The organism is Vibrio ziniensis (assembly GCF_011064285.1).
Classification (GTDB): domain Bacteria; phylum Pseudomonadota; class Gammaproteobacteria; order Enterobacterales; family Vibrionaceae; genus Vibrio; species Vibrio ziniensis.
Window position 1 is genome coordinate 400,407 of record NZ_CP049331.1, and the last position, 230,686, is coordinate 631,092.

A 230,686-nucleotide genomic window follows, 5' to 3' on the forward strand; every position below is an offset into this window, starting at 1 on the left:
TGAACCTTGGTCTAGCAAGCCGTTTTGCCTAAGTGCGCACTATTTATACCCATCTACATTGAATCAGTCTCAGTCGAGTACCAGTCCCCATAGGGCAACCTTTCATTTTCCGTTTTCACATATCCGATAGCCCGCAAGTAATTTTGGTTAGGGATCATTGTGCCTTGTTATGTCTGAACAACGTATCCAACCAAAGTTTCTTGCACTGAAGTATTAACCCTTGCTGCGACAGAAAGCAGCAATAAAAAGCTGATTTTGGATGGAAAATATGAGCAGTACATCTATAGAAATGAACAAGAAGGCACTCAATGCCTTGCCTCGTCCTGCTAAGGGCGAGCAAGGTGTTGAGTATCCTTGGAAGAAAAACCCGCGACTTCGCGTCCTTGTGACTGAGAAGAGTATGCGCTGGATAGTTCGCCTTGGCTGGAAGGGAAAGCGTTACTACGAGTCGTTTGGGACTTGCCCTGAAATGAAGTTTGCTGAATTCAATCAGTTGGCTTACCAATTTATCGCTGATGTTCAATCTGGGGTATACCAGAAGGGCTCGCGCATGACGGTTCAGCAGCTCTTTGATGACGTTGTGCTTCCATACAGTCGTAATCATCACCGTGATTCTAAGACCTTTTTATCCCGTTCTAAGCGCGTAATGGCTGCGTTTGGTAAAGAGCGCGTTAAGGATGTGACTCGCCGTGATGTTGAGCAATTTCTTAATTCTCTTTCGGACCTAAGCAATGCGTCTATTAACCGTTACCACGCCTTCTTGTCGAAACTTTTCTCGATGGCGGTTGAGCACGAGATTATCGACAAAAGTCCAGTAAAGGGCGTTAAAAAGCTGGTGGAGAACAACCAGAAAGACCGAGTGTTGTCCTCGAAAGAAGTGGAAAGCTTTTGTCGCCATGCGTGTGCTGAGCCTAACTTCATTCACAGTTACGCACTAATCCTTAGTCTGTTAACTGGTATGCGCATTGGTAATGTGATTAGCCTGACTCGATCTATGCTTGCGGATGATCTTTCTTCTGCTCTCCTGCCGATGACCAAATCCGGTAAATCGCAGCGCATCTATTTCTCTGAGCCAGCAAAACGCCTTATCCGTAAATGTCTCAAAGTGTCGTTCAATGATTGGGTGTTCCCCTCGTTGAAGAATCAAGGCGAGCACATTGCCTACCCACGCGCTTGTATGGAGCGCATTCAGCAAGCCATGAAAGCGGAAGGTTCGCTAGAAGCACCTTTCACTATCCACGATCTACGTCGTACCTACGCAACTCAAATGCTGATTGCAACGAACGATATCCGTCTCGCGCAGCAAAGCCTTGGTCATTCTAACGTGAATATGACTGAGCGTTACGCCTATTACCAAAACATCCATTTAGCACAAGCCTCACAGCAGACTGTTGATGCCATGCTGCCCAATTTCCAATTCAACTAAGGAGTACTCGATGAAAAATGCATTAACAGTCGAAGAATTTGCAGAGGCATACAGCCTTAACCCTGCCACGGTACGAACCAATGTAACTCGTAAGCCAGACAGCTTACCTAAAGTGCTGCGTATTGGTCGTAGTGTTCGTTTTTTACGCACTGAAATCGAGAAGTGGGAGAAAAACTTACTCGATGCTGCGTAAAGCGCGATTTCTTCCAAATCTTTCCAGCTTATTCAGATGTACCGGACGCGGTGTCTGGTACTGAAATTTTTTAATATTAAACGGAGATATCCAAATGACTACTCAAGCTAAATTCGTTCGTGACGGTTCACAAGTTGTTAATGTTGCTACTGCGGCTACCCTGACCTGCAACGACAAGTTCATTCTATTGCTAGATAAAAAAGGTAAGAAGGTTCTTTACCGCGAAGGTGAGGGGATTGCTGCTCTTTTCTCTGATTTCAAGAAAGTCGTTAAGCCAGATGAAGAATACGGTTTGGTACTTGATGATGGTGGTTTCATCGATCTTCGCAGTGTATCTACCGTATTCACCTCGCCAAAAACGGGTAACTTGGTCGTATTGAGCCATGATGAGCGAGCGTTGTATGTCTTTCCTAAGAGCACGTATAAAGATATCGATGGATTATCTGAGTCACTTCTTGATGTCCTAGTTAACGTTGGCCCTAAAAAGAAAATCTCAAAAATCGACTGGGATGCCTACAAAGGCTAACGATTTAACGTTGTTGACTTAATGGCTCTTTCGGGAGCCATTTTTGCATCTAAGGAGTGAAAAAGTGGAAGAAAATATGAATGTATGGGCTCAATCGGTTGAGCTTGAAATCAACGAAGAGTCGACGTTCTCTGACGTTGAGGCTGATTTTGCAAGTGCATGGGGAAGCTCGGATGAGCTATTAAATGAGTACGCAGAAGATGAGAAGCAAAGTCTAGCTGATGTTGTCGTTGAAACCGCGTCACCAATTGACCCTGAGGCTTTAAAAGCATGGACAGAACCCAAGAAGAAAGGTCAGCGCCGTATTGGTACAAAGTTTTATGATCGACCGATCATTGGTTTTGATACCGAGTTTGAGCTCTCCAAGTGCAAGAAGTATAACCATGTAATCAGCTACCAGTTCGTAGTGCGCCATAAAGGTCGAATGTCCAAGTTGGTTTTATATCCGGATTCCAACAAAAAATCGGGACGGCTAGCGATGGATTACTGCTTGGCGCGAGTAATCGAAAAGGCTATTGACGATGGAACGCTTGAACGCTGGCCTACGGATGTGATCATGACAGCTCACTTTATGAAAGCTGATCTCTTTCACTTCAACAAAGCGTTCGACCAGATCAAGACGCACATTAAAGGTATAAGAAAGACTGTTGCGAGTTTGGGTGATGCTTACGCCTTGGATTTAAGCAAAGTCCTTAGTCGCCGCATTGACGAAGAGCCTGTTGATGTTTACGACAAGAATCGGAATAAGAAGACGTTGTTTCTCAACTTTTTCGATACGATGCTTTTAGCACCTGCGGGAAAATCATTGGCTGATGTCGGTGCGCAGGTCGGTCTACCTAAACTAAAAATACCTGAGCCGTACAGCATAGAACGCATGGGAGAGTACCTTGCTGGTGATAAGCAGGGCTTTGAAGCTTACGGGTTGAGAGATGCTGAATTATCCGCACTTCACTTCGAAAAAACGGCCAATCTGTGTAAGGAGCTTGGGCTTAAATCAGTGCCGTATACGATAGGTGGTATGGCAGTAAAAGCGTTTATTAACTCACTCGATGATCCGAAAAACTATCGAGAACTTTTTGGTTTTGAGAAGAAGACCTTCGAGGTCTGGTCTAAAGATCAAGCGAAAGTGAAAACAGTCACGGTTGATGAGCCGACACCCGCTCGTAGCACCATGGAGTGGTTTGCGTCTGAGTGCTATAGCGGTGGAAGAAACGAAGCGTTCTGGGCTTCTGCGACGCATATCGACACTTGGAATGACCTAGACGTTCCCTCATGCTATACGGCGATTACCAATGCGCTGCGACCGATTGCTTACGATAAAATGTATATGAGTAATCGAGTCGAGGATTTCTTCGGTGACAAGATGGCATTGGCTTGGGTTGAATTCGAATTTCCCCCTCAAACCCGTTTTCCTTCGTTAGTAGTAAGAAATAAAGACTCTCTTATATTCCCACTGAGCGGTGAGACGCATTGCACTGGACATGAGCTTGAGGTTGCGTACAACCAAGGCGCTAAGATTACGATAAAGCAGGGCTTTATTTTCCCATGGGCGAGTGATGAGCGAATCTTCGAAAAGTACATGCTATGGGGGAGACAAAAGCGAAAAAGCTACCCCAAAAACTCATATCAGGAAAAGCTAATTAAGGAGATGCTTAACTCTACGTATGGAAAATTTAGCCAAAACGTCAAGCAGAAGAAAACATTTTCAGTTGCAGACGGTTACAGTCAGCCTCAACAACCGTCGAAATTGACGAATCCATTTTACGCAAGCTTCACCTGTGGGATGGGAAGAGCATTATTAAGTGAGATCCTTGCGGGTGTACCTGATGATAAAACGGTAGTTTCTTTAACGACTGATGGACTAGCAACCAACGCGACAGTAGATGAAATCGACTTGACTGGTCCAGTATGCCAGCGTTTTCGAGAGTTGTTTCATCGTATGGAGCCCAACGGTGGTGAAATACTGGAAATTAAACACAAAGCTAAGCAGTTGATATGTGCCAAGACGCGAGCGCAGTTTACTGTGATTCCAGAAGAGGGCTGGGAGCCTGTTTTAGCTAAAGGTGGGGTTCGTCCACCAGAAGGTGAAGCTGACCACAATCGATACATGGTGAATTTGTATAAGGATCGAACCCCCGAACATACGGTTGATACGTCTCACCTGACGTCTTTACGTGTGATGTGTACCGAAGGGCAAGACATGAAGATGGAGCGTAAAGAGTCGCGCCTTAATCTTGAATTTGATATGAAACGTGAATTGATTAAACCAATTATGGTTGATATCGAAGGTCAACCTCACATTAGCTTTGACACCAAACCGTTTAAGAATGCCTTTGAGATGCGTTACACCCGAATACGCTTTGATGCTTGGCGTAAGAGTGGCCACTGTTTGAAGACCTTGGAAGACTGGCATGACTGGCAAGAGCGATTAAATATGTACAAGGCTAAAGATAAAGCGATGGCAAATGAGGATTGTAAAGTCAGATTTAAGAAGGATGAGAAAGCCGATGAGTTGATGGCTCGTTTGTTTGTTCGATTCTACGGTCATGAAGCATCGGGTATTAGCAAGAAGGACATTACCGCGAAAGCTTTGTCTGAGTTTTTGGTTGGCTTCGGTTATGACATTAAGCCGAGTCTCGTTCGTGGTTCTGGGCGAACAGACTTAGTCGAAGGTGTCGTGCCGTTGATGCATTCTACTTTGCAACTGGCTAAGCAGTTAGTGGCGAGATTTCCTCAGTTTGATCCAACCCCACTCTTTGATGTCGATGATGCTGAAGAATTGAAGCTCTCGTTAAAGCAATAAGATAAATTTTCGTATTCCTTAAAGCGTAAAGAGCCCTTGTCCTGCAAGGGCTCTTTACGTGTGTGTCTTAAGAATGTGGGGGAATAGCATCAAACATTACACACGAGTCATCGAACTTATGTCGGAGCTATTCGATAAGTTGGGAGATAAGGTCACTCTGAATACGGGTGAACAGCCGCAGATAACGACGCACCATTCTAACTAAACATTAAGTGGCCCTACAGGGGCTGAGAGGCTTGTCCTCTCTGTTCCTGTGGGGCTTTTTACTATCTGAATTACAGGAATAATACCGATGAAAAGTACTGAAACATTGACCGTGGACGGCGTTGAGTTCCCTTCTCGCACTGCTGCTGCGCGTCACTATGGTTTGAATCCAAAACTGGTCAACGAACGCATAACCAAGTTCGGCTGGACGCTAGAGCAAGCCCTTGAGCTGGAAGCTCGACCTAAAGGAGACTACAGCAAGAAAGTTGCTATAGACGGCACTGAGTACTCAAGTATGCGCCAAGCGGCTAGAGAGTTAGGTGTGGCGCAAAGTACGTTGATGAACCGTATAAAAGCTGGCATTGGCTTAGAAGAAGCGCTATCGACTCCTCGGTCCGACCGAGAGAAGCTAAAAGGCCAGTCCAAGCCAATGTTCTACCAAGGCAAGCTCTACCCATCTGCGCGCCATTTGTTGATTGCTAATCCTGCGCTGGTTGCTGGTGGCGATTTGGGTAAGACCGTTACCTCGCTGAATGACAAGGCTCGTCGATCTAAGAATGGCGGTGAGATTCGTAACCTATCACTGGATCAAGTTGCTGCTGAGTATGATTTGGCGAAAATTGGGTTTGCTGATGAGTTTGATGGTTTTGTTGCACAATTAGTTGAACAAGTTGGTGAAGTAGCTATGACTGAGATGTTTTACGAGCTTAGGTAGTCTGAATTGGTGTTTTGAAGGGAGTAGTTGCGTTGAGTGGCTGCTCCCTTTTTTGTTGTCTGCGTTTTGTGCTGGTGGCTTTGTTGTCGGAATTGTTGCCTGAAGTGTCACTGTTGATGCTTATAGTCGCTGGTTGAATACGATTGAATATTTCGTTCTGAGTGTTCACTGGAAGGTTCTGAAGGGGATTCGAAAGGGTGGCCTTGAACATATCTGCTCTGGTTGAGTGTAGTATTAAATATATTAGTAAATTCAATAGAATGTTTGATGATAAAAACGGTTTACCGTATCCGTTTTCTGTAGCATCAACGTTAATATGCATTAGTTCACTAGCAGGAATCGGTTATGGCAAGAGCCAAAACAAAAGAAGAACTGGTTTTTCAGTCTGAACAGGGCTTTTCAAAGCTATGGAGTTTTATCGACTCTATGCCTGAGAGCTCATTAAATACAGAATTTGATTTTTCCGATGACCCAAGTAAGAAAGAACAGCATTGGCATCGTGATCGTAATCTGCGAGACGTGCTAATTCATCTTTATGAGTGGCATCAGCTATTAATTAAATGGATTGATTCCAATGTAGCAGGGGATGCAGTCAATTTTCTTCCAGAGCCGTATACATGGAAGACATATGGTGAAATGAATGTAGAGTTTTGGAGAAAGCATCAGGCGACTGATCTTTTGCAAGCCCAAAAATGGCTTCGGGAAAGCCACTGTGCCGCACTAGCAATAGTTGAAAACTTTACAAATGAGGAGCTATTCAACAAGCAGTCTTTTAACTGGACAGGAACAACTACTCTTGGTAGCTATTGTATATCGGCTATGCCTAGCCACTATGACTGGGCGCTGAAAAAAATACGAGCACATGTTAAGAAAACTTCTTAAATGTTTCTAACACAAATAGCCAAAACAACGCCAACTTCATGAGCTAGTTTTAGTTCAATTATACTAGCTCACCTTTGCCCCGTTATGAGTTTGGTCAATGGTATTTTGTTCAATGAGTAGCCGCGCATTCCCTATTTAAAGTAATCTGATAACTACTCTTTGAGTTTGAGAAGTTCGCGCTTTTCGATTAAAAAATCCATTAGCACGCGGATTTTTTTAGGCATATGTTCCCTAGAAGGAACATATAGGTAAAACCCCGGGAACGATTTACACCAAGGTGTAAGAACTCGGGTTAGCCTACCTTCGTTAATGTGTTTTTCCACCCACAAATCAATATGTTTCACTAAACCTACACCCTGTATTGCTGCCTGTAACATGCTGTGGTCATCGTTGAACACAGCATTACCTTTTGGCTCGAAGACAACGGTGTGCTTTTCGATATCAGGAGAAGTGAGCGACCAATGATCAATTGTTCCGCTTGAGGTAAAACGGTAAGCAAGGCAGTTGTGTGTTTCTAGATCCTCAGGTTTCTCCGGAATGCCATTTCTTTTGAAATAATCTGGAGAGCCAACGATTGCAGTTGTTAATGGTGGTGTAATAGGAACAGCAACCATGTGTTCATCCAAACTTATTCCTAACCGAATACCAGCATCAACGCCTTCAGCAACAATGTTAGAAAACCCATCATCCATGATTAGTTCTAAACGTATTTTGGGATAACGAGAGAGAAATTCACCGAGATGAGGTTCAATAAGAAGCCGAGCAGCGGTTCTCGAAACACTGATACGAATTAATCCTGAAGGCTCGACATGAGATTCGTTCAGTTCATTAACGATTTGCTCAATGCTTGTCAATGAAGGTTGCAAAATATCAAGTAGACGTTGACCTTCTTCAGTTAACGACATACTTCTAGTCGTTCGATTGATTAACCGAACTTGTAGTTGTTGTTCCAACGCTTTCAGGTGTTGTGATAAGGCAGCACGGGTCACCCCCATTTCTGAGGCGGCTTTAGTGAAACTGTGATGGCGAGCAATATGTGCAAACCATGTCAGTGATGAAAGTAAAGAAGGTTCTATTCGCATTTGTTAAGTATAACTAAACAGTCATGTAGGTAAATCGATATTTATCCGAAACAGTGTGTTGACTAATATTATCCCGAAGCTTAGGTCTGCCTGAGATGAACAGTTAACCTCTAATGGAGAATGTCGCTATGTCTAAAGTCACTTTCAAAAATTTAAATGGTCAAGGTATCGAGATTTCTGCGGTTATTAACTTCCCTAAAGATTTTGATGCAACTAAACAGTATGCAGCCGTTGTTGTTTCTCACCCAGGTGGTGGCGTGAAAGAGCAAACAGCAGGGTTATACGCGAGTAAACTTGCGGAAAACGGCTTAATCGCTATTGCTTTTGACCGTTCATACCAAGGTGAAAGTACAGGTCAACCTCGTCAAATGGAAAACCCTTACATTAGTACTGAAGACGTGAGTGCGGTCGTCGACTATCTAACAACATTAGAATATGTCGATAACGACAAAATTGGTGCGATGGGTATTTGTGCCGGTGCTGGTTACAGCGCAAACGCGGCTATTAATGACCGTCGCATTAAGGCTCTGGGTATGGTTAGCGCAGTAAATATCGGTCAAATGTTTCGTAATGGCTGGGATAATTCGGTTAACGATGGTGACGCAGTCGGTTACTTAGAATTTGGGTCGAATGCACGTACAACAGATGCTAATGGCTCTGAATTCGCAATCATTCCATTAGCTCCAATGCGTGAAGAAGATGCGCCAAACGCAGAATTGCGAGAAGCATGGGAGTATTACCACACGCCACGCTGTGAACATCCAAATGCTCCGGGTTTTGCTTTAACCCGAAACTTAAACCAAATCATTACGTACGACGCATACCACAAAGCGGAAGCATTTTTGACTCAACCAATTCTTGCTGTCGTTGGTAGTGAAGCAGGTAGTAAGTGGATGAGTGACGACCTATTGGGTCGTGCAGCGAGCGCCGACAAAACCTTATATGTCATCGATGGTGCGAACCACATGTCGCTCTATGATGTTGCAGAATACGTCGATGACGCTGTATCCCAACTTTCATCTTTCTTCCAACGCTCTCTCTAATATTCCCAATGAAAGGCTCGATTGCTTGAGCCTTTCTAATCTCAAGGCTTTCTACTCACAAGGCTTTTTACTTTCAAGGTATGGATTATGGACACGCAAAAAATTACTTTCAGAAATGCTGATATGGCTTGGGACATGACTGCCTTAGTTTTATTCCCAGAAGGCTTTAATGAATCGAAACGCTACCCAACAATGATAAGTGTTCATCCTTTTGGTAGTTGTAAAGAACAAACATCCAGCGCTGTCTATGGTAAGGCTCTAGCTGAGTTAGGTTACGTCGTGATCGCATTTGATGCGAGCTTTCAGGGAGAGTCGGGGGGACTGCCTCGCTACCTAGAAGACCCAAGTCAACGTGTTGAAGATATCAGTCGCGTTATCGACTATGCAGTGACCTTACGTTATGTCGATGAGAATAGAATTGGCGGACTCGGTATCTGCGGCGGTGGTGGTTACATCATCAATTCAGCTCTAACCGAGAAACGCTTGAAAGCTGTCGTAGGTATTACGCCAGTCAACTTAGGTCGCCTATTCCGTGAAGGTTTTAGCATGTACGATCCTATCGCTAACCTTGAAGCTATGGCTGCACAGCGTACCGCTGAAGCACGTGGCTCAGAATTGCAAATCAATGAACTTCTTCCTCCAAGTGTTGAATTTGCAGAAGAAAATGGATTAACAGAGCGAGATGTTTTTGAAGCGACTGAATACTATAAAACGCCACGTGGACAAGCCGAAGGTGGAGCGACTCGTATGTTGTTTTCACATGCACAGAAAACACTGAGTTGGGATGCCTTTGCGTTTGCCGAAACGTTACTAACTCAGCCTGTTATGGCTGTGGTTGGCCAAAAGATAGGGGCGTTTGGTGCCTATCGCGATGGACAAGAAATTTATGGTCGCTCTGTTCAATCACAAGACCGACAACTGGTTAATCTAAAAAATTGGTCTCACTATGAACTGTATGACCATCCTGAAGCAGTAAGTATGGCTATGGACAAGGTTTCTGCATTCCTTGAAAAGCACCTAAAGTGATCCAATAAGTTTGAAGCGTTTTGTATGGTTACAAAGCGCTTCTTTTTTAACTCCGTAAGATTTAGTTTGAAGTGGGTAGGTCAGTAATATGACACGCTGGATAATTGTAATTGCAGTACTCGCTATTGTAGCGGTCTTCGCTGTTGCTTTTGTGGTAACGCGAGTCGAAAACTCGCAGTTTTCAAAGAATAAGTTATTAACGCAAGTTGGTTCTCGTCCCGTAGCGACTCAATCTAAAGTTGCTGTAGTTGTATTTTCTCGCTCTGGAAGTACTGGTGTGCTAGCAAACCATATAGCAGATAAAAAGAATGGACATCTCTACGAGATTACAGCGGATGAGTATGATCTTGGCATTCCGGGGTGGATAAGTGCGCTGAAGGATGCTCGCAGCAATATTGCAGATATCAGTCCTGAAACTATTGATCTATCAACTTATGAAACGGTTTATTTAGGCTCGCCTATCTGGTTATACAGTCCAGCGCCACCAATATGGCAGTTTGCTAAAAATAGCGATTTCACAGGTAAAGGTGTTGTTCTATTCAATACCTTTAACAGCAAGTTTGAAGAGAGTTTCATTAGAGACTTTGAATCATTAGTTCGTTCCAAAGGCGCGGTGAGCTTTAAACATCAATATGTGAATCGTGGACGTATGGGTAATCAGATTTCAACTCGGGAAATGCTAAACAACTTTGATAAGTTGGAGTGACGCTTATTAGCATTAGCGTCAAGATAGTCAGATAGCGTAAAACAACATGTCTTACCTTATCAGGAATAATCCGTTATTTACTAAATTAGCAATACATATAACAAACTTCTGTCCAGAAACTTCTCGGCGTAATCCTAGCTAACAAACTCCTGCCCCATTAAACTATTTAGAGCTAATGCTCATAACACTTTCAGAAAACTGTGCATGCCCAAATTTTATAATGAGTCAGAAATTGTAGATCATTGAATGTTGAAAGGTCGCTCGCTAGACACACATAGTCATCACGCTATCGGATTGCGACGGCATTGCCCTGGGGTTATGCCAAATCTTTTCTTGAAAATCTTGCATAGATAGCTGATATCCCGAACACCCACTTCATCTGCAAGTTGGGCAAGGTCATGACTAGAATGTTTCAATCGCCAGTACACATGTTGTAAACGTAATTCTTGCCAATAATGACTCGCTGAAATCCTGAGCTTTTGATGAAATAAGCGGTCTAACTGTCGTCGACTAATCCCGATGAGCGCAGCAACCTGTTCTACGGTCATTGTCTGTTCCAAGTTTTCTTGCATCAAAGAAATCGCTCTATCCATATGACGATTCCTGTGTATTCCTTGCTCTGACGACTTTAGACGGTGTTGCATGCTACGATTTTCATCAACCAGCATATCCGCTAACCCTTTTTCTGCCTTTGCTTGACCGACATGCTTTTGCAAAATTGCCACCGCAAGGTCGATAGTTGCACTTCCTCCAGTGCAACTGATTAGCTTTTTATCAAAATGATAAAGCTGCTCATCTCTTACAATTACTTTAGGGTAGGTTGCTTTGAACTCACTATGGTGCCGCCAATGAACCACAATTTGATGACGGTTAAGTAGTCCTAACTCAGCTAGAGTAAAGCAAGCGTTATCAATGCTGACGATTGGTATTCCATTGGCGACAACATTTCGAACAAAAGAACGATAATAAGCGGCTTGCTGCTGAGATTCAGTTGCTGTGCGGCTACCAAAGAAAACCACATAGTCAAAATTCGCAGGCTTAACGTCACTAAAATCGAGGTCAACTCTGATGGGGATTCCGCTACTAGAAATGACTAATCCTTTGCTGTGAGACACAACTTTCCATGAGCAATATCGTTGTTGACTGTGATCCGCTTCATCTGCGGAGAATCGGAGTTTATCTAAGAAGCCACCAAACGGAAGCATGTTAAAGTTATTTAGAGGTATCAATAAGAATCGGACACCATTGTTTTCATTCATTTGTATTGAACCTTTGTCTAAATATTCATGTTTTACGTCCAGAATATACCATAGATAAACTGAGAACTGAGTGATACTAATCTCCCTTAAGTTCTCAATTTGCTGGTTGGTTATGACGTTTGAAATTTGGTGTGTCTTTGCTTTGTCTGCGCTCGGTCTTGCTTGTGTCCCAGGTCCTAACTCGCTTTTAGCACTCAGCCACGGTGCACGATATGGCTATAAGAAGACAATTTGGACAATATGTGGTGGCGTGAGTGGCTTTTTCATCTTGATTACGGTAGCTATGCTAGGTTTAGGTACTATCCTAGAAGCAAAACCTGAATTGATGGTAGGTCTTCAATGGCTGGGAGCATTATATCTTGCATGGTTAGGCTTCAAACTGTTCTTAGCGTCTGCAATTAGTATTGAGCAAACAACAACAGTGGTGTCCGTTCTTCCTAAAGAGCTATTTAAGCAAGGCTATTTCGCCGCATTGTCTAATCCGAAAGTCTTACTATTCTTTACAGCTTTTCTAGCTCAGTTTATTAACCCTGATGAGGCGTTTATCCCCCAATTTCTGGTAATAACATTCAGCTTTCTTTGTATTGAATTCGCCGTAGAGTATATCGTGGCAAGATTGGCGGATAAGGTTAAAACACTGCTCTTAGCCAATGGGCGAACCTTCAATCAGTGTTGTGGTTCGATTTTCTTGCTGTTAGCAGCAATAGCTGTTGTAAAGAGCCTCATTTAACTGAATAGATAAGCTGAACTTTGGGGCATTAATATTAAGTGTTGTACTTACTTGAGTTGCAACATTTTTGATATTGCAATGAGATTCTCCATACCGTAGCTAATATGTGTTTGCTCACTTAGCTAATATCGTTGAAACACGTTTGTCTACGGATGTTTCAGTTCACCCTGACCGAATCTGGTCGCTCCTGGAACAGTTCTAGTTGATAGCCAGACTTTATGTTGACCAACAACATCGAAGAGGAGGTCAACATGAGAAAGTTATCTTCGGGTAAATGCAGCGGCATTAAAAGACCATTCAAGTTAGAAGAGATTTGGCGAATCAGAACTAGGCTAGAACTTGAAAACGACCTAATGCAGCTTGCACTACTGAACCTAGCCATTGATAGCAAGTTAAGGGCAAGTGATCTATTAAAACTCCACTTATATGATGTTTCTTCGCAAGGAGTAATCTATGAGAGGGTTCAATGCATCTAGCAAAAAACAGGTACCGATGTACACTATGAGATTACTCCGCGAACGCAACAGAGTATTAGCCGGTGGGTTTACTCAGAAAACCTAGAGGCAAGCAGTTTTCTATTTCCAAGCAGTCGCCGTAAAGGCCAACCCATCAGCTATTCGCTTTATCGTACGATTATCAGGAGCTGGGCTGTGAAGCTTGGTTTGAATGCGGACTATTATGGTACGCATTCTATGCGTCGTACTAAAGCTACTCTGATTTACGCCAGAACAAAAAACATACGAGCGGTACAAATCTTACTCGGTCATTCGAAGCTAGATAACACTATTAGATACCTTGGCGTTGAACTAGAAGATGCTCTGAGACTCTCAGAGCAAACGGATTGCTAGAAAGATTAATACAGGCTTTTCATGTCTCTGAGAAGCCTGTGCCCCTTTCCGTGTTGAGACCACATACGGACGTCCGATGATAGTTGCCATTTTGACTAAATTAAATTCATGTATACATGAAGACAAAACCGTCCTTAAAGACGGCAACGTTTACAATGTGGTAGCCTAAATACTTTATAGTTTTCTTCTACTTTTAGTGAGCCATGTAATGACTGCTTCAATCATCTCAAGGTTTCCGAGTCTTATTCGAGTTGGACATGTTCATCATTTTAAAAAGAAAGAAACGTTGCTCAATGAAGGCGATATCTGCGATTCGGTCTATATTATCGAGAAGGGCTGCGTCAGATCTTGGTTTAATGGTGATGGTCATGATGTGACTTTTCAGTTCTTCTTTGAAGGGGATATAGTCACTTCTTTCGAAAGCCTTAAGCGCAACCTCCCTGCTTTGTACAATATTGAAACTATTACAGAGGCTCGTTTACGCGTTATGTCTAAGAATGAGCTAGTTCAATTACTCGATAACGATAGCAGCATAAAACAGGCGGTTGATGACTACATTGCAGAGCGTTTGTACCACTACCAAGCGCTTTTCATCTCTCGGATAAAGAATAATCCACAGCAAAGATATGAAGAGCTACTCAACCTTCAACCTGATATCTTTGATAAAGTTCCTCATCACTACATAGCGACATACTTAGGTATGACACCTGTGTCGTTAAGTCGAATCAAAGCAAAAAATAAGTGATCCGTTAACAATTGTTAAGGCTGTAAATCTTTCTATCGATAAAGTGTTCCCAACTTATGACAATAAAAGGTGAACACAACATGAATACAAAAAATCTGAAAGTAGGTTTTATCGGTCTTGGTAAAATGGGATCGGGTATCTGTGAAAATATTCAAAAAGCGGGATACCAATTAACGGTTTACAACAGAACGATATCGAAGACTAAGCCGTTTCTGGCGCGAGGTGCAATGGTCGCTCACAGTATCAAAGAACTCGTTGAGCAATCCGATATCATTTTTACCAGCCTGTTAGATGACCATTCCATTATTGAGTTATCTCTTGCTAAAAATGGCATTCTTGATTCAAGGACAACGGGGAAAATCCATGTTGGACTAACGACAATTCAACCCTCAACAGCAGATAATCTGAAATCAGAGCATGAAAAACGTGGTTGCCAATATATTGCAGCCCCTGTTGTTGGACGTCCTGATGCAGCGGCGGCGGGTCAGCTTATTACCTTCCTTGCAGGAGAGCCGTCAGCTATAGAAGTTGCTCAACCGATAATAGAGTCGTATACAGTGAAACAAGTATCTGTTGGTAACACTGCTAGCTCAGCTAATGGAATGAAAATATGTGTGAATTATATGGCTATGGCGCAACTCTCAATGTTGGGTGAAGTATTTACATTCGCAGAGAAAAGTCAGCTAGATAAAAGACAAGTGTTGGCTGTTGCTCAAATGTTTTTTGCAGGAAATGAAGCCATGAGTTCCTATGCAGAAAAAATAGCAGCGAGAGATTTTGACACGGTTGGTTTCGATCTTACTGCGGGTTTAAAAGACGCATTAATATTCGAAACCGCGTTCACTGCTTGTGGTGTAAAACCGTCAGCAATTCTGGGGGCCAAAGATAACTTAGTCGCAGCAAATGCAAATGGACTAGGGCAAAAAGACTGGAGCGCATTGACTGAGATATCTCGACAACTCGCGGGACTAATTGACTAAGTGTTTACCTTAACTACGTTAGCGCAGTCCGTCTAACGTAGTTGTTCTACATTCGCACTTAGAACAGTTATCGTTCTTGTATCTAATGTCGGTTTTACAATAATTATTCTAATGATACTGTTGATTTTAGTTCGATTTAACTTTGCACTTAATAAAAATTTCATTTAACCAGTTGATTTAATAGATAATAAACTTTAATAAAGAAAAGTGTATCTATTATGTGTACATAGTGTATAGTGACGTCAGCTCAAATGGTGAGCTATTAGTAATATATTTAGTTCAAGATCTTCTCAGTTTTTATTCGATTAAATTCGTCATATCTATCCTGCGATACCTTTTTCTTCATTCCTTATTTAGTAGCTTTCTTTTTAATTCATTCAATGTATCGAGATATATTATGTCAAATAAAACAACTGGCTCAGTAAAATGGTTTAACGAAACTAAAGGCTTTGGATTTATCACTCCAGATAACGGTGGTGCTGACCTATTCGTTCATTTCCGATCAATTGCTAGCGAAGGTTTCAAAACATTAGCTGAAGGCCAAAAGGTTTCTTTTAATGTTGAACAAGGTAACAAAGGACCACAAGCTGGCAACGTTACTTTAGTATAATGATTATTTAAAAGATCTCTTCGTTAGGAGAGATCTTTTTTCTTTAAGTTTAATAAGGAGTCCGATGACTCGAAAAAATAATCGAAAGACATATTGGTATTATGTTCTGCGTGAACAGAGAATAACCAAAGGACAAAAAAATAATTGTTCGTTATAAAATACTCTCTTCATCATGGCGATATTTCTTGGTCTGCTACCATACATCAGTTAAACAGTGATGTTCTAAAACGCCATATTCTTCCTAAATTGCATGCCAGTCAGTTTGACCTCAATTTTTCATTTTGTGAACTTGAAAACTCTGGTCAAATTAAAGACTCATACGGAAATGTTTTGGGGAATTTTCATATCAAAACTAAAGAAGGAGCCTGAACTTTGAAAAAGCCATCGACGAAGACTGAGTCCAAAACGGACAAAAGTAAGAGTTCTATTACAGATGAAAGTTCTAATAGTATTCATAAGATTAGAAAAAAAATAGAAAACATTTTGTTAGAACGAGAAGAAAAAAAACTTTGGGATCTATAAGGTAAGTAGTGATATGAGAAAACCAGTAAAAAAATCAAGTAAAAAAACTCAGAAAAATAACTTCGAAGAACGATTTGCTGTTATGGTCAAAGAATATCAAGAAGCAAAAGAAATTCTGGAAACTATGACATTAGGTTCATCAGAGTATATAACTCAGAAAAAAGTATGCGATAAACTATTTGCAAGTGCTGAACGATATATTAATAGAAATTAACCATTCTAAAAATTTCTTCTACTCGATATAAATTCGTAATAGCTGGCTTAATCCGTGCTTATCTAATTTAGAAAATCCCTGATGCACGAATATCCCTGAGTGTCCAAATACACCCTGTCCAGTTGTGAACGAAACTGTAATCGTTGTAGTCTTTAGCCAAACTTTATGTTGACCAATAGCACCTAAGAGGAGGTCAACATGAGAAAGCTATCTTCAGGAAAATGTAGCGGCATAAAAAGGCCATTTAAGCTTGAAGAAATCTGGCGAATCAGAACCAGACTTGAGCTTGAGAATGACTTGATGCAGCTAGCTCTGCTAAATTTAGCCATTGATAGCAAGTTAAGAGCGAGTGATCTACTAAAACTTCACGTATATGATGTTTCTTCGCAAGGCGTGATTTACGAAAGGGTTCAATGCATTCAGCAAAAAACGGGAACTGCTGTACACTCTGAAATAACGCCTAGAACACAACAAAGTATAAGTCGATGGATTCACGCTGCATCCCTAGAAGCAAGCTGATTTTTGTTTCCAAGTTGTCGACGCAAAGGGCGACCTATCAGTTACTCATTTTATCGTTCGATTATCAGGCGTTGGGCTGTAAAACTTGGGTTGAATGCAGACTATTATGGGACTCATTCAATGCGTCGTACCAAAGCTACTTTGATCTATGCCAGAACAAAAAACATCAGGGCGGTACAGCTTTTACTTGGGCATTCAAAGCTGGATAATACGATTCGTTACCTTGGTGTTGAACTGGAAGATGCTTTGAGGCTTTCAGAGCAAACGGACTGCTAGAGCCATTCATACAGGCTTTTCTCTACAGTTGAAAAGCCTGTGCCCCGTTCCTTGCCAGCAACCTTTTACCTCACAAATCACATTGAGGTGGTTTGACCTACTTCTTCTAATCAGCATAGTGCCTATGAAAGTGGGGTCTTACCAACTTAGCCAACTAGTTCGAATAGGCCGTCTTATTTCTATTTTTTAACCTACCGAAGAAACGTGTTCTCTGTTAGAGTCACCGTCAACTACGCTATTGAATAAAGACACTCACAGATCGCATGTCATTGATGGATTTTTATTCACCCTTAGAACTCATTTTAGGAATCCCTAGTGACTAACAACGAAATTTTACGTCGTATCCAACACGCGTTAAACCTTAAAAACGCGCAGATAATGAAAGCTTTCGGGCAGGCCGAAGTCACTGTGGCTCACGATAAAGTGGCAAACTGGTTAAAAGATGAAAGCGACAAATCTTGCGTTAAGATGAAGGATCAAGAGTTAGCGGTATTCTTAAATGGCTTTATTAACCTCAAGCGAGGAAAAAAAGACGGCGAGCAACCTAAGCCAGAAGTCACGTTGACCAACAACATGATTCTCATGAAGCTGCGCATTGCGCTAGACATGAAAGCAGAAGATGTGTTGGACGTATTAGAAGTGGTTGGTACTAGTTTAAGTAAATACGAAATTGGTGCGTATTTCCGCAAGCCAAACAACAAAAACTACAAACAGTGTGAAGACCAACTGCTGTGCGACTTCTTAAATGGTGTGCAGTTTACCAATCGTCCCGATTCTGAAGAGTTTACTGGGTAATTTTTATCTCGAATCAAACGTGATAATTGATTAAAAAAGCGAGAACCCTTTTATTTGGCTACTCGCTTTTATCATGCTAAAGACCGATATTAGAGCTTCACAATCACGTCTACTCTTTGTCTTTCTTCAGTAGATACCTATCAAACCACGCTGAAATCTCGTCGGCTTTTAGAATCAAGACACACACCGCCCCCTATGACCCTACCAAGATAAACCCAAGTTAAAACCTTAAGCCAGTTAAGGGCCACTATTCTGGTCAAGATGTTCCAGACATCTTTTAGAGATTAACTAAAACTGACCACGTATATAGAGTTTCCCATGCTTTTGGTCATGCGTGCAGAGTCACGACTGACGCCATTGGTAACACGAATTTGCCCCATTTCAAGTTAGCCGATGAAAATAAGAACACGCGAGTAATCAATATTTACCCTACCTAAACTCATCTGAAGCATTTCTTATAAAGAAGACTAATTGCTTAACTGGATGTTGTTTAATATTGAGACTTCTACGATTTACACCTTGATTTTATAGAGTTTATCATCCACTTTTACATATGAAATTTTTTGCATTTAATCTGATTCTATAATTTGAAAATTAGCTAAGGATCGCATTATGAAAACATGGAAGTGGTCACGTCTGGCCATAGCGACTACCTGCTATCTAGCCTCATTTATCGTTGTACCTTATAACTTTGCAAATGAAGCAGAGAAAGACGTCCCTAAGAATCCGTTGAAAGAAGCCTATTTTGGTGAGCAACATGTTCATACGGGCGTATCTATGGACGCTTTCATTGCAGGTAACAGGTTGACACCAGATGACGCATACCGATTTGCTCAAGGTGAAGAGATCATGGTGAACGGCAGTATGCACAAAATCAAAAGACCGTTAGATTTTGTTGCAGTGACTGATCACTCCGAGTTTATGGGCGAAGCATACAGTTTGATGAATGAAGGTGCTCCGGGTTATGATCATGAACTGGCTGTGGCTTTTCGCGAAGCTCCTGACCTTCATACCGCTTTACAACTATACGTTAAAAATGTTCTTACGCCGTTAGCGGGTGGCGGGACACCTCATCCCGCGTTCTATCAGGGTGTGGAAGCAACAAAGTCCACTTGGAAAAAGAACTTTGAAGCTACAGAAAAACATTATAAACCGGGAACGTTTACAACTATACATGCCTATGAGTGGACCTCTGCACCTGGTGGTTCGAATCAGCATCGAAATGTATTTTTCCGAGATACTAATGTGCCTGAGCTGCCATTTTCATCGAATGAGAGTAAAGACCCAGAAAAACTTTGGGCTTGGATGCAAACGCAGCGCGATGACGGTAAAAAGGTATTTGCTATTCCACATAATTCAAATGAGTCAAAAGGATTACTGTTCGCTGAGGCGAGCTTGACCGGTGTTCCTATCAACGAAGAGTACGCAAAAATACGAGCCAGCATGGAGCCATTGATCGAAATGATGCAGGTTAAGGGTAACTCAGAAGTTGTGCCTAATTTCTGGTCTAACGATGAGTTTGCAGATTTTGAAAATGCATTAACGATTCAAAAGTTCAATGGCCGTGGGTTTGTTAAGGAGAATTACGTTCGCTATGGTTTAGGGCGCGGTATTAAATACAAATCTGAACTTGGAATTAACCCATTTAAATATGGCTTTGTAGGTGGAACCGATAGCCATAACGGTACACCTAGTAATGTCGAAGAGGACAATTACAAAGTCGGTAGCCATGGTTATGCTGACCAATCGGCTGAAGTTCGATCTAAGTCAGTATTAGAAGGCGAAATGTCCATTGCCGATGCTAACCCAGGTGCTTTGACAGCAGTTTGGGCGGAGTCTAATACACGAGGAGCGATATGGGATTCTATGTTTTCTAAAGAAACCTATGCCACAAGTGGTCCGCGTATGAAAGTCCGTTTTTTTGCAGGTCAGGGTTTTGCGACAAAATATGACACTTATGAGGCTATGGTTTCTGATGGTTATAAAAAGGGCGTACCAATGGGACGCGATTACAAAAGTTCAAAAGCTCCCCAATTCCTAGTTTGGGCGATGAAAGATCCTATTGGTCCAAATCTAGATCGCATTCAGATTATTAAAGGCTGGTTGGAAAATGGTGAAATGCGAGATACCGTGTACAACGTTGTCGCTTCCGGCAAACGTTTAAAATCGGATGGGACGGTCACACCTATTGATGCACCTATCAACCTTAAAACAGGTGAGTTTAATACCATCAAAGGTGATCCTGAATTAATGACAGTATGGACTGACCCTAGCTGGGATCCTAAACAAGAAGCTTTCTACTATGTACGTGTGCTGCAATTACCAACAGCACGTTGGAATCTTTATGACGAAATTCGCTCGGGTGTTAAATATCCTGATAGCGTCAAGAAACAGATTGTTGAACGTGCATGGGCATCACCCATTTGGTATGAGGTAAAGTAAGTTCTCATGGTTAAGAAGATTATTAGTGAGCCTCTAGTCCACTTCGTTGTTCTGGGGGCACTGCTTTTTTCTGCTTGGTCATGGGTCAGCCCGACCAGCACAGAAGAGGGAGAAAGCGATGTCATAGTTATCGATCAGCGCCGTCTCGATCATTTAGAGACGCTGTGGAAAGCACAATGGAAGAGGGAGCCTGCGCCTGAAGATGTGGCTGCAATCATTGATCGCCATTTGCGTCAGGAAGTCTTTTATCGAGAAGCCATCAATATGGGGCTTGATCAGGATGACGATATTGTTCGGACACGTTTAGCTCAGAAAATGGAAGCGGTGGCGAGTGACTTAGGTATGTTGATGAAGCCGCCAACTGAGACAGATTTACGAGACTTTTACTTACAGCGTAAAGGTTTGTTCACTTTGCCTGATGCATTTGCGTTTGAGCAAGTGCTTTATCTACCAGCAGAATCTAAAGATGCTGAATTAAAGGTGATGTTAGAAAATTTGAACTCGGGTGATGGTATACCAGAAAATCGAATCAATAAGCTATCTATCCCCAACTCTTGGGCGCTTACGTCAGTCAACTCACTTACAAATTCTTTTGGTGGATCATTTTCCGACTCGTTAGCGCAGTTACCTGTTGGTCAATGGGTTGGCCCTATCCCGTCTGGGCTTGGCTTACATCTGGTTAAAGTAACAGAAAATCAGAAATCACAACTCGCATCTTACGAAAGCATTAAAGGTTATGTTGAGCAGCAATATCAATATTATGCAGTTTTGGATGCTCAAAAGTCTATGTTTCAAGAGCTTTTGAACAAATATCAAGTCCAGATCAGTGCTAATAACGTACCCGAAGCAGTCATTCAGGAGTACGTTAAACCATGATTGTACGATTCATCGCCAACCTAATGGTTTGTTTTGTTTTTTGCATTTCGGTCGCTAATGCTCATGAAATAAGACCTGCTTATTTACAAATTGATGAATATGCGTCTAACCAGTATGAATTGCTTTGGAAAATCCCAACTAATAACGGCCTGGTCCAGAACATTAGACCTGTCTTTGCTGATAACTTTACGTTAACGCCACTGCCTGGTGAAAATGTAATTAATGGCTTTGTCCTCTTTCGTTATCATCTTACGGGCAAAAGGAGTCTTGGTGGCTCTTCGCTGATGATTGATAATTTGGATCGCACAACAATGGATGCCTTAGTCAATGTCTCATTGTTGGATGGTTCTAGGTATAGTTTATTGCTTAAGCCTCGTGATAATTCAGTGGTGATACCTGAAGTTCAAACTGGCTGGCAGTTAGTCTATTCTTATACGCGTCTTGGTGTTGAGCATATTCTTGAAGGATGGGATCACTTAGCATTTGTTGCGGCATTAATGTTGATAGTCAGTGGCTGGTCAATGCTCTTTAAAACCATCACTGCTTTCACACTGGCACATTCAATTACATTAGCCATGGCAACGCTGGAGTATGTATCACTTCCTCCACCTCCTGTTGAAGCTCTAATTGCTCTAAGTATCGTACTTATTGCGTCAGAAGCTATTCATCTTCGTAAGGGGAGAAAAACGCTAGCCAGCCGATGGCCTTGGATTCTAGCGTTTACATTTGGCTTGTTACATGGTTTTGGTTTTGCTGGCGCACTCAAAGAAATAGGACTTCCTCAAAGTGATGTACCAATAGCATTGTTATTCTTTAACGTGGGCGTTGAGTTGGGGCAACTAATGTTTATCAGCGCGATATTGGCTCTGGTTACTCTATACCGAAAAGTTGCCAAGTTACCTGAAAGAGCACCTATTTTAACTGCTTACTGTATCGGTATATTAGCCACATTTTGGTTAATCGAACGTTTAGACACCATGTTTATTAGCTAGTGATGGTGCATAAAGCAAACCTTGAAATTTAACTAATATGCTCTGAGTTGTGTTGCTGGCTTTTACTTAAAGGCGCGGTATAACATATCTGTGATTAAGCCTAGGAGCATTGTAAGCAATGGGTTATGCCTTTCAATTTGTGTGCAGTAAAAAGAGTAAGCGACAGCGAATTTATGTTCCTTGTATATGGGGGAACCCTAAAATCATCACTAAAAAACTTAGTTGGTGCTTGAATCGCAACTCTAGAAAGTGTTGCTATTTTTAGATCTGACCACTACATAATATCGACTCTAACGATATTAGACACTTTTGATGAACTAATTAGATTATCGATGCAGAAGTAGCATGACTTGCGCTTAAATTACACTTGCGATGCGAAACGTTATCGTTATCCGTGATTTTCTAATTTAAGTAGAAACTCTAAGTAACTTTTGTCCAGAAACGTGTTACAAAGGGTGGTCTAGTGTGTGCACCATTTTAAATCTGTGCTCGACGCGTGCTAAAAAGATCCAATGAAATCCTATTTTATGGCCCTTGATATCCAAGATAATCCTCTTAAATGCAATTAATTACAAGGACTTAAGGTGAATTCAAAATCCGTTGCCTTCGGGCGTGGCGGTTCAAGTCCGCCTACCGTACCATAATTCATATGATAAAGCCTCGACGTAAGTCGGGGCTTTGTTGTATCTGGCATTCACGTTTTTTGCGGCAAGATTTTGAGCTGTTCAAAGTGAACATCAACTGACCTATTTGATCCTTACCATTTCATAACTGGGCGCAATTTTGCGTAACTTTTCTAAATTGCTCAGGTTAATGTCTTAGAGTTTTTCTTAACAAGCTTCTTTGGTGCATTCGTTTGCATTAAATTGGTGCGTTAACCTCTTTTTTTTCAGAGCTAGTATCACGCTAGGCACAAGATACAGACTTGCCTAGTTGGTCAGTTTTTTGCTTATTTGCCTGCAAAATAATAATTGCTCACGGAAGCTAGTTAGTAAGTGAGTCTACAAGGAGAAAGTATGACGCTACCTATTATTGATATTTCATTACTGCATTCTGAAAATAGAGCAGATTGGCAACCTGTTATTAAACAAATTGACAGTGCTTGTCGAGAGCTTGGTTTTTTCTACGTTATCGGTCATGGCATACCTCAGCAGCAGTTTGACGAAATTCAGTCGATGGCTAATTTGTTGTTTGGTTTGCCAGAGGACGATAAACAGCAAATCTCGATTGAAAAGAGTGATAATCATCGAGGTTGGGGGCGATTAAGTGCTGAAAAACTTGACCCGTTAGGTGAGCTTGATTGCAAAGAGTCATTTGATATGGCTTTAGATCTTTCACCATATCATTCGCAAGTAGAACGTTGTCCTAAGCTATACGGACCAAATCAATATCCAAATATTGAAGGCTTTGCGCAGGCGGTCAGTCAACATTATTCACTTACGTTAGATGTAGGTTTGAAAATTCTAAAAGCGATGGCAATTGCGTTAGGTGAAGATGAGAACTTTTTTTCTAAAAGCTTCAACTTGCCCATTTCTGTTTTGCGTATGCTTAGCTACCCAAGTCAAAGTGAAGAAACGAATGGTGCTGGTGCTCATACTGATTACGGCTGCATTACTTTACTTTATCAAGACCAAAGTGGTGGATTGCAAGTTCTGAACAAGCAAGACCAATGGATGGATGCCCCACCAGTAAAAGGCGCATTTGTGGTGAATATTGGTGATCTTATGCAACGTTGGACGAACGATATTTATCGATCGACAAAACACCGAGTCTCTAGTCCAACAACAGGCAAATCTCGTTTTTCGATGCCTTTCTTTGTTGAACCTGATTTTGATACGCAGGTGGAAACATTAGCTTCGTGTCTAGAGGAAAAACAAGGTAAAGGAGGTTATCCGCCAATTACGGCAGGAGATTGGATTCTTTCTCGATTTGAAGATACATACTCCTATCGACGTGACGAAGAGATAGAAGCTACTATTTAGACAAGTGATTCTTATTATAGAAGGTGAGTGTAGATGATAAGAATTTCACTCACCTAACTTTTCTTATTTTTATGTAGAAACTCTCATTTGCATCATTACTTAGTCTAATGTAATTCTTTGAATATATACGTATATGTTCAATTTTTGTTATCCTATTGTCTGCTTTCAAATTGATTGGCGTGGGTGCTAATGTCACCTTCATCTTCTAAAATGATAACTAAAGATAGGAACAGAGGTTTTAGTAAATTGTGGCGAGTATAAAAATCACTGTCGATAGATTACAACCTGGTCTACATATACGCTTGCCAGTTAAGTGGAACGAGCACCCATTCTTACTTAATAGTTTCAAAATTAAAGACCAAGAACAAATTCGCCTAATAAAGCATTTAGGCATTCAACACGTATTTCTGAATCCAAACCAAAGCGACACTCAACCTCTACCTCCTGTAAACAATCTCACTCTGTCGGAAGACGCACAAGAAAACGAAGTGGAAAGTGATATCAATAGTGAAGCTGATAAGCTCTGGCAGGAAAAACAAAACAGAATAGAGAAACTTAATGCTTATCGTCGTCGGGTGATCAGCTGTGAAAAGGAATTTGAACGTTCTCTTGCTCGCATGAGAGCTGTAATGAATAAAATCCGCAATCGCCCAATGGACGCTGTTGATGAAGCTGCTCAGTTGGTTGATGACATTGTCGATAAACTGCTAAGTGATGATAACGTTACTTTGCATTTAATGAATGGTAAAAGTGAATTTGAAGACATCTACTTTCATTCATTAAATGTATCCGTTATTGCCATGATGATTGGAAGATCGAAAGGGTACCCAGCAGAAGTTATAAAAGAGATCGCTTTTGCTTCTTTATTCCATGATATTGGGAAAATCCGAATTCCAACGGCAATTGTGCGTAAGCAGACTCCATTAACTGAGCCTGAAAAAAATTACCTAAAAATGCACACTAAATACGGATTAGAAATTTCACAGAACATCAAAGAGTTTCCGGATAGTGCAAGAAGAGTTATTGAACAGCATCATGAGTTGCTTGATGGCTCAGGATATCCTCAAGGCTTAAAAGGTGAAGAGATTGACGAGTTAGCACAAGTTATCACAGTAGCTAATGCATTTGATAATTTGTGTCATCCGAATGTTCCAAGTGAACAAAAGATTCCATATGTGGCTCTTTCTTATTTATATAAGAACTGTAAGCATATCTATAACAATGAGAACTTGAACATCTTAGTTAAGTTCATGGGAGTCTTTCCTCCTGGGACGGTTGTCCAGCTTTCTAATGATATGGTTGGATTAGTTATATCGGTTAATGCAAACAGTCTTTTATATCCCAATGTACTTATTTATGATCCATCAGTACCCAGAACTCAGGCACCAATCATCGATTTAGCCGATAAAGATATAAAAATCGTTAATGCAATTTTGCCTCATAAGCTACCCGATAAAGTGAAAGAGTATTTAAATCCACGCTCAAGGATTTCCTATTTCTTTGATAGTGATGAATAGTTATCCACAGGATTTTGTGAATAAGTTGTTCCTTTCTTGAGGGGGAGAAGTGCATAAAAAAACGTTCGTTGTTTATTTAGGCAAACGAACGTTTTTTTTAAATAAATTTATTTTTTCCACTTGCTAACTTTATTCATCTCCCTATAATGCCGCCTCACTGACACGGCAGACGTCGCAAGGCTTCAGCTGGTGTTGGAAGAGGATAAGACTTCTAAAAAGAAAATTTGAAAAAGTGTTTGACACTGACAATTATCTCGCTAGAATGCACCTCCGCTTCGAGAAGAAACCTTCTTAGAAGCAAAGCTCTTTAACAATTTAAACCTATCAATCTGTGTGGGCACTCGTTGATGAAAATCAAATTAGAAACTTCGGTTTCAAATTAGGTTTCAATGAACTGAGTGACCAATTGAATCGTAAGATTCAGCACAGTCAATTCAACATTACTTAGCTTTTTATTAAGCAAAAGAATGTAATCAGTATTCATTGAGCCGAAAAAATCTTAAATTGAAGAGTTTGATCATGGCTCAGATTGAACGCTGGCGGCAGGCCTAACACATGCAAGTCGAGCGGCAGCACAGAGGAACTTGTTCCTTGGGTGGCGAGCGGCGGACGGGTGAGTAATGCCTAGGAAATTGCCCTGATGTGGGGGATAACTATTGGAAACGATAGCTAATACCGCATGATGCCTACGGGCCAAAGAGGGGGACCTTCGGGCCTCTCGCGTCAGGATATGCCTAGGTGGGATTAGCTAGTTGGTGAGGTAAGGGCTCACCAAGGCGACGATCCCTAGCTGGTCTGAGAGGATGATCAGCCACACTGGAACTGAGACACGGTCCAGACTCCTACGGGAGGCAGCAGTGGGGAATATTGCACAATGGGCGCAAGCCTGATGCAGCCATGCCGCGTGTGTGAAGAAGGCCTTCGGGTTGTAAAGCACTTTCAGTAGGGAGGAAGGCAGTGTCGTTAATAGCGGCATTGTTTGACGTTACTTACAGAAGAAGCACCGGCTAACTCCGTGCCAGCAGCCGCGGTAATACGGAGGGTGCGAGCGTTAATCGGAATTACTGGGCGTAAAGCGCATGCAGGTGGTTTGTTAAGTCAGATGTGAAAGCCCGGGGCTCAACCTCGGAATAGCATTTGAAACTGTCAAGCTAGAGTACTGTAGAGGGGGGTAGAATTTCAGGTGTAGCGGTGAAATGCGTAGAGATCTGAAGGAATACCGGTGGCGAAGGCGGCCCCCTGGACAGATACTGACACTCAGATGCGAAAGCGTGGGGAGCAAACAGGATTAGATACCCTGGTAGTCCACGCCGTAAACGATGTCTACTTGGAGGTTGTGGCCTTGAGCCGTGGCTTTCGGAGCTAACGCGTTAAGTAGACCGCCTGGGGAGTACGGTCGCAAGATTAAAACTCAAATGAATTGACGGGGGCCCGCACAAGCGGTGGAGCATGTGGTTTAATTCGATGCAACGCGAAGAACCTTACCTACTCTTGACATCCAGAGAAGTCGACGGAGACGTTGATGTGCCTTCGGGAACTCTGAGACAGGTGCTGCATGGCTGTCGTCAGCTCGTGTTGTGAAATGTTGGGTTAAGTCCCGCAACGAGCGCAACCCTTATCCTTGTTTGCCAGCGAGTAATGTCGGGAACTCCAGGGAGACTGCCGGTGATAAACCGGAGGAAGGTGGGGACGACGTCAAGTCATCATGGCCCTTACGAGTAGGGCTACACACGTGCTACAATGGCGCATACAGAGGGCAGCGAACTTGCGAGAGTAAGCGAATCCCAAAAAGTGCGTCGTAGTCCGGATTGGAGTCTGCAACTCGACTCCATGAAGTCGGAATCGCTAGTAATCGTGAATCAGAATGTCACGGTGAATACGTTCCCGGGCCTTGTACACACCGCCCGTCACACCATGGGAGTGGGCTGCAAAAGAAGCAGGTAGTTTAACCTTCGGGAGGACGCTTGCCACTTTGTGGTTCATGACTGGGGTGAAGTCGTAACAAGGTAGCGCTAGGGGAACCTGGCGCTGGATCACCTCCTTACGTAAAGATTCTCTTGATGAGTGTCCACACAGATTGATTAGGTTTAAGTAAGTTTAAGAGACGATACTGGGTCTGTAGCTCAGGTGGTTAGAGCGTTCGCCTGATAAGCGAGAGGTCGGTGGTTCGAGTCCACTCAGACCCACCAATATTCCTTGTGAAATTGAAGTATCGACACCTGATGGGGTTATAGCTCAGCTGGGAGAGCGCCTGCCTTGCACGCAGGAGGTCTGCGGTTCGATCCCGCATAGCTCCACCATCTTTAAGTGCATTCGATGAGTGCTTTTAAAAATGGTTTTCAATAGAAAACTTGCTCTTTAACAATTTGGAAAGCTGACAAATAACAATTTTTGATTGAATTGTTATTTATTAAAAGTTCTCAAATCCTAATTTCTCTTAATAAAGAGTGATTAGGTACCAATACACATTCAAGTGTTCTTGGGAATAACGAAAGTTATTCATATTTGAGTCCGGCAAAATCGAAATGTCTCTCGCTCATTCAAATAATGAGAGACAACTAAACCTTGGTTGTTTGCCATACGCCTTTTTGTCTTCACTTTTGAAAAGTGAAAGCAAATAGAAACCTCTTGGGGTTGTATGGTTAAGTGACTAAGCGTACACGGTGGATGCCTTGGCAGTCAGAGGCGATGAAGGACGTATTAACTTGCGATAAGCGTAGATTAGGCAGTAAAAGCCACTTGAGTCTACGATTTCCGAATGGGGAAACCCACATGCATAAGCATGTATCATTAACTGAATACATAGGTTAATGAGGCGAACCGGGAGAACTGAAACATCTAAGTACCCCGAGGAAAAGAAATCAATTGAGATTCCGAAAGTAGCGGCGAGCGAAATTGGATTAGCCCTTAAGCTTTTAATGACACAGGTGAAGGCTCTGGAAAGTGCCGCGATACAGGGTGATAGCCCCGTAACCGACATGTCATTTTAAGTGAAAACGAGTAAGGCGGGACACGTGATATCCTGTTTGAATATGGGGGGACCATCCTCCAAGGCTAAATACTCCTGACTGACCGATAGTGAACCAGTACCGTGAGGGAAAGGCGAAAAGAACCCCTGTGAGGGGAGTGAAATAGAACCTGAAACCGTGTACGTACAAGCAGTAGGAGCCTCTTCGTGGGGTGACTGCGTACCTTTTGTATAATGGGTCAGCGACTTATATTCAGTGGCAAGGTTAACCGTATAGGGGAGCCGTAGGGAAACCGAGTCTTAACTGGGCGCTTTAGTCTCTGGATATAGACCCGAAACCGAGTGATCTAGCCATGGGCAGGTTGAAGGTTGAGTAACATCAACTGGAGGACCGAACCGACTAATGTTGAAAAATTAGCGGATGACTTGTGGCTAGGGGTGAAAGGCCAATCAAACTCGGAGATAGCTGGTTCTCCCCGAAAGCTATTTAGGTAGCGCCTCGGACGAATACTACTGGGGGTAGAGCACTGTTAAGGCTAGGGGGTCATCCCGACTTACCAACCCTTTGCAAACTCCGAATACCAGTAAGTACTATCCGGGAGACACACGGCGGGTGCTAACGTCCGTCGTGGAGAGGGAAACAACCCAGACCGCCAGCTAAGGTCCCAAATTACTACTAAGTGGGAAACGATGTGGGAAGGCTCAGACAGCTAGGATGTTGGCTTAGAAGCAGCCATCATTTAAAGAAAGCGTAATAGCTCACTAGTCGAGTCGGCCTGCGCGGAAGATGTAACGGGGCTAAGTAGTAAACCGAAGCTGCGGCAATATCCTTTAGGATATTGGGTAGGGGAGCGTTCTGTAAGCCGTTGAAGGTGTGTTGTAAAGCATGCTGGAGGTATCAGAAGTGCGAATGCTGACATGAGTAACGATAAAGGGGGTGAAAAACCTCCTCGCCGGAAGACCAAGGGTTCCTGTCCAACGTTAATCGGGGCAGGGTGAGTCGACCCCTAAGGCGAGGCCGAAAGGCGTAGTCGATGGGAAACGGGTTAATATTCCCGTACTTCTTACAATTGCGATGGGGGGACGGAGAAGGCTAGGTGGGCCTGGCGACGGTTGTCCAGGTTCAAGTGCGTAGGCTTGAGGGTTAGGTAAATCCGGCTCTCTTTAAGGCTGAGACACGATGTCGAGCTACTACGGTAGTGAAGTCATTGATGCCATGCTTCCAGGAAAAGCCTCTAAGCTTCAGATTGTAAGGAATCGTACCCCAAACCGACACAGGTGGTCGGGTAGAGAATACCAAGGCGCTTGAGAGAACTCGGGTGAAGGAACTAGGCAAAATGGTACCGTAACTTCGGGAGAAGGTACGCTCTTGACGGTGAAGTCCCTCGCGGATGGAGCTGATGAGAGTCGCAGATACCAGGTGGCTGCAACTGTTTATTAAAAACACAGCACTGTGCAAAATCGTAAGATGACGTATACGGTGTGACGCCTGCCCGGTGCCGGAAGGTTAATTGATGGGGTTAGCGGTAACGCGAAGCTCTTGATCGAAGCCCCGGTAAACGGCGGCCGTAACTATAACGGTCCTAAGGTAGCGAAATTCCTTGTCGGGTAAGTTCCGACCTGCACGAATGGCGTAATGATGGCCACGCTGTCTCCACCCGAGACTCAGTGAAATTGAAATCGCTGTGAAGATGCAGTGTACCCGCGGCTAGACGGAAAGACCCCGTGAACCTTTACTACAGCTTGGCACTGAACATTGAACCTACATGTGTAGGATAGGTGGGAGGCTTTGAAGCGCAGACGCTAGTTTGTGTGGAGCCGTCCTTGAAATACCACCCTTGTATGTTTGATGTTCTAACTCAGACCCGTTATCCGGGTCGAGGACAGTGCCTGGTGGGTAGTTTGACTGGGGCGGTCTCCTCCCAAAGAGTAACGGAGGAGCACGAAGGTGGGCTAAACACGGTTGGACATCGTGTGGTTAGTGCAATGGCATAAGCCCGCTTGACTGCGAGAATGACAATTCGAGCAGGTGCGAAAGCAGGTCATAGTGATCCGGTGGTTCTGAATGGAAGGGCCATCGCTCAACGGATAAAAGGTACTCCGGGGATAACAGGCTGATACCGCCCAAGAGTTCATATCGACGGCGGTGTTTGGCACCTCGATGTCGGCTCATCACATCCTGGGGCTGAAGTCGGTCCCAAGGGTATGGCTGTTCGCCATTTAAAGTGGTACGCGAGCTGGGTTTAGAACGTCGTGAGACAGTTCGGTCCCTATCTGCCGTGGGCGTTGGAGAATTGAAGGGGGCTGCTCCTAGTACGAGAGGACCGGAGTGGACGAACCTCTGGTGTTCGGGTTGTTACGCCAGTAGCATTGCCCGGTAGCTAAGTTCGGAATTGATAACCGCTGAAAGCATCTAAGCGGGAAGCAAGCCCTGAGATGAGTTCTCCCTGGCACTTTAAGTGTCCTAAAGGGTTGTTCGAGACTAGAACGTTGATAGGCAGGGTGTGTAAGTGCTGTGAGGCATTGAGCTAACCTGTACTAATTGCCCGTGAGGCTTAACCATACAACACCCAAGGGGTTTTGATTGGACTCAAAGCAAGAACAGAATTGAATGTGTAGAGAACACTAAACAGCTTTCCGAATTAAAGAATTTGCTTGGCGACCATAGCGATTTGGACCCACCTGATTCCATGCCGAACTCAGAAGTGAAACGAATTAGCGCCGATGGTAGTGTGGGGTCTCCCCATGTGAGAGTAGGACATCGCCAGGCTTTAATTTTATAGAAGAGCCTGTCTAAAGACAGGCTTTTTTAGTCTCAGAGACATAGTTTCTCGCTGATATGGCTCAGTCGGTAGAGCGCATCCTTGGTAAGGATGAGGTCCCCAGTTCGATTCTGGGTATCAGCACCACGTATTCGACACGCATATGCGGTCAAAAAATTTGCTTAGCGACCATAGCATTGTGGACCCACCTGATTCCATGCCGAACTCAGAAGTGAAACACAATAGCGCCGATGGTAGTGTGGGGTTTCCCCATGTGAGAGTAGGACATCGCTAGGCTTTATTTCCAAGCCCCTGTAGCTATACAGGGGCTTTTTCATATCTATATGTCAATTCAGTTATACCAATTTAACTATTAATCTGTTCACTATTAGACAATGAGCACCGAACGTAAACACGCACTAATTGTTTTTTTGAATAAGAACTCCATCCTTAGGGCTCCGCCAAGTCTTCTATAGTTTGAAGGGTTTTCAATGTCTATTTATTAGGGAAATAATGTGATTGGTATTATTTCTTCTCATTCAGTTTCCAGTCGTATTCATATTTTATATTCCCTTGATACTGGATTGCTTCAGAACGGTATTTATTCAGATGATCAAATAATCGTTTTTTGCTACCAAAATCTTCAGTAAACCAATCATAAATAGAAGAAAGGGTCAGATGACCATCTTGATACGAAACAGCCTTATGACTATTGATGAATTCATTGGCTGCTTTTTCTAACTGAGCTTCTGTATTTTCAGACGAAAATGCGTTTGGCTGTAGATTAGGGCACCCTAGACTCGCGCAATTAACCGCATAATGTGTTCGAGGGTCGCCCCAGATAGGTCTTAAAATTCGATGTTCTATATCATTGAGTGTGAGAGTTTTCCCTGACACGTTCATAACTTCCTCATTCCACGGACCAAAGCTTAACCAACTCCCAATTTTCGTGATAGAGGTTATTGGATAGTTATCGAGAATTAACTGTACCGTCAGGGCGTTATAGAGATTTATCCAATATGCATACTGCTCTTTTTTATTTAACTCTCTAGGGTCAGTCTGAGACATATCTGATAGGTATTCATCTAGCTTTTCTTTGTCAGCATCTGCGACATGAGCGTACTTAAATAAGGTGTATTCCCCCTGTGACACAAGGTATAGATCTAGGATTGTTTGCCATTTATGGTGAGGTACCGTTGTACTACTTTGTTCATTACTGACATTCCAATAAGGCCATAAATCCGATTTAGGAGCAGAAAATGAAATCGGTGAGATCAAAATAAGTGCAAATGCTAAGAGTCTTTTCATATACAGGATCGTTAAAGGGTATCTGAACAATTAGACCTTTATGAATGCTACTTTATTTCACTAAAAAAATTCATTCACAAAAAAAGGGCTGCTTTTCAGCAACCCTCTGTTTATTTCATTATTTTAAGAATGAAGGAATTTTAGCTTCATACTCTGCAATTTTAGCTTCGTGTTGCAAGGTCAAACCGATGTTATCCAGACCATTAAGTAGACAGTGGCGACGGAATTCATCAATTTCGAATCCATACACTTTACCGTTTGCTATCACCTGCATTTTTTCTAGATCAACGGTAACCTGTGCACCTTCGTTCGCCTGAACATATTGGAAAATTTCGTCAACTTCTTGCTCAGTTAAACGAACCGGAACCATTTGGTTGTTGATTGAGTTGCCATAAAAGATGTCTGCAAAGCTAGGAGCAATCATAACCTGAATGCCATAGTCAGCAAGTGCCCATGGAGCATGTTCTCGGGAAGAACCACAACCAAAGTTCTCACGCGCTAGTAGAATACTTGCACCTTTGTAACGTGGTTGGTTCATCACGAACTCTGGGTTTGGTTGTTCGCCAGCATCATCTAGGAAGCGCCAGTCATGAAATAGATGTTTACCAAAGCCAATGCGGTTTACTTTCTGCAGAAACTGTTTAGGAATGATTGCATCTGTGTCGACGTTCGCTGCATCAAGAGGAACAACTAAGCCTGTGTGTTGTTGAAAACCTGCCATTTATATTTCCTCTATCCTTAACTATTACGAATATCAACGAAGTGGCCAGCAATCGCTGCTGCTGCTGCCATCGCAGGGCTAACCAGATGTGTTCTGCCTCCGCGGCCTTGACGACCTTCGAAGTTGCGGTTTGACGTTGAAGCACAACGCTCACCAGCACCTAAACGGTCATTATTCATTGCCAGACACATAGAACATCCTGGTAGACGCCATTCAAAACCCGCATCGATAAAGACTTTATCTAAGCCTTCCGCTTCAGCCTGAGCTTTTACCTGTTCAGAGCCTGGTACGATCAATGCCTGAACATGTGACGCTACTTTTTTGCCTTTTGCCACTTCAGCTGCAGCTCGTATATCTTCAATACGTGAGTTGGTACAAGAGCCAACAAACACCTTATCTACTTTGTAATCAGAAAGCATTTTGCCACCTTCCAGTCCCATATAAGCCAGAGCTTTTTCAGCAGATAGGCGCTCAATAGGATCGCTGAAAGATTCTGGTAAAGGAATTGGCGTGTCTACAGCAATAACCTGACCTGGGTTTGTACCCCATGTCACTTGTGGGCGGATACTTGCAGCATCAAGAGTGACAACTGCGTCAAACTCTGCATCGTCATCAGTTTTTAGCGTTGACCAGTATTCAACAGCAGCATCCCAATCTGCACCTGTTGGCGCAAATTTACGGCCTTGGATGTAATCGAAAGTTGTTTGGTCTGGCGCGATTAATCCCGCTTTTGCACCAAGCTCGATTGCCATGTTACAAACCGTCATTCTGCCTTCCATTGAAAGATCGCGAATAGCTTCACCACAGAATTCAACTACGTAGCCTGTACCGCCAGCCGCTGTGGTTTTGCCGATAATGGCTAAAACGATGTCTTTTGCAGTAATACCTGGAGCTACTTTACCTTTGACTTCGATCTTCATGGTTTTTGCACGAGCTTGTTTTAGCGTTTGAGTAGCCATTACATGCTCAACTTCAGACGTACCGATACCAAATGCTAAAGAGCCAAATGCGCCGTGAGTTGCTGTGTGTGAATCGCCACAAACGATAGTCATACCCGGAAGGGTAATTCCTAGCTCTGGGCCCATGACGTGCACGATACCTTGGTACTTGTGATTAATGTCATAAAGGGTAACGCCAAAATCTTCACAGTTTTTAGCTAGTGTTTGCATTTGGATTCGAGCCATTTCGCCAGAAGCATTGATGTCCTTGGTCGTCGTTGAAACGTTGTGATCCATGGTTGCGAAAGTTTTGCTTACTTGACGCAATTTGCGTCCTTTTTCACGTAAGCCATCAAATGCTTGAGGTGATGTTACCTCATGAACTAAGTGACGATCGATGTATAAAATTGGGTTTTCGCCTTCAGCGGCAACTACAACGTGAGCGTTGTAGACTTTTTCATACAGTGTTTTGCCCATGTGTTTGCTTCCTTGTCTCGCTCTCCTTGATGAGCCAGTGGCTTGTAGTTAAACCACCGACCGGCGAGAGTTTAATTATTATGAATTAAGAATGTACTCAGCGATTTTGTCGCCCATTTGCGAAGTGGTTAATGCAGGTTTGCTACCTGATAGATCGGCAGTTAACTCGCCTGCCGATAACGCTTTACCCACGGCTGCTTCGATATCTTGTGCTGCTGTTTCTTCACCTAAACTGTAGCGAAGCATCAGTGCCGCTGAAAGAATCTGTGCAACTGGGTTAGCGATATTCTTACCTGCGATATCAGGAGCACTGCCGCCTGCAGGTTCGTACAAACCAAATTTGCTTTCATTCATACTTGCAGAAGGAAGCATACCCATTGAGCCAGTAATCATTGCACATTCATCAGAAAGAATATCACCGAAAATATTTGAACATAGCATTACGTCAAACTGAGATGGATCTTTGATCAACTGCATGGTCGCGTTATCAATGTACATATGGGATAACTCAACATCTGGGTAATTTTTAGCAATTTCTGTTACAACTTCACGCCATAGAATAGAGCTTTGAAGTACGTTGGCTTTGTCGATAGAACATACTTTCTTACGACGTAGACGAGCAGATTCAAAAGCGATTTTTGCAATACGCTCGATTTCAAAACGGTGATAAACCTCAGTGTCGAACGCCTTCTCGTTAGCGCCTTCACCTTCACGGCCTTTTGGTTGGCCGAAATAAATACCACCAGTTAACTCACGCACAACGACAATATTAAAACCGCGATCAGAAATGTCAGCACGTAAAGGAGAGAATGCTTCTAGTCCTTTGTGTATTTGTGCTGGTCGTAAGTTACAAAACAGTTGGAAATGTTTACGTAGTGGTAGAAGGGCGCCACGTTCAGGTTGCTCATTGGGTGGAAGATGTTCCCATTTTGGACCACCGACAGAACCGAAAAGAACGGCATCGGATTCTTCACAAGCGCTTAATGTACTTTCCGGAAGTGGACAGCCATGGTTATCAATCGCAATACCACCCACGTCATGTTCTTCACGCACGAAAGTTAACTTGTGTTTTTGTTCGATAGCATCAAGTACTTTGTGTGCCTGTTGCATTACTTCTGGGCCAATGCCATCACCTGGTAGTACGGCAATCTTATACGTTTTGTCTGTCATGCGAGTCCTTCACTAATTTTGATAGTATTCGTTCAATGTTGTGTGTGCTGAATAATTTTTCCTACTTGAAGTTACAACGGGAATGAGTTCATTCGCTTATCTGCTGTAACTCCAAGTCGTTTGGATGGAATGTTACTTAAACACCAGCAATAATTTTTTTCTTCTGTTTAATTTCTTCAATTTGATTTGCGCGATGGATGCTGTTGATTACATGCAATAGCGCTTGGCCAGAGGCTTCAACAATATCAGTTGATACGCCTGTACCGTGGTATTTACGTCCTTTGTAATTGGCAATGATGTCTGCTTGACCTAGGCCGTCCTCACCTTCGCCTTTCGCAGTTAGGTCGAACTTGTCTAGAACAATGTCGTAGCCAGTCAAACGGTAGATACATTGGTATAGAGCATCTACTGGACCATTACCAACTGCTGCTTCACATTTCTCTTGGTCACCACAAAGCATTTTGACGCTGGTTGTAGCCATAACACTACCAGATTGTACGCTTAGATAGTTCAACTTGTAGTAATCATCTTCATCACGAAGATTAGAGAAGTGCATTAATGCTTCCAAATCATAGTCGAATACTTGGCCTTTACGGTCGGCAAGTTTCAAGAAGTCTTCATATAGCGCGTCTAGATTGTATTCGTTTTCGTTGTAACCCATCGCTTCCATATGGCTCTTCACCGCAGCACGACCACTACGGCTTGTTAGGTTCAGTGCTTGGTTTTTCAAGCCAATGGACTCTGGCGTCATAATTTCGTAGGTATTCTTGTTCTTTAACATACCATCTTGGTGAATACCTGATGAGTGACTGAATGCATTCGCACCGACGATGGCTTTGTTGCTCTGAATCGGCATGTTACAAAGCTGGCTTATTAATTTGCTAGTACGGTGAATTTCTTCATGTTTAATGCCAGTGTGAACACCCAACAACTCTTGACGAGTTTTGATGATCATCGCGATTTCTTCTAGTGCACAGTTACCTGCACGTTCACCGATACCATTGATGGTACCTTCAATTTGACGAGCGCCTGCTTGAACTGCTGCAATAGAGTTCGCCACAGACATGCCCAAGTCATCATGACAGTGAACAGATATGATGGCTTTATCAATGTTTGGCACGCGGTTAAATAGGGTTTGAATGATACCACCAAACTCGTTTGGTACTGTGTAACCCACAGTATCAGGAATGTTGATGGTACGTGCACCAGCATTAATTGCTGCTTCAACCATACGGCATAGATTGTCGATTGGTGTACGCCCCGCATCTTCACAAGAAAATTCAACGTCGTCTGTATATTGGCGAGCGTGTTTCACCGCTTTAACCGCCATCTCAACTACATCGTCATAGCTACGGCGAAGTTTGTCCTGAACGTGAATGGTTGATGTTGCTAAGAATGTGTGGATACGGAACTGCTCAGCAACTTTTAATGCTTCCGCAGCAGCATCGATGTCTTTCACAACGGCACGTGAAAGAGCACAAATACGGCTATTTTTGATGTGTTTCGCGATAGTTTGTACAGACTCGAAATCACCCGGTGAGGAAACAGGGAAGCCCGCTTCGATCACATCAACACCTAAGCGTTCTAGTGCGTAAGCGATTTGCAGCTTCTCTTTAACCGTAAGGCTTGCTGACAACGCCTGTTCACCGTCGCGCAAAGTTGTATCGAATATGATGACCTGATCGTTCATGTTTGCTTCCTTCCTCGAAGAGTTAATCGTTTACTTCCTGAATTTAGTTATAAAAAAACCCGCATCTGATGCGGGTTCTTGTAAATCTGTTGTGGTGTCTTTCGTCCACTCATTACCCGCGCGATTGATTCACGATAAGGAGCAGGTTCAGGAGCAGAGAAGAACGAATTGTCATTATTAACATCCACAAAATTTAATTAACAGATTAGTACCGTACTCAATCGAACTCGTCAACCCTAAAGTTGTTTTTTTATTCATATCGGAGCAGATATCCCGTCAACAAGGCCAAAATTAACAGCTTGCTATGAATAATACATTCTCTAATGTAACCAAACTGATCGGAAATATAAGCCTATGGTAAAAATATCGGATAACTACGGATAACTGTCATCCATTTACAAACAAACAGTCATGGATTTGCAATCTAATGCTTTTAGCTTGGTGGTAGGAACATTTCTATTTGAAACATTTCCAATGGAAAATAGGGGTATGCCATGAAAACTATCAAGCCCATCGCAAAGATCGATTTAGCGTTTTCGATGCTTTGTTTGCAGCATAGGTTTAATCAACCCGTTGCGAGAATCAGTAAAGCAATTTCTCATACTGGAGATGGTCACTTATACGCACTTTTCGGAGCGTTAGCTTGGGCTATCGGAGGTAGTCACGGATCGAATTTTTTGTCTGCCGGTTTAGTGGCATTCGCCATCGAATTACCGATTTATTGGCTGCTAAAAAACAGTTTTCAGCGCCGTCGTCCACAAGAACTCTCTCCAGTATTAACCGCATTTATTACGCCATCTGATCGCTACAGTCTCCCCTCAGGACACACCACGGCAGCGTTTGTGATGGCAACGCTGATTGGTCATTTTTATCCAGATTGTTATAGCGTTGCCTTCATGTGGGCAGCGTTAATCGGTAGTGCCAGAATTTTGCTCGGAGTGCATTTTTTAACGGATGTGATTATTGGGGCGATTCTTGGCGCTAGCTGCGCAACGATTTCTATGCAGTTACTGGGGGTAAATGTTTGAAGATTTTGTATGGTGTTCAAGGTACTGGAAATGGACACATTGCCCGTGCTCGCGCAATGTGTGAGTCATTTAAACATACAGATGCGAAAGTCGATTTTTTATTTTCTGGTAGAGAAAGCGATAAGTTTTTCTCTATGGATAATTTTGGCGATTATCAAACTCGTCGTGGTTTAACGTTCGTGTTTGATAAAGGTAGAGTGGACTATCTCCAAACAGCACTGAATAACAATCCACTGCAATTATTGAAAGAAATTCGTCAGTTGGATTTATCTGGATATGATCTTATTTTGAATGATTTTGAGCCAGTATCTGCTTGGGCTGCCAAACGTCAAAAGAAGGAAGTGATCGGCATTAGCCATCAGAATGCATTCCGCTATCAGGTGCCACTCAAAGGCGCTAGCTGGCTTGATAAGCAGATTATGCAGCGCTTTGCGCCAGCAAATTATAACCTTGGTCTGCATTGGTACCATTTTGATCAACCGATACTCCCTCCAATTGTTCCTAGCATGACGCAAGACATGCTCAATCAATATTTCATTTTGGTATATTTGCCATTTGAAGATGTAGATCAGGTGTGTGAGCTGCTATTCCGATTTGTGAACAAATCTTTCATCTGCTATCACCCAAAGATCACTGAGCCTGAAATGGTGGAAAACGTTGAATTAAGACCTTTGTGCCACAGCAGTTTCCAATATCATCTTCATCGCTGTGATGGTGTGATTGCCAATGGTGGATTTGAACTTCCTTCAGAAGCGCTGTCACTGGGTAAGAAATTGTTGCTTAAACCTTTAATCGGACAGTTTGAACAACAAAGTAATGTAGCAACATTGGAAACCTTAGGTTTAGCATCTGCGATGGACTTCTTGGACGCTTCAGCAGTGAGTAAATGGTTAGATGAAAAACAAGCTGAGCGAGTCGTTTACCCAAATGTTGCTCAAGCGATTGTTGAGTGGATATTGCAAGGAAATTGGTCTAATCAACAAGATTTGTGTAAAGAGTTGTGGCAACAAGTCGATTTTCCAAGCTATGCATCAGTTAATTGATAAACGCTTAAATTAATTTAAATGAAAATGCAGCTTATTAGCTGCAATTTTTATTTTATCGTGCAATTTTGTTTTCAAAATATTTAATTTAAATATAGTTAATATCTATACTTTTATATTCATTTACTCACTTTCTCATTTCATTATTTTTATTTTTAGAGCGGTAATAGTGCTGATAACACTAGTATCTTGTAGGTCTATTCCTCTTTTTGTTGTCAATAAATCTGACTTTTCCTTGGTGCTATTGCTATTCGGCAAACGAATGAATCATAGTTAACGCAAGTTGGAAATATCCAAACAACCAATATTAAAAGTGTAGGTTATCTATTTGCTGAAGAATGTTTGATATTTGATTGAGTAAATGAATTTAGAGGTATAGCGAATGTTAGATAAAAACGGCGGCATGGGTGCCATTTCTAGTTATCGTATGGAAAGTGTATTACGTGGTGTCGATTTAAACTTATTGACGGTTTTTGATGCAGTAATGCAAGAGCAAAATATTACTCGTGCAGCGCATAACCTTGGCATGTCACAGCCAGCCGTGAGCAATGCAGTAGCTCGTCTTAAAGTGATGTTTAATGACGAACTATTCATGCGTCAAGGTCGTGGTATTCAGCCAACTCAGCGTGCTCGTCAACTATTTGGTCCTGTTCGCCAGGCTCTCCAGCTAATTCGTAATGAATTACCAAGCTCTGTATTTGCGCCAGAAACATCGAGTCGTTTGTTTAAACTTGCTATTTGTAGCCCGTGTGACATTCGTTTTGCGCCAAAGATCATGGAAACTATCCATGAAATTGCACCAAGCATTCAGTTACATCTAGATGCTGAATTTGATCGTATGCTAGCTGAGCGTATGCGTTATCAAGATACCGACTTTGTGATTGACTACGCTCATTTCGATGGACAGGGCTTCTCAAGTACTGAGCTTTTCCAAGATGAATTGGTGGTTGTCGCGGCTAAATCTCATCCTCGCATTCAAGGCGGTATCACTCGTGATGAACTAATGCAAGAAAAGCATGCTAAGCTATCAAGAATTCATGGCCAACGTAGTTTTGCTGAGCAGGCATATCAGGATCTTTACTGTTCTTCTAGCTACGAAGGTACCAGTCTAAGCAATGTCTTATACGTGGTTGGTCAGTCGGAACTTATCACTGTTGCTCCTCGTTGGATCGTAGAAAACGTAGCTAATACAGATATGTTACAAATCTTAGACTTCCCGTTTGATAATGCCAAAATCAGTGGTTACTTAAGCTGGCACGAGTCTAGCGAAAAAGACCGCGGTCACATATGGTTACGTGATCAACTTATGATGATTTGTCGTGAAGTGATTACTCGTAAATAAGCGTTTTTTAGTCGAAACAATGTAAAACGGGACGTTAAGTAAAAGCCTTGGGATGGGGAACCAACTCAAGGCTTTTTTATTGCTTTTTACGTCTAAAATTATCCATAAGTTTGATGTTTGTCAGTTGCCTTTTGTCGTTCAAACGGTACACTTGTGCGCTCAATTAAGCTTACAGGTGTAAGCTATAGGTAGATAGATGACTAATTTAGATTTTCATATCGTTAAACGTATTCGTGAGCAAATCTCTCACAACGGCGATCGTAGTGCCCTGAAACACAAAGTAGGGGATGCATGGAAAAGCATTAGTTGGACGCAATTTGGACAGCAAATGGATGCGTTGTCATTCGCGTTACTCTCACAACAAATTGGTGTGCAGGACAAGATTGGTATCTTTTCCAACAATATTCCTCAATGGACTATTACGGATTTTGCCACGCTGCAATTAAGAGCAGTAACTGTGCCTATCTATCCGACCAATACAGCGGAGCAGTCTGCCTACATCTTACAAAATGCGGATGTCAAAATTTTATTCGTTGGCGAGCAGCCACAATATGACATCGCTTTAAGTATCTTTGAACAGTGCGAACAGCTTCAGTTAATCGTCGCTATGGACGAAAATATCGATCTGAAAAGTTTTGAAAACGCGACTCATTGGTCTCAGTTTGTAGCAATGGGAGATGAGTCTAGCCGTGATGAACTAAACGTTCGTTTGTCGCAGGCCAATTTTGAAGATCTAGTTACGTTAATCTATACCTCGGGCACTACTGGCCAGCCAAAGGGTGTAATGTTGGATTACCGTAATATCGGTTCACAGTTAGAGGGACACGATCAGCGTCTTAACTTAAGCAAAGACGATGTTTCGTTATGTTTCCTACCTCTTTCTCACGTTTTTGAACGAGCGTGGACCTTCTATGTGCTTTATAAAGGTGCGACCAACTGCTATCTGCACGATGTCTCTTATGTACGTGATGCGTTAGGTGAAGTGCGTCCGACAGTGATGTGTGCGGTTCCTCGTTTCTATGAAAAGATTTTCTCAGCTATCCACGAAAAAGTGGCTAGAGCCTCTTTCATTCGCAAGGTTATGTTTACATGGTCTGTGAACATGGGAGCGAAGATGGCGGTATGCCATCAAGAACACCGCAAGCCATCTTGGTTATTAACTCAATGTCACGGTATTGCTGATAAAGCAGTGTTATCTAAACTTCGTCGGTTACTCGGTGGACGAATTAACTTTATGCCTTGTGGCGGTGCGAAGCTCGATGAGACGATCGGCCGTTTCTTCCACGCGATGGGTATAAATGTGAAGCTTGGCTATGGCATGACAGAAACGACAGCAACGGTTTCTTGCTGGGATGATAAATGCTTTAACCCAGACTCTATTGGTCTGTCTATGCCGGGTGCTCAAGTTAAAATTGGCGAAAACAATGAAATTTTGGTTCGCGGTCCAATGGTGATGCGCGGCTACTACAAAATGCCAGAAGAAACAGCGAATACATTTGATGAGCACGGTTTCTTAAAAACCGGTGATGCTGGGCACATTGACGAACACGGCAACCTGTTTATTACCGACCGAATCAAAGAGCTGATGAAAACATCGGGCGGTAAATACATCGCGCCTCAGGTAATTGAGGGCACTATTGGTAAAGACCATTTCATTGAACAAATCGCGGTCATCGCAGATACCCGTAAATTTGTCTCGGCGTTGATTGTTCCTTGTTTTGATGCGTTAGAAGAACATGCTAAAGAGCTGAACATCAAATATCACGATCGCTTAGAGCTGTTAAAAAATAGTGAAGTGATTGAGATGTTTGAAAAACGTATCAATGAACTTCAGCATGGTTTAGCTAAATTCGAACAGGTGAAAAAATTCAAACTGTTACCGAAAGCATTCTCGATGGATGAAGGTGAGTTAACACCAACACAGAAGCTGCGTCGTAAGGTGATTGACACTCGCTATCAAGATGAAATCGAAGAGATGTATCAGGATAAGAAAAAGTAGTTTCTAGCTACTGATTAAAAAAATCAATCCCCAGTGAGATTCTCTCTTACTGGGGATTTTTTATATGTGGAAATTTGGGGCGGTGATGCCTGATTATTTTTATTGGTAGTAAAATTTTGTACCGTTTTTTATTGTCATAATAAAACTATTATCTGAATTGAAAGGTGAGAATAACCGTTGATACTTGTTGAATAAGATTCTGCAATATATCAGCAAAAAACAATCAATTTGGTGGTTAGACCTAATGCTAAGAAAGGGTTAAAGTTGTTGTGTTACCTCAGCTTTTGTTATGACAAAAGCGGGACATAGCTGAAAGCGGACAGTTTTCGAATTAGGCTACGAATAAGCCCTAGACTATGTAAAACCAGACCTATTGACCGACCGTGTGAATCGGATTCTGGTAAGGAGAAAATATGGCAATGTTATCCGGCGCAGAGATGGTCGTTCAGTCTCTTATCGAAGAAGGCGTAGAACAAATTTTTGGCTACCCAGGTGGTTCAGTTCTTGATATCTACGACGCCCTCCATGAAAAAACCGAAAAAATAAAGCATGTTCTTGTTCGTCACGAGCAAGCTGCAACACACATGGCTGACGGCTATGCACGAGCAACGGGTAAACCGGGTGTGGTGCTAGTGTGCTCTGGTCCTGGTGCTACAAACACCGTAACAGGTATTGCAACAGCTTACATGGACTCGATCCCTATGATCGTAATTTCAGGTAACGTAGCAACGAACTTGATCGGTAATGATGCTTTCCAAGAGTGTGACATCGTTGGTGTATCTCGCCCGATCGTAAAACACAGTTTCTTGGTAAAGAAAGCAGAAGATATTCCTGAAACGATCAAAAAAGCATTTTACATTGCTTCGACAGGCCGACCTGGTCCAGTGGTTATTGATCTACCAAAAGATGTAATGAACCCACAGATCAAGCTTCCATACCATTATCCTGAATCGATCAAAATGCGTTCTTACAACCCAACGACTTCCGGTCATAAAGGGCAAATCAAGAAAGCATTAAAAGCACTACTCGAAGCAAAAAAACCTGTGCTTTATGTCGGTGGTGGTGCGTCTATCTCTGGTGCTCATGAGCAAGTACGTCAACTTGCAGAAAAACTGAACTTACCAGTGGTGAGTACCTTGATGGGATTGGGGGTATTCCCTGGTACCCATAAAAATGCATTGGGCATGCTAGGTATGCATGGCGTGTACGAAGCAAACATGGCAATGCATAACTCGGATCTGATCTTTGGTATCGGTGTTCGTTTTGATGATCGAACTACCAACAATCTAGAGAAATATTGTCCGGATGCGAAGATAATGCACATCGATATCGACCCATCGTCTATCTCCAAAAACGTAAAAGTAGATCTGCCAATTGTTGGCTCTGCGGATCAAGTATTGGAGACAATGCTTCAACTGCTTGGTGAACAAGACTGTGCTAATGATGCTGAAGCTATTGATGCATGGTGGAGCGAAATTCAAGTGTGGCGTGATCGCAAATGTTTGTCTTATGAGACATCAAGTGAACGCATTAAGCCGCAACAAGTTATTGAAACCTTATTTAAACTGACCAATGGTGATGCTTATGTGGCATCGGATGTTGGTCAGCACCAGATGTTTGCTGCGCTTTACTACCCATTTAATAAACCACGTCGTTGGATTAACTCAGGTGGTTTGGGAACGATGGGCTTTGGTTTGCCTGCTGGTATGGGCGTTAAATTTGCTATGCCACAGGAAGAAGTCGTGGTTGTAACGGGTGATGGTAGTATCCAGATGAATATTCAGGAACTGTCAACAGCGTTGCAGTACGACATTCCAGTGAAAATCATCAACCTGAACAACCGTTTCCTAGGTATGGTGAAACAGTGGCAAGACATTATTTATCAAGGGCGACACTCTAACTCCTACATGAGTTCAGTACCTGATTTTGCAGCGATTGCTGAGGCGTATGGTCACGTTGGTATTCGTATCAACACGCCTGATGAGCTAGAGGCAGGATTGCAAAAAGCACTAGATATGAAAGACCGATTGGTTTTTGTCGATATCAATGTAGATGAAACTGAACACGTGTACCCAATGCAAATTAAAGGCGAGGGTATGGATAAAATGTGGTTGAGCAAAACGGAGAGAACCTAAGATGAGACACATTATTTCAGTATTGATGGAAAACCAACCTGGTGCTTTGTCTCGCGTAGTTGGTCTGTTTTCTCAACGTGGTTACAACATTGAGAGCTTGAACGTATCACCAACAGACGATGGTACTTTGTCCCGTTTGAACCTGACTACGACATCCACAGAAATGCAGCTTGAGCAAATTCAAAAACAACTGCATAAGTTAATTGATGTGCTTAAAGTGCAGGAAGTGACAGAGGCCGACCACATAGAACGTGAGCTGATGTTGATTAAAGTGAAAGCAACGGGTTTTGCTCGCACTGAAGTTAATCGCACAACAGATATTTTCCGTGGGCAAATCGTGGATGTCACGGCATCTCAATATACGGTTCAACTTGCTGGAACTAGCGAGAAGCTTGATGCATTTATTCAGGCAATGGCTGAAGTGACAGAAGTGGTTGAAGTAGCACGTAGTGGCGTTGTTGGTATCGCACGAGGTGAGCGCGCACTTCGCAGCTAATCATTTCTGGAACTAGAAACTCGATTAAACAAAAAAACCAGCCAATTGGCTGGTTTTTTGTTTTCTATTACTTAACCACCAACGTCAGTTGATGGTTAGTTTTAATTACTAAAGGATTAGTGAAGGATACGTGCGCGAATAGTACCTTCGATACCTTTTAGTTTGTCTAGGGCTTCTAGTGAACGTTCTGCTTCCACATCAATTACTACATAACCAATGTTTGCCGTAGTTTGTAGATACTGAGCTGCGATGTTGATGCCATCCGATGCAAAAATGGTGTTAATTTGCGTCAAAATACCTGGGCGGTTTTCGTGAATGTGCAATAGACGTGAACATTGACGATGCTCTGGTAGAGAAACTTCAGGGAAGTTTACGCTTGAAAGCGTAGAACCGTTATCTGAATATTTCGCAAGTTTACCCGCAACTTCGATACCGATGTTCTCTTGTGCTTCTTGCGTTGAACCACCGACGTGAGGAGTTAGGATCACGTTATCGAATTTCATTAGCGGAGATTCAAATGCTTCTTTGTTTGAACCTGGTTCTGTTGGGAATACGTCAATCGCAGCCCCCGCTAAATGACCAGATTCCATAGCGTCACATAGAGCTGGAATATCAACCACAGTACCGCGAGCCGCGTTAATGAAAATTGAACCAGGCTTCATGCGATCAAATTCTGCTTTGCCCATCATATTCTTAGTTTCTGGTGTTTCGGGAACATGAAGAGAAATAACATCACATTTGTTGAGTAGCTCGCTCATGGTATGAACTTGAGTGGCATTACCTAGCGATAGCTTGTTTTCTATATCGTAGAAGTAAACACGCATACCCAAGTTTTCTGCAATAATACCTAGCTGAGTACCGATGTGACCGTAGCCGATGATACCAAGAGCTTTACCACGAGCTTCGTATGAGTGATCCGCGCTCTTCTTCCAAATACCACGATGAGCCAGTGCGTTCTTCTCAGGAATTCCACGTAGTAGAAGTAGAATTTCACCTAGAACAAGTTCTGCAACACTACGAGTGTTCGAGAAAGGTGCGTTGAACACTGGAACCCCACGAACTGCTGCCGCATCAAGATCTACTTGGTTTGTACCAATACAGAAACAGCCAATTGCTACCAGTTTATCTGCAGCGTTAATCACTTTTTCGGTCAGGTTGGTACGTGAACGAATACCAATAAAATGAACATCTTTGATCGCTTCAATCAGTTCATCTTCTTCTAGCGAACCTTTATGGTATTCGATGTTGGTGTAGCCAGCAGCTTGTAGAACTTCTACCGATGATGGGTGAAGTCCTTCAAGAAGTAGTATCTTAATTTTTTCTTTTTCCAGTGAAACTTTGGCCATTATTCTCGTCCTTAAAATGGAAAGGGAGGGCTGATGTGTTAAACATCAAGCGAACTACACAATTCTTAATCTATATTTAAAAAGCAAACGTTTTCGTTGCGTTTGTTCTGACCACTAAGTTATCAAATTTTTTTGTGATTGGGTAAGAAAATTACGGAATAAGGCATAATTTTCTTAGTGAAAAAGCAACAAAAACGGCACCCTAGGTGCCGTTTGTAATCAAATAACGAAAAATGTGTGTTTTTCAGAATTATTCTTCGATTTTTGCGCCTGCAGGAGTGCCTGTGATCACCACATCTGCTCCGCTGATAGCAAACAGACCGTTGGTCACGACACCAGCAATACCATTGATTTTTGCTTCTAGATCTTTCGCGTGAGTAATATGTAGTCCGTGAACGTCAAGAATCACGTTACCGTTATCGGTCACAACACCTTGACGGTAAACCGGATCGCCACCAAGTTTAACCAGTTCGCGAGCAACGTATGAACGTGCCATCGGGATAACTTCAACTGGAAGTGGGAATGTGCCTAATACGTCAACGGCTTTCGTATCGTCAACGATACAAACAAATTTTTCGGCAATTGCTGCAACGATTTTTTCACGAGTAAGTGCCGCGCCGCCACCTTTGATCATCTCACGTTGTGCGTTGATTTCATCGGCACCATCAACATAAATGTCTAGGCTCATAACATCGTTACAATCGAAAACTTCAATGCCTAAGCCTTTGAGTTTTTCTGTTGAAGCAATAGAGCTTGATACTGCGCCTTTAATATCATCTTTGATTGAACCCAAAGCATCGATGAAGTGATTCACTGTTGAACCAGTACCAACGCCGACAATGCTGCCTTTCTCTACGTATTTTAGTGCAGCCCAACCGGCAGCTTTTTTCATTTCATCTTGAGTCATGCCCATCTCCTGAGACGATTTTTGCGAAAACTTGATTTCTAAGTGAAAGCTGTATGTTTTGTATAAACGTTAGCGTGCGCGGGATTATATACGCAAAAGATTGAGAGATGTACTTCGGTTTCTGAATAATTGAAGTTAGCGTCACTTCAGTGATATTTGGCTCAGTAGGCGTTAAATAGGGCGATTACCACTGCCAAATTTGACTGGGGGTAACGATTTTCGGCAAAGGCACATCCCATTCTTCTGTTGGTAACTCTTCCACCTGTTGGCAGTCATGAGCCAAGCCAATAGGTGAAGCGCCTTTAGCCGTTTTGAACCAAGGTTCTAAGGTTCGATCATAATAACCGCCACCCATACCTAATCGATGTCCATAAGAATCAAAAGCCACTAAGGGAGTACAAATAAGATCGAGCTCTTTGACTGGGCAAACAAGAGTTTGGTTTAGTTTAGGTTCGAGGATACCAAACTTATTGTAGGTCATTGGTGTATCTGGTTGATAGTGCAGAAACAGCAAATGCCCCGCCGCGAAAGGGTGTAATACTGGTAAGTAGACACTTTTACCTTGTGACCAAAGCCATTCGATTAACGGTTGGGTATCTAACTCCCCATCCGTTGAGAGATAAAGAGCGATCCGCTGGCACGTTTGCATTTCAGGAAGAGTCGAGAAACGCTGGATAAGATCTTGGCTTGCCTGAAACTGAACATCACTGGCAAGTTGGTTGCGTTTATTACGAATAAGTGTTCTTAATTCTTGTCGTGAATACAACATTAGGGAACCCCAGAGTGCCGTTGTAGATTGTGGCCCTTGAACCAGCGAGTTCAAGGCGGATCAGCAATGGTAGCCGTAGGCTTCTCGGTACGAGCCAAGCTTGCTCAATAGCTACTAAGTACTAATCCTTGGGTATTGCTTATCGGCTCGGGGACTTAAATCCACTGACAAACACCCCAGGGTAAATACTTTGGATGGTGAACGTTTAGCTACGTTCCAGTGTTACCTTATTGAGAGCTTCTTCTAGAGAAACGGTGAGCTTTTCCATGCGTTCACTGATTTCTTGCTGCTGACCATTATTTTGCTGCTGATACGTATGTAATTCATAGCAAATGTTCAGTGCCGCGATAGTTAACAACTTCAATTCATTAGTCACTTTTGTGCGGTCAGCCATTTCTTTTAATCGTCGGTCAAGATCTTGGGCTGCATTTATCAGAGAGTCTTCCTGACCCGCTGGGCAATTTACCCTTGTCACTTTACCTAAAATTTCAACGTCAACCGCTTGATTACTCATGATAAATGAACTCTATTCATATCGCCAAAGATGATACTTCTCAAGTGACCATCGTGGAGGAAACTATAGGTAAAGCGCTCTCAAGATTCAAGCTTTTCCCGATTATCTATTAAAAATGAGGAACGAAAACTCAGTTCTTAGTCAATTTGCATAAAAGCTAGCCATAATTAGCAACTTGAGCGTTTTCGCATGATTGCTGAAGTGATAGGATTAGGCTTATTTTTCTGAATATGAGTCCTTTATGAGCGACATTACTTTTCCAACTTACGATATTTTATCTGGCGAGTTGAAATCAGCATCGTTAGGAGTAAACCCTGCTGAATTGCATGGTTTATTAACTGGTATGTTAGCTGGTGGATTAAGTTTGAAAAATGACAGCTGGCAGCCTCTTATTTTTGATTATACCAACGACGGTATGGGGTGGCCGGTTAAAACGCTTGAATTGGCGAAACAGTTATTAGCGGCAACGAATGCTGAGCTCACCGACACCAGTATGGAGCTGAGTCTTGTACTTCCTATTGGTGAAGGTGCAGAAGCTCTGTTTGATTTTGCTGATGGCGTAGCAGACTGGGTAAACCACTTTATTTCGGGCCTAGGATTGGCGGGCGCAGCAATAAATAAAGCCTCTTCCGATGCAAAAGAAGCATTAGAAGATCTCGAAGAAATTACCAAATTAGGCATCGATGAAGATGATGATTTGGAAGAGCAAGCACAGCTTTTAGAGCAGGTTTTAGAACATGTGAAAGCTTGTGTTCTACTTCTGCACGCCGAGTTAGGTATTAAGCCTGAGCAAGATAAAGCGCCGACAATTCATTAAGGTCAGGGATCGTGAGCCAAGTAAAATCGTTTGATGTGATTATTGCTGGTGGTGCTATGGCTGGAGCGACACTAGCTTTGGCATTGCATCAATTGAGTGAAGGTCGTGTGTCTGTTGCGGTCGTTGAACCTTTCCAAGTTGATCATCAGCAACATCCGGGTTTTGATGCGCGTTCGATAGCTCTGTCTTATGGAACCATTCAAATCCTGAAACGTTTTGGACTTTGGCGTGCTCTTCAATCCGTTGCCACGCCAATTAACCATATTCATGTGTCTGACCGCTATCATGCTGGAATGACTGATATCACCAAACAAGAAGTGGGTGTTGATGCATTAGGATATGTGGTGGAATTAGCTGATGTCGGAAGAATTTTTTCAGAAAAAATGGCAAACACTGCCAGTATTACTCTATTTTGTCCGCAAAGTATTCAACACGTAGCGAGAGACATCAATAAAGTCACAGCGGTTTTGTCTAGCGGTGAACAAATAGAAGCTAAGCTATTAGTAGCGGCTGATGGCGCTGTTTCGACATGTTGTGAACAAGTGGGGCTGTCGCTGCAAGAACACGATTTTGAACAAGTTGCTATCATTGCGAATGTTGTCGCTGTCGAAGATCACCAAGGTCGAGCTTTTGAACGATTTACCTCTCATGGCCCCATTGCTTTGTTGCCAATGAGTGATAATCGAATGTCCTTGGTCTGGTGTTTACCACCGGATAAAGCTGAAATCGTAATGGCTTATGATGACAATGCTTTTCTCAATCAATTACAGTCTGAATTTGGTTGGCGTTTAGGGAAATTAGTAAAAACGGGTGCAAGAAGTGCGTATCCGTTAGTATTAAGATACCGAAAACAAAACATTTCGCACCGCTTTGCCATTGTGGGGAATGCAGCACAATCGCTTCATCCTATTGCTGGGCAAGGGTTTAACTTAGGCATACGTGATGTCGCCAGTTTGGCGGAAGAGATTGTCCACTCTGAGGATGTGGGAAGTTATAGACTTCTAACAAAGTTTAGTCATAGACGTGACGACGACAGAGCGGCAACAATTACGTTAACTTCCAGTCTGGTTCATCTGTTTTCAAATGACTGGCTAGCTCTGCGTATTGGAAGAAATTTAGGATTAGCAGCGATGGATAATATTCCGATGCTAAAAACGCCGCTGCTACGCCGCACCTTAGGTGTGGTTAATCGATAGGGTACTCGAATATGATGCGAAGTGTAGATATTGCAATCGTTGGTGGCGGAATGGTTGGTCTTGCCTTGGCGGCAGCATTTAAGCATACCGATTTAAGAATTGCAGTTATTGAAGGGAAACTTCCTCATGAAGGATTAGGACAACAACCTGATACCCGAGTGTCTGCTTTAAGCCGTTCTAGTGAAGTGATTCTGAGAAATTTAGGGGCGTGGCATGGCATAACTATGCGGCGAGCAGCCCCTTATCAAGCTATGGAAGTATGGGAGCAGGACAGTTTTGCTCGCATCGAATTTGACGCAAACAGTCTGACGCAACCCGATTTAGGTCATATTGTTGAAAACCGAGTCATTCAGTTGTCATTACTTGAGCAAGTGAAACTGCAAGACAACGTTTCTCTCTTTATGCCGGCTAGTTGCGAAAAGTTGGCGATTGGTGAAAGTGAAGCATGGCTGACTCTCAATAATGGGCAAACACTCACCGCCAAGTTAGTAGTCGGTGCTGACGGAGCTAACTCTTGGGTCCGTAAACAGCAAGATATCCCTCTAACACATTGGGACTATGGGCACAGTGCTGTAGTGGCAAATATCCACACAAATAAACCACACCAGCAAGTCGCACGCCAGATATTTACCCCAATGGGTCCTTTGGCTTTTTTGCCTCTTAGCGATCCGCACATGAGTTCCATTGTTTGGTCTACGGATCCAAACCGTGCTGAACAATTGGTGGCTATGGGCGATAGCGAGTTTAATAAAACGTTGACAGCGGAGTTTGATTCGAGACTTGGACTGTGTAAGGTTATTAGCGAACGTAGTGCTTTCCCACTCAAGATGCGTTATGCACGAGATTTTGTTGCGGAGAGAGTCGCGTTGGTTGGCGATGCTGCACATACCATTCACCCGCTTGCTGGGCAAGGCGTCAATCTTGGATTCCTTGATGCTGCTAGTTTAGCTCAAGAAGTGATTGAGCTTTGGAAGCAAGGAGAGGACATTGGTAGTAAACGCAATTTGCGTAATTACGAGCGTTGGCGTAAAGCTGAGGCGGCAAAAATGATTGCTGCTATGCAAGGATTTAAAGACTTATTCGATGGTAACAATCCGGCTAAAAAACTGATTCGCGGTATTGGTATGCGTTTAGCTGGTCAATTACCTGGCGCGAAAGATGAAATTATGAAGCGGGCTTTAGGGTTGAAAGGTAATTTACCTGATTTAGCGAAAGCGAATAATGCGCAGCCTATGATCTAAAAAACACGGGATATAAATCTATCAGAGAGTTGGATAGTCATGTTCGAAATGTAAAAGGGTTGGCAATTGCCAACCCTTTATTCATTCAATAAAAATCGGTTTAACTAGACGTGATGTTTAAGCGTACGCACAACGTAATTTTTTGATTTCTAGATTTACTTCTTTCACGGTCTGAAAATGTCTATGTTCAGCTCTCTCTGGCAAAATCAACTTACCATTATCAAATTCAAACGTTCCAACTCCGTAGATATAAATTCTTCCTTTGAAAAGACGACTAACATGTTTAGCAATCATTCCTGGCATATAGCGCTTAAACAGTCTCATACTTCGATCCTTACGTTGTTCAGCACCTTAAGTATATTAAAACCCGCATAAAGTAAGTGTGATTCAATTAGTGCTTTATGCAGTTTTCGCTGACATATTTATATTAATGTGTGGTTCTATGCAAAAAATTAGATAAATATCCTAATTAGTGTGACCAAAGCCTCAAATGAAAACTAGCTATGGAACTCATCGTTTTCTGGCGCATTTATTGAGCCAGATGAATATGACACTTTTAAGAATAGTCCTATTTACATTTTTTTGTTCAATATAAATGCGAAATACATGCCAGCTTTCCGTAAAAAGTGCCCGCAAAGACTACGCGGGCAAAAGTCACAGATGCATTACACAAAAAGTGGATGTCCTGAAACAATCAGTGGATTCACTTTTTTGTTGGTGAAGGCCCAAAATCTTCGTTTATGAAGAGCCAGAATCACACTTCTGAATGAGCTTTAACCAACGATTGGAGATTACTTTAAAATTTGATGAATGACTATTTATTGATCTTGAATGAGTAAAAATTCAGTTGGTGATTTTTATTTGTGTGATGTTAATCACTGTTGATTGTAATGTGTTGCATCAATTTAGGTCATTCTTCGCGCTGAATGTGTGCAAAGGTTGGTTGGATGAGCTTAATCAGGTCTTGCGTTTGAAGAGCGATACCTGCCATTGAAGAGCCACTACTTATAGTAACAATGGGGTGTTGTAAAATTTGATGGTCAAAAATAATCGGCATCGGTGTTTTAAGCAAAAGAGGTGTCACGGTTCCTATCTGGTATCCGGTAATGGTTTCGACATCTTTCATATTTACGCACGTCATGCGTCGCCATTGGAGGAGTGAGCGAACTCTTTTGGGATCGACACTTTTATCGCCGGGAGTACAAGCCAAAGCGAGTTGCCCTCCCATGTCTCTGAGCAATATGCACTTGACCATTTGACTTGGGGAAATACCACGCTGACTTGCAGCGTCTTCAATGGTTGTTGCGGGTGTTTGATGATGCAGCAAGTGAAAATCCACTTGCTGATCATTTAAGTATAGAGTGAGCTTGGTCTCGTGAACTTTATTGGTCATCACTTAATGAATAAGGAAGTGCTTCGATTGTCCAGCGGGTATTAGGTTGGGAAGTTAACCTAAGTTCAGTGTCTTCTTCTAAATTGTTCGGTAGTACAACTAAACCAATGGTAGTGTTATCTGCGAAAGTGTAGTGGATCATTAGCTGACCAGCTGAACGCCAGTTCTCACCAACAGAACGCTCCAGCTGCACAACGTCTTCAAGTGGTGATTCAATATTGCCTTTAACAATGTACATCGCACGCTTGTTAATACCGCGATATTTTGCACGTGCTACAGTTTCCTGGCCGGTATAGCAACCTTTGTTAAAGCTGATACCATTTAGTGCCTGTACGTTTACTGCCTGAGGAATGTGCTCGTTTTGTTCAGCTTGAGTCACAACTGGGTAAGCTTGCTCAATCTCAAATCGAGTCCACAGTGATTCGTCAACTTTTGTTGCTTCAATAGTATTAACGAGCTCAACTGCTTGTTCGCTATTTACAAGTAACAACCAACGTTGAGAGTCAATTTTTACTGCCGTGCCACCTTCAATGCTGCGTACATCACCTTGTGTCTGAGTATGAGAATCTATCCAAGATTGAGCTTGAGCACCCATTAAACCTAAAGTGATGTCACTGCAATGAGTTAATTCTGCTTTAGAGAAAATGGCGTATTTCTTTAGTTCTCGTAGTTCTGCTTCGATAGCTGAAAGCGGTTGGAACATCGCATAGCCACCATTGTGATGGAAGATACGAAATACAGACCATACTTTACCTTTTGCGTCGCAATGTGCGCCAAAAGTCATTTGTTGGGCTTCCAGAGATACGACGTTACAGGTAACTTGTCCTTGTAAGTAAGACTTGGCGTCGTTACCCACAATTTGAATAGTGCCCCAAGATGCTAGATGAGTGAGCATCAGCTCAGGTAAAACGTCATCAGCATTTATGTTTAGGGGAGAAAAAGTGTTTTTCCAATCCATGATACTCACCATAGTGAACGATATTCAACTATGGTAATCCGGATAAGTTTTTTTGTCAGCTTGATTGGGACTGTGATTGAGACCCTAGTTGATTTATCCGTCTGTTGGTAGACTTAGCCAAAATAACGGTTTGTTAGCCAGAATAACTATAAAGAGAGAAAGGTAGATGTATAGCGCTGAAGAAAAAGCTCGAATTAAATGGGCATGTCGTCGTGGTATGTTGGAACTGGACGTTGTCATTATGCCATTTTTTGAAGAGTGTTTTGAGTCTTTAACTGAATCTGAGCAGAAGGATTTTGTGTCTTTGTTAGAATGTGATGACCCTGATTTGTTTACTTGGATTATGGGACATGGTCGCTCTGAAAATTTGGGGCATGCCGCCATCGTAGATCAAATTGTCGCTCATAACCTCAGCAAAGTTCGTTAAACTAGAACTTCGCTTTTCCTATACTGCCCTGGCATTAGCTACCATTTTATTTGTGGTGTTGATATGGGCAGTCATTGCGTCACCCATACCACTTGTCGCTTCTGCTTATCTGCTACGAATCATAATGTCGCGTCCATTAACCACCTTCCTGACAGATGCTTTATACGGAGAAGTAGAGTTTGGTTTTTATGGTTCATTTAAAGCGAATAATCAAGTGCAAGCCTTTCAGTCTGTAGCCTTTCTTCACTCTTTTGCATTTTTATCATTTCACTCTAAGAGAAAACACTGGCTTTTGTGGAGAGATAGTTGCGATGAAGAGACATATCGACAACTATTGGTGAGGCTGAAACTAAAACAGGAGCTTTAGCTCCTGTTTTGTTATGCCGATATTGTTCTTTCGGTAAAGGTCTATTTCATAGGCGAAAGAATAGTCGGACCACTGTTCTCAAGTTGCTCTGGGTAATCCAGTGTGTAATGCAAGCCACGACTTTCTTTACGCTGCATAGCACAACGAACCATCAGTTCTGCCACCTGTAGAAGGTTACGTAACTCAAGCAAATTATTGGAAACACGGAAGTTACTGTAATATTCCTGTGTTTCTTGCTGTAGCAACTGGATACGGCGCAATGCTCGCTCTAAACGTTTGTCTGTGCGTACAATTCCCATGTAATCCCACATGAATAGTCGCAGTTCATGCCAGTTATGTTGGATGACGACTTCTTCATCAGAGCTAGTCACTTGGCTTTCATCCCACACTGGAACCGATGGTGGCATGTCGACATTTTTGACATGCTTTACAATATCTTTCGCTGCAGACCATGCATAAACTACACACTCTAATAGTGAATTAGACGCCATACGGTTTGCACCATGCAGACCGGTGTAGCTTACTTCACCTATGGCATAAAGATGCTTAAGATCGGTTTTGCCTCGTTGGTCTACTATCACGCCACCACAGGTGTAGTGTGCGGCAGGTACAATTGGGATTGGTTCTTTGGTGATATCAATACCCAAATCCATTAATCGGCGGTAGATGGTCGGGAAGTGTTTCTCGATGAAATCTGCAGGTTTATGGCTGATATCAAGATACATACAATCTGCGCCTAAACGCTTCATTTCAAAGTCGATAGCACGAGCAACCACATCACGTGGAGCCAACTCAGCACGTTCATCGAAATCAAGCATAAAACGTGAACCGTCTGGACGGCGAAGGTATGCGCCTTCACCACGTAGTGCTTCTGTTAGCAGGAAGTTACGAGCTTCTGGGTGATATAAACATGTCGGATGGAATTGGTTAAACTCAAGGTTTGCGACACGACAGCCAGCACGCCAAGCAATCGCAATACCGTCACCCGACGAGACATCCGGGTTCGATGTATATTGATAAACTTTAGAAGAGCCACCTGTTGCTAGCACTACATATTTCGCACGAATCGCTTCGACGTGTTCTTCGTTACGGTTCCAGACATAAGCGCCAATGACTTTGTTTTTATCTCCACCGACTTTATCTTCCGTAATCAGATCTAACGCGTTATAACGTTCAAAAATAGAAATGTTTGGATGATTATGAGCGTTGTCTTGCAATGAGGTCTGCATTGCCATGCCCGTAGCATCTGCTGCATGCAGAATACGACGGTGGCTGTGGCCTCCTTCACGAGTTAGGTGGTAGCGAGGGCTATCGTCACCATCATCGCTGTCTTCTTCTTTATCGAAAGGTACGCCGCCATCAATCAGCCATTGCACACACTCTTTGGCATGTTCAGCGATAAAGCGAACGGTCTTTTCTTCACAAATGCCAGCGCCAGCAATCAACGTATCTTCAACATGAGAATCAATACTGTCAGATTCATCGAATACAGCCGCTATGCCACCTTGAGCGTAGAAAGTTGCACCTTCACTGCGCGGTCCTTTACTCAGCACGATGACTTTGCAATGTTTTGCGATGCGCAAAGCTAACGACAAGCCTGCGGCACCGCTCCCTACCACTAATACATCACATTGATGCTCTCGGTTTTCGTTCATAAAACTTTTAAATTCCCGAACCATAGTAGAATCGAACTACAGTAGAATCGTCCTACTCTATGTTGAAATGTGTCACTTGCCGATTTGATGAGCCTGATTGAAAAAGAACGTCATACGAATGACTAAACTATAAAATGAATCAAGCAATTAGGAAACCGTGCTAGGTGCGTCCTGCATTTATATTTATGCATTTAATATGTTTCAAAACGAATAGTTTGTATACTCTTCCTACTTGAAGCTGCAGCGGTGTTGGCTACGTTCACTCACCCCAATCACATAGTTATCTATGCTCATGGGGATTCACTCACTTGCCGCCTACCTGCAACTCCAAGTAGTTTGACTATAAAGGCTATTGTCTTTCTAGGTTTGTATCCGCAAAATCGTTTCGGGGTTACAAACCTCGATTACATCACATTGTGCATTATGTGTGGCAATTAAATTAACACATAATTGAACTTTATCTTCTTTACTGAGTCACAATAGTGCTCATGTAAACAGTGGTGTCAATACTACATTCTGGATAATTAAAGCCCATATCTGAGAAGGTAAGGGAGATAACAATAGGAGTAACCGCTCGAATGAACGAGCAGCTAACCGATCAAGTATTGATTGAGCGAGTTCAGAATGGAGATAAGCAAGCATTTAATCTTTTGGTTTTAAAATATCAAAATAAAGTCTGCAACCTTATTTCTAGGTATGTGAGCAATTCGGGAGATGTTGCTGATGTAGCACAAGAAGCTTTTATTAAAGCTTATCGCGCTATCCCAACATTTAGAGGTGAAAGTGCGTTTTACACTTGGCTATATCGTATTGCTGTTAATACCGCGAAAAATCACATCGTAGCGCAAGGGCGTAGGCCGCCAGCCACGGATGTTGATGCTGAAGAAGCTGAATTTTACGAAACAAACAATGCGTTAAAAGAAATATCGAACCCTGAGAATATTACGCTGTCGAAAGAACTGAAACAGGCAGTGTTTAGTGCGATAGACGCGCTGCCTGAGGATTTAAAAACAGCAATGACTTTACGCGAGTTGGAAGGCTTAAGTTATGAAGACATTGCGGAAATAATGGATTGCCCTGTTGGCACGGTTCGTTCTCGTATATTCCGTGCTCGAGAGGCGGTAGAAAAGAGAATCAAATCTCTTTTGTAGCGTTTGAACCAGTAACACCCCAGTAATTGGAAAATAATGGTGAAAATAATGGCTGACAAACAACAACTTTCAGCTCTCATGGATGGAGAGATGGTCGACAAGTTGCTGATTCAAGAATTAGCAAACGATCGTGAAAGTATCGAAACGTGGAAGAATTACCACTTAATCGGTGATGTAATGCGTGGCGATGCACCCGAGAGACCGGAATGGAACATCGCTGAAAGTGTGGCATTAGCGTTGGAAAATGAGCCCGCGCATACCCCTTATAATGCCAATGTTACCGATTTAGATAGTATGCGAGTGATTGAGGAACAACCTGCACCGTATAAAGCGCGTCGACAACTACCAAAATGGTTATCTCCATTTGGTCAAGTTGCGGTTGCCGCGTGTGTCTCTTTGATTGCGATCATCGGTGTTCAACAATATGGCTCCAGTGATTCTCCTGCTGCAGATCAACCTTTTCCAGTACTGCAAACAGTTCCTTTCTCTGGCAGTGTAGAACCTGTAAGTCTGACTCGTGAGTCAGTTGAAAGACCGAATGTAGAGTCAAATGTTCAGGAGCAGCGCCGTCGAGTCAATGCAATGCTTCAAGACTATGAACTCCAACTGAGATTAAACAGTGAAGGCTTGGGACAACATCAAGGCCTAAACGAACCGGTAATTGAATGAATAAATTTCTGATCAGTGTGTTGGCGCTGTTCAGTTTGAGCTCTACATTAGCCTTTGCAGAGGAAACACCTGCAGAGGCTTTATTGCATCAAATGAACGAGGCCAGTCAACATCTCAATTATGAACTGTCTTATATCCTGATAAAGAAAAACAGTATTGAACCTTTGTTGTATCGCCATGCTCTTCATGAGCAGAAGGAATACGCTCATCTTGTTTATTTGAGTGGGCCTGTCCGCGAAGTTTTTCAGCGTGGCAACGAAGTGAGTTACATAGAACCCGGAGTTGAACCTTTCACCATCGAATCCGGTAACATGGTAGCGCCTACTATTCCTATGCTTAACAGCAATGTTACAGAGCTCAGCCAGTTCTATGATTTTGTCAAAATGGGACGAGCCCGTGAAGCAGGGACGCCTTGCCAAGTAGTGCGTATCGTTCCTAAAGATGGCTTGAGATATTCCTACATGCTTTGGGTTGATGAAAAAACGCATCTTCCGTTACGGGCTGATCTTGTTGACCGCTATGGAGAAGTGCTAGAACAGTACCGTTCTATCTCTTATTCTGTGAGTGAGAAAATAGCGGAGTTGATGGCAGGTTTTGATGATGTTCAATTACCTGAAGTGCTATCCTTACCTAAAAGTAAAGTGAGTGAGACGTTCTGGTCGGTAGGTTGGAAGCCAGATGGTTTTGAATCTGTAAACTTGAATCGCTACCGAATGATTAACACCGAACGAGTCGTAGAAAATCAGATGTTCTCAGACGGTTTGTTTAGTTTCTCAGTTTATGTTTCTACTAGTGATGAACATTCGCTGCAAGGACAGTTGGTAAGACAAGGGCGCCGCACTTTACAAACGTTTATTAAGGGTGATCGTGAAGTATCTGTAGTGGGCGATATTCCACCAGAAACTGCCAAGCGAATCGCTCAATCGGTTGTGTTTGATGATACCAAGGCTAGACCACAATGATGACAGCACTTGCCACTGTGATGGCTGTACAGACAAAAGAACAGGGTTTTCATGTTGAGCTGAGTTGCGAACAGAAAACCAGTTGCAGCAGTTGCTCATCCGCGAAAAGCTGTGGTACAGGCATTGTATCTAAAGCGATAGGTGGTAAGTCATTACGTTGGCAGTTAGATACGGATAAGAACGTATTGCAAGGCCAGGTCGTTGAAATAGGTTTTCCTGAAAAGAGCTTATTGCAGTCAGCTGCATTGGTGTATTTAGTTCCTCTTTTTATGATGATACTTGGTGCTTGGTTAGCCGATAGCTGGCTTGCTCCTATGTTGGGGATGGGGGAAGGGGTTACCATTTTAACGTCACTTATCTTCATCGGCTTGGGTATCAAGCTCGCAAAAATATGGTCAGGCTCGCTGGAAAAGCGTACAGAGCAAGAAGTGGTTTTGCTTAGGGTGCTTGGAGAGCCAATTGCCTAAATTATGATGCGATCCCAAAGGAAATTGGGTAGAATCGCCCAACTTGAATGAAGGGGCACCTAAAATAGCCCTTCATATGTCCTAATTTGCAAAGAGTTTAGTCATCCCAAACCTATGAAGCACATTCGTAACTTTTCGATTATCGCCCACATTGACCATGGTAAATCGACTTTATCTGACCGTTTAATCCAAGTATGTGGTGGATTGAGCGATCGTGAAATGGCAGAACAAGTTCTTGACTCAATGGAACTTGAACGTGAGCGTGGTATCACCATCAAAGCACAGAGTGTGACACTCGATTACAAAGCACAAGATGGCGAAACCTACCAACTTAACTTCATCGACACCCCTGGACACGTTGACTTCTCATATGAAGTATCTCGCTCTCTAGCCGCGTGTGAAGGTGCATTACTTGTTGTTGATGCTGGCCAAGGCGTGGAAGCGCAAACATTAGCTAACTGTTACACTGCTATCGAGATGGATCTGGAAGTTGTGCCAATCTTGAACAAGATTGACCTTCCAGCAGCAGAGCCTGAGCGTGTTGCAGAAGAAATTGAAGACATCGTGGGTATTGATGCTGTAGATGCTGTTCGCTGTTCTGCGAAAACAGGTCTTGGTGTTGACCTCGTTCTTGAAGAGATTGTTGCAAAAATTCCAGCGCCTGAAGGTAACCCAGATGCGCCACTACAAGCTCTGATCATCGATTCTTGGTTTGATAACTACCTAGGTGTTGTTTCACTAGTACGTATCAAACACGGCAGCTTGAAGAAGAACGAAAAAATAAAAGTAATGAGCACAGGTCAGGTTTGGAACGTTGACCGTTTAGGTATTTTTACGCCTAAGCAGGAAGACACAACTGAACTGAACACCGGTGAAGTGGGCTGGGTTGTTTGTGGTATTAAAGACATCCTAGGTGCACCAGTTGGTGATACCCTGACTTTGGCGAAAAACGGTAGCGAAAAACCATTACCTGGCTTTAAAAAAGTGAAGCCTCAGGTTTATGCGGGTCTGTTCCCTGTATCCTCCGATGATTACGATAACTTCCGTGATGCGCTTGGTAAGCTAAGTCTGAACGATGCGTCTCTGTTCTATGAGCCAGAAACATCTGCAGCACTAGGTTTTGGTTTCCGTTGTGGCTTCTTAGGGATGCTACATATGGAGATCATCCAAGAGCGTTTAGAGCGTGAATATGATCTCGACTTGATCACCACCGCACCAACGGTAGTGTATGAAGTGGAAATGACCAACAAGCAAGTTGTTTACGTTGATAGCCCTGCTAAGCTACCAGCAATCAATGACATCGAAGAAATTCGTGAACCAATCGCGCGTTGTAACATCTTAGTTCCGTCTGAATACCTAGGTAACGTTATTACTCTATGTATTGAAAAGCGCGGTATGCAAGTAGACATGGTTTACCACGGTAACCAAGTTGCTTTGACTTACGACATTCCAATGGCTGAAGTCGTTCTGGACTTCTTTGACCGTTTGAAATCAACGTCTCGTGGCTATGCGTCTTTGGATTACGGTTTCCAACGTTTTGAACCGTCTAAAATGGTTCGTGTAGATGTGTTGTTGAACGGTGATAAAGTGGATGCATTGGCAATCATTACTCACCATGAAAACGCTCAGACTCGTGGTCGTCAATTGGTTGAGAAAATGAAAGAGTTCATTCCTCGCCAAATGTTTGATATTGCAATTCAGGCTGCTATCGGTAACCACATCATTGCACGTTCAACAGTGAAGCAGTTACGTAAGAACGTAATCGCTAAATGTTATGGTGGTGACGTGAGCCGTAAGAAAAAACTGTTGAAGAAACAGAAAGAAGGTAAGAAACGCATGAAGCAAATCGGTAACGTTGAGCTTCCACAAGAAGCGTTCCTTGCAATTCTTCACGTAGGTAAAGACTAATCGTTTTGTCTTGTCTGCAAGGTATTATACCCAAGCGACCTCAAGATGCAGGATTCAGAGCTGCATCAATGAGTCCAGTTCAAGGAAAATGACTGAAAAAAGGGTAGTCCCTTTCGAGGGAATTTGACGTAGTAAATGGCCTCATTGATGAGCTCCCAAGGGCGAGTTTTATTCGCTCTTACGCTGCGTTACTGCTTCTCTACGTAGAGTAACTATGTATTCGAATCAGTGCCTTACTTAAGAGCGAATAAATTCTCGCTGAACAAGCATCTTGATGTTACTTGGGTATACGTATTAACTCGCAAGTGAAAGAGTCTCGGCTCTTTCACTTTCGTATTTTTTAGATAAGGGAAGTCAATGGCTAATACATTCTCACTCATTTTAGTTCTGGTCACTTTTGTTACCGGAATTGTATGGGCGTTAGAAAAATGGGTTTGGGCGAAGAAGCGCCATGAAAACGTGGCACGCCAGTTAAAAGCCGAACCAGACAGTATTGATACCAGTTTGACGACCAAAGTCGCACCGCAACCGTGGTGGATTGAGAACTCAGTTTCTATTTTCCCTGTGATCGCATTCGTTTTAGTACTGCGTTCATTTGTGTTCGAACCGTTCCAAATTCCGTCAGGCTCTATGATGCCAACGCTGCTGGTGGGCGACTTTATTCTTGTTGAAAAATACGCATACGGCTTGAAAGATCCGGTATGGCGTACACAGCTAGTTGAAACGGGCAAACCAGAGCGCGGTGATATTGTGGTGTTCAAGTTCCCGCAAAATCCAAGTATTGACTATATTAAGCGTGTAGTTGGTATGCCGGGAGACATTGTGCGTTACAGCCGTGACAAGCAGATTTGTGTACAAAGTGCTGGCGATACAACTTGTAACCCTATCAAGCTGTCCAATGTGCAGGAAAGTGAGTTTACTCAGAACAACATTCCAATGATGCAACTTGACGAGCAGCTAGGTGAAGTAAAGCATAATATTTTGATCAATCCACTGCGTATTGACGATGTACGTAGCTATGCACCACGTAGTGGTGTCAATGAGTGGGTTGTTCCTCAAGGGCACTACTTTGTAATGGGCGATAACCGTGACAACAGTGCTGACAGCCGTTTCTGGGGCTTTGTTCCAGAAGCCAACTTAGTGGGTAGAGCGGTTGCAATCTGGGTAAGCTTTGAGTTTGACCGAGATGCTGATAGCGTGATTCCTGCTTGGATTCCAACTGGTGTGCGCTTTAGCCGCATCGGTGGCATTAACTAGGGCTGATTGAATCAGCCCCGCAACACATCGAGAGAGTATGACTTCTCCAGTTAGTAGATTAGAAACAAAGCTCACCTATCAGTTTAAAGATGCTGAGCTTCTTGATTTGGCACTGACTCACCGCAGTGCCAATGGTAAACACAATGAACGTCTTGAATTTCTGGGCGATTCAATTTTAAGTTTTGTCATTGCTGATGATTTGTATCACCGCTTCCCGAAGATCAATGAAGGCGATATGAGTCGTATGCGTGCTACGTTGGTTCGTGGTCATACGCTGGCTGAACTAGGTCGTGAATTCGAACTAGGAGATTACTTAAAATTAGGTCCAGGCGAGTTGAAAAGCGGTGGCTTCCGTCGTGATTCAATCCTAGCTGATGCCGTTGAAGCAATCATAGGTGCTATCTATTTAGACAGCGGCACTGAAGTGGTTCGTGGCATTATTTTAAGCTGGTATCAAACTCGCCTCGATGCGATTAAGCCTGGTGTGTCACAGAAAGATCCAAAAACTCGCCTGCAAGAATTTTTGCAAGGCAGAAGAAAGCCTCTACCTGTTTACACAGTGACTAATATTAAAGGTGAAGCACACAATCAGGAATTCACTGTTTCGTGTGATATAGCAGGTATTGGAATGCCTGTGATTGGTAAAGGTACCAGCCGCCGCAAGGCAGAACAAGCGGCTGCTGAGACTGCACTAGAGCAATTAAGCAATGGCTGATAAAGAATTTGATATTGATGCATTCTTTGCATCAGAAGGTGACGACGTCAAAGTTGAAGCGTCATTACCAGAGAACCAGCACTGTGGATTCGTCGCTATCGTAGGTCGCCCAAACGTGGGTAAATCTACGCTACTGAACAATATCCTTGGTCAGAAAATTTCGATTACTTCACGTAAGCCGCAAACCACTCGCCACCGTATTATGGGTGTCGATACACAAGGTGACTATCAAGCTATTTATGTTGATACTCCTGGGCTACATATCGAAGAGAAACGTGCGATCAACCGTTTGATGAACCGTGCGGCAAACAGTTCTCTAAGCGATGTGAACTTGGTGTTATTCCTTGTTGACGGTACGCATTGGACTGAAGACGATGAAATGGTTCTGACTAAACTTCAGAAAGCGAACTTCCCTGTGATTCTTTGTGTTAACAAAGTCGACAACGTGAAAGATCGTAATGAAGTGATGCTGCACATGCAGGCAATGTCTGAACGCATGAACTTTGTCGATGTTGTGCCTATTTCAGCGAAACTGGGTAAAAACGTTGATGTACTGCGTAAGCACGTACGTGAGCACTTACCAAAAGCGGTTCACCATTTCCCTGAAGAGTATGTGACAGACCGTTCACAACGCTTTATGGCTTCAGAAATCATCCGTGAAAAGCTAATGCGATTCACTGGTGAAGAGCTGCCTTACTCGGTAACGGTTGAAATTGAGCGTTTCGACTATAACCCTGATACCGATGGTTTCCATATTAACGCCCTGATTCTGGTTGAACGTATTGGTCAGAAGAAGATGGTGATTGGTAAGAACGGCGAAAAGATCAAAACCATTGGTCGTGAAGCACGTTTGGATATGGAAGAGTTGTTTGGTCGCAAAGTTTATCTAGAAACTTGGGTCAAAGTGAAATCTGGTTGGGCTGATGATGAACGTGCACTTCGTTCATTAGGCTATATCGACGACCTATAATCTTGTAATCTGGCTCCATATCATGGGGCCAGATTTTTATCTGTCTCTATCCTTGTTGTCCTTGTTCCTGTATTTGGATTCACATTATGTCTGACGGTTTACAGCGCTGCTTTGTATTACACCGCCGCCCATATAGCGAGACCAGCTTAATTCTTGACGTATTCAGTGAAGAATATGGTCGTGTGAGCATTATGGCGAAAGGGGCAAGGAGTAAGCGTTCAACAACCAAAGGGGCATTACAGGCATTTACGCCACTGCTACTCAAGTGGTCTGGTAATGGCTCGATGAAAACCTTACGTCAGGCAGAAGCAATCAGCCTCGGACTTCCATTAACGGGCATATGCCTGTATTCGGCCATGTACGTCAACGAACTGATTGGCCGAGTGTTGATGCCAGAAGTTCCTGCTCCAGGTTTGTTCCATGATTATCTCACCGCGTTAACTGAACTTGCACAAAGTGAAAACCCAGAACCTGCGTTGCGTCGCTTTGAACTGGCATTGCTTTCGGCTATGGGTTATGGCGTTGATTTTATGCATTGTGCAGGAACGGGCGAGCCAGTTGATCCCGACATGACTTATCGATATCGAGAACAGAAGGGGTTTATTGCATCCGTGAGGCGCGATAATCTCACTTTCCTTGGTAATGAATTAATAGCGATCAGTGAACGGCGCTTTAGCACAAAAGAGCAACTTCAAGCGGCAAAACGCTTTACACGTATCGCTTTAAAGCCGTATCTTGGCGGCAAACCTTTAAAAAGCAGAGAGTTGTTTAGGCAAGCAACTCCCCAAAAATTAATTTCAAGAGGCAGTCTCTCTTGAGCACGGAGTGTAGGAAAATGAGCTCAATTTATTTAGGCGTTAATATTGACCATATCGCGACAGTGCGTAACGCACGTGGTACTCAATACCCAGATCCAGTTCATGCAGCGGAAATCGCAGAGCGTGCAGGTGCTGACGGTATTACTATTCACCTACGTGAAGACCGTCGCCACATCAGAGACCGTGACGTACGTATTCTGAAAGAAACGATTCAGACTCGCATGAATCTGGAAATGGCGGTAACAGACGAAATGGTTCAAATCGCTCTAGACACTGCACCAGAGTTTGTTTGTCTTGTACCTGAAAAACGTGAAGAGCTGACCACAGAAGGTGGCTTGGACGTGATTGGGCAGTTAGAAAAAGTGAAAGCGGCGACGCAAAAGCTGACTGAAGCGGGTATCAAAGTGTCTCTATTTATCGATGCTGACCGTGAGCAAATCGATGCTGCTAAGAAATGTGGCGCACCGTTTATTGAGTTGCACACCGGTCATTACGCTGATGCGAAAACCGAAGCGGATCAACAAGACGAACTTAAAAAGATTGCAGCAGCAGCAAGCTACGCGGCTGACCAAGGCATCACAGTTAACGCAGGTCATGGTTTGACGTACCATAACGTGGCTGCTATTGCACAAATTCCAGAAATTTACGAACTGAACATTGGTCATGCAATCATCGGTCGTGCGCTGTTTGATGGCTTACCAAAAGCGGTTGCAGACATGAAAGCTATCATGCTGGATGCGCGTCGTTAATGATCGTTGGATTGGGAACAGATATTGCTGAGATTGAGCGTATAGAAAAGGCGCTCAATCGAAGTGGCGAAGCTTTTGCCCAGAGAATTTTGACAGAGAGTGAGCTCGAAGTGTTTAGCCACTTGAAGCAGAAAGGGCGTTTTTTGGCTAAGCGTTTCGCAGCGAAAGAAGCCGCGTCAAAAGCGTTGGGAACTGGTATCGCGCATGGCGTAAGTTTTCAGGATTTTGAAATCAGCAATGATGAGAATGGCAAGCCAGTTCTTACCTTATCGGGGAAAGCGCAGCAAATTGCTCAAGTTTCTTCGGTTCGTTCTGTTCACCTTACCATTTCAGATGAGCGTCATTACGCGGTAGCAACGGTTATTCTTGAATCTTAATCCACATGAGAGTTTCCAAACTCAATAATTTTCAAACTCAATAAAAAGAGGTGCTTAAAGCACCTCTTTCTCTATACGCATGTTTGTTAGGGGAAGTTTGTTAGAGCAAGATTCTTAATCACAAGCTAACTAAGCAATATCGCTTAAACCAAATATGGGTCAGCGCTTGCTACCACTTTCTCCATTTCGTCCTGAAGCTCAAACAGTTCCGGCTCTACATCTTGTACGCTTGCTCCTGAACGCAGGGTTTGTTCTAGAGTTTCACACACCTTTTTCAAGCGTGGTACGCCACTGTATGAGCAGCTACCATGTAGTTTATGAATATGATGCAGCAGATCGGTTGCAGGATATTCATCATCGTTAAAAGCCATCTCAATCACTTGATTGATCTCTTTGAAAGAATCGACCAACATCTTTAGCATATCTTGCGCTAAGTCCTCTTTGTTTGCTGCTTGTCTCAACGCCAACTGCCAATCGATAGCAATAGCCGTATTGACTGTAGCAGGCTCATCATCCTGAATTTCTTCTAATGCGATCGGTTCTTGATGTTCAAGAGCGTCTACTTTTTCAGACTCAGACTTTGGACTCCAATGCAGGAGTACTTGCTGTAAGATATGCTCTTCAATCGGCTTGGTGAGGTAGTCATCCATGCCAGATTTGAGCAATCTTTCTCGTTCACCTTCCATTGCGTGAGCAGTGACCGCAATAACTGGTGTTGTCGCATTTGTTTTCAGCTTCTTAATCTCATTACACGCGGTCACACCATCCATCTTAGGCATTTGAATGTCCATCAATATGATGTCGAAATGACACTCTTTCGCTTGTTCAATAGCATCCTCACCACTGCTACAAGACACTACGGTATCCACGCGCTCTTGGAGAAGGGCGGTGATCAGTTTTAAGTTGGCTGGGTTGTCATCTACCGCCATAACGGTTAGAGGTAATTTTTCAATATGAGGAATAAGCTCAACATATTTTTCAATCCGCGTTGGTTGATTGGCTATCAACGTCTGTAGCAGCTTCTTACGTGACAGTGGTTTAGTAATACATTGCACTGGGTATTTCTGCATTAACAGATCAGCAAGCGCCAGTTCGGTACTTGGCGTACCTACAACTACATTTTCCGCAATGGAGAGTGCTTTCTCAACCCATTGTTGAACGAGTGTTTCATCTGTCTCTTTGCTCGGAGCTAGGTTCAGTAGAACATAGTCGTATTGCTCAGATTCAGCAGGGATAGCCGAGCGGTAAACCACATTCAATCCAGCTTGGACTAGGGTGTGCTGAACAATAGATGCTGCTTGCATGTTAGGTTCAACCAGCAGTATCTGTTTATTACGCAGAGCTTGAGGATCAAGCCAGTCGTGCATAGGTAGATCAGTGGTCATTAAGCGTAAGTTAAACCAGAAGGTAGAACCTTGGTGCAGACGACTGGTTAAACTGATTTCACCACCCATTTGACTGACCAGTTTCTGGGTAATAACAAGACCTAAACCTGTACCACCGTAGCGGCGTGAAATACTGGCATCAGCTTGGCTGAAGGCTTGGAAAAGTTGAGCTTGTTGACGCTCTGAAATACCGATACCAGTATCTCGCACCATGAATTGCAGTTCGACAAAGTCATCACGTTGAGAGCGCAGTTCAACACTAATATCGATGTTGCCACGTTCTGTAAATTTGATGGAGTTACCCACCAAGTTAGTAAGTACTTGCTGAATACGTAGTGGGTCACCGACCAAACCAGCTGGAATTTTAGGATCTACCTTAAGCGTAATTTCCAGTCCTTTCTCGTGGGCACTTGCTGCTTGTAAGTTGACCACTTCTTCTAGCGAGTCTTGGAACTCAAACGGAATATTTTCCAGAGCCAGCTTACCCGCTTCCAGTTTCGAGAAGTCGAGAATGTCGTTGATGATGGTCAGCAGGTTATTTGCAGATTTCTCGATGGTTTGCAGATAATCGGCTTGGCTGTTGGTGAGTTGAGTTTTCAGCATCTGACGCGTAAAACCAATAACACCATTTAATGGGGTACGCAGCTCGTGCGACATGTTCGCTAGAAATTCTGACTTCACTCGCGCTGCTTCTTGTGCGCGTTTTTTAGCAATGTCCAATTCAACGTTTTGAATCTCAAGCTGTTCTAGAGTTTCACGTAAGTCAGAAGTAGCTTGGTCAATACTGTGTTGCATCTCAACATGGTATTCCGACAAAGACACCGCCATGGCGTTGATACCTTTTTTAAGGTCATCCAATTCGCCATGCATACGACCTTCAATTCGCACATCCAAATGACCTCGACGGATACGGTCAACCACGTTTTTCATGTGAATGATTGGGCGGGTAACATCGTGCATCAAGCGAAAGGCGAATACACCAGACAGCACTAAACCCAGAATCAAAACCAAACAGGCAGAGAAAATTTCCTGATATTGCTGCAAACGCAATGATGAAAGATCGAGTTCAATAGCAATGTAGCCAAGTACGGGAGCCGAAGAATTATTCAGTGAGCTATCATTGAACAAGGTTTCTGCCAGAATCGGGGTACGCAAAATAAGCGTATTTTCATCGAGCTGAGAACTGCTGAGCACCGGAATTGGTTTGTCTTTTGGATACATCAGAGCTTCAAAATTCGGATGGAAGTTCGATGTAACGAATAGCTCATGATTGGCATCAAATACCGCAATACTGCGCACTATGGTGGAGTTTTTGCGGTGGGCGTAGCTGATGATGCGTCTGACCGATTCGCGGCTTTGATTTTTTAGCGCGTCTTCACTGGCAATTGCTAGCGGTTCGATAATACTTGCACCCGAGTTGAGCACTTGTGTCTCTAAATCGTGATAACGGTTGAATGAGAATAACGCACTCAAAAGTAGCCCAATAATTAGGGTTGGAGCCAAAGTGAGTGTAATTACACGTGCGCGTAAGCCGTATCTGGTCATTATTGTCTAAACATCATGGTGTGGATATGGGAAAATAGCCGACTCTACAGCTAGCCAGCTACTCAAATTATGGTTAGCTTAATTCAAGAACCTTAGCTTCGACAATGCTCCCCAAGCAGAATAGTGACGCTGGGGCAAAAACAAATAGATTAGGCATAGAACATGGCACGTTTCTTCCAACCGAAAAAGCGCAGCGCTTTAGATACTAAACATCAAGCAGTGAGCGTTCAAAAGCTCGACCATTTAGGTGCAGGCATTGCCTATATTGATAAGAAGCCCGTGTTTATCGATGGCGCATTGGCGGATGAAGAAGTTCTGATCCAATTGAGCGAAAGCAAAAGTAAATTTGCCCGCGCTAAGTTAATTAAAGTGCTAAAGCCAAGTAAGCAGCGCATTGCGCCCTTCTGTCCTCATTATTCGCAGTGTGGTGGCTGTGATTTACAGCATCTATCTCATGAGGCTCAGATTGAACACAAGCAGCAGGCACTGAGTCAATTGATGACTAAGTTTTCCGGGCAAGAGCTTACTCTTTCTGCTCCCGTTGCTTGCTCGGAGAAAGGTTACCGTCGCCGTGCTCGTATTAGTATGATGTGGGATAAGAAGAGCCAGCAATTGCAGTTTGGATTTCGTCGTAAGCAGAGCAAAGATATCGTCACAGTAACCGATTGTGCTGTGTTGGAACCGAGTTTGAATGCACTGCTTCCAGAGCTAAAAGCACTGTTGAGTGGTTTTAAAAAGCCGGACCAACTGGGTCATATAGAACTGGTTAAAGGTGACAATACTTCGGTGTTGGTTCTGCGCCATTTGGCGCCGTTAGCGGACAAAGATGTTGCTGCGTTAAAAGATTTCTCTCAAAAACATCAGTTAACTCTTTATGTTGTGCCAGACGCTAATCAACTGAATAAGGTAATGGGCGAACAAGCTTATTATCAGGAAGTTGGGGTAACGATTCCGTTTTTACCAAACAACTTTATTCAGGTAAACCAGCAAGTTAACCAGAGAATGGTTGAACAGGCTCTTGAGTGGTTGGACGTTCAAAAAGACGATCGTGTGCTAGATTTGTTCTGCGGTTTGGGTAACTTCAGCCTGCCGCTAGCCAAGTTGGCAGATAAAGTTGTTGGCATCGAGGGTGTTGATGAAATGGTAGAGATTGCCAAGAGTAACGCTCTACACAACAATATTAAAAATGTTGAATTTTATCAGGCTAATCTTGAACAGGAGTTTATCGGAGAAATCTGGGCGAAAGAGCAGTTTAACAAGGTTCTGCTTGATCCTGCGCGAGCTGGCGCGGTCGGAATTGTGGATCAGCTTTCTAGTTTAGGTGCTGAGCAAGTTGTGTATGTTTCGTGTAACCCTGCTACGCTTGCTCGTGATAGCCAAAGTTTGCTTGAGCAAGGATATCAACTCAAAAAACTCGGTATGCTGGATATGTTCCCACATACTAGCCATTTAGAATCGATGGCTCTATTTGTCAAAATATAACTAAAAAGCAAAAGTGTAAAACTTGGTTATTGAACGGACTTCTTTCGTTCAACCAGAGTAGAATAGGTATTCCAGGGTTGTTAGAGGAATTTCCTTTAATGACTCGCAAATTATAAGAATTAGGATAAAAAGATGGTCGCGGTACGTAGCGCACACTTAAACCCAGACGAACAGTTTGAGCTAGAAAAGTGGATTTCTAGTTTACGTCAAGATCCAAAAACAGCAGCAAAACTTACAGAGGTATATCACCAATGTGAGAATTTCTTGGTGGGCAATGCAAGAGGTCCATTGTTGTTATGGCGTGGTCGCGAAATGATCGAAATTTTGATCACTCTATCGATGGATCGCCCAACGTTAGTATCAGCGTTGCTATTTCCTATTGCGACCAGTGGCTTAGTGGATCGCGAGGAAGTTGAAGAACACTACGGTAAAGAGATCATCAAATTGATCTCTGGTGTCGAAGAGATGGCGGCGATCGGTCAACTCAATATCACTATGCAAGGCAGCGAAGCGTCAGCACAAGTCGATAACGTACGTCGCATGCTGCTGGCGATGGTTGATGACTTCCGTTGCGTGGTCATCAAACTTGCAGAGCGAATCTGTAACCTTCGTGAAGTAAAAGATCAGCCGGATGATGTACGTCGCTCGGCAGCAAAAGAGTGTGCCAATATCTATGCTCCACTGGCAAACCGCTTAGGTATCGGTCAGCTCAAGTGGGAAATTGAAGACTACGCATTCCGCTATCAACAACCAGATACTTATAAGCAAATTGCGAAACAGCTTTCGGAGCGTCGTATTGTCCGTGAACAGTACATCCGTGACTTTGTTGATAATTTGAGCTCAGAAATGAAAGCGGCACACATCAACGCAGAAGTCAGCGGACGCCCTAAGCACATTTACAGTATCTGGCGCAAAATGCAGAAGAAGAATCTGGCATTTGATGAGCTGTTTGACGTGCGGGCTGTACGTATCATTGCAGACAAACTGCAAGACTGTTATGCCGCTCTAGGTATTGTGCATACTCAGTTTAAGCATTTACCAAGCGAGTTCGATGACTATGTGGCGAACCCAAAACCAAACGGTTATCAGTCGATTCATACTGTCATTCTAGGGCCTGAAGGTAAAACCATTGAGATTCAGATCCGAACCAAACAGATGCATGAAGAATCGGAGCTAGGGGTTGCTGCACACTGGAAATATAAAGAAGGTGCAAGCAGTGGACGCAGTGGTTACGACGAGAAAATTACTTGGTTACGTAAACTGATTGATTGGCAAGAAGAGATGTCTGACTCTGGTGAGATGTTGGATGAACTGCGCAGCCAAGTGTTTGATGACCGTGTGTATGCCTTTACACCGCGTGGTGATGTTGTCGACTTGCCAATGGGTGCAACACCACTGGATTTTGCTTACCACATTCACTCTGAAGTGGGGCATCGCTGTATTGGTGCGAAAGTGGGCGGACGAATCGTTCCATTCACTCATAAACTTCATATGGGTGACCAAGTTGAAATTATCACAGCGAAAGAGCCAAACCCATCTCGTGACTGGTTAAACCCTGCAACAGGCTTTGTTCACTCTGGTCGTGCTCGCGCCAAGATCAACGCTTGGTTCCGTAAGCAAAGCCGAGATAAAAACCTCGAAGCTGGACGTGAAATTCTAGAAACTGAATTGTCGAAAATTGGCGCGACACTAAAAGATGCAGAGCAGTACGCTCTGAAACGCTTTAACGTTAACAGTGCTGATGAACTTTATGTTGGTGTGGGGAGTGGCGATTTACGTATCAACCAGATCGTTAACCATATCAATGCGTTGGTGAATAAACCGACAGCTGAAGAAGAAGACAAACTTGTGCTTGAAAAGCTCAAGGGAGATGAGTCGAAATCGTCAGTGCCTCACCGCCCGCATAAAGATGCGGTAGTGGTTGAAGGTGTGGATAACCTGATGACTCACCTTGCTCGCTGCTGCCAACCAATCCCTGGTGATGAAATCAAAGGTTACATCACGCAAGGCCGTGGTATTTCAGTGCACAGAAGTGACTGTGAACAATTAGAAGAGCTGAGCCACCACGCACCTGAACGTATTATTGATACCGTTTGGGGCTCTGGTTTTGTCGGTTCGTATATCCTAACTCTGCGCGTTGAAGCGATGGAGCGTGTGGGTCTGCTAAAAGATATCACTAGTCTGCTTGCCAACGAAAAGGTGAAAGTGATCACCATGAAGAGCCGTAGCGATTACAAACGCCAAATCGTGACCATGGACTTCGAACTTGAGGTCAGTAACATCGAAGTTTTAGCTCGTGTCTCTAAACGTTTAGAGCAAGTGAAAGACGTCATGCTGGTTAAACGTCTCGGATAAAATAGATAACAGATTGAAATTAAAGGTAAGTGGTTAGCTACTTACCTTTTTCTTTTATAAGGAAATCAACATGACACATCCAATTGAACAACTTGTCGATATCATGGCTAAGTTGCGTGATCCGGAAACAGGGTGTCCTTGGGATAAGAAGCAGACCTTTGAAAGTGTTGTTCCATACACTATTGAAGAAACCTACGAAGTGGTGGACGCGATTCATAACCAAGATTGGACTAACTTAAAAGAAGAACTGGGAGATCTGCTATTTCAGGTGATTTTCTACAGTCAGATGGCGCAGGAAAAAGGATTGTTCGATTTTCGTGACGTGGTGGACACGGTCAATGAAAAGCTAACTCGCCGCCATCCCCATGTTTTTTCAGATGCGAAATTTGCTGATGAAGCGGAAATAAACGCGAATTGGGAAAAGGAAAAATTGCTTGAAAAAGCCCAAGTAGGCAAAAGCGAGCAAAGTATCCTAGACTCTATACCACAATCGCTGCCAGCCTTATCGCGAGCGAATAAGATTCAGAAGAAGTGTGCTAAATATGGCTTCGATTGGGCGACTTTAGGGCCTGTTGTTGACAAAGTGCATGAAGAAATCGAAGAAGTAGTTGCTGAAGCTATCAGTGTTGAAGTGGATGAGCAGAAAGTCGAAGAAGAACTGGGTGATTTACTGTTTGCGGCGGTGAATCTAGTTCGACATCTGAAAAAAGACCCAGAAGTTGCTCTTACTAAAGCCAACAGTAAGTTTGTAAGGCGGTTCCAAGGTGTTGAATCTCAAGTAAGAGAGCAGAACAAAGAGTTAACTGACTTTACGTTGCAACAATTAGATAGCATGTGGGACCGCGTCAAAAGACGGGAAAAAGGTCTAGAGTAATAAGTTCTTAATACGGGCTTTTGGGGCAAAATTACCCCAATTAAATTGCTTAGATCGCATTCTGCAACAAGGCTATTTGATTTGAAGCAAAAAATTAAAAACTGAGTGTGATAGATTTCACGTTGTGGCGGTAAGTGGGTTCTGGTATAGTTTCGTCCCGTCCAGAAGAATTCCATTTCCCTCATTCAACCAATTTCAGGTTAAACATGACGACAAATTATATTTTTGTTACTGGCGGGGTCGTATCCTCTCTAGGTAAAGGTATTGCAGCAGCATCTCTTGCCGCTATTTTAGAAGCTCGTGGTCTTAAAGTGACCATGATGAAGCTTGACCCTTACATCAACGTTGACCCAGGCACTATGAGCCCAACTCAACATGGTGAAGTGTTTGTTACAGAAGACGGCGCAGAAACTGACCTAGACCTTGGTCACTACGAGCGTTTTATTCGTACTAAGATGACCAAACGCAATAACTTTACGGCTGGTCGTGTTTATGCTGACGTTTTACGTAAAGAGCGTCGCGGTGACTACCTTGGTGCAACTATTCAGGTTATCCCGCACATCACTAATGCTATCAAAGACCGCGTAATCGCGGGCTCCGAAGGTCACGATGTGGCTATCGTTGAGGTTGGTGGCACAGTTGGTGATATCGAATCTCTACCATTTATGGAAGCGATTCGTCAGTTGGCAATCGAAGTAGGTCGTGAGCACGCAATGTTCATGCACTTGACTCTCGTTCCTTACCTTGCAGCAGCAGGTGAAGTGAAAACTAAGCCAACTCAACACTCTGTAAAAGAACTGCTATCTATCGGTATCCAGCCAGACATCCTAGTTTGTCGTAGCGACCGTATGATCCCAGCAAACGAGCGTAAGAAGATTGCACTTTTCTGTAACGTTTCTGAGAAAGCAGTAATTTCAATGAAGGACGTAGATTCAATCTACAAGATCCCTCAATTGATCAAATCTCAAGGCTTGGATGATTTGGTTTGTTCTCGTTTCGGTATCAATGCGCCTGAAGCTGATCTATCTGAATGGGAACAAGTAATTTACGAAGAAGCGAATCCAACGGGTGAAGTCACCATTGGTATGGTTGGTAAGTACATTGAACTACCAGACGCTTACAAATCAGTCAACGAAGCATTAAAACATGCTGGCCTAAAAAATCGTTTGAATGTGACGATTAAATATGTAGATTCTCAAGACGTAGAAACTCGTGGTTTCGAAGTTCTACATGGTCTTGACGCAATCTTAGTTCCTGGTGGCTTTGGTGACCGTGGTATTGAAGGCAAGATTATGGCTGCTCAATACGCCCGTGAAAACAAAGTTCCATACCTAGGTATCTGTCTAGGTATGCAAGTAGCGCTTATCGAGTACGCTCGTAACGTTGCTGGTATGGAAGGTGCACATTCAACAGAATTTAACAAAAACACTAAGTACCCTGTGGTAGGTTTGATTACTGAATGGGTAGATAGTGAAGGTAAAGTTGAAGAGCGTACTGAGACTTCTGACCTTGGCGGTACAATGCGTCTAGGTTCTCAGCTATGTCACCTAGAAAAAGGTACTAAAGCTTACCAACTATACGGTAGTGCGACGATCCATGAACGTCACCGTCACCGTTATGAAGTAAACAATAATCTTCGTCCGCAGATCGAAAAAGCTGGCCTAAAAGTTTCAGGCTTATCTGCTGACAAGAAATTGGTTGAAGTGATTGAGAACCCTGCTCACCCATGGTTTGTAGCAGCGCAGTTCCACCCAGAATTCACATCAACCCCTCGTGATGGTCACCCATTATTTGCTGGTTTCGTAAAAGCAGCGGGTGAGTTCCAACGCGGTGAATCTGAGAAGTAACAAGGATACGGGCAGTAGCGATAGTTGTGCTGCTGTCCTTTATAGTTTTGACATTTAAATTCAACGAGAGGAAACATTAATGTCTAAGATCGTTAAAGTTCTAGGTCGTGAAATCATCGACTCACGTGGTAACCCAACTGTAGAAGCTGAAGTACACCTAGAAGGCGGTTTCGTTGGTATGGCTGCAGCTCCATCTGGCGCATCTACTGGTTCTCGTGAAGCTCTTGAGCTACGCGATGGCGACAAATCACGTTTCCTAGGTAAAGGTGTTCTTAAAGCACTTGCAGCTGTAAATGGTCCAATCGCTGACGCTCTAGTTGGTAAAGATGCTAAAGACCAAGCTACTGTTGACCAAATCATGATCGACCTAGACGGTACTGAAAACAAATCTAACTTCGGTGCTAACGCAATCCTAGCTGTATCTCTAGCGAACGCTAAAGCTGCTGCTGCAGCTAAAGGCATGCCTCTATACGAGCACATCGCTGAGCTAAACGGCACTGCAGGTGTATTCTCTATGCCTCTACCAATGATGAACATCATCAACGGTGGTGAGCACGCAGACAACAACGTTGATATCCAAGAATTCATGATTCAACCAGTTGGTGCTCCAACTCTTAAAGAAGCTGTACGTATGGGTGCGGAAGTATTCCACAACCTAGCTAAAGTTCTTAAGTCTAAAGGTTACAACACTGCAGTTGGTGACGAAGGTGGTTTCGCTCCTAACCTAAAATCTAACGCTGAAGCGCTAGAAGTTATCGCAGAAGCAGTTGCAGCTGCTGGCTACGTTCTAGGTAAAGACATCACTCTAGCTATGGACTGTGCAGCATCTGAGTTCTACGACAAAGACGCTGGCATCTACAACATGAAAGGCGAAGGTAAAACTTTCTCTTCTGAAGAGTTCAACCACTACCTAGCTGGTCTAGTTGAGAAATTCCCTATCGTTTCTATCGAAGACGGTCTAGACGAGTCTGATTGGGATGGTTTCGCACACCAAACTAAACTTCTAGGCGACAAGATCCAACTAGTTGGTGACGATCTATTCGTAACTAACACTAAGATTCTTGCTCAAGGTATCGAGAAAGGCATTGCTAACTCTATCCTTATCAAGTTCAACCAAATCGGTTCTCTAACAGAGACTCTAGCTGCAATCAAGATGGCTAAAGACGCAGGTTACACAGCAGTAATCTCTCACCGTTCTGGCGAAACTGAAGATGCAACTATCGCTGATCTAGCGGTAGGTACAGCTGCAGGTCAAATCAAAACTGGTTCAATGAGCCGTTCTGACCGCGTTGCTAAGTACAACCAACTTATCCGTATCGAAGAAGCTCTAGCTGGTCGCGCTCCTTTCAACGGTCTTAAAGAAGTTAAAGGTCAAGCTTAATTCTTAACTGAATAAAGTTTAGCTTTAAAGCTTTTTATTAATACCTCGCTTAGGCGAGGTATTTTTTTGTCTGAAGAAAGGTAAGGTGGGATTCTTTGGTTTTCTCCCTTTTTAAGAGGGAGTTAGAGGAGGGCTGTGCTCGGAGCTAATAGGTTAAGCAATTCCAACCAACCTCCCCTTGAAAAGTGGAGGAGCAAAGAAGTAGAGGTTAGTTGATAGAAGCAATTGCCTCAATCCGCCTTTTATCTAACTCATCCCGAATAGTTTTGCCCTGAAAACCGTCTGCAATAATATCTTTCACTTCAACGCTGAGTGCAGCTTTGTAAGCATCTTCAAATATCGCTTTTTGCGGGTAGGGGTTATCTTCACAACCTAATCGACCAGCATGGTCTGCTTGGCAGCAAAGTAAAATCTCTTCTAAACGCTCTGGTTTACGCCATACATCCATTGTATTGAGTATCTTAAGTTTAGTGCTGGCTTTAAGTTCTGCCGCTCTGTGGACGTTTGAGTGCTGTTCACAAACAAAAAGAGCAAGCTCTTTAAATTCATTAGGAACTCGCACTCGTTCGCATAGTTTTTTGATGATTTTCACGCCTGTATGGCAGTGCATCTTATGACTTGGCCACTCAGATTGAGGAGTTACGCCTTTGCCGAGATCATGAACTTGTGCTGCAAATCGAACGGGCAATGAAGATGAAAGTTTCGCCGCTTGCTTAGCGACCATTAGAGTATGAACACCGGTATCAATCTCAGGATGCCACTTCTCTGGTTGAGGGACGCCAAACAGGCAATCCAGTTCTGGCAGAACCACTTTTAAAGCACCACAATCACGAAGAACGGAGAGGAATACTTCAGGGTTTTGCGTTGCCAGTGACTTGTGCCACTCCTGCCATACGCGCTCTGCGGTTAAATGTTCAAGCTCGCCACTATTCGCGATTTGTGCCATTAGAGACATGGTTTCTTCTGCGACAGTAAAGCCAAGATGTGTCAGCTTGGCTGCAAAGCGTGCTAAGCGAAGCACGCGTAATGGATCTTCAACAAACGCGTCAGAAACGTGGCGCAGAATTCGATCGTTCAGATCACGTTGTCCACCATAGGGATCGATCAGCGTGCCGTCTTCAGTTTGTGCCATTGCATTAATCGTAAGATCGCGTCTGATAAGATCTTCTTCCAAAGTGACATCAGGAGCAAAGTGGCATTCAAAGCCAGTGTAGCCTGAACCTGACTTACGCTCAGTTCGAGCGAGAGCATATTCTTGTTTGGTTTTTGGGTGCAAGAATACAGGGAAGTCTTTGCCAACGGCAGTAAAGCCTTGGCTTAGCATTTCATCGGGGTTACTTCCGACTACAACCCAGTCCTTATCGTATACCGGAATGTTGAGTAGCTTGTCGCGAACAGCGCCGCCAACTAAGTAAACTTGCACTAAACAGCCTCAAAAATCATGAATGTCATTGGATAATCATCAACAGCAATGATACTTTGCCTGTATACTCAAGTCACCTCAAGATGCAGGATTCAGAGCTTCATCAACGAGTGAGTATATTTACTTTGATAGAGGCAGGAGCATGTATCAACAATTTTTCGGTTTTGCTGAGTTACCTTTCTCAATCGTGCCGAACTCTCGCTACTTGTATTTAAGCCAACGCCACCAAGAAGCCATTTTCCATTTGCAGGAAGGATTAGGTGATGGCGGTGGTTTTGCAATGCTGACTGGTGAAGTTGGTACTGGAAAAACAACGGTGGCGAAGGCTATTCTGGATAATTTACCTGCCAATACTCAAGCTGGGTTTATTCTCAATCCCACCTTTTCTGAGCAAGAATTATTGGAAGCTATTTGTGACGAGTTTTCTGTCAGTTATGGCAAAAAAGCAACTATCAAGAAACTCAGTCAGGCGCTTTATCAATTTCTTCTGGAAAAGCATGCTTCTGGTGTTCAGATTCTTTTGATTATCGATGAAGCACAACATCTTGCTCCTGATGTTTTAGAGCAATTGAGGTTGCTGACCAATCTAGAAACCGACAGTCGAAAATTATTGAAAGTTTTACTGATAGGTCAGCCTGAACTGCAACAGAAGCTTCAACTTCCACAACTTCGCCAATTAGCTCAACGGATTACTGGTCGATATCATCTGTTGCCACTCGATGAAATGGAAACAGCACACTATATTCGTTTTCGACTTCAACAAGCGGGTGGTGATGGAAATTTGTTTTCCAATAAAGGAGCGAAGTGGATTGCTCATCAAACACACGGTATACCGAGGCTGATTAACTTAGTCTGTGATAGTGCTTTGAAAGGTGCATTTCAGGCAAGTGAAAAGGAACTGAGTCTAGAGCGTGTGAAATGGGCTTGTCAGCAAGTAATGAGCTTTCAATCTACGGTGTACCAACGCTCCGATGAAAACACTTCATTTCGCTTCCCGTCAATGGCTGTAGCGTGCTCTATTCTAGGATTATCATTAGCCGTTGCTAGTGCTTATTGGCTTTCACCATTAATAAATCACCAAGTGGCGGTGGAATGGCCATTACCAGAAGCAAAAGAGGTACAGCAAGAAATTGTGTTCCCGAAACAGTTGGAAAACTCTCTTGTGCAAGCGACAGGCTTAGAACCCGCATTACGTGCTCTTTACGCCGTGTGGGGATATCAAGCATCTGTAACCGATACCTTTTGTCAGCCAGACACATCTTCACTTTTACAATGTATACCGAGCCGTGGGGATTGGCAGACACTTTCTCAATTGAACATTCCTGTAGTACTGACACTCGAAGTTGAAAATAAGCCAAGCTATGCGGTGTTGTATCAATGGGAAGGTCAAGAGTTAGAGCTACTTGTGAATGGGGAGCGCATTCGTATAGCTAAGCAATGGATATCACCGCTATGGAAAGGTGAGTTTCACTTGCTCTGGCGAACCAGCTTTACGCAGACTTTAAAGAGCGGAATGACAGGTGAGGAAGTGGCGCTTTTAGACCTTAAATTGTCTCAAATTTTAGGAGAGCCAGAGCGAAAAACCAAAGTATTTGATGCTGACGTGAAGCGTAAGGTGTCTTTGTTCCAACGTTGGCAGAATATGTATGTCGACGGTATTGCTGGGGAACAAACCTTACGCCGCCTAGAGTTGCTTACTCAGCAAGATGCTCCTAAATTGGCTGCACCTAAAATGTTAGGAGGAGCGTAATGTCTCGAGTTATGAATGCTCTTAAATCGTCAGAACAAGGTTATCAAACTAACGCTATGGCGGTCGGTTACCGCCCCGCAGCTTACGCTACAGAGAAGAAAAAAAATTTTCGTTGGTATCATGGTGCTATGGCGATTATACCAAGTGCAATAACACTTGCTGTGTTGAGCTATCAAAGCTATCAGTTTCAGCAAGAGAACATCAGAAAAGTATTAAGTCAACCTGTGCAGGTTGAGCAGGTTTCTGCGCCAGTTGACTATTTACCTTATCCCCTCTTTAGCGATCTGAAAAACACTTATGTTGTGTCCTATGATACAAACGAATCTTTGGATACGGTCCGTGAATTACCGCTAAGCGATAACACAACGGTTGTAAACATTTCAGAACCTCAACCTATAAATCAAAAAGAGAATGAGAGTTCATCTCTAGATTTGGAACAGCTTGATCTTCGTGGCTTATCTCCCGCCCTTGTGATGAGAGTGGAATCTGCTTTAAAAAGCCGTGAGTCATCGTCCACAAGCGGTAATTCAAGCGCTATAGCATTGGTACAGAATGCAGAAAAATATTCAGGTATTCTACCCGCTATGGATTTTCAAACCCATGTCTACGCAAGCTCAGTGGGTAAGCGTTGGATAAAAATGAATGGTGTTGAGTATCATGAAGGGGATGAGTTATCAGATGGTGTGAAATTAGTACAAATCAACCCTCAAACGACATTGATACAGTTTGAACAGCAATTGATAGAAATTCCGGCGCTCTATCACTGGCAAGGTTAAGGTTGGTTGAATCCAAACTAGAACGGTCGAATTAAGTTAAATAAAAAGGTCACTATAGAGTGACCTTTTTACTTGATAGAGCTTATGCCCAGCCTGCTGGGTTGCGTTTACGTCGTGGAATAATGTGCGGAAGAATTAGACCCAATAGCAAACCAATACCAGCAACACCACCACCATAAGTGAAGTATTTCAGTAGTAAATCTTCTTTTTGGGTATCCAGTTTAGCGCGTAGTTCACGGATCTCTGTTTGAGACGATGTTAGCTGCTTGCTGATTTCACTATAGTTCTGTTCAAGTTGTGCGATCTGTTGGTTACGAACATCCAAAGATTCCACTAAACCTGCTTTTTCAGAATCAGCACTTTGACGTGCATTGGCTAATTGTGATTTTACCTGAGTCAACTCTTTTTCAAGTTGTGGTAAACGCACGGCCATGCTGACATCACGAGTTACAAAACGGCTTTCAACCCAACCTCTACGACCACGAGAGTCGACAACTTCGCTGTAGTCGCTTTCTTTGTTGGTTGAAACTAACTGAACTTTCTCACCTGCGTCAATGCTGCCGATAATACGATATTGGTTGCTTGGACCAGAATGCATATAAGTAAACAGTTTATCAGCGATGTAACGGTCTTGGGCAAACACAGGGCTTGCTAACATGGAAAATAACACCATGCAGATAAGTTTTTTCACGGTAAATCCCTTAGTAATAAATTTAGGTATACGCTCATGTGGCAAATAGTAAAAAGTTTCTTATTCTGGTGCAACAAAGAAGGGAGGCAAAGCCTCCCTTTATGTGCGTTTGAGTCAATAATGACATCGCCTTTACATAGCACTGACTTAATATATTAAGCGAAGATGCCTTGAATAGCGTAGAAGAACACAACAGCAAGTAATGCACCAGCAGGGAGTGTTACAATCCATGATGCAACGATGTTACGTACAACACCAAGGTTTAGAGCTGCGATACCACGAGCAAAGCCAACACCAAGAACAGCACCAACCAATGTTTGTGTCGTTGAAATTGGTAGACCAGTACCAGATGCTAGTACTACTGTAGATGCGGTTGCAAGCTGAGCTGCGAAACCGCGGCTAGGCGTTAATTCTGTAATACCAGTACCCACAGTCGCCATTACTTTGTGCCCCATAGTTGCCAGACCAACTACGATACCGAAACCACCTAGAGGTAGGATCCACCAAGCAATAGCACTTTTCGCTGATATTTCACCCATGTGTTCAATAGTAGAAACAACTGCAGACAGTGGACCGATCGCGTTAGCAACGTCATTTGAACCATGAGCGAATGCCATTGCACACGCTGTGATAACCATTAGTACGCTAAAGATACTTTCTACACCAGCAAAGCTGTGGTCATCTTCGCGATTTGCGAATTTCTTCTGGATATATAAGTAACCACCAACCATCACCAGAGCCGACACTGCAGCAGCCCAAACCCAAGCTTCTGAGTTCGAAAGGTGAAGGCCAACGTGCTTAAGACCTTTTTTGATGGTTACAAGTGCAATCACCATTGTTGTGATGAACATGTATACCGGGACAAAGCGCTTAGCGTTGAGCAGAGGCTTTTCGGTATCGAAAATTAGGCGTTGAGCACTAATGAAGATGAAGTAGGCAAAAATACCTGAAATCAGAGGGGTAACAATCCAGCTACCAACGATACCTTTAACAGAACTCCAATCCACGGCTTCTGTGCCGAAAGATACACAGGCGAAACCGATGATTGCACCAATGATTGAGTGAGTTGTTGATACTGGCCAGCCCATGTATGAAGCAAGCAGTAACCAAGTACCGGCTGCTAAGAGTGCCGACATCATACCGTAAATTAGAACGTCAGGATGATTGGCAAAGAGTGAAGTGTCAATAACACCCTGACGGATTGTGTCAGTTACTTCACCGCCGGCTAAATAAGCACCGGCAAATTCAAATACCATCGCGATAAGAATCGCTTGTTTAACTGTTAGCGCTTTAGAACCAACTGATGTTCCCATTGCGTTTGCAACGTCGTTTGCACCAATACCGATAGCCATTAAGAAACCAAAAATGGCAGCAACAATAATCAGGACAGTGCCGTAGTTAGCAAGGATATCCATCTTTATACCTAGTTGTTTATAACAAGCGGAGCTATTTCTTCGTGTTTTCTGCACACATTTAAACCGTTGGCGATAAAAAATTTAACGCTTACTGCTGTTTAATAAAAATAGCTCTTAGTTATTTGGTTAACTTCAAATTTATGAGCGAGAAAGCATCACTTCTAGACGAGCACCTACGCGCTGCGCCTGATCAGCAATACCGCCAACCCATTCAAAAATCTTGTATAAGAACATAACATCAATTGTATTCAGCGAAGATTCTAGGGTTCTTAGCTTTTGACGTAGACGTACTTGAATAGCATCAGTATCGTCTTCAATCTCATCCAATTGATGAATCATTTCAGCTACGAGTGTTACTTCACGGCCTTTAAAACCAGTCTCTAACAATTCGTCTAGCTCGTTGATAACTTTCTGTGCTTGATCCGCAGCATCTAGGCAACGTTTCACATAAATCAGAAAGTCAGCTTGGAGAGGCTCAGGAATGATCAGTTGACGCCCAACAACACGACCTGAAATGTCTTTTGCTAGGTTGGCAAGCTTATCTTGCTGAGTGAGAAGTTCGAGCATGTCTGTACGGTCTACAGGCATAAACAAACCACGAGGAAGTTTAAGGCGGATTTCGCGCTTTAACACATCAGCTTCTTTCTCAAGATGAGAAATTTGTGCACGGATCTCTGCTGCTTTTTCCCAATCTCCAGTGGCACAAACTTCAAAGAAAGGCACTAGATGGGAACAGCATTCGTTTACACACACTACGTGTCGTTGCAAAGGCTTTATAGGGGACTTTGCAAATAACCCCATAATTGTATTTACTGGCATGGTCATTCAACCTAATAACTATAACCTTATAAAAACATACACCATTCTATGGCTAAATGTTGAGCGATGGCTATAAAGGCGCGCATGTTAACCCATTAACAGTGTCATGAAAACTGTTTTAGATCATCAAACGGCTTATATTTCACTCTTGCTCCGCTGCGTTTTAGGCAATATCCTTTCGGTATCTGCTTTGAAAGGGTTAAATATGGAAACCGAGATAGAACTGAAGTTTTTTGTGTCACCAGAGTTTTCAGAAATTTTACGTCAAAAAATCTCTGATACAAAAGTACTTCAGCACAGTTGTCGAGAGTTAGGTAATACGTATTTTGATACTCCTGATAATTGGTTACGTCAACATGATATTGGGTTAAGAATACGACGCTTCGATGATGTTTATGTTCAAACAGTAAAAACGGCAGGACGTGTCGTTGCTGGCCTACATCAAAGACCTGAATTCAATGCTGAACATCAAAGCAATGAGCCTGATTTATCGCTTCACCCTTCTGATATTTGGCCTCAAGGAAAAGAGGTTGACGTGCTGCAATCTGAGCTTAATGCTCTTTTCTCTACTAATTTTACGCGTGAACAATGGCTTATCGGTATGCCAGATGGCAGCCAGGTGGAAGTCGCTTTTGACCAAGGTTTAGTGATTGCAGGGGATAAAGAGTATCCCATATGCGAAGTTGAATTAGAGCTGAAATCGGGCCAGACCGATGCTTTGTTTACCCTCGCTCGCCAGTTCTGCGATAACGGTGGTATGCGTTTAGGTAACTTGAGCAAAGCGGCAAGAGGGTATCGTCTCGCAGCGGATTATCAGGGTGATGAAGTGAAACCGCTGAGTTTAGTTAACACCAGTGGTCAAGATAGCGTTGAGTTCTGTCTGATTAACTCACTTGAACATGCTCTATCTCATTGGCATTACCATGAGCAGATTTACACTGAACGTGATTCGATTCCAGCACTTCATGAAATAAGTAACAGCATCCGCCTTATTCGCCAAATCTTGAGTATTTATGGTGGAGTTGTTCCTCGCAGAGCTAGTGCCATTTTACGTCAAGAGTTGAAGTGGTTAGAAGAAGAGCTTAGCTGGCTGAAAACTTATGATTACCTTGAAGATTTACTTGAAGACAAAGGCTACGCGCTGCGTAAGTTGGATGCTCGTAAGTTCTTAGTCGCAGGTTTGAAAGAGCAGCAAGATAGTTTGCCTCAGCGAGAAGAAAACTTGCGTTTGCTTAATTCTGCACGTTATACAGGCTTGTTACTTGATTTGAGCCGTTGGATTTTGACCCGCGGATGGCAGCCGTTTCTTGATGAAAAAGCACGTGAAAAAATGTCGAATAATATTCTTCGTTTTTCTGCGAAGCAGTTAGACAGAACTTGGGCTGAGCTCATGGAGTCATTCCCACCAGAGCATCATTTGTCTAGCCAAGAGTATATTGATCAGCAATATCGTTTAATGCGAAATCTCTATACCGGGATTGGTTTAGCGAGTTTGTATGATGTAGAAGAGCGTAACTCATTTCGTATGCCTTGGGCTGATTTGCTGCACGGCATTGATGACTTGTTAACTTTGAGAGCGTTAGAGCCGTTTGTTGATAAGTTGGAAGGCGAGGAAAAAGAACAACTACAACGCTGGTTAATTCGTCAAGAAAACTCGATTTTACATGCTATGGAGCAGACTCGAATTATTGGTGTGGAAGCACATCCGTACTGGCGTGACTAATTTAGAGTGTGTGTAATGAATTAGGGATGCCTTTTGGTATCCCTTTTTTGTGTTCTTTAGGACTTGCGGTGTTCTGGGGATTCTACCTTGTTTTCTAGTTTACCGACTCGACGCAGTATCTCATTTTGTTGAACAACTATCTGATGCAGGAGCTCTTGGTCTCTTTGCGCATGTAACAGTTGTGTTTTGTCAGGAGAGGTGAGTAGTGATGTTATCAAGCCCGAAATCATACCGAAAATACCTACCCCACAAAGGATCATTGCTGTTGCGATAAGTCTTCCAGCAGTAGTGACTGGAAAATGATCCCCATAACCCACAGTTGAAATAGTCACTAAAGCCCACCACAGTGCATCTCCGCCTGATTGAATATTGGCATGAGGATCTTTTGATTCAACAAACAGCATAAAGCTAGAACCCAAGGTCATCATAAGGACTAGCAAGAGCAAAATAGAGGCAATGGTGGTTTCTCTGCGATTTGCCAATAACTGTTTCAAGATGGTTCTTCCTGAACGCACCACTAAAATTATTCGAAGAATTTGAAAGATTCGGGCATAACGCAGTGGTTCGATCATCGGAATACTAGCCAGAAAATCGATCCAGTGGGTTTTCATAAATTGCAGCCGATCTGCGCTTCGGATCAAATCTACACAAAGTTGTAAGACAAAAATACTACATATAAGAAAGTCTAAGCCGATAAATAGATGGCGCATTTCTTCTTCTATCGGAAAGAATAGTAAGCCTGAGATCACAAATAGCGCTAAGAAAGACAAAATGAGTGACAGTAATCCCATAGGTTTTGTTTCATCTTTGATACTATTGTTTTTCATACGAGGCTCGAAATAATTCAAAGTGCGTGAAATTTATCACTGTTTTGGTGATAGATAAGTGTTTTTCAATATATAAGACATTGTGGAGGCATGACAATGACAACAATGGCATTTAAGCCATGGGAACGTGTAATAACCAACGTTCGCCTTGTTCCTAAAATGGTAATGCTGATGGCATTCAGTACATTACTGATCATTTGTAAACAGCTTTGGGATGCTAACACCTTTTATAACGCTCTTTTCTCCGCAACTCAAAACGCAGAAGTCGCACAAAAACATTACGATGATTATATAGTGCAAGTGATCTGGCAAACTGGCTTGATGATAGCTGTTTTTGTTGTGTTACTGCTTTTTGCTGCACGCGTAATGCTGCGACAAACACAATATCTGAGTGAGTCTATTAAACAGATGGCGCGTCGAGATTTGTCCGTTGTTATCAATATGGATTGTAAAGACGAGTATGGTGACGTGGCACGTGAGTTAGAAAAAACTCGTCTTCAATTGAAAGAACTGATTCTTGCTCAAGTAGATGCATCTCAAGAGCTTACCGCGATGACGGAAATCATGACACTGAGCATGTCTGAAACCAAAGAATCGGCTCAAGAAGAGTTTAATGAAATTGACCAGCTAGCCACAGCGATGAGTGAGATGTCATCGACGGTACAAACCGTTGCTGGACATGCTCAGAGTGCTTCTTCGTTGACAGAGAATGCCTCAAAGCAAGCTCAAACAGGTCAACGCTTTGTGAAAAGCACGGTTGGAAAAATGAGTGAACTATCAAAAGATATCTCTAAATCTGCTCAGGCTGTAAACCAAGTTGAAGAGCGAGTTGAGTCTATCAGTAGCGTTGTCGGTACGATTCAAAGTATCTCTGAGCAAACTAACTTGCTGGCTTTAAACGCAGCGATTGAAGCTGCGCGTGCGGGTGAAGCTGGACGTGGCTTCGCTGTAGTTGCCGATGAAGTTCGTAATCTGGCTCAGCGCACTCAGAAAGCGACCGTAGAAATACAAGAGATGATCTCTCAGCTTCAAAACAGTGCAAAGTCAGCAGTAGAGCTGATGGAAAAGAGTGTGGTAGAAGTGGCAGAAGGCGTAGAACTTGTGACAAATGCGGGTTCTGAGCTTGATGGCATCGTAGCGCAGGTTCAGCAAATTAATGACATGAACTTCCAAATTGCGACTGCTGCAGGTCAACAAAGCAGCGTAGCAGAAGAAATGAACCAAAACTTAACCAATGTGAGAGAGCTTGTTGAAGCGTCGGTTACTGTCGTAACAGAATTACTTGAAACGTCAGAAGTGATGCAGGCGAATGCTCAAGAATTAGACAGTAAAATCACTGAGTTTAAAGTTTAATCATTTATAATACACCATTAAGTCATGCATAAACGCCCACAATTCGCTTGTGGGCGTTTTTTATTACACTTAATTTGATATACCCTTCAATGAGTTTAGGTATAGTTACAGCACTTTTCTTAGAGCTATCTGCTTCAACAAGGACTAATCATGCCATTGCCATCTCTTCTTGACGATTATGCAACTCAACAGTTCATCCATTTGCTAGAGCAGCAGTCAGTGATTGCTCAATGGAGCAGTGAGCAGCAAACACAGCTAAAAACCGTTATCGGGCTGAGTAAGTTTGTCTATGAAACTTTGATGCGTGATGAAGCTTTGTGCCGTTCACTACCGGATATGCTTAACGACGGCTCTCGTTGTGAATTGTACCGAGAACGTCTTTTCGAACAGCTTTCAGCATGCACAGATGAAATCAGTGGATTACGTATTTTACGTCAGTTCCGTAACCGAGAAATGGTTTATATCGCGTGGCGTGATTTTCTTAATACCTGGTCGTTGGATGAGAGCTTCGAACATTTGTCTCAACTTGCGGAAGCGCTGATTTTTGAGACCTATCAATGGCAATACAAAGCTTGTTGTCAGGAGTGGGGAACTCCCTGTAATGCATTTGGTGAAGCTCAGCCGATGCTAATCATGGGGATGGGGAAATTAGGTGGTGGTGAACTGAATTTCTCTTCTGATATCGATCTGATTTTTACTTATCCCGAAAACGGTGAAACTCAGGGACATCGTCGTAGCATAGCCAACGCTCAGTTTTTTACTCGCCTAGGTCAGAGAATCATTAAGATGCTCGACCAACAAACTTTCGACGGCTTTTGCTACCGCGTTGATATGAGACTTCGTCCGTTTGGGGAAAGCGGCCCACTGGTCATGAGCTATGCAGCTTTAGAAGATTATTATCAGGAGCAGGGCAGAGATTGGGAACGTTATGCAATGGTGAAAGCCCGCGTTATGGGACGCGAAATGTATACCCAATACCAAGAGCTTCGACAAATGCTGCGTCCATTTGTATTTCGTCGTTATATCGATTTTAGCGCGATTCAGTCTCTTCGACGAATGAAGTCTATGATCAGCAGTGAAGTTCGACGCCGTGGACTCAGTAACAATATTAAGTTAGGTGCTGGCGGGATTCGAGAAATTGAATTTATCGCTCAGGTGTTCCAGTTGATTCGTGGCGGTCGTGAGCCAAGTTTGCGTCATCGTGGATTACTCGAAACTCTAGAAGCCATTGATGAATTGCAACTGCTGGAGAAAAAGGAAGTCGAGCATTTAAGAGAAGCGTATTATTTCTTACGCCGCCTTGAAAATCTACTTCAAGCCTTAGCTGACAAACAAACTCAAACATTGCCTGACAAAGCGGATGATCAACTGAGACTCGCTTTTGCTATGGGCTTTGAGTCTTGGAAAGCACTGGATAGTCAAGTTAAGCAACAGATGGCGAACGTGCATGCGGTGTTCTCTGCTCTGATTGGTGAAGAGGATGAGCAGGATGAAAGTACACTTGCTGCACATTTTCATGAGTTGTGGGATATGAGTCATAACCGAGAGTTGATTGAAAGCATTGTTGAGAATGAACTGGCTATGCAAGATGTACCAGAGATTGTCGATACTATCATTGGTTTTAAGGATGACTTAGCAAAACGTACTATTGGACCTAGAGGAAGAGAGGTTATTAACCGTTTGATGCCAAAGGTCTATCAGGCTATTTTCGATCATCCCGATGCTAAGTTTGGCTTATCAAGAGTACTCTCTTTACTACACAGTATTGCAACTCGTACTACTTATCTTGAGCTACTCGATGAACACCCTGCCGCACTAGTTCAGTTGGTTCGATTGTGTACCGCAAGTTCGATGATTTCTGAGCAACTTGCTCGTCACCCAATACTCCTTGATGAGTTGATTGATCCTCAACATCTCTATAATCCTATTCCTTTGGAAAGTTACAAGACGGAGTTGAGAGATTTCCTTGCTCGTATTCCTGAAGATGACATGGAGCAACAGATGGAGGCTCTGCGTCAGTTTAAGCAAATTTGTATTCTGAAAATTGCAGCCGCTGATATTGCAGATGTGTTGCCAGTGATGAAAGTGAGTGATCACTTAACTTATCTTGCAGAGGCGATTGTTGAGGCTGTTGTGAACCAAGCTTGGCTACAAGTAACGGCGAAATATGGTCAGCCAACTCACTTAAAAGATCGCGAAGGAAAAGGCTTTGCGGTGATTGGCTATGGCAAAGTCGGGGGGTGGGAGCTTGGTTATAACTCTGATCTCGATATTGTGTTTATGCATGACTGCCCCGTTAGCGCCTACACTGATGGTGTTAAAGAGATAGATGGTCGTCAGTTTTATCTTCGTTTGGCTCAACGTATTGTTCATATATTCTCAGTGAGAACGGCTTCTGGAATACTATACGAAGTAGACACACGTTTGAGGCCTTCAGGCGTTTCAGGTTTACTGGTTAGCCCAACGGAAGCGTTTGAAGATTACCAACGCCAAGATGCTTGGACTTGGGAACACCAGGCATTAGTAAGAGCACGTATGATTTATGGCGATGCCCCTTTACAAGAAGCTTTTGCACAGATACGGCATAACATTTTGTCTCTGCCTAGAGAAGAAGCAAAACTCAAGCAAGAGGTGGTGGATATGCGAATCAAAATGCGCGATCACCTCGGTGGTAAAAAGCCCGGTCGATTTATGATCAAACAAGACGAAGGCGGTATTACGGATATTGAATTTTTGGCTCAGTATTTGGTCTTACGTTTTAGCCATGAACAACCGAAGCTAACGCGATGGTCTGATAACGTGCGTATCTTTGAGTCTTTATTGATTCAAGGTGTTCTCGAAGAAGAACAAGCAATGGCGCTAACTCATGCTTATACGGCGATGCGAGATCAAATTCACCATCGCAATTTGGTCAATCAAGACGCAGATGTCGATGAAAGTAAGTTTGCCCATGAGCGAGAAGTTGTAAAACATGTTTGGAATCAGTGGCTAGGTTAATAATCTAACTATTAGACCCGTATAAGGCTGTGATAAACTCAGCTCAGAAACCGTTATTGGAGATCCATAATGAAACCAATCCTACCTGACTACAGTGATGCAGGGGTATTAATTATTGGCGACGTCATGCTTGATAGATACTGGCATGGTCCTACTGGTCGTATTTCACCAGAAGCCCCTGTACCCGTAGTAAAAGTAGAGAAAAACGAAGAGCGTCCGGGTGGTGCTGCTAACGTTGCAATGAACATTGCTTCACTAGGCGGTCATGCGCATCTCGTTGGTTTAACAGGGATTGATGAACCTGCTCAAGTATTAAGTGACAAGCTAACATCACTGAAAGTGTCATGTGATTTTGTTGCATTACCGGACTACCCAACGATTACAAAACTGCGTGTGTTAAGCCGTGGTCAGCAACTTATTCGTTTAGATTTTGAAGATAAGTTCGAAAACACTGATCCAGAATTAATTCTGTCGCGTATGGAATCTGCTCTGCCAAATGTACAAGCTGTTATTTTATCGGATTATGCGAAAGGCGCACTTGAGCATGTTCAGCTGTTTATTAAAAAAGCACGGGCAGCGAATATACCTGTATTCATTGATCCTAAAGGCGCAGACTTTGAACGTTACCGTGGCGCAACTTTGTTAACTCCGAATCTTTCTGAGTTTGAACATGTAGTCGGTAAAGTAAAATCGGATCAAGACTTAGCTGAAAAAGGCTTAAGTCTGATCGAAAAATACGATCTTGATGCTCTGCTAGTCACTCGTAGTGAACATGGTATGACACTGTTGCGTCGTGGCATGGAACCTTTCCACCTGCCAACTCAGGCAAAAGAAGTCTATGACGTGACAGGCGCTGGAGATACAGTCATTTCAGTATTGGCCTCTTCGGTTGCCGCAGGCAAGCCTTTAGACGAAGCGTGTGCGTTAGCAAACGCAGCTGCAGGGGTTGTAGTAGGTAAACTGGGCACTTCAACAGTCTCTACCATTGAATTGGCTGAAGCTATTCACGGTAGCAGAGATACTGACTACGGTGTAATCGGCGAACAAGCACTGATTGAAGCGGTACGAAAAGCACAAGCGCGTGGTGAGAAAGTTGTAATGACTAATGGTTGTTTCGATATTCTTCATGCAGGGCATGTTTCGTATCTGAACCATGCTGGTGAACTGGGCGACCGTCTAATTGTTGCTGTTAATACCGATGAATCAGTAAAACGTTTGAAAGGTCCTGGTCGACCTGTCAACCCAACGGATCGTCGTATGGCTGTATTGGCTGGTCTTGGCGCTGTTGATTGGGTTGTCCCATTCAGTGAAGACACACCACAACGTTTGATTTCAGAAGTTCTTCCTGACTTATTAGTTAAAGGTGGCGATTACAAACCAGAAGATATTGCTGGTGGTAAAGAGGTAATTGCTGCGGGCGGAGAAGTCAAAGTCCTTAACTTTGAGGACGGTTGCTCAACGACAGAAATCATTGAAGCGATTAAAGGTGGTAGAGGCTAAATAGTCTTTACTGCTACCCGAAATTTTGAGAAATAAAAAACGCCAGCATGCTGGCGTTTTTTATATCAGTAAAATCAAAGTACTATCAATATTACTTAGTCTTTGTTGATTTTGCTGCTTTTAGGCCACTGTTGATATCAAGAATATCTTGTTCAGATAGAGAACCCACCGCTTGGCGTAGCTGCAATACACTTAAGATATATTCGTAACGAGCCGTTGATAGGTTTTTGTTTGCGTTGTACAAGCTACGAGTAGAATCAAGTACGTCCACAATGGTACGAGTACCTACATCAAAACCTGCTTCTGTTGCTTCTAGCGCTGATTTAGCAGAAATTACTGACTGTTCATAAGCGCGTAATGCACCGATTGAAGCATTGATGTTGTTGTTATTGGCACGAACTGCTTTGATCACACTGCGGTAAGATGCTTCCAAATCTTGGCTAGCTGCTACATATGCGAACTCAGCTTGTTTAGTTTTCGAACTGACGCTACCACCTGTGTAAAGTGGTACAGATAGATTGATTCCGATACTTAAGTCGTTGTATGCCTCACCGATATAGGAACTAGAATCTTCGTTGTTTTCTTTACCGAAGGCATAACCACCATCAAGGGTTAGTGATGGTAGGTGACCTGAACTCGCTAATGAAATACTGTCTTTAGCTACATCTTGAGCTATACGTGATGACAGCAAAGTTAAGTTCTTTTGCTGGGCTTCTTCAACTAATGCATCCATTGAAGCTGCTGAAGGGCTAGCAGAAAAACGATTGGTATCTAGAACACTTAAATCTTTATGATCTTGACCAGTAATCTCACGTAATGACTCATAGCTGTTGATCAATGTGTTTTCAGCAAGCACTTCGTCAGCCAGTACGCTGTCGTACTGTGCTTGAGCATCATGTACGTCAGTAATCGCAGATAGGCCTACTTCAAAGCGTTGCTTAGTTTGTTCTAATTGACGACCTACTGCTGCTTTCTCTGCACGAACAAACTCTAGGCTGTCTTGTGCACTCAGTACTGAGAAATAAGCTTGAGCCACTCGCAGAATAAGAGATTGTTGAACTACAGCATATTGTGCATCTGCTTGGCGAGCTTGTTTCTCTGCAGTATCGAGTGTTACCCAGCTAGAGCGGTTGTATAGTTCTTGTGAGAAACTGATGCCCGCAGTGAGTTTGTCACTGTCACGTTTGTCATAGTCACTGCTGTTAATGTTGTAACCCGCAGTTAAGTTAATTTGTGGTAGTAAGCTACTACGACTTGAAGTTACTGCTTCAAATGCAGCGTCACGTTGTGCCGCTGCGCTCAATAATTGAGGATCATTTTGTTTCGCCTGATCGTATATTTGAGCAAGATCGTCAGCCGATACTGCAGCACTAAAGCTGCCAAGAGCTACGCTAATAAATACTGGAAGCAGTTTTTTCATTGGTCCTATTCCTGCCTATTATGATGTGAGAGGGCTTTTCGAGAGTTTACCGAATTCGGTTGTAATTTACTCGAAACTTTGCACTTTTTTACACTTAACTATCCATGTGTGCAATATAAAATTTATTTCACTTAAAAAAATATATAATTTTTATATGAAAAGTTGAGCAATGTCCTTGGAAGTCGCCTGTTACCACGAGTAAACTAAGCTATTTAAACCGCCCTTTATAATTATAGGGAGATCTCAAATGTCACAACCTGGTAGACCAGTCAGTGAGTTTACACCTCAGGATATTGAAATCGTTTCAAAAGAGACTCTATTTCAAGGTTTCTTCCGTATGGTGAAATATCGGTTCAAACATAAGCTTTTTCAAGGCGGGTGGAGTGAACCTATTGAGCGTGAACTTTTCGAGAGAGGCCATGCTGCTGCATTACTGCCTTATGATGTCGTTCGAGATCAAGTGGTTATTATTGAACAAATTCGAGTTGGAACACTCGAACAAAAACGACCTTGGCAATTAGAAATTGTTGCTGGCATTATCGATCGTGACGAAAGTGCACTTGACGTTGTAAGAAGAGAAGCGGTTGAAGAGGCCGGTGTTGAAATCGGACGAATTGAAACGGTAACCTCTTATTATCCTTCAGCTGGTGGATGTTCTGAAAAATTAGATGTTTACGTCGGTGAAGTTGATTCCTCACAAGCAAAAGGTATTCATGGTTTAGACTATGAAGGTGAGGATATTAAAGTACATGTAATGAGCCGCCAGCAGGCTTATCAGTTGGTAAAAGATGGTGTCATTGAAAATGGTGCTTCTATTATTGCATTACAGTGGTTAGAACTGAATTACGAGAATTTGAGAACCGAATGGCTGAAGTAATGGTGAAAAGACCATATCACGTAGATCTAAAAGAACTGATGCGAGTTTATGAAACAAACTACGCTAAGTTAAACGCTTTGCTGCCAACTCAGCCGAGTGTTGATGATTTACGTTGCTATCAAGCTGCCCAAATGACATATCAACTTCAAGTGCTAGAAGTCACAAAGTACACAACTTTGGTGGAGATCTGTCAAAGTGATGATATTTCAGTGTTTCCATTACCAACCATGTCTGTCAGGCTGTACCACGACGCTCGTGTAGCAGAAGTGCATACTAGTGATCATCTCAGTAGGATAAAAGCTCGCCATGACTATCCGAACGAGAAAATGGTACAAAAAGACGAAAAGGCACAAATTAATCGTTTCTTAGGTGATTGGCTAACTTTCTGTTTGAAACATGGAATTAGCCGACAACCGATTAATTTTAGTCATCCATAATAGTTAGGTTTATCGAATTTGAACGTGTCGCTCAGTATAGACAATCCAGATAGCATAAAGCTTGTACAGATAACGGATACACATTTATTCGCGCCCGATGACGGCTGCTTGCTCAGCGTTAATACCGCCGACAGCTTTCGCGCAGTAGTTAAAGAGATTTGTGCCAAGCAAATACAGTATGACGCCATCCTCGCAACTGGTGATATTTCTCAGGATCATAGTGCTGAATCGTATCAGCGCTTTTCTGATGGTATTCAATTGTTGAAAAAAGACTGCTTCTGGTTACCTGGAAATCACGACTATAAACCCAATATGGGGGGGGTATTACCCTCGCCACAGATTCGCACTGCTGAACATGTATTGCTTGGTGAACACTGGCAGATGGTATTGCTTGATTCTCAAGTCGTCGGTGTTCCTCATGGTCGTTTGAGCGACCATCAGTTGGTTCTATTAGAAGAGAAGCTGGCTCAGCATCCTGAACGATATACTTTGGTTCTTCTGCATCATCATCCTTTGTTGGTTGGAAGTGCATGGCTTGACCAACACACTTTGAAAGACAGTGAATCATTTTGGGATGTGGTGAAGTGCCACACCAATGTGAAAGCTGTATTGTGTGGTCACGTGCATCAGAATATGGATAAAGAACACTTAGGCGTTAGAGTGATGGCAACGCCTTCGACTTGCGTACAATTTAAGCCTAACTCGAATGAATTTGCGCTAGATAAAACATCACCAGGTTGGCGTGAGCTAGAGTTATGCTCAGATGGTTCGGTTATTAGCGCAGTAAAACGCTTACCTAATGGTGTTTTCCAACCAGATTTTGATGCTAGTGGATACTGATATGTCAAAACGTCCAACACTTCTGCTTTATATTCATGGCTTTAACAGTTCACCTTTGTCGCACAAAGCGCAAGTCATGAGTGAATATTGCCGAAATTATCGTCCTGATATTAAAGTTGTTGTTCCAAAATTGCCAAGTTACCCTGCTCAAGCAGCAAAGCATCTTCTTGATGTGGTTAATCAATATAAAAATGATTACCAAATTGGTTTAGTTGGAAGTTCGTTAGGCGGCTATCTATCAACTTGGCTAAATGCCCAGTTTGGTTTTCCCGCGGTGTTAGTCAATCCTGCGGTCAAACCTTATGAACTTTTAGCAGACTTTCTTGGGGAGCAAGAGAATCCTTATACCCAAGAGCGTTACGTTTTGGATGAGTCCCATATTCAAGAGTTGAAAGAGTTGGATGTTCCTGTATTGAAATCACCGCAAGATTTTTGGTTGCTACAACAGACAGAAGATGAAGTACTCGATTACCGCCAAGCTGTTGAAAAGTACACCGACTCAAAGCAGACGGTGGAAGAGGGGGGGGACCACAGTTTTATTGATTTTGAACGTTATCCTGCCCAAATCATCGAGTTCTTAGACTTGTAGCCTTTTCATTGGGGTTAGAGTCATAATTTTGCTCGTCACTGACTGATGTCTCTTGACATCGGTCGCTCTCTTCCAGAGTATGTTCCTCTTAGACTTTTCTCGTTTAAGTGTTAAAAAACACGTTAATTCTTGACTTATTGTTAGAAAAATAAAGCGTTAATAAACGAGATGTAAAGTTACCAATTATTTATCGATAAAAGCATTACATATTATGACAGAGCAATATAATGCTGGAGCCATTGAAGTCCTTAATGGCTTAGAACCAGTGCGTCGCAGGCCTGGGATGTACACGGATACAACGCGCCCAAACCACCTTGGACAAGAGGTGATCGACAACAGTGTCGATGAAGCGTTGGCCGGACATGCCACAAAGGTTCAGGTGATCCTACATGCCGATCAATCTCTAGAAGTGATTGATGATGGTCGGGGGATGCCTGTAGATATTCACCCAGAAGAAAAAATTTCTGGTGTAGAGCTTATTTTCTGTAAGCTCCACGCTGGTGGTAAGTTCTCCAACAAAAACTACCAATTTTCAGGTGGTCTACACGGTGTAGGTATCTCGGTCGTAAACGCGCTTTCTAAGCGTGTGGAAGTGGCAGTGCGTCGCGACGGTCAAATTTATGAAATTGCTTTCGAACACGGTAACAAAGTTTCTGATCTTACTGTGACGGGGACTTGTGGTCGCCGTAATCGTGGTACTAGCGTCCATTTCTGGCCTGATAGCTCTTATTTCGATTACTCCAACTTCTCTGTATCTCGTTTAGTCAACAACTTGCGTGCAAAAGCGGTGCTGTGCCCAGGGCTTGAAATCACTTTTAGCGACAAGGTGAATGACAAAGAGTACCGCTGGTTTTATGAAGATGGTTTAAAAGACTATTTAATTGAAGGCATTAAAGATTCGGTAGTATTACCGGAAGAGCCATTCACGGGGGCATTTAGCGCTGAAACTGAAGCCGTCACATGGGCTGTTATTTGGCTACCTGAAGGTGGTGAGTTAATCACGGAAAGTTACGCTAACTTGATCCCAACGGCTCAAGGCGGGACACATGTCAATGGATTACGTCAGGGCTTATTAGATGCTATGCGTGAGTTCTGCGAATTCCGCAATTTGCTTCCACGTGGTATGAAACTCACAGGCGAAGATGTTTTTGACCGTTGTGCGTATGTTCTTTCGGTGAAAATGCAAGATCCACAGTTTGCTAGCCAAACCAAAGAGCGTCTCTCTTCTCGCCAAACGGCAGCTTTCGTTTCTGGTGTTGTGAAAGACTCGTTCAGTTTATGGCTGAATGAAAAACCACAGCTTGCCGAGCAATTAGCCGAAGTCTGTATTGCAAATGCTCACAGCCGTATGCGAGCGAGCAAAAAAGTCGTACGTAAGAAAGTGGCTTCAGGTCCTGCATTGCCGGGTAAGCTGACCGATTGTTCAGTACAAGATCTTAACCGCACTGAAATCTTCTTCGTGGAAGGGGACTCTGCGGGCGGTAGTGCTAAGCAAGCTCGTGACCGTGAGTTTCAAGCGGTAATGCCTCTGCGTGGTAAAATTTTGAATACTTGGGAAGTTTCTGCTGATCAGGTTCTTGCTTCTCAAGAAGTTCACGATATCTCAGTTGCTTTGGGCATTGACCCAGATAGCGATGACTTAAGCGGATTACGCTATGGTAAAATTTGTATTCTTGCCGATGCGGACTCGGATGGTCTTCATATCGCAACACTGTTGTGTGCCCTATTTACTAAGCACTTCCAAGCGTTGACTAAAGCTGGCCATATCTATGTTGCTATGCCACCTCTCTATCGTATCGATTGCGGTAAAGAAGTTTTCTACGCGTTAGATGACGCAGAGAAAGATGGTATTTTGGAACGACTAAGCCAGAAGAAAGCCAAGATTAACGTTCAGCGATTCAAAGGATTGGGTGAAATGAACCCACTTCAATTGCGTGAAACGACGATGGATCCGAACACTCGCCGTTTAGTTCAGCTCACTATTGATGATGAGAGTGCAACTGACGAGATGATGGACATGCTACTAGGCAAGAAACGTGCAGATGACCGCCGTACTTGGCTACAAAGCAATGGCGATTTGGCTGAGGTGTAATGAATGACGACTGAAATTAATTTCGAGGGCGTTGAACAGCTTCCAATGCGTAAGTTTACGGAAGATGCTTACCTCAACTACTCGATGTACGTAATCATGGACCGTGCCTTGCCATACATTGGCGATGGTTTAAAACCGGTTCAACGACGCATTATTTATGCAATGTCGGAGCTTGGGCTTTCTGCTGCAGCAAAATACAAAAAATCGGCACGTACCGTTGGTGACGTATTAGGTAAATACCACCCGCACGGCGACTCTGCGTGTTATGAAGCGATGGTATTAATGGCTCAGCCGTTCTCTTACCGTTACCCACTGGTTGATGGTCAAGGTAACTGGGGTGCGCCAGATGACCCGAAATCTTTTGCGGCAATGCGTTATACAGAAGCGAAATTGTCGAAGTTTGCTGAAGTATTGTTAGGCGAACTTGGCCAAGGTAACGTTGATTGGCAACCAAACTTTGATGGCACAATGAAAGAGCCACAAATGCTGCCAGCGCGTCTACCGCACATCTTACTTAACGGTGTTACGGGAATCGCGGTTGGTATGGCGACAGATATTCCGCCACACAACGTACGCGAAATTGCCGATGCGACTATCCACCTTATCGATAATCCGAGTTCAGAACTCTCTGAAGTGATGCAATTTGTGAAAGGACCGGATTACCCGACTGAAGCGGAAATCATTTCTCCTAAAGATGAGTTGGAAAAAATCTATCGTACCGGTCGTGGTAGTATCAAAGCTCGTGCTATTTGGCACAAAGAAGGCTCTGATATCGTTATCACCGCCCTGCCACACCAAGTGTCTGGTGCAAAACTTCTGGAACAAATAGCAAACCAGATGCGTGCCAAGAAACTACCGATGGTTGATGACTTACGTGACGAGTCTGATCATGAAAACCCGACTCGTATCGTTATCGTGCCACGCTCAAACCGTGTCGATTGTGACTTGTTAATGAGCCATCTGTTTGCTTCTACCGATTTAGAAAAAAGCTTCCGTGTAAACCTGAACATGATTGGTCTAGACAATCGTCCTCAGGTGAAAGGCTTAGTTAATATTCTAAGTGAGTGGATCGAATTCCGTCGTAACACTGTTCGTCGTCGTTTGCAGTTCCGTCTTAATAAAGTGATGGATCGTTTACATATCTTGGAAGGTTTGTTAGTTGCTTACCTAAACCTTGATGAAGTGATTGAGATCATCCGTACTGAAGATGATCCAAAAGCGGTCTTGATGGCTCGTTTCGGTATCACTGATATTCAAGCGGATGCGATTCTAGACACTAGACTTCGTAACTTAGCGAAACTGGAAGAGATGAAGATCCGTGGTGAACAAGATGAACTGGAGAAAGAACGCAAGAAACTTGAAGAGTTGCTGGGTTCTGAACGTCGTCTCAACACACTGCTGAAGAAAGAGATCAAAGCTGATGCTGAGAAGTACGGTGATGATCGTCGATCACCATTGGTTGAGCGTGAAGAAGCAAAAGCGCTGACTGAGCGTGATCTGATGCCAAGTGAATTGATCACTGTTGTGTTGTCTGAAAAAGGTTGGATTCGTCATGCGAAAGGGCATGATGTGGATGGTAACAGCCTAAGCTATAAAGCCGGTGATGCTTACTTAGCTCAAGCGAGTGGTAAGAGTAACCAGCAAGCTGTCTTCTTTGGTAGCGATGGTCGCAGTTACTCACTTGAGTCACATACTTTGCCGTCTGCTCGTGGTCAGGGCGAACCGCTAACCGGCCGATTGAACGTTGCGGAAGGTACAACCATCCGTCAGGTCATCATGGGCGAAGAAGATCAGTTATGGCTTGTAGGCTCTGACGCAGGTTATGGCTTTGTGTGTAAAGGTACTGATCTTCTGTCTAAGAACCGTAGCGGTAAAGCACTGGTAACCTTGCCTGAAAACTCAGAGATTATGACGCCACAAGCCATAAGTGATCTGGATAGTGATGAGATCCTTACCATTACCAACTTGGGACGCATGTTGTTGTTCCCAATTAAAGATCTGCCTCAGTTAGGCAAAGGTAAAGGTAACAAGATCATCAATATTCCGGCTGCGAAATCGAAGTCTCGTGAAGAAGTTGTGTCTCATCTGATTGCATTACCAAGTGGCGCGTCGGTCACTTTGTATGCAGGTAAGCGTAAGCTTGGTCTGAAACCGAGTGATCTCGATAACTTCCGTGGTGAACGTGGTCGTCGTGGTGGGTTACTGCCAAGAGGATTGCAGCGCGTGACCGATATTGAAATTGACGCTTCAAATGCAGAATCTAACTCAGATTCTGAAGAGTAATACCATTCTGGAAAATTTCCTGATCAGTGAATGGACGTCGATAAGCAAACCCTCCGAGCCATGGATGGCTCGGCGGAGCTTCAGGGACGAATGAATGCGCGTTTGCGTTTGACGCCCATTCGCTGCTCGCCGATGCTCATTCTGATCATATTTTTATCTAGGATGGTATAATTTTGACAAATATTAGTAAAAAGCCCCGATATTCGGGGCTTTTTTATGGTTCAAATCCAATCTGAAATTAAGAGTGATGCTCTTCTGACCATCCGTCTGAGTCAGACATATCAGGTGCGCCTGCGATGGCATTTTCTTCATCAGCCCATTCACCGAAATCGATCATTTGGCATTTCTTGCTGCAAAAAGGGCGATGAGGGCTTTGCTCACTCCATATTACATCTTGTTTGCATTGAGGGCATTTCACCAAAGTAGGCTTTTGGGACGACATCTGGATTTCCTATTAATGATGGTTTGTGTGCTAAGAATGATTCGCTTAGCAGCACACAGCAAGGTCAAAGGGTATCTCTTCCGAGCTTGCTTGCCCAGTTTTAAAGTCGATAAATTTAATCGCAAAGCGATTTTTATGCCCTGAGATCATTGGGTAGACACCGTATTCGAGCGGAATTGACAGGCGTAGGATATTGGCATCTTCAGCATCGCTTTGGAAAAATCCTGATTGAGCAATGCGAGGTTTAAATGTGCCAGTTTCACGAGTGAGTTTAAGCCAAAGAGTTAATGCATCTAACAACGGTTTTAACGTGCTCATCCATTTATTGGCGTCTTGCGACTTTTTCTCTAGTGATAAATGTAGCCAGTAATGCAAAGCCGGAAGATCAAAACAACACGAGCCGCCAGGAAGGTTAAAACGCTGTCGAATAGCAGACAGGAAGCGATCTTCCTTTAACGATTGTCCAAAACGGTCTGCGCTCATTAGGTTACGATGAACGTCATCGACTTCATTAAGCAGTGTTGTCAGCATGTTTTGATCTACACCGTCGACATTCAGCCAACTACGATAGGTGAGGCGCTGCTTTTCGATATCTTTTGCTAGTTCACTCTTTAGCTGTATTTGCTCGAAGATTTCGAGCAGATCGAACAGAGAGCGGAAAAATAACTGGTGCTGAATACTGTCAGCAAAGGCTGATGCTTTTTCCATCTGGTGCAGTAAAGCTTCAACTCGTAAGTAAATACGTGTCTTTTCATTCAGAGGGTGTTCAAACTTGTGTGTTGTCATCAGATTTGCCTTGCGTCCTTTCGGTTTATTCTCACAGATTTTTACGGCTGATGGCTAGGTACTTTTTGTGTAATTCTGTGATTTGAGGCAAAAGTTTCTGGTTTTTTGCATTATTTTTAATCACATCATCGGCAATGGCTAAACGTTGTTCACGAGTAGCTTGTGCCGCTAGGATAGATTTGGCCTGTTCCATAGGTACTTTATCTCGACTCATTGCCCTTTCAATTTGTGTTTCTTCATCCACATCAACCACTAAAACTCGATCAGCCATATGCTGTAAGTTGTTCTCGGTAAGTAAAGGAACCACCAGTAACGCATAGGGTGAAGTGACCTGTTTCAGTTTTTGCTCCATTCGTTGACGAATCATCGGATGAAGTAACTGGTTTACCCAAGCTTTTTCATTTTCATTGGCAAAGATTCGCTTTCGAAGTTCGGCTCGGTTTAGTTCACTATCTGCGGTTAATATTTCATCGCCAAAGTGCTGATGAATAGCTTGTAGTCCTTCACTGCCTTTTTCTACGACTTGGCGAGCGATAACATCCGCATCAACAATCTCAATGCCGAATTGGTCATGAAACAGATTGGCAACTGTCGTCTTTCCGCTTGCGATACCACCGGTGAGTCCGATTATTAATGCCATTGTTTAGTACCCCAATAGGTAAGCGTAGTATCTATCAATAATCTGGTTTCCCCACAATAAAGCTATCCATCCAGCAATCGCAATGTAAGGCCCAAATGGAAAAGCTTTATCAATACCTTGTTTTTTCAATCGCAATTGAATAATACCGAACACAAGACCCACAAGAGATGAAAGCAGAATTATCAATGGTAATAACTGCCAGCCTAACCAAGCCCCAAGAGCTGCAAGTAGTTTAAAATCGCCGTATCCCATCCCTTCTTTGCCCGTTGCGAGCTTGAAACCCCAATATACAGACCAAAGAGCTAAGTAACCCGCAATAGCGCCAATAATGGCATCTTGTAAAGAGACAGAGCTAATACCTATAAGTGAAAGAGCGATGCCTCCCCAAAGTAGCGGCAGAGTGAGTTGGTCCGGCAACAACATGGTATCTAAATCGATAAAGGTTCCGGCAATAAGGACATAGCTGAAAAACAGCAAGGCAATAGTGAAATAGCTAAAACCAAAGTGTTGTGCAACAACAAAGCTGATAGCAGCCGTTAGCAGCTCAATCAAAGGATAACGAGCACTGATGGATGTTTGACAGTGAGCGCATTTACCACGTAAAACTAACCAGCTAATAACAGGAATATTGTCGATAATACGTAGTGGCGTGTTGCAACTAGGGCAGGTTGAACGCGGTGTGCTTAGTGTCAGTTTGCCTTCTGGTGGTTGAATATTGGATTCAGGAAAGTAGTCAACACATTCCTGACGCCATTCACGTTCCATGATTTTCGGCAGTCGGTAAATCACTACGTTAAGAAAACTGCCAATAATTAAACCAAGAAGGGAGGCAAATGCTACGAAAAGCCAAGGATAGTAGTCAAAAATTTCCATTTATTTGCTCATTTGCCGCAGTGAAATCGAGGGTAATCATTAAATAACTAAGCTGTTGAATGCGTTAATGATGATTATATTACCCCAACACACTCATTAAGTTAAAGATTGGCAAATACATTGCTATAACTAATCCACCAACCACCACACCTAGAAACAAAATGAGCAGTGGTTCGAGAATTTTACCCAGATTATCGACGGTATTGTCGACTTCAAGCTCGTAAATTGAAGCAATTTTATTCAACATCTCATCGAGTTTTCCAGATTCTTCGCCAATCATCACCATCTGCAGAACCATTTCGGGAAAGGCTTCCGTGTTTCGCATTGCGATATGCATGGGCATTCCTGATGCGATGTCGTTCTGAACCTCATCTATAGCGTATTCAAAATATACAATACCAGCGGTTTTAGCGGTTGTTTTCAAACCGGAAAGAATCGGAATGCCAGAGCTGAAACTAGTGGCAAGAGTACGACTAAATTTGGCTATAGCGGCTTTGGTTAGTACTGCGCCAAGAACAGGACATTTCAGACCAAATCGGCTGGTTTTTAGCCGAAATGCTAATGATTTTTGTCTTACTGTGCGAAATACTATAAACGATAGAATCAGGATAAAAACGATGACTAGGCTATAAGTTTGAATTGCGTGCGAGAGTTTTAATACCTGTTGAGTGAACCATGGAAGTTCCGCCCCCAAATTACTGAACATAGACTCGAATTCTGGAATTACTAAAGTGAGCATCAGGTAAGAAACGCCTAATGCAACTAATAGGACGGTTATAGGATAAATTAAAGCTTTAATGACTTTTGATTTTAACTCTTCACTTTTTTCTCGATAAGTTGCTAGACGATCAAAAATACCAGCTAAATTGCCTACTTGCTCACCAGTTTTAACTAAATCAATGTACAGAGAATCAAAGTAAGTACTAGTGTTACGCAAGGTTTTTGAAATAGGGGTACCACTTTCAACACCTTGCGATATTAGTGATAACACCAACTTCATTTCCACTTTACTGTGATGAGAAGCAATGATCTTTAACGCCTGCACTAACGGAACTCCGGTGGTTAGCATTGTTGATAGCTGGCGGGTGAGTAGAGTAATGTCTTTAGCTCTTATCCTGTGAAACAGGCGAGTAAATACGGATATGCGGTATTTTTTGGTTTTTCTAACTTGAATGTGTTGCTCAGAGAGTTTCTTGCGGACGTCGTTTTCTGTCATGGCTAGTATTCGCCCAGAGACTCTTTTTCCGTGGCAGTTTATGCCTTTCCAAACAAAGTTACTGAGTTGCGGAGTAGAGCGTTGCCTCATATCAAAAGACTCTCAACTATTTAGAAATACAGAACACGCTGTAACTCAGTAAAACTCGTGATCCCTTGTGCTAACTTTTCAATCCCTGCTTCACGTAGCGTTATCATGCCATTGGCTTTTGCTATTGCCTCTATTTGTGAGGCATTGGCGTGGCTCAATACAGCCTCAGCAAGTTCAGAATTAAATGACATGACTTCGTAAATGCCGATTCTACCCGAATAGCCAGCGGTACATTCGTTGCATCCTAAGCGGTTCGCTTGGTAAATGACTTTGCTCTCTGGCAATTTAAACTGAGTTTGAAGACTAACTGGTGGGTTTATCATGATTTTGCAAAATGGGCACAATCTACGAGCTAAACGTTGTGCAATTATCAGGCTTAATGAGGTGGCTAGGTTTACCGGGTTAACTCCCATATTGGCTAAACGAATCACTGTCTCTGCTGCTGAGTTTGTGTGAAGAGTTGATAGTACAAGATGCCCTGTTTGAGCTGCTTTAATTGCAATTTCGGCAGTTTCTAAATCTCTAATTTCGCCAACCATCACGACATCTGGATCTTGTCGTAAGAAAGAGCGCAGAGCATCAGAAAAACCAAAACCAATCTTAGGCTGAACTTGAACCTGATTAATACCAGAGAGGTTTATTTCAACCGGATCTTCTGCGGTTGATATATTTATTTCAGAAGTATTGATCATTTGTAGACCAGCATACAGTGATACGGTTTTACCGCTTCCTGTAGGCCCTGTCATTAGAATCATGCCTTGTGGTTTTTTTAGCGCATCTAAGTATTGCTGCTTTTGTAACGAGTTATAGCCTAGCTTATCAATGTCGAGGTTGCTCGCACTGCTATCAAGCAGGCGTAACACGATTTTTTCTCCCCATAATGTTGGTAGTGATGACACTCTGATATCAACAGCAGTACTCTGATTTAAGTGAAGCTTAATTCTTCCGTCTTGAGGTAACCGACGTTCGGCAATATCGAGTTTAGCCAGTACTTTTATTCGAGCCGCCAATCTTCTACCTAGATGGTTAGCTGGTCTATGTGTTTCGACTAAAATACCGTCACAGCGAAGTCGTATGCGGTAAAGGTTTTCGTAGGGTTCAAAGTGAATGTCAGATGCGCCTTTTCGAACTGCATCAAGTAATACCTGATTGATAAATCGACTAACTGGTGACTCATCCTGACTGAGATCTTCAATGGACTGTAGTTCATCGTCGGAGAGCTGAACCAGATTGGCTAGTTCATCTTGGCTTATTTCTTTTGCCTGTTCATATTTGTTGCTAAGAGATTTGCCATAAAGCCGACGAATGGCTGCTTGTAATGATTTATGATCAGCCAAAACAAGGTCAATATTTAAGCCAGTATTAAAACGAAACTCTTGTTCCACATTTGGATATGTTGGGTCTGATACAGCAATGGTTAATTGATTTTTATCTAATTTTATTGGTATTGCATTAAATTGAACAATTAACTCTCTCAATCCCAAGCGTTGGCAAAGGTCAGAATGATCATTGTCGTTTAACTGAGCGATAGGCAGACCAAGTTGTTTGCTCAAATAATCCGTAAGATCCGCTGACTGAATAATACCTAGTTGAATCAATGTTTCCGGAACACTATCTCCAGACACTTTGATGTGATTAACCACTGCAACTTCTTGATCTGAATGGAGTAAGCCAGCTTGGCGCAATAAAGCAATTAGATTGGTTATCATTGTTGGCTTATCTGCTGGGATTGTTGACTTTCACAGCCTTTCAGCTTCTGTTCTGTGTTATGAGTACATCTCCAACCAGTAGAGGACCGAGTAAAGGTAATTGTTTTGTTTTTAAGATAAGCATCAGAATTGATAACAAAGCGGATATCGCCATTTTCTCTATTAATATTTTCTAAGTGAAGTTCACCCATATCACGGATCTGTTCCGGGCTAGCTATGGTGCTTAATTGAGAGGGAAAACTACCGGTTTCTAATATCTCCAAATCAATGTTGGTTTGCAAAGACCTCAGCAAGCTCATCACGGCGTTAGCTTCGGCTTTTAAAAGGTAATTTTTGTATACGGGAACGGCTATAGAGCTAAGTATGCCAATGATACTGACCACTATCATCAGCTCAATCAGAGTAAAACCTTGTAGACATTTAGGTCGCTTTGAATCCATCACCTTTCTCCAATCGGTGGGTACTCTAAATGGAGATTATGCTTTACGTGAAATATTGAAAATAACAGGTGTGTAGCTACGCGAGTGATTAAATTGTTTTTCTGTGTGGCTTTCACATAGCGAACAAAAGTTTTCGTATGGCTTCACATTCGTTGGGAGATATCTATTGAGAAGGTACTGAAAAACCCGCCGAAGCGGGTTTGAAGAATAAAACGAGTGTTACGATGCTTATTTAAAACGCATAGAAAGATCCATCGCTTTCACATGTTTAGTTAATGCACCTACAGAGATGTAGTCGACGCCAGTCTCCGCATATTCTCGCAGGGTTTCTAAGGTTACGTTACCTGAATTTTCTAACGCAGCGCGACCAGCATTAATTGCAACGGCTTCACGCATCATGTCCATGGTGAAGTTATCGAGCATGATGATATCAGCGCCAGCTTCAATTGCTTCACGTAGTTCTGCTAGGCTCTCAGTTTCCACTTCAACTGGTTTACCGGGATTGAGCTCTTTCGCGGTTTTGATAGTTTGAGTAATACCACCATTGGCGATGATGTGGTTTTCTTTAATTAGGTAAGCATCAAACACACCGATACGGTGGTTAAATCCGCCACCACAGGCAACTGCGTATTTCAGAGCACTGCGTAATCCTGGAATGGTTTTTCGGGTGTCGAGCAAACGACAATCTGTGCCTTCTAGTACTTTTGCATATTCAGCAGTTGTTGTCGCACAACCTGAAAGCGTCTGAATAAAGTTCATCGCGTTGCGCTCACCTGTAAGCAGAATTCGAGCGGGGCCTGAAAGCGTACAAAGCGTTTGGTTTGGTTCTACTTTGTCACCATCTTCCACATTCCAATCGATTTTGACTTCACCGCCGAGTTGCTTGAAAACTTCATTTGCCCATTCTTTACCACAGAAAACACCGTGTTCTCGTGTAATGATGGTTGCTGTACCTTGCACATCCGCGGGGATAAGGTTTGCAGTAAGATCAGCCGCAGGATCTAGCGTTCCACCTAAATCTTCCTTAAGGGTCGCTTCAACGGTGCGAGCAATTTCCAATGGTAGTTGCTGTTTTAGGTAATCAAGACGCTCTTGGCTATTGTGAGTATTTTTCATCGCAAATCTTATTCCGGATTAACAGAGGCCACGAATGATACGCTGACTCGAATTTAAATTCAGCCCTTAATCTCGCATTTCGTCGTGAGACAGTTAAAATCAGAAACTCTGAACGAATAAACAAAGGTTTCTTTATGATTGATAACCAAGGTTGGTATCACAATGCGCGTAAAGTGCCGTCACCGTATTTTGACGAGCGAAGCGATGTTAAAGATATCTCTTTGCTGGTGGTGCATAACATTAGCCTGCCTCCGGGGGAATTTGGTGGAAATTATATTGAGCAGTTTTTTACCGGTAAACTGAATCCAGATGAGCATCCGTTTTTTAAAGTGATTCATAGAATGGGCGTATCTGCGCACTGTTTGATTCGGCGTGATGGTGAAGTGGTGCAGTTTGTACCGTTTACAGCCAGAGCTTGGCACGCAGGGGTGTCTTCTTTTGCTGGTAGAGAACGTTGCAATGATTATTCGATAGGTGTTGAGCTGGAAGGTTCGGATTTTGTTGCTTATACCGAGGCTCAATATCAGTCATTGGCCAAACTCAGCCAAGATTTAATGACCGTTTATCCGCAAATTACAGTGTCAAGAATTACGGGACACCAATATATTGCTCCGATGCGTAAAACCGACCCCGGTCTGGTCTTCGACTGGCAGAAATATCGGGGGTTGTTAGAATAAACTTTTACTCCTCCCCCTCATCTGAGGGGGAGAACTGCACAGCTGTTCAAAGTGACTCTTGGAACTCAATCAACACTTGTTCTACCCAAGTAGCAATGCGCTCATCGCTGAGTTCGTATTGAGAGTCTTCATCTAACGCTAAGCCAACAAAGTGAGAACCATCCTCCGTCAGAGCTTTAGATGCTTCAAACGTATAACCTTCATTAGGCCAGTAACCGATAATGTTAGCTCCCGTCTTCTTGATCTCGTCGTGGAGCAGCCCCATCGCATCCAGATACCATTCGCCATAGCCTTCTTGATCGCCTAAGCCGAACAATGCGACGGACTTGCCGTTTAGCGGTACGCCATCTATTTGATCCCATAATTCGTTCCAGTCCTCTTGGATCTCTCCAAAGTCCCACGTCGAGATGCCTAATATTAGCAGATCATAGTCACTCATTGAGCTGAGTGGCGTTTCTTTTACATTATGAATGTCGAGTAGATCATCACCAATAATAGCGCGCATTTTCTCGGCAGCCATTTCGGTATAACAGGTAGTTGAGCCGTAAAATAGACCAATTTTCATAGGTTATTGCGTTCTTTGTTGCTCTGGAATGGTGGATTCTAAACATAAAATGACGAAGAGTGCAGCGAATATCCTGAGCGAACCCGATTTTTATGGTATATCCATGCGATATCTCGTAGCCTAAATGGTAAATTGCCATATCGTGGTCATCTTGCATAACAATAAGAAAAAGAGGAAAACGTGTCAGAATTATTTTTGCCTGACCAAGGAATAATGGAGCAGTTCTTAGATACTCTTTGGCTAGAAAGAGGTTTGTCTGAAAATACGGTAGTTTCATATCGTAATGATTTAACAAAACTTTTAGGCTGGATGAATAAGAACAACTACCACCTGAACTACATCAGCTTATCTGGTCTGCAAGAATACCAAACATGGTTAATTGACCAAGATTACAAGCAGACATCGCGTGCACGAATGCTTTCTGCAATACGCCGTTTGTTTCAATATCTGCATCGTGAAAAAGTGCGGAGTGATGATCCAACAGCTTTAATGGTCAGCCCGAAATTACCCAAACGTTTGCCGAAAGATTTAACGGAAGAGCAGGTCGAAGATCTGCTTAATGCTCAGGATTTGAACGATCCTGTAGAGTTGCGTGATAAAGCGATGCTTGAACTTCTATATGCAACTGGGTTGCGTGTGACGGAATTGGTGTCTTTGACTACAGAGAATATCAGCTTGCGCCAAGGAGTTGTGCGCGTCATCGGTAAAGGTGGCAAGGAGCGATTAGTTCCTATGGGAGAAAACGCGATTGAATGGATTGAAACTTTTTTCCATCAAGGTCGGTCTGAACTATTGGGACAGCAAACATCGGATGTGGTTTTCCCAAGTAAACGAGCACAGCAAATGACCAGACAAACCTTCTGGCACAGAATTAAACATTATGCAGTGATTGCTGGCATTGACGTCGAGAAACTTTCTCCGCATGTTTTACGTCATGCTTTTGCGACCCATTTGTTAAACCATGGAGCAGATTTGCGTGTGGTACAGATGCTTTTGGGGCATAGTGACTTATCAACCACCCAAATTTATACTCATGTTGCCACTGAGCGACTTAAACAAATACATAATGAGCACCATCCGAGGGCTTAAAGGTGATTTTAATGAGCGTATTCCGCCGATTGACTCTACTTCTTGTACCGTTTTTAGCTTTAGCCAGTTTTTCAGCTAGTTCTTCTGCTGCAACTGATATCGACAAAGATGTTTTCATAAACAAATTTGAGAAGCTGGGTATGCCTGTGATTGATGTCGTGCCTTCGTCGATTGATGGATTGGTTGAAGTGAAAACCGAAGGCGGTGTGTTATTTGCCTCTCCTGATGCACAATACCTGATAGCAGGTACTTTATATGAGCTGTCTGAAGATGGTTCGTATGTGGATGTGATGGCCAAGCGTCAAGCGCCAATCAATGCTGAGAAAATCGCACAATTCAGAGACAGCATGATTGAGTATAAAGCAGAAAACGAAAAATATGCCGTGACAGTCTTTACTGATATCACATGTGGCTACTGTGTTCGATTACATCAAGAAATGAAAGAATACAATAAGCGAGGCATTACTGTTCGTTATCTGGCCTTTCCTCGTCAGGGAGCTAGCGGTCAAGTGGCGGACAGTATGGCACAAATCTGGTGCTCTGAAGATCCGGCTGCAGCGATGCATAACGCAAAAGTGACTCGCACTATGGCTGAAGTGGCTAAAGGTAAAAATTTAGCGCAATGCAAACAAACCATTACAGACCATTATCAACTTGGTCGTCAACTGGGTATCAGTGGTACACCAGCAATTTTCTTACCGTCAGGCGATATGGTCGGTGGATATCTTCCACCAGCACAACTTGAACAACGCCTTCAGCAGCAGTAATTGATGAACGTACAGACTTGGGGAACCTCAAGTCTGTACATAGATGCATGACAGAAAACAGCTATGATCGAAATTCAACGCAGACCAGAACCTGATTTATCTCTTCTTCCCGATTCTATTCCACCAATTTTAAAACGTGTGTATATAAACCGTGGTGTCACCGATTTAGAGCAGTTGAACAAAGCAGCTAAAGCACTGCATTCCTACCAAAAACTGCATGGTATAGAACAGGCGGTTGAACTGCTATTTCAAGCTATTCATGAGCAAAAGCGCATTATTATCGTCGGTGATTTTGATGCAGATGGAGCAACCAGTTCTGCGCTCTCGGTGTTGGCTCTACGTATGCTTGGCAGCCGTAATGTAGATTATCTGGTACCAAACCGTTTTGAAGATGGGTATGGATTAAGTCCTGAAGTGGTTGATCAGGCGATAAGCTTAGGCGCTGAGATGATCATGACGGTGGATAACGGCGTCTCCTCGATTGAAGGGGTACGCTATGCAAAGCAGAAAGGCTTGCAGGTATTGGTAACAGACCACCATTTGCCTGGAAATGAGCTGCCAGAAGTGGATGCGATGGTAAACCCCAACCTTGAGCAATGCGCCTTTCCATCAAAATCATTGGCTGGCGTAGGTGTCGCTTTTTATCTGATGATGGCGCTTTGTGTTCACATGCGTAAAGTGGGTTATTTCACCGAGCAAGACATGCAAGAGCCTAAATTGATGGAACTGATCGATTTGGTTGCATTGGGTACTGTTGCTGACGTGGTCGCGTTGGATGAAAACAACCGTATTCTTGTGCACCAAGGTTTGCAGAGAATTCGCGCTGGTTTAGCCAGACCGGGGATTCAGGCATTAATTGAAGTCGCTAAGCGTGATGCGAGCAAATTGGTGGCATCTGACTTTGGTTTTGCTCTTGGACCTCGTATTAATGCTGCCGGTCGTTTGGATGATATGTCTTTTGGTGTAGAGCTTCTGTTGTGTAACAACATTCATGCCGCTCGTCGTATGGCGAGTGAATTAGATGGTTTAAACCAAACGCGCAAAGATATCGAAGAAGGGATGAAGCAAGAGGCGATGGCTTTTTGTGAGCGTCTAGAGTTTGGCAAAGATAGTGAGCTGCCGTATGGCTTAGTGCTGTTCCAGAGAGATTGGCACCAAGGTGTTATCGGTATTCTCGCTTCCCGTGTTAAAGAACAATATCACCGTCCTGTGATCGCTTTTGCCGATGGTGGTGATGGTCTGATTAAAGGCTCTTGTCGCTCTGTTGCCGGGCTGCACATGCGTGATGCGCTGGATAAAATTGATACTCAAAATCCTGGCATTATTAAGAAATTTGGTGGTCATGCGATGGCTGCTGGTTTGACGATCGCTGAGAAAGACTATGAGCGTTTTTGTAAACTGTTTGACGAAGTGGTTCGTCAGGATCTTGATGACGCCATGCTAAAAGGTGTAATTCTGACCGATGGTGAACTCAAACCTGAAGAATTTTCTATGCATACCGCTGAAACATTACGAGCTGGTGGCCCATGGGGGCAAGCATTTCCAGAGCCGATTTTTGATGGCGAGTTTAAAGTGTTGCATCAAAAATTGGTGGGTGAAAAACATCTTAAATTAATGTTGGAGCCACTCCACAAAGGTCACCCAACCAACATCATGATCGATGGTATTGCCTTCAATGTTGATTTGCGTCGTTGGCCTGATGCTTCAGTGAAAACAATACGATTAGCGTACAAGTTGGACATCAATGAGTTCCGTGGAAATCAGACTTTGCAACTAATGATTGATCATCTAGATGCAAAATAAATTAATTATAAAAAAAGAAACAATGTTTTAATATTTTGATAAAGAAAAAATTGAAACGCATAATTGAGAGAAAGGGCGGCTTTATCTAAGCCGCTTTTTGTTTGGTAAATATTTGTGATTCACATCCAGAAAATGACCTGAAGTATTCATGAAATCTATAAATAACAGGCTTAACTCATAATTTACTCTCTGTATAAATAATGTAATTGGTCTTACCATTGTTATTGCTATATTGACCTCTTCTTGTTAAAGAACTGTTTATACAAGATGCCTTTTATGATTTAGGTCAATATTTAGCTAGACATTCGCGTTGGAGATATGTTAATTTCTTCGTCAATTTGAAATTGGTATTACCAATTACCAACGAAAGCATAAAGAGTAGAAGAATAATAAATTATGGCTTATCAAAGGATTCGTCAGCCGAAACTCTCCGATGTCATTGAACAAGAGTTGGAACGTCTGATTATTGAAGGAACTCTGTCCCCTGGACAGCAGCTGCCACCAGAACGCGAATTAGCAAAACAGTTTGATGTTTCTCGTCCCTCTGTTCGTGAAGCCATTCAACGTTTAGAAGCTAAACGCCTACTTAACCGTCGACAAGGCGGTGGTACGTTCGTCAGTGAGCACATTTGGAAAAGTTTCTCCGATCCTCTGCTAAATTTATTGTCAAATCATTCAGAAACTCAGCTGGACTTACTTGAAGCTCGCCATGCATTAGAAGGTATTTCAGCTTACTTTGCGGCTTTACGTGGTACAGCAGAAGATTTTGCTCGCATTCAATCAAGTATATTGAAAATTAGCGAAGCCCAAGAAAAGCATGATTTTGAAGCAGAAGCTTCTACAGTAATGGAATTTCTAATCGCCATCACTGAAGCCACTCACAACGTAGTGATTCTGCATATTGTTCGAAGTCTTGCACCTTTGCTAGAGCAAAACATTTTACAGAATTTTAAATTACTCCGTCACCGCCCAGAAGCGGTTGAGAAAGTAAACAAGCACCGAGCTAACATCGTGGATGCGATTGTTTCTGGTAAGCCTGATATGGCGCGCGAGATGTCACATTCTCATTTAGCTTATATTGAAGAAACATTGTTGGAACTGACCAGAGAACAGTCTCGTCGTGAGCGTTCTTTACGTCGTATCCAACAGGGTAATGAGCCGCAATAAGCGGTTTATTGCGATTATAAATAGAATCCAACCAATAGAAGGATAGATCGCCATGTCCGACATGAAGCATGACGTAGACGCACTGGAAACTCAGGAGTGGTTAGCTGCACTTGAGTCAGTTGTACGTGAAGAAGGTGTAGAGCGCGCGCAATTCATTCTAGAAGAAGTGCTAGAAAAAGCTCGTTTAGATGGTGTTGATATGCCTACAGGCATCACAACGAATTACATCAACACGATCCCAGCAGCACAAGAGCCAGCATATCCGGGCGACACAACGCTAGAGCGACGTATACGCTCTATCATCCGTTGGAACGCAATCATGATCGTTCTACGTGCATCTAAGAAAGATTTAGAACTAGGCGGCCACATGGCGTCTTTCCAATCTTCGGCTGCATTCTACGAAACTTGTTTCAACCATTTCTTCCGTGCTGCGAACGACAAAGATGGCGGCGACTTGGTGTACTACCAAGGTCACATCTCTCCAGGGATCTACGCACGTGCATTCGTAGAAGGTCGTCTAACTGCTGAGCAACTAGACAACTTCCGTCAAGAAGTAGACGGCAAAGGTATTCCTTCATACCCACACCCTAAATTGATGCCTGAGTTCTGGCAATTCCCGACTGTATCTATGGGTCTTGGTCCAATCTCTGCTATCTACCAAGCTCGTTTCCTTAAGTACCTAGACGGCCGTGGTTTAAAAGACACCACTGAGCAACGTGTATATGCGTTCCTAGGTGACGGTGAGATGGATGAGCCAGAATCACGCGGTGCTATCTCTTTCGCTGCTCGTGAAAAACTCGACAACCTATGTTTCCTAATCAACTGTAACCTACAGCGTCTAGATGGCCCTGTTATGGGTAACGGTAAGATCATTCAAGAACTTGAAGGTCTATTCAAAGGTGCTGGTTGGAACGTAGTGAAAGTTATCTGGGGCAACAACTGGGATTCTCTACTAGCAAAAGACACTAGCGGTAAGCTTCTTCAACTAATGAACGAAACTATCGATGGTGACTACCAAACATTTAAATCTAAAGATGGCGCATACGTACGTGAGCACTTCTTTGGTAAGTACCCAGAAACTGCAGCACTTGTTGCAGACATGACTGACGACGAAGTATTTGCACTGAAACGTGGTGGTCACGATTCTTCTAAACTGTACGCAGCATTCAAGAATGCACAAGACACCAAAGGTCGCCCAACTGTAATCCTAGCGAAAACAGTAAAAGGCTACGGCATGGGTGAAGCGGCAGAAGGTAAGAACATCGCGCACCAAGTTAAGAAGATGGATATGACTCACGTTCTACACCTACGTGATCGTCTAGGTCTTCAAGACATCCTAACTGACGAAGCAGTGAAAGCTCTTCCATACTTAACTCTGGAAGAAGGTTCGAAAGAATACGAATACTTACACGCTCGTCGTAAAGCTCTGAAAGGTTACACGCCTAAGCGTTTACCTAAATTCACTAAAGAGCTAGTGATTCCAGCTGTTGAAGAGTTCCAACCTTTGCTTGATGAGCAGAAGCGTGAAATCTCTACCACTATGGCGTTCGTGCGTACTCTAAACGTATTGCTTAAAGATAAGAACATTGGTGAAAATATCGTTCCTATCATTGCTGACGAAGCTCGTACATTTGGTATGGAAGGTCTGTTCCGTCAAATCGGTATCTACAACCCACATGGTCAGAACTACACTCCTCAAGACCGTGACATCGTTTCTTACTACAAAGAAGCAACGTCAGGTCAGGTACTACAAGAAGGTATCAATGAGCTAGGTGCTATGTCTTCATGGGTTGCAGCGGCAACTTCATACAGCACAAACGATCTGCCAATGATCCCGTTCTACATCTACTACTCTATGTTCGGTTTCCAACGTGTTGGCGACATGGCATGGATGGCAGGTGACCAACAAGCTCGTGGTTTCCTACTAGGCGCAACAGCTGGTCGTACAACGTTAAACGGTGAAGGTCTACAACACGAAGACGGTCACTCACACATCATGGCTGGTACTGTACCGAACTGTATCTCTTACGACCCAACATTCGCTTACGAAGTTGCGGTAATCATGCAAGACGGTATCCGTCGTATGTATGGTGATCAAGAGAACGTGTTCTACTACCTAACTCTGATGAACGAAAACTACGCAATGCCAGCAATGCCAGTAGGCGCTGAAGAAGGCATCCGTAAGGGTATTTACAAGCTAGAAACTTACGCGGGTAATAAAGCGAAAGTTCAGCTATTGAGCTCTGGTACTATCATGAACGAAGTACGCAAAGCTGCTCAAATCCTGAGTGATGACTACGGTATTGCTTCTGACGTTTACTCTGTAACGTCATTCAACGAAGTGACTCGTGATGGTCAAGCTTGTGAGCGTTACAACATGCTTCACCCAGAAGCAGAAGCTCAAGTACCTTACATCCAAACGGTAATGGGTACTGAGCCTGCAATCGCTGCGACTGACTACATGAAGAACTACGCTGAGCAAGTACGCGCGTTTATCCCAGCTCAATCATACAAAGTATTGGGTACTGATGGCTTTGGTCGTTCTGACAGCCGTGAGAACCTACGTCGTCACTTCGAAGTGAACGCAGGTTACGTTGTGGTTGCAGCGCTAAGCGAACTAGCGAAACGTGGTGATGTTGAGAAATCTGTGGTTGTTGAAGCAATCAAGAAATTCAACATTGACACTGAAAAAACAAACCCGCTATACGCTTAATTGAAGGTAGGAAAGAATAATGGCAATCGAAATTAATGTACCTGACATCGGTGCGGATGAGGTTGAAGTTACTGAGATTCTTGTCAGCGTTGGCGACAAGGTTGAAGAAGAGCAGTCTCTAATTACTGTAGAAGGCGACAAGGCTTCTATGGAAGTACCAGCCTCTCAAGCGGGTATCGTAAAAGAAATCAAAGTTGTTGCTGGCGATAAAGTAACAACAGGTTCACTTATCATGCTTTTCTTAGAACAAGAAGGCGAAGAAGCAGGCGCAACTGCGTCTGCTCCAGCGGCACAGGCAGCTCCAGTAGCGGCACCTGCAGCAGCAAGTGAACTGAAAGAAGTTTGTGTACCGGATATCGGTGGCGACGAAGTTGAAGTCACTGAAATCCTAGTTGCTGTTGGCGATTCAATCGCTGAAGAGCAATCTCTACTGACAGTAGAAGGTGACAAAGCTTCAATGGAAGTACCAGCGCCATTCGCAGGTACACTAAAAGAAATCAAAGTTGCAGCAGGCGATAAAGTATCAACTGGCTCACTAGTGATGATCTTTGAAGTAGCAGGTTCAGGCGCAGCAGCACCTGCACCAGTTGCAGCAGCTCCGGCGGCGGCTCCAGCAGTGGTATCTGGCGTTAAAGAAGTTAACGTTCCTGATATCGGCGGTGACGAAGTTGAAGTGACTGAAATCATGGTTGCCGTTGGCGATACAGTATCTGAAGAGCAATCTCTGATTACTGTAGAGGGCGACAAAGCATCTATGGAAGTACCTGCGCCTTTCGCTGGTACTGTTAAAGAAATCAAAGTAGCGGCTGGTGACAAAGTTTCTACTGGTTCTCTAATCATGGTGTTCGAAGTTGCTGGCGCAGCGCCAGTTGCAGCAGCGGCACCGGCTCAAGCAGCAGCTCCAGCAGCGGTAGCCCCTAAAGCTGAAGCGGCGAAACCTGCAGCAGCTCCAGCAGCGACTGAGTTTGAAGAGAACAACGTTTACGCACACGCTTCACCTGTGGTTCGTCGTTTAGCACGCGAATTTGGTGTAAACCTGGCGAAAGTGAAAGGCTCAGGCCGTAAGAACCGTATCCAAAAAGAAGACGTACAGAACTACGTGAAAGAGGCGCTTAAGCGTCTTGAATCTGGTGCGGTAGCAGCGGCTTCTGGTAAAGGTGACGGTGCAGCACTTGGTCTACTTCCTTGGCCGAAAGTTGATTTCAGCAAGTTTGGTGACACTGAAGTTCAGCCTTTATCTCGTATTAAGAAGATTTCTGGTGCAAACCTACACCGTAACTGGGTAATGATCCCTCACGTTACACAGTGGGATAACGCAGATATCACTGAGCTAGAAAACTTCCGTAAAGAGCAAAATGCAATTGAAGCGAAGAAAGACACTGGCATGAAGATCACTCCACTTGTGTTCATCATGAAAGCTGTGGCGAAAGCGCTTGAAGAGTTCCCTGCATTTAACTCATCTCTTTCTGAAGACGGCGAAAGCTTGATTCTGAAGAAATACGTGAACGTAGGTATCGCGGTTGATACACCAAACGGTCTAGTTGTTCCAGTATTCAAAGACGTGAACAAGAAAGGCATTTACGAACTTTCTGACGAACTAGCAGTAGTGTCTAAGAAAGCTCGTGCAGGCAAACTGACTGCAGCGGACATGCAAGGTGGCTGTTTCACTATCTCTAGCCTAGGTGGCATTGGTGGTACTGCATTTACGCCAATCGTGAACGCGCCAGAAGTAGGTATCCTTGGTGTATCTAAGTCTGAAATGAAGCCAGTTTGGAACGGTAAAGAGTTCGAAGCTCGTCTACAACTTCCACTATCTCTATCATACGACCACCGTGTGATCGATGGTGCTGAAGGTGCACGCTTCATCACTTACTTGAATAACTGCCTAAGCGACATCCGTCGTCTAGTATTGTAATTTAAGACGAATAAGGCGGCGCAAGCCGCCTTGATTCAACTTTTGACTATCAATTTGAATGTAACAATGAATGCTGAATGGCTTTAAGTGCGTTTGAATTGTTGGCTAGCTCACAGGCTAAATGGATTTACTTTTCACACCATTAACATCTCTGTAAACTGTTGCGGTCTGAAAATAATCGTATTAATTAAAAAAGATATCATACCCACTCAGCCTGTTAGGGATATTGACTACAAGAGGTCGAAATGAGCAAAGAAATTAAAGCCCAAGTTGTTGTACTTGGTGCAGGTCCTGCTGGTTACTCCGCTGCATTCCGTTGTGCAGACTTAGGTCTGGAAACTGTTATTATCGAACGTTACAACACTCTAGGTGGTGTATGTTTGAACGTGGGTTGTATCCCATCGAAAGCACTTCTTCACGTAGCTAAAGTTATCGAAGAAGCTAAAGCTCTTGCTGAACACGGTATCGTATTCGGTGAACCTCAAACGGATATCGACAAGATCCGTCTATGGAAAGAAAAAGTAATTAACCAGTTAACTGGCGGTCTTGGTGGCATGGCTAAGATGCGTAAAGTTACAGTGGTAAACGGTTTTGGTAAATTTACTGGTCCTAACACCATTGAAGTGGAAGGCGAAGACGGTAAAACTACTGTAAGCTTTGACAACGCTATCGTTGCTGCGGGTTCTCGCCCAATCAAACTTCCATTTATTCCACATGAAGATCCACGTATTTGGGACTCAACTGATGCTCTTGAGCTGAAAGAAGTACCAGGAAAACTGTTGATCATGGGTGGCGGTATCATCGGTCTAGAAATGGGTACGGTATACCACGCACTAGGTTCACAAATCGACGTTGTAGAGATGTTCGACCAAGTGATTCCAGCTGCGGATAAAGACATCGTTAAAGTTTACACCAAGCGCATCAAAGACAAGTTCAACCTGATGCTAGAAACGAAAGTAACGGCAGTTGAAGCGAAAGAAGATGGTATCTACGTTTCAATGGAAGGTAAAAAAGCACCTGCTGAACCTGAGCGTTACGATGCTGTTCTTGTTGCAATCGGCCGTGTACCAAACGGTAAACTTCTAGACGCAGAGAAAGCTGGCCTTGAAGTTGATGAGCGTGGCTTCATCAATGTAGACAAGCAAATGCGTTCTAACGTACCTCACATCTTTGCAATCGGTGACATCGTTGGTCAACCAATGCTTGCTCACAAAGGTGTTCACGAAGGTCACGTTGCTGCAGAAGTTATCTCTGGTAAGAAACACTACTTCGATCCTAAAGTTATTCCTTCAATTGCTTACACTGAGCCAGAAGTTGCTTGGGTTGGTAAAACTGAGAAAGAAGCGAAAGCTGAAGGCATTAACTACGAAGTGGCAACATTCCCATGGGCAGCATCAGGCCGTGCGATCGCGTCTGACTGTGCAGATGGTATGACTAAGCTAATCTTTGATAAAGAGACTCATCGCGTAATTGGTGGTGCTATTGTTGGTACTAACGGTGGCGAACTACTTGGTGAAATCGGTCTTGCTATCGAGATGGGCTGTGATGCTGAAGATATCGCTCTAACTATCCACGCTCACCCAACTCTACACGAGTCTGTGGGTCTAGCGGCGGAAGTGTTTGAAGGTACGGTTACAGATCTTCCAAACGCAAAAGCTAAGAAGAAATAATTCTTCTTGAGAGACAGAAAAACCGCTGAATATTCAGCGGTTTTTTACATTTGAAGCTTAAATTTCAAGACTCTACCTATTTATAAATGCAAAGCATATTCATGTAGCTATTCGCGAGTTTGTTTATGGCTTCTTTGTCGTTTATTCGATTTGCTTGAACAAACAATGAATAACAAAGACCGTGGAACAATATAGTTAGCTCTTCTGGATCATGTTTCTCACAAACTTCACCACGTTCAATCGCTTTACTGAAGATGTTCTTAACCAGCATTTGGTTAGTACGGTTGGTAGACATGAAGAGTGGCCACACTTCATCACGAGTTGAAGCACTCCATTCAAACCATACTTTTAACCAATGACAATCTTGGTAACTGATTTCCACCAATTCTTTAGTGATATTTTCTAGGTTATCTCGAGCTGATAAATCTAAATCAATATTATCAGTTAAAAAGTTAGAGAACTGACGAACAACATAAGTGAGTACTTCATCGACTAAATCTTCACGAGTAGGGAAGTAGTTGAAGACCGTTGCAACTGAGACTTGAGCAATTTCAGCGATATCGGCGTGACCACCACGACCAATGCCTCGTCTAGCGAAGACCTCTAGCGCGATTTCCATGAGTTGAAGTTTACGTTTCTGGGGAGATAGCCTTGTTCTAGGTCGTTTCTCGATAGATGCGTCCATAATTGTAAGTCCTTGCCATTTGAGTTGTAGTTGAGTGTTTGCCACTCTAATGATTATTTTATTAGTTGCTATAAAGCTCTATGAGTGTACTGGTGCATATCTTGAAGATCAATAGTTGAGCTATACATTCACCAGTATTATTAAAAATGAGCTTTATCAACAAGTTCAATTTGTATGGACTGAGAGTCAGCATTCACTGTAGGAGAAAAGGTTAACTCTCCTGCTCGGCAGTGTTACTATACGCACCGAATAAATTCAGTGGCGCTACTCTTCGTTTATGAATGCGATCTGTGCCCCAACAAACCAAACGAGAATGGTATGAAGCATACAGTTGAAGTAATGATTTCTGAGCAAGAAGTTCAGGAACGTATCCGTGAACTAGGTAAGCAAATCACTCAACATTACCAAGGCAGCCAAGATTTGGTGCTAGTTGGTTTGTTACGTGGCTCATTTGTTTTCATGGCTGACTTGGCGCGAGCAATTGGACTGACTCACCAAGTAGACTTTATGACAGCATCGAGTTATGGCAATTCGATGACAAGTTCTCGTGATGTTCGTATCCTGAAAGACTTGGATGATGACATTAAAGGTAAGGATGTATTGCTTGTTGAAGACATCATCGATACAGGTAACACTCTAAACAAAGTGAAAGAGATCCTTTCTCTACGTGAGCCTAATTCAATTCAGATTTGTACGTTGCTTGATAAACCTTCTCGTCGCGAAGTTGACGTGGAAGTGTCTTGGGTAGGTTTTGAAATTCCAGATGAGTTTGTTGTAGGTGTGGGTATTGATTATGCGCAAAAATACCGTCACTTGCCGTTCATTGGTAAAGTAGTACCACAAGAATAACCGCCTAATTCACCGGATATCAAAAAGCCCACAATCAGTGGGCTTTTTTACATTCACTATGAATGTAAAGATATTAGCTACAAGAAGGTTAGCGACAAAGTAGCTTATATTCAGGATTAAGAATTTTTTCCATAGCCTTGTTATAAGTGTTATTGATGGTTTCACGTGAGTTACAACGAACACCTAGATACTCTAGCTTACCATCTTCGATACCATAGACAACGCCGTGAAGCTCAACTTCTTGTCCACGCTCCCAAGCATTTTGTAGGATGGTGGAGTTTGCTAAGTTGTGAACTTGTTCTGCTACGTTTATTTCTGCCAGTTTGTCAGATCGATCTTCTTCAGGCATCTGCTCAATATATTTTCGGTGCTTAAAGTATAAGTCACGAATATGCAGCAACCAGTTGTTGATCAATCCCAGTTGTGGATTTTCTATCGAAGCCGTAACACCTCCACACCCATAGTGACCACAGATGATGAGGTGTTTCACTTTAAGTACATCTACTGCATATTGTACCACTGAAAGACAGTTTAAGTCGGTATGGATGACTTGGTTTGCAACGTTACGATGAACGAACAATTCGCCTGAGTATAGGCCAGTTAAACGCTCTGCTGGTACACGGCTATCTGAGCAACCAATCCATAAAAAATCTGGATTTTGTCCTTCAGCGAGCTTAGTAAAGTACTCTGGGCGGTCTGCTTTAATCGACTCTGACCACTTTGAGTTGTTATCGAATAGTTGTTTAATCTCTGGCATGTTACTTCCCTTAAATTGCTGTTCCAACTATACACAATGTCATTACATCAATCTCTGACTATTTCGCCTAGAGATTACTCATCTGAGCAGTATAGAAAATTATCCATGATTTTCATCGGGTAACAACCCCGAGATTGGTAAAGGTATTTGAGAATACATGTCGGAATGTAAAACAATTTTCTGCCTAGGGTTGAAAACTGCTAATAAAATCGGCACATATACGGTATTCCAAACTAAAGAGCTCCATTATGTACGCATTAGAAATAGATCAGTTGCGCAAAACCTACACTGGAGGTTTTGAAGCTCTGAAGGGCATCAGTGTGTCTGTTAAAAAGGGTGACTTCTACGCCTTACTTGGGCCTAACGGCGCAGGTAAATCTACGACTATCGGTATCATTTCTTCATTGGTTAACAAGTCTTCAGGCAAAGTAAAGGTGTTTGGTTACGATATTGATACCCATCTCGAAGAAGCTAAACAGCAGTTGGGCTTAGTGCCACAAGAATTTAATTTCAATCAATTTGAAACCGTCGAACAGATTGTCATTCAGCAAGCGGGTTACTACGGCGTCCCTAAAACAGTCGCTAAAGAACGTGCAGAGAAGTATCTAACGCAATTAGATTTATGGGAAAAACGTAAAGAGCGTGCTCGTAATCTATCTGGAGGTATGAAGCGTCGTTTGATGATTGCTCGTGCATTAATGCACGAACCTCAGTTGCTGATTCTTGATGAACCAACAGCAGGGGTTGATATCGAGTTACGTCGTTCTATGTGGGAGTTTTTGAAAAAAATTAACGCTCAGGGCATCACGATTATCCTGACTACTCACTATCTGGAAGAAGCAGAAATGCTATGTCGTAACATCGGTATCATCAACCGTGGTGAACTTATCGAGAATACGACCATGAAAGGTCTGCTTTCAAAACTGCATGTTGAAACCTTCGTGCTGGATATTGAGAACGAAAGCCAACTATCCAATCTTGATGGTGTGATTTCGCAAACCCTGAAAGATGGCTCGTTAGAAATCGAAATCGAAAAAACAGAAGGGCTTAACCACATCTTCAGTCAGCTCACAGAACAGGGTGTGAGAGTGCTTTCGATGCGTAACAAAGCTAACCGTTTAGAAGAACTGTTTGTACGAATTGTTCGCGAGCAGAGTTAAGGAAACACTATGTATCAGATTTATTGGACAGCTTTTGTTAGCTTGTTAAGTAAAGAAGTCACTCGTTTTACACGAATTTGGGTGCAAACCTTGGTCCCACCTGTAATTACGATGTGCTTGTACTTCATCATATTTGGTAACTTGATTGGTTCGCGCATTGGTCAAATGAACGGTTTTAGCTATATGGAATATATAGTGCCGGGTTTGATCATGATGTCTGTTATCACTAACTCGTATTCGAACGTAGCTTCTTCATTCTTCAGTGCCAAGATGCAGAAAAATATCGAAGAGTTATTGGTAGCGCCAGTACCTAATTACGTCATTATTGCCGGATATGTGATGGGTGGAGTGACTCGTGGTCTGTTGGTAGGCGCTTTAGTGACTTTTGTTTCCTTGTTCTTTGTTCATCTAAATGTGGAGCACTGGGGTGTGATTTTCATGACGGTATTCATGACATCAATAGTGTTTTCATTAGGCGGATTGATTAACGCGGTGTTTGCAAAAACGTTCGACGATATCTCTATTGTGCCGACATTTGTTCTTACGCCATTAACCTATTTAGGTGGCGTGTTTTATTCGATCAGTTTGCTGCCTGAGTTCTGGCAAGGTGTCTCTAAGATCAACCCGATCGTCTATATGGTGAACGCGTTCCGCTATGGTTTTTTGGGCGTATCAGATGTAGGTATCGTGACTTCATTTAGTGTATTAAGCGTATTTGTTGTCGTGCTTTATTGTGTTGCTCATTACCTAGTGACTAAAGGTAAAGGCTTACGCAGTTAAATACACTGAACTCAATAAAAAAGGTCAACTATCGTTGACCTTTTTTATTATTAACCGTTCGATGGCTCAACCATTAAATCAACGACTTGGTTGTCAATTAATCGGACATTACCCAAAAATGCGGACATGAGTATAACTACTTGAGTCGTATGACTTGATGGTGTTAGCAATGTTTTAGCGTCGCGAATAAATATCTCGTCAGGTTCGAACCCAGCAGCTCTAAGCTGGTCTTGAGCATCAACCACAATGGTATCGTAATCACGACGAGTACCACGAATGGTGCTGCTAATCCAGTGCATGGTACGGGCAAGAACTGGTGCTCTTTGACGCTCATCTAAGGTGAGCAAATTATTACGAGAGCTCATTGCCAAACCATCCAATTCGCGAACAGTAGGTACACCCACGATCTCAACTTCTAAGCATAAATCTTCAACCATTTGGCGAATAACGGCGAGTTGTTGATAGTCTTTTTCGCCAAAGCAAGCCACATCAGGTTTAACGATATTAAATAACTTGGTAACAACCGTTGCTACGCCACGGAAGTGTCCTGGACGAGAAGCTCCTTCAAGCATGGTTGATAACCCAGGAACTTCCACAGAAGTTTGCTTATCAAGTCCATTTGGATACATGATATCTGGTGTTGGCGTGAAAACGATTTCTACGCGTTCACTTGCTAGCTTGTTGTAGTCTTCTTCTAATGTGCGAGGGTAACTCTTAAGGTCATCCGCTCGTTCAAACTGCATTGGGTTGACGAAGATACTTACTATAACAACATCAGCCAATTCACGAGCTTTGCGCACAAGAGTAAGGTGACCTTCGTGCAAGTTACCCATTGTTGGAACAAAAGCCACTTTTCGACCATCACGCTTATACTGTTGGATCTGCTCGCGAAGAGCCGAAATGTCAGCATATGTCTGCATGAATTACTCCTTAGGCAATAGTGTGGGCTTCATCCGGGAAGCGTCCGGCTTCTACGTCAGCAATATAAGTAGCAACAGCTTTATGCATGTCACCTGTTTCTGCAAGGAAATTTTTCGAGAACTTAGGCATGTAGTTTGCTGAAATTCCGAACATATCGTGCATAACAAGAATTTGACCATCAGTGCTGTTACCTGCACCGATACCAATTACAGGTACCTCCAGAATTTGCGTAATACGCTCTGCCAAGCCTGCTGGCACACATTCTAGAAGGACGATTTGCGCACCTGCTTCTTGTAGTGCCATTGCATCTCTTACCATACGATCTGCTTGTTCTTGGTCTCGACCTTGAACTTTGTAGCCACCGAAGATGTTGACTGATTGAGGAGTCAAACCTAAGTGCGCACACACAGGAACAGCACGTTCAGTTAGCATCTTAACGGTGTCTACTAACCAGTCGCCACCTTCAATTTTCACCATGTTTGCACCAGCTCGCATGATTTTCGCAGCGTTTTCACATGCTTGCTCAGGTGTTGCATAGCTCATGAATGGCATATCAGCCATCAATAGACAGTTAGGGCTGCCTTTACGTACACAGCGAGTGTGATAAGCGATATCTTCAACGCTAACTGGCAAGGTATCTGTCTCTCCTTGGAGAACCATACCCAGAGAGTCACCCACTAAAAGAACTGGCATCTCTTGGCTTTCAAACAGTTGCGCGAAACTCGCGTCATAGGCAGTAGAAGTAGCAAATTTACGACCTTCTTTTTTCCACTTCATTAGGTCGTTGATGGTTATTTTTTTCATTGTATGTCCTTACTAAGTCAATTGGTCTGAGCTTGGCTATTGCCAAATATTCAGCCCATTGAGCGGAACAGATTTGAGTAATTCTTGAAGCGCAGTTCCATCTGGAAGCTGTAGCTTGGGGGCTATTTCTGCAAGGGGATGCAGAACGAATTCCCTTACGCGCATACCATAATGAGGTACGGTCAATCGTTCGGAGTCGATGATCTCATTGCCAAAAAGTACGATGTCGAGATCTAAGGTTCTTGGCCCCCAACGCTCATCTTTACGGACTCGCCCTTGTTCTTGTTCAATTGCTTGAGTGCAGTCAAGCAACTCAAGAGGTGTTAACTCTGTATCAACCGCCACAACAGCATTAATGTAATCCGGTTGATTTTGTGGACCCATTGGCGTGCTGCTGTATAGCGATGAAGCCGCGATAAAACGCGACTTCGGTAACTTGGTCAGAGCTTCAATAGCATTGTTAGCTTGACTCACAGGATCACTGAGATTACTGCCTACTGCGATATAAACTCTTGTCATGGAGTTGCTCTGTGTCATGACGTTGGCTTGCTCTTTTTCTTACGTGTCGATGGGCGACGACGGCGTGTACTTGATGGTTTACTCACGCTATCTAAGTCAGTCACCATTGCTTGACGCATGTTGCGACCCGCTGTTTGGAAAGTTTGCCACCAATCAGCCAGTTGCTTCACTTCGCCATCTTCAACTTCACCACGCATTTCTAGGAAATCAAAACCAGCACGGAACTTATTCAGTTCCATCAAGCGGAATGCGCGTTTACCATTGCGGCGAGGCAGGCGTAATTGTAGCTGCCAAATTTCGCGCATTGTCGCAGTGTGACGGCGAGGAATCGCGATAGATTTCACTACTTCATCGAGGATTTTATTGCTCGCTTCCATGATGGCATCGTAATAATTAAGGTTATGCGTTTCCATCATCTCTTCAGCAAGCTTGACCATCGGATACCAGAAAATGGCTGCAAACATGAAGGCAGGATTGATTCTCTTATCTTCTTCAATGCGCTGGTCGGTAGAATCCAACACAAGATCGAGCATGTGCTCAGTTTGAGATGAATAATCTTCAGTGAAATGACGTGCAATCGTCGGGAATACTTGTTGGAACAAGTTGTATTCACGCATCAGGTGGTAAGTTTCCAAACCGTGTCCTGATTGCAGCATCTTCAGCATTTCTTCGTAAAGACGTGCCGCTGGGATATCACGCAGTAATGGCGCGAGCTCCTCAATAGGTGCAGCCGTGTCTTCTTCGATGTCGAAATCGAGTTTTACTGCAAAGCGTACAGCCCGAAGCATACGAACAGGGTCTTCGCGGTAACGGGTTTCAGGGTCGCCAATAAGACGAACTAATCTGTCTTCCAGATCTTCTAAACCGCCAGCATAATCGTGAATGCTGTAATCCGCGATGTTGTAGTACATGGCGTTGATGGTGAAGTCTCGACGCTCTGCATCTTCATCGATGGTGCCGTAGACGTTATCACGCAGCAGCATTCCTGCTTCTGACTGAGCAGCAAGCTGTTTATTTTCTTCTTGGTGATGGCCTCGGAAAGTCGCAACTTCAATGATGTCACGTCCAAACATAATGTGTGCAAGACGGAAACGACGACCGATCAGACGGCAGTTACGGAATAACTGGCGAATTTCTTCAGGTGTTGCGTTAGTTGCTATATCGAAGTCTTTTGGTACTTCTTCGAGGAGTAAATCTCGAACACCACCACCGACTAGGTAGGCGTCAAAACCCGCACCCTGGAGGCGATACAACACCTTTAACGCGTTATCGCTAATCTGCTTACGCGAAATGTTGTGCTCTTGGCGCGTGACGATATTCAAGTCTAAGCTTGGATATATGTGATGTTCGCTTTCGTTTAAGTCGTTGTTATTCATGTATTTTTTACAATGATTGGTGTTGCCTTTTGTGTCAATAACTTTTGACGTTATCTTTCAAATAGGCTGGATTTGCGGCTAATAATAGCTTACCAGGCGTCATTTGAGAATCACGGTGTGATCTCGATCTGCTCTGGAAGCTGCCCAATGTGCCAATTTTCTGTTCCCCAGAGAATGATCTCATTGATACGACCTTCAATCATTTCATCGGGAAGGTTAAATCCTAAAAACTGCATCGCCTTTATCAGCGTTGGTCTAGGGTTATTTGCATCAATCGCTGTTGCATGGTTTTGCTTTGAAAGCTTATTACCATTGATGTCCATCGCCAGCGGTAAATGCAGATAGCTGATCGGTGTCTGATTCAGCGTTTTATATAAGCTGATTTGGCGACCTGTTGGCTCAATCAAATCAGCGCCCCGAACCACTTCGGTAACGCCTTGGTTAACATCATCAATCACCACTGCTAAGTTATACGCATATAGACCATCTCGGCGTTTAATAATGAAATCTTCTTTGCTCAATGCTTCTGGTATTGTCATTTCACCATGTTTCAGGTCGATGAATGACGAGACTGGATAGTCCATTCGCAATCGAACGGAGCATTCAGATCTATTGGTTAACCCCTTATCCCGACAAGTTCCAAGATAGAAATCTCCAGAATCTTTAATCTGTTTACGCGTGCACTGGCATAAGTATGCTTGACCAGAGGCGAGCCATTGATCGATTTGCTGTTGATATAGATGGTGACGCTGACTCTGATAAACAACCTCGCCATCCCACTCTAATCCATAAGCTTCTATTGCTTTTAAAATAAGATCGGCTGCTCCAGGCATCTCTCTTGGTGGATCGAGATCTTCTATTCTTACTAACCATTGACCAAGTTGTGACTTGGCTTGGAAGTAACTACCTAATGCGGCGACTAATGAACCAAAATGTAATGGTCCAGAAGGAGAAGGAGCGAAACGACCAACGTAACTCATAATGCCTATGTTTACTTAAGAATATTTATGAAAGAAGTGTAAGTATCAAGCTTAATGATGTCATTGGCTATTTTTTTCGACCTTATACCAACAACGTTAATTTGATAATCAAATTGGTTCTGAGCACCCACAACCTCCTAGCCATGGATGGCTCGGCGGAGCTCCAAGGAAGGGTTTGTTTGAGTTTGTATTCTGTACTCATTGTTTTATATCAAACAGATTAATAATGGCATAGGCATTATTTCTTTTATGAAAGTCGTGCCAAAATAGCAAAACAAAAAGGGAGCAATTGCTCCCTTAGTGACATCTGTTGGGGTTAACCCATCATTTGCTTTTCTTTGATTTCTGCAAGAGTTTTACAGTCGATACAAAGGTCAGCAGTAGGGCGGGCTTCTAAGCGACGAATGCCAATTTCAACACCACAAGATTCACAGAAACCGAAGTCATCTTCTTTTAGCTTGTCTAGTGTCTTTTCGATCTTCTTAATCAAGCGACGTTCACGGTCACGATTACGAAGTTCTAGGCTGAATTCTTCTTCTTGAGAAGCGCGGTCAACAGGGTCAGGAAAGTTTGCCGCTTCGTCCTGCATATGGTGCACAGTGCGATCAACTTCTTCCCTGAGCTGGTTGCGCCAAGCTTGTAAAATTTTCGTAAAATGAGCCACTTGCTCAGGTGACATGTATTCTTCACCTGCTTTTTCTTGGTATGGCTCAACACCTGCAATGGCTAGGATGCCTAGCGTTTTCTTTTTGGATTCTGGCATACAGCATCTCCTACTAACACCTAGTCAACTGCTATCGCAGTCAATTTAAGGCGGGTATCTATAGCAAAAAGAAGTAATTGAGGCAAACACTGTTTTACAAAGTTATCGTTAATATGAAGGTTCCATCAATTTTTTGATGATTGATGAAAAAATTCGATTGCCGATACGAGTTGTATTCCATTGTTTGAAAGTTGTGCTTTGTAGCATAGTACTTCCACGCCAGCTTCTTGTGCAATTTTTAACAATTGTGAATAGTTCGCGTCTATATGGTGAGCGGGGGAGACTTTTTCAATCCCTGAGTGTAAAACTGTGAATAAAAGTACGGCCCGGCTCCCACTTTGGACCATTTCTGACAGTTCTCGTAAGTGTTTTTGCCCACGAGTGGTGATTGCATCAGGGAAATAACCTTGTCCAATGCGTTGATTCTCTTCTCCGCTCTCTAAATTACGTTCATCCAATAGAGTCACGCTTTTCACTTCTACATAACAGTGTGGTTTAGATTCGCTGCAGAGCAAGATATCAATGCGACTATTTTCAGCACCATACTTCACTTCTGTGCGTAACTGCTCATAACCTTGTAATTCTTTAATCGTCCCGTTATAGATTGCCTCGACGGCAAGCTGATTTGCTCGTGCTGTGTTAATGCAAATTTGATGACCTTGCGCCGTTTCTGTTATCTCCCAACTGTGAGGGTATTTACGTTTTATATTGTCAGATGTTGAATACCAAACTTGGTTTCCTGACTCGGCACACCCGGTCATAGACCCCGTATTGGCACAGTGAATAGTGATTTGCTTTCCATCTTTTAATTCAATATCCGCAAGAAAACGCTTGTAGCGTTTAATTAGTGTCGCGCGCTCTAGCGCTGGTATAAATTGCATCGAGATCCCTGTACTGTTTTTATGTACAATGCTTTGGTTGTCAATCTGGGATATTTAAACATAAGGACATTCTCTTGTCACAACTGCCGATCCACGCGGTGATACCTGATTTGCTTGCAGGTGTTGAGCACTCTCCCCAACTGATTTTGAAAGCGGCACCCGGCGCGGGTAAGTCGACTTATTTTCCACTCGCGTTGCTCAAATCTGGATTAGTAGACGGGAAAATAATTATGCTCGAGCCTAGGCGATTGGCAGCGAGAAACATCGCTCGTTACTTATCTGAGCAACTGGGTGAGCAAGTGGGGAAAACCATTGGTTATCGTGTTAGGGGAGAAACAAAAGTTAGCCACGATACTCGTTTGGAGGTCGTTACTGAAGGAATCATGACACGCATGATCCAAAGTGATCCTGAACTGGATGGTATTGGTGCGTTGATTTTTGATGAATTCCACGAACGCAGTATTCATGCTGATACGGCTCTGGCATTAAGCTTAGAAGTGCAATCGGTACTTCGTGAAGACTTAAAAATCATCGTCATGTCAGCAACCTTAGATCAAGCTGCACTGCAACAGTTATTACCTCTAGCTGCCTATGTGGAATCAGACGGCAGAGGTTATCCGATTGAGGTTCGCTATCATTCATTGAGTATGAATGATCCTTTGGTTCCTGCGATGGCTAAGCAAATTAGAAGTCTAATCAATAACGAACAAGGCTCTCTGCTCGCATTTTTGCCGGGCGCTGCAAGTATTATGTCTTTAGCAGAACAACTCAGTGATCTTCCAAACGATGTTGATGTTTGTCCTATTTATGGACAAATGAATTTTTCTGATCAGCAAAAAGCGATTTCTGCGCCACCACCAGGGAAGCGCAAAGTTGTACTGGCGACCAACATTGCAGAGACTTCATTAACTATTGAAGGTATACGTATAGTTGTGGATTCAGGTTTGGAGCGAGTTGCTCGATTTGATTTGAAAACTGGCATTACTCGTTTAGAGCAAGTCAGAATTGCTCAGTCATCCTCTGAACAGCGAGCTGGTCGGGCTGGACGTTTAGAAGCGGGGATTTGCATGCGCTTATACAGTGAGTCTCAATTTTACCAGCAGCCCAAAGTATCCATTCCCGAAATACTGCAAAGTGACCTTGCTCCACTTGTGTTAGAGCTAGCGCAGTGGGGAGTAAAAAACGCTAATGAGTTGCAGTGGCTGGATTTACCACCGATACCAGCCATCAACCAAGCCCAGTCTTTATTGATTTCTTTGGGACTAATCGACAAACACAATCAACTGACAAGTATGGGCAAAGAGGCGCATCGCTTAGGTGTTGAACCTCGCATCGCTGCCATGTTGCTAAAAGTAGAGAATAAAAATTCTGTACTGTTAAACAGCGCTTTGGCTCTAGCTGCTCTGCTTGAAGAACCTGAAAAGCAGATACTCGATTTGCAATATAGCTTGCACCGTTGGCAGCAAGGGAATCATCCTAAATCCAAGCAAATGACACAAAGAGCCGTTGCTCTGGCTAACAAGTTGGACTGTGTGTTTTCGTTAAATGAGGTAAAGAGCCACTTGTTGCCTTTGGTGGCTTGTTTAGCGTTTCCTGATCGGATAGCTCAAAAGCGAGGTCAAGCTTATGGTCAATTCTTATTGGCAAATGGGCACGGTGCTTTTATTGATGAGTTACAACCTCTGGCTGCCATTGACTATGTTGTTGCGCTTGATTTGATGAGGTCACAGAGTCCATCAAACCAAGTAAGTCAATCAAGTCGTATCTTCTGTGCTTTGGCGTTGGACATTACGGATTTGGAATCGCAATTTGGCTCATTATTTCTAACCACTGAACAGGTGGATTGGGATGAAAAAGCTGGGCGCTTAGTGGCTGAAGAACGTTGTTGCTTGGGGGAGCTTGTTATTCGCCGCCGTGCTTTGCCTGAACCAGATAAACAAAAAATGACGCAAGCCTTGCTTAATTATGTCGAGCGCAAAGGACTTTCAGTTTTAAACTGGAGTGACGACTCTCTACAGTGGTTGGAGCGGGTTCGTTGTGCAATAGATTGGCTTGATGATGAAGAGTGGCCCGCGATGGATGAGGCAAGCCTGTTGTGCGAATTAAGAGATTGGTTAGAGCCTTATCTGATAGGCATTACATCAGTCAAAGCATTGCAAAAAATAAATTTGATCGAAGCGCTTAATGCTAGGTTGGGTTGGCCTTTAAATCAGCAGTTAGATGAATGGCTGCCCGTGGACCATGTTCTGCCAACCGGAACACATAAAAAAATCCGTTATCAACGTGGCAAGGAACCTGTGCTTTCGGTTCGCATGCAGGAAGTGTTTGGTGAACAAACATCACCAGTTATTGCCAAAGGGCGCCAAGCGATAGTGATGGAACTTCTCTCTCCAGCACAAAGACCATTACAGGTAACGCGCGATCTGGCAGGCTTTTGGGCTGGTGCCTATAAAGAAGTGCAAAAAGAGATGAAGGGACGATACCCCAAGCATGTATGGCCTGATGATCCTGCTAACCACATTGCAACCACCAAAACCAAACGACAATTGAATTCATGACAAATAAACGTAGTAACCCAAAACCGGAAAGCAAAAGAAAACCGACCAACAGATCGTCTTCAAAATCTCGCACATCCGTAAAGAAACCTAATCGTCCAAAGTCTTGGCTAAAGCGTTTGTGGGGGATTGGTTGGAAAGTGAGTGTCGCCGTGGTCGCTATATTGGTGTTTGCGGGTATTTATCTCGATAGCGTAATTAAACATCGCTTCGAGGGGCAATTATTTGATTTGCCTACGGTTGTTTATGCGCGAATTTTGGAAATTGCTCCAGGAGATAATCTCAGTATTAAAGAGCTACGAAATGAGCTTGATGTACTCAATTACCGAAAAGTAGCTAGCCCTCGATATGCTGGCGAGTATTCGGCTTCTTCAACTCGTATTGAGATGATCCGCCGTCCATTTGAGTTCGCCGATGGGCCTGAACCTGATCGTCATATCATGATCAACTTTGATGAAAATGGCGTGCAACGGATTCAATCTTTAGAGCAAAGAGGAGATCTCGGTTATTTGCGCATTGAACCGAAAATGCTTGGGATGTTGGAGAAAGATGTACAAGAGCAACGTTTGTTCTTGCGTCGTGAGCAATTCCCCGAAGTGATGATCGATGCTTTACTGATTACCGAAGATAGGCATTTCTATCAGCACGATGGTGTCTCTCCTTTGGCTATTGCACGCGCTATGGTCGTCAACCTTAAAGCTGGTCGTACTGTACAGGGGGGAAGTACTCTGACTCAGCAGCTAGCTAAAAACATCTTCTTATCCAATGACAGAACTTTGTGGCGCAAGTTACGTGAAGCCTATATGGCTCTGATCATTGATTATCGTTATAGCAAAGACCGAATTCTTGAAGCGTACTTGAATGAGGTTTATTTAGGTCAGAATGGTAATGAGAGTGTACACGGATTTGGTTTAGCTTCCCGTCTCTATTTTGGTCAGCCATTACAAGAGTTACGCATTGATCAGCTTGCTTTGCTGGTGGGTATGGTCAAAGGACCGTCTTATTACAACCCTATGCGTTTTCCCGAAAGAGCGAAAGAACGTCGTGATTTGGTTCTTCGCTTGATGATGGACCAAAACATTCTTACGGCGAAGCAATATGAACAAGCGGTAACTCGCCCATTAGATGTACAAAAAGTGGCGCGTATTGCCAGCCGTCAGCCGGCTTATTTCCAGCAACTTTCAATTGAGCTAAATGAAAAACTAGGTCGCGATTTTAAATCAGATTCTGGCTTGCGTGTTTTCACCTCTCTTGATCCTGTTTCGCAAGCCAAACTGGAAGAGGCGATTGCCGACAAAATGCCAGAGTTGGAGAAAACTGCGGGTAAAGACTTAGAAGCGGCTGCGATTGCCGTTGATCGTCATACTGGTGAGATTCGAGCCATGGTCGGTGGTAAACGTGCGGGGTTTGAAGGATTTAATCGTGCGCTAAACGCGAAAAGACCGATTGGTTCTTTGGTTAAACCAGCTGTTTATCTCACAGCCCTGACACAGCCGGAGAAATACAACTTAGCAACGACTCTAGTTGATAAACCTATCTCATTACAAGGCAGTGAAGGTTCGGTTTGGAGCCCGAGAAACTTTGATCGTCAATATCGTGGGGATGTGCCTTTATATCTGGCGTTGGCTAAATCATTGAATGTTCCTACGGTGCAATTAGGTATGTCTCTTGGCATTGAGAAGGTCTCTGACACTTTGCAGCAGCTTGGCGTGGATAAAAGTGAAATTCGTCCGGTGCCATCTATGTTACTTGGTTCATTTTCACTCTCTCCATACCAAGTCGCGCAGATGTACCAGACACTAACGAATTCTGGGAAAAAAGCGCCAATGTCGGCTTTGCGGTCGGTGTTGGATTTGGAAGGCAAAATACTATATCAATCGATTCCTAAGGTTTATCAAGCCGTTGATCAGCAGGCGGCTTGGTTAACCACATACGCAATGAAACGAGGTGTGTTAGAGGGAACTGGGCGTTATCTACATACTCAGTTTGCTTGGGCTGCACTGGCCGGAAAGACTGGGACTAGTAATGATAGCCGTGACAGTTGGTTTGTTGGCGTAGATGGACGGGAAGTCACGACGATTTGGCTTGGTCGTGATGACAACAAACCTACGGAATTAACGGGTTCAAGTGGTGCGTTGCGAGTATATGCTCAATATCTGCATTATAGAATTCCAGAAAAATTGGTACTGCCGTGGCCAAAAGGTGTGACCACTGTTGGTTTTTCAAACAAGAGTGGTGGCGCGCTTGCACTAGATTGTGGGAATGATTTTAAACTTCCAGTTTGGGATCCAACAGGAGACTGGAAAAAACAGTGTGAGAATCGCCCTGTTGAATGGATAAAAAAACTCTTCCAGTGGTAGATGTCGACGTTTATAGTGTATTGAATTTTAAGGGATTGAGGGCGTTGTGTGGCTTATAAGTTACTCTGTTTTATTTGCTTGAGTTATGCGATGACTTCGTTGAGTGTTCTGGCCAACGAAGCAGTGACACAAATGGAAGCTATTCAAATAGAGCAGGCTCAAGCCGAACGTCCAAAAATTGCGGTAGTACTGGCTGGTGGTGGGGCGAAAGGTGCGGCACATATCGGTGTATTAAAAGCATTGGAAGAGATGCGTATTCCTGTCGATTTCATTACCGGTACCAGCATGGGGGCTTATGTTGGTGGCTTGTATGCAACAGGTATGAGTGCTTCAGAAATAGAAAGTCTAGTGTATAGCGTTGATTGGAATAGTGGTTATCGAGATAGAGTTAGCCGTAGTCAACGACGAGTACGAGAAAAAGAGTATGAAGATCGCTATCAACTTAACGCAGATTTAGGCATTCATTGGGCGGAGGTTCGCGCACCGAAAGGGGTGGTACAGGGACAAAATATGTTGCGTATTTTGCGTGAAACCTCAGGGAACCTTTCTTCATTCAGCTCTTTCAATAACTTGGTTATTCCATATCGTGCTGTAGCAACGGACATTGTCGAACTCCAACCTGTGGTATTGGATAGTGGCTATCTGGTTGATGCTATGATGGCGAGTATGTCGGTTCCCGGTGCTTTACCTCCCTATGAAGTTGATGGTCATTTGCTCGTTGATGGTGGCGTGACCAATAACATGCCAGTTGACGTTGCTAGGGCTATGGGCGCTGACATTGTTATTGCCGTTGATATAAGCACCGACTATAAAGAGCAGGAAGATTTCACTAATTTTTTCACAATGGCTGATCAGCTTTCCAACTATCTTGTGCGACGTAGCACTCAAGACCAAGCTGAAACCTTGACCGAGAATGACGTTTTCTTGAAGCCTCAAGTTGGGCAGATGGAAACAACTGAATTTGTTCGTATGCCGGATGCCTATGAAAAAGGATATCTGGCAGCGATGGAAAATCAGCAGCTACTCTCTAAGTTGTCAGTGACTAGCGCCGAATATCAGAAATACATCGATGCAAAAGAAGAGCGTAGACGTGAACTGAAATACGGCGATGAAGTCGTTGTCGATAGAGTCGTGATTAACAACAAAACTCACTATAGTGATTTGCTGTTGCAAAATCGTTTAAACCTTGCGGAAGGGAAAGCACTATCAACGGAAGAGATTGAGGCGAGTGTCGAGAATCTCTATGCCTTGGATAGATTTGAACTCGTTAGTTACAAATATCAAAAAAATGAAGATCGTGATGAATTAGTGGTTGATGTCCGAGAGAAATCGTGGGGGCCCAATTATGCCAATTTCCGATTTTTTTTAGAGGACGATTTTACAACTGATAGCCAATATTCGATTGGTATTTCGACTAACTTTACCGATTTAAACCCTAACGGTGCTGGACTGATGTTGAACTTAGACGGAGGGACAGACAAATTAATTGAAGCTGAGCTGTATTCACCGTTGTTTTCTGATCAACATAGTTTTATTACCTTAGGGGCTCGCTATAAAAATGATAAGCGTAACATTCCTCTCGATGGCTTTAACGACACGAGTTTAGAATCAACTCGCAATTACATTCCTTTTGCATATAAAGAACTACGTTCTGAGTTAGCGATCGGCTATCAAGAGACCTTATGGCGAGAAGCTAAGTTAGGATATCGCTTTACTTCTGGGGAAACGGAAGTGTCGTCATTACCTGTATTAGGTAATAGTACCTTCACTCGCCATGGCGCATTTTTTAATTATCGAATCGATTCTCTCGATGATTATTACATGCCGAGAAAAGGACTGTATTTTAACTTTGAATATTTAGTTTCTCATGATGAAGTGATAGAAGAGCAGGATGGTTTAGAGGAAGGTACTCAAGATACAGTATCTGAATTATCGGCGAAGTTGGTGACGGCCCATAGTTATAAACGTCATACTTTGGTCGGAACAGCTGAATATGGTGTAGTAAAAAGCAAAAACTCAGTGACCCCAATTGATCCGAAAACGATTGGTGGATTTTTGAATTTGTCAGGTATTCCTCGTAATAGCCTCATTGGACAAAACAAAGCCTTCAGCAGCTTAGTTTATTTGTATCGTTGGTTTGACAATGATTTTGGGCTTTTTATGTCACCGGTATATTTAGGAACATCGATAGAGTATGGCGGAGTTTGGTCAGACTCAGATTTACGCTTACATTCGGCTCCTTTGTATGGTGCAGCCTCAGTTTTTACGGGTGTTGATTCACCAATAGGACCGATTATGTTCGGTTATGGACGTACAGAAGACAATTTTGATTCTTTATATCTGATGCTGGGAACCACGTTTAAGTGACGATGAATAAAGTTTGATGGTGATAATCGTCAAACTTTAGTCTTAAGTTGCTATGTTGGTCAAAATGATGAGATTTTAATTTATCGTTAAATTTGCTATTCTGATGCCCACAGTTTGGCCTCTAGGGCGCTGTTTCTCAGTCAAATTTGAATGAAAACAAGGGCAACGGAGAGCCAAGTTTCCAAGGATGTTCACTTACATTTTTATAATTATTAGGTGAACCGCAATGAGAGGAAAAAAGTCGTGCTTGAAGCCTACCGTAAACACGTCGAAGAGCGTGCCGCTGAAGGAGTTGTACCTAAACCCCTAGATGCAGAGCAAGTTGCTGGACTTGTTGAACTGTTAAAGAATCCCCTACAAGGTGAAGAAGAATTCATCCTTGATCTACTTGAGAATCGTATCCCACCAGGCGTTGATGAAGCTGCTTATGTTAAAGCGGGTTTCTTAACGGCTGTTGTGAAAGGAGAAGTGACTTCTCCACTAGTAAGCCGTGCAAAAGCAGCACAACTACTAGGCACAATGCAAGGTGGTTACAACATCGAGCCTCTAGTTTCATTGCTTGATGACGCAGAACTTGCACCAATCGGTGTTGAAACTCTATCTCATACTCTGCTTATGTTTGATGCTTTCTATGATGTTGAAGAGAAAGCAAAAGCAGGTAACGAATTCGCGAAGCAAGTTCTTCAATCTTGGGCTGACGCAGAATGGTTCCTATCTAAACCTGCGCTACAAGAAAAAATCACTCTAACTGTATTCAAAGTAACAGGTGAGACGAACACGGATGATCTGTCTCCTGCACCAGATGCATGGTCTCGTCCGGATATCCCAGTACACGCTCTAGCGATGCTGAAAAACGAACGTGATGGTATTCACCCAGATAAAGCTGGCAGCATTGGTCCGATTAAGCAAATCGAAGCGCTTAAAGAGAAAGGCCACCAGCTTGTATACGTTGGTGACGTGGTTGGTACCGGTTCATCTCGTAAGTCAGCGACTAACTCCGTACTTTGGTTCATGGGTGACGATATCCCATTCGTTCCAAACAAACGCGCTGGCGGTTATGTACTTGGCGGTAAGATTGCTCCGATCTTCTTTAACACAATGGAAGATGCGGGTGCGCTACCAATTGAAGTAGACGTAACGAAATTACACATGGGCGACGTGATTGACGTTTACCCATTCGAAGGCAAAGTATGTAACCACGAAACGGGTGAAGTACTGGCTACCTTCAAACTAAAAACAGACGTACTGATTGATGAAGTGCGTGCTGGTGGTCGTATTCCACTGATCGTTGGCCGTGGTCTAACTGATAAAGCTCGTCTAGCTCTAGGTCTTGCACCTTCAGACGTATTCCGTCGTCCAGTTGCTGTTGCAGACAGCGGCAAAGGCTACACTCTTGCTCAGAAAATGGTGGGTAAAGCGTGTGGCGTAGAAGGTATTCGTCCGGGTACTTACTGTGAGCCAAAAATGACGACAGTAGGTTCTCAAGATACTACCGGTCCTATGACTCGTGATGAACTGAAAGATCTAGCGTGTTTAGGCTTCTCTGCTGATCTAGTAATGCAGTCATTCTGCCATACATCAGCGTATCCTAAGCCAGTGGATGTGGTAACTCACCACACATTACCTGATTTCATCATGAACCGTGGCGGTGTGTCACTTCGCCCTGGTGACGGTGTTATCCACTCATGGCTAAACCGTATGCTACTTCCTGATACCGTAGGTACAGGTGGTGACTCACATACTCGTTTCCCATTAGGTATCTCTTTCCCTGCAGGTTCTGGTCTGGTTGCGTTCGCAGCAGCAACAGGTGTTATGCCTCTTGATATGCCTGAATCTATCTTGGTTCGTTTTAAAGGCGAAATGCAACCGGGTATCACACTACGTGACCTAGTACATGCAATCCCTTACTACGGCATCAAGCAGGGTCTATTGACTGTAGAGAAAGCAGGTAAGATAAACGAATTCTCTGGTCGTGTACTTGAGATCGAAGGTGTTGAGCACCTAACTGTTGAGCAAGCGTTCGAGCTTTCAGATGCATCTGCAGAGCGTTCAGCGGCTGGCTGTACAGTGAAGCTGTCTCAAGCTTCAATCGAAGAATATCTAAACTCAAACATCACTATGCTTAAGTGGATGATTGCTGAAGGTTACGGTGATGTACGTACCATTGAACGTCGTATTAAAGCGATGCAAGAGTGGTTAGCGAACCCAGAGCTAATGAGTGCAGATAAAGATGCAGAATACGCTCACGTAATCGAAATCGATCTTGCTGAAATCAAAGAACCAATTCTTTGTGCTCCAAATGACCCAGATGATGCGCGTCTTCTATCTGACGTTCAAGGAACTCAAATTGATGAAGTGTTCATTGGTTCGTGTATGACAAACATTGGTCACTTCCGTGCGGCAGGTAAACTGCTTGAGAAGTTCAATGGTCAGCTAGAAACTCGTTTGTGGGTGGCTCCGCCAACTAAGATGGACCGCGATCAGCTAACAGAAGAAGGTTACTACGGTATCTTTGGCCGTGCTGGGGTTCGTATTGAAACTCCGGGATGTTCACTATGTATGGGTAACCAAGCTCGCGTAGCTGATAAAGCAACGGTAATGTCTACGTCTACACGTAACTTCCCGAACCGTCTAGGTACAGGTGCGAACGTTTACCTATCTTCAGCAGAACTTGCGGCTGTGGGCGCTATTCTAGGTCGTATCCCGACGAAAGAAGAGTATCTAGAGTACGCAGAGCAAATTAACGCGACTGCGGCGGATACTTATCGTTACCTAAACTTCCACCGTATGGCGGATTACACCAAGAAAGCTGACACGGTTATTTTCCAAGAGCCAGCATAATCAGCTTTGAGAAATCGTTAATAAAAGGCCGCATTTTATAAGCGGCCTTTCTGTTTCTGCTAATAATTACCTAAGAGAAGCTCGTATCCTTTTCGTCACGAACCTTCCCGTCACAAACCTTCTCGTAACGAGATAGTGAGGCAGGTATACTCCACGCAAAATTTGGTTTGTTTGGTATCAATCCGATGGAATTTGAATTTACGAAAAATACCTTAATGGGTGAGTATTACGTCAGTTGTAATATGGAGCATCAAGTGATTGCTCGTTGGTTACAAGAAGAGATTGGCAAAGATCGCACAAAGATCGAGCAAGTGTTTTCGTTACTTGACCAAGTGCACCAAAGTCCGGCAAAAGAGTGGAAACTGGCTGGAAAAGAGATTTCTCTTTCTGTGATAGGGAGTGAAGTGACGGTTCAGGAAAACACTTTGGGCTATAGCCATGATATTGAGTTTGAAAGTGAATTTGAGCTCTACGACAGTGAGAGCACGGCAGAATGTGGCTTGGAAGATTTTGAATCAATGATGAGACAGTGGTTAGAGTTCATTCAGCGCTACTGATGCATTGCTTTTAAAGCGTGCACTTATGTGGTGAAGAATGGCTTAAGCGCATTATTTTTGGGAAAGGGTTGCACGATATTTGTGCAACCCTTTCTTTTTTTTGCATAAATGTCACATTAATATCTTATTTATCAATGATTTAAAAAGTTGGCACGTACCTTGGATTACTAGAAAGGGATTAGAGTTAATGGACTACAGCTTCAGAGAGGACGCGATGAAACTCATAAACGCAATCATCAAACCATTCAAACTTGACGATGTACGCGAAGCTTTAGCTGATGTTGGCATCGAAGGGATGACAGTATCAGAAGTAAAAGGCTTCGGTCGTCAAAAAGGTCACACAGAGCTTTACCGTGGTGCGGAATACCAAGTGGATTTCCTACCTAAGGTAAAAATCGAGATCGCAACACAAGCAGACAACGTAGATCGCGTTGTTGAAGCAATCATCAAAGCTGCTCATACAGGCAAAATTGGTGACGGTAAAATATTTGTTTATGACTTAAGTCATGCTGTTCGTATTCGCACTGGCGAAATGGACGTAGAAGCACTTTAAGAATCAGGGATTGGAGACAACTATTATGGAACTGTCAGTAACTGTAGCGGAGTTACGCTACGCACTGGATACTTTCTTCTTCTTAATTTCAGGCGCACTAGTAATGTGGATGGCTGCGGGTTTTGCAATGCTTGAAGCTGGTCTAGTTCGTTCAAAAAACACCACTGAAATTTTGACTAAAAACTTTGTGCTTTACGCTATCGCGTGCACTATGTACTTAATCGTTGGTTACAACATCATGTACGTAGATAACGCAGAAGCTGGTTGGTTACCTTCTTTCGGTACGCTAATCGGTTCACAAGCTGAAGGCGCTGACCACTCTCTAGAGTCGGATTTCTTCTTCCAAGTAGTATTCGTTGCAACCTCGATGTCTGTAGTTTCAGGTGCAGTTGCTGAACGTATGAAGTTATGGGCATTCCTAATCTTCTCTGTAGTTCTAACAGCTTTCATTTACCCTATGGAAGGTTACTGGACTTGGGGCGGCGGTTTCCTATCTGATGCAGGTTTCAGTGACTTCGCTGGTTCTGGTATCGTACACATGGCAGGTGCAGCAGCAGCTCTAGCTGGCGTAATCCTACTAGGTGCACGTAAAGGTAAATACGGCAAAAACGGTGAAGTTTACCCAATTCCAGGTTCAAACATGCCACTTGCTACTCTAGGTACACTTATCCTATGGTTCGGTTGGTTTGGCTTCAACGGCGGTTCTCAGTTGATGGTTTCTGACTTCGAAAACGCAACAGCTGTCGGCAAAATCTTCTTAAACACTAACGCAGCAGCAGCAGCAGGTGCGATTGCAGCCCTGCTAGTTTGTAAAACAACTTGGGGTAAAGCAGACCTAACTATGATCCTTAACGGTGCGTTAGCAGGTCTAGTTGCTATCACTGCAGATCCACTATCTCCATCACCACTATATGCAGTAGCTATCGGTGTGGTTGCGGGTGCAATCGTAGTGTTCAGCATCATTGCTCTAGATAAACTAAAAATCGATGATCCAGTGGGTGCTATCTCTGTACACGGTGTGTGTGGTTTCTTTGGTCTAATGGTTGTTCCACTAAGCAATGCAGATGCATCATTTGGTTCTCAGCTTCTAGGTGCCGTAGTTATCTTTGGTTGGGTATTCGCAGCAAGCTTGATTGTTTGGTCTATCCTAAAAGCAACAATGGGTATCCGTGTTTCTGAAGAAGAAGAGCAAGAAGGTATGGATATGCACGATTGTGGTGTTGAAGCATATCCTGAGTTCTCAGTAGTTAAATAATCAATACTTAGAACCTCGTCGAAAAAACCTGCCCATGTGGCAGGTTTTTTATTATTTAAGATTGTGCTCAATAAAACGGGTTAATATAATTCAAGGAAATAAAAAACATTATCATTATCACTACAAGTTAGGTTTAAACGATGAAAAAGATGCTCACACTTTCTGCAATTGCGTTAAGCGTTTTAGCTTCGTCTGCTATGGCAGCAGAGGAAGTGAATGTTTACTCATACCGCCAGCCTTTCCTCATTGAGCCCATGTTTAAAGAGTTCACTAAAGAGACGGGGATCAAGGTCAATGTGAAGTTTGCTAACGAAGGTATTGCAGAAAAGTTAGCACAAGAAGGTGAATACAGTCCTGCGGACGTAGTATTAACTTCAGAGTTTAGCCGTTTGTTTGAATTGTCTGATAAGAAGTTAACTCAACCAGTTAACAGCTCTGTTATCGATGAAAATATCCCAGCACACTACCGTGATAGCAACGAAGAGTGGTTTGCTTTAACGATTCGTACACGTAGTGTTTATTCTTCACGTGATCGCGTAGGCAAATTGGGTGATGATTTTAACTATCTTGATTTAGCTAAGCCTGAATATAAGGGTAAAATCTGTACTCGTAGTGGTAAGCACCCATACAACATCGCTTTGGTTGCAGCCATGATTGCTAACCACGGCGAAGCTGAAACCAAAGCATGGTTAGAAGGCTTAAAAGCGAACTTAGCCCGTAAACCACAAGGTAATGACCGTGACCAAGTTCGTGCTATTAAAGAAGGTCTATGTGATCTTTCTTTAGGTAACAGCTACTACTTAGGTAAAATGCTTGAAGACAAAGAGCAAAAGAGTTGGGCGGAGTCGGTATACATCAACTTCCCAGATCAAAACGCTCAAGGCACACACGTGAACGTGAGTGGTATGGCGATGGCTAAATACGCTCCAAACCGTGATAATGCACTAAAACTAATGGAATTTCTAACGGGCGAAACAGCTCAGCACATGTACGCAGAAGTTAACTTCGAATACCCTGTGAAACCAGGTGTGAAGCGTTCAGAACTTGTGGCATCTTGGGGTGAGTTTAAGTCAGATACACTACCTTTAGAAAAGATTGCTGATAACCATACAGCAGCAATCAAGTTACTTGATGAAGTAAAATTTGACCTTTAATGTGTTCGAGGGGGAAATTTTCCCCCTGTTTTTAAAAGCGATATGAGATGTCTTTGCACATGTTGATGCATCTCAAATTGTCTTGTTGTAATAGGCAATGAAAGAAAAACATCTTATATGGAAAACCAGTAGTGTTGTTCTAGCAACCCTGCTGGTTTTGCCGATCTTAGCGATATTCTTTACCGCTGTTGGTCATACCGATGACGTCTTTGCTCATCTAATGGCAACGGTGATGCCCACCTACGCGCAAAATACCGTCATTCTCACCGCTAGTGTGATGGCTTTATCCCTTTTATTTGGTATACCAAGTGCTTGGATTATGGCGATGTGTAAGCTGCCTGGGGAAAAGGTTCTCCAATGGGCGTTAGTGTTACCATTAGCCATTCCCGGATATATCGTTGGCTATATTTTTACCGGCTGGTTTGATTATGCGGGACCTGTTCAGATGTGGCTCCGAGAGTTAACTGGTTGGCAGGCGGGTGCGTATTGGTTTCCTGATATCCGAAGTTTAACCGGAGCCAGCATCGTGCTGGCTTTAGTGCTTTATCCTTACGTTTATTTATTGTGTCGAGCTACGTTTATGGAACAGAACGTTTCTCTGCTACAGTCGGCTCGATTACTAAAATGCTCCCCATGGGAAAGTTTTAGACGTATCTCTTTGCCTCTGGCTCGCCCTTCTATTGCTGTTGCATTATCGCTGGTGGCGATGGAAACCGTCGGGGATTTCGGCACCGTTAAATATTTTGCAATCAGCACATTAACGACGGCGGTATATGACACTTGGCTCAACTACTCCAATCTTAATGCCGCAGCCAAAACTTCAGCCATTATGCTGGTCATTGTGCTGTTATTGCTGAGTGCCGAACGTTACAGTCGCCGTAAGCAAAAGCTGTATCAGACTCAATTCAATAGCCATGAAGATTTTCGCTATCAACTAAGCGGTTGGAAAAAGTGGTTTGCAATGTTCTGGTGTTGGGGATTAGTTGCTACTGCCTTTATCTTCCCACTGCTACAACTTCTCAGTTATGCATACACTTATTTCGAACAAAGCTGGACGGCAGAGTTCCGAGAATATGCGATTAACAGTCTCAAAGTGTCGCTAACTGCAGCGATAGTGGCTGTTACTGTCGCCTTGATTCTAAACTTCTATGCTCGCTTGAAACAAAATCGTTTTAGCGTGGCTTTGATGCGTCTATCTTCTATGGGGTATGCGGTTCCGGGAACTGTGCTCGCTATTGGTGTTATGGTGCCAGTTCTCACCATGGATCACACTGTCAATGACATAGCGAAAGCGATGCAGTGGGGGAGACCGGGGCTGATATTCTCTGGCACTATGTTCGCGATTATTTTTGCGATGTTGGTACGTTTCTCTGCCATTGCTATCGGCAGTATTGAAAGCAGCCTCAATAAGATTTCCCCTTCACTGGATATGGCCGCACGCACTATGGGGTGTCAGGCTAACAGCATGTTGTGGCGAGTCCACTTTCCGCTAGTACGACGTGGGGCTTTGATTGCTGGTTTGCTGGTGTTCATCGAATCGATGAAAGAACTCAATGCTTCATTGCTTCTGCGTCCATTTAATTTCGAAACGCTGGCAACGTATGTTTATAACTATGCTTCGGATGAGCATTTAGAACTTGCTGCTTTGCCTGCAGTTTTGTTGGTATTAGTTGGTTTAATACCACTAGTTATTGTTAACCGTTCTTTGGAGCAAAACCACTGATGAGCTGCGCACTTTCCATTCAAGATCTGACTTGTCAGTACGATACTCAAACTGTGTTGGAATCTCTTTCGCTTGAAGTCGACCAAGGCGAAATTGTTTGTCTGCTTGGTGCGAGTGGGTGCGGTAAAACAACGTTGCTTAAAGCGATTGCTGGGTTATTGCCTTTGAGTTCAGGGCACATGAGCTTGAATTGCGTCACTATTGATGATGGAGCAAACTGGTTAGCGCCTGAAAAGCGCAATATCGGTATGATTTTCCAAGATTACGCTCTGTTCCCACATTTAACGGTAGAAGAGAACGTTGGCTTTGGCCTTCGCTCGTTACCTGCTTCTGAACGTAGCAGCAAAGTGCAGGATATGTTGGAACTGGTTCACCTCAGTGGTTTTGGTGATCGTTACCCACACCAGCTTTCCGGTGGTCAGCAACAGCGCGTCGCCATTGCGCGTTCACTGGCTTATAAACCAGACCTGCTTTTGCTTGATGAGCCTTTTTCAAATATCGATACACAAGTACGCCACGACTTGATCGCCGAGATTCGTAAAATCTTTAAAAAGCAGGGTGTAACAGCCATTTTCGTGACCCATTCTCGTGAAGAGGCTTTTGCTTTCGCGGATAAAATGGCAGTAATGAATCACGGTGTGATTGAGCAATATGGCACGGCTTCAGAGCTTTATTATCAGCCGTCGAGTAAATTTGTCGCTGATTTCCTTGGTGGTGGCAGCTACCTACCTGCGACGCGTAATACTGATGGTCTGTTTGTTACCGCTTTAGGGACACTAGAAGCACAAATGCAGGTGGATATTCCAGTCGGTAACAGCTGCGACTTATTGCTGCGTCCTCAACAGGTATTGATTCAAGCGTCCGACGACGGCGAAGTAACGGTTTTAGAGCAGCAGTTTATGGGCGATCACTGTCGATACGTGATTGATGTCCATGGTACTAAGCTTCTTGCGACTTCTTCTCAGCCAATCTCTGTAGGACAAAAAGTTGTAGTGGAGATCGATGAGCAGGGTATTCTCGCATTCTGATCCTCTTCGTATTTGACGCTGCAGCGTTGTTGGCTGCATTCGTAAACCCCAATCACATAGCCAATCTATGCTCATGGGGATTCACTCACTTGCCGCCTAGCTGCAACGCCAACTACTTTGAGGAACACAGACTAAGTCATTTGTTTATTTGAATAATCGTTACAAAGACAAAAACGTCTTCATCTGCAGTAATACTCGCTCTGCTGTCGGCTTGTCTTCCATCTCTGCAAATATACGCAGCAAGGGTTCTGTACCTGAGAAACGGGCAATGACCCAACCACCATTTTTGAAATAGACTTTTGCACCATCTTCGTAGCTGACTTTTTCAATTTCAAACTCAAAGTGCGGCAATTGCTTTTCAACATAGATTTTGTTGTACAGCGCTTGCTTCTCTGCAGCTTTAAATTTGCAGTCACCTTCGGCGGTGTAGGCATAGCCATAGCGTTGATATATTTCGTCCAGCATCTCTGAAAGCTTCTTACCTGTCACACTGATCATTTCAACCAGCAAGCTTGAGGCAAACACGCCATCTTTGCCTTTGATATGACCACGAATGGTTAAACCGCCAGAGCTTTCACCGCCTAACAGTGAATCATCCGCTTCCATTTGTGAGCTAATATGCTTAAAGCCTACAGGAACCTCAAAGCTCTTTTCGTTGTGATCAGCTGCGATTTTATCTAACAGATGCGTGGTGGCGATATTACGTACCACTGAGCCTTTCCAGCCTTTGTATTCAAGCAGGTAGTAATACAGCAGCATCAACACTTCGTTAGGGTGAATGAAGTTACCTTTTTCATCAATGATGCCAAGACGGTCAGCATCACCGTCAGTCCCGATACCAATGTCGTAACCTTCATCTTTAACTAGATGTTGTAGCCGATATAAGGTGGTCGCACTTGGTGATGGCATTAAGCCGCCAAAATCTGGGTTCTTACCATCGTTGATCACATCTACATCACAGCGACCATTGATCAACACCGTTTGCAGAGCGTTTTTCGCTACGCCAAACATAGGATCGATCAGCACGCGTAAGTTGGCTTTTTTGATCGCTTCGATATCGATAAAGTCGATGATCGAATCGACAAACTCATTCATTGGGTTGATCACGACAATTAGCTTGTCTTGAAGTGCTTGATCAAATTCCACTGCACGTACAGCCGATAAGGTTAGTTGTGCTATTTGTTGTTCGATCTTTTTAGTGATCACTTCATCGGCATCGCGTCCGCCACGGATAAATACTTTTACGCCATTGTAATCAGCTGGGTTGTGAGAGGCAGTAATACAGGCAGAGTATGCGCAGTTGAGCTGTTTCGCTTTATACATCACCACTGGTGTTGGTACGAATTTGTCGATAAAACTGACTGTAATCCCGTTACCCGCCAATACTTCTGCAAACCATTTTGCTGCCTTATCTGAAAGGAAGCGGCGATCATAACCAATCACAAATCCTTCATTGGCAACATTTTCGTTATTGATGATATTGGCTAACGCTTGTGCAACTAAACGAACGTTGTCTTTCGTGAACTCTTCACCAATGAAAGCGCGCCAGCCACCGGTACCAAATTGAATCATGTTCTGTTCTCCTTCATAAGACTTTCTTTGCATGGCAAAAATCGCCTTAGCTAAATAGCAGGGAGCCCGTATCGATAAGCAAATCCTTCGAGCCATGGATGGCTCGGCGGAGCTTCATGGACGAATTGATGCGTGTTTGTGTTCGATACGGGATCTCTGGTTCTCCTTAGCTGATTGGTCTTAACCCATTACCACAGTGATTTGGTTAACGCTGCCTTGTGGTTGAGCGTTGATGACATCTGCCTGCTCACCATTCACCGTAATTGAGGTTACGCCTTTGCTTACGCCATTTGGGTTCAGAACCTTGATTTGGTAAGTTGCACCGCGCCATTGGCGTGTCACCTCAAATTCCGGCCATGAAGTTGGAATACATGGATCAACAATCAGAGTATCGAAGCCAGTGCGCACACCCAGGATGTAGTTAGTCGCTGCATAGTAAGCCCAGCCAGATGTACCTGTTAGCCATGGGTGGTTTGCTCGACCGTGATCTTGATGGTCACGTCCCATGATGAACTGTACATAGGAATATGGCTCAGCCACGCGAGTCTCAATCATATCGTTCTGGTTGTATGGGTTTAGGGCGTCGTAGAATTCCATCGCCCTGTCGCCACGACCTAACTTAGCTTCCGCTACCCAAGCCCAAGGGTTTGGATGAGAGAAAATAGCGCCGTTCTCTTTTACGCCTTGATAAACACGGGTCACAAAACCAATGTCATCGTTTGGTGTTGCAAAGGATGGAGCATTGAGATGTATGCCGTATGGTGAGAACAGATATTTGTACACAGCATCCATCGCTTTCTCGCCACGCTCTTGCGATACCGCACCAGATAGAACCGCTAGCGAGTTAGATTCAAGATGAACTTTGCCTTCCAATTGTTCAAAGGTACCGATTTTGTCGCCATCTTTGGTCAGACCGCGGATATACCATTCGCCCTGTCCATCCCATAAGTGAGTTTCACACGCATCGCGTACACCGTCTGCCATTGCTTGGTATTTGCTTAGCGCTTGATTGTCATTACGGTATTTCGCCAATTCTAGGAATGCTTCAAGCGCCCAGAAGTGAAGGAAAGAAACCATTGCTGATTCACCACCGCCTAAGTTCAGACAGTCGTTCCAGTCAGCTCGCAGACCTTTACAGATTCCTGTTTGCCCTACGTATTCTGCTGAGAAATCCAACGCTGCCATCATGTGCTGGTAAACCGTTGCGTTACCGCCGTCGGCGTAAGGAATGACTTCATCAATGAAATTGAAATCGCCGGTTTCTTTAACGTAATTAAGAATGGTTGGAACGATCCATAAATGGTCGTCTGAACAGGTATCTTTAATGCCGTGGATCTTATCTTCGTCAGAAGGGGTTGGAACAACCGTCGGAGATTTAGAAGGCTTTACGTTGGCTTTTTCTGGATCGAACCAGTCTGGATCAAACAGGTGTAAGCCATAGCCCGCTTTTACTTGTCCACGTAGAAGATCTACTAAGCGTTTACGAGTCATAGTGGGGTTGGTATGAGGTACAGAGATTGCATCTTGCGCAGTATCGCGGTAGCCAAGACCGGTACGTCCACCCACTTCAATGAAGGAGGCAAAGCGAGACCATACCACACAGGTTTCCGCTTGATAGAGAGTCCAAGCGTTAAGCATGGTGTTTAGACCTTCGTTTGGTGACTTCACCTGGAACTTGTCACAACGTTCATCCCAGTGTTGTTTGATACCAGCGAACGTCTTATCCACTTCAGTTAGGTCTTGGTATTTGGCACGAAGTCTTTCGCCATTGCCTTTACCAACGCCTAGTACCACAGCAAAACGTACTTGTTCACCCGGTTGTAGCGTGAATTGCTTATGCAGAGCACCGCAGTGGTTGTAGCAGGTTTGAGTGAGGTTAGAACATTTGCCTTGCTCTACAGCAATAGGGTTTGCTTCATCGCGGTACATACCTAAGAAAGTATCGCGTTGCCCATCATAGCTATCAGCATCAAACGTTGCGGTTAGGTAGTAGTAGCCGAGGAAATCGTCAGTGTTGTAGTAGAGGTCGTATTCAATCACACCATTTTTGTAATCAGTGCCAGCAGAGTAAAGCGACATTTGATGGTTTTGGTTGTCCGATTTAATGTGACTAAATGAAAACTCAACATAGTTAAATGCACTGATAGTCCGAGGGCGATCAGAGGTGTTTTCAATGACGACATCCCAGACTTCTGCATCTTCACCTTTTGGTACAAACAGAGTTTTGGTTGCGACAATTCCGTTGTAGTCACACTTGAATTTTGAATAGGACAAACCATGGCGAACTTCATAATCTGCTTGGTCTAGGCTCTTTGCTACAGGTTGCCAAGAGACAGACCAAAAATCACCAGTTTCATCGTCACGTAGATAGACGTAATGTCCCGGACGATCTTGCGTGAAGTTAGGGCGGAATTTGGTCACTCGGTTGTACTCTGGCGAGTTATAAAATGAGTAACCGCCAGCGTTATGAGAGATAACGCTGCAGAATTTTTCCGTTCCTAAATAGTTTGTCCATGGCGCTGGAACGTCTGGACGAGTAATGACGTATTCACGATTGTCGTTATCGAAATAGCCGTATTTCATGGTGATTTCCTTTTTCTAAAAACTGCGAATAACGCAGCCAATGTCGATGCTAGCGAAAATGAATATGTGCTTGTTTCCACCCCTTGCTTTGAATTTGAAAGGGAAGGCAAAAATAAGTTGTTATTTCCAAGGGGCTCGATAATGGATTCCTTGCTTGTCGAGCAAAGGTAAGTGTCCTTTTAGGCGAGCGAGATAGTCTGTCCAGTCACGTAAAGCACTTTGCGTCCAGCCAGCCTCTGCCAGAGCGGTAAGTCGAGGGTAGAGCATGTAATCCATACGTGATTGGTCGTTAATCAGTTCACACCACAACGCGCTTTGCATACCTAATATGCGTTTGCGAATTGGGTGATCGGCAGGTACTTCCGCCAAAGGTTCATAGCCATAAGCGCGTTCTAAAGGTGTCACCCCTGCCCATGCCACCCCCGGTTCTTCAGGGGCATAATCTTGAACAATATCGAGATAGGTGTACTGACCCGGCTGCAAGATCACATCGAAGCCTTGTTTCGCGCAGTCCAGCGCGGCTTGCTCTGACAACCAAGAATATATAACGGTATCTTTGCTCACCTTGTTGCCATGCTGAGCTTCTTCCCAGCCCACCATACGTTTGCCTAAAGAACGTAATTTCTTCTCGACGTATCGCAGTAAATGTCCTTGTAGTTCTTTCGCGTCCTGATAACCATGTTCGTCCATTAATGCCTGACATTTAGGACTGTTAATCCAGACTCCATCTGGGACTTCATCAGCACCAATGTGAATGAATTGACTTGGAAACAGTTCTGCAACCTCTTCCAGTACCAGATCCAAAAATCGATAAGTGGCAGGTAACGCAGGGGATAGGACGTTGTCGTTATAATTTTGAATACTGCGATATTCAGAACGATCTTCGGTGTCTAGCAGCCATTCAGATAGTGAACGGATCGCGGCGCGGCAATGACCGGGAATGTCGATCTCCGGAATTACGGTGATCCCACGTACTTGTGCAAAAGCGATCACGCGTTTGATCTCTTCTTGGGTGTAATAGCCACCGTGCTGATCCGCCGCCGTACTGAATTGCGGACCAATCTCTTTGTCTACGCCACGCCAAGCACCAATGTTGGTAAGCTGAGGCAGTGACTTGATCTCAATTCTCCAGCCTTCATCATCAGTGAGATGCCAGTGAAAGGTATTAAATTTGTAATGAGCCAACTGATTGATGAGGCGTTCTACACGTTCAACAGGATGAAAATGTCGAGCGCAATCGAGCATCATGCCTCGGTATTTAAAGCGAGGTGCATCAGTGACTTTTACGCACGGTATTATCAAGCCACTCTGTGTGCGTTGGACCAACTGTAATAACGTTGCTGATGCATGAACAAAACCCACATGGCTACTTGCTTCTAGCAGTACACCGTGGCTAGTAACGGTTAACTGATAATGTTCTTCATCCAGAATAGGATTGATTTGATACACAATGTCAGCGTTGCCAATGGGCTGTGGTTCGAACTCATACAGACTTTTGAGTTCCTGTTGCAACCACATTGCAGCTTGTTCTGCTTGTGTTGATTGCAGCGTGATCTGACTGGTGGTCGCCAGCAAATAGCTTCCAGAAAGTCTTTCTATTCGATTCGGTTTAGGAATCAAACATAGCTCGGCTTGTAGCGTTTGCGGTATTTCACTGCGCTCTTGATAAGGGGAAGCCAGAACAATTGGTGTAACCGCGACGTCATAGCGGACGGTAGCTTCGGCATGATTAAGCTGTACAAACGCTTCTTTTATGCCGTCACTATAAAAACGAAATGGTGCTGTTTTAATGCGGAATTCGCAGTAATAGTGACCATTTGCGGGTAAAACCGCTTGTTTTGGTGTAAGGCTACAGAAACTGCCCACCTGATGAAGTTCGCCGTTGGAGACACTGTCTGGCTGGATAAAGCGATCCATGATGAAGTGCAATGACCAGTCAGCAAGATCTTGCTCGCTTAAGTTATGCAGCGTCAGTCCAAATCGGCAATCATTTTTCTGTTCTGAAAGTACAGCAAAGTCAATTCGATAGTTCATCATCAACCCTTAATAGACATTCTCTAAATACAACTTCTTCTAATACAAATTGTGAGCTGGCTTGCCAGCAAACATCAGTGCGCCTTCTATAGCGTCGAACTGGGGGGGAACAATCCACTGCTGAACTGTCGGGGATAGCCAATTCAAAATACGTTCAGCGATACTGCCCATCAGGCAAATTTTCTCTGCGCCTTTGCGCTGGAGAGCGTTTAAGAACATTTCGATATCTGCTGCTGTTTCTTTAAGCAGTTCAACAGCAAGGGCATCGTTTTGCTGCGCATAAGAAAAAATGGCTGGCGAAAACTGACCATAATCACGGGGAAGCGCGGACTTAGACCATTCAACAATTTGGTCTACGTCATTATCAAAATGCTCCATCACGTGCTGGCTCAGTTTAGTGTGAGGGCGAATGCCATCTTGTGTCAGAGTCACTTTCTGAATCAGGCTTAAGCCCATCATGGCGCCGCTGCCTTGGTCTGAAATTGGGAACTCTCTGCCGCCCACCACATGCTGTTGCCCATCTTTAAGTAAAATGCCGCAAGAGCCCGTACCCGCAATCATAATGGCGCCGTCCTGACCATTGTGAGCACCTAAACAAGCTCCGTATGCATCGGTGTTTAATGTGATGGATGCAAAAGGGTGTGGTTGCTGCATAAAAGCAAACCATGCCGATTTTTGTTCTGCTCCCGCTAACGCAAGTCCCACATGCATTCTGTGTAAGTGAGTCTCGTCTAGACCACCTTGCTTTGCGGCTATGCGGATAGCTTCAATGATGGAACGCAAGGCAATGTCTACCCCAAGCAGGATATTCGCGCTGCCACTTTTACCCTCGCCAATTAGGTTGCCTTCTGCATCTCTAATGCGAGCTCGACAGGAAGTACCGCCACCATCAATGCCAACATAGTAGTTACACATGACATGTCTCCTTTGACTGCTCGCACCCAGCCGATTTGTAATGCTCAAACTGGCTCATGATCGCCAGTAAGTACCAAGCTCCATGAGGAATCCATTGTTCTCCCCATCGCCAGTTTTGCATCATGTCGTCTTTCTGTTTTTCGGGATTGAAGGCAATATCTTCTGGGTCTTCAAACCCTGCGGTAATGCCATTGCAGACACCACCTTTAGCATTAAAGAATCCAAGATGTGGTAAGTAGTCCGGATTGTTACGCCCGTGCCCGTCGAGCATGCACATATCGTATGGGTTTAAGCCAAGTACCCAGTTCAGAGCATCTTGTGCAAAGCTCAGCAGTTTGTGTTGTAGTTGTTGGTCTTTTAAGTACGGTTGTACCTGAAAAGCCATGACTGCAAGCGAAGCCAGACGGGCGTTTTCACCCTGCCACCAATAGCCAGTTTCGTTGTTTTGTGAAATGAAGAATGCGCTACGTTTGTCGCCATCCACATCTTTGACATATTGACGTGGATAACCAAACGGATTGCGTACTGAAGAAGTAACGGTTAGCTCAAACAAGCATGATTGCTGCACGGTTGTTTGCACCAATGCTAAACGTTCTGTGCAAGGTTCGATATCAAGGTATTCACACAGAGCAATGACAGGAAGCCCAGCTTCTGCTGCATGATAGTAAGGGCGACTACCGGTTTCGTTTGCTGACCAGAAGTTAAGATAGTTTTCGTCGACTTTCTGTCTTGCAGATAAGCGTTCAGCCCAGTTTCTTGCTTCTTGTAAGTAAGTCTGCTTTAAGTCTTCTTCTGATACAGAGCGATACAACTCGCATGCTGCAAGTAATGCGCAGTATTCATCGATGATGTTTTCTACACCGTCGTTGAGATAATGAGTGTTGTATTCTTTTAAATGCCAATAGCCTTTCACAGCTGCATTTAGATAGTCTTCACTGGTGTATTCACCGTGGATATCGCATCTTGCAGCCCTTGCAAGCGCTGCAATAGCCACACCACCGCCTTGACGGAAGCCGGCTTGATAATCGTTGGATTTGTGACCCTGCTGAGTTTCATAAGCACAGATCTCTCTGCGCTTGATGTCTTTACTCCACTGGTCGAAAACGGTCATGTAAAAAAATCCCTCGGAGTGCTGCATACGAACTAAGAAATCAGCACCAAACAACGCCTCTTCCTTAAGGCGAGTGCGAGAAAATGCAGCAAACTCCGAGCGATGGTCTAAAAGCGCTAACCCTTTGAATAGGTTCCATACCACAATGGGGGTTTGTTGTGGATTCAAATAGTTAGCGTAAGAAAGGTGACTTAAATATTTGCTAACGTCACCTGAAGCGTCGTACCAGCCTCCATGCACATCGGCAGTGGATGATGTGCCTAGTAGAGGTACAGACTTATCTTGCTTGTCAAAAATTCCGCCACAGCGCTGTGACTTAAAATAATACAGCACATCGGAAAAAGTGCGCTGCATCAGTAGACCTTGAGCAATCGTAAAAACTTCAGATTGAGTACTTTCAGATCGAGAGTTTTCAACACGTAAGTAAAAGCTGCCTTCCCCAGTAAACGGAGAAAAGTCGATGCGATGAAAATACCCTTGATGCCAATTCGCCACTTTACCGTGTCGCTCAATTTTGAGTTGAGCGACAGTCTTATGGCTATAACTGCAAACAAGTTGAGCAAAAGTAGGGTGTAGCTCTGAGGTTCGACTCAAAAGCACCGCCTGTTTTGGTCCAAATGTTTCATAGCCAATGTGGTTGATCAGTAACTGCATTTAGGTCTCCAGTTGCCTTTCTTGACTAGCACTGCCAAGGCAGTGCTAGCTTTCTTAATACATCAGGTTTACCCAAGACGAAGGCAAATCTATAAGTTATTGTTAATATTTAGTTTTCGTATGGGTTTTAGTGTTCGTATAAATAACAGCGGACGAAGTGATTCTCTGCCAGTTGCGTCACCGCTGGTAATTGTTCACGGCATTTGCTGGTGGCATGGGTACAGCGTCCAGCAAACGGGCAGCCCACAGAGGCTGGAGTCCACAATGGGATCTCACCTTTGTTGCCTTTTAGCTTTTCGTGGATCGATTTCTTTGGATCCGGAACCGCTGAAACCAGTAGCTGGGTATATGGGTGTTGCGGATCGTGAATGATCTGCTCGGTATCACCCCATTCCACCATGTGACCGACATACATAACGGCGAGATCTTCTGCGATGTAGCGAGCGGTTGCGATGTCGTGCGTGATATAGAGAAGAGACATTTTTTTCTCAAATTTCATCTCTTCCATCAGATTTAACACGCCAGCACGAATCGAAACGTCGAGCATCGAAGTCGGTTCATCAGCGAGCACCACTTCAGCACCCACAGCGATGTTGCGAGCTAAGTTGACACGCTGACGCTGACCACCAGAAAGCTGGTGCGGATATTTTTCTGCTGTCTCTTTAGGTGGAATTAAACCAACCTGTTCCAGCAAGTCATACACGCGTTCTTGAAGCTCTTTCTTATTGCCAGGCTTCACTTTTTTATGGATTAAAAGTGGGCGGGCAATATGGTGAAAAATGGTGTGCGTTGGGTTAAGTGAACCAAATGGATCTTGCCAAACCATTTGGATTCCCTCGCGGTAATGCATCAGATCAGAACGAGATTTGATCTCTTGAATATCACGACCTTTGTACTCAATGTTGCCTGAAGTTGGTGCGTACATTTTTGCGATCATTTTGGCTGTAGTGGATTTGCCAGAGCCTGATTCACCGACCACTGAAAGCCCGCGACTTTTATACATTTTGAATGACACGTCGTTGATAGCGCGCATCATTGGTTGTTTCAGCGTATTGCTGTTGATCGGGAAGTCTTTGACCAGATTCTTCCCTTCAATTAATAGATTTTCATTTTGGATATTCATATTTTTCTCCACCCCTAACTTTGCGAATAGCTTGACCGTAACCCACTCAAACTAGAGCTTTACCTGTGCAATCGGCTCACCGTAAAGGTGGCAATTTGAATAACGTCCCGGCTCAATTTGACGAAGTAGAGTCGACACTTTGGTACAGGTTTCATGGACACGATCACAACGCGCTTGGAAACGGCAGCCCTGTGGGATTTCCAGTAGGTTCAAAGGATTCCCCGGAATACCTGTGAGCTTGGTTTTTGGTCCTGTTAATGGTGGAAATGAACTACCCAATCCTTTGGTGTAAGGATGGAACGGGCTTTGTAGAATCTCTTTTGAAGGAGCTACTTCAATCAGTTCTCCGGAATACATGATGCCAATGCGGTCGGAGAACTCGACCATCAAAGACAAGTCATGGGTAATGAACAAAATAGAGAAGCCGAACTCTTCTTTTAACGCATAGATCTTTTGCAGAATCTCACGCTGAACAACCACATCAAGTGCCGTGGTCGGCTCATCCATGATGATCATCTTCGGGTTAAGCGCTAGCGCAATCGCGATCACTAAGCGTTGACGCATACCTCCAGAAAACTGGTGTGGGTAGTCATTTAAGCGGCTAGGGTGAATGTCTACGATTTCCAACAGACCTTCAGCGCGGCGTTTTGCCTGCTCTCGAGTCAAATTGGTATGGCGCATAATCACATCACAGAACTGCTCTTCCATACGCAATACAGGGTTAAGTGCGTTCATGGCGCTTTGGAATACCATCGACATCTGGCTCCAGCGGAATGACTGCATTTTGTCATCGCTGTACTGAAGGATGTCTTCGCCATTGAAAATCACTTCACCACCGGTAATAAACGCTGGCGGCTTGTGTAGACGCATTAGCGAGAAGGCAACGGTTGATTTACCACAACCTGATTCACCTGCTAGGCCAAAGACTTCTCCCGGTGCAATATCAAAGCTGACGTTGTTACAGGCACGTACATCACCAGCGTCAGTAATGTAGTCCACGCATAAGTTGCGGATTGAGATAAGTGGTGCTGTCATGTTATTTGTCTCCGCTCCAAAGTGCATTTTGTGGTGGCAAGTTAGGCTCGCGCGCTGATTTGTCTTGCTGAGCGAGTTTCTTCCAACGTTTCATCCCTTTGTGAGAACGCAATTGTGGGTTTGCGATTTCGTCCACTGCGAAGTTAAGCAGTGCCAGACCAGTTACTAGCAGAGTCAGTGATAGACACGGAGCTAGTAGTTCCCACCATGCGCCAACCAGCATAGATGAAGAGGTTTGTACGTTGTAAAGCATGATGCCCCAGCTGATGGTGTTCGGATCACCTAAACCTAGAAAGGAAATAGTGGCTTCCATCATTACTGCGTACATTACCGAACCGATGAAGCTTGCGCCGACAATCGAAATAAGGTTTGGAAGAATCTCAACGAAAATAATGCGCCATGAACTCTCACCTAATACTTCAGCGGCTTTGACGAACTCTTTTTCACGCAGTGCTAGCGTCTGAGCTCGTACCACACGAGCACCCCATGCCCAGGAGGTACACCCTATGATGAGGGATATGGTTAGAGGGCCGGCTTCTCCTATGAAGGCTGCAACTACGAACAGCAGTGGATATTGAGGAATAACCAGCATGATGTTCATTGCTGCTGTTAAAAAGTCATCAACCTTGCCACCGAAGTAACCAGCGGAAACGCCAATGATGGTCGCCAGAAAACAAACTGTGATACCCGCACCGAAGCCGACTGCTAGTGATACGCGAGCACCGTAAGCGACCTGCGCCCATACGTCACGGCCCATACGAGTTGTACCAAGGGTATGATCAGCTTTTTTCGACATCGCCAATGTTCTTCTGTCGGTTGCGAAGTTTTCAGCAACCCAACCATGGGGATCGCTTTTCGCCGCTTTCACTACAAACGAAGGGTATTCATGTGGGTTACCTGTACGTTTGTCGGGGGCATGTTTTGTAATCAAAGGTGCTGCAATTGCGATAAATAAGAACATCGACAGTATGGCAACGCCAATCATGGCTACTCGGTTACCCGATAGAAGTTTCCAAAGTGCTTTCATGATTATTTACCTCCCTTACGTAGACGAGGGTCGAGTACGACATAAAGCATGTCTGCGAGCAGGTTAAAGAACAGCATAAACAGAGTCATGATAAGAAGTTGACCTTGCAGAACTTGGTAGTCACGGGCAGTAATGGCGTTAAATAGCACAGTGCCAAGACCTGGGTAGTTGAAAATGATTTCGATGATGAGCTGACCACCAATCGCCATGCCTAATGACATAGAAAGCGCTGTTACACTCGGTAGCAATGCGTTACGCGCGGCATAGTTGAAAACAACACGGTTTTCGCTCAGACCTTTGCCTTTAGCCATCGTGATGTAGTCTTCAGCCAGTAAGTTGATCATGTTGTTACGCATGTTGACCAAGAAGCCGCCGATTTGAACGATAGACGCACAGACAAGAGGCAGTATGGCGTGATAGCCCACATCTTTAATAAATGCCCAGCTTGTCCAGTCAGGCATTGTACCTGCTGTGTATGCGTAACCTGTTGGGAACCACTTCAGACCGATAGCGAAGATGAACATGGCAAGCATTGCGATAACGACTTGTGGCACTGCTTGGATAACCAACATTCCCGGAGTGATAAAAGTGTCGTAGCGGCTACCACGTTTCCACGCGGCAAAAATACCGAGAATAGAACCTATTGAGAAAGAGATAATGACGGCAGTACCGGCTAGAAAAAGTGACCAGCCAAATGCACTACCTAAAAGATCATTAACGCTCAAAGGGTAGAACTTAATTGAAGTACCTAGCTCCCAGCTAAAGATACTCTTCATATAAGTGATGTATTGTACGTACCAAGGACCATCTACGAAGCCAAGTAATTGTTTCATAGCTTCGATACGCTCTGGTGTTACTTGCGTGGTTGCGTTAGCAAACATCATGGTAACTGGGTCACCAGGCATTGCTCGCGGGATAATGAAATTGATGGTGGCTGCGACAAGCAGCGCTGCAAAATAAAATGACAAACGTCTTAAAAAATAACCCATAACTTACACCTTACTCACCCAGTGTGTTTCTGATTGCTAGCGAAATTTAGAGCGAGAAATCCCCTAACGCAGAGCGTCATAAATTGTTTAAATAGTGGGGATTTTTAATAGGCGGCGTACGAGGTACGCCGCAAAGAATGAACGTTTACTTAACTGGTTTTAAGTCCAGTACGTGTAGTAGACGCTCTGGGATACCAGCCCATACGCTTGGACGACCTTTCGGGTTGTCTTCGCTCCACCAACCAGTGAATCGAGTGGTGTTGTATTGGTACATCCAAGCTCCTGACAATACAGGGATAGTAACTTGGTTTTCAGCGATGATTTTCTGAATACCGTGAGCAATTTGTACCTGCTCGTTCTTATCCGCTGTTTTATAGAAGCTATCTAGTAGACCGTCTAGCTTATCGTTTTTGTAGAAGTGCATTGCGAAGCGAGGCATACCTTCACCACCTTGAAGTGCTGAGTTATATGCACTGTTCCAGTATAGGTAAGGGTCAGCACCGTGGAAGTAGTTTGTGTATGCTACATCGTAAGTACCTTTCAGCATTGCTTCGTTGTAAACCGCAAACTCAGGAGTACGTGCTTTCGCTTTGATACCCACTTCAGTTAATTGCTCAACTGCAAGTTGCACAGTGTTGTTGAAGTCAGTCCAACCGTTTGGAGACTGAATTAACAACTCAAAAGATTTACCAGATGGTGTATCTACAAAGCCGTCACCGTTTACATCTTTGAAGCCTGCTTTAGCAAGAAGTGCTTTCGCGCCTTTAGCATCGTATGTGTTAAAGCCTTTGTACTTGTTATGAACGGTTTCATCAGACCAAGCTTCAAATGCGTAACCTAAGCCCGATGCGAAGTCGTTCACTGTACCGCCACCGTAGAACGCGATGTCGATAATCGTTTGACGGTCAATCGCCATAGAGAATGCGCGACGGAAATCAACGTTAGTTAATGCTTCATTCTTCGCTGCATCAGGATTTTTGAAGTTAACCACGAATGCTTGAGTACCCGATGCTGGATACCAGTAGTGGTGGTTAGGACTTGCTGCTGCATAAGTACGATCAATGTCAGGAATGAAAGATGAAGTCCAATCCAGCTCAGAATTGACGACTTTGCCTAGTAGTTGGTCGTTGTTTGCGATTTGTGGAACACGTAAACAATCAACTTCTAGATTTGCCGCATCCCAGTAGTTCGGGTTGCGACACTGAACATAAAGTTGCGGAGTGAAGGTATCGATTTCAGTGAATGGACCTGTACCAACAGGGTTTTCATTGGTGAAGGTTGTTGGCTCTTTGACATCTTTCCAGATGTGTTCAGCTACGATCGGTACAAGCGAAATTTCGTATGGTACGTTGGAGTTCGCTTCAGTCAGTTGGAAGCGTACGGTGTATTCATTTACTTTTTCTACACTCTTAACCCATTTGTTGATACCACGTTGGTCAAGCTCAGGTTTGTTTTTTAGTAGCTTATAAGAATAGATGATGTCATCAGCAGTAAACGCTTCGCCATCAGACCATTTCACGCCTTTACGAACATTAAATGTAACGCTCATTAAGTCGTCTGCCATTTTGTAGCTTTCAGCAAGACGCATCACCGGAGTGTTGCCTTTCATCTCGTTGAAAACAACTAATGGTTCATAGATAAAGTCAGTTGTCGTACGTAGGTTTGTTGCTAAGTATGGGTTGAAGTTACGAACCATAGTTGGGTAAAAATCAGGCACTATGGTTAGCTCACTGCGTGCTAATGCAGGAGCTGAGACGCTAATTGCTCCAGCGATAACGGCTGTTGCGAGTGCTGTCTTTTTAATATTGGCAAGCATAGCTGTTCCTTACTGTTTGCTTCATTTCACGAATGGATATGAATGTCATCATTGGATGAACAATGTCCAAAGGATTACCTCATATTGAGTTCCACCAGCGGAGGAGCTTGGTGGATATGAGTGGCCTGTAAACCGTTGGCTGAGGTAAGAAAACACTCTGTGCGAGTTTTTGGCAAATTCATTTCTCGTTAAAAACGTCAAAACTGTTCCTATCTCCGTCATTAACGTCAAAACTCTTTCTGTTTGATGCTATTTTGACCGTTTATTGTCAGGGGTAAAACCACTTTATTGTGACGATTTTTACTGGTGAGTTAGTGGTTACTATCGTGTTTTTGCTTGTTTTTTTTAGGTGTTAATTTGTTTTGCTATAAAGTGAGAGGATTATCACTAACAATTTTCTCCGTTAATTTGTCTCAGTAAATTAATTCTGGCGAATTGTTGTGATTCATATCCCATAGACAAACAATTTCTTCCTTTTTGCTTAATGTTTTGAGTTTTTAGCGCCTCGATATACATCAATTTTATCTAAATAAGCTCTATTTAGAATGGTTAATTCTCTTTGTTAATTAACTTTAATAAAACGAATTTCGCAGTGCTTAAATGCTCATATATATACTAGGGGATTTAGGCGATGAGAACGATAAAGGTCTTAATTCAGAACGCTATTGGTATTGTTTGTCACGTAAATTTGCACTGTAGAAGCGGTTCAACATGTGAGTAGAGGTAGCTGAGAGGTAAAGGTGACCGTCGATTTTATACCATTCTGGAAAAGTTCCTGATCAGTGAATGGGCGTTGATAAGCAAACCCTTCGAGCCATGGATGGCTCGGCGGAGCTTCAGGGACGAATGAATGCGCGTTTGCGTTTGACGCCTATTCGCTGTTCTACCGATGCTCTGTCTGATCATATTTTTATCTAGGATAATGGTATTAGTTAGTGGAAAAAAGTAGTGAGTAGCAATAAAAAAGCCCACAGCTGTGGGCTAAAAGGAATTTCATCATTCCAATACAACACTATGAAACGTAAAGAAGAATATTCTACATAGAGGCTATCAGCTTCTGAAGCTTATTACGCACCGCCTCCAAGTGAATGCGCTCTGTTCCCGGATCATTATGATGTTCAAGGATATAATCGAGAGAGTTCAGCACAGTACGCCAGCGCGGCGTTTTCGGTACTGTTTCTACTCGCAGGTACTTATCAAGTGTTCGGGTTTGCAATGTGCTTCGGTCGAGATAGACACGCCATAGACCACTTTGTTCAGCGAAGGTGAACTTAGATTGACCCGGAGCTTTCTCCCAATAGTTGAGTGCACTGGTCATCGCATCGACAAGCACTGCTCGCATGAGCTCTTGCTTCGATTGGTTGTCTCCTTCCGCTTTATCTGCAATGCGGGTAAATTCACCCCCGAGTTCTTTTAGTTGCTGCAGCCTCTCTTTATCCCCACTGAATGCGTAGCTCGATAATGCGTCCACTGCTGTTTCCAAATTAAGTATCCTTTGCGCACTTTGAGCACCACCGACGTTTAATATATAAATAGCCTGCATACCAGAACCTTTAGGGAGTCTGAGAATATCTGCGGATAAGTGGAGTCGTGAATCACCAACAAAAATATCCACCTCACCACAATAATGTTCTTGAGTAATGTTAAGATATTTATGAGAAAACAGCTCTTCAGCACTGGAGCGTTTAAGTTGCTCTTGGGTGCGTTTAAAGAGTCTAGAGGCTGCTTGGTTTGCAAACAGAATCTTGTTGTTTTCTTTTAGGCAAATAATAGCTTCTGGAGAAGAATCAAGTTGCTCTAAAAGTCTTTCTTGTGTCTCTAATAAATCAGCTTCAACGATATTTCTCTGTTTGATCTCATTTTGCAGTTCAAGGTTTTCCAATCGTTTTTGCTCTGCTTGACTCGCGGCTAGATGAGCATGGATACGTGCTGCCAGTTCCTTTTTATTGAAAGGTTTCGACAAGTAGTCATTCGCACCTGCTGCAAATCCTCTCAAACGGTCTTCTGTTTGATTTAAAGCAGTAAGCATGATGATAGGTAAATCTGTAATACTGTATGTTTCTCTTAATTTTTCACAAACTTGATAGCCACTCATACCTGGCATCATGATATCGAGTAGTAACAGCTCGGGTTTCTCTTTTTCAACCGCTTTGAGTACATCATTACCGTCAGCGACTGTCCGAATACGATAACCTTCTAACCTTAAGAAGCTATCCATAATACGAAGGTTCACAGGTTCATCATCTGCGACCAATAACAACGGACCATCGTGGTTTTCCGGTAAATCATTCGTATCTGGAAGTTCAACTTCGCCAATGTCCGGAGCCTGAAAGTGGGGCTGTTCGGTCTGTTTGGCTTGCTCAATCTCTTTAATTGAAGCAATAGGTAATGTGAAGCTAAAGGTGGTACCAACCAGTGGCTGGCTACTCACATAAAGGGTGCCATGCATCAATTCTATCAACTGACGGCTAATGGACAAACCAAGTCCCGAACCTTGACGGTAGCGATTTGTATCTACTGTTCCTTGAATAAGCGGTTCAAAAATATGCTCTAGTTGCTCCGCAGGAATCCCTTGACCAGTATCTACAACTTGAACTCGAACTTGGTCATCGATCTGTGAAGCGGAAATGACGATCTTACCTTCTGATGTATATTTGATCGCATTACCGATAAGGTTATACAACACTTGCTCTAGACGTTGTGGATCGGCAGAAACCCAGAACTGATTGTCGGATATCTGGTTGATGATCCTGAGCGGCTTTTTACCAAGCAGATGGTTGGAGAGCTCTAGCACTAGTCGTGTCGAACTCGAAAGATCCACTGCATTGCACTGAATATCCAAATCACCATAACGCATCTTGTGATAATCGAGTAAATTGTCCACTAGGCGAGCAAGGCGTTGACCGCTAGTGGCGATAATATCTAACTGGTATTTGTGGTCAGAAGTAATAGGGCCGTTTGCACCTGAAATCAGCGCTTCAGCAATACCGATCATGCCGTGTAATGGGGTTCTCAGTTCGTGAGAGGTTGTTGCTAGAAACTCGTCTTTGAGTTTGTTGGCTAGCTGCAATTCTTCGTTTTGTTTACGAATAATTTGGATGTTTTTTTCCAGTTCACTGTTTTGCGATTTGATGAGCTGGATTTTTTCACGGATGGAGCGCTGCATACGCTCGAAACTGACAGCAAGTCGACCAATCTCGTCTTTGCGCTCAGTGTTAATCATGCTTTCATCGAGATCGCCGGCTGAGGCACGCTCAGCAGCCCAAGTGAGTCTTAATAACGGAGCTGTAATGAAATTTGAAAGCATATGAGATGCGATGACCACCAATACGATGGCTGTCAGCATGGCAAATATGAATAGCTTTTCTAACTGGTTAACGCGTGCAAAGGCTTCTTTCTCTGGCAGCTCAACGATGATGGCCCCGTGTGTATTTTTAAGATTGATTGGTGCGTAAGCGGCAATATTTTTCTCACCGAGTGTATCGGTATAAGTGCCCACATCAATTTTGCCTGATAGCGCTAAATTGATGACTTCACCGCTTTTATCAATCTCGTCTTGTAAGTACGAAAGCGTTAGCGAGCGATGATCTTGTCCTACAAGCAGTGTTTGCATCGCAGAACTGCTACTGTCGGCGATGAGTTTGGTGATGCCTTTATTTGGCAAGCGGAACATGGCGTAACTGTGCAAATAGCCTTGTTGGATGATAGGTGCGCCAAACCAAGCGTATTGTTGCCCATTTTCCTCAATGAAGTCTGAAAGAATGACAGGGGTATAATCTTCGTCGGTTTTTCTGTGCTCAGAAACGGTTTTCTCTAATAATTGAAAGGTTTGCCCAAGATTGGCATCCTTGAACTTTCCAGAAAACAGGTTGGTGCCGTACTCCTCATTCTTGTTGATTGAGTAAGTGACGTTCCCGTTTAAGTCGACTAGTAAAATATCATCAAAATCAGAGCGTTTAAGTAGCTCCATATACGCCCAGTGATAACGTTTATGCAAAAGGCGGTAACGTTCACTACCAACATAACTGCTAGATTGAGGAAGAACGGAAGTTTTCACTTGATCGCCCGATCCAAGAATATATCGCTGTTGTGCGTTTTCCCGCGCTTGTTCTATATCTTCACCTAAGCGAGAAAATGCGTTCACTAAGCCGTAAAATCTGCCGCCACTGGCATACGCTAGCTCTGAACGAACAAATCCCATTACTTCTGATTCTTTAGCATTGAGATAGTCGATAACTTGCTGCTGTTTTGTATCTCGAACAGACAGAAGGTGGGAAGTGCTTTGTTCTTGAAGATCATCAATATGAGACTTCAGGAAGAAGATAGCGGTAATGGTTAGAGGGGTAATGCTCAGCACCAGAAAGGCTAGCATTAAGGTGTTTTGTAAGCGTTTAAACTTTTGCCTGCGATAAAACCTAAACATATCAAAGAGATTTCTTTCAATGAAACTTGCAGGTAAACCTGCAAGTTATGTGATTGACAAAAAAACAGTTACGCAGAAGTTAACAAGTTTTTTTTCTTTGACAAGTAAGTCCCACTTAAATCGTGGTCATAGGCTCACTTTTAGCTAATTTGTAACCAAATGTTAGGCTTTGTTTGCGTGATAAATAGCGAATTTACTGGTCTTATTTAACGTCTCGCAATTACCTAGTGATTGCTCAATAATTGGAGGGTATTTCAAGAAACTATTGGCAACAACGAACAGTTCACCGCCAGAGTGTAAATGGCTTGCTGACTTTTCCAAAAGCGTTTCAGTTGCGTTGTAGCTAGTATCTAAACCTGCATGGAAAGGTGGATTTGTGACAATGAAATTGTAGTCAGCCGCGGTATCTGAATAGATGTCTGATGCAAATACACGACCAGATAGACTGTTTGCCTTTAGGGTCTCTTCGCTTGAGCGAACGGCTAGCGCGCTAATATCACACATTTCTAGCTGTATATTGCTATTTAGCTTCGCCATTACGCAGCCAAGTACACCCGCGCCACAGCCAAAATCAAGTACTTTGCCCTTCAGATTCGGTAAGGTATCTAGTAATAGACGGCTACCTAGATCAAACTCACCGTGGCTAAATACTCCAGGTAAACTACGAATAGTGAGTTCATGCTGTTGATAATGAACGGTATAAGATTTAAACCAATCTTCGATGTGAAAAGCTTTTGGTTGTTCTAAACATTGTCCCCAATAAAATGAACAGCGACGAGCTGAGTCGAATTTTGTAATTCTGCCGTAGCTTTCGAACATCTTTTCAATGCTTTTTACGCCAGAGCGATTTTCACCGACAACGACAATTTCAGTATTTACACCAAGCTTTGACATCAACATAGCAAGCAGGTATTCCGCTTCCATTTTTGCTTTTGGCCAGTACAGCAGCACCATGTCTGCATCAATATCACTTTCCAATTCAGCACCAAAATGGACGTTAATTGTCGACTTTGATTCAAGTTGGCGATAGTAACCATAATTAGTGGTGAACACAGAAACAGAAAGGCAGTGTTTAGCAAGTTCTACTGGAAACAGATCTTCTGCCTCTCCTGCTACGAGTACTTTTTTGTTTTCAAAGTACGCTAGTTGACGCAGGGCAATCTGGCTTGGGGTAATGTAATTAGACATTTAGAGCCTGTTATATTTATGGTTCAATGAAGCTAGGTTCAATGTGAAGTGATTCTTTGTTGGAGCCGATTCTCGCATAGTCGGCTCCAAGCATGAAGTATTTTAGCTGTTGTCTTGATTGTCTAAGAAGTTGTGGAATTCTTCTTCGTAAATATTAAACAGCACAATCGCGATAGCAAAAATCAGTGGCCCATAGATAAGACCAATCAAACCAAACAGTTGGATACCACCTAAGAGTGAGAAAAAAATCATCAAAGTGTTCATCCCAGCACTGCCTTGCATCAGGAATGGTCTGAGTAGGTTATCAATCGATCCCACGACGGCTACGCTCCAAACCGCAAGGAATATCGCCCACGTTGTATCTCCCGTTAGGAATAAGTACGTCGCTGTTGGGATCCAGATAAGTGCTGTACCAACAACGGGAATGAATGATGCGAAGCCCATCATTGTTCCCCAGAATAGACCTGGAAAACCCGCTAGCCACATACCAATACCGCCAGCGATGCCTTGCGCTATAGCTGTTAAGAAAGATCCCATCACTGCCGATTTAGAGACACTTTCTATCTCATCCAACAAACGATCTTCTTGGCTGCGAGATAGAGGTAATATATGACGAATGTTTGCGATGATTGTATCTCTGTCTCGCAGTAGAAAGAACAGGACGAATAACATTAAAAAGAAGCTCATGATGAAGTTAGTTGCATCACCCAAAATTTTGGCACTGATGCCAACTAGGTTGGTGCCAAAACTTGTCGCAAACTGAGCGATTTTCTGTGCGATTTGTTGGGGATTAATTCCGTCAAAAGGTAAATACTGGTTAGCCAGAGCCAAGCCTTTCACTACTAATGGGTGATTGAACAACGTTTGGATACCGCCGTGAGTGACCCATTGATAAACGTTTTGGGAAAACTTAGAACCTTGCTGGACGATAGCTGCGAAAACAAATAGCAGCGGAATGACGATAATAAATGTCAGAATAATGCAGGATAGCAAGGATGATATATTTTTATGAGTTGGCATCAAATTGTCCAACTTCTCATGTAGTGGAAACATGAGCATTGAAATAATAAATGCCATCACAATCGAATTGATATAGGGTTCTACTAGTAAGTAACAGGCGAAACCCGAGACAAGTAGGGCAATAACGAGAACCCAATGGCTGGATGTGATTTTAATTTTTTCTGGCACTTTGGTTGTCCTAGTAATCAGATTGATTAGTTTATAATGGCTGTAATTCAGTCAGTTAGCAATGAAGAGGCTAGTATGGGATGTTGCAATGATGAGAAGTGTTGTGAAACCAAGAATGCAAAACGTCGTAAATTTTCATGGATTGGAGCGGTTATTGTCGTTCTTGTTGTGTTAGTTGTTACTAACTGGAAATAAATAAGGCTGCTTCAAGCAGCCTTATTAAACTTCACCATTAACCTTTACTGTGCTTCTGCTGCGATAATCGCTAAACACTGATCTGCGGCTTCGAGAGTGGCTTCGATTTCTCTTGAACCGTGAGCTAGAGAAGTAAAACTTGCTTCAAATGCTGATGGAGCAAGGTACACACCTTTGTCCAGCATTAAGTGGAAGAAGCGTTTAAAGCGTTCAACATCACATTTAGTCACATCTTCGTAGCAAGTAATTCTGTCTTGCTCAGTAAAGAAGAAGCCAAACATACCACCCACTTGGTTCACCACCATCGGTATGCCGTGTTTGTCAGCTAGGTACTTAAAGCCATCTGCTAATTGTTTAGTTTTAGCTGCTAGGCGTTTTTCGTTACCTTCCTCTTTTAGCAAAGTTAGACACGCAAGACCGGCAGCCATAGCAACAGGGTTACCTGATAATGTACCTGCTTGGTATACTGGACCTGTTGGAGCGATGAACTGCATCACGTCTTTACGACCACCAAATGCGCCTACCGGCATACCGCCACCAATCACTTTGCCTAGTGTGGTTAAGTCTGGTTTGATGTTGTAGTGAGCTTGAGCTCCACCGAGTGCGACGCGGAAACCCGTCATTACTTCATCAAAAATTAGCAGTGCGCCCTCTTGGTCACAAATTTCACGCAGACCTTCGTGGAAACCTTTAACGGGTGGAATACAGTTCATGTTGCCCGCGACAGGTTCAACGATGATACAGGCAATTTCACCTTTGTTTGCTGCAAACAATTCACGCACAGATTCAAGGTCATTGAAGCGAGCGGTTAATGTGTGTTTTGCAAAATCTGCAGGAACACCAGGTGAGCTTGGTTGACCTAACGTTAGTGCACCAGAGCCAGCTTTAACTAATAAGCTGTCTGCATGACCATGGTAACAACCTTCAAACTTGATGATTTTGTCTCGACCAGTAAAACCGCGAGCAAGACGAATAGCACTCATGGTTGCTTCTGTACCTGAACTAACCATACGCAGTTGCTCCATTGAAGGAACTAACTCAGATACAAGTTCAGCCATAGTAATTTCGATTTCAGTTGGAGCTCCGAAACTTAGGCCACGGTTAGCTGCATCGATCACTGCTTCACGTATGACCGCGTGGTTATGGCCAAGAATCATCGGTCCCCAAGAACCTACGTAATCAATATATGCTTTTCCATCAGCATCAAATATAAATGCGCCGTCTGCTCGCTCAATAAATATTGGAGAGCCACCAACGCCGTTAAATGCACGAACAGGAGAGTTAACGCCGCCAGGAATCTTTAATTGAGCTTTATTATAGAGATCAGCTGATTTGGTCATGGATAGTTCCTCTTTATGATGTCTCGGACCAAGTTGCTGTGCATTGTACGCTTGTGCAGGCTGAGGTGAAACGTTTTAACCAAATTTCTGACTCTTCTCACTGAGTTATTCTGCTCGTTCGGAAAAAATAGAACCCATCATTTTTGATGACAATGAACTTAGTATCGGTGAATACTTGAACGTATAGGTCAGGTATTAGATAATCGCCGCATTATTAAAAAAGAGTCATGTCCATCAGATTGATATCGTGAATAATATCTGGTGTGCATTTACGCGACTGAGAGAGGTCATTGTGAGTGAAGTAAATGTACCGCTATCCTTTTCGGATGCAGCGGCAACACGCGTGAGAGCGTTGATTGCTGAAGAAGAAAACCCAGCACTAAAACTGCGTGTGTATATTACAGGTGGTGGTTGTAGTGGCTTCCAATACGGATTCACATTTGACGAGAATGTTAATGATGGAGACACCACAATTGAAAATAGCGGTGTAACCCTAGTGGTTGACCCTATGAGCCTGCAATACTTGATTGGCGGAGTGGTTGATTATACTGAAGGACTGGAAGGTTCTCGCTTTTTTGTAAACAATCCAAACGCAACAACCACATGTGGTTGCGGTGCATCGTTTAGTGTTTAACTAATGATGCAGAGTGAATTAGCCATGATAGCTGATTCACTCTCCTTGCATATGTGAGCTGTTATGCAGGGATATAATTATAAAGGATTGTCCATGTCTTATTTCTCATTGAGAAGTTTACTTGGGGGCGGCTATTTTTCACAAAAGCCCTGGCTCGTTTCTTTCATACTGATCATACTTTTAACCCTCTGGCTGAGCCTTGGTTCAATTAACGCTCAAGAACAAGCCCCTGAAAAAGCTGCTGATACAATCCCACTGGCTAAAGTGATGTATCAGACTTTCCATGCCCAACCTATCGAAAAAACAATTGACCTCTATGGACGAACTGCACCTGATAAACAAGCGCGTTTATCTTCTGAAATAGCAGGTAAAATCCTCGCAACTGAAATCGATAAGGGGGAAAAAGTCACTAAAGGACAAGTTATTGCACTTATTGACCAAGGTGATTTACAAGCTCAGCTTGATAGAGCTAAGTCCGTTCTGTCGGTGAAGCGTCAAGAATATAAGGCTGCAGAATCACTTAAAAATCGTGGTTTACAAGGTGAAATTGCTTATATCAATGCTCTTGCTGCATTGACGGATGCTAAAGCCAGCGTTGCATCTGTTGAGCTACGTATAGAGCACACTTCTATTGTTGCCCCTTTTGATGGTGTAGTTGAGAACCTGTTTGTTGAGCAAGGTGATTTTGTTGGAGTTGGCGATCCTGTTGCTACACTCATTGATCTGAAAAAATTGGTGATTGAAGCAAACGTTAGTGAGCGCCACATTCAGAGCATTACCCAAGGTCAGCCTGCTACTATCCACTTTATTCAAGGTGCTCAAACTCAGGGGACAGTTCGATATTTATCTCAGCTTTCATCTCCTTCAACCAATACTTTTGCCATTGAAGTGGAAGTTCCCAATCCAAACCAACATATTCCAGCAGGGGTAAGTACTCAAGTTGAGCTGAACTTAGAAACTCAAATGGCGGTGAAAATTACTCCCGCGATGCTTGCTCTTGATGATGAGGGCAATCTAGGTGTGAAAACATTAGTTGAAAACAACGTCCATTTTGTTCCTATCCAGTTAGTAAAAGCGGAGCAAGATGGTGTTTGGTTAACTGGATTGGGAGAAGAAGTTGATATCATTACACGCGGCCAAGGTTTTGTACGTGATGGTGATGAAGTCGTGGCAGTTAAACAGACATCAGAGTTAGAAACCACTAAGCCTTAGGAGGCGACATGTTTGCGTTAATTGATGCGGCATTGTCGCGTACTCGAACGATGCTCGTGCTACTAGTTTTCATTCTTGTAGCTGGGGCATTAACCTATGTCACGATTCCTAAAGAATCGAGTCCAGATATAACGATCCCAATTATCTATGTTTCCGTTTCTCATCAGGGTATTTCACCGGATGATGCTGAACGCCTTATTGCCCGCCCCTTAGAGCAGGAATTACGCTCTATTGAAGGCATTAAGGAGATGACATCTAACTCATCAGAAGGTTACGCTTCCGTCGTGCTTGAGTTTAACGTCGGTGTCGATCTTGATAAAGCAATGGCCGATGTGCGTGATGCGGTAGATTTAGCTAAGCCCAAACTACCTGCAGATAGTGATGAGCCAACCGTTAACGAAGTGACATTGGCAAATGCTCAACCCGTACTATCGGTTGTGCTATATGGCACAGTACCTGAACGTGGCATTGTGCAAATAGCGCGCTTACTAAGAGACAAGCTGGAGAGTTTTCGACAAGTTCTTGAAGTGGATATTGCGGGTGATAGGGAAGACATTGTTGAGATCATTGTTGATCCGCTACTCATGGAAAGTTATGGGTTAGATCAAGGGGATATTTACAACCTGATTGCGTTGAATAACCGTGTTGTCGCTGCTGGATTTGTTGATACTGGCTATGGTCGATTCTCGGTCAAAGTTCCGTCGGTATTTGATTCAATAAAAGATGTTTTAGAGTTGCCAGTCAAAGTAGATGGCAAACAAGTCATCACGTTTGGGGATATTGCTACAGTAAGACGAGCATTTAGAGACCCGAGTTCATTCGCAAGACTGGATGGAAAATCAGCGATTGTTTTGGATGTTAAAAAGCGCGCGGGTGAGAACATCATCGAGACGGTAGAGCTTGTTAAAACAGTTATTCGTGAAGCGCAAAAGCGAGAAGACTGGCCATCCAATCTATTAGTTAAGTATACATGGGATGAATCTCAAGATGTTGAGATGATGCTTAATGACTTACAGAACAATGTGCTATCGGCCATTATTCTTGTGGTTATTGTGATCATTGCTGTGTTGGGTGCCAGAACCGCGCTGTTGGTGGGGGTATCTATTCCTGGTTCGTTCTTAATTGGTTTGCTTTCTCTTTCGGTATTTGGCTTGACGGTTAATATCATTGTCTTATTCGCTCTCATTATGGCAGTCGGTATGTTAGTGGACGGAGCGATTGTTGTTACTGAATTTGCTGACAGAAGAATGCTGGAAGGAATGCCAAGAGGGGAGGCGTATCGTGATGCTGCGAAACGTATGGCATGGCCAATTACAGCTTCGACTGCGACCACGCTTGCAGCATTTGCTCCATTGCTGTTTTGGCCTGATGTGACTGGTGAGTTTATGAGGTATCTTCCTCTGACTCTGATTGCTACTTTAACCGCTTCACTCATTATGGCGATGTTGTTTGTACCTGTATTAGGTAGTGTAATGGGACGTCCGCAAAATGTGACAGCAGAAACTCGAGCAAACATGGTCGCTCTACATGATTGTGACTTTGAAAAAGCTACGGGCATTACAAAACTTTACTACAAGACTCTTTCTATCGCGTTACATCATCCGCTGAAAATTCTGATTAGTGCGATCGTAATGTCTGTCGCGATTGGCTTTTCTTATGTGAAAGCAGGAAATGGCGTGGAATTTTTCCCAGAAGTCGACCCTCCATATTTCAACGTGAAAGTGCGTTCTTATGGCGACCTTTCTATCAACGAAAAAGACGCCATCATGCGCGAAATTGAACAAGTTATGTTTGGTCATGATGAGTTTGAAAGTGTTTATACCCGAACGGGCGGTGATGATGTGATTGGTCAGATTCAGGTGAAACCTGTGGACTGGCAATATCGCCGTAAAGTGATGACCATCATTGATGAGCTGAAACAGACAACCGACAAGTTCTCTGGTGTGGAAATTGAGTACAAGTTCCCTGATGCAGGGCCGCCTGTAGAACATGATGTAGTAATAGAGTTGTCAGGCAATAACCCTCAAGAGTTAGAACTCGCAGCGAAAACGGTTCGTCATTGGGCTGACAGTAATGCCGCTTTTACCAATATTAGTGACACGTCTTCAAAACCGGGTATTGACTGGCGAATTGATATTCGTCGTGACGATGCTTCTCGCTTTGCAGCCGATGCTACTTTGGTTGGCAATACGGTTCAGTTTGTCACCAACGGTTTGAAAATTGGTGACTATCTGCCTGATGATGCCAATGAAGAAGTGGATATTCTAGTCCGTTATCCAGAAGACAAACGAGATATCGGGCGTTTTGATCAGCTTCGAGTAAAAACGCCCGCAGGTTTAGTTCCAATTACCAATTTTGCTGAAATTAAACCCGATCATAAGCAAGATACGATAAAGCGCGTCGATGGTCGCCGAATTATCAACGTAATGGCTGATTTGAATGAAGGTTATAATCTAGCATTAGAGTTGCCGAAAATTGAACAAGCAATGGATCAGCTCGGGTTTCCAGCGAGTGTTGAGTTTAGAATGAGGGGGCAGAATGAAGAACAAGAGCATTCAGCGGCTTTCTTAGAAAAGGCATTTTTAGTGGCATTAGTCGCGATGGCGCTGATTCTAGTGACTCAATTTAACAGCTTCTATCAAGCGTTCCTGATCTTAAGTGCTGTATTGTTCTCGACAGTGGGGGTGTTCGCAGGTTTACTTATTTTCCAAAAGCCGTTTGGTGTAATTATGTCAGGTATTGGGGTTATTTCTCTCGCAGGTATCGTGGTAAACAACAACATTGTTTTAATTGATACTTATAATCAACTGATTAAACGCGGTATGGACAAAAAAGAAGCGATACTTCGGACGGGTGTTCAGCGTTTACGACCGGTCATGCTTACTACAATAACCACTATCCTAGGCTTGCTTCCGATGGTTCTTGAGATGAACATTGATCTCATTAATCAAAAGATTGAGTTTGGAGCACCGAGTACTCAGTGGTGGTCACAATTGGCAACTGCTGTTGCAGGTGGGCTTGCTTTCGCAACGGCTTTGACTCTTGTTCTGACACCGTGCTTACTGATGTTAGGTCGAAATAAGCACAAAGATTTGTAGCTTCTCTTAGAGTTCACATGTGTAAAGGGCTGAGTATGATTTTCAGCCCTTTAGTCTGCAATTTATCTACTGTTAAGATAATAGTTATTAGTTTGCGTATAACAGTTGGCTGTATCTATCTAAACGTTGCAATCTAATCTCTGCATTAGCAATAAAAGTTTGTTTTGCCTTGCCTGTTAAAGATTGTGATTGCGGTAGAGAAACCGTCCGTGGGTTTTTATGAACACCATTAACCAAGAATTCATAATGCAGATGTGCGCCAGTTACACGACCTGAACGACCTAAAGTACCTATAACCTGTCCTTGTTTCACTCTCTGACCTGTTTTTACTGTCCGCTTAGTTAAATGCAGGTACTTGGTGATGTAAGTATTGCTGTGGCGAATGAAAATATAATTACCGTTGAACTGGTTGTAGCTTGATTTTTCCACTACACCATCACCTGCTGCCCAAATAGGAGTGCCGATTGGCGCGACATAATCTGTACCTCGGTGCGCTTTAACTTGACCAGTAACTGGATGGAGTCGACTTGGGTTGAAATTAGAAGAGACGCGACGGAAATCAAGAGGGGAGCGCAAGAAAGCTTTCTTCATTGCTCGTCCATTTGGATCATAATAGTTACCCGTAGTGTCATCGAGCACTGCAGTAAAGTTTGTACCTTGGTTAATAAAGGTTGCTGCAATGATATTGCCACGCCCGACCACTTCACCTTCTACAATCTTCTCTTGATATAGCAGTTTGAAGCTATCCCCAGAACGGATATCGAGAGCAAAATCGATATCCCAGCCGAAAATTCCTGCCAGTTCCATTATTTGGTTTGCAGTTAGACCCGCTGATATTGCCGCATTCCAGAAGTTGGAAGTGATTTCAGCTTCGGCATAATTGTATTGATAGAAGATTTCTTTCTTATCTAATTGTGAGACGTAACCATTTTCGGATTGAGTGACTATAAAGGTCTCATAAGCACTGAGGTTACGTTTTAGCTGAATGAGTTCATTTTGCTCATTAAAGCCGAATTGAATTTCATCACCGGGGCGCAGTCGGCTGAGTTGATCATTAATGTCATCATTACTGGATGTCAGGTTGTATAACTGTCTGGCGCTGAGTCCAATGCGTTGAAACAAGACGGCAGCACTTTCTCCAGAGCGAACCTTATGTTTTTCCCAACGCAAAATAGCAGTAGGAAGAATGGTTGTACCTGGTGATAAGGCTTCACTGTTGATAGCAAGCGGGTAGTGACGGCCAACTTCTAGTTTTTCAGGATTTTTTTGCAGCGACTCAGGACTAGGCAAGAATAGCAAAGCAAATACGATGAGCGCGCTGCACAAAGCGATTAAAGTACGATGAATCCATGGAAGACGAGTGAAAATAGAAAGCATACTCGGGGGTCATTCAGTTAATAATTAATAAAATATCCAGTTACGTAGTCTAACTGGTTTCAAAATGCATCGCTATTCAAGTAAGATGTCGAACTATTAAATTTTTGCCAAATCTGTGGGAGTGAACAAGAATGGCGAGTATTGAAGCGGCTTTAGCTGAAATTAAACGTGGTGTTGAGGAACTAATTCCTGAAGAAGAGCTGATTGCTAAGCTTAAAGAAGGCCGTCCTTTACGTATTAAATTGGGTGCCGATCCAACAGCACCAGATATTCATTTAGGTCACACTGTGATTCTGAATAAATTACGTACTTTCCAAGACTTAGGTCATGACGTTACTTTCCTTATCGGTGACTTTACAGGTATGGTTGGTGACCCAACGGGTAAAAACACCACTCGTCCACCACTAACGCGTGAAGACGTGTTACGTAATGCTGAAACTTACAAGCAACAAGTATTTAAGATCCTAGATCCAGCTAAAACAAAGATTCAGTTTAACTCTGAATGGCTGTCAGAACTTGGTGCTGAAGGTATGATTCGTCTGGCTGCAAACCAAACGGTAGCTCGTATGCTAGAGCGTGATGACTTTAAAAAGCGTTACGCAGGTGGTCAGCCAATTGCTATTCATGAATTCATGTACCCACTCCTACAAGGTTATGACTCAGTAGCAATGGAAACGGACGTAGAGCTTGGTGGTACTGACCAAAAATTCAACTTATTGATGGGACGTGAGCTGCAAAAGTCTCACGGACAAAAACCTCAAGTAGTGTTGATGATGCCTCTATTAGTTGGTTTAGACGGTGAGAAGAAAATGTCTAAATCGGCGCACAACTACATTGGTGTCAGTGAATCTCCAAGCGAAATGTTCGGTAAAATCATGTCTATCTCTGACGATCTGATGTGGAGCTACTACGAGCTTTTATCATTCCGTCCTCTAACTGAGCTTGAGCAGATCAAAGCCGATGTAGCAAATGGTGCAAATCCTCGTGATGCTAAGATTCTGCTGGCTAAAGAGATTATTGCTCGTTTCCACACTGAAGCTGATGCAGAAGCAGCAGAACAAGAGTTCATCAATCGTTTCCAAAAAGGTGCGATGCCAGATGAGATGCCAGAATTCGAATTTGAAGCGGGTATTGCAATCTCTAACCTGCTTAAAGAGGCGGATCTTGTTAACTCAACATCAGATGCTATGCGTATGATTAAGCAAGGTGCTGCTAAACAAGACGGCGAAAAAATCGAAGATGCGAAGTTAGTTCCTGCTGCTGGTACTTATGTTTACCAAGTGGGTAAGCGTAAATTCGCTCGTGTAACTGTGAAGTAATTTGCCGTTAATACTTGGATATCAAAAAGCGCCTATCGGCGCTTTTTGTGTTTAGTCTTAGTCTTTTTTGATAGCAATTAGCTAATTGCTAAGTTCGATCACTTGGCGGTAAAAGCCTTTTTCAAACGTGACCAGAGGGGCTTCTACAGGCACTTCACTTTCTACTTCTGGTGGGAAGTAATCAGTAACAAATTGAATGAAAACAGAACTCGGTTTCCCATTTTTATCTAAACCATATCCCGCCATATTATGAGTCCCATATAGAGAACCACTTTTAGCTTTGATTCTTCCTTTTATGGCCTCGTCACGCATGCTACGGCGGTATTGTAGCGTCCCTGTTTCTCCTGAGCTTGGCAGTAAGTCAATCAAACCTAATGAGCTATCGTGCTGCCAGATATAATACAGAACTTGAAGCATACTCGAAGCCTGAAGTCGATTGTTGCGAGATAAGCCAGAGCCGTCGATCAATTGATCATGTTTAAGCGAAATCCCCGTTTTTTGGGCAATAATTTCTTTTATTGCTTCAGTGCCATTATTAAAGCTGCCTGCTTGTTGGTAGACATGTAATCCAATGGTTTTAGTTAGAGTGTCGGCGATAAGGTTATCCGAATCTTTTAGCATGGTTTCTAGTAACACTTGGAGAGATTCGGACTGATGAGTTGCTAATATTTTTCCTTTCTCTGGCATTGTCCCTATTTTTATTTCTCCTTTTAGCGATATACCGAGTTGGTTGAGTAGCCGGTAAATAATTCTTTGTGCGTATAATTCGGTATTTTGGACAGCAAATTTTAACGGTAGAGGCTTACTTCGTTCTGTCAAACAGCCAGAAAGTAGGTAGTGGTTTTCGTGGTTTGGATAGAGTTCCAAATCACAATGGCTCTGTTTTTGTTGTTCTTCGCTGACCGATTGAGCATTTGTCATTACATAAACGGGATATTGCTCTGGTACGTAGACACGAGTTTGACCGTCTTTCTCAGTGTAAATAGATGATTGAATACAATTCCCATCAATGTTTATAGAACTTACCGGAGCGCTATAGCATATTCCTGTGACATCCCATGGCCACCCGACGGCTTTCTCATAACCATTAAAAACCGTGTTATCTATCCAAAGGTCGCCTGATATTATTCCATTATTTTGCAGTTTTATTTTTGCTAATAGCTCATTAATGTGGGCGGTCGATAGTGTTGGATCGCCGGAAAAAATCAGTGAATAACCTTGCGAAGATTCGGTTAACTTAGTCTGGAAGCGAAATTCATCACCTAGTGCCAATTTGGCTGCTAGGGCAGTGATGACTTTTAAAGTACTAGCAGGGGGGAAGTATTGATTGATTGCTTGAGTATCAACATCAACCTTATCATCGAGTTTCTTTAGTATCAGCGTATAGCGGGTTGACTCTGGTAGAGGATCAGATACTTGGCTTGCCTTGGTTTCAAACGAAGCTAAGTTGTTTGTGGTAGCAAGTAGTAGTATCGAAAGGATTTTGAATAAGGGTATACGCTGCATAGGGGATTGTACTATTAGCTAAAAATGCAATCAGTATAAAGTGTTAGCGATGAACTTTCATTGTCAGTAATCGTGAATTTGCCTTATTAAAATAAAAAACGCCTGCAAATGCAGGCGTTTTAATTATAAGACTGTACTTATATTAGAAATCGTAACGCATACCAATTACTGCTTCGTCTTCTGATGCAACTTTACCCACATCATCAGAGTCAAGCAGGTTTAGGTTGTAAGAGATGTAGCTGCGGAAGTTTGGTTTGAAGAAATAAGTTGCATCAATTGCAAAGTTATCTGCTTCTAGACCAACAACATTATCTGCATCAGCGTTGTTATACGTTGTTGAGAATACTGTCTGACCTAGTGTGTAAGAGGCTGCCAATTCAAAACCAGTGTAGTCTTGGTTATCAACTTCACCATCAGTGAAAGTACCAGCGAAGTACAAGTCACCCATAGTGTAAGAAGCTGCTAGCATGAATTCGTTAGAATCTGCTTGATCTGCGTAACCACCACCAAGTTTTAGGCCTGTATCACCTAATGCATAGATTGCTGACAGAGAGTAGCCATCTTCACCGTTGTCTGTATATTGATCATTAACATCATCTTCAACACGATCAGCAAAACGGTAGCTTGCTTTTACGCCAAGGTTATCAAATTGACCTTTGTAAGAGATCATGTTGTCAGTACGGTCAGCTGCAGCAAGTTTGTATGCCGCAGAGTTACCGTGGTAAGCCATGATATCGGTAAAGTCAGTGATAACGCCTAGTGCACCATCGTTTTTACCGTAAGTGATTTCACCAAAAGCACCGCCGATACCTGCATAAGTGTAACGGTTCATTAGGCTATCTGAACCAGAACTGTCAGTCGAACCTTGATCTGAAGTAGTGAACTCACCTTCGTAGAAACCAACAGCGTATAGGCTGTCGGTGATCATGCTTTTACCAAGGAAGTTTAGACGAACGCGAGATAGGTCATCTGCTTTGCCATCTTTAAGAGATAGGCGTGCTTCTGCACGACCACCCATAGTTAGAGTGTCGCCATCTTTGTTGTATAGTTCATTAGCATTTGCACCAGTTGCTACTGCCGCACCAGCCACTGCTAAAGCAATTAGAGTCTTTTTCATTTTGTAAATCCTAATTTACTGTATGAATAGAAAATAGAGTGTGAATATACTACAACGCACATATCTATCGTCCATTGAATACTTCAGTCGATCAAGGTCTCTATGTCATGTTTGTGTGAAAGTAACACAGACAAGTTTAGTGACCTTGCGGATATTGCGTAGTTAGATTTAACCCTCAAAGTTCCGTCTCTGGTTAGTAAAATGATATAAAAAACACAATTGCACGCTGTTTTTTATGGGTCGATTGTAGTTATATGTATGATTTCCAATATTTTTGATTTTGTTTTTGTAGCTATGTGACTGAGTTTAATGTTGAATTATTTATCTTTTTTTATTTTTTATCGTCGTTAAATGCTTGAGATAAGTGAGATCTAGATCGTTATTGTGTAAGGGTTTGTGCGCAGAAAGCCAATTCTTGTATCTAAATTTTAATTTGGATGATTTCGGCAGAAACTTTGTTTACACTTAGCCAAAATACGTTTATCTAATACAGCCTATCTCCCTAGGGATGTTAGGCTGTTTCGTTTTGTCCAAAGGTAGCTTTGGCATAGAGGTATAAAATGGAAAAAGTTCCTATGACAGTACGTGGCGAGAAGTTGCTGCGTGATGAACTTGAAAGATTATTGAAATTGCGTCCACAGATTTCTCAAGCAATTGCAGAAGCTCGTGAACTAGGTGACTTAAAAGAGAATGCGGAATACCATGCAGCTCGTGAAGAGCAAGGTATCTGTGAAGCTCAAATCCGTGATATCGAATACAAGCTATCTGTTGCTCAAGTTATCGATGTAACGAAAATGGATAAGACAGGCAAGGTTATTTTTGGCGCTACAGTGACACTGATCGATGTTGATACTGATGAAGAAAAAACTTACCAAATTGTTGGTGATGATGAAGCAGATATCAAAGCTGGTCGTATTTCTGTAAGTTCACCGATTGCTCGTGGTCTAATTGCAAAAAGTGAAGGCGACGAAGTCACTATCGTGACTCCTGGTGGCGACAAAGTGTTTGAAATTGACAGAGTAGATTACATCTAATCGTTGAGTTTTAAGCTAGCCCAAAATATAAAAAGGTCGCAGTAGCGACCTTTTTGTAATCTTAAGTAACAATTTGTTTTATTGCTTAACAGCTTTATTACTTACGAGGTAGTTCAATCTTACGCTGCTCTGAAGGACGATACAGAACCAGTACCTTACCAATAACTTGTACTTTTTCTGCTTTAGTCTCTCGAACGATCGCATCGACAATGAGTTGTTTTGTCTCGCGATCTTCAGACACCACTTTCACTTTAATCAGTTCGTGGTGGTCAAGCGCAATTTCGATTTCTGCTAGAACAGCTTCAGTCAGCCCGTTAGCGCCCATGAGAACGACTGGGTTTAAATGGTGTGCTAGACCTTTTAGGTGCTGCTTTTGTTTGTTGCTTAGGTTCATTACGCGCCCAAATTTCTTTATTATCAGGGTTGAAAAAAGCTATTTTAACTCCATCTATCTTTGAAGACTATATTTTCTACCATACTTTCTCAGATAGACGCTGTTTGATTAGGATTAGAATGAGTAAACAAAAACATTCAGCGAGCTCTGGCCGCTGGTTGAAAGAACACTTTGATGATAAGTATGTGAATGAAGCTAAAAAGAAAGGTTACCGTTCACGTGCTATCTTTAAAATTGAAGAAATTCAAGAAAAAGACAAATTATTGAAGTCTGGAATGACAGTGGTTGACTTGGGGGCTGCTCCTGGCGGTTGGTCCCAATATGCTGTTGGCATTGTAGGTGATAATGGACAAGTGATTGCTTGTGATATTTTACCAATGGACTCAATTGCTGGTGTATCGTTTCTTCAAGGGGATTTTCGTGAAGAGGCGGTATTAGAAGCGCTGTTAGAAAGAATTCAGCCAGATATGGTCGATGTCGTAATGTCAGACATGGCACCAAATATGGCAGGAAACCTTTCAGTGGATCAACCTAGGGCTATGTATCTGGTCGAATTAGCATTAGATATGTGTCGACAAGTTCTTGCGCCTAATGGTAGTTTTGTTGTTAAAGTGTTTCAAGGCGAAGGGTTTGACCAATACGTTAAAGATGTCCGAGACATGTTTAAAGTTGTGAAAATTCGTAAACCAGATTCTTCAAGGGCTCGTTCCCGAGAAGTTTATATCGTCGCCACTGGTTACAAAGGTTAACTATTTTACTTGTAATGAGAAAAGTTAACACTATGGCTACAGCCTAGAAACTGTAGTACCCTACCTTTAATTACAACTAGTTATCGAGAGGCTTACACCTTGAGTGACATGGCAAAAAATTTAATTCTGTGGCTCGTAATCGCCGTTGTATTGATGTCTGTATTCCAAAGTTTTGGTCCAGGAGACAACAACGGTCGTACTATCGATTACACGACGTTTGTACAAGAAGTTGGCCAAGGCCAGATTCAAGAAGCTCAATTCAATAACAGTGAGATCAGCTTTACTCGTAGAGGCAGCAGTGCACGTTACGTGACCTATATGCCAGTATATGATGAGAAATTGCTTGATGACTTGATCAATCAAAATGTGAAAGTCCAAGGTACAGCTCCAGAAGAGCAAAGCCTGCTAGGGACAATTTTCATTTCTTGGTTCCCAATGATTCTGCTTGTTGGTGTGTGGATTTTCTTCATGCGCCAGATGCAAGGCGGCGGTGGCAAAGGCGCAATGTCCTTTGGTAAGAGCAAAGCCCGCATGATGAGTGAAGAGCAAATCAAAACCACATTCGGTGATGTTGCCGGCTGTGATGAAGCGAAAGAAGATGTAAAAGAACTGGTTGATTACTTGCGTGATCCAAGCCGATTCCAAAAGCTCGGTGGTAAAATACCAACGGGTGTGTTGATGGTTGGTCCTCCAGGTACCGGTAAAACCTTGTTAGCTAAAGCGATAGCTGGTGAAGCAAAAGTACCATTCTTTACCATCTCAGGTTCTGACTTCGTAGAAATGTTCGTCGGTGTTGGTGCATCTCGTGTACGTGACATGTTTGAACAGGCAAAGAAAGCGGCCCCTTGTATTATCTTTATCGATGAAATCGATGCTGTAGGCCGTCAGCGTGGCGCAGGTGTAGGTGGTGGTCACGATGAACGTGAACAAACATTGAACCAAATGCTGGTTGAAATGGATGGCTTTGAAGGCAACGAAGGTATCATCGTTATTGCTGCAACTAACCGTCCAGATGTACTGGACCCAGCTCTACTTCGTCCTGGTCGTTTTGACCGTCAAGTAGTAGTAGGCTTGCCAGACGTGCGTGGTCGTGAACAAATTCTTAAAGTCCACATGCGTAAAGTTCCTCTAGCAGGTGATGTTGAGCCATCACTGATCGCTCGTGGTACTCCTGGTTTCTCTGGTGCAGACTTAGCAAACCTTGTAAACGAAGCTGCACTATTTGCTGCTCGTGGCAACAAACGCAATGTATCAATGGTTGAGTTTGAACTGGCTAAAGACAAAATCATGATGGGGGCGGAACGCCGCTCAATGGTTATGTCAGAAGAGACCAAAGAATCAACAGCTTACCATGAAGCAGGTCACGCGATCGTTGGTCGATTAGTACCTGAACATGACCCTGTTTATAAAGTGTCTATCATTCCTCGTGGCCGAGCATTGGGTGTGACCATGTACTTACCTGAGCAAGATCGCGTAAGTATGTCGAAACAACATCTAGAGTCGATGATTTCAAGTTTGTACGGTGGTCGTCTTGCGGAAGAATTGATTTACGGTGTTGAGAAAGTATCAACAGGTGCTTCTAACGACATCGAACGTGCTACTGATATTGCTCGTAAGATGGTGACTCAGTGGGGCTTTTCGGAGAAGTTAGGTCCTATGCTATACGCAGAAGAAGAAGGGGAAGTGTTCCTTGGTCGCAGCGTAACGCAAACTAAGCATATGTCTGATGATACCGCTAAGCTAATCGATGATGAAATTCGTATTATTATCGATCGCAACTACGAGCGTGCTCGCAAGATTCTTATCGACAATATGGATATCATGCATTCTATGAAAGATGCACTGATGAAGTATGAGACGATTGATGCAGGACAAATCGATGATCTGATGGATCGTAAATCAGATATTCGTGAACCTGCTGGTTGGGCTGACCAAGCTAAAGCTCAAGAAGAGAAGAAAGCTGAGGCGGCTAAAGCAGCTTCTGCTGAAGAGTCTAAAGAAGAACCTAAAGTAGAAGAGACTTCGGTAGATTCATCAGCTGAAAATAAAGATTCAGAGTAATCTTATGTTATCTATAAAACCCCGACTTGTTCGGGGTTTTCTGTTTCCGGGTTATATAAATAAACTCCTCTCTCTTTTCTAGGGGTTGCTTCCGTTGGAGCATTTCAAGCTCGGTGGAAATAAACCTCTCTAACTATCCTAAACTGAGGGGAGAGCAAAGAATGAACTACCAATGAAATTAAGAACAGCAACGAAAGAACTTATCCTCGATCGCCCTCATGTGATGGGTATTCTCAATACAACGCCAGACTCTTTCTCTGACGGTGGCAGCTATACCACGTTAGAAAATGTTGTTATCCGAGCTAAACAGATGATAGACGCGGGTGTCAGTTTTATTGATATCGGAGGGGAATCAACTCGACCTGGTGCTCCTGAAGTTACCCTTGAGGAAGAGCTGCACCGAGTGATCCCCGCAATTAAAGCAATTCGTGAGTTTAACCAAGATGTGTGGATTTCCGTTGATACCAGCAAAGCGGAAGTGATGCGCCAATCTATAGAGGCTGGCGCTGATTTAATCAACGATGTCCGATCTCTACAAGAACCAGGTGCACTTGAAGTCGCTGCAAAAGCCAATGTGCCAGTTTGCATCATGCACATGAAAGGACAGCCAAAAACGATGCAAATTAACCCCGAATACGATAATGTTCAGCTCGAAGTTGAGACCTTTCTCCTTGATAAGCTAGCAATATGTGAGAAGGCTGGTATTACACGTGAGAATATTATTCTTGATCCCGGCTTTGGTTTTGGTAAATCACTTGAGCACAACTATCATTTACTCGCCCATCTAGAAAAACTCCATCGATTTGGATTACCGATACTTGCTGGTATGTCTCGCAAATCAATGGTGTTTAAACTTCTAGATAAGAAGCCTGCGGAATGTATGGTTGCCAGTGTGGCATGTGCAACCATTGCTGCAATGAAAGGCGCGCAGATTATTCGTGTCCATGATGTTGAAGAAACATTAGATGCGATGAAGGTTATTCGAGCTATGAATGAAAGCTCATAAAAATATAAGTTATAAGAATAAGCTAAGGATATATTATGTCTGACGAAAGACGTTATTTTGGTACTGACGGTGTACGAGGCAAGGTTGGTCAATACCCAATCACGCCTGATTTTGTACTTAAGCTAGGTTGGGCTGCTGGACGAGTGTTGGCAAAGCAAGGCACTAAGCAAGTCATTATTGGCAAAGATACCCGCATTTCTGGTTACATGTTGGAATCTGCTCTTGAAGCAGGTTTGGCCGCAGCTGGCTTAAAAGCTGTGCTCACGGGGCCGATGCCGACCCCAGCAGTCGCTTATTTAACCCAAACATTTCGTGCTGAAGCGGGGATTGTTATTTCTGCATCACATAACCCATATTACGACAATGGTATTAAGTTTTTCTCTTCTGAAGGTACAAAACTTCCGGATGAAGTGGAGTTAGCTATTGAAGCTGAGTTAGATAAAGATATCACTTGTGTAGAATCAGCAATGCTAGGTAAAGCTTCTCGTTTAGTGGATGCGGCTGGCCGTTACATTGAATTTTGTAAGAGCACCTTCCCAAGTAAGCTGAGCTTAGCTGGATTAAAAATCGTGGTGGATTGCGCTCATGGTGCAACTTACCACATTGCACCTAATGTTTTTAAAGAGCTAGGCGCTGAAGTGATTGCCATGGGCATCGAACCAAATGGAACCAACATTAATGACAAAGTGGGAGCTACAGATGTTGCTGCTTTGCAAAAGCGTGTTGTTGAAGAACAAGCCCATTTAGGTCTGGCTTTTGACGGTGACGGTGACCGTTTGATCATGGTTGATGAGAATGGTAACAAAGTCGATGGTGACCAAATTGCTTATATCATTGCTCGTGATGCATTGCGCAGAGGTGAACTGAAAGGTGGTGTTGTTGGTACCCTAATGACTAACCTAGGTATGGAAAATGGCTTGAAGCAGTTAGGTATTCCGTTTGTGCGCGCTGCTGTTGGCGACCGTTATGTTATGGAACAATTGCTGGCGAAAGGTTGGAAGATTGGTGCTGAGAACTCAGGCCATATCATCCTGCTTGATAAAGTCACCACCGGTGATGCAATTGTCGCTGCGTTGCAAGTATTGGCTTCAATCGTGGGTAGTAATATGTCATTAGGTGAGCTATCAAAAGGCATGACACTGTACCCTCAAGTTCTCGAAAATGTGCGTTTTAGTGGTGATTCCAATCCACTTGAAGCTGATGCCGTGATCGCAAGCGTTAAAGAAGTCGAAGCGCAACTTGGCGCAAAAGGTCGGGTATTACTCCGTAAGTCAGGTACTGAGCCTTTGCTTCGCGTAATGGTTGAAGGTGAAGACGCAGATCTTGTTAAATCTTCAGCTTTAAAAATTGCAGAAGCAGTTAAAGCTAACTGTTAAGTCTTGTTTTTATTGGCTCCTAAGTTTTTAAGCGAGTTAGAAATTTGGAGCCAAGTTTAAACTAATATCACTTTGAGCCTTTTTTGACCGTTTAATAAGCAAACTAGATATTTTTAATAAATATCCCTTGTCAGTCATACTCGCATCCGATAGTATTGCCTCCGCCTTCGTTGAGGAGGTCGCTAGCCTTGTTCTTGTCATCTGGTTTTCAAAAACAAACGGAAATGATTAGAACGGCGCTGGCTCAACAATTTGGAACATAGGTGGAAGCGATGTTTACAGTTCTACTTGTGATTTACCTGTTGGCAGCGGTTGGTATCATTGGCCTAGTGTTGATCCAGCAAGGTAAAGGCGCAGATATGGGGGCCTCATTCGGTGCTGGTGCTTCAAACACAGTGTTTGGCGCGAGCGGCTCAGGAAATTTTCTAACCCGAATGACTGCAATTTTTGCAACAGTATTTTTCATCTTTAGTCTTGTGTTAGGCAATATGTCTACTCACAAAGCGGAATCACAATGGGTTGACCCTACTAAAGGTCAAGTGATCGAGCAAACAACTGAAGGTGCATTGAGTGAAACTCCAGCCTCAACAGGCGACGAAATTCCTCAATAATCTTACTGTAAAGTAAGAAAGGTTATGCCGAGATGGTGAAATTGGTAGACACACTAGCATGAGGTGCTAGCGCTTCGGTGTGAGGGTTCGAGTCCCTCTCTCGGCACCATGTTTACAAACTTGTAAAACACCTTGTTGAGCGTATAATGCTCGCAAGTCGGACGCGGGGTGGAGCAGCTTGGTAGCTCGTCGGGCTCATAACCCGAAGGTCGTCGGTTCAAATCCGGCCCCCGCAACCAATTATCTTCTATTCTTAGAGTGGTGATTGTTGCAAGTTTGGCAGTGTTTACCTCACTGCAGTTGAGAAGAAATTCTCAATTTATCAGGGTCCAGCAGCAAAAACCCCGACTTTCGGGGTTTTTTGTTATCTGTGTTTCTTAACGTGAAATACAGGTGCTTTGCTTGGAATTTAAATTGGGCTCTATGCCCTTTTTTTGTTTCTGGAGTGGTTTAAATGACTGGTTTAGAAAGACAATTAACAGACATGCTTGAAGCTCCTGTGGCTGCTTCGGGTTATGAGTTAGTTGGACTAGAGTTTGTTCGAGCAGGGCAACACTCAACACTACGTATCTACATTGATCATGAAAATGGTATTAACGTTGATGATTGTGCAGAAGTTAGTCACCAAGTGAGTGCTGTATTGGATGTTGAAGATCCGATCACTGTGGCTTACAACTTAGAAGTGTCTTCGCCAGGTTTGGAAAGACCACTCTTTAAAGCTGCACATTATGATCAGTTTATCGGTCACGAGGTCAGCATCGTATTGAAAATGGCTGTAGCAAACCGTCGTAAATGGAAAGGCATCATTCACTCAGTTGATGGTGAAACTGTTGCTGTAACTGTAGACGGACAAGAAGAACATTTTGCTATTAGCAATATTTCAAAAGCTAACCTGATCCCTAAATTTTAGTTCTCCTAGAGAAAAGAGCTTAAGAGGCTATAACAATGAGTAAAGAAATTTTAGCGGTTGTAGAGGCTGTTTCGAACGAAAAAGCAGTACCTCGTGAGCGTATTTTTGAAGCGCTTGAAATTGCGCTAGCAACATCAACTAAGAAAAAATACGAAATTGACGTAGATGTTCGTGTTGCTATCGACCGCAAAACTGGTGAGTTTGAAACTTTCCGTCGTTGGTTAGTGGTAGACGAAGTAGAAAACCCAACTAAAGAGATGTCTCTAGAAGCTGCATCTTATGATGATGATTCAGTTAAGTTAGGCGATTACTACGAAGAAGAAATCGAATCTGTAACGTTTGACCGCATCACAACGCAAACTGCTAAGCAAGTAATCGTGCAAAAAGTACGTGAAGCAGAGCGCGCACAAATCGTTGAACAGTTTATCGATAATGAAGGTGAGCTAGTAACGGGTGTGGTTAAGAAGGTTAACCGTGAGACTGTTATCCTAGATCTTGGCAACAACGCTGAAGCGGTAATTTTGCGTGAAGACCAACTTCCTCGTGAAAACTTCCGTCCAGGCGACCGTGTCCGTGGCCTTCTGTACAAAGTGGCTCCAGAAGCTCGTGGTTTCCAACTTTTCGTTACACGTTCTAAGCCTGAAATGTTGGCTGAACTGTTCCGTGTAGAAGTGCCTGAAATCGGCGAAGAGATGATCGAACTGAAAGGCGCTGCTCGTGATCCTGGTTCTCGCGCGAAAATCGCAGTGAAAACCAATGATCGTCGCATCGACCCTGTTGGTGCGTGTGTAGGTATGCGTGGTGCACGTGTACAAGCAGTATCTAGCGAGCTTGGTGGCGAGCGTATCGATATCGTGCTTTGGGATGATAACCCAGCGCAGTTCGTTATCAATGCAATGGCTCCTGCTGATGTCGCTTCTATCATCGTTGATGAAGATGCACACTCAATGGATATCGCTGTTGAAGCCGATAACCTAGCTCAAGCTATCGGTCGTAACGGTCAAAACGTACGTCTTGCATCTCAACTATCTGGTTGGGAACTGAACGTAATGACGGTTGCTGATCTAAACAAGAAACACCAAGAAGAATCAATGGCAGCTATCGAGAACTTTATGAAGTACCTTGATATCGAGCAAGATTTTGCTGAGCTATTGGTTGAAGAAGGTTTCTCAACATTGGAAGAAGTTGCGTACGTTCCAGTAAATGAACTACTAGAAGTAGACGGTCTGGATGAAGATCTTGTTGAAGAACTACGTAACCGTGCCAAAGATGCATTGACAACAATCGCATTGGCACAAGAAGAATCGTTCGAAGGCTTAGAGCCAGCTGAAGATCTACTTTCTCTAGCAGGTCTTGAGCGCGATATGGCATTTAAACTTGCTGCTAAAGGTGTAGTGACACTTGAAGATTTAGCAGATCAAGGTATCGACGATCTTGAAGGTATTGACGGTCTAACCGAAGAACGTGCTGGCGAGCTAATTATGGCAGCTCGTAACATTTGTTGGTTCGGCGAAGACGCATAATTTCAGCAAGGGAGAAAGCGGCATGACACAACTTACAGTTAAAGCACTGAGTGAAGAAATTGGTACTCCAGTTGACCGCTTATTAGAACAACTTGCTGATGCTGGTATGAAAAAAACGAGTTCAGACAGCGTATCAGAAGATGAAAAAAGCAAACTTCTGAATCACTTACGTAAGGAACATGGAGAGGGCTCAGGATCTGAGCCAACTCGTTTAACGCTCCAGCGTAAAACCCGCAGCACACTAAGTGTTAGTGCAGGTGGCGGTAAAAGTAAGGATGTTCAAGTTGAAGTGCGCAAAAAACGAACGTATGTTAAGCGCAGTGCAATAGAAGATGAGGCAAAACGCGAAGCAGAAGAAGTTGCTATGCGTGAAGCTGAAGAATTAGCGAAACGTGAAGCTGAAGAAGCTGCAAAACGTGAAGTGGAAGCGCAAGCTCAAGCGAAACGTGAAGCAGAAGAAAAAGCAAAACGTGAAGCAGAAGAAAAAGCAAAACGTGAAGCAGAAGAAGCTAAGCGTGATGCACAGGGTGGGGCGCAACGTGAACGTTCTGCTGAAGATAAAACGAAGCAAGAAGCAGCGCGAAAAGAAGCCGAAGCATTGAAGCGTCGTCAGGAAGAAGAAGCTAAGCGTAAAGCTGAAGAAGAGAGTCTTCGCCAGCTTGAGAAAGCACGTGCATTGGCTGAACAGAATAATGAGCGTTGGTCTGCGGAAGAAGAGAAAAAGGGTAGTATGGACGATAATACAGATTACCATGTGACCACCTCGAGCTATGCTCGTGCGGCAGAAGATGAAGCAGACCGTCGTGAAGAAGGTGGTCGTCGCCGTGGTGCTTCAACCAAGACGAAAAAGACAAAAATGTCTAATCGTGATGACAAGCAAGAGCGCGAAACTCGTCGTGGTGGTAAAGGCCGTAAAGCAGGCAAGATTGCAAAACCAACATCAATGCAACATGGCTTTGATAAGAGTGCAGTCGTTGCTAAATCAGATGTTGTTATCGGCGAAACTATCGTAGTTTCTGAACTGGCAAGCAAAATGTCAGTGAAAGGTACTGAAGTCATCAAAGTGATGATGAAGATGGGCGCGATGGCAACGATTAACCAGGTGATTGACCAGGAAACAGCACAACTTGTTGCTGAAGAAATGGGTCACAAAGTTATTCTTCGTAAAGAAAACGAACTTGAAGAAGCGGTAATGCAAGACCGTGACAACGAGTTTGAAAAAGTTTCTCGTGCACCAGTTGTTACCATCATGGGTCACGTAGACCATGGTAAAACATCAACACTTGACTACATTCGTCGTACACACGTTGCATCAGGTGAAGCGGGTGGTATTACACAGCACATTGGTGCATACCACGTTGAAACACCAAACGGTATGATCACGTTCCTTGATACTCCTGGACACGCGGCGTTTACGTCTATGCGTGCTCGTGGTGCTCAAGCGACAGATATCGTTGTACTTGTCGTTGCAGCGGACGATGGCGTGATGCCACAAACAATCGAAGCTATCCAGCACGCGAAAGCGGCGGGTGTACCTCTGATTGTTGCTGTGAACAAGATCGATAAAGACACTGCTAACCCAGATAACGTGAAGAACGAACTGGCACAGTACGATGTTATTCCTGAAGAGTGGGGCGGTGAGAACATGTTCGTTCACATCTCTGCAAAACAGGGTACTAACATTGACCAACTTCTAGAAGCTATCCTGCTACAAGCAGAAGTTCTAGAACTGACAGCTGTGAAAGACGGCATGGCTTCTGGTGTGGTTATCGAATCACGTTTAGATAAAGGTCGTGGTCCAATCGCAACGGTACTTGTACAGTCTGGTACTCTGAACAAAGGCGACATCGTTCTTTGTGGTCAAGAGTACGGTCGTGTACGTGCTATGCGTGACGAAGTAGGTAACGAAATCAACGAAGCTGGTCCTTCTATTCCTGTAGAGATTTTAGGTCTTTCAGGTGTACCTGCTGCGGGTGATGAAGCGACAGTTGTACGTGATGAACGTAAAGCTCGTGAAGTTGCAAACTACCGTCAAGGTAAGTTCCGTGAAGTGAAACTAGCTCGTCAGCAGAAATCTAAACTAGAGAACATGTTCTCTAACATGACTTCTGGTGACGTTTCTGAATTGAACATCGTACTGAAAGCTGACGTACAAGGTTCTGTTGAAGCAATCGCTGATTCATTGATGAAACTATCGACTGAAGAAGTGAAAGTAAACATCGTAGGTTCTGGTGTTGGTGGTATTACTGAAACTGACGTAGTACTAGCAGCAGCATCTAATGCTATCGTTGTTGGCTTTAACGTTCGTGCGGATGCTTCAGCTCGTCGTGCTGTTGAAAACGAAAGCATCGACCTACGCTACTACTCAATCATTTACCAATTGATTGACGAAGTTAAAGCGGCAATGAGCGGTATGCTTGCTCCAGAATTCAAGCAAGAGATCATTGGTCTTGCTGAAGTTCGTGACGTATTTAAGTCACCGAAACTAGGCGCAATCGCAGGTTGTATGGTTACTGAAGGTGTTATCAAGCGTAACGCTCCGATTCGTGTACTACGTGATAACGTGGTTATCTACGAAGGTGAACTTGAGTCGCTACGTCGCTTTAAAGACGACATGCAAGAAGTTAAGAATGGTTACGAGTGTGGTGTCGGCGTTAAGAACTACAACGATGTTCGCGTAGGCGACCAAATCGAAGTATTCGAGACTATCGAAATCCAACGTACCATCGATTAATTCGCTAAAATTAATGAATCCTTTGTTGCTAAGTTCGTCAATCGATAAGCGAAATTGGGTTCATTAATACAGTAGTATTAACGGCAATGTTCGGTTGTTGAATACGCCATGGGGGAGTGGGAATACCATTCCCCCATTCTTTCTATTAGTGAGAAAATTATGCCAAAAGAATTTAGCCGCACTCAACGTGTGTCTCAACAATTACAAAAAGAACTCGCAATGATCCTTCAACGCGAAGTTCGTGACTCTCGTTTAGGAATGGTGACCATTTCTGACGTGGAAGTTTCTCGTGATCTCGCTTACGCGAAAGTATTCGTAACTTTCCTATGTGTTGGTGAGCAAACTCCAGAGTCTTGTCTAAAAGCTTTACGTGAACACGAAGTTCATATCCGTATGATGCTTGGTAAGCGTATTCGCTTACGTCTAACTCCAGAAATTCGTTTCCATTACGACAGCACCTTAGTTGAAGGTATGCGTATGTCTAACCTTGTTTCTGAAGTAGTAAGTAGCGACAAGCAAAAGCAAAAAGAAGCAGGTCGTGAGGACGAAGAGTAATGGCTCGTCGTCGTAAAGGGCGTCCGATTAATGGTGTGGTGCTGATTGATAAACCAACTGGCATCTCATCCAACGACACCTTACAAAAAGTTAAACGCCTTTTCTTTGCTGAAAAAGCAGGGCATACCGGAGCGCTAGACCCACTTGCAACCGGAATGCTGCCTATTTGTTTAGGCGAAGCGACTAAGTTTTCTCAGTTTTTGCTTGATTCCGATAAGCGTTATCGTGTGATTGCAAAACTGGGTGAACGTACCGATACATCAGATTCAGACGGTGAAGTGGTTGAAACACGTGACGTGAATGTTGATCGTGAAACGCTGATGAGCTGTATCGAAAAATTCCGTGGTGAAACAGACCAAGTACCATCAATGTTTTCGGCATTGAAATACCAAGGTCGTCCATTGTACGAATATGCTCGTCAAGGTATCGAAGTTCCGCGTGAGTCTCGCAAAATCACTGTTTACGACATCGTACTGCATCGTTTTGACAACGGTGAAGTTGAGATGGAAGTTCACTGCTCAAAAGGCACTTACATCCGTACAATAGTTGACGATTTAGGTGAAATGCTAGGTTGTGGCGCGCATGTAACTATGCTGCGTCGTACTGGTGTAGCGAAATATCCATATGAAAATATGGTGACGCTTGAGCAGCTTAACGAAATGGTTGAGCAGGCACACCGTGAAGAACGTTCACCTTATGATGTTCTTGATGAATTACTGTTGCCAATGGATACCGCTGTACAAGATTTGCCAGAAGTAAACCTTGTGTCTGAGTTGGTTGATATGGTTCAACACGGACAGCCTGTTCAGGTATTTGGAGCTCCAACTGAAGGCATTGTTCGTATGACTGGCGGCGAAGAACGTTTGTTCTTAGGTGTTGCTGAAATCGATAATGATGGAAAGGTAGCCCCAAAACGTTTGGTTGTTTTTCCGCAGTAATATCTAGAAATAGCGCTTGTGTGGTTAAAGGTAATTCCCTATAATCCACGCTCCTCGTGTCGGCTGAATCAGAGATTGGCGACACAAATATAAACTTAACTCTTTAGGAGAGAATTATGTCTCTGAATGCAGAAACTAAAGCAGCAATCGTTGCAGAATACGCACGTTCTGAAGGCGACACAGGTTCACCAGAAGTTCAAGTAGCACTACTTACAGCTTCTATCAACCACCTACAAGGTCACTTCAAAGAACACAAAGGCGATCACCACAGCCGTCGTGGTCTTCTACGTATGGTTTCTAGCCGTCGTAAACTTCTAGACTACCTAAAAGGTAAAGATCTAGAGCGTTACCACGCGCTAATCAGCCGTCTAGGTCTACGTCGCTAATCGACGTCTGCCAAGCAGGTTTAAGAAAAAGGGGCATTATGCCCCTTTTTTGTGTCTGCTATTTAGTTCTCCCCTTGAAAAGGGAGGAGAAAAATACCCCAATTTTTTCCTGAAATTAGCATCTTGCTGCAAGCGGGTATATACTATGCGCGGCGAAATCCTTCATTAGGATTTTAAACCTAAGCTCACTACATTACAGTCAACCACGTCGACCAAACGGTCGCGGCTATCCAAAGCGTGTTTGCAAGCCCTCTTTTGTTGGCATAGTGAAGCGCGTTTTCACTAGTCGCGATTCGTAATGTGTGAGATTCATTTATTTAGTCTGGGCATTAGCTCAGAGCAAGGAATATTTACATGTTCGAAAAACCAGTTGTTAAAACGTTTCAGTATGGCAACCACACTGTAACGCTAGAAACAGGTGTTATTGCTCGTCAAGCAACATCAGCAGTAATGGTTACTATGGATGATACCGCAGTATTCGTATCTGTTGTTGGTAAAAAAGAAGCAGTAGAAGGCCAAGATTTCTTCCCTCTAACTGTAAACTACCAAGAGCGTACTTACGCTGCAGGTAAGATCCCTGGTGGCTTCTTCAAACGTGAAGGTCGTCCTTCAGAAGGCGAAACTCTTATCGCTCGTCTGATCGACCGCCCAATCCGTCCACTGTTCCCAGATGGCTTTACTAACGAAGTTCAAGTTATCGCAACAGTAATGTCTGTGAACCCAGATGTTCAGCCAGACATCGTAACTATGATTGGTACTTCTGCAGCGCTTGCGATTTCAGGTATCCCATTCAACGGTCCTATCGGTGCTGCACGTGTTGGTCACATCGATGGTCAACTAGTACTGAACCCAAGTGAAAAAGAACTAGCGACGTCTCGTCTAGACCTAGTTGTTGCTGGTACTGATTCTGCAGTTCTAATGGTTGAATCAGAAGCTGACAACCTAACTGAAGAAGAGATGCTTTCTGCAGTTGTATTTGGTCACGACCAACAACAAACTGTAATCAATGCAATCAATGAGTTTGCAGCTGAAGTTGCTACTCCTGCATGGAACTGGACTGCACCTGCTGAGAACACAGAGCTTAAAGCGAAAATTGCTGAACTTGCTGAAGCTAAATTGGTTGAAGCTTACCAAATCACTGAAAAAATGGCGCGTTATGACCGCATCCATGAAATCAGTGCAGAAGTAAACGAGAAGCTACTTGCTGAAAACGAAGAGTTGAACCTAAAAGAAGTACACACTATTTTCCACGATCTAGAGAAAGTAGTTGTACGTCGTAGCATCATCGCTGGTAACCCACGTATCGATGGCCGTGAAAAAGACATGGTTCGTGCACTAGACGTACGTACTGGCGTTCTTCCACGTACTCACGGTTCTGCGCTATTTACTCGTGGCGAAACTCAGGCTCTAGTAACGGCAACTCTAGGTACTCAACGTGATGCTCAAATCATCGACGAACTAACTGGTGAGAAGAAAGATTACTTCCTACTACACTACAACTTCCCTCCATACTGTGTTGGTGAAACTGGTTTTGTAGGTTCACCTAAGCGTCGTGAAATCGGCCACGGTAAACTGGCTAAACGTGGTATTGCAGCAGTAATGCCTTCTCCAGAAGAATTCCCGTACACAGTACGTGTGGTTTCAGAAATCACTGAATCAAACGGTTCTTCTTCAATGGCTTCTGTTTGTGGTACTTCTCTAGCTCTTATGGATGCTGGTGTACCAATCAAGTCTTCTGTTGCGGGTATCGCAATGGGTCTTGTTAAAGAAGGCGACGATTTCGTTGTTCTTTCAGACATCCTTGGTGACGAAGACCACCTAGGTGATATGGACTTTAAAGTAGCAGGTACTAACACTGGTATCACTGCACTTCAAATGGACATCAAAATTGAAGGTATCACTAAAGAGATCATGCAAATTGCTCTTAACCAAGCGCAAGGTGCACGTAAGCATATCCTATCTGTGATGGATCAAGCTATCTCTGGTGCTCGTGCAGATATCTCTCAATTTGCTCCACGTATCCACACAATGAAGATCAACGCTGAGAAGATCAAAGACGTTATCGGTAAAGGTGGTGCAGTTATCCGTGCTCTGACTGAAGAGACTGGTACAACTATCGAAATCGAAGATGACGGTACAATCAAGATCGCAGCAACTTCTGGTGAGCAAGCGAAAGAAGCGATTCGTCGTATCGAGCAAATCACTGCTGAAGTTGAAGTTGGTAAGATCTACACGGGTAAAGTTGCTCGTCTAGCAGACTTCGGAGCATTCGTAACTGTTCTGCCAGGTAAAGACGGTCTAGTTCATATTTCTCAAATCGCTGATCAGCGTGTAGAGAAAGTGTCTGACTTCCTAACTGAAGGCCAAGAAGTTCAAGTTAAAGTACTTGAAATCGATCGCCAAGGCCGTGTTCGTCTAAGTATGAAAGAAGCGGTAGAGAAGCCAGCTACAGAAGCAGCAACTGATTCAGCTCCAGAAGCAGAATAAGTTTACGTAAAAGATGAATGCGAACTGTTTTCGCATTTTATCTAAAAAGCGTGTTATAAAGGGAGCGTAATTCGCTCCCTTTTTCATGCGTTAGGGGTATACAGGAGTATCTATTAGTGAAATGGTTCAAAACCGCAGCGGCCAGTGCAGCGCTAATGCTATTAGCTGGATGTGCGAGCACCTCATCAGAATCGGATCAAACTGTACCATGGGTTTATCCACCAATGGCTATTCCTTTACAGGCAAATGTTCAACAAGAAGTTCAAATCGCACGCTTGACGCAATTATTACAACGCTCTGATTTAACAGACGAAATACGAGCAAAAATGCTTTTTGAGCGAGGCAATGCTTATGACAGTGTGGGATTACGAGGTCTGGCTCGTTTAGATTTTACTCAGTCGTTAACGCTTAACCCTGCACAGCCCGATGTCTTCAATTTACTGGGTGTTTATTATACAGAGGCTGGTGATTTTGACGCGGCTTATGAATCCTTTGATTCAACTTTAGAACTTGATCCAGACAATGAGTATGCAATGCGTAATCGAGCGGTTGCACTTTATTATGGAGATCGCCCACAACTTGCATTCGATGAAGCAGATAAACACTATCAAATGGATCCGAATGATCCGTTTCGTGCTCTTTGGCGTTACATCATCAAGATGGATCTCGATCCTAAAGCTGCAAAAATTGAGCTCACTGAACAGCTTAAATCTCACAATGATGAATGGGGTTGGTTGCTAGTTGCTATGATGCTCGACGAGATTTCAGAAGAGCAGCTTTTTAAAGCGGTGTTGACAAGTACTAGAGATAACAACTTATTGGCACAACGTTTAACGGAAGCTTATTTCTATTTAGGTAAGCGTTACCAAATGCAAGGTGACTATGCCCATGCTGTATCGCTCTATAAACTTGCAATCTCATTTAATGTATACGAATACGTAGAGCATCGTTATTCGTTTATTGAAATGGGACGTATCTATAAAAATCTGCGTGAAGCTCAGCAAGCGAAAGAGAAAGTAGATCTTACGGCTAGTGAGTAATACCAATCTGGAAAATTAATAGATCAGTGAATGGGCATCGATACGCAAGCCCTCTGAGCCAGAGATGGCTCAGCGGAGGTTCACGGACGAATTGATGCGCGTTTGTGTTCGATGCCCATTTGTTGTTACACAGATATGCTCAGTCTGATCATATTTTTATCTAAGATGGCATAACGTTTTGTTTTAATCGCTATGTAAAAAATTCAGTGTCGACACTGGATTTTTATTGGTTGAAGAGTTAATTGGTTAACTCTAGTCGAATAAGAACTTCTTCCGTCACATCAATGATTTCGCCATAACCTGAAATTGAGCCGATTTCTTTTTCTAATGTTTTTGCTTGGTGGGCGCTAATTTGTGTTAGTTCATCTAAGTCACGCTTTAAAAGTACTGTAAATGGATCAAAAACCGGTGCTCCACAGAGGCGTAAAACAAAAATTTCTCCCATTAATTGTGCTTTCTGAATGAACTTAATTCTCTCTCTAGTAGTTGCGAAATCACTCAACAACTTGGTTTCAACTGATTGAATGCGAGTCCCAAACTTAATTGCCGCTATATAAACCTCATTGTACTGAGCTTCCGCACCATCGATTCGTTTCATGGGGGTTGCTAGCAAAGTATTCGTATGCCCTTTAAAAATAGGCTCAAGAGATAGCTGACCTTCCTGCCCCAACTTAGCAAATAAGACTAGATGTGACGGCAGAGGATAATTCACTCCAATTACTTTCGGTTTTAAGCTTGGGCCACTTTTTTCAACAAAAATAGGCGCGCTGACGATTTTGTAGAGCAGTATATTATGTAACCCTTCAAGTAATTGAGGGCTAGGAAGAATCTCTTCTTTTGGCTTGAGTTTATCTTGATTGTTCTCAATGATGCTGTTGAAAAAAGCGATCATTTTCATTGTCTGAGCGGTTTCGTCGATCATTAGATGCAGACGCTGTCCTTCAGGTCCGATGCGTATTACTTGATAAGGCACATTATTTAGAGGTAAGTTTTTGTCGTACAGTTTCAGCTCTAGATAATCGATGTTGATCATGTCACCCGCTTTCAATTGCACAGGGCTATTCATGAGCACATTTAGCCCACGTTTTGACAGATCTACAGTGGCGCCGTCGCCGAGTACTTGGCCATTTTGAATGACGTTAAGTGGTGTTTTTAAACGATAGCGTGGCTCTTTACGACGCGAACGAGCGTCAAAATAGATACCTGTTGGTGCGCCCAACACTTTGCGTGGATGACGAAATGAGTTAAGAGCACTGCTTGGTAGTTGCGGTTTATCAACTAATAGGTAATCTTTTGAAGAGCTGAAATCACTGATTTCTTGAAGTATTCCACAGTGAGTTAATTTGTTGGATTGATTTGCCAGTTCGGTTGAATGGGCCGCGAGCTCTTCTCTTTCTTGCTCTGAAAGTTCGAACACAGATAGACGGAAAGCCTTCCAGCTCTCTTTACGAGCACCGATATGCCAGAATAATTTGCGTTGTTCGCTAGTGGCTTCAGGCATCATCATAGAAAAGAAGAATGTTTTATCCTGGTGCTCATGTTTGAAAGCGTAAAGCACGTTGTTGCTGCCACTTACCCCAGGTTTTGTCAGCATTTCCATTCGACTTTGATTAAACAAACTGCTTAAAGACTGTTGGTTACGCTCATCGTGCCAGTATTGCCAAAGTGAGTGATTATTTTCAGTAAGTAATGCCAGTTTTAGTTCATTACCGCTAAAAAATACGGGTAGATTACAAGTATGCTTGAGATAGATATGCTCGTAGCCTCGGGTCCGAGCCCTGATGATTTTATCTTGGTTATCATGGCGAGCTTTTTGGCTGTTGTTTTTTAATGATATAGCAATTACTTTTTCAATGATTTCGCTTTCAGATAGTTTCAATGTACGCAAATATTTGACGGCATCATTGTCATAAGATTCATCGACTCCTAAAACGCGGTACTCAATGGGTTTGTTTAAACCTTCAACTTGGGTGCTTTTACTCAGTTCAGTGAACTGAACCCAAATAGTATCGCCAAGTTTGTAGTTGAATGCGGAAGGAACTTTGAATTTAGCGCCCGATGCAGATAAATCAACACTCAAACCATGAACAACTTGCTCATTACTCGGTAGGTGAATTTTTACTTGAGTATTAAGTCTTAAGCGGTTTTCCAAGCGTTTAAGATCGTAACCCAATTTGATAGGTTCAACCTCAAAACTACCTTCAATTGTGGCGTTTTTACTTTGATTTAAAGTACCTTGCTGCTTCATTACTCGAAAGTTGTTACGAGTATTGATTAAGCTTTCCCAAACCCCTTCGGTATAAGCGCCAAACTTTTTAATATTCTTGTGATATGAGTTAAACGCAACATCATCAAGCCAATGTTTACGTCCATCTAAGTCGTATTCTCTGCATTCACCCTGAACTCGCCCTCTCAAGTCGATGCTTTTGGTACATGGCGTCATGACTCGATTCAATTCCATCTTTACTAAAAGTTTGACAGACGGCGGCTGGCCTCCTGTGAATTTATTCAGGAGTTGCTCAAAGTCGGCTGATTTATAAGCTGGGATGAGCCGTTCAGCGAGGGAGAGAATTTCAGATTGCTGCATAGTTTTCTGTTAGAGTAGTGTTCTCTTAGTAAAATCGGCATTGATAGTGATTTCTTTAGCAATATGTTGCATTGATTCAACATATTATTAAAGTCTCGCTGTCACAACTTAGATGAATTTGAGGAACCATGGTAAAAGCAAAACGTGCTTATGTGTGTAACGATTGCGGCGCAGATTTTCCCCGTTGGCAAGGCCAGTGTAATGCTTGTGGCGCGTGGAATACCATCGCTGAAGTGAGACTAGCAGCCTCTCCACAAGTTGCACGCAATGAGCGTCTTAGTGGTTATGCTGGTAGCGTAGAGTCTACGGTTCAAACTCTCTCTGAAATCAATTTGCAGGAAGTGCCACGTTTTAGCAGCGGTTTTAAAGAGTTAGATCGGGTGTTAGGTGGTGGTGTTGTTCCTGGAGCAGCAATCTTAATTGGTGGTAATCCGGGAGCAGGTAAGTCCACACTTTTGTTACAGACAATGTGTTTGCTTTCATCTCAAATGCCAACGCTTTATGTGACGGGTGAAGAATCACTTCAGCAGGTTGCTATGCGAGCTTCACGATTAGGTCTGCCTAAAGAACATCTGAAAATGCTCTCCGAAACCAACGTTGATAAGATTTGTCAGGTAGCAGAAAAAGAGCAACCAAGAATCATGGTGATTGACTCCATTCAGGTTATGCATGTGGCCGATGTTCAATCATCACCAGGCACCGTGGCTCAGGTAAGAGAATCAGCGACAGCGTTGACTCGTTACGCCAAGCAAAACAATGTCGCGGTGTTTATTGTCGGTCACGTCACTAAAGACGGTACTTTGGCTGGTCCTAAAGTACTGGAGCATATTATCGATTGCTCAGTGTTGCTGGATGGGGGCTCTGATACTCGCTTTCGAACCTTGCGTAGCCACAAAAACCGCTTTGGTGCAGTCAATGAACTTGGTGTCTTCGCAATGACAGGGCAAGGGCTACGAGAAGTGAGTAACCCATCTGCGATCTTCCTCTCACGTGGAGAAGAGGATACATCTGGAAGCTCTGTCATGGTTGTGTGGGAAGGTACTCGACCTTTGCTTGTTGAAATACAAGCATTGGTGGATTACTCACAGTTAGCTAACCCTAGACGTGTTGCCGTAGGTCTGGAACAAAACCGACTCTCATTACTACTTGCTGTATTACATAAGCACGGTGGGCTACAAATGGCAGACCAAGATGTGTTTGTAAATGTGGTGGGCGGTGTAAAGGTAACTGAAACCAGTGCGGACTTAGCACTATTAATGGCTCTTTTATCTAGCTTTCGTGACAAACCACTACCAAAAGACGTCGTTATTTTCGGTGAAGTGGGACTGGCGGGGGAAATTCGTCCAGTACCAAGTGGACAAGAACGTTTAAATGAAGCATTCAAACATGGTTTTAAAAGGGCCATTGTACCTGCTGCGAATATGCCTAAAGGTGGTGTTGCAGGAATGCAGATACATGGCGTTAAGAAACTATCAGAGGCTATTGAGGCATTCGATGAGCTATAAGTGCGGGTCGATTCCTAAAATATGAGAGTAAAAGAAAATATTTTTGAATTAGCTCGCGTCTTGGGAAGGAATCGCCTATATTTCACGATCATTAGCTGTAGTTAAATATTTTTTAAGGGCAGCGGCTTGCAGGGGTATCAGTCTTGACAGATTATGATATACTCTGCGCGCATTTTATATCCTATTAACAGAGTAAGACAATGGCAGATTTATCGAAATACAGAAACATTGGTATTTTCGCGCACGTTGACGCGGGTAAAACCACTACCACTGAGCGTATTCTAAAGCTTACAGGTAAAATCCATAGAACTGGTGAGGTTCACGATGGTGAGTCTACTACAGACTTCATGGTTCAAGAAGCAGAGCGCGGTATTACTATCCAGTCAGCAGCTGTAACGTGTGAGTGGAAAAATCACCGTCTAAACGTTATCGATACTCCTGGACACGTTGACTTTACAGTTGAAGTATACCGTTCACTTAAAGTTCTTGATGGCGGTATCGGTGTATTCTGTGGTTCTGGCGGTGTAGAACCTCAGTCAGAAACTAACTGGCGTTACGCTAACGAATCTGAAGTTTCACGTATCATTTTCGTAAACAAACTAGACCGTATGGGTGCAGACTTCTTCAACGTAGTTGAGCAAGTTAAAAACGTACTTGGTGCAAACCCACTAGTTATGACTCTACCTATCGGTCGTGAAGACGATTTCGTAGGTGTGGTTGATATCCTAAACCGTCAAGCATACGTATGGGATGACTCTGGTCTTCCAGAGAACTACTCAATCCAAGACGTTCCTGCAGACATGGTTGACGATGTAGAAACATACCGTGAAATGCTGATCGAAACAGCAGTTGAGCAAGATGACGAGCTAATGATGGCTTACATGGAAGGCGAAGAGCCAACTGTTGAGCAAGTTAAAGCTTGTATCCGTAAAGGTACTCGTGACCTAGCGTTCTTCCCAACATTCTGTGGTTCTGCATTCAAAAACAAAGGTATGCAACTTGTTCTTGACGCAGTAGTAGATTACCTACCAAGCCCAACAGAAGTTGAGCCACAAGATCTAACAGACCCAGAAACTGGTGAACCAACTGGTGAGAAAGCGATCGTAGACGCTGAGCTACCACTTAAAGCTCTTGCATTTAAGATCATGGATGACCGTTTTGGTGCTCTTACATTCGTACGTATTTACTCAGGTCGCATTAAGAAGGGTGACACCATTCTTAACTCTGCAACTGGTAAAACTGAGCGTATCGGCCGTATGGTTGAGATGCAAGCGAACGACCGTACTGAGATCACTGAAGCTCAAGCTGGTGACATCATCGCTATCGTTGGTATGAAGAACGTTCAAACTGGTCACACTCTATGTGATGTTAAACACGAATGTACTCTAGAACCAATGATCTTCCCTGAGCCTGTAATCTCTATCGCTGTTGCGCCTAAAGATAAAAACGGTTCTGAGAAAATGGGTATCGCGATTGGTAAAATGGTTGCAGAAGATCCATCTTTCCAAGTTGAAACTGACGAAGATTCAGGCGAAACCATCCTTAAAGGCATGGGCGAGCTTCACCTAGACATCAAAGTGGACATCCTTAAGCGTACTTACGGTGTTGAACTAATTGTTGGTGCTCCTCAAGTAGCTTACCGTGAAACAATCACTAAAGCTGTTGAAGATAGCTACACACACAAGAAACAATCTGGTGGTTCTGGTCAGTTCGGTAAGATTGACTACCGTATCAAACCAGGTGAGCCAAACTCAGGCTTCACGTTCAAATCAACAGTTGTTGGTGGTAACGTACCTAAAGAATTCTGGCCTGCAGTAGAAAAAGGCTTTGAAGGAATGATGGCTCACGGTGTTCTAGCTGGCTTCCCTACGCTAGACGTTGAAGTTGAGCTATTCGACGGTGGCTTCCACGCAGTTGACTCATCTGCTATCGCATTTGAAATCGCAGCGAAAGGCGCATTCCGTCAAACTATGCCTAAAGCTGGCGCGCAACTTCTAGAGCCAATCATGAAAGTTGACGTATTCACTCCAGAAGATCACGTTGGTGACGTAATCGGTGACCTTAACCGTCGTCGTGGTATGATCAAAGACCAACAAGCAGCAGCTACTGGCGTACGTATCAAAGCAGACGTTCCACTATCTGAAATGTTCGGCTACATCGGTACACTACGTACAATGACTTCTGGTCGTGGTCAGTTCTCTATGGAGTTCGCACACTACGCACCATGTCCTGCTAACGTAGCAGAAAAAGTTATCGCTGAAGTTAAAGAGCGTAACGCTAAGAAATAATGCCTAGTTAGCTATTAAATAGTTAATAAGTATTAGAAAACCCCATCAGTGAAAGCTGGTGGGGTTTCTTTTTATCGGTACTATTTAGTCAAATGAAAGATCATACCATTCTAGATAAAAATATGATCAGACTGGGCATCGGCGTGCAGCGAATGGACGTCAAACGCAAACGCGCATTTATTCGTCCCTGAAGCTCCGCCGAGCCATCCATGGCTCAGAGGGTTTGCTTATCGACGCCCATTCACTGATCAGGAAGTTTTCCAGAATGGTATCACTTTTCCCAAACAATCAGTTGATCTTTGGGCCAGTTTTGCCCGATCTCATGATATTTTTTTTCCAAAACATGGCGTTTGATTTTTAGCGTTGGAGTCAAAATACCATTGGCTATCGACCAAGGCTCTTTGATCATCAAAACGCCTTTTATCTGTTCGTGTGTTTCCACTTCAGCATTAATACGTTTGATTATTTTTTCAGTGGTTCGCTCGTAACGTGAACGGTCAAAGTGTGGGAATGCATGAGGCACAACCAGTAGAATTGGCGCTGGTAGGCCCAAGCCAATCATACACATCATTTCTACCCGAGAATATTCGAACAGTTTCTTTTCAATAGGCACTGGCGCAACGAATTTACCTTTTGCTGTTTTAAAGGTGTCTTTCTTGCGGCCTTGAATACTGAGATAACCATCGCTGTCTATCGAGCCAATATCACCAGTGTGAAGCCACCCCTCATTATCGAATGACTCTTTAGTAGCTATGTCATTATTGTAATAACCGGAGAACAACCCCTTGCTGAGAACCAGAATTTCGCCATCTTCAGCGATTTTAATCTTCACCCCTGGACCAGAGTTTCCTACTGTACCAATTTTGTCTGCTCGAAATGGGTAGTTAATGGTGCTATAGGCGAATGACTCCGTCATCCCCCAAGCTTCAGTGATATTTAACCCAATCTGGTGATACCAACTAAGCAGTGCCGGCGAAACAGGTGCTGAGCCACAGCCAAGTATTCTGGCGTTATTTAATCCTAAGCTATCTGCGATTTTTCGTTTAATCAGTGAGTTCAGAAAAGGTACTTTCAGCAAAATATTAAGTTTGCGCTGTGGTAACTTATCGAGGATTCGTTGTTGGAACAAAGTCCATAGACGGGGTACCGAAATAAAAAATGTGGGTCGCTGCATTCTGACGTCTTCAATAAACGTCTCAAGTGATTCAGGAAAAGCCGTTTGTACACCACCTTGGATAGACGTACCAAAAATATAAACGCGTTCGGTTATATGAGCCAAAGGAAGATATGAGAAGAGGCGATCGTCTTCTCTTAAGTTAATAAGATTGATCAGTTGTTGTACAGACCAAGTAAATGCACCATACGTCAACATTGCCCCCTTGGGCTGACCAGAGGTTCCGGAGGTATAAACCAGTGACATTAGCTTATCATCATGGTGTTGAACTCTTTCTGAACTTGGTGGGTATTGCTTGATGAGATCCTGATAATAGTATTGGCATTTCGGTGCAGAGTCGTAGGGTAATGCAATACTGATGACATTCGGCATTTCATTTAAAACCGTAATGACAGCCTCACTATCATCCAACTTACCGACAATGATGTGTTGGCTGCCACTATGGCTGAGGCAGTATTCGATAGTGTCAGCGCCTGCGGTTGGAAAAATAGGTACACTGATGTAATCACCAAGCATCATGGCTAAATCGCAAATAAACCATTCGGCACAGTTTTTGGAAATCAGAGCAACCTTATCTCCAGGTTTGGCGCCGAGATCTCGCAGCGCAGAAACTAAGCGCAAAGCATTATTGGCAACGTCAGCATAGGTAAATTCAACAAATTGGCGGTTAATTATCTGTTTAAGATAAATGTCATTCGGACGCTCTTTGGCCCATTTTAGAATCATTTCGTTTGGCGGAGGGAGAGAGCAGTAAGCTTGATGTGACTCATTTGGCAGAATCATTTTCGAACTCCATACAACAGCGCTTGGTTATAAAAGACTTATTATTATAAAAAACAGTTGTTATAAAAAAACAGTTGTTATTAAAATGTTAATTTAAATTAACATTAGCACGTATTGGTCAGTTCGAAAAAGAGCAAAACGTGAAAATTTGTAACTTTAAGGGACATTTACCTGCCGAAATAGGCCTGGGCTAATTCCGGTTTTCTTTTTAAAAATTCGCGAGAAATAGGATACATCGTGGTAACCGCACTGATAGGCGACAAAAGCTATCTTTGCGTTTGGTTCTTCAAGCAGTAAACGTTTTGCCAGTGTGATTCGCTTGCTGCAAATATAATCGCGAAAACTCACGCCCACCATTTTTTTGAACAGTTTAGAAAAGTAGGAAATGGAATAATGGCAATAACTTGCGACGTCTTCTTCGCGAATATCTTGAGTTAGATTGAGTTCAATATGCCTTAATATCTCCTGCATCTCTTTGCTCATGTTTTGCGATGAGTTAGCGAGGCTTTGAGATCTCAAATTTGAGGTTTTATAACTACTTGAAAATTTTAAGCTTAATTTTTCACAGATAGCATCGGTGATAATTAATGGGTCATCTTGAGTGATATCCATGGTTGCAAAAATGACATCATTACGGTGAATCATTTTATCAAAGTTGCCGTCATGAATAATAACCAAGTATTTATTAAGGTTTACACAAATTCTCAGAGCGGTGAGTAGTAACTCTTGGTATTCTGCGCCATGCAGAAAAAAAAGTGAGTAGTGAATATTGGCTTCGCTCAATATGGAGACATCTTGACCATGTTCAATAATGGTAAAGCATGAATGACAAGCATCTTGTACCTGTTGAGGTAATTGATTGACAGGGCTTCCAAGCCAATGCGCGACATGTTTTGTTGCCATAAGTGAATATCATCCTTTCGAAGACTAGCAATCTCAAGTCGTTTATATCAATGTCAGGTAACTGTTAATTGTGTCAAAAAAGCGTCATAGCACTGTAAGCGTAGAGTCATGGAGAGAAAGTGCAAGTCGTCATTCTTAAGTTGCAGTACATTGTCCCAAAAATAGTGAGTTCATCTTGTTAATAAGTGATGTCCATTCATTTTGTAAATGTAATTTTTTTTATTGGTTTCAATAATGAGAAAGTTCAATTGTAAATTAATCAAACTTATAAATAGATAAATTACTCAGTATTAACCATTTGTATCTTCGGTACTCATGCTTATTTATAAAAGGATTGATAACGGATATGGCGTTACAAATTAGTGCTAATTCACCTTTTAGTTTGAGAAAAACTTTCCGTAAAAATAATCTTTTGGATTAAAAAAGTACCAAAAGAAGACAAAAAAGTCCTAACTGCTAATTTAAGAACTCTCTACATTAGAAATGAGCCATTTAAAAAGGGGGGTCTCAAATGAATAAGTTTATTGAACAAGTTAAAGCTTTTTGGGCTGACGAAGATGGACTTAGTGCGGTGGAATATGTGGTTGCCGGTTCGTTGATTGTTGCAGGACTAGCGGCTGCTTTTGGTAGCCTAGGAGACGCAATTAAAAACGGAGTAGACGATATCGTTGATTGTGTTGAAGGCACTGCAGGAACATGTGGTGTTGCTGCTGAATAATCTAAGGATATGTTGATTACTATCTGGGTCATTCTTGTAATTGTTGGGGTATTCGATGCTCGTGAGTATCGGATACCCAATTCACTGGTGTTGTTGCTAGTCGTATTAAGCTTTGTGGCTAGCTTCATAGAACCGTCTGTAATTCAACAAGGATGGTTGTTGCATATCGCAGGTTTCGTCGCAGCTTTCTTTATCGGTTTAATTTTCTACGTGTTGAAAATTATGGCGGCGGGAGATGTAAAGCTGTTTGGCGTTTTGGGTTTAATGCTAGGTCTCATTCAACTGCCTTTGTTTGCACAATATTTGGCGGTGAGTTGTGTTTTTATTGGTGGCATGTACTGGTTGCTAAATCGGCTTGAACTTGCAGGGCAGGCAACACGCGTTAATAACAGTAAAGGCAATATTGCCCACACTATTTCAATACAGGCGTATCAACTTAAAGATGATTTCAAGAGCAGACGCAATCTCGCTTATATGCCATTTGCTCCCGTTTTGATTGTGGCGCTCGCCATGTATCACTACTTTCACGGTTAGCGTTTTTACCAATTTTAATCTTTTTTAGTTTTCAATCTCTCGTCTCGCTAAAGGATGTAGCTATGGCAGAAGTACTACAAAAAGAAGTTTCGAAAACAGCGCTCACTCCTCAGGCGGATGCGCCAAAAGTGCCTACAGCATTTGATGAGCTGCACATTCCGCAAGCCGTGTTGGAAAACTTGCTGCTTAAGCAGCTAGTCGCTTATCCTAAATCGGATATTTTGCAATTGACTCGCTTGATGGCCATTAGCAGCCATATGATTGAAGATCTTATAGCGGTATTACGCAAAAAGTCTTTAGTCGAAGTTTATCAAGCAGAAAGTAACAGCTATTTAGCCCAGTCTTCTGGTCATGTACGTTATGGGTTATCTGAAACGGGTATGCAAGAAGCGGATAACGCTTTTGCTCGCGACGCCTATCTAGGACCCGCACCGGTATCATTGCAAGATTATTACGCTATGGTTAAAGAGCAGGATGTGCGGGCTAAATTGGTGACTCGTCCCGATGTTACCCGTGCTATGAGTGATGTGTTTGGCGCTGAGCGAATGATATCAGTATTAGGCCCAGCGATTAACTCAGGTCGAGCGTTATTATTGTATGGAGATGCCGGGACGGGCAAAACCTACGTGGCGACAAGGCTACTCAACTCGCTCAATACCTCGGTCTACATTCCTTATGCGGTTTATGCCGCGGGGAATATTATTAAAGTCTATTCGCAACAGCATCATAAACCTGTAGCTGCAAATAATGCCCAGCAGCAAAGTCTGACTTATAAAGATCAATATGATCGTCGCTGGGTGCTATGCGAACGCCCAAGTATTCAAGTGGGCGGTGAGCTGACAATGGATATGCTGGAAGTTAACCATACCGAACATAATCGAGTATGGATGGCACCACTGCAAATGATGGCCAATAACGGTATTTTGGTGATTGACGACCTTGGGCGTCAACCTATGCCAGTTGATACGATTTTGAATCGCTGGATAGTGCCGATGGAGTACTTTTTTGACCATTTATCTCTGCCTAACGGACAGCAAATTACCATTCCTTTTATTTTGACCCTAGCATTTTCCACTAACTTAGACCCAGAAAAAATCAGTGACCCTGCTTTTCTACGTCGTTTAGGCTACAAAATTCAGTTTCATCCACTGCACAAATCGGAATATCACGCCCTATGGGAAAGTATGGCGAGTGGTCGTTCTTTGTCTGTGCAGTCTGCGTCTTTCGACAGTTTGTATCAATTACACACGCAGCATAGTGTCGGTTTTTACCCCTGTTTACCGAAAGACATTATAGGAATCAGTCGAGACATCATTGCATTTGAAGAGGCCGAGCCAGTTATTACGCCCGAAATTTTACAACGGGCATGGCAGGTTTATTTCACTGCGGATGGTAACGGAGGGGGTGCTCGATGAGCCGTAATCAAATTATTTTGTTGTTCTTATTATCGATAATTTTTGGTTTAGGTGCGGTATTTTTTGCTAAACAGTGGATGGATAGACAAGCCCGGCCTCAAACCAAAGTGGAAGTGGTCGAAAGGGAACCTGTCATCGTAGCATCCGTGGAAATTGCTGCAGGGACTGTACTTAATGAGCAGCACTTCACCATCAAACAATTAGAAAAAGCGTGGCGGGCTGAAAACCAATTCACCGATACCAGTACGTTGGTGGGTATGGTGGCAACCGATAATATCTATCCTGATGAAATTGTTATTGCTGAGCACATTAATGCGCCGGGGCAGGGTGCCACTTTGGCCACTTTGATTCCAGAAGACAAACGAGCAGTAACCATACGAGTCAATGACGTTATTGGGGTGGCGGGTTTTTTGCTTCCTGGTAACCGAGTGGACATATTAAGTACTGTAAATTCATATACTTACACTGTGTTGAAAGACATAAAAGTATTGGCAGTGGACCAAACAGCAAGAACCAAAGAGAACAAGCCCATCATTGTTCGGGCGGTGACTCTGGAAGTGGCTCCCAAAGAAGCGGAGAAATTACTCACGGCAAACAGTAAAGGTGCGATTCAACTCGCTTTGCGTAACCCGAATGCGGTGGAACCAAAAGTAGTGAATAGCTATGTTGCCCCCCGAGTAACCATTATTAAAGGAACGAGCTCATCCAGCGTTCGCGTCAATGAGTGAGGTGAAAGATGAAAACAATAATAATCGCGCTGACACTGATGGTTACCTTGAGTTATGGAGTCAATGCTGCAACACAAAGTGGTAAGACGGTCAATGTGCCACATCATAAGTCAACCTTTGTTGAACTAGCAGGGAAGGCGAGCCGCGTATCTCTGGGTGATCCTGACGTTTTGGACATAGTGATGTTAAAGGCGGATGAGCTGTTTCTGATTGGTAAAAAACTGGGTTCAACCAATCTTATGGCATGGAACAGTAGAGGACAGCTGATTGAGTCTATCAACATTGAAGTGACTCATGATGTTAATAACCTCAAGTCTAAACTGTTTGAAATTTTGCCTAATGAAACGGTGAATGTGCAAAGTGCACAGAACCGTTTGATTTTGAGTGGTCAGGTAAGCTCGTTAGAAAAAATGAATCTGGCGCTACGGCTTGCAGAGACTTATGCCGCAGGTCAATCTGCCGATGATGCAATGGGCACTCGTAATGCGAAAGATAGCAGTACGGGAGTGGTTAACTTAATGACGATTGGTGGCGCTCAGCAGGTAATGCTGGAAGTGACCGTTGCTGAAGTTCAGCGAAGCTTAGTCAGACGGTTTGGTACTAATTTTAATTTCTTACAAAGCAACGGTAGCTTCTCGCTTGGTGGTACTACTATTGGCGGTGGAATTGCGAATACGGATGTTGGAACTATCGTGTCGCCTGTTTTTAGCACCGCTGCTGTGGATAGTACAGGGTTACTCACCTCTTTTATTGACGGCAATACTCTCTTCACATTAGCGCTCGATATTGCAAAAAACACTGGTGTTGCGAAAGTGTTGGCAGAGCCTAATTTGACTGCATTAAGCGGTTCGAATGCAGAATTTTTAGCTGGTGGCGAATTCCCAATCCCTGTTCCTAGTGACGATGGGATTACTGTGTCTTACAAAGAATATGGTGTGGGCGTTAAGTTTGTTCCTACCGTATTGAGCGATAAGAAAATTAACCTGAATTTGGCGGTGGATGTCAGTGAAATTGCTACCTCGACCAGCCTTTCTCTCAATGCCTCTGGAACTAATGCTACCTATTATATTCCCCCCATTACTCGTCGCAGTGCATCGTCAACACTTGAGTTAGCTGATGGTCAAACGATTGGTATCGCAGGTCTATTAAGTGAAAATGTTCGTGATTCGGTCAATCGAATTCCTGGGCTTGGCGATCTTCCCGTCTTAGGGCAGCTATTTGGCAGTAAAGAGTACATTTCTGGGGAAACAGAATTAGTCATTCTGGTTACGCCTCGGCTGGCGAAACCAATCGATCGTTCTAAAATTACATTACCGACCGATGCTTTCGTTGAGCCCACAGATATCAAATATTATCTGTTAGGTAAGGGCGCTGATATTGTAAATCCACAAGATGAGCAACAGCAACAACCGCAAGACCAGCAAGAGATTGAAGACACTTCTCGTGGTGGTTCTGAAGGTTCATTTGGTCATGAGATGTAGGGAGAATATTAATGAAATACGTCTTTTTAATGCTCGTTACACTCTCAACAGTCGTTGGCTGTGCTAATCCAGAGCCATTGGGCTACCACCAGAATTTGGTTAAGCAGCAGCAAATTTATAACCCTAATGCGACGCTGGAAAATCTGGAGGTAATACCTGAAGGAAATGGCGAAAAAATGGAAGGGGTATACAGCACTTACACAGGTAAGAAAGGCGAATCACTGCAAAGTGCTAATAGCCAAGTTTTAACTGGTTTTGCCAACTAAGTTGAGGCAGATATGAAAACACATCATCCAGTCCGCAGTATGCGGAAACAGCGAGGTCTGGTTGCTGTGATTGTGACTTTTGCACTGTTTGCATTTTTGGGCATAGCAGTGCTAGCCATTGATATTAACCATACGTTTATGAATCGCACCAAATTGCAAAACAGTGTCGATTCAGCCGCAATTGCTGCTGCTTATATTTTAGATCGCAGTAAGTCAGAAGTAAGTGCAAGGCAAGCAGTAGAGGATACTTTGGATGAATTGTCTGCGTCCGAAGGTTTTCAAGAACTCGATTTTTCTGCTGAAAGTGTTCAATTGTGTGTCACTTTTTCCAATGACCTCTCGACTTTTCCTTTGCCTGATCCCACCGATCCAACGGCAGCGTGTCCTGATAGCTCGTTTTCAATGGATCAAAAAATTTTCATTCGAGTAGCGCTTTCAGGGCTCAACTTAAACAGCTTCTTCATGCAAATATTTGGCATTGATAAAACGCTATCCAGCAGTGCAGTTGCTGGTATCAGCTCTGGTGGAGGAACTTGTAATGCGGTGCCAATGGCTGTTTGTGCAACCAGTTTTGATAGTGGTACAGGAACTTACCCTGAGAATGGTGGTTATAAAAATAATGTAATTTATCCCCTAAAACTCTCTTCAAATACTTCTGATATGGGGGCCGGCAACTTCCAACTCATCGACTATGTCGATGATGATACTTTGTCACAACAATTAGCAGGTGGTTACGCTGGATGTGTTAGTGAGAATGGAACCGTAACCTCTAAAACGGGTAGTACCATGGGACAAGTTGGCGTCGGATTAAATACTCGTTTTGGCGATTATCCCAATGGTAATCGAGGCGGCGGGTTAGAGGAAGAAACATATCCCGGAGATTCGAATACTACCGAAGCGATTATTAGTAATGAATTAGTTACCTCAATTAATGATGGTAATGAAGTTTCCAGTACAGGGCTAAATATTAATTATGCTAACTATTTAACAGGGAAAGTGGATGAATATTCAGCAGGTAATGGCCGACGTGTTTTAGCTGTACCTATTATTGATTGCAGTACAGGAGAAACAGGTAAAAGTGATTATGATGTTGTTTCTGTAGGGTGCTTCTTTTTATTGCAAAGAGCACCAGAAAATAATGGTGGTGGTTCAGAACCTAATCCTGTATTAGGAGAATACATAGAGGAGTGTGCATCGGATAATACAGTAAATAATTCAGTAAGTAGTAATAGTGGGGCGTATAGAGTTGTTCTTTATGATGACCCATATAATAAAGGAAGCTGATTTATGTTTATTAGAAAAAATAAAGGCTTGGCGGCTGTGGAGTTTTTGATAACACTTCCTTTGTTAGTACTTGTTTTGACCATTATAGTCGAATTCGGCACGGCTTATATTCGTTATAATACGCTAAGTAAATCGGTGCAAAATGCGGTTCGTTATGCAGTTAGGGATGTATATGGAACAGCCACTCCTTACGCAATTGCCAATATTAATTTAGTAAAAAATATGGTCGTTTATGGAAAGAAAAATAAGGAAGATGATGACCTTCCCATACTGAACTCATTCGCTATCAGTGATGTGTCTGTTTCTTACGATAATGAAGATGCTGATGATAAATATGTCGTAGTCACCGCTAATTATACTTATCAACCTATATTTCGTTATCTCTATTTTGGCACGCTTTCAGATTTAACGATGAGTTCGTCTGCTGTGATGAGGACAAAGCCATGAAGTCTCTTAAGTTTCAAAATGGCATTACTCTCATTGAACTATCGATAGTGTCATCATCGGTTTTTTTGATTATTTTTGCGATATTAGAATTAGGCGTTTTTGTTTTCAATATGCAGATATTGAATGATCTTACAAGACGATCTGCTCGTATAGCTGCAGTTTGTCAAGTGGATGATGAACATAAAGAGCAAATATTAGCTTTGGCTTTTAGTGAGAGGGAACCAGGGGGATTTAGTAAAGATAACTTAATCATTGATTATTTAGATCAAGATGGAAAAAAAGTCGATGATCCTGTTGGTGAATTTTCTTCTATCTATTACGTACGCTCTAGAGTAGTCGATTATACCTATGGGTTTACAGGCATACTTAATTTTCTAGGTAATAATGGCATAATCAATATGCCACCATTTCAGACTATATTAGCTTCAGAATCGTTAGGCATTGAGCGACGAGACGAGGAAGGAAATGAAGAATATACAGAGTGTAAACCATGATAGAAAGGGAGCCTCTATGGGAGAAGCAGTAAAATTGTCTCGTAGTGACAGTAATAATATAAGATTAAAAACCAATTTATCGATTTGGGTATTATATTCAAGTGATGCTTTCAAGCTTCATATGATGAATGAGCTTGCGAAATGTCCAAGCATTACTTTTGAAGCAATTTCACTACATAGTGTTATGGCTGATAGTTTTAGAAACTTTACGCCACCAGATCTTATTTTTGTAGAAACAGGCCCTAATTGGGCACAAAAGGTTGTTGAGTTACAAAATTATGATGGCCCGATGCTAGAACACTCTGAAACAAATACCTCCTTAATTATTTTTGGTGATGAGGGCGATAATGGTGCGCTAAAAATAGCGTTAAGATTGGGTGCCGCTGATTTTATTTCTGATTCTTCTACGATAACGGATCTTATTCCGTTGTTGAAAAATGTGGCTGAAGAGAAAATTGCATCCAGAAAATTGGGGCAATTATTCGTTTTTCTTAATACCAAAGGTGGCTCTGGCGCCACTACTATTGCTTTAAATACGGCAGTAGAAGTCGCACAAAAAAATAAAGATAAAGTACTGCTATTAGATTTGGATATTCACTTTGGTGTTGTCATGGATTACCTCAATATTAATCCTGCCTACAGTATTAATGACGCCATTGTGAACGTTAAAGATCTCGATGAAATATCGTTACATTCTCTAGTATCTAAGCACCCTTCAGGTTTACATGTTTTAAGTTTCAAACATGAAAATCACAATGAAAATTTTGATAAAGCTATGCAGATGGGTCGCTTATTACCGACGTTATTGGAGTTTTATCCTTATGTGTTTGTTGATTTATCTACTGGGGTCGATCGTATGTTTTCGCCAGTATTATCACAGGCAACAAAGGTATTTTTGGTAACTCAGCAAAACTTGGTTGCAATCAAAAATGCAACCCGAATCACTAAGGCTCTTACTTTAGAGTATGGCATTGCTAAGGAGCAGATTGAACTTATCGTTAACCGTTATGAAAAACGGCAACAAATTAGACTTAAGGATATTGAACAGACCTTAACTGGTGTTGCTATGCATATCATTCCAAATGATTTTAAAGCTGCAATAGAAAGTGCCAATTTAGGTAAACCATTTGTGGAATCGAGAAAAAATAGTTCAATAACAAAATCTGTTGCGGACCTGTCACAGACTCTTGCGCCAGTTAAAGTTCAAAAGGGTTGGTTAAAACGTCTGTTTTCCTGATGGATTAGGGAGAGAATATGTTTTTCAAACGTAAGAGTATTAATCCTGATTTTCAGGGAAATATTGGTAAAGAAGAGGTCTCTCCAATCACAAATAAAGAGGGGCTAAAACCCATTACGACCTCTTCTAAGCAAAATCTTGAAGCACCAAAGCAGGACGAGAGTCCTTTACAGCGCAAATTACGTGAAGCAGAGGCTAAAAGTAGGGAAGTAGATGAAACTCGTAAACAGCTGGAACAAGAACAAGCCACCAAGCACTATTATCATCGACGTTTACTCGAGACTTTGGACTTAGCATTACTTTCGAGTCTAGAGAAAGATCGGGCCAAAAAAGACCTACACGATGCTGTCGTTCAACTCATGGCTGAAGATCAAAGTCATGCATTAAGTGCGGAAGGTCGTAAGCGTGTTATCAAGCAAATTGAAGATGAGGTGTTTGGATTAGGTCCATTGGAACCTCTGTTAAATGACTCTACTGTTTCTGATATTTTGGTAAATGGTGCAAAAAGTGTGTTTGTTGAGCGCCGAGGTAAGTTGGAAAAAACGCCGTATACCTTTCTTGATGACCGACATTTGCGTAGCATCATTGATAGAATTGTAAGTCAGGTTGGACGACGCATAGATGAATCCTCACCAATGGTGGATGCTCGCTTAGCTGACGGTTCTCGGGTTAACGCTATTATACCGCCATTAGCTTTAGATGGCCCTTCTGTTTCCATTCGTCGTTTTGCTGTTGATAAGTTGACTATGGATAATTTGCTATCGTTTAACTCTATTTCTGAGCAGATGGCAAAGTTTGTCGAAGCGGCAGTTAAAGGTGAACTGAATATTCTTATTTCTGGAGGTACTGGCTCTGGAAAAACCACTACCTTAAATATCTTCTCCGGTTTTATCCCGAGTGATGACCGAATCATAACAATTGAAGACTCCGCTGAGTTGCAATTGCAACAGCCTCATGTGGTTCGACTAGAAACACGCCCAGCCAACCTCGAAGGGAAAGGTGAAATTACTCAGAGGGATCTGGTCAAGAACTCGCTACGTATGAGACCTGATCGAATTGTTCTTGGGGAAGTGCGTGGCAGCGAGGCTGTTGATATGTTAGCAGCAATGAATACTGGTCATGATGGTTCATTGGCAACCATTCACGCGAATACACCTCGTGATGCATTAAGCCGGGTTGAAAACATGTTTGCCATGGCTGGTTGGAATATTTCCACTAAAAACCTACGGGCGCAAATTGCATCCGCAATCCATTTAGTGGTGCAAATGGAACGGCAAGAAGATGGTAAACGTCGTATGGTTAGTATCGCTGAGATTAATGGTATGGAAGGCGAAATTATTACCATGTCTGAAATTTTTAAGTTTCAACGCCAGGGGATGGACGAAGAAGGGAATGTTATTGGCTATTTCACTGCAACTGGTGTGATTCCTCAATGCCATGATTCTCTATCAAAAAGAGGTTGGCATTTACCTTATGATATTTTCAATGAAACGTATGAGTAGGGGGTAGTGTCATGCAGCAAGACAGCCTATATTTTTTTGGATTTCTATTCTTCGCCGTGTTTCTGATATCGCAAGCGTTTTTGCTGCCTGCTGCAGGTAATAAAGCGAAACATAAAGAGATCAGCAAAAGATTGAAAGAAAGTCAGTCTTTAATTGATGAGCAAAGTCGTTCTCTTTTAAATGAGCACTATATTCGCAGTCTGTCACCCATCGATCAAAAATTGGTGAGTTTTTCGGCTTTTTCTAATATGAAAAAGAGCTTAGAGCTCGCTGGGATTAGTACATCATTAACTCAAGTTGTGGCGCTGACTTCACTGAGTCAGATTGTCTTATTTATCGCTTCATTTATGTTGGGTGCAAGGTTCTATATCGCCTTTTTATTCAGCTTCTTTGTGTGGCTAGTTTTGTATTTCATTATTTCTAGCAAAATGTCAAAGCGGCTAAATAAGTTTGAAGAGCTTTTTCCTGATGCACTTGATGTTATGAAGCGGATGTTGTCTGCAGGGCATCCTATTACTTACGCTTTTAGTGAGGTAGGAAAAGAGTTACCTGATCCCCTTGGTTGTGAATTTAAAAATACCTTCAACTTACTAAACTATGGCTACGATATTCGTTTAGCTATGATGCAGATGGTTGAGCGCAATCCAACGGTTTCAATGTTTGCGTTTTCAAGTGCTGTATTGTTGCAAAAAGAGACGGGGGGGGATCTTTCTGAAAACTTGGACAAAGTATCGAAAGTATTACGTGCCCGCTTTAAACTGCAGCGAAAAATTAAAACCTTGTCGGCTGAAAGTAAGCTATCGGCTTGGATTCTTGTGCTAGCACCGTTTGCCATCTTTGTGATGCTTAGTTTTATTAGCCCTGGCTATCTTGATCCTTTATATACGGACCCAAGAGGAACAAAGTTAGTAATGATAGGTGGTGTCGGTCTGTTTATAGGTGCTATGTGGATCCGAAAGATCATTAACTTTGAGGTTTAATCATGGATTCGATTTTAGCTTACTTTGACAACTTTCAACTGACACAAGAAAACCTAGTTTTAATCATGGTTATGTTTTCGAGTGTCTTGATTGTTATTACGATTTTTTTGGTCGTAACAGGCAGCAAGTCAGTGGTACGCACTCGTTTACAAAGTTATAAAGCAGAGAATTCTGTCGATCATCCAAGAAGAGCGACGAAAATTGATAACGCTTTGGAATCATTGACCCCAATATTTGCCTCAGGTAATTCCAAAGAAAAAGAAACCATACGTCATCAACTTATGCATGCGGGTTTTCATAATGAAACAGCGCTGACCTTTTTTTATGTATTAAAAGCTTTATCAACACTGTTTGGGTTATTCGGTGCACTGCTTTATTACATGTTTGCTGAAAGTAATACCAACCCACTAATGATCATTTTGTTTGGTGTTGGCGTAGGTTTATTTATTCCCAATATTTTGTTAGACCGCTTAGTTAAAAAAAGAAAATCGCGTATTAAAGGTGGCGTACCAGACATGCTGGATCTGTTGGTTGTGTGTACGGAATCAGGGCTTGGTTTAAATGCTGCGTTAATGCGCGTATCGAAAGAGATCGGTATGTCTCACCCTGATTTGGCCGATGAATTAGATACTGTGTGCTTAAAAATTAAAGCGGGTTATGACATGTCTGAAGCTTTTCAGGGATTTGTCGAAAGAACGGGAGTTAATGAGCTTGCTGGTTTGATCAGTATGCTTTCGCATGCCGCTCGTATCGGCGGCAGTTTGTCGCAAACGCTAAGGGATTACACTGAAGATTTTCGAGATAAGCGTACTCAAGAAGTAGAAGAGATTGCTGCCAAAATACCGACAAAGATGATATTTCCACTCTTGGTATGCATATGGCCGTGCTTTTTTATTGTCGTAATTGGGCCCGCTTTGATTAATTTGATGGATGTCTTTAGCAAACTGTAAAAGAGGAAAATTAACGATGAGAAAACATGAGTATGTCACTCTTTTATTGATCGCTATGTTAACTGCGTGTGCCAGCGAGCCGGAGAATCAGGCAAAATCGTTTGATAGTGAACTCTATGACGGGCGTCCAGTAGAAACGTTTAACGCTGATGCTGCGCCTCTTACGGAAGTTGAAGCCATAAAACGTGGTGATTATGCGCTAAGACAAAATAACTCGGATTTAGCTTTATACGAATATATTCGTTCACTGGAGTTCCCTAATTCTAAATATAGCGATAAGACGCTTTACACCATTGGTCGAATTCATCAATCAAGAGGCAATTTTCAACTTGCTGAGCGTGCCTACTTACTGGCGTTAGAGAATAATCCGGATAATGTTAAGGTTCTTGAGCAACTGGGTTCGAATTATAGTAAACAGAGGAAAGTTGATGAGGGCAGGAGCTACTTTCTTCGAGCGATTAATGCTGATCAAGTACGCCTAAGCTCTAGAAAAAGTTTAAATGATGATTCGTCAGTGACGGATATCGACGCTTTGAGTAGTGATAATTCATCACCAGCATTGGCTTATATAGGACTAGGTGTTTTAGATGACGTAAAAGCACAGCATGACACGGCTCAAGCCTTGTATGCGCAAGCGTTGAAAATCGATCCCAAGTCATTTAAAGCGCTAATGAACATGGGGTATTCATATTACATGAGCGGTAATTACGGTGACGCTTCGCGATTCACTTTAGCTGCGTTAGAGCAAGATCCGAATAATGACAAAGCGCTAAATAATTTGGCGTTAATTCATTTAGCTAAAGGAGAAGCTCAGCGCGCACTTAATGTGTTTATGCGCAGAATGGATCCACCAGAAGCTCTAAATAATGTCGGGTATTTTCTAATGCTTCAAGGTAAGCCGGAAGAAGCCATACCATATTTGCAGCAAGCTATTGATAAAAAACCGTCTTACTACAAACTTGCTAATGAAAACCTAGAGAGAGCGCTAGCAGAAGTTCGCGCGAAAGCGCCTTTGGATCAAGAGACTTCCTCTCAGTGATGTTCAGGCCTATCCTTAGGATCTGGTTCGGGATAGGCTTCAATCACTCTCTTCAAGTACTCTTGGTGATATCTAAGCCCGTTGACACAGTGCTTGTCGAGTTTGCCGTTAGCGACCATCTTTTCCAATTCCAGCAAGGCGAAAGGAACTGACCAAGCTTGCTTATATGGCCGATGACTGGTTAATGCATCGAATACATTCGCAACCGTAATGATGCGTGCAGATATTGGAATGTCTTCTTGAGTTAAGCCGTAAGGATAGCCGCTGCCATCGAGAAACTCGTGGTGATAAGCGACGATTTCTTTTAACACGGAGACGCAAGGATGATCAGGAGAACCTATCTCTTCAATTATTTGATTGATCATCTCAACGCCTTTTTCCACATGATCTTTCAACTGATCGCGCTCTTCATTGCCTAGTGAGCTGGATTTAGTTAATAAACTCGCAGGAACAGATAACTTGCCTATGTCGTGGCATTTAGAAAACAGAGCGATATTTTCGATAATTTCGTCATCCAGCTCATAAACATGAGCAACTTCAAGCGCGATAACTTTCGCGTAGCGACTAATTCTCTCTTTGTGCTCTGAAGACTCTTGCCAATGCTCTCTTGATTGGGAGTGAACTAGGCTAGCTGAGTCAATTAATGAATGAACTAAGTCATATTCCGAAGTCACAATAAAACGAATGATATCTAAGAATGGTTTGAGCGATTCAGTAATGGATTCATTAAACAAATGTTGTTTACATGAGTTTAAGAAAATAAAACCGATAAACCTTTTATTTTGAAAAACAGGAACCGCGAGAGATGAGTGATAGCCTTGCTCTATTAGCCATTTGGTGTGTGGATATTTGGCATTTAGTTGATTAGGAATATCACCTAAATAACGACATTCACCAGTTTCGGAGCAAATTTTTAGCGTAGGCAATTCTGATAGAGGGAACTCGTAATGCATAAGTTCAAAACCATGAAAGGTACTGTCAGCATAGGTTTTTAGATGATCATTTTCATCGTCATAAAGTGCGAATGAAATACGGTCAATTTCTGGAGCGGCAACACGCAAGCGTTGATGAATATCAGCAAGCTGATTATTCAGCGTTCCTGTTGAAGCGAAATAGCTGTGATTGCTATTTTTGCTGTGCGTGTCCATTTTATCCCCCAACTTTATCTCTCAATAGCAACTAGATTTATTCGCTCATAGTTACTTAATAAGTTTAGTTGAGGTTGTCATTTGCTGTTCAATTTATGTTCAATAAAAGTGCTTAAAAATATTAGCGTGAAATCGTTTACCACCTGTAGTTTCGGGGCTTTCTAGGCACTCCTTCAGTTACTGATAGACATTTGCTGTCTAAACTGCCCCGTTGTTTATGACAATTTAGTGTAATTGGTGTAAACGTTTTCACATTGCCGTAATGATCACAGAATACGGTCGATATACCCTGATACACTCTTGCGCATTAAACGAGATGTTGTTTGAGGTAAGTGAAGTGAAAGTATTGGTCACTGGCGGTATGGGATACATAGGTAGCCATACTTGTGTGCAAATGATTGAGGCGGGAATAGAACCCATCATTATCGATAACTTGTGTAATGCCAAAGAAATGGTATTAGACCGAATTGAGATGATTTCAGGCGTTGCACCGGCTTTCTATCATGGTGATATTCGTGATGAATCTGTACTTGACTCTATTTTTACAGAGCACGATATCAAAGCTGTGATTCATTTTGCTGGTTTAAAAGCTGTGGGTGAATCGGTGGCTAAGCCACTGGAATACTACGATAACAACGTCAATGGTTCTTTGGTTCTGGCTCGCTCAATGCGCAAGGCTGGAGTGAAAAATATTATTTTCAGCTCATCCGCGACAGTGTATGGCGACCCTGCATCTGTACCAATTACTGAATCATTCCCGACTGGCGCAACGACCAACCCATATGGTCGCAGTAAATATATGGTGGAAGAGTGTTTATCGGACCTTTTTACCTCGGATCCAAGTTGGAGTATTACCTTGCTACGCTATTTTAACCCTGTCGGTGCACACCCGACTGGATTGATGGGGGAAGATCCACAAGGTATCCCTAACAACCTGATGCCGTATATTGCACAAGTTGCAGTTGGGCGCAGAGAAAAGCTTTCTGTGTATGGTAATGACTACCCAACTCCTGATGGTACGGGTGTTCGTGACTATATTCATGTGATGGACTTAGCTGATGGTCACTTAGCGGCATTAACACATGTTGGCCTAAAGAGTGGATTGCACATCTACAATTTAGGTACTGGCAAAGGCTCTAGTGTACTCGACATGGTTGAGGCATTTAGTCAAGCATGCGGTAAAGGGGTTGCTTATGAGATCTGTCCTCGCCGTGCTGGCGATATTGCTGAATGTTGGGCTAATACTGAAAAGGCTGAGCGTGAACTTGGTTGGAAAGCGACTCGCAGCGTAAAAGAAATGACAGAAGATACTTGGCGTTGGCAGGTTGCTAACCCGCAAGGCTATTAGTTTTTAGAGAAGAATGAACTGCTATGTCGAATACTGAATTTAACCCTGTAGATCATCCACATCGTCGCTATAACCCGTTAACAGGGCAGTGGGTATTGGTTTCTCCTCACCGAGCTAAACGTCCGTGGAGTGGGCAAGATGAGAAGCCATCGGTTGCGGATCTACCGTCTTATGACGCTAAATGCTTTTTGTGTCCAACTAACGAACGTATTTCTGGAGATAAAAACCCAGACTATAAAGGCACTTACGTATTTAATAACGATTTTGCTGCGCTAATGCCTGATTCTCCTGATGCACCTGAAAATGCACATCCGCTATTCAAGGTGCAGGGTGTTCGCGGTTTAAGTCGTGTTATTTGCTTTTCACCAGATCACAGTAAGACTTTGCCTGAGCTGGCTCCGCAAGCGATACGCGGCGTGATTGATACATGGAATGATCAGATTGAAGAGCTCGGTAAAGACTATCTTTGGGTTCAAGCTTTTGAAAACAAAGGTGAAACTATGGGGTGTTCTCAACCGCATCCACACGGCCAGATTTGGGCAAATAGCTTTTTACCTAATGAAATAGAACGTAAAGACAATAACTTACGCGCTTATTATCAAGAAAATGGTTCAAATCTGTTGGTGGATTATGTGCAAGCAGAACTGAAAGATGGTTCAAGAATTGTCGTTGAAACGGAACATTGGGTCGCCGTGGTTCCTTACTGGGCAGCTTGGCCATTTGAAACCATGCTGTTACCTAAAATGCACATCCGTCGCATCAGCGAGCTGAGCGATGAAATGCGTGATGATCTCTCGATTGCGATTAAGAAGTTAACCAGTCGTTATGACAACCTGTTCCAGTGTTCATTCCCATACTCTATGGGGTGGCATTATGCGCCGTTTTTTATTGATGGTCAGAGCATAGAGCATTGGCAACTGCATGCACTGTTTTATCCGCCATTGCTGCGTAGCGCGAGTATTCGCAAGTTTATGGTTGGCTATGAAATGCTGGCTGAAACACAGCGAGATCTCACCGCTGAACAAGCCGCAGAGCGACTACGCTCGTTATCAGACGTACATTATAAAGAACAATAAGTGGAACAAAATTATGAGCTTAATTACAAGTGTTGAATCTGCATTTCAAGCAGTACTGGGTTATAAGGCAAGCCACCTAATTCAGGCGCCAGGTCGTGTAAACCTAATTGGTGAACATACCGATTATAACGATGGTTTCGTTTTGCCTTGTGCCATTAACTATCAAACCGTAGTTGCCGCTTCTCCTCGTTCTGATTCCAAGGTAAAAGTTGTTGCTGTGGATTATGGCAATGCTACGGACGAGTTCGATTTAACTCAGCCGATTGAGTTTGTTGAAAACAAAATGTGGGCGAACTACATTCGCGGCGTAGTGAAATACTTGATGGAACGCGGCTACTCTTTTAACGGTGCGGATATCGCAGTGAGCGGTAACGTGCCTCAAGGCGCGGGTTTAAGTTCATCTGCGGCTCTAGAAGTGGTTATTGGTCAAACATTTAAAGAGCTTTACAACTTACCTATTAGCCAAGCGGAAATCGCCTTAAATGGTCAACAAGCTGAAAACCAGTTTGTCGGTTGTAACTGCGGCATTATGGATCAACTGATCTCTGCTGAAGGGCAAGCGAACTCTGCGCTTCTTATCGACTGTCGCAGCCTAGAAACCAAAGCGGTTTCAATGCCAGAAGATATGTCTGTTGTCATCATCAACTCAAACAAGCAACGCGGCTTAGTCGACAGTGAATACAACACTCGCCGCCAACAATGCGAAGAAGCGGCACAAATCTTTGGTGTGAAAGCCCTTCGTGATGTTTCTCTTGAAATGTTTAACGACAAAGTGGAACAACTGGATCCTGTTGTCGCTAAACGTGCTCGTCACGTAATCACAGAAAATGAACGTACTTTGCAAGCTGCTGACGCGTTAAGCGCAGGGGATTTGAAACGTATGGCGGAGTTGATGGAGCAATCTCATGCATCTATGCGTGACGATTTTGAAATCACAGTGAAAGAAATCGATGCCTTAGTAGACATCGTGAAAGATGTGATTGGTGAGCAGGGCGGTGTTCGTATGACGGGCGGCGGCTTTGGTGGCTGTATTGTCGCTTTAGTTCCGCCATCATTGGTTGATGATGTGGAAAAAGCGGTTGAAACCCTTTACCCACAACAAAGTGGTCTTACTGCAACTTTCTACGTGTGTCAGGCAAAAGCTGGTGCTGGTTTGATTCAATAAGGGCTCTATTGATGATGAATTCTTTATTTGAAACCATGCCACAGTCACCGGCTTACGATGGTCAATCTGCGAAGTTAGTAGAGCTAAGCAACGCTGCCGGTATGCAAGTGGTGTTTATGGATATCGGCGCAACATGGTTAAGTTGTGTTGTTCCTGTTGCAGGCGAAATGCGCGAAGTTTTGCTTGGTTTAAGCACTATGGAAGATTTCAAGCAACACGGCAGCTATCTCGGTGTGACTGTTGGTCGTTATGCAAACCGTATCGCTAATTCGCAATACTCATGGCAAGGCGAAACCTACCATTTAAATGGTAATCAAGGTACGCATTGTTTGCATGGTGGTAAAGATGGCTGGAGCCATCGCCGCTGGGATATCGTGGCTCAAAGCAAACAGAAAGTAGAATTCTCTATCTTTTCTGCTGATGGTGACCAAGGATTTCCGGGTAACGCGACTGCATCGGTGACTTATGAGTTAACAGACGATAATCAGGTCGTGATTAGCTACAAAGCGTCGACAGATAAAGCGACTCCGTTGAACATGACTAACCATGCCTATTTCAATTTGCTCGGTGCAGAATCTGGCGCAGATATTCTCGACCATAAACTGCAAGTTAATGCTGACTACTATCTGCCAACCACATCTGAAGGTATCCCTTTGGGAGAGCTGGCGAGTGTTGAAAACACCAGTTTTGATTTCCGTACAGCTAAGACAGTTAGAGAAGAGTTGTTGGCTGATGAACAGCAGAAAAATTGTAAAGGTTATGATCATAGCTTTTTACTTGATGACCGCTATTTGCTCGATAACAGCAGAAAAACAGGTCAAAGCGTTGCTGCGGTTGAAGCACCTGATGCTTCCCTTTCTATGCAAGTTTTTACCGATAAACCCGCGATTCAGTTTTATGGTGGTAACTTCCTAGAAGGTACACCTAACAGAAAAGGCTCTACATACAAACAGTATCAAGGTCTTGCTCTGGAAACTCAGTTTTTGCCTGATTCACCGAATCATGCAGATTGGCCGCAGGAGAGTTGCATGACTCTTCCCGGCGAAGAATACGCTTTTACCACTGTGTATAAGTTCAACGTTTTGGCGAGCTAACCCGTAGGGTGCATAGTGAACTTAAGGGCTGGGGGGATAAGGTTTACAGTTCTTAGGAGAAAGCGAGTTTGCCCTCACTTATGAAGGAGTGGGGGCTTTTTTTATTTATACTCTGCCTATTGTAAGCCGCACCGTTGTTAGCTGCGTTCACTCACCCCAATCACATAGTTTACCTATGCTCATGGCGATTCACTTACTTGCCGCCTAGCTGCAACTTTAAATTAATGCGTAGGTGCTTTATCTACGGAGTCACGGCGTACCAGTGTTGGCGAGAAACACATTGGCTCTTGTTCCAACGGTTCATCTTTTGCCAGTTGCAACGCAAGTTTTGCCGCTTTTTCAGCCATCATTTGAATTGGGTAGCGAATCGTCGTGAGGCGAGGGCGTACATATCGTGCAATCAAGCCATCATCAAAGCCAATAACAGAGACGTCTTGCGGCGTTTTCACGCCATTTTCTTCCAATACAGAAAGCGCACCCGCTGCCATGTTGTCGTTATAGGCAACCACTCCTGTAATCTCCAACGATTTGGTCAACAAGTTAGTCATAGCTTCTTCACCTCCTTCACTGTCTGGAGAGGCAAGCTCTAAGTAGCTTGCTGGCAGTGAAATATTGTGCGCCGCCAAAGCATCTTTATAGCCTTCGATACGTTGATCTGCATCTTCAATGTGGTGGGAGGAGCTGATATATGCGATTTTTTGATGCCCATGGCGGATCAGAAATTCGGTGGCCAGATAAGCGCCTTTATAGTTATCCAGAGAAATACAGCGGTCTGCAAGCTCAGGTATATGGCGGTTAATTAACACCATGGTTTTTATCTCATGAGCATAAGAGATAAGCTCTTCATCTGAGAGTGCTTTTGAGTGAATGACCAGAGCGTCACAGCGGCTGTTGATAAGTAAATCAATGGCTCTGCGCTCTTCCTCTGCCTGATGGTATCCATTACCGATCAGTAAGTGTTTACCTGCTTGATGAGCGATATTATCGACAGCTTTTACTAATGTACCAAAGAAAGGATCTGATACATCACCGACTAATACGCCAATAGTATTGGTACTTTGGTTTACCAAAGCTCTAGCTGCAGCATTCGGTCGGTAGCCAAGGTCTTTCATCGCTTTCGTTACTGAATCGATCGAAGCTTTACTTGCTTTAGGAGATTTATTTATCACGCGTGAAACCGTTGCCACTGAAACGCCAGCTTCACGTGCTACGTCTTTTATGGTTGCCATGAGAGACCTCGCTACATAAGAGTCTTTATTTAACAATGTGAGTGAAAATATGGCAATTATTCAGTTAAATAATGTACAGATTTGAGAAGCTAAGCTTAGATTTAAGAAGGGATGATTGTAGGTGTAAACGTTTTTAGTAAACGTTCTCTCCTCCTATCCGAAAATAGAAGGAGAAAAGGTATTTAACGAACGCTGGCAACCAGATTATCGATCAAAGCATGTTTAGATTGGCAAACGCCGGCAAGTCTCACATAGATCGGATTATGGCGGTCATTAATCAGTGGATAATGCCAACCTAAAGTATGTTCAACAAAGTGTTTAGCAAAAGCTTCAGAGACTTCTAAACAGCCACAAATAACGGTATCGACATAGCTTTGGACTATAGGACTTTTTTCACATGGCTGAAGATGTTGCTCGGTGACATAGACCCAGATAGGCTTGCTTGGGTCGAACTCATGTTCTGTTTCAATCTGATTGGGCTGAAGAGAAACACGTTGATAGCCACTCTCACGGCGATCAAATTCAACCAGAGCGGAATCATCAATTTCTAATAGCACGCCGTTGACTTGACCTTCTCCTGAATTCACAACAAGAGGCGAGATGGTGTAGCTATCGTCAATTTTGCCCCACGAACGAACCAAACCGTGCGCAATCACCGGAATGGCTTTTCCTGTTTGCCCTGTCAGTTGTCTAGAGTGTGAATTCATCAGGCTTCCGTAGCCAAAAATATACATGTACTCGTCCTATTTGAATCTGTAACTGCGTTGACTGCATTCGTTCACCCTAATCACATAGTGTCCTATGCTCATAGGGCTTCACTCATTTGTCGCCTTGCTACAAATCCAAATAGTTAGAGTATCAATGGCTATTCGAATCTGTAGCGGTGTTAACTGCTTTCTTTGATTAATCCGTATTAGTTTTTCGAGAAAAATTGCAAACGTTTTAGTATCCAAAATTCTACGGCGAATATCCCCACTAAGCCTACGCAGAACATTGCAAAGGCAATAGGGGATTCGGTTCCCGGAATACCGCCTACGTTAACACCTAATAGACCGGTTAAGAAGCTAGTCGGTAAAAATATGGCTGCGATTACAGAGAACAGATAGGTGTTCTGGTTCATCTTTTCAGCGTGGTATTGGCGTAGTTCACCTTTGATGATTTCTAACTCACTGAGGAAGAAGTCGAGAGTTTCATTAATACG

The 230,686-nt window shown here is 43.2% G+C and carries 183 protein-coding genes, 5 tRNA genes, 4 rRNA genes, 1 other RNA gene and 3 pseudogenes (1 of these 196 running past the window's edge); 130 read left to right on the plus strand and 66 right to left on the minus strand.

Annotated elements, in window-relative coordinates:
- The first annotated feature begins 268 nt into the window (after positions 1-268).
- From G5S32_RS01890 to G5S32_RS01915, 6 genes are all read left to right on the plus strand, one after another.
- On the plus strand, positions 269-1,426 hold the full coding sequence (locus G5S32_RS01890; RefSeq protein ID WP_246201034.1) for a tyrosine-type recombinase/integrase: 1,158 nt from the start codon (positions 269-271) through the stop codon (positions 1,424-1,426).
- Positions 1,427-1,436: 10 nt separating this feature from the next.
- Positions 1,437-1,619, plus strand: a complete 183-nt coding sequence (locus G5S32_RS01895; RefSeq protein WP_029830755.1) for a helix-turn-helix domain-containing protein — start codon at positions 1,437-1,439, stop codon at positions 1,617-1,619.
- A gap of 94 nt (positions 1,620-1,713) precedes the next feature.
- Positions 1,714-2,145 (plus strand): hypothetical protein, encoded by a 432-nt coding sequence (locus tag G5S32_RS01900; protein ID WP_246201036.1) that lies wholly within the window; start codon positions 1,714-1,716, stop codon positions 2,143-2,145.
- Positions 2,146-2,209: 64 nt separating this feature from the next.
- A complete protein-coding gene (locus G5S32_RS01905; RefSeq protein WP_165310227.1) occupies positions 2,210-4,948 on the plus strand; it encodes a DNA polymerase in 2,739 nt (912 codons plus the stop codon).
- 292 nt (positions 4,949-5,240) lie between these two features.
- The gene (locus G5S32_RS01910; RefSeq protein WP_165310228.1) at positions 5,241-5,867 is read left to right on the plus strand and encodes a helix-turn-helix domain-containing protein; all 627 of its coding nucleotides are present in this window, start codon (positions 5,241-5,243) and stop codon (positions 5,865-5,867) included.
- 345 nt (positions 5,868-6,212) lie between these two features.
- Positions 6,213-6,749 carry a ClbS/DfsB family four-helix bundle protein gene (locus G5S32_RS01915; RefSeq protein WP_165310229.1) on the plus strand — a complete coding sequence of 179 codons (537 nt, stop codon included), beginning with the start codon at positions 6,213-6,215 and terminating at the stop codon, positions 6,747-6,749.
- 152 nt (positions 6,750-6,901) lie between these two features.
- Here the strand turns inward: G5S32_RS01915 and G5S32_RS01920 are convergent, their stop codons facing one another.
- Positions 6,902-7,831, minus strand: a complete 930-nt coding sequence (locus G5S32_RS01920; RefSeq protein WP_165310230.1) for a LysR family transcriptional regulator — start codon at positions 7,829-7,831, stop codon at positions 6,902-6,904.
- Between the two features lie 128 nt (positions 7,832-7,959).
- Between G5S32_RS01920 and G5S32_RS01925 the strand changes: the two genes are divergently transcribed.
- The 3 genes from G5S32_RS01925 (at position 7,960) to G5S32_RS01935 (ending at position 10,606) form a co-directional block, all read left to right on the plus strand.
- Positions 7,960-8,874, plus strand: coding sequence for an alpha/beta hydrolase (locus tag G5S32_RS01925; RefSeq protein ID WP_165310231.1), 915 nt, complete (start codon positions 7,960-7,962; stop codon positions 8,872-8,874).
- 87 nt (positions 8,875-8,961) lie between these two features.
- Positions 8,962-9,900, plus strand: a complete 939-nt coding sequence (locus G5S32_RS01930) for an alpha/beta hydrolase (RefSeq protein WP_165310232.1) — start codon at positions 8,962-8,964, stop codon at positions 9,898-9,900.
- 88 nt (positions 9,901-9,988) lie between these two features.
- Positions 9,989-10,606 (plus strand): flavodoxin family protein, encoded by a 618-nt coding sequence (locus G5S32_RS01935; RefSeq protein WP_165310233.1) that lies wholly within the window; start codon positions 9,989-9,991, stop codon positions 10,604-10,606.
- A gap of 281 nt (positions 10,607-10,887) precedes the next feature.
- Here G5S32_RS01935 and G5S32_RS01940 read toward each other — a convergent pair whose 3' ends face one another.
- Positions 10,888-11,865: a GlxA family transcriptional regulator gene (locus tag G5S32_RS01940; protein ID WP_165310234.1), complete on the minus strand. Its 978-nt coding sequence runs from the start codon at positions 11,863-11,865 to the stop codon at positions 10,888-10,890.
- Positions 11,866-11,977: 112 nt separating this feature from the next.
- On the opposite strand from G5S32_RS01940, the gene G5S32_RS01945 reads away from it, so the two are divergent.
- From G5S32_RS01945 to rrf (G5S32_RS02040), 20 genes and pseudogenes are all read left to right on the plus strand, one after another.
- Positions 11,978-12,595, plus strand: coding sequence for a LysE family translocator (locus G5S32_RS01945; RefSeq protein WP_165310235.1), 618 nt, complete (start codon positions 11,978-11,980; stop codon positions 12,593-12,595).
- A gap of 251 nt (positions 12,596-12,846) precedes the next feature.
- A pseudogene (locus G5S32_RS01950) lies at positions 12,847-13,443 on the plus strand (tyrosine-type recombinase/integrase).
- Between the two features lie 208 nt (positions 13,444-13,651).
- Positions 13,652-14,188, plus strand: a complete 537-nt coding sequence (locus G5S32_RS01955; protein WP_165310236.1) for a Crp/Fnr family transcriptional regulator — start codon at positions 13,652-13,654, stop codon at positions 14,186-14,188.
- Positions 14,189-14,268: 80 nt separating this feature from the next.
- Positions 14,269-15,168 carry an NAD(P)-dependent oxidoreductase gene (locus tag G5S32_RS01960; protein WP_165310237.1) on the plus strand — a complete coding sequence of 300 codons (900 nt, stop codon included), beginning with the start codon at positions 14,269-14,271 and terminating at the stop codon, positions 15,166-15,168.
- A gap of 397 nt (positions 15,169-15,565) precedes the next feature.
- Complete coding sequence (gene cspE / locus G5S32_RS01965; RefSeq protein WP_099079008.1) at positions 15,566-15,778, plus strand: transcription antiterminator/RNA stability regulator CspE; 213 nt, start codon at positions 15,566-15,568, stop codon at positions 15,776-15,778.
- A gap of 535 nt (positions 15,779-16,313) precedes the next feature.
- The gene (locus G5S32_RS01970; RefSeq protein WP_165310238.1) at positions 16,314-16,514 is read left to right on the plus strand and encodes a hypothetical protein; all 201 of its coding nucleotides are present in this window, start codon (positions 16,314-16,316) and stop codon (positions 16,512-16,514) included.
- A 198-nt stretch (positions 16,515-16,712) separates the two neighbouring features.
- A pseudogene (locus G5S32_RS01975) lies at positions 16,713-17,309 on the plus strand (tyrosine-type recombinase/integrase).
- A gap of 315 nt (positions 17,310-17,624) precedes the next feature.
- Positions 17,625-18,104: a YehS family protein gene (locus tag G5S32_RS01980; protein ID WP_020329986.1), complete on the plus strand. Its 480-nt coding sequence runs from the start codon at positions 17,625-17,627 to the stop codon at positions 18,102-18,104.
- Between the two features lie 612 nt (positions 18,105-18,716).
- Complete coding sequence (locus G5S32_RS01985) at positions 18,717-20,546, plus strand: DUF3604 domain-containing protein (RefSeq protein ID WP_165310239.1); 1,830 nt, start codon at positions 18,717-18,719, stop codon at positions 20,544-20,546.
- Between the two features lie 6 nt (positions 20,547-20,552).
- A complete protein-coding gene (locus G5S32_RS01990) occupies positions 20,553-21,422 on the plus strand; it encodes a peptidyl-prolyl cis-trans isomerase (protein WP_165310240.1) in 870 nt (289 codons plus the stop codon).
- Positions 21,419-22,414, plus strand: coding sequence for a HupE/UreJ family protein (locus G5S32_RS01995; protein ID WP_207621593.1), 996 nt, complete (start codon positions 21,419-21,421; stop codon positions 22,412-22,414). Before G5S32_RS01990 ends, G5S32_RS01995 begins: the two co-directional genes overlap by 4 nt.
- Positions 22,415-23,430: 1,016 nt before the next feature.
- On the plus strand, positions 23,431-24,396 hold the full coding sequence (locus G5S32_RS02000; RefSeq protein WP_165310241.1) for an isopenicillin N synthase family dioxygenase: 966 nt from the start codon (positions 23,431-23,433) through the stop codon (positions 24,394-24,396).
- Between the two features lie 248 nt (positions 24,397-24,644).
- Positions 24,645-25,913, plus strand: a complete 1,269-nt coding sequence (locus tag G5S32_RS02005) for an HD-GYP domain-containing protein (RefSeq protein ID WP_165310242.1) — start codon at positions 24,645-24,647, stop codon at positions 25,911-25,913.
- A gap of 501 nt (positions 25,914-26,414) precedes the next feature.
- Positions 26,415-27,957, plus strand: a 16S ribosomal RNA gene (locus G5S32_RS02010).
- A 68-nt stretch (positions 27,958-28,025) separates the two neighbouring features.
- Positions 28,026-28,102 (plus strand) — tRNA-Ile (locus tag G5S32_RS02015).
- A 35-nt stretch (positions 28,103-28,137) separates the two neighbouring features.
- A tRNA-Ala gene (locus G5S32_RS02020) sits at positions 28,138-28,213 on the plus strand.
- Between the two features lie 340 nt (positions 28,214-28,553).
- Positions 28,554-31,444, plus strand: a 23S ribosomal RNA gene (locus G5S32_RS02025).
- A gap of 91 nt (positions 31,445-31,535) precedes the next feature.
- Positions 31,536-31,651: ribosomal RNA gene (gene rrf / locus G5S32_RS02030) — 5S ribosomal RNA — on the plus strand.
- Positions 31,652-31,714: 63 nt separating this feature from the next.
- Positions 31,715-31,790 (plus strand) — tRNA-Thr (locus G5S32_RS02035).
- A 34-nt stretch (positions 31,791-31,824) separates the two neighbouring features.
- Positions 31,825-31,940: ribosomal RNA gene (rrf, locus tag G5S32_RS02040) — 5S ribosomal RNA — on the plus strand.
- The 16S, 23S and 5S rRNA genes sit together here with 3 tRNA genes alongside, the layout of an rRNA operon.
- A gap of 228 nt (positions 31,941-32,168) precedes the next feature.
- Here the strand turns inward: rrf (G5S32_RS02040) and G5S32_RS02045 are convergent.
- From G5S32_RS02045 to leuA, 5 genes are all read right to left on the minus strand, one after another.
- Positions 32,169-32,951, minus strand: coding sequence for a DUF547 domain-containing protein (locus G5S32_RS02045; RefSeq protein ID WP_165310243.1), 783 nt, complete (start codon positions 32,949-32,951; stop codon positions 32,169-32,171).
- 118 nt (positions 32,952-33,069) lie between these two features.
- On the minus strand, positions 33,070-33,672 hold the full coding sequence (gene leuD / locus G5S32_RS02050; protein ID WP_165310244.1) for a 3-isopropylmalate dehydratase small subunit: 603 nt from the start codon (positions 33,670-33,672) through the stop codon (positions 33,070-33,072).
- A 17-nt stretch (positions 33,673-33,689) separates the two neighbouring features.
- Positions 33,690-35,087, minus strand: a complete 1,398-nt coding sequence (gene leuC, locus G5S32_RS02055; protein ID WP_165310245.1) for a 3-isopropylmalate dehydratase large subunit — start codon at positions 35,085-35,087, stop codon at positions 33,690-33,692.
- A 78-nt stretch (positions 35,088-35,165) separates the two neighbouring features.
- Positions 35,166-36,257, minus strand: coding sequence for a 3-isopropylmalate dehydrogenase (gene leuB / locus G5S32_RS02060; RefSeq protein ID WP_165310246.1), 1,092 nt, complete (start codon positions 36,255-36,257; stop codon positions 35,166-35,168).
- A 136-nt stretch (positions 36,258-36,393) separates the two neighbouring features.
- Positions 36,394-37,947: a 2-isopropylmalate synthase gene (gene leuA, locus G5S32_RS02065; protein WP_165310247.1), complete on the minus strand. Its 1,554-nt coding sequence runs from the start codon at positions 37,945-37,947 to the stop codon at positions 36,394-36,396.
- 494 nt (positions 37,948-38,441) lie between these two features.
- On the opposite strand from leuA, the gene G5S32_RS02070 reads away from it, so the two are divergent.
- From G5S32_RS02070 to ilvN, 6 genes are all read left to right on the plus strand, one after another.
- Complete coding sequence (locus G5S32_RS02070; RefSeq protein WP_165310248.1) at positions 38,442-38,975, plus strand: phosphatase PAP2 family protein; 534 nt, start codon at positions 38,442-38,444, stop codon at positions 38,973-38,975.
- The gene (locus tag G5S32_RS02075; protein WP_165310249.1) at positions 38,972-40,018 is read left to right on the plus strand and encodes an MJ1255/VC2487 family glycosyltransferase; all 1,047 of its coding nucleotides are present in this window, start codon (positions 38,972-38,974) and stop codon (positions 40,016-40,018) included. The genes G5S32_RS02070 and G5S32_RS02075 overlap by 4 nt, the downstream gene beginning before the upstream one ends.
- A gap of 382 nt (positions 40,019-40,400) precedes the next feature.
- Positions 40,401-41,360: a transcriptional regulator LeuO gene (gene leuO / locus G5S32_RS02080; protein ID WP_165310250.1), complete on the plus strand. Its 960-nt coding sequence runs from the start codon at positions 40,401-40,403 to the stop codon at positions 41,358-41,360.
- A 196-nt stretch (positions 41,361-41,556) separates the two neighbouring features.
- Positions 41,557-43,359, plus strand: a complete 1,803-nt coding sequence (locus G5S32_RS02085; RefSeq protein WP_165310251.1) for an AMP-dependent synthetase/ligase — start codon at positions 41,557-41,559, stop codon at positions 43,357-43,359.
- A 413-nt stretch (positions 43,360-43,772) separates the two neighbouring features.
- Positions 43,773-45,494 (plus strand): acetolactate synthase 3 large subunit, encoded by a 1,722-nt coding sequence (locus G5S32_RS02090; protein ID WP_165310252.1) that lies wholly within the window; start codon positions 43,773-43,775, stop codon positions 45,492-45,494.
- Between the two features lies 1 nt (position 45,495).
- Positions 45,496-45,990: an acetolactate synthase small subunit gene (ilvN, locus tag G5S32_RS02095; RefSeq protein ID WP_165310253.1), complete on the plus strand. Its 495-nt coding sequence runs from the start codon at positions 45,496-45,498 to the stop codon at positions 45,988-45,990.
- Positions 45,991-46,106: 116 nt separating this feature from the next.
- On the opposite strand, the gene serA is transcribed toward ilvN, so the two are convergent.
- The 5 genes from serA to zapA form a co-directional block, all read right to left on the minus strand.
- Positions 46,107-47,336: a phosphoglycerate dehydrogenase gene (serA, locus tag G5S32_RS02100; RefSeq protein ID WP_165310254.1), complete on the minus strand. Its 1,230-nt coding sequence runs from the start codon at positions 47,334-47,336 to the stop codon at positions 46,107-46,109.
- 250 nt (positions 47,337-47,586) lie between these two features.
- A complete protein-coding gene (rpiA, locus tag G5S32_RS02105; RefSeq protein WP_165310255.1) occupies positions 47,587-48,243 on the minus strand; it encodes a ribose-5-phosphate isomerase RpiA in 657 nt (218 codons plus the stop codon).
- A gap of 184 nt (positions 48,244-48,427) precedes the next feature.
- Positions 48,428-49,012 (minus strand): 5-formyltetrahydrofolate cyclo-ligase, encoded by a 585-nt coding sequence (locus G5S32_RS02110; RefSeq protein ID WP_165310256.1) that lies wholly within the window; start codon positions 49,010-49,012, stop codon positions 48,428-48,430.
- Positions 49,013-49,014: 2 nt separating this feature from the next.
- Positions 49,015-49,198, minus strand: a non-coding RNA gene (ssrS, locus tag G5S32_RS02115) — 6S RNA.
- A 19-nt stretch (positions 49,199-49,217) separates the two neighbouring features.
- Entirely contained in the window at positions 49,218-49,526 is a 309-nt protein-coding gene (gene zapA, locus G5S32_RS02120; RefSeq protein ID WP_165310257.1) for a cell division protein ZapA, read from the minus strand.
- Positions 49,527-49,767: 241 nt separating this feature from the next.
- On the opposite strand from zapA, the gene G5S32_RS02125 reads away from it, so the two are divergent.
- From G5S32_RS02125 to G5S32_RS02135, 3 genes are read left to right on the plus strand one after another with little or no spacing between them, the layout of a single operon-like run.
- Positions 49,768-50,343 carry a YecA/YgfB family protein gene (locus G5S32_RS02125; protein WP_165310258.1) on the plus strand — a complete coding sequence of 192 codons (576 nt, stop codon included), beginning with the start codon at positions 49,768-49,770 and terminating at the stop codon, positions 50,341-50,343.
- Positions 50,344-50,399: 56 nt separating this feature from the next.
- Complete coding sequence (gene ubiH, locus G5S32_RS02130; protein ID WP_246201073.1) at positions 50,400-51,539, plus strand: 2-octaprenyl-6-methoxyphenyl hydroxylase; 1,140 nt, start codon at positions 50,400-50,402, stop codon at positions 51,537-51,539.
- An 11-nt stretch (positions 51,540-51,550) separates the two neighbouring features.
- Positions 51,551-52,780, plus strand: coding sequence for an FAD-dependent 2-octaprenylphenol hydroxylase (locus G5S32_RS02135; protein WP_165310260.1), 1,230 nt, complete (start codon positions 51,551-51,553; stop codon positions 52,778-52,780).
- A 117-nt stretch (positions 52,781-52,897) separates the two neighbouring features.
- On the opposite strand, the gene G5S32_RS02140 is transcribed toward G5S32_RS02135, so the two are convergent.
- The 3 genes from G5S32_RS02140 to ygfZ form a co-directional block, all read right to left on the minus strand.
- Positions 52,898-53,104 (minus strand): DUF1107 domain-containing protein, encoded by a 207-nt coding sequence (locus G5S32_RS02140; protein WP_165310261.1) that lies wholly within the window; start codon positions 53,102-53,104, stop codon positions 52,898-52,900.
- A 586-nt stretch (positions 53,105-53,690) separates the two neighbouring features.
- Positions 53,691-54,173, minus strand: coding sequence for an aminoacyl-tRNA deacylase (locus G5S32_RS02145; RefSeq protein ID WP_165310262.1), 483 nt, complete (start codon positions 54,171-54,173; stop codon positions 53,691-53,693).
- Complete coding sequence (ygfZ, locus tag G5S32_RS02150) at positions 54,163-55,131, minus strand: tRNA-modifying protein YgfZ (protein WP_165310263.1); 969 nt, start codon at positions 55,129-55,131, stop codon at positions 54,163-54,165. Before ygfZ ends, G5S32_RS02145 begins: the two co-directional genes overlap by 11 nt.
- Positions 55,132-55,297: 166 nt before the next feature.
- Here ygfZ and G5S32_RS02155 point away from each other — a divergent pair, with 166 nt between their 5' ends.
- Positions 55,298-55,558: an FAD assembly factor SdhE gene (locus G5S32_RS02155; protein ID WP_165310264.1), complete on the plus strand. Its 261-nt coding sequence runs from the start codon at positions 55,298-55,300 to the stop codon at positions 55,556-55,558.
- 52 nt (positions 55,559-55,610) lie between these two features.
- Positions 55,611-55,925 carry a hypothetical protein gene (locus G5S32_RS02160; protein WP_343033150.1) on the plus strand — a complete coding sequence of 105 codons (315 nt, stop codon included), beginning with the start codon at positions 55,611-55,613 and terminating at the stop codon, positions 55,923-55,925.
- Between the two features lie 41 nt (positions 55,926-55,966).
- On the opposite strand, the gene nadB is transcribed toward G5S32_RS02160, so the two are convergent.
- Positions 55,967-57,580: an L-aspartate oxidase gene (gene nadB / locus G5S32_RS02165; RefSeq protein ID WP_165310266.1), complete on the minus strand. Its 1,614-nt coding sequence runs from the start codon at positions 57,578-57,580 to the stop codon at positions 55,967-55,969.
- 578 nt (positions 57,581-58,158) lie between these two features.
- Between nadB and rpoE the strand changes: the two genes are divergently transcribed.
- The 11 genes from rpoE (at position 58,159) to acpS (ending at position 67,623) form a co-directional block, all read left to right on the plus strand.
- On the plus strand, positions 58,159-58,731 hold the full coding sequence (gene rpoE, locus G5S32_RS02170; protein WP_102940929.1) for an RNA polymerase sigma factor RpoE: 573 nt from the start codon (positions 58,159-58,161) through the stop codon (positions 58,729-58,731).
- 36 nt (positions 58,732-58,767) lie between these two features.
- A complete protein-coding gene (locus G5S32_RS02175; protein WP_207621594.1) occupies positions 58,768-59,400 on the plus strand; it encodes a sigma-E factor negative regulatory protein in 633 nt (210 codons plus the stop codon).
- Complete coding sequence (gene rseB / locus G5S32_RS02180) at positions 59,397-60,362, plus strand: sigma-E factor regulatory protein RseB (protein ID WP_165310268.1); 966 nt, start codon at positions 59,397-59,399, stop codon at positions 60,360-60,362. The genes G5S32_RS02175 and rseB overlap by 4 nt, the downstream gene beginning before the upstream one ends.
- Positions 60,359-60,829 carry a SoxR reducing system RseC family protein gene (locus tag G5S32_RS02185; RefSeq protein ID WP_165310269.1) on the plus strand — a complete coding sequence of 157 codons (471 nt, stop codon included), beginning with the start codon at positions 60,359-60,361 and terminating at the stop codon, positions 60,827-60,829. Before rseB ends, G5S32_RS02185 begins: the two co-directional genes overlap by 4 nt.
- A gap of 114 nt (positions 60,830-60,943) precedes the next feature.
- Positions 60,944-62,737 (plus strand): translation elongation factor 4, encoded by a 1,794-nt coding sequence (gene lepA / locus G5S32_RS02190; RefSeq protein WP_165310270.1) that lies wholly within the window; start codon positions 60,944-60,946, stop codon positions 62,735-62,737.
- 357 nt (positions 62,738-63,094) lie between these two features.
- Positions 63,095-63,994 (plus strand): signal peptidase I, encoded by a 900-nt coding sequence (gene lepB, locus G5S32_RS02195; RefSeq protein ID WP_165310271.1) that lies wholly within the window; start codon positions 63,095-63,097, stop codon positions 63,992-63,994.
- Positions 63,995-64,031: 37 nt separating this feature from the next.
- Positions 64,032-64,709, plus strand: coding sequence for a ribonuclease III (rnc, locus tag G5S32_RS02200; RefSeq protein WP_165310272.1), 678 nt, complete (start codon positions 64,032-64,034; stop codon positions 64,707-64,709).
- A complete protein-coding gene (era, locus tag G5S32_RS02205; protein ID WP_165310273.1) occupies positions 64,702-65,679 on the plus strand; it encodes a GTPase Era in 978 nt (325 codons plus the stop codon). Before rnc ends, era begins: the two co-directional genes overlap by 8 nt.
- Positions 65,680-65,765: 86 nt before the next feature.
- On the plus strand, positions 65,766-66,497 hold the full coding sequence (recO, locus tag G5S32_RS02210) for a DNA repair protein RecO (protein WP_165310274.1): 732 nt from the start codon (positions 65,766-65,768) through the stop codon (positions 66,495-66,497).
- A gap of 17 nt (positions 66,498-66,514) precedes the next feature.
- Complete coding sequence (gene pdxJ / locus G5S32_RS02215; RefSeq protein ID WP_165310275.1) at positions 66,515-67,246, plus strand: pyridoxine 5'-phosphate synthase; 732 nt, start codon at positions 66,515-66,517, stop codon at positions 67,244-67,246.
- Positions 67,246-67,623 (plus strand): holo-ACP synthase, encoded by a 378-nt coding sequence (acpS, locus tag G5S32_RS02220; RefSeq protein WP_165310276.1) that lies wholly within the window; start codon positions 67,246-67,248, stop codon positions 67,621-67,623. The genes pdxJ and acpS overlap by 1 nt, the downstream gene beginning before the upstream one ends.
- A 143-nt stretch (positions 67,624-67,766) precedes the next feature.
- Here acpS and barA read toward each other — a convergent pair whose 3' ends face one another.
- A complete protein-coding gene (gene barA, locus G5S32_RS02225) occupies positions 67,767-70,553 on the minus strand; it encodes a two-component sensor histidine kinase BarA (protein ID WP_165310277.1) in 2,787 nt (928 codons plus the stop codon).
- Between the two features lie 162 nt (positions 70,554-70,715).
- Between barA and rlmD the strand changes: the two genes are divergently transcribed.
- From rlmD to eno, 5 genes are all read left to right on the plus strand, one after another.
- Positions 70,716-72,035, plus strand: coding sequence for a 23S rRNA (uracil(1939)-C(5))-methyltransferase RlmD (gene rlmD / locus G5S32_RS02230; RefSeq protein WP_165310278.1), 1,320 nt, complete (start codon positions 70,716-70,718; stop codon positions 72,033-72,035).
- Between the two features lie 132 nt (positions 72,036-72,167).
- A complete protein-coding gene (gene relA / locus G5S32_RS02235) occupies positions 72,168-74,390 on the plus strand; it encodes a GTP diphosphokinase (protein ID WP_165310279.1) in 2,223 nt (740 codons plus the stop codon).
- 70 nt (positions 74,391-74,460) lie between these two features.
- The gene (mazG, locus tag G5S32_RS02240) at positions 74,461-75,264 is read left to right on the plus strand and encodes a nucleoside triphosphate pyrophosphohydrolase (protein WP_165310280.1); all 804 of its coding nucleotides are present in this window, start codon (positions 74,461-74,463) and stop codon (positions 75,262-75,264) included.
- A gap of 206 nt (positions 75,265-75,470) precedes the next feature.
- Complete coding sequence (gene pyrG, locus G5S32_RS02245; protein WP_165310281.1) at positions 75,471-77,111, plus strand: CTP synthase; 1,641 nt, start codon at positions 75,471-75,473, stop codon at positions 77,109-77,111.
- Between the two features lie 79 nt (positions 77,112-77,190).
- Complete coding sequence (eno, locus tag G5S32_RS02250) at positions 77,191-78,492, plus strand: phosphopyruvate hydratase (protein ID WP_165310282.1); 1,302 nt, start codon at positions 77,191-77,193, stop codon at positions 78,490-78,492.
- A 208-nt stretch (positions 78,493-78,700) separates the two neighbouring features.
- Here the strand turns inward: eno and G5S32_RS02255 are convergent, their stop codons facing one another.
- Entirely contained in the window at positions 78,701-79,915 is a 1,215-nt protein-coding gene (locus G5S32_RS02255; RefSeq protein WP_165310283.1) for a multifunctional CCA addition/repair protein, read from the minus strand.
- Positions 79,916-80,057: 142 nt separating this feature from the next.
- Here G5S32_RS02255 and G5S32_RS02260 point away from each other — a divergent pair, with 142 nt between their 5' ends.
- Together G5S32_RS02260 and G5S32_RS02265 are read left to right on the plus strand one after the other, a co-directional pair.
- Positions 80,058-81,665 (plus strand): ExeA family protein, encoded by a 1,608-nt coding sequence (locus G5S32_RS02260; protein ID WP_165310284.1) that lies wholly within the window; start codon positions 80,058-80,060, stop codon positions 81,663-81,665.
- Positions 81,665-82,441: a general secretion pathway protein GspB gene (locus tag G5S32_RS02265; protein WP_165310285.1), complete on the plus strand. Its 777-nt coding sequence runs from the start codon at positions 81,665-81,667 to the stop codon at positions 82,439-82,441. The genes G5S32_RS02260 and G5S32_RS02265 overlap by 1 nt, the downstream gene beginning before the upstream one ends.
- Before the next feature lie 82 nt (positions 82,442-82,523).
- Here G5S32_RS02265 and G5S32_RS02270 read toward each other — a convergent pair whose 3' ends face one another.
- The 3 genes from G5S32_RS02270 to G5S32_RS02280 all read right to left on the minus strand — a co-directional run bounded on the left by G5S32_RS02270 (position 82,524) and on the right by G5S32_RS02280 (position 85,366).
- Entirely contained in the window at positions 82,524-83,132 is a 609-nt protein-coding gene (locus tag G5S32_RS02270) for a TIGR04211 family SH3 domain-containing protein (RefSeq protein WP_165310286.1), read from the minus strand.
- 155 nt (positions 83,133-83,287) lie between these two features.
- Complete coding sequence (locus tag G5S32_RS02275; protein WP_165310287.1) at positions 83,288-84,547, minus strand: inorganic phosphate transporter; 1,260 nt, start codon at positions 84,545-84,547, stop codon at positions 83,288-83,290.
- Between the two features lie 138 nt (positions 84,548-84,685).
- Entirely contained in the window at positions 84,686-85,366 is a 681-nt protein-coding gene (locus G5S32_RS02280; protein WP_165310288.1) for a TIGR00153 family protein, read from the minus strand.
- Positions 85,367-85,571: 205 nt separating this feature from the next.
- On the opposite strand from G5S32_RS02280, the gene G5S32_RS02285 reads away from it, so the two are divergent.
- The gene (locus G5S32_RS02285) at positions 85,572-87,089 is read left to right on the plus strand and encodes a CYTH and CHAD domain-containing protein (RefSeq protein ID WP_165310289.1); all 1,518 of its coding nucleotides are present in this window, start codon (positions 85,572-85,574) and stop codon (positions 87,087-87,089) included.
- A gap of 56 nt (positions 87,090-87,145) precedes the next feature.
- Here G5S32_RS02285 and G5S32_RS02290 read toward each other — a convergent pair whose 3' ends face one another.
- Complete coding sequence (locus G5S32_RS02290) at positions 87,146-87,916, minus strand: potassium channel family protein (RefSeq protein ID WP_165310290.1); 771 nt, start codon at positions 87,914-87,916, stop codon at positions 87,146-87,148.
- Between the two features lie 96 nt (positions 87,917-88,012).
- Here G5S32_RS02290 and G5S32_RS02295 point away from each other — a divergent pair, with 96 nt between their 5' ends.
- From G5S32_RS02295 to hldE, 3 genes and pseudogenes are all read left to right on the plus strand, one after another.
- Positions 88,013-89,269 carry a methyl-accepting chemotaxis protein gene (locus G5S32_RS02295; RefSeq protein ID WP_165310291.1) on the plus strand — a complete coding sequence of 419 codons (1,257 nt, stop codon included), beginning with the start codon at positions 88,013-88,015 and terminating at the stop codon, positions 89,267-89,269.
- 231 nt (positions 89,270-89,500) lie between these two features.
- Positions 89,501-92,266, plus strand: a pseudogene (gene glnE, locus G5S32_RS02300) (bifunctional [glutamate--ammonia ligase]-adenylyl-L-tyrosine phosphorylase/[glutamate--ammonia-ligase] adenylyltransferase); the annotation flags it as partial.
- Between the two features lie 69 nt (positions 92,267-92,335).
- Positions 92,336-93,766: a bifunctional D-glycero-beta-D-manno-heptose-7-phosphate kinase/D-glycero-beta-D-manno-heptose 1-phosphate adenylyltransferase HldE gene (gene hldE / locus G5S32_RS02305; RefSeq protein ID WP_165310293.1), complete on the plus strand. Its 1,431-nt coding sequence runs from the start codon at positions 92,336-92,338 to the stop codon at positions 93,764-93,766.
- Positions 93,767-93,857: 91 nt separating this feature from the next.
- On the opposite strand, the gene tolC is transcribed toward hldE, so the two are convergent.
- Positions 93,858-95,186, minus strand: coding sequence for an outer membrane channel protein TolC (tolC, locus tag G5S32_RS02310; RefSeq protein WP_165310294.1), 1,329 nt, complete (start codon positions 95,184-95,186; stop codon positions 93,858-93,860).
- Positions 95,187-95,433: 247 nt separating this feature from the next.
- Here tolC and nudF point away from each other — a divergent pair, with 247 nt between their 5' ends.
- From nudF to parC, 6 genes are all read left to right on the plus strand, one after another.
- On the plus strand, positions 95,434-96,063 hold the full coding sequence (gene nudF / locus G5S32_RS02315) for an ADP-ribose diphosphatase (RefSeq protein WP_165310295.1): 630 nt from the start codon (positions 95,434-95,436) through the stop codon (positions 96,061-96,063).
- Entirely contained in the window at positions 96,051-96,500 is a 450-nt protein-coding gene (locus tag G5S32_RS02320) for a DUF1249 family protein (RefSeq protein ID WP_165310296.1), read from the plus strand. Before nudF ends, G5S32_RS02320 begins: the two co-directional genes overlap by 13 nt.
- 18 nt (positions 96,501-96,518) lie before the next feature.
- Positions 96,519-97,340: a 3',5'-cyclic-AMP phosphodiesterase gene (gene cpdA / locus G5S32_RS02325; protein WP_165310297.1), complete on the plus strand. Its 822-nt coding sequence runs from the start codon at positions 96,519-96,521 to the stop codon at positions 97,338-97,340.
- Position 97,341: 1 nt separating this feature from the next.
- Positions 97,342-97,929 (plus strand): esterase YqiA, encoded by a 588-nt coding sequence (gene yqiA, locus G5S32_RS02330; RefSeq protein ID WP_165310298.1) that lies wholly within the window; start codon positions 97,342-97,344, stop codon positions 97,927-97,929.
- A 211-nt stretch (positions 97,930-98,140) separates the two neighbouring features.
- Positions 98,141-100,021: a DNA topoisomerase IV subunit B gene (gene parE / locus G5S32_RS02335; protein WP_165310299.1), complete on the plus strand. Its 1,881-nt coding sequence runs from the start codon at positions 98,141-98,143 to the stop codon at positions 100,019-100,021.
- A 3-nt stretch (positions 100,022-100,024) separates the two neighbouring features.
- A complete protein-coding gene (gene parC, locus G5S32_RS02340; RefSeq protein ID WP_165310300.1) occupies positions 100,025-102,304 on the plus strand; it encodes a DNA topoisomerase IV subunit A in 2,280 nt (759 codons plus the stop codon).
- 238 nt (positions 102,305-102,542) lie between these two features.
- Here the strand turns inward: parC and yacG are convergent, their stop codons facing one another.
- The 8 genes from yacG to nadC form a co-directional block, all read right to left on the minus strand.
- Entirely contained in the window at positions 102,543-102,746 is a 204-nt protein-coding gene (yacG, locus tag G5S32_RS02345) for a DNA gyrase inhibitor YacG (RefSeq protein ID WP_165310301.1), read from the minus strand.
- 45 nt (positions 102,747-102,791) lie between these two features.
- Complete coding sequence (gene zapD / locus G5S32_RS02350) at positions 102,792-103,532, minus strand: cell division protein ZapD (RefSeq protein ID WP_165310302.1); 741 nt, start codon at positions 103,530-103,532, stop codon at positions 102,792-102,794.
- Positions 103,533-103,563: 31 nt separating this feature from the next.
- Complete coding sequence (gene coaE, locus G5S32_RS02355) at positions 103,564-104,172, minus strand: dephospho-CoA kinase (RefSeq protein ID WP_165310303.1); 609 nt, start codon at positions 104,170-104,172, stop codon at positions 103,564-103,566.
- Positions 104,173-104,175: 3 nt separating this feature from the next.
- Positions 104,176-105,045: a prepilin peptidase gene (locus G5S32_RS02360; RefSeq protein WP_165310304.1), complete on the minus strand. Its 870-nt coding sequence runs from the start codon at positions 105,043-105,045 to the stop codon at positions 104,176-104,178.
- A 79-nt stretch (positions 105,046-105,124) separates the two neighbouring features.
- On the minus strand, positions 105,125-106,351 hold the full coding sequence (locus G5S32_RS02365) for a type II secretion system F family protein (protein WP_165310305.1): 1,227 nt from the start codon (positions 106,349-106,351) through the stop codon (positions 105,125-105,127).
- A gap of 20 nt (positions 106,352-106,371) precedes the next feature.
- Complete coding sequence (gene pilB / locus G5S32_RS02370; protein WP_165310306.1) at positions 106,372-108,060, minus strand: type IV-A pilus assembly ATPase PilB; 1,689 nt, start codon at positions 108,058-108,060, stop codon at positions 106,372-106,374.
- On the minus strand, positions 108,057-108,500 hold the full coding sequence (locus G5S32_RS02375; RefSeq protein ID WP_165310307.1) for a pilin: 444 nt from the start codon (positions 108,498-108,500) through the stop codon (positions 108,057-108,059). Before G5S32_RS02375 ends, pilB begins: the two co-directional genes overlap by 4 nt.
- A gap of 228 nt (positions 108,501-108,728) precedes the next feature.
- On the minus strand, positions 108,729-109,616 hold the full coding sequence (nadC, locus tag G5S32_RS02380) for a carboxylating nicotinate-nucleotide diphosphorylase (protein WP_165310308.1): 888 nt from the start codon (positions 109,614-109,616) through the stop codon (positions 108,729-108,731).
- Positions 109,617-109,750: 134 nt separating this feature from the next.
- Here nadC and ampD point away from each other — a divergent pair, with 134 nt between their 5' ends.
- Positions 109,751-110,293: a 1,6-anhydro-N-acetylmuramyl-L-alanine amidase AmpD gene (ampD, locus tag G5S32_RS02385; protein WP_165310309.1), complete on the plus strand. Its 543-nt coding sequence runs from the start codon at positions 109,751-109,753 to the stop codon at positions 110,291-110,293.
- Positions 110,294-110,339: 46 nt separating this feature from the next.
- On the opposite strand, the gene fldB is transcribed toward ampD, so the two are convergent.
- Entirely contained in the window at positions 110,340-110,858 is a 519-nt protein-coding gene (fldB, locus tag G5S32_RS02390) for a flavodoxin FldB (RefSeq protein WP_165310310.1), read from the minus strand.
- A gap of 180 nt (positions 110,859-111,038) precedes the next feature.
- Here fldB and xerD point away from each other — a divergent pair, with 180 nt between their 5' ends.
- The 7 genes from xerD to lpdA all read left to right on the plus strand — a co-directional run bounded on the left by xerD (position 111,039) and on the right by lpdA (position 121,982).
- Entirely contained in the window at positions 111,039-111,947 is a 909-nt protein-coding gene (xerD, locus tag G5S32_RS02395) for a site-specific tyrosine recombinase XerD (RefSeq protein ID WP_165310311.1), read from the plus strand.
- A gap of 11 nt (positions 111,948-111,958) precedes the next feature.
- A complete protein-coding gene (dsbC, locus tag G5S32_RS02400; protein WP_165310312.1) occupies positions 111,959-112,714 on the plus strand; it encodes a bifunctional protein-disulfide isomerase/oxidoreductase DsbC in 756 nt (251 codons plus the stop codon).
- A gap of 63 nt (positions 112,715-112,777) precedes the next feature.
- Positions 112,778-114,517 carry a single-stranded-DNA-specific exonuclease RecJ gene (gene recJ / locus G5S32_RS02405; RefSeq protein WP_165310313.1) on the plus strand — a complete coding sequence of 580 codons (1,740 nt, stop codon included), beginning with the start codon at positions 112,778-112,780 and terminating at the stop codon, positions 114,515-114,517.
- 396 nt (positions 114,518-114,913) lie between these two features.
- Entirely contained in the window at positions 114,914-115,684 is a 771-nt protein-coding gene (pdhR, locus tag G5S32_RS02410) for a pyruvate dehydrogenase complex transcriptional repressor PdhR (RefSeq protein WP_165310314.1), read from the plus strand.
- Between the two features lie 52 nt (positions 115,685-115,736).
- Positions 115,737-118,397 carry a pyruvate dehydrogenase (acetyl-transferring), homodimeric type gene (gene aceE, locus G5S32_RS02415; protein ID WP_165310315.1) on the plus strand — a complete coding sequence of 887 codons (2,661 nt, stop codon included), beginning with the start codon at positions 115,737-115,739 and terminating at the stop codon, positions 118,395-118,397.
- 19 nt (positions 118,398-118,416) lie between these two features.
- Positions 118,417-120,312 (plus strand): pyruvate dehydrogenase complex dihydrolipoyllysine-residue acetyltransferase, encoded by a 1,896-nt coding sequence (gene aceF, locus G5S32_RS02420; protein WP_165310316.1) that lies wholly within the window; start codon positions 118,417-118,419, stop codon positions 120,310-120,312.
- A 245-nt stretch (positions 120,313-120,557) separates the two neighbouring features.
- The gene (gene lpdA, locus G5S32_RS02425) at positions 120,558-121,982 is read left to right on the plus strand and encodes a dihydrolipoyl dehydrogenase (protein ID WP_165310317.1); all 1,425 of its coding nucleotides are present in this window, start codon (positions 120,558-120,560) and stop codon (positions 121,980-121,982) included.
- A gap of 76 nt (positions 121,983-122,058) precedes the next feature.
- Here lpdA and G5S32_RS02430 read toward each other — a convergent pair whose 3' ends face one another.
- Positions 122,059-122,667 (minus strand): LuxR/HapR/OpaR family quorum-sensing transcriptional regulator, encoded by a 609-nt coding sequence (locus G5S32_RS02430; RefSeq protein ID WP_165310318.1) that lies wholly within the window; start codon positions 122,665-122,667, stop codon positions 122,059-122,061.
- Between the two features lie 318 nt (positions 122,668-122,985).
- On the opposite strand from G5S32_RS02430, the gene hpt reads away from it, so the two are divergent.
- Positions 122,986-123,516 (plus strand): hypoxanthine phosphoribosyltransferase, encoded by a 531-nt coding sequence (gene hpt, locus G5S32_RS02435; protein WP_165310319.1) that lies wholly within the window; start codon positions 122,986-122,988, stop codon positions 123,514-123,516.
- A gap of 88 nt (positions 123,517-123,604) precedes the next feature.
- Here the strand turns inward: hpt and can are convergent, their stop codons facing one another.
- Positions 123,605-124,273, minus strand: a complete 669-nt coding sequence (gene can / locus G5S32_RS02440; protein WP_165310320.1) for a carbonate dehydratase — start codon at positions 124,271-124,273, stop codon at positions 123,605-123,607.
- Between the two features lie 248 nt (positions 124,274-124,521).
- On the opposite strand from can, the gene G5S32_RS02445 reads away from it, so the two are divergent.
- Together G5S32_RS02445 and G5S32_RS02450 are read left to right on the plus strand one after the other, a co-directional pair.
- The gene (locus G5S32_RS02445) at positions 124,522-125,433 is read left to right on the plus strand and encodes an ABC transporter ATP-binding protein (protein WP_165310321.1); all 912 of its coding nucleotides are present in this window, start codon (positions 124,522-124,524) and stop codon (positions 125,431-125,433) included.
- 9 nt (positions 125,434-125,442) lie between these two features.
- Positions 125,443-126,213, plus strand: a complete 771-nt coding sequence (locus G5S32_RS02450; protein WP_165310322.1) for an ABC transporter permease — start codon at positions 125,443-125,445, stop codon at positions 126,211-126,213.
- Positions 126,214-126,263: 50 nt separating this feature from the next.
- On the opposite strand, the gene panC is transcribed toward G5S32_RS02450, so the two are convergent.
- The 7 genes from panC to sfsA form a co-directional block, all read right to left on the minus strand.
- Complete coding sequence (panC, locus tag G5S32_RS02455) at positions 126,264-127,133, minus strand: pantoate--beta-alanine ligase (RefSeq protein WP_165310323.1); 870 nt, start codon at positions 127,131-127,133, stop codon at positions 126,264-126,266.
- A 10-nt stretch (positions 127,134-127,143) separates the two neighbouring features.
- The gene (gene panB / locus G5S32_RS02460; RefSeq protein ID WP_165310324.1) at positions 127,144-127,938 is read right to left on the minus strand and encodes a 3-methyl-2-oxobutanoate hydroxymethyltransferase; all 795 of its coding nucleotides are present in this window, start codon (positions 127,936-127,938) and stop codon (positions 127,144-127,146) included.
- 36 nt (positions 127,939-127,974) lie between these two features.
- Positions 127,975-128,457 (minus strand): 2-amino-4-hydroxy-6-hydroxymethyldihydropteridine diphosphokinase, encoded by a 483-nt coding sequence (folK, locus tag G5S32_RS02465; RefSeq protein ID WP_165310325.1) that lies wholly within the window; start codon positions 128,455-128,457, stop codon positions 127,975-127,977.
- A gap of 14 nt (positions 128,458-128,471) precedes the next feature.
- Complete coding sequence (gene pcnB, locus G5S32_RS02470; protein ID WP_165310326.1) at positions 128,472-129,833, minus strand: polynucleotide adenylyltransferase PcnB; 1,362 nt, start codon at positions 129,831-129,833, stop codon at positions 128,472-128,474.
- 110 nt (positions 129,834-129,943) lie between these two features.
- Complete coding sequence (gene gluQRS / locus G5S32_RS02475; protein ID WP_165310327.1) at positions 129,944-130,813, minus strand: tRNA glutamyl-Q(34) synthetase GluQRS; 870 nt, start codon at positions 130,811-130,813, stop codon at positions 129,944-129,946.
- 316 nt (positions 130,814-131,129) lie between these two features.
- Positions 131,130-131,576, minus strand: coding sequence for an RNA polymerase-binding protein DksA (gene dksA, locus G5S32_RS02480; protein ID WP_042484487.1), 447 nt, complete (start codon positions 131,574-131,576; stop codon positions 131,130-131,132).
- 125 nt (positions 131,577-131,701) lie between these two features.
- A complete protein-coding gene (gene sfsA / locus G5S32_RS02485; protein WP_165310328.1) occupies positions 131,702-132,457 on the minus strand; it encodes a DNA/RNA nuclease SfsA in 756 nt (251 codons plus the stop codon).
- Positions 132,458-132,531: 74 nt separating this feature from the next.
- On the opposite strand from sfsA, the gene hrpB reads away from it, so the two are divergent.
- The 10 genes from hrpB (at position 132,532) to G5S32_RS02535 (ending at position 148,850) form a co-directional block, all read left to right on the plus strand.
- Entirely contained in the window at positions 132,532-135,015 is a 2,484-nt protein-coding gene (gene hrpB / locus G5S32_RS02490) for an ATP-dependent helicase HrpB (protein ID WP_165310329.1), read from the plus strand.
- Positions 135,012-137,372 carry a penicillin-binding protein 1B gene (gene mrcB / locus G5S32_RS02495; RefSeq protein ID WP_165310330.1) on the plus strand — a complete coding sequence of 787 codons (2,361 nt, stop codon included), beginning with the start codon at positions 135,012-135,014 and terminating at the stop codon, positions 137,370-137,372. The genes hrpB and mrcB overlap by 4 nt, the downstream gene beginning before the upstream one ends.
- Before the next feature lie 132 nt (positions 137,373-137,504).
- Positions 137,505-139,739, plus strand: coding sequence for a patatin-like phospholipase family protein (locus G5S32_RS02500; RefSeq protein ID WP_246201075.1), 2,235 nt, complete (start codon positions 137,505-137,507; stop codon positions 139,737-139,739).
- A 243-nt stretch (positions 139,740-139,982) separates the two neighbouring features.
- Entirely contained in the window at positions 139,983-142,580 is a 2,598-nt protein-coding gene (gene acnB, locus G5S32_RS02505) for a bifunctional aconitate hydratase 2/2-methylisocitrate dehydratase (RefSeq protein WP_165310332.1), read from the plus strand.
- A 185-nt stretch (positions 142,581-142,765) separates the two neighbouring features.
- Complete coding sequence (locus tag G5S32_RS02510) at positions 142,766-143,137, plus strand: YacL family protein (protein WP_165310333.1); 372 nt, start codon at positions 142,766-142,768, stop codon at positions 143,135-143,137.
- Between the two features lie 214 nt (positions 143,138-143,351).
- On the plus strand, positions 143,352-143,690 hold the full coding sequence (locus tag G5S32_RS02515; protein ID WP_102941092.1) for a P-II family nitrogen regulator: 339 nt from the start codon (positions 143,352-143,354) through the stop codon (positions 143,688-143,690).
- Between the two features lie 25 nt (positions 143,691-143,715).
- Entirely contained in the window at positions 143,716-144,945 is a 1,230-nt protein-coding gene (locus tag G5S32_RS02520; RefSeq protein WP_165310334.1) for an ammonium transporter, read from the plus strand.
- 140 nt (positions 144,946-145,085) lie between these two features.
- Positions 145,086-146,099 carry a Fe(3+) ABC transporter substrate-binding protein gene (locus G5S32_RS02525; RefSeq protein ID WP_165310335.1) on the plus strand — a complete coding sequence of 338 codons (1,014 nt, stop codon included), beginning with the start codon at positions 145,086-145,088 and terminating at the stop codon, positions 146,097-146,099.
- A 97-nt stretch (positions 146,100-146,196) separates the two neighbouring features.
- On the plus strand, positions 146,197-147,822 hold the full coding sequence (locus tag G5S32_RS02530; RefSeq protein WP_165310336.1) for an ABC transporter permease: 1,626 nt from the start codon (positions 146,197-146,199) through the stop codon (positions 147,820-147,822).
- Positions 147,822-148,850, plus strand: coding sequence for an ABC transporter ATP-binding protein (locus tag G5S32_RS02535; protein ID WP_165310337.1), 1,029 nt, complete (start codon positions 147,822-147,824; stop codon positions 148,848-148,850). The genes G5S32_RS02530 and G5S32_RS02535 overlap by 1 nt, the downstream gene beginning before the upstream one ends.
- Before the next feature lie 159 nt (positions 148,851-149,009).
- On the opposite strand, the gene G5S32_RS02540 is transcribed toward G5S32_RS02535, so the two are convergent.
- From G5S32_RS02540 to G5S32_RS02600, 13 genes are all read right to left on the minus strand, one after another.
- On the minus strand, positions 149,010-150,422 hold the full coding sequence (locus tag G5S32_RS02540) for a phosphoglucomutase/phosphomannomutase family protein (RefSeq protein WP_165310338.1): 1,413 nt from the start codon (positions 150,420-150,422) through the stop codon (positions 149,010-149,012).
- A 180-nt stretch (positions 150,423-150,602) separates the two neighbouring features.
- Positions 150,603-153,005, minus strand: coding sequence for a glycoside hydrolase family 94 protein (locus G5S32_RS02545; protein WP_165310339.1), 2,403 nt, complete (start codon positions 153,003-153,005; stop codon positions 150,603-150,605).
- A gap of 120 nt (positions 153,006-153,125) precedes the next feature.
- A complete protein-coding gene (locus G5S32_RS02550) occupies positions 153,126-155,039 on the minus strand; it encodes a beta-N-acetylhexosaminidase (RefSeq protein ID WP_165310340.1) in 1,914 nt (637 codons plus the stop codon).
- A gap of 39 nt (positions 155,040-155,078) precedes the next feature.
- Positions 155,079-155,954, minus strand: coding sequence for a glucosamine kinase nucleotide-binding domain-containing protein (locus tag G5S32_RS02555; RefSeq protein WP_165310341.1), 876 nt, complete (start codon positions 155,952-155,954; stop codon positions 155,079-155,081).
- Positions 155,947-157,719 (minus strand): glycoside hydrolase family 9 protein, encoded by a 1,773-nt coding sequence (locus G5S32_RS02560; protein ID WP_165310342.1) that lies wholly within the window; start codon positions 157,717-157,719, stop codon positions 155,947-155,949. Before G5S32_RS02560 ends, G5S32_RS02555 begins: the two co-directional genes overlap by 8 nt.
- A 127-nt stretch (positions 157,720-157,846) precedes the next feature.
- Positions 157,847-158,842 (minus strand): ABC transporter ATP-binding protein, encoded by a 996-nt coding sequence (locus tag G5S32_RS02565; RefSeq protein ID WP_165310343.1) that lies wholly within the window; start codon positions 158,840-158,842, stop codon positions 157,847-157,849.
- A gap of 51 nt (positions 158,843-158,893) precedes the next feature.
- On the minus strand, positions 158,894-159,877 hold the full coding sequence (locus G5S32_RS02570; protein ID WP_165310344.1) for an ABC transporter ATP-binding protein: 984 nt from the start codon (positions 159,875-159,877) through the stop codon (positions 158,894-158,896).
- Position 159,878: 1 nt separating this feature from the next.
- On the minus strand, positions 159,879-160,904 hold the full coding sequence (locus G5S32_RS02575) for an ABC transporter permease (protein WP_165310345.1): 1,026 nt from the start codon (positions 160,902-160,904) through the stop codon (positions 159,879-159,881).
- Between the two features lie 2 nt (positions 160,905-160,906).
- Positions 160,907-161,893: an ABC transporter permease gene (locus tag G5S32_RS02580; protein WP_165310346.1), complete on the minus strand. Its 987-nt coding sequence runs from the start codon at positions 161,891-161,893 to the stop codon at positions 160,907-160,909.
- A gap of 145 nt (positions 161,894-162,038) precedes the next feature.
- A complete protein-coding gene (locus G5S32_RS02585) occupies positions 162,039-163,709 on the minus strand; it encodes an ABC transporter substrate-binding protein (RefSeq protein WP_165310347.1) in 1,671 nt (556 codons plus the stop codon).
- 1,036 nt (positions 163,710-164,745) lie between these two features.
- On the minus strand, positions 164,746-168,132 hold the full coding sequence (locus G5S32_RS02590) for a response regulator (protein ID WP_165310348.1): 3,387 nt from the start codon (positions 168,130-168,132) through the stop codon (positions 164,746-164,748).
- Between the two features lie 162 nt (positions 168,133-168,294).
- The gene (gene rsmC, locus G5S32_RS02595; RefSeq protein ID WP_165310349.1) at positions 168,295-169,320 is read right to left on the minus strand and encodes a 16S rRNA (guanine(1207)-N(2))-methyltransferase RsmC; all 1,026 of its coding nucleotides are present in this window, start codon (positions 169,318-169,320) and stop codon (positions 168,295-168,297) included.
- Between the two features lie 102 nt (positions 169,321-169,422).
- Entirely contained in the window at positions 169,423-170,508 is a 1,086-nt protein-coding gene (locus G5S32_RS02600; RefSeq protein WP_165310350.1) for an AI-2E family transporter, read from the minus strand.
- Between the two features lie 36 nt (positions 170,509-170,544).
- Here G5S32_RS02600 and G5S32_RS02605 point away from each other — a divergent pair, with 36 nt between their 5' ends.
- Entirely contained in the window at positions 170,545-170,703 is a 159-nt protein-coding gene (locus G5S32_RS02605; RefSeq protein WP_165309909.1) for a hypothetical protein, read from the plus strand.
- A gap of 44 nt (positions 170,704-170,747) precedes the next feature.
- Here G5S32_RS02605 and hemL read toward each other — a convergent pair whose 3' ends face one another.
- On the minus strand, positions 170,748-172,043 hold the full coding sequence (gene hemL, locus G5S32_RS02610) for a glutamate-1-semialdehyde 2,1-aminomutase (protein WP_165310351.1): 1,296 nt from the start codon (positions 172,041-172,043) through the stop codon (positions 170,748-170,750).
- A gap of 292 nt (positions 172,044-172,335) precedes the next feature.
- On the opposite strand from hemL, the gene erpA reads away from it, so the two are divergent.
- The 3 genes from erpA (at position 172,336) to G5S32_RS02625 (ending at position 176,987) form a co-directional block, all read left to right on the plus strand.
- The gene (gene erpA, locus G5S32_RS02615; protein WP_165310352.1) at positions 172,336-172,677 is read left to right on the plus strand and encodes an iron-sulfur cluster insertion protein ErpA; all 342 of its coding nucleotides are present in this window, start codon (positions 172,336-172,338) and stop codon (positions 172,675-172,677) included.
- Positions 172,678-172,770: 93 nt separating this feature from the next.
- Positions 172,771-173,889, plus strand: coding sequence for an efflux RND transporter periplasmic adaptor subunit (locus G5S32_RS02620; protein WP_165310353.1), 1,119 nt, complete (start codon positions 172,771-172,773; stop codon positions 173,887-173,889).
- 8 nt (positions 173,890-173,897) lie between these two features.
- Complete coding sequence (locus G5S32_RS02625; RefSeq protein ID WP_165310354.1) at positions 173,898-176,987, plus strand: efflux RND transporter permease subunit; 3,090 nt, start codon at positions 173,898-173,900, stop codon at positions 176,985-176,987.
- An 87-nt stretch (positions 176,988-177,074) separates the two neighbouring features.
- On the opposite strand, the gene shyC is transcribed toward G5S32_RS02625, so the two are convergent.
- Positions 177,075-178,364 (minus strand): peptidoglycan DD-endopeptidase ShyC, encoded by a 1,290-nt coding sequence (gene shyC, locus G5S32_RS02630; RefSeq protein ID WP_165310355.1) that lies wholly within the window; start codon positions 178,362-178,364, stop codon positions 177,075-177,077.
- A 131-nt stretch (positions 178,365-178,495) separates the two neighbouring features.
- Here shyC and tyrS point away from each other — a divergent pair, with 131 nt between their 5' ends.
- Positions 178,496-179,683, plus strand: a complete 1,188-nt coding sequence (gene tyrS / locus G5S32_RS02635; RefSeq protein WP_165310356.1) for a tyrosine--tRNA ligase — start codon at positions 178,496-178,498, stop codon at positions 179,681-179,683.
- An 81-nt stretch (positions 179,684-179,764) separates the two neighbouring features.
- Here tyrS and dacB read toward each other — a convergent pair whose 3' ends face one another.
- Both dacB and G5S32_RS02645 read right to left on the minus strand, forming a co-directional pair.
- Entirely contained in the window at positions 179,765-181,189 is a 1,425-nt protein-coding gene (gene dacB, locus G5S32_RS02640; RefSeq protein WP_165310357.1) for a serine-type D-Ala-D-Ala carboxypeptidase, read from the minus strand.
- A gap of 142 nt (positions 181,190-181,331) precedes the next feature.
- Positions 181,332-182,306 carry a porin gene (locus G5S32_RS02645; protein WP_165310358.1) on the minus strand — a complete coding sequence of 325 codons (975 nt, stop codon included), beginning with the start codon at positions 182,304-182,306 and terminating at the stop codon, positions 181,332-181,334.
- 560 nt (positions 182,307-182,866) lie between these two features.
- On the opposite strand from G5S32_RS02645, the gene greA reads away from it, so the two are divergent.
- Positions 182,867-183,340: a transcription elongation factor GreA gene (greA, locus tag G5S32_RS02650; RefSeq protein ID WP_165310359.1), complete on the plus strand. Its 474-nt coding sequence runs from the start codon at positions 182,867-182,869 to the stop codon at positions 183,338-183,340.
- A gap of 97 nt (positions 183,341-183,437) precedes the next feature.
- On the opposite strand, the gene yhbY is transcribed toward greA, so the two are convergent.
- Positions 183,438-183,734 carry a ribosome assembly RNA-binding protein YhbY gene (gene yhbY / locus G5S32_RS02655; protein WP_042484407.1) on the minus strand — a complete coding sequence of 99 codons (297 nt, stop codon included), beginning with the start codon at positions 183,732-183,734 and terminating at the stop codon, positions 183,438-183,440.
- Positions 183,735-183,853: 119 nt separating this feature from the next.
- Between yhbY and rlmE the strand changes: the two genes are divergently transcribed.
- The 15 genes from rlmE to nlpI all read left to right on the plus strand — a co-directional run bounded on the left by rlmE (position 183,854) and on the right by nlpI (position 200,110).
- Entirely contained in the window at positions 183,854-184,483 is a 630-nt protein-coding gene (gene rlmE / locus G5S32_RS02660; RefSeq protein WP_165310360.1) for a 23S rRNA (uridine(2552)-2'-O)-methyltransferase RlmE, read from the plus strand.
- A 99-nt stretch (positions 184,484-184,582) separates the two neighbouring features.
- A complete protein-coding gene (gene ftsH, locus G5S32_RS02665) occupies positions 184,583-186,544 on the plus strand; it encodes an ATP-dependent zinc metalloprotease FtsH (protein WP_165310361.1) in 1,962 nt (653 codons plus the stop codon).
- A 172-nt stretch (positions 186,545-186,716) separates the two neighbouring features.
- The gene (folP, locus tag G5S32_RS02670; protein ID WP_165310362.1) at positions 186,717-187,550 is read left to right on the plus strand and encodes a dihydropteroate synthase; all 834 of its coding nucleotides are present in this window, start codon (positions 186,717-186,719) and stop codon (positions 187,548-187,550) included.
- Between the two features lie 35 nt (positions 187,551-187,585).
- Positions 187,586-188,926: a phosphoglucosamine mutase gene (gene glmM, locus G5S32_RS02675; protein WP_165310363.1), complete on the plus strand. Its 1,341-nt coding sequence runs from the start codon at positions 187,586-187,588 to the stop codon at positions 188,924-188,926.
- 272 nt (positions 188,927-189,198) lie between these two features.
- On the plus strand, positions 189,199-189,537 hold the full coding sequence (secG, locus tag G5S32_RS02680; protein WP_165310364.1) for a preprotein translocase subunit SecG: 339 nt from the start codon (positions 189,199-189,201) through the stop codon (positions 189,535-189,537).
- Between the two features lie 26 nt (positions 189,538-189,563).
- Positions 189,564-189,646, plus strand: a tRNA-Leu gene (locus G5S32_RS02685).
- Between the two features lie 53 nt (positions 189,647-189,699).
- Positions 189,700-189,776: transfer RNA gene (locus tag G5S32_RS02690), tRNA-Met, on the plus strand.
- Positions 189,777-189,991: 215 nt separating this feature from the next.
- Positions 189,992-190,447: a ribosome maturation factor RimP gene (gene rimP / locus G5S32_RS02695; RefSeq protein ID WP_165310365.1), complete on the plus strand. Its 456-nt coding sequence runs from the start codon at positions 189,992-189,994 to the stop codon at positions 190,445-190,447.
- 35 nt (positions 190,448-190,482) lie between these two features.
- Positions 190,483-191,970 (plus strand): transcription termination factor NusA, encoded by a 1,488-nt coding sequence (nusA, locus tag G5S32_RS02700; protein WP_165310366.1) that lies wholly within the window; start codon positions 190,483-190,485, stop codon positions 191,968-191,970.
- 22 nt (positions 191,971-191,992) lie between these two features.
- On the plus strand, positions 191,993-194,704 hold the full coding sequence (gene infB / locus G5S32_RS02705; protein ID WP_165310367.1) for a translation initiation factor IF-2: 2,712 nt from the start codon (positions 191,993-191,995) through the stop codon (positions 194,702-194,704).
- 159 nt (positions 194,705-194,863) lie between these two features.
- The gene (rbfA, locus tag G5S32_RS02710) at positions 194,864-195,259 is read left to right on the plus strand and encodes a 30S ribosome-binding factor RbfA (RefSeq protein ID WP_165310368.1); all 396 of its coding nucleotides are present in this window, start codon (positions 194,864-194,866) and stop codon (positions 195,257-195,259) included.
- Entirely contained in the window at positions 195,259-196,197 is a 939-nt protein-coding gene (gene truB / locus G5S32_RS02715) for a tRNA pseudouridine(55) synthase TruB (RefSeq protein ID WP_165310369.1), read from the plus strand. Before rbfA ends, truB begins: the two co-directional genes overlap by 1 nt.
- Before the next feature lie 116 nt (positions 196,198-196,313).
- A complete protein-coding gene (gene rpsO / locus G5S32_RS02720) occupies positions 196,314-196,583 on the plus strand; it encodes a 30S ribosomal protein S15 (protein WP_165310370.1) in 270 nt (89 codons plus the stop codon).
- A gap of 354 nt (positions 196,584-196,937) precedes the next feature.
- Positions 196,938-199,070, plus strand: coding sequence for a polyribonucleotide nucleotidyltransferase (gene pnp, locus G5S32_RS02725; protein ID WP_165310371.1), 2,133 nt, complete (start codon positions 196,938-196,940; stop codon positions 199,068-199,070).
- A 116-nt stretch (positions 199,071-199,186) separates the two neighbouring features.
- A complete protein-coding gene (gene nlpI / locus G5S32_RS02730; protein ID WP_165310372.1) occupies positions 199,187-200,110 on the plus strand; it encodes a lipoprotein NlpI in 924 nt (307 codons plus the stop codon).
- 238 nt (positions 200,111-200,348) lie between these two features.
- Here nlpI and G5S32_RS02735 read toward each other — a convergent pair whose 3' ends face one another.
- A complete protein-coding gene (locus tag G5S32_RS02735; RefSeq protein WP_165310373.1) occupies positions 200,349-202,697 on the minus strand; it encodes a PilZ domain-containing protein in 2,349 nt (782 codons plus the stop codon).
- Positions 202,698-202,825: 128 nt separating this feature from the next.
- Between G5S32_RS02735 and radA the strand changes: the two genes are divergently transcribed.
- Positions 202,826-204,202 (plus strand): DNA repair protein RadA, encoded by a 1,377-nt coding sequence (gene radA / locus G5S32_RS02740; protein ID WP_165310374.1) that lies wholly within the window; start codon positions 202,826-202,828, stop codon positions 204,200-204,202.
- Positions 204,203-204,402: 200 nt separating this feature from the next.
- A complete protein-coding gene (gene fusA / locus G5S32_RS02745; RefSeq protein ID WP_165310375.1) occupies positions 204,403-206,490 on the plus strand; it encodes an elongation factor G in 2,088 nt (695 codons plus the stop codon).
- Between the two features lie 271 nt (positions 206,491-206,761).
- On the opposite strand, the gene G5S32_RS02750 is transcribed toward fusA, so the two are convergent.
- A complete protein-coding gene (locus G5S32_RS02750) occupies positions 206,762-208,447 on the minus strand; it encodes an AMP-binding protein (RefSeq protein ID WP_165310376.1) in 1,686 nt (561 codons plus the stop codon).
- A 156-nt stretch (positions 208,448-208,603) separates the two neighbouring features.
- Positions 208,604-209,350 (minus strand): helix-turn-helix domain-containing protein, encoded by a 747-nt coding sequence (locus G5S32_RS02755; RefSeq protein ID WP_165310377.1) that lies wholly within the window; start codon positions 209,348-209,350, stop codon positions 208,604-208,606.
- Between the two features lie 511 nt (positions 209,351-209,861).
- On the opposite strand from G5S32_RS02755, the gene G5S32_RS02760 reads away from it, so the two are divergent.
- From G5S32_RS02760 to G5S32_RS02825, 14 genes are all read left to right on the plus strand, one after another.
- Positions 209,862-210,068 (plus strand): Flp family type IVb pilin, encoded by a 207-nt coding sequence (locus tag G5S32_RS02760; protein ID WP_165310378.1) that lies wholly within the window; start codon positions 209,862-209,864, stop codon positions 210,066-210,068.
- A 9-nt stretch (positions 210,069-210,077) separates the two neighbouring features.
- On the plus strand, positions 210,078-210,602 hold the full coding sequence (locus tag G5S32_RS02765; RefSeq protein ID WP_165310379.1) for an A24 family peptidase: 525 nt from the start codon (positions 210,078-210,080) through the stop codon (positions 210,600-210,602).
- Between the two features lie 62 nt (positions 210,603-210,664).
- Positions 210,665-212,017 (plus strand): ATP-binding protein, encoded by a 1,353-nt coding sequence (locus G5S32_RS02770; RefSeq protein WP_165310380.1) that lies wholly within the window; start codon positions 210,665-210,667, stop codon positions 212,015-212,017.
- Positions 212,014-212,745 carry a Flp pilus assembly protein CpaB gene (gene cpaB, locus G5S32_RS02775; RefSeq protein WP_165310381.1) on the plus strand — a complete coding sequence of 244 codons (732 nt, stop codon included), beginning with the start codon at positions 212,014-212,016 and terminating at the stop codon, positions 212,743-212,745. Before G5S32_RS02770 ends, cpaB begins: the two co-directional genes overlap by 4 nt.
- 8 nt (positions 212,746-212,753) lie before the next feature.
- Entirely contained in the window at positions 212,754-214,226 is a 1,473-nt protein-coding gene (locus G5S32_RS02780; RefSeq protein WP_165310382.1) for a type II and III secretion system protein family protein, read from the plus strand.
- An 11-nt stretch (positions 214,227-214,237) separates the two neighbouring features.
- Entirely contained in the window at positions 214,238-214,492 is a 255-nt protein-coding gene (locus G5S32_RS02785; protein WP_165310383.1) for a hypothetical protein, read from the plus strand.
- Between the two features lie 12 nt (positions 214,493-214,504).
- Complete coding sequence (locus G5S32_RS02790) at positions 214,505-215,776, plus strand: pilus assembly protein TadG-related protein (protein WP_165310384.1); 1,272 nt, start codon at positions 214,505-214,507, stop codon at positions 215,774-215,776.
- A 3-nt stretch (positions 215,777-215,779) separates the two neighbouring features.
- A complete protein-coding gene (locus G5S32_RS02795; protein ID WP_165310385.1) occupies positions 215,780-216,223 on the plus strand; it encodes a TadE/TadG family type IV pilus assembly protein in 444 nt (147 codons plus the stop codon).
- A complete protein-coding gene (locus G5S32_RS02800; protein ID WP_165310386.1) occupies positions 216,220-216,717 on the plus strand; it encodes a TadE/TadG family type IV pilus assembly protein in 498 nt (165 codons plus the stop codon). Before G5S32_RS02795 ends, G5S32_RS02800 begins: the two co-directional genes overlap by 4 nt.
- Positions 216,718-216,733: 16 nt before the next feature.
- Entirely contained in the window at positions 216,734-217,954 is a 1,221-nt protein-coding gene (locus G5S32_RS02805; RefSeq protein ID WP_165310387.1) for a CpaE/TadZ family protein, read from the plus strand.
- 17 nt (positions 217,955-217,971) lie between these two features.
- The gene (locus G5S32_RS02810) at positions 217,972-219,456 is read left to right on the plus strand and encodes a TadA family conjugal transfer-associated ATPase (protein WP_165310388.1); all 1,485 of its coding nucleotides are present in this window, start codon (positions 217,972-217,974) and stop codon (positions 219,454-219,456) included.
- 11 nt (positions 219,457-219,467) lie between these two features.
- Positions 219,468-220,436, plus strand: a complete 969-nt coding sequence (locus G5S32_RS02815) for a type II secretion system F family protein (RefSeq protein WP_165310389.1) — start codon at positions 219,468-219,470, stop codon at positions 220,434-220,436.
- Positions 220,437-220,438: 2 nt separating this feature from the next.
- Complete coding sequence (locus G5S32_RS02820) at positions 220,439-221,386, plus strand: type II secretion system F family protein (RefSeq protein ID WP_165310390.1); 948 nt, start codon at positions 220,439-220,441, stop codon at positions 221,384-221,386.
- 16 nt (positions 221,387-221,402) lie between these two features.
- Positions 221,403-222,425 (plus strand): tetratricopeptide repeat protein, encoded by a 1,023-nt coding sequence (locus G5S32_RS02825; protein WP_165310391.1) that lies wholly within the window; start codon positions 221,403-221,405, stop codon positions 222,423-222,425.
- On the opposite strand, the gene G5S32_RS02830 is transcribed toward G5S32_RS02825, so the two are convergent.
- A complete protein-coding gene (locus G5S32_RS02830; RefSeq protein WP_165310392.1) occupies positions 222,419-223,573 on the minus strand; it encodes an HD-GYP domain-containing protein in 1,155 nt (384 codons plus the stop codon). The two genes, G5S32_RS02825 and G5S32_RS02830, sit on opposite strands and share 7 nt — an antisense overlap.
- A 337-nt stretch (positions 223,574-223,910) precedes the next feature.
- Here G5S32_RS02830 and galE point away from each other — a divergent pair, with 337 nt between their 5' ends.
- From galE to galM, 4 genes are read left to right on the plus strand one after another with little or no spacing between them, the layout of a single operon-like run.
- Positions 223,911-224,921, plus strand: coding sequence for a UDP-glucose 4-epimerase GalE (gene galE / locus G5S32_RS02835; protein ID WP_165310393.1), 1,011 nt, complete (start codon positions 223,911-223,913; stop codon positions 224,919-224,921).
- A gap of 23 nt (positions 224,922-224,944) precedes the next feature.
- Positions 224,945-225,997 (plus strand): UDP-glucose--hexose-1-phosphate uridylyltransferase, encoded by a 1,053-nt coding sequence (locus tag G5S32_RS02840; protein ID WP_165310394.1) that lies wholly within the window; start codon positions 224,945-224,947, stop codon positions 225,995-225,997.
- Positions 225,998-226,010: 13 nt separating this feature from the next.
- Positions 226,011-227,162: a galactokinase gene (gene galK / locus G5S32_RS02845; RefSeq protein ID WP_425509202.1), complete on the plus strand. Its 1,152-nt coding sequence runs from the start codon at positions 226,011-226,013 to the stop codon at positions 227,160-227,162.
- Positions 227,163-227,173: 11 nt separating this feature from the next.
- Positions 227,174-228,256 carry a galactose-1-epimerase gene (galM, locus tag G5S32_RS02850; RefSeq protein ID WP_165310395.1) on the plus strand — a complete coding sequence of 361 codons (1,083 nt, stop codon included), beginning with the start codon at positions 227,174-227,176 and terminating at the stop codon, positions 228,254-228,256.
- Positions 228,257-228,477: 221 nt separating this feature from the next.
- Here the strand turns inward: galM and G5S32_RS02855 are convergent, their stop codons facing one another.
- The 3 genes from G5S32_RS02855 to G5S32_RS02865 form a co-directional block, all read right to left on the minus strand.
- Positions 228,478-229,485, minus strand: coding sequence for a substrate-binding domain-containing protein (locus tag G5S32_RS02855; protein ID WP_165310396.1), 1,008 nt, complete (start codon positions 229,483-229,485; stop codon positions 228,478-228,480).
- 182 nt (positions 229,486-229,667) lie between these two features.
- Positions 229,668-230,219, minus strand: coding sequence for a gamma-glutamylcyclotransferase family protein (locus G5S32_RS02860; protein ID WP_165310397.1), 552 nt, complete (start codon positions 230,217-230,219; stop codon positions 229,668-229,670).
- Between the two features lie 179 nt (positions 230,220-230,398).
- Positions 230,399-230,686, minus strand: the end of a protein-coding gene (locus tag G5S32_RS02865) for a zinc transporter ZntB (protein WP_165310398.1). 651 nt of this gene lie beyond the right edge of the window; only the last 288 of its 939 coding nucleotides appear in the window; its start codon lies off the right edge, out of view — the gene reads right to left on this strand; it ends in the stop codon at positions 230,399-230,401.

Excerpts from the sequence above, each read along its gene's own strand:
- G5S32_RS01890 (WP_246201034.1), top strand. The coding sequence starts at position 269 with ATGAGCAGTACATCTATAGAAATGAACAAGAAGGCACTCAATGCCTTG.
- G5S32_RS01895 (WP_029830755.1), top strand. The coding sequence starts at position 1,437 with ATGAAAAATGCATTAACAGTCGAAGAATTTGCAGAGGCATACAGCCTT.
- G5S32_RS01900 (WP_246201036.1), top strand. The coding sequence starts at position 1,714 with ATGACTACTCAAGCTAAATTCGTTCGTGACGGTTCACAAGTTGTTAAT.
- G5S32_RS01910 (WP_165310228.1), top strand. The coding sequence starts at position 5,241 with ATGAAAAGTACTGAAACATTGACCGTGGACGGCGTTGAGTTCCCTTCT.
- G5S32_RS01915 (WP_165310229.1), top strand. The coding sequence starts at position 6,213 with ATGGCAAGAGCCAAAACAAAAGAAGAACTGGTTTTTCAGTCTGAACAG.
- G5S32_RS01920 (WP_165310230.1), bottom strand. The coding sequence starts at position 7,831 with ATGCGAATAGAACCTTCTTTACTTTCATCACTGACATGGTTTGCACAT.
- G5S32_RS01925 (WP_165310231.1), top strand. The coding sequence starts at position 7,960 with ATGTCTAAAGTCACTTTCAAAAATTTAAATGGTCAAGGTATCGAGATT.
- G5S32_RS01930 (WP_165310232.1), top strand. The coding sequence starts at position 8,962 with ATGGACACGCAAAAAATTACTTTCAGAAATGCTGATATGGCTTGGGAC.
- G5S32_RS01935 (WP_165310233.1), top strand. The coding sequence starts at position 9,989 with ATGACACGCTGGATAATTGTAATTGCAGTACTCGCTATTGTAGCGGTC.
- G5S32_RS01940 (WP_165310234.1), bottom strand. The coding sequence starts at position 11,865 with ATGAATGAAAACAATGGTGTCCGATTCTTATTGATACCTCTAAATAAC.
- G5S32_RS01945 (WP_165310235.1), top strand. The coding sequence starts at position 11,978 with ATGACGTTTGAAATTTGGTGTGTCTTTGCTTTGTCTGCGCTCGGTCTT.
- G5S32_RS01955 (WP_165310236.1), top strand. The coding sequence starts at position 13,652 with ATGACTGCTTCAATCATCTCAAGGTTTCCGAGTCTTATTCGAGTTGGA.
- G5S32_RS01960 (WP_165310237.1), top strand. The coding sequence starts at position 14,269 with ATGAATACAAAAAATCTGAAAGTAGGTTTTATCGGTCTTGGTAAAATG.
- cspE (WP_099079008.1), top strand. The coding sequence starts at position 15,566 with ATGTCAAATAAAACAACTGGCTCAGTAAAATGGTTTAACGAAACTAAA.
- G5S32_RS01970 (WP_165310238.1), top strand. The coding sequence starts at position 16,314 with ATGAGAAAACCAGTAAAAAAATCAAGTAAAAAAACTCAGAAAAATAAC.
- G5S32_RS01985 (WP_165310239.1), top strand. The coding sequence starts at position 18,717 with ATGAAAACATGGAAGTGGTCACGTCTGGCCATAGCGACTACCTGCTAT.
- G5S32_RS01990 (WP_165310240.1), top strand. The coding sequence starts at position 20,553 with ATGGTTAAGAAGATTATTAGTGAGCCTCTAGTCCACTTCGTTGTTCTG.
- G5S32_RS01995 (WP_207621593.1), top strand. The coding sequence starts at position 21,419 with ATGATTGTACGATTCATCGCCAACCTAATGGTTTGTTTTGTTTTTTGC.
- G5S32_RS02000 (WP_165310241.1), top strand. The coding sequence starts at position 23,431 with ATGACGCTACCTATTATTGATATTTCATTACTGCATTCTGAAAATAGA.
- G5S32_RS02045 (WP_165310243.1), bottom strand. The coding sequence starts at position 32,951 with ATGAAAAGACTCTTAGCATTTGCACTTATTTTGATCTCACCGATTTCA.
- leuD (WP_165310244.1), bottom strand. The coding sequence starts at position 33,672 with ATGGCAGGTTTTCAACAACACACAGGCTTAGTTGTTCCTCTTGATGCA.
- leuC (WP_165310245.1), bottom strand. The coding sequence starts at position 35,087 with ATGGGCAAAACACTGTATGAAAAAGTCTACAACGCTCACGTTGTAGTT.
- leuB (WP_165310246.1), bottom strand. The coding sequence starts at position 36,257 with ATGACAGACAAAACGTATAAGATTGCCGTACTACCAGGTGATGGCATT.
- leuA (WP_165310247.1), bottom strand. The coding sequence starts at position 37,947 with ATGAACGATCAGGTCATCATATTCGATACAACTTTGCGCGACGGTGAA.
- G5S32_RS02070 (WP_165310248.1), top strand. The coding sequence starts at position 38,442 with ATGAAAACTATCAAGCCCATCGCAAAGATCGATTTAGCGTTTTCGATG.
- leuO (WP_165310250.1), top strand. The coding sequence starts at position 40,401 with ATGTTAGATAAAAACGGCGGCATGGGTGCCATTTCTAGTTATCGTATG.
- G5S32_RS02085 (WP_165310251.1), top strand. The coding sequence starts at position 41,557 with ATGACTAATTTAGATTTTCATATCGTTAAACGTATTCGTGAGCAAATC.
- G5S32_RS02090 (WP_165310252.1), top strand. The coding sequence starts at position 43,773 with ATGGCAATGTTATCCGGCGCAGAGATGGTCGTTCAGTCTCTTATCGAA.
- ilvN (WP_165310253.1), top strand. The coding sequence starts at position 45,496 with ATGAGACACATTATTTCAGTATTGATGGAAAACCAACCTGGTGCTTTG.
- serA (WP_165310254.1), bottom strand. The coding sequence starts at position 47,336 with ATGGCCAAAGTTTCACTGGAAAAAGAAAAAATTAAGATACTACTTCTT.
- rpiA (WP_165310255.1), bottom strand. The coding sequence starts at position 48,243 with ATGACTCAAGATGAAATGAAAAAAGCTGCCGGTTGGGCTGCACTAAAA.
- G5S32_RS02110 (WP_165310256.1), bottom strand. The coding sequence starts at position 49,012 with ATGTTGTATTCACGACAAGAATTAAGAACACTTATTCGTAATAAACGC.
- zapA (WP_165310257.1), bottom strand. The coding sequence starts at position 49,526 with ATGAGTAATCAAGCGGTTGACGTTGAAATTTTAGGTAAAGTGACAAGG.
- G5S32_RS02125 (WP_165310258.1), top strand. The coding sequence starts at position 49,768 with ATGAGCGACATTACTTTTCCAACTTACGATATTTTATCTGGCGAGTTG.
- ubiH (WP_246201073.1), top strand. The coding sequence starts at position 50,400 with ATGGCTGGAGCGACACTAGCTTTGGCATTGCATCAATTGAGTGAAGGT.
- G5S32_RS02135 (WP_165310260.1), top strand. The coding sequence starts at position 51,551 with ATGATGCGAAGTGTAGATATTGCAATCGTTGGTGGCGGAATGGTTGGT.
- G5S32_RS02140 (WP_165310261.1), bottom strand. The coding sequence starts at position 53,104 with ATGAGACTGTTTAAGCGCTATATGCCAGGAATGATTGCTAAACATGTT.
- G5S32_RS02145 (WP_165310262.1), bottom strand. The coding sequence starts at position 54,173 with ATGACCAATAAAGTTCACGAGACCAAGCTCACTCTATACTTAAATGAT.
- ygfZ (WP_165310263.1), bottom strand. The coding sequence starts at position 55,131 with ATGGATTGGAAAAACACTTTTTCTCCCCTAAACATAAATGCTGATGAC.
- G5S32_RS02155 (WP_165310264.1), top strand. The coding sequence starts at position 55,298 with ATGTATAGCGCTGAAGAAAAAGCTCGAATTAAATGGGCATGTCGTCGT.
- nadB (WP_165310266.1), bottom strand. The coding sequence starts at position 57,580 with ATGAACGAAAACCGAGAGCATCAATGTGATGTATTAGTGGTAGGGAGC.
- rpoE (WP_102940929.1), top strand. The coding sequence starts at position 58,159 with ATGAACGAGCAGCTAACCGATCAAGTATTGATTGAGCGAGTTCAGAAT.
- G5S32_RS02175 (WP_207621594.1), top strand. The coding sequence starts at position 58,768 with ATGGTGAAAATAATGGCTGACAAACAACAACTTTCAGCTCTCATGGAT.
- rseB (WP_165310268.1), top strand. The coding sequence starts at position 59,397 with ATGAATAAATTTCTGATCAGTGTGTTGGCGCTGTTCAGTTTGAGCTCT.
- G5S32_RS02185 (WP_165310269.1), top strand. The coding sequence starts at position 60,359 with ATGATGACAGCACTTGCCACTGTGATGGCTGTACAGACAAAAGAACAG.
- lepA (WP_165310270.1), top strand. The coding sequence starts at position 60,944 with ATGAAGCACATTCGTAACTTTTCGATTATCGCCCACATTGACCATGGT.
- lepB (WP_165310271.1), top strand. The coding sequence starts at position 63,095 with ATGGCTAATACATTCTCACTCATTTTAGTTCTGGTCACTTTTGTTACC.
- rnc (WP_165310272.1), top strand. The coding sequence starts at position 64,032 with ATGACTTCTCCAGTTAGTAGATTAGAAACAAAGCTCACCTATCAGTTT.
- era (WP_165310273.1), top strand. The coding sequence starts at position 64,702 with ATGGCTGATAAAGAATTTGATATTGATGCATTCTTTGCATCAGAAGGT.
- recO (WP_165310274.1), top strand. The coding sequence starts at position 65,766 with ATGTCTGACGGTTTACAGCGCTGCTTTGTATTACACCGCCGCCCATAT.
- pdxJ (WP_165310275.1), top strand. The coding sequence starts at position 66,515 with ATGAGCTCAATTTATTTAGGCGTTAATATTGACCATATCGCGACAGTG.
- acpS (WP_165310276.1), top strand. The coding sequence starts at position 67,246 with ATGATCGTTGGATTGGGAACAGATATTGCTGAGATTGAGCGTATAGAA.
- barA (WP_165310277.1), bottom strand. The coding sequence starts at position 70,553 with ATGACCAGATACGGCTTACGCGCACGTGTAATTACACTCACTTTGGCT.
- rlmD (WP_165310278.1), top strand. The coding sequence starts at position 70,716 with ATGGCACGTTTCTTCCAACCGAAAAAGCGCAGCGCTTTAGATACTAAA.
- relA (WP_165310279.1), top strand. The coding sequence starts at position 72,168 with ATGGTCGCGGTACGTAGCGCACACTTAAACCCAGACGAACAGTTTGAG.
- mazG (WP_165310280.1), top strand. The coding sequence starts at position 74,461 with ATGACACATCCAATTGAACAACTTGTCGATATCATGGCTAAGTTGCGT.
- pyrG (WP_165310281.1), top strand. The coding sequence starts at position 75,471 with ATGACGACAAATTATATTTTTGTTACTGGCGGGGTCGTATCCTCTCTA.
- eno (WP_165310282.1), top strand. The coding sequence starts at position 77,191 with ATGTCTAAGATCGTTAAAGTTCTAGGTCGTGAAATCATCGACTCACGT.
- G5S32_RS02260 (WP_165310284.1), top strand. The coding sequence starts at position 80,058 with ATGTATCAACAATTTTTCGGTTTTGCTGAGTTACCTTTCTCAATCGTG.
- G5S32_RS02265 (WP_165310285.1), top strand. The coding sequence starts at position 81,665 with ATGTCTCGAGTTATGAATGCTCTTAAATCGTCAGAACAAGGTTATCAA.
- G5S32_RS02275 (WP_165310287.1), bottom strand. The coding sequence starts at position 84,547 with ATGGATATCCTTGCTAACTACGGCACTGTCCTGATTATTGTTGCTGCC.
- G5S32_RS02280 (WP_165310288.1), bottom strand. The coding sequence starts at position 85,366 with ATGCCAGTAAATACAATTATGGGGTTATTTGCAAAGTCCCCTATAAAG.
- G5S32_RS02285 (WP_165310289.1), top strand. The coding sequence starts at position 85,572 with ATGGAAACCGAGATAGAACTGAAGTTTTTTGTGTCACCAGAGTTTTCA.
- G5S32_RS02290 (WP_165310290.1), bottom strand. The coding sequence starts at position 87,916 with ATGAAAAACAATAGTATCAAAGATGAAACAAAACCTATGGGATTACTG.
- G5S32_RS02295 (WP_165310291.1), top strand. The coding sequence starts at position 88,013 with ATGACAACAATGGCATTTAAGCCATGGGAACGTGTAATAACCAACGTT.
- hldE (WP_165310293.1), top strand. The coding sequence starts at position 92,336 with ATGAAACCAATCCTACCTGACTACAGTGATGCAGGGGTATTAATTATT.
- tolC (WP_165310294.1), bottom strand. The coding sequence starts at position 95,186 with ATGAAAAAACTGCTTCCAGTATTTATTAGCGTAGCTCTTGGCAGCTTT.
- nudF (WP_165310295.1), top strand. The coding sequence starts at position 95,434 with ATGTCACAACCTGGTAGACCAGTCAGTGAGTTTACACCTCAGGATATT.
- G5S32_RS02320 (WP_165310296.1), top strand. The coding sequence starts at position 96,051 with ATGGCTGAAGTAATGGTGAAAAGACCATATCACGTAGATCTAAAAGAA.
- yqiA (WP_165310298.1), top strand. The coding sequence starts at position 97,342 with ATGTCAAAACGTCCAACACTTCTGCTTTATATTCATGGCTTTAACAGT.
- parE (WP_165310299.1), top strand. The coding sequence starts at position 98,141 with ATGACAGAGCAATATAATGCTGGAGCCATTGAAGTCCTTAATGGCTTA.
- parC (WP_165310300.1), top strand. The coding sequence starts at position 100,025 with ATGACGACTGAAATTAATTTCGAGGGCGTTGAACAGCTTCCAATGCGT.
- yacG (WP_165310301.1), bottom strand. The coding sequence starts at position 102,746 with ATGTCGTCCCAAAAGCCTACTTTGGTGAAATGCCCTCAATGCAAACAA.
- zapD (WP_165310302.1), bottom strand. The coding sequence starts at position 103,532 with ATGACAACACACAAGTTTGAACACCCTCTGAATGAAAAGACACGTATT.
- coaE (WP_165310303.1), bottom strand. The coding sequence starts at position 104,172 with ATGGCATTAATAATCGGACTCACCGGTGGTATCGCAAGCGGAAAGACG.
- G5S32_RS02360 (WP_165310304.1), bottom strand. The coding sequence starts at position 105,045 with ATGGAAATTTTTGACTACTATCCTTGGCTTTTCGTAGCATTTGCCTCC.
- G5S32_RS02365 (WP_165310305.1), bottom strand. The coding sequence starts at position 106,351 with ATGAGGCAACGCTCTACTCCGCAACTCAGTAACTTTGTTTGGAAAGGC.
- pilB (WP_165310306.1), bottom strand. The coding sequence starts at position 108,060 with ATGATAACCAATCTAATTGCTTTATTGCGCCAAGCTGGCTTACTCCAT.
- G5S32_RS02375 (WP_165310307.1), bottom strand. The coding sequence starts at position 108,500 with ATGGATTCAAAGCGACCTAAATGTCTACAAGGTTTTACTCTGATTGAG.
- nadC (WP_165310308.1), bottom strand. The coding sequence starts at position 109,616 with ATGAAAAATACTCACAATAGCCAAGAGCGTCTTGATTACCTAAAACAG.
- ampD (WP_165310309.1), top strand. The coding sequence starts at position 109,751 with ATGATTGATAACCAAGGTTGGTATCACAATGCGCGTAAAGTGCCGTCA.
- fldB (WP_165310310.1), bottom strand. The coding sequence starts at position 110,858 with ATGAAAATTGGTCTATTTTACGGCTCAACTACCTGTTATACCGAAATG.
- dsbC (WP_165310312.1), top strand. The coding sequence starts at position 111,959 with ATGAGCGTATTCCGCCGATTGACTCTACTTCTTGTACCGTTTTTAGCT.
- recJ (WP_165310313.1), top strand. The coding sequence starts at position 112,778 with ATGATCGAAATTCAACGCAGACCAGAACCTGATTTATCTCTTCTTCCC.
- pdhR (WP_165310314.1), top strand. The coding sequence starts at position 114,914 with ATGGCTTATCAAAGGATTCGTCAGCCGAAACTCTCCGATGTCATTGAA.
- aceE (WP_165310315.1), top strand. The coding sequence starts at position 115,737 with ATGTCCGACATGAAGCATGACGTAGACGCACTGGAAACTCAGGAGTGG.
- aceF (WP_165310316.1), top strand. The coding sequence starts at position 118,417 with ATGGCAATCGAAATTAATGTACCTGACATCGGTGCGGATGAGGTTGAA.
- lpdA (WP_165310317.1), top strand. The coding sequence starts at position 120,558 with ATGAGCAAAGAAATTAAAGCCCAAGTTGTTGTACTTGGTGCAGGTCCT.
- G5S32_RS02430 (WP_165310318.1), bottom strand. The coding sequence starts at position 122,667 with ATGGACGCATCTATCGAGAAACGACCTAGAACAAGGCTATCTCCCCAG.
- hpt (WP_165310319.1), top strand. The coding sequence starts at position 122,986 with ATGAAGCATACAGTTGAAGTAATGATTTCTGAGCAAGAAGTTCAGGAA.
- can (WP_165310320.1), bottom strand. The coding sequence starts at position 124,273 with ATGCCAGAGATTAAACAACTATTCGATAACAACTCAAAGTGGTCAGAG.
- G5S32_RS02445 (WP_165310321.1), top strand. The coding sequence starts at position 124,522 with ATGTACGCATTAGAAATAGATCAGTTGCGCAAAACCTACACTGGAGGT.
- G5S32_RS02450 (WP_165310322.1), top strand. The coding sequence starts at position 125,443 with ATGTATCAGATTTATTGGACAGCTTTTGTTAGCTTGTTAAGTAAAGAA.
- panC (WP_165310323.1), bottom strand. The coding sequence starts at position 127,133 with ATGCAGACATATGCTGACATTTCGGCTCTTCGCGAGCAGATCCAACAG.
- panB (WP_165310324.1), bottom strand. The coding sequence starts at position 127,938 with ATGAAAAAAATAACCATCAACGACCTAATGAAGTGGAAAAAAGAAGGT.
- folK (WP_165310325.1), bottom strand. The coding sequence starts at position 128,457 with ATGACAAGAGTTTATATCGCAGTAGGCAGTAATCTCAGTGATCCTGTG.
- pcnB (WP_165310326.1), bottom strand. The coding sequence starts at position 129,833 with ATGAATAACAACGACTTAAACGAAAGCGAACATCACATATATCCAAGC.
- gluQRS (WP_165310327.1), bottom strand. The coding sequence starts at position 130,813 with ATGAGTTACGTTGGTCGTTTCGCTCCTTCTCCTTCTGGACCATTACAT.
- dksA (WP_042484487.1), bottom strand. The coding sequence starts at position 131,576 with ATGCCAGAATCCAAAAAGAAAACGCTAGGCATCCTAGCCATTGCAGGT.
- sfsA (WP_165310328.1), bottom strand. The coding sequence starts at position 132,457 with ATGCAATTTATACCAGCGCTAGAGCGCGCGACACTAATTAAACGCTAC.
- mrcB (WP_165310330.1), top strand. The coding sequence starts at position 135,012 with ATGACAAATAAACGTAGTAACCCAAAACCGGAAAGCAAAAGAAAACCG.
- G5S32_RS02500 (WP_246201075.1), top strand. The coding sequence starts at position 137,505 with ATGGAAGCTATTCAAATAGAGCAGGCTCAAGCCGAACGTCCAAAAATT.
- G5S32_RS02510 (WP_165310333.1), top strand. The coding sequence starts at position 142,766 with ATGGAATTTGAATTTACGAAAAATACCTTAATGGGTGAGTATTACGTC.
- G5S32_RS02515 (WP_102941092.1), top strand. The coding sequence starts at position 143,352 with ATGAAACTCATAAACGCAATCATCAAACCATTCAAACTTGACGATGTA.
- G5S32_RS02520 (WP_165310334.1), top strand. The coding sequence starts at position 143,716 with ATGGAACTGTCAGTAACTGTAGCGGAGTTACGCTACGCACTGGATACT.
- G5S32_RS02525 (WP_165310335.1), top strand. The coding sequence starts at position 145,086 with ATGAAAAAGATGCTCACACTTTCTGCAATTGCGTTAAGCGTTTTAGCT.
- G5S32_RS02530 (WP_165310336.1), top strand. The coding sequence starts at position 146,197 with ATGAAAGAAAAACATCTTATATGGAAAACCAGTAGTGTTGTTCTAGCA.
- G5S32_RS02535 (WP_165310337.1), top strand. The coding sequence starts at position 147,822 with ATGAGCTGCGCACTTTCCATTCAAGATCTGACTTGTCAGTACGATACT.
- G5S32_RS02540 (WP_165310338.1), bottom strand. The coding sequence starts at position 150,422 with ATGATTCAATTTGGTACCGGTGGCTGGCGCGCTTTCATTGGTGAAGAG.
- G5S32_RS02545 (WP_165310339.1), bottom strand. The coding sequence starts at position 153,005 with ATGAAATACGGCTATTTCGATAACGACAATCGTGAATACGTCATTACT.
- G5S32_RS02550 (WP_165310340.1), bottom strand. The coding sequence starts at position 155,039 with ATGAACTATCGAATTGACTTTGCTGTACTTTCAGAACAGAAAAATGAT.
- G5S32_RS02555 (WP_165310341.1), bottom strand. The coding sequence starts at position 155,954 with ATGTGTAACTACTATGTTGGCATTGATGGTGGCGGTACTTCCTGTCGA.
- G5S32_RS02560 (WP_165310342.1), bottom strand. The coding sequence starts at position 157,719 with ATGCAGTTACTGATCAACCACATTGGCTATGAAACATTTGGACCAAAA.
- G5S32_RS02565 (WP_165310343.1), bottom strand. The coding sequence starts at position 158,842 with ATGAATATCCAAAATGAAAATCTATTAATTGAAGGGAAGAATCTGGTC.
- G5S32_RS02570 (WP_165310344.1), bottom strand. The coding sequence starts at position 159,877 with ATGACAGCACCACTTATCTCAATCCGCAACTTATGCGTGGACTACATT.
- G5S32_RS02575 (WP_165310345.1), bottom strand. The coding sequence starts at position 160,904 with ATGAAAGCACTTTGGAAACTTCTATCGGGTAACCGAGTAGCCATGATT.
- G5S32_RS02580 (WP_165310346.1), bottom strand. The coding sequence starts at position 161,893 with ATGGGTTATTTTTTAAGACGTTTGTCATTTTATTTTGCAGCGCTGCTT.
- G5S32_RS02585 (WP_165310347.1), bottom strand. The coding sequence starts at position 163,709 with ATGCTTGCCAATATTAAAAAGACAGCACTCGCAACAGCCGTTATCGCT.
- G5S32_RS02590 (WP_165310348.1), bottom strand. The coding sequence starts at position 168,132 with ATGTTTAGGTTTTATCGCAGGCAAAAGTTTAAACGCTTACAAAACACC.
- rsmC (WP_165310349.1), bottom strand. The coding sequence starts at position 169,320 with ATGTCTAATTACATTACCCCAAGCCAGATTGCCCTGCGTCAACTAGCG.
- G5S32_RS02605 (WP_165309909.1), top strand. The coding sequence starts at position 170,545 with ATGGCTGTAATTCAGTCAGTTAGCAATGAAGAGGCTAGTATGGGATGT.
- hemL (WP_165310351.1), bottom strand. The coding sequence starts at position 172,043 with ATGACCAAATCAGCTGATCTCTATAATAAAGCTCAATTAAAGATTCCT.
- G5S32_RS02620 (WP_165310353.1), top strand. The coding sequence starts at position 172,771 with ATGTCTTATTTCTCATTGAGAAGTTTACTTGGGGGCGGCTATTTTTCA.
- G5S32_RS02625 (WP_165310354.1), top strand. The coding sequence starts at position 173,898 with ATGTTTGCGTTAATTGATGCGGCATTGTCGCGTACTCGAACGATGCTC.
- shyC (WP_165310355.1), bottom strand. The coding sequence starts at position 178,364 with ATGCTTTCTATTTTCACTCGTCTTCCATGGATTCATCGTACTTTAATC.
- tyrS (WP_165310356.1), top strand. The coding sequence starts at position 178,496 with ATGGCGAGTATTGAAGCGGCTTTAGCTGAAATTAAACGTGGTGTTGAG.
- dacB (WP_165310357.1), bottom strand. The coding sequence starts at position 181,189 with ATGCAGCGTATACCCTTATTCAAAATCCTTTCGATACTACTACTTGCT.
- G5S32_RS02645 (WP_165310358.1), bottom strand. The coding sequence starts at position 182,306 with ATGAAAAAGACTCTAATTGCTTTAGCAGTGGCTGGTGCGGCAGTAGCA.
- greA (WP_165310359.1), top strand. The coding sequence starts at position 182,867 with ATGGAAAAAGTTCCTATGACAGTACGTGGCGAGAAGTTGCTGCGTGAT.
- yhbY (WP_042484407.1), bottom strand. The coding sequence starts at position 183,734 with ATGAACCTAAGCAACAAACAAAAGCAGCACCTAAAAGGTCTAGCACAC.
- rlmE (WP_165310360.1), top strand. The coding sequence starts at position 183,854 with ATGAGTAAACAAAAACATTCAGCGAGCTCTGGCCGCTGGTTGAAAGAA.
- folP (WP_165310362.1), top strand. The coding sequence starts at position 186,717 with ATGAAATTAAGAACAGCAACGAAAGAACTTATCCTCGATCGCCCTCAT.
- glmM (WP_165310363.1), top strand. The coding sequence starts at position 187,586 with ATGTCTGACGAAAGACGTTATTTTGGTACTGACGGTGTACGAGGCAAG.
- secG (WP_165310364.1), top strand. The coding sequence starts at position 189,199 with ATGTTTACAGTTCTACTTGTGATTTACCTGTTGGCAGCGGTTGGTATC.
- rimP (WP_165310365.1), top strand. The coding sequence starts at position 189,992 with ATGACTGGTTTAGAAAGACAATTAACAGACATGCTTGAAGCTCCTGTG.
- nusA (WP_165310366.1), top strand. The coding sequence starts at position 190,483 with ATGAGTAAAGAAATTTTAGCGGTTGTAGAGGCTGTTTCGAACGAAAAA.
- infB (WP_165310367.1), top strand. The coding sequence starts at position 191,993 with ATGACACAACTTACAGTTAAAGCACTGAGTGAAGAAATTGGTACTCCA.
- rbfA (WP_165310368.1), top strand. The coding sequence starts at position 194,864 with ATGCCAAAAGAATTTAGCCGCACTCAACGTGTGTCTCAACAATTACAA.
- truB (WP_165310369.1), top strand. The coding sequence starts at position 195,259 with ATGGCTCGTCGTCGTAAAGGGCGTCCGATTAATGGTGTGGTGCTGATT.
- rpsO (WP_165310370.1), top strand. The coding sequence starts at position 196,314 with ATGTCTCTGAATGCAGAAACTAAAGCAGCAATCGTTGCAGAATACGCA.
- pnp (WP_165310371.1), top strand. The coding sequence starts at position 196,938 with ATGTTCGAAAAACCAGTTGTTAAAACGTTTCAGTATGGCAACCACACT.
- G5S32_RS02735 (WP_165310373.1), bottom strand. The coding sequence starts at position 202,697 with ATGCAGCAATCTGAAATTCTCTCCCTCGCTGAACGGCTCATCCCAGCT.
- radA (WP_165310374.1), top strand. The coding sequence starts at position 202,826 with ATGGTAAAAGCAAAACGTGCTTATGTGTGTAACGATTGCGGCGCAGAT.
- fusA (WP_165310375.1), top strand. The coding sequence starts at position 204,403 with ATGGCAGATTTATCGAAATACAGAAACATTGGTATTTTCGCGCACGTT.
- G5S32_RS02750 (WP_165310376.1), bottom strand. The coding sequence starts at position 208,447 with ATGATTCTGCCAAATGAGTCACATCAAGCTTACTGCTCTCTCCCTCCG.
- G5S32_RS02755 (WP_165310377.1), bottom strand. The coding sequence starts at position 209,350 with ATGGCAACAAAACATGTCGCGCATTGGCTTGGAAGCCCTGTCAATCAA.
- G5S32_RS02760 (WP_165310378.1), top strand. The coding sequence starts at position 209,862 with ATGAATAAGTTTATTGAACAAGTTAAAGCTTTTTGGGCTGACGAAGAT.
- G5S32_RS02765 (WP_165310379.1), top strand. The coding sequence starts at position 210,078 with ATGTTGATTACTATCTGGGTCATTCTTGTAATTGTTGGGGTATTCGAT.
- G5S32_RS02770 (WP_165310380.1), top strand. The coding sequence starts at position 210,665 with ATGGCAGAAGTACTACAAAAAGAAGTTTCGAAAACAGCGCTCACTCCT.
- cpaB (WP_165310381.1), top strand. The coding sequence starts at position 212,014 with ATGAGCCGTAATCAAATTATTTTGTTGTTCTTATTATCGATAATTTTT.
- G5S32_RS02780 (WP_165310382.1), top strand. The coding sequence starts at position 212,754 with ATGAAAACAATAATAATCGCGCTGACACTGATGGTTACCTTGAGTTAT.
- G5S32_RS02785 (WP_165310383.1), top strand. The coding sequence starts at position 214,238 with ATGAAATACGTCTTTTTAATGCTCGTTACACTCTCAACAGTCGTTGGC.
- G5S32_RS02790 (WP_165310384.1), top strand. The coding sequence starts at position 214,505 with ATGAAAACACATCATCCAGTCCGCAGTATGCGGAAACAGCGAGGTCTG.
- G5S32_RS02795 (WP_165310385.1), top strand. The coding sequence starts at position 215,780 with ATGTTTATTAGAAAAAATAAAGGCTTGGCGGCTGTGGAGTTTTTGATA.
- G5S32_RS02800 (WP_165310386.1), top strand. The coding sequence starts at position 216,220 with ATGAAGTCTCTTAAGTTTCAAAATGGCATTACTCTCATTGAACTATCG.
- G5S32_RS02805 (WP_165310387.1), top strand. The coding sequence starts at position 216,734 with ATGGGAGAAGCAGTAAAATTGTCTCGTAGTGACAGTAATAATATAAGA.
- G5S32_RS02810 (WP_165310388.1), top strand. The coding sequence starts at position 217,972 with ATGTTTTTCAAACGTAAGAGTATTAATCCTGATTTTCAGGGAAATATT.
- G5S32_RS02815 (WP_165310389.1), top strand. The coding sequence starts at position 219,468 with ATGCAGCAAGACAGCCTATATTTTTTTGGATTTCTATTCTTCGCCGTG.
- G5S32_RS02820 (WP_165310390.1), top strand. The coding sequence starts at position 220,439 with ATGGATTCGATTTTAGCTTACTTTGACAACTTTCAACTGACACAAGAA.
- G5S32_RS02825 (WP_165310391.1), top strand. The coding sequence starts at position 221,403 with ATGAGAAAACATGAGTATGTCACTCTTTTATTGATCGCTATGTTAACT.
- G5S32_RS02830 (WP_165310392.1), bottom strand. The coding sequence starts at position 223,573 with ATGGACACGCACAGCAAAAATAGCAATCACAGCTATTTCGCTTCAACA.
- G5S32_RS02840 (WP_165310394.1), top strand. The coding sequence starts at position 224,945 with ATGTCGAATACTGAATTTAACCCTGTAGATCATCCACATCGTCGCTAT.
- galK (WP_425509202.1), top strand. The coding sequence starts at position 226,011 with ATGAGCTTAATTACAAGTGTTGAATCTGCATTTCAAGCAGTACTGGGT.
- galM (WP_165310395.1), top strand. The coding sequence starts at position 227,174 with ATGATGAATTCTTTATTTGAAACCATGCCACAGTCACCGGCTTACGAT.
- G5S32_RS02855 (WP_165310396.1), bottom strand. The coding sequence starts at position 229,485 with ATGGCAACCATAAAAGACGTAGCACGTGAAGCTGGCGTTTCAGTGGCA.
- G5S32_RS02860 (WP_165310397.1), bottom strand. The coding sequence starts at position 230,219 with ATGTATATTTTTGGCTACGGAAGCCTGATGAATTCACACTCTAGACAA.